Below are 208,599 nucleotides of genomic sequence, written 5' to 3'. Positions count from 1 at the left end.
ACGCCATGACTCTCAAGCATCTCCATCAGTCGGGCGAAATCGAGAAGCGAGCGGGACAATCGATCGAGCTTATACACAGCAACGCAATCAACCTTCCCACCCTCCACGTCGGCCAAGAGCTGCCGTAGCGCCGGGCGGTCCATCGTGCCACCGCTGAACCCGCCGTCATCGTACCGGTCCGGGAGGAATGTCCAGCCTTCCGCCTTCTGGCTGGCGATGTAAGCCTCTGCCGCTTCCCGTTGGGCGTCGAGGGAGTTGAAGTCGGAGTCGAGACCCTCGTCCGTGGACTTGCGGGTATAGATAGCGCAGCGTACGACCTCCACCTTCTTGAGCGTCTTGGTCCGATTGCGAGCGGTCATCTCCCGTTCCCCCTCTTGGCGATTCCAAAGAAGAGGAATCAATTCCACTGGGTGCCAGTGATTTTCCTCGCCATCGCGGATAGAGATCGATAAACCTCGCCCTCGTATTCAAATCCCTCGTCCAGGACCATCACGGAGATCGTTTGGCCCCGGTACTCCCGGGTGATGACCGTCCCGGGCATGGGAAGCCGTCGATCATGGGACGGCCGGAACCGGTGGACCTCAGTTCGGCCTCGAGGAGCGATAAGTCGAAGATCCGATTCGTTGGCAAGTTCCTTGGCCCGGCGCAAGGCTCTCTCGGATAGACCGCCTTCCTCATTTGCCTGAAGCCGCCAGGCGATGCGCTTCCGGAGGAAATCCTTGTGACGGGATCGGGTTTCCTCACCGAAGACCTCGCCATACTTCTCCCGGAGTTCGGCGACGGTCATGTCGCTCAGTCTCTCGATCTCCCTGGCAACGCGTGGTGTCATTCCGGGACCTCCTCTTGAACCGGGTCTCTGCCTGTTAACCCGTTGTCCAAACAACTGCTTGGGTGGCCGGAAACATCCAGTGGTTTCTCGGTGGACGCAGCAGATTGATCGGGTGTGGAGGCAAGCTCCGGATTTCGGTTTCTGAGGCGGATGAAACCAGCAGCCAGGATCGCCGCAAGCTCCCGCAGGCGCTGCTCGGGCATCATCTCTTCGGGATTTTCAAGGAAATCCATGCTCCCTCCGGGGCGAGCCGGAGCGGGAGGCTACTTCATGAGGGGAGTTGGAAGTTGGCAGCCCGGGCAAACAAAAAAGACGATATGGGATGGCTGCCTTCGCCAACACCCACAACGCCTTCCGCTTTGCGGCCGGGCCGCTGTCTGGTGGTATATAACGCCGCCCCCTATCGGGGCAACGATCCTACTTTCACTACACCATGCTTACACATTCTTCTGGATCAGTCAACGTTGACTTCCTCCCATCGCTATCTGAATCATTTTTCGAAGGGCCCAGAGAGCAGGACGGGTAGAATTGTATGGAGCATCTGCAAGTCAACTGCAACCGACTCGAAAAACACAAATCCACTAATGCCGACAGAATAAAAATGAGAGTCAGTGACTCCTTCCATGCTTTGTTTGGCGGCGGGTTGCGCTCTTTTCATGACGCAGACACTTGGCTCTGAGGTCCGCGCGGGAATTGCGCGGGGATAAACTCGATCATTAGCTCACGCCGGATTTCGATGCCGTCAGGAAGGTCCTTGATCAGATTCAACCCCCTCAGGACATTGAGGTCTCTCTGCACAGTCTTCGTGGTCTTACGTGAATATAGATTCGCGATCTTGGATGTGACCGTGCGAATCGCCGACGATGGGACTGGCCGATCTTGACCGACGAGAGCAAGGGCAAGGGTTCTTCGCCTCGCAGTAGCGGTGCCAGTCTTATCGCGGAAGAGTCCGTGAATGTAGTTCACGAGGTGGACCGACAGTTGCTGTTTTTTAACCTGTTCGATCTGCTCCCGGAGATTGTCAACGTATCCTTGCAGAGCGTAGTGGACAAAGTCGCGAACGCCGGCTTCGGAGTCCGTGCGACTGGAGGCTGCAAGGAGGCGATAGTATTCACCTCGGGTCTGGTTGTAGTGGTTGCTGAGCAGATGCGCGGACGTCGACGGAATCCCGGCCGAGAAAAGAATGAACAGCTCCAAGAGGCGAGCGGTTCTGCCGTTGCCATCGCCAAATGGATGAATCCACGCAAGGTAGAGGTGCCCGAGAATGGCCTTCAAGATGGCGGCAGCAACACGTTCATCACGCTCGAGGTCCTCAAAACCGGTGTTGAGCCAGTGGCACAGACGATCAAGCAAATACGCGCAGTCGGCTGGCGGTGCACCGGGATAGCGGGCAACTACGACTTGCAGGGATTCGCGGATCCTGCCAGGAACTACACCATCAGCGAATGAGAGTCCCTTGAGTATCAAGGAGTTCCAGTGGCACAGGTCGTCCACTTCGATGCGGGGATCAACACCCGGACGAAGGCGGCCCGGAATTGAATTGCAGGCTTCTAGAACGTTTTCGATCTCCTGCTTAAGGTACTCTTTGGATGGCGGGACCTGGAGTTCACCCTTGAGCTGCCGAAGTACGTCTTCCTCAGTGAGCGTGTTTCCCTCGATCGCTGTGGTCGCGTGGATCCCCTTAGCGAGAAAGAGCTGGTGAAGCTCGTCCCGGACCTTTGGCAGAAGCGGTAGCCCTGCCACATGATTCGCCTTCGACTGGACTTCTCCCAAGAGAAGCCAGCTTCGGTAGCTGAACTTCCCCAGATCTAGTCCGAATGTGATCCATGGATGGGTTCGTTCGTATGTCCTGTTTGTTGGCCCCATTTGCGTCCCTCATTCTGTCCACTATAATTAACTACGCAACAAGTCATTATGACCATTTAAGCCAGCGTTATGTCCTGCTCTATAATTAATAAACGACAGATTGTGTCCCGATGTCAAGGCAATTCTTCGGCCGTTTCCGCCCAGTCGCGTACCCCTCGAAAACCTCCATATCTCCTTGGTGGTGGACAACACCCCTCTCCATCCAAAAATCCTGTTCCCGTTGAGGCAATTGGAGTTGCGCCGCGAGATCGTAAAGAGTAGCACCCAGGGTCCGAGCGCAATGCGTGCGCTATCCAGCATCGGCAAGGAGTATTGCCGTCGCCTAAGAATGTTGACCAATCGGTGTGTGAGGGGGGATGTGCTTATGGGGTGATTGTTAGTCTCTATACCGCATGCCAGTTTAGGTTGGATTCTATCGAGAGACTGGACGCACCCCAGCAGCGCTCCGTACCAGGGAATCCGTCAGGCGGCTCGGCACCATCGTATCGCCACTCATCAGGCGGAGGGCCAGCTGCGCCAATAGCAAAGCACCATCCCGTAATAGTTCTTCGCCAAGCGTACCACGACTGACCGTTGGGCGAGACGAGAAGTTCAATTCCGGGCGGGTCACTGAGTCCATGGATGTCGAAGCTACCCTGGAGAATGTCTAGGATGTCAGTCCGGTACCGGTTTTCTCTGTTGTACCAGCCACCCATGCAGGTACTGACCCAGAGAAGCGCATCTATGGTCGCCTTAAACTCGCGACGGTCGAGCCGCTGGCCTTCCGCATCGACCCCATTAACGCCAGCGAAATCTATCAGCCTTTGTTTCTCCTCCGCCCTCTGGCGTTCAATGCGCCTGAGATCATCCCGGTACCGCCGGATAATGTACAACGCTTCCCGGAAGGAGGGCGCCTCGGCAACCTGGCGAAGCCAGTAGAATGAAACCTTCGAGATCTCTCGCAAGCGAAACCCCAGACCCATGAGAACGACAAGACGGTTCCGGGCACCCCTCAGATGACCGATATTAGTCCGGAACTCCATGCGGACAAACGCCACTTCGTAGGCCGCGTACACAGCCAGGAAATAGATGAAGGGCAACGCCCCGACGGTGAGCCCGATGGGTAGCGCGAACTCGAAGAGGATACCGATCTTATTGAGCGATTCCCAGCCACGGATCGTTTGGACGGTTACGTACGCCAGAAAAGTAAGTCCAGCGAACGCAAGCAGCGTTTCGGCACAGCCCTTCGCCCGGTGTAGTTTTTTGTCCTGCGACGCGATGACAGACACAACGGTCAAGACTGCGAGAATCGGCTGCAAGAGGATCTCCATCAGGAGCGGGAATTGGTATAGGTTCAGGTAGAACTCGATCAGTGCCGGCCATGCTAGGGTCTCGATGGCTTTGCAGCGAAAGAAATGGGGGTTTTTTGATGCTTCTGCGAACCCGCCGAAGAGCAGAATACCGGCAGTGATAAACCAGACCACTGCACCCTTCGTCAAGGCAACACTCCAACCTACAATCTTGGTCGCAAGCCAGATTTCCAGACCGACCCACCCGACAAACACCAGGAACGGGATGAGAATCTTCACGCTGAAAGCAGCTCGGACAACCTGTGCGGCAGAGGAGCGAGTGCTCGACCTCGAAAAAAACCACAGAAATAGAACCGCTCCCCAGAGGAGGAGTGCCAATTCACGATTGGTCAGCACCGCACATCACCTTGAAGATGGCGGGTCCTGTCGGAGCCTTGATAGTACAGATTCAATCTCCAGTTCGAAAACCGTCTCACGCGGAACCCCGGTTCGGACGCGAGCGTTCAAAACTCGTCGGGCGACAGCAGAGACTCAGAGAACTTCGGCCATCCCACGCCAATTTCGAAGATTTTGACCGGCATCCGAGCGACACCCTCTACGAACAGAGAATCCTACCCCGAATGCCGCAACCGCAAAACCCTATAGAACTTACACATATAGCCACACCCGGCAACTCTCATCACCGGCGTCTGCGTCAACCAACAAAGCCGCCCCATTTCGAGGCGGCTCATCCCGGCTCCCCGCGTGCAACTCGAACCAATACCCTTCCGGTTAACAGCCACTGGTCCGGATCCGGGAACCGCGCGGTGGGCGGGGCGCAATGCTGGCCCCTGGCTTTCAGGGAGTCCCCCGACATGAACAATTTCTTTGTAATGAAATAACACGCAGCAGCAATCAATCGGACGCCTTCGCGATCCCTTTCACATAAACCCACGCCCCTGCATGCGATTGACTCTTGGTTCGAAGGAAGGGAAGCCACTCATGCGACATGTGGTAGCCGAGGACTTCTAGCAACTGGTATTGGGTGCGAAGAGGGTGCGCATCCCAAGCATGACGATCCCGGGCGTGACTGCCGATAAGCACATATTCAGGATCATGACTCCCCCCCTCGTATTTACTAAGATTGATAATCTTGCTTCGAAGAAATGGCACGGGGGGGGTGTTCCTCGGTTCCGGCGGTCCAAAGAGCCCCACAATAATCTCCTCATCGGTCCCCACCGATCTTATCCATGCCTTCGTCGGCTCCACCCAGGCATCGTCGGCAATCGAGTGATGGGCAAAGAGGCAGCCGGAATAGAATCCAGGGCCGAGGATGAGCATCACCAGAATCGCCCGCCGGCCCCATCCGGCAAAAAACGGTGAGCCTAAAAGCTGCTTCACTGCGAGACCCCCGAAGAGACAAAGCACGGGTCCTAAAAAGAGCAGAATGCGCGGAACGCCGACGGTAAAGGCCAGAAGGAGCAAAGATATCAGCCAGGCCCGGGAGAGATGTTTCAAGGGACGGGTGTTAAAGAGCGCGGACTTCAAGGCAAACATTATACCGACAAGGCTTATGGGAAAGGCGTATGATTTAAAGACCATCTCGGCGAGACATTTCAGCCCCTCGCTTAGCTGCAGAACCAAGTACCCATAACCCTCGCGCGATCCATGATAAAGGATCGTCGCAAGGTACATCATTGGATTGATAAAAACGTAGGGGTTGGTGATTCCGTAAGTGATCAATGCAATTGTTATCAATAAAACAAAGCGTCCCACTTTAGAACGAAGCCGCTCTCCGCGGATAAGTGCAACGCCAAAGGCAGCGGCGCTCAGTCCCGCGAAAATATTGCTCCCCGCCCCAAGGCCCATGGCTATCCCGCTTAGAAAGAGATATCGGTTCTCTTTTCCCTTTTCAGCGAGAAGCAAGAAATAAACTCCCAATAATAACCAGAATGAGGTCCAAACATGCGGCTTTGAGAGGATAGCCTGGTTGAGCGCCAAGGTGGAGAATCCCCAGGCGAGCATTGTGAAACTCCCGGCAATGATTCCTCCCAGTCTATTGCCGAGCAGCGCCAACACCAACATCACGCCCAGAAACGCGAGGGCGCTAAGACTTCTTCCCGCCAGGTACATATTGCGGACGTCGTTGGGATGATCGACAAAATAACCAATGCCCTCGTCGGGATGGAAGAGTCCGACGAACTTCATGCAGGCGAGAAGCGCTCCGAGTGGATAGAGGTAGGCTCCCCCGTACATGAATCCTCTGGGATCGAAATCGAACTCCGCTGGATTCATCCTTCCCAATGCGATGTAGGGTTCTCGTTCGTCATCCGCGCTGCTGCTAATGATATACCGGCGGAACGCCTGAAAAGTCTCCTCCTGCGTCAGTATCGGTCCCAGCGGATGGGCTCTATATGCCGTGGGGGGGCTTTGCTGTTCAATTCTTTTTAGCGCACCCCGCTCCGCATCGGCCCTATCTCCAAAATACTCTTCTGTCGATTCATTCAAATCGGCTCGCAGCTGATCGGTAATCTGGATTCCTGAAAGAAGGATGTCAAGGCGGTCTTGTGATGGAAGACCCCAATCGAGGCAAAGAAACAGCACCACCGCGCTGATTGAGATGATCCCTATCTGCAGAAGATTCAGGTTTCGATTCATCCGGAGTCACCCTTATTGGCCTTTCCGTGAAGGGTAGCACGCCCCACATACTGGATCCAGGCATGCTCTGGAGCTCATCCGAAGAGCTCATCCGCAGGGCCCATCTGAAGGGTGTCCCTCTCCTTGGCGTTTCGTTGTAGAATACGCAGATGGAAGGGACATCTTGCGCCTATGCGGCCAAACCCGTACCTTTGCCAACATATCGATCGCCGGTTCAGTAGAATCGGGCCTATAGGACTCGTAGCGGAGAGATGAATTGAGCGAAAACCGTCTCACAGGAGGCTCGGGAGACTTTCATATCCTCTCCCGCCGAAACCTTCGGATCGGATTCTGTCTCATCCTCCTTCTTTTTTTCAGTGTGACCGGCCCGGCCATGGGCCAAATGACGACGGGGCTCGATCAGAGGACACTGGGAGAAACCCCGTCAACCTATCTCAATCAGATGCCGCCGCAGGGACTCGAACGCCCGGTCGATCCGTCGATCTATCAGGTCGTACCCGGCGACATCTATGCTCTCTGTCTTTGGGGACTGGTCGATACGGTCCTGACCGTCGCCGTGAGTCCAGAAGGAAAGATGATCATCCCTTCCGTGGGAATGATCGATCTCAGGGGATTGACCCTGGAGGAAGCGAGCGAAAAGGTGGCCGAAAGCGTTCATCAGGTGCTCCCTTCCACGGAGACGAGCCTGAACCTGCTGCAGTTGGGGACGTTCCGGGTTGAAATCACCGGCCTGGTCAGCCGGCCCGGCGGTTACCCAGCCACCGGTGTCCAGCGCGTTCAAGATATCATCAACCAGGCGGGCAAGATCTTTCCAGGAGGATCGTATCGCCGGGTCCAGATCTCACAGAACGGATGGGTGAATGAACTGGACCTGGTGCAATGGGTCCTCTATGGGGATATCAACAATAATCCGACGCTGACCCCGGGGACCCGCATCCACATTCCCGCCCGCGGACCCTCGTTCCGGCTGAGGGGCCCCTTCTCCGGCGGGCTTGAACCGCTGCTCTCCGGCCGGGAGTCGACAAACCCGGTCGACCGCCTCGGCTCACCTCCCCAGATATCCCTGGAGTGGAAAGAGGGGGACACGGTCAATGAAGCGATCCATCGCGCCGGAGGTCTGACACCGGAAGCGCTCCATGAATCGGTTTACCTTTGGAGAGGAACAGAGAGTGAGGAAGGCACCCGTATCCTCGAGCCGGTCGCCCTCATTAATGTGGAATCAAGCCGGATGCTGCTTCATCCCGGCGATTTGATCGACATCCCCTATCGTGAGGAATGGATCGCTGTGACCGGCGCCGTTTACAGACCCGGCCGCTATTCCTTCATCGCCGGCTGGACCGCGGAAGACTATGTCAATCTCGCCGGCGGGCCGTCCTCCGTCGGCAAACGCACAGGCTGGTCCTTGATGCGGGAAGGCAAAGAGAAACGATTCGACGCCCAGGAAGATCTATTGGCTCCTGGTGATATTCTGCGTGTGCCGGAAACGCGGACCCACAAACTCACCGTCCTCCTATCAACAGCTTCGACGGCGGTGGCTCTCCTGATTTCGGTTGTGGCCCTATCGAAGTAGCCGTCTTGAGCGCCCCCAGCAGGCCCGCCCAAATATAAATCTCTTCATTGAAAGCAATATCGCCGCTTGCCATCGCGTTGACCAGGGCATAAACAACCAACATGAGGATCAGGTGAACTTCCGGCGAGAATTCCGGCCGGTGCCGCAGCAGCTGATTCGCCATCCGCCAGATGAGGTAGAGGAAAAAACCAAACAATAAAAAACCAAGCCAGCCGTTTTCTATGAAGATTTCAAGAAATACATTATGCGGATAAAGACGGAGATCCTTGCTGACGATGGCGGCGGCAAACCCGCCTGTTCCCAGACCGAAGGGCCCGGCCTGTGGAACCAGATGAAAGGCTTGTTGATAGAGAAAGACGCGCATCGACCAAGAAAGATTATAACTTATGAAACTGCTGCCGGCGTACAGAAAACGGGTTTTAAGAGCATTGGGCAGAAGGATCAATCCCGTAATAACGACGAGGATGGAGGTAAAGAGCAGGGCCTCGTTCTGATGGGACCGCCCTTTCCTCCGATTATCTATCCAATGTAATACCAGGGTCGAGAAGGCGGCGGCGCCAACGGCGACGGCCGGGCCTCGTGATCCCGTACCCAGCATGACGGCGCCGAAGAGAAGCAAGAAAATCCCCGACACCGACCAGGGCCAGTGAAGCCGGTGGGCGGCGTACGGCGTCATGAGGAGGCCGAGGCCGGCGAAGCGGGCCAGCCAGATCGGATTGAGCGCGAGGGCCCTCAAGCGGCCTCCGGAATCATCGAAATTGAAGGCTAGATTTAAGGCGGCGGTGAGGGCGATAACACATAAAAAGAGCCAAACGGCGGAGAGAAAGCGGCGCAGGCCCTGTGCCGCCTCCCCATCCCTTCCCCAAATCCATCCCTGAGTGATGAGAAGGATCATAAAGAGAAAACTTTTCGATCCGAAAGCCATGACCTTGAACATTCCATAATCCGGCGCGGAGCTATAAAAAGTCCCTATAAAAAACATCGACAGGATTCCCGCCGTCGCCCAAAAGATGGGTTGCCGCCGGAAGCCATTCCAGAATTCCGAGAGGGTTCCTTTATCATTAAAGAGGATGGCGATGCCCAGGAGGCCCATCGCAAAGAGCCGCAGTCCGTGATAAATGGGACCCGCCATATGTGTCGCCCGGGCCAGCGGTGAAATGATGGGGTAGCCGATGAGGAGAAAAGCAAGCGCCCATTCGGTTCGGCGCGCGAGACAAAGAAAAACCAAACCGCCCAGAAGAAGGAGAAGCCCTTTAACCTGCAGGACCGCCGCGGCCCCTAGAATCACGAGGTCGGCCAGGATTAAAAAGCACAGAAGGAGAAGCGGCTCCGCCTTAATGCGTGTAGGGGGAGCGAAGCTTGCGGATGATGAAGCCACCGCCGACTCCTTCAATAAGAAGGCTGAGCGTTCCGCCCGCGAGCGCCGCATCACGAAGCCGCTCCAGCAATTCAAAGAATGTGAGACTGCCGCCGAAAGCGATCAGCGTCGACACGGCACAGATAATCCAGCGCACGGGCTTGGACCGCTTTTCCGCCGGTTTTGCCACTTCGAGAATCTGTGTCATCGGTGTGTCCCGCACCTCCTGTATGCGGTAAAACTCATGTTGTGTAATGAGGTATTCGTGCAGGGTTTCCTGAATCTTCACTTCGCGCAGAAGCCGGTGATAATCGAGCATCTGATCAGAGAGCGCGGTGAGAGAGCCTGAAGCCGCCGGCCCACTCGGCTCCGGGGAGGCCTTCATCCCCATCTTCTCAATCGCGGCATCCAGAATCTCGATTTCTGATGTAAGGCGGGTGACCTGTGGAAATGTCGGACCGGCGATCTCCCGCAGGGCCTCCAGCTGCACCTCGAGCGCGAGACGCCGTCCCATCATCCCGGCGACAACCTCAACCAGGGCCGTGGCCTGTTCTTCCGGCGCCACGATCCCGGTCTGCTTCTGAAAGAGGCTGAGGCTGTCCTCGGCCGCGGCCAGCCAGGCCCGTGTTTCGGCCAGCCGCCGCTCGGTGAAAACGCGGGCCGTATAAGCGGCGCTGTGGCGGCGCTCCCTTTGGATCTCATCCATCATCGCCATCGCATCGTTGGCCATATCAGCCGCCAGCTGCGGGTCGGTCTCTTCCACCGCCACCGTCACAAATCCTTCCCGGCTCACGAAAACCGAAACGCGGCCGCCAAACACCCTCAAGGCTTCATCCATGGTGCGCACCTTGTAGTGTTCCATCAGGTCATATTTTTCAATGATCTTCTCTTTCAACGGGCGGCTGGAGAGGATCCGGACCATGATGTCGGAGGGCGAAGAGAAAAGGGGCATATCGAAGGCGCTGCCGCCGAGCAGAGAGGCCATGAGGCTCATCGAGAGGGGATCGCCGCCCGAATCGTTGGCCAGGAGCGATGTTGCGGCGCCTTCCCTCTTGGGCGGAAAGGCGCAGGTCGTCGAAATATACCATTCCGGCAGCAATAGACTGACGACGACGGCGCCGGCGGCCACAATCAGCGTGTTGATGAGGATCCAGCGCTTCCATCTCAGGAGACGGAGGATTCGTGGTGGAAGGGTGGTTGAAGGTTGAGCCGTCATGACACTCCCATCGATCGAGTGAAATGGGTGTCCCCGAGCGGCTCGCCCCGGGGTCCGCTCTAGAAACCGCCCGTTTTGATCCGCATACGATTTAGGGCGCGGAGCAATGCCAGCCGGGCACGCTCTTCATCCCAGCGACCGGACGTATCTTTGAGGCGTTCAATCGCCCGGTCCCGCGCTTCCTTCGCACGCTCCAAATCGACTTCTTCCGGAGATTCGAGTGTATCCGCGAGGATCGTGGCATGATTCCGTGAGACTTCCATGAACCCACCGCTGATGGCAAAGACCCGCTCGGACCCGGAGGTATCGCGTAGTGACAGCTTGCCCGGGACGAGGTCTGTAATCAAGGGGGCATGATGGGCCAGGACGCCTAAATATCCCGCGCCGCCGGGAGCCACGAGGGAGACCACGGCATCGTCAAAGACGGTCCGCTCGGGGGTCTGCACGCTCAAGTGAAAAGTCTCGGCCATCTAGGATTCCCCACCCGCGGCTTTCATGCGCTCCGCTTCGGCGATGACATCTTCAATGCCGCCAACCATATAGAAAGCCTGTTCCGGAAGATCATCGTGACGTCCTTCCACAATCTCCTCGAAACCCCGCACCGTATCCTCGAGTTTCACATACTTCCCCGGACGGTTTGTGAAAGCTTCCGCGACGAACATCGGCTGCGAGAGAAACTTTTGGATTTTGCGGGCCCGGGCCACGATGATTTTGTCTTCCTCGGAAAGTTCATCCATACCAAGGATGGCGATAATATCTTGTAGATCCTTGTACCGTTGGAGAATCACCTGAACGGCGCGCGCCACCTTGTAGTGCTGTTCACCGACAACATTGGGATCCAAAATCCGGCTGGTCGAATCGAGGGGATCCACGGCCGGATAAAGACCGAGCTCGGAGATCTGCCGGCTCAACACCGTTGTCGCATCGAGATGCGAGAAGGTTGTGGCCGGCGCGGGGTCGGTCAGATCATCGGCGGGGACATAGATCGCCTGCACCGATGTGATCGATCCCTTCTTTGTCGAGGTGATCCGCTCCTGCAAATCCCCCATCTCCGTGCTGAGCGTCGGCTGATAACCGACGGCGGATGGCATTCTTCCCAAAAGGGCCGACACCTCGGATCCGGCTTGAACAAAACGGAAAATATTATCGACGAAGAAGAGCACATCCTGTCCTTCTTCATCCCTGAAATATTCCGCCTCGGTCACACCCGTCAAACCGATCCGAAGACGGGCGCCGGGCGGTTCGTTCATCTGTCCAAAGACGAGGCAGGTCTTATCAATCACCCCTGATTCATTCATTTCGAGCCAGAGATCATTCCCTTCACGGGTTCGCTCGCCGACACCGGCGAAAACGGAGAAACCGCCATGCTCGGTCGCGATATTGCGGATAAGCTCCTGGATAATGACGGTCTTGCCGACACCGGCGCCGCCGAAGAGCCCGATTTTGCCGCCGCGCGGATAAGGCTCCAGCAAATCAATGACCTTGATTCCGGTCTCCAAGACAGAGATCTCTGTTTCCTGCTCTTCCAAAGCCGGCGCGGGGCGGTGGATCGGGTAGCGCTTATCCGGCTCCGGCAATGGGCCTTTCGGATCAATAGGCTCGCCCAACAGATTCAGGCATCGTCCCAAGCATTGCCGGCCGACCGGAACCGTGATCGGTCCACCGGTATCGTAGGCTTTCATTCCGCGCACCAACCCGTCGGTGGAGGCCATGGCGATACAGCGCACCATGTTGTCGCCGAGGTGCAAGGCCGCCTCGACGATGATATGAATACCGCGTTCATCGTCATCGATACGGATGGCGTTCATAATGTTAGGCAGGCGGTCGGCGGGAAATCCCACATCAACCGTCGGTCCGATAACCTGTACGATCTTGCCGACATTCTTTTGTGTTTGGGAACTGTTGGACATAATACCCTCTCGTTTTCCCGAACGGATCTGATTCTATCTCAGGGCCTCAGCCCCACCGACGATTTCCCCAAGCTCTTTTGTAATAGCCGCCTGACGCAGCCGGTTCCGCAGCAAGGTCAGGGATCGGATCATGTCGTTCGCATTGCGGGTCGCGTTTCCCATCGAAAGCATCCGCGCGCTGTGCTCGGAAGCCAGGGCATCCGCGATGGCCGTTCGGACACGGCCTTCCACATACCGCGGCAGAAGACTTTTCAGAATCTCCTCAGCGGACGGTTCAAAGATATATTCGAGTTCTTCCGTCTCTGTTTCTGAACCGGGTTGCGCCGCGGACTCCGCCGCGGGTTGCACCGCTGGTTCCGCCGGCGGCCGGATCGGCAACAATGGTTCTTCGACGATGACCCTGCGGGCGGCGGTGACAAAGTGCGTGAAGATGAGATCGACCTGGTCAACCTCCCCGCTTTTATACATTTCAACCGACAAACGCGCCAGTTCGGTGGCCAAGGCCGGATTCAGCTGATCGCCCAGATGGCGGAACGGATCCGACATCTCCCAATGGCGCCGGTGAAAATACTCCCAGGCCCGGCGGCCCACCGGGATCAATTGAATGGTCTTTGGATCCCGGTCCTTCAGATCCGTCTCAACCTGCCGGAAAAGATTGGCGTTATACGATCCGCAAAGCCCCTTGTCCGACGCTATTATAATGTAGGCCCGGCGGCGCACCTCCCGCACGACGAAGAGAGTATCAATCCGCACATCGGGAGACTGAGCCAGGCTTTGAAGAACCTCCTGCATCTTCTGAGAGAAGGGACGGATCGATTCGGCCCTCTGCTGCGCGCGGCGGAGCTTGGCCGCGGCCACCATCTCCATGGCCTTCGTAATCTGTTGCGTGTTCTCCACCGAGCGAATGCGCCGGCGGAGTTGTTTCAGCGTGGCCAAGAGTTATACCTCCGCCATGAAGCCCGCTTTAAACTCCTTCACCGCCTGATGCAGATTCTTTTCCGTATCCGCGCTGATATCCTTTTTGTGATCGATGTCGTCACCGATGTCCGGATGCTTGTCATCCATGAAGGTGTAGAGTTTCTTCTCAAATTCTTTGAGTCGATCCGTCGGTACGTCGTCGAGATACCCATTCACACCCGCGAAGATAAGCATGACCTGCTTTTCAAGATCCTGCGGAACATACTGATCCTGTTTCAGGATCTCGACCATCTTCTCACCTCGGGTCAATTGAGCCCGTGTCGCCTTATCGAGATCGGATCCGAATTGCGCAAAGGCGGCCAACTCCCGATACTGAGCCAATTCCAGACGCAGCTTTCCGCCGACCTTCTTCATCGCCTTCGTCTGTGCGTTGCCGCCGACACGGCTCACCGAGAGACCGACATTGATAGCGGGCCGGACACCGCTGTTAAAGAGATCGGTTTCCAAATAGATCTGGCCGTCGGTGATGGAGATCACATTTGTCGGGATATAGGCCGACACATCCCCCGCCTGTGTCTCAATAATGGGAAGCGCTGTGAGGGATCCGCCCGTCCCGGGTTTGATCCTGATATCATGCGAGCCCGATTTTCCGAGCCCCTTCAGGGCCTCTTGCGCCTCTTTGAAACCCTTCTCGCCGCGGTAATCCTTGCCATCAACGCCTGCAGCGGTTTCGGCGGGCGCATCTTGCTTCACAAGGATGTAATGCTCCTCAAGCTTGGCGGCGCGTTCCAGCAGGCGGCTGTGGAGATAGAAAACATCGCCCGGGAAAGCCTCGCGTCCCGGCGGCCGGCGCAGAAGAAGAGACAATTGCCGGTAGGCCACGGCGTGCTTCGAGAGGTCGTCATAGATGCATAGAACGTGTTCGCCTCGATCACGGAAGTATTCACCCATGGAGCATCCGGCATAGGGGGCGATGTATTGAAGGGGTGCGGCGCCCGATGCGGAAGCGTCGACAACAATGGTATACTCCATGGCGCCCTGGTCTTCCAGAATCTTGACGGTCTGCGCCACCGTTGATTCCTTCTGGCCGATCGCTACATAGATGCACCAAAGATTCTTGCCCTTCTGGTTGATGATCGTATCAATCGCGAGCGCCGTCTTACCTGTTTGGCGGTCGCCGATAATCAACTCACGCTGGCCTCGTCCGATGGGGATCATCGAATCGACCGCCTTGAGCCCGGTTTGCACCGGCTGCTTCACCGGCTGGCGTGAAATGACATCGGGAACAAGGGTCTCAAGACGAATAAACTCTTTCGTCGCGATGGGCCCTTTGCCGTCGACCGGCTCGCCCAACGGCGTGACGACCCGCCCGAGCAGGGCCGCTCCAACCGGGACCTCGATAACCTTGCCGGTCCGGCGAACCGTGTCGCCTTCGCGGATCCCCTGATCGGAACCGAACAGCACGACGCCCACATTATCTTGTTCGAGATTGAGGATCATCCCCTTGATGCCGCCCGGGAACTCCAACAGCTCACCGGCCATCGCATCTTCCAGCCCCCAGACACGGGCAATACCGTCACCGACCTGCAGGACGGATCCGGCTGAGACAACCTCGAGCTTGCCTTCATACCGCTCCAGTTCTTTTTGTAGAACAGAGCTGACCTCTTCGGGTTTAAACGCCATGACTCTCCCCGATGTTATTCGGCGGCCATCCGGCCGTTACCAAAAACCAGATTTGTCGCAAGGTGTGATCCGATTTAAAATCTACAGAGTGGCTTTCAAGAGCTGCTGTTTCAGCTCTCTGAGTTCGTTTTGAACACTGCCGTCAATGACACGGTTGCCGATGACGACCTTCACCCCTCCGATAACATCGGAATCCACCGACTTCTCCAGCCTCACTTTGAGACCGACCTTGGCTTCCAAGCGCTGCCGGAGCGCCGATTCCATATCCCCCGGCAGGGGAACGGCGGTGAAGACCTGCGCCGAAACAATTCCCCGATGCTCTTCCACCCGGTCTTTGAACACATCCAGAATATCCAGCAGAAGCGCCACCCTCTGTTTGCTCAGAAGCAAAAGTATAAAATCGCAGAGCAGTGGCTGGACTTGCTCACGAAGAGTCTTTTGTACAACCTTTTCCTTTTCATCTGCTAGAATCTGCGGCGATTCGAGAAAACGCAGCAGGCGAGGATCGGACTCCAGGAGCTTGACCAGAGCGCCGGCATCCTCACTGACGGGATCCAGGATCCCGCGATCCAGAGCGGCCATGAACAGGGCCTCGGCGTATCGCCGGGCCAGCGCCCACTCTTTCACGACGCCGTCTCCACCTTATCAATAAACTCCCGGATCAATTTCCGGTGCCGCTCATCGTCCAAATGCTCCCGTATCGTTTTTTCCGCGGCGGCCACAGCGAGATTCACCGTCTGACGGCGCACCTCTTCAGTCGCCGACTCTTGAATCCGGGCGACTTCATCCTCCGCCCGGCTGAGCCGCTGCCGCCGCTCTTCCTGCGCCTGCTCACGAATCCGGGCCGCAATATCATTGGCCTCCCGCACCGCTTCCTGGATGCGTTCCCGGGCCCGAGCCTCGATATTCCTCAGCTCCTGCTCGTAATGAGCCTTTTGACCCGCGACCTCCTCCCGCTGCTCTTTAATCTCCTGTTGCGCGTTTTCAATGCCGCGCCGGCGGCTATCGAGCAGGCCGAGTATCGGTTTCCAGGCGAATTTGTGCAGTATCCAGACCGCCAGAATGAATCCGATGATCTGGGTTACGACTTCACTCCATACAAGATCCATAGTTTGACCTTATTGATTGGCCTTATAGGTTGACCTAGTGAAGTTTGCCCATAAGGACGAAGACGGTGACGAGGGCATAAATCGTCAAAGCTTCAATGAATGCGGCGCCAATCACCATGGCCACCTGAATCTTCCCGGCCGCTTCCGGTTGGCGTCCGATCGCCTCCATCGCCGCCGAAACCGCCCGGCCGAGGCCGAGTGCCGATCCGAACGCCGCGATGGCAAGACCCAAAGGCAGGGCCAGACCTAACCAGTTCATCTATCGCTCCTCCTGTTCCGTGATCCACCGCTTATCGAGACATGGCTGGCAAACACCTGCCTCCTTCTATCAAGGCGCCTCATGCTCATGTTCATGTTCATCCTCATGATCATGAGGTAAAACCTGGGAAATATAGATCGTGCTCAAAAGTGTGAAGACCAATGCCTGCACCGCGCTGGTGAGGATGGCCAGGAAAATAAAGGGAAGATGAAACGGCACCCCCACCGGAATCGGCAGAAACTTCAGCGTCATGACACCGAGACCGAGGAAAACGGCGAGCAGGATATCCTCGCCCATGATATTGCCGAAAAGTCGAAGCCCTAAACTCATTGGTTTGGCGAACTCACCGATAATGTGCAAGGGCAGCATGAGCGGCACCATCGACCATCCTATCACATCCTCGGGCTCACCGGCGAGATGATGCAGAAACTTTACAATCCCCAAACGGCGGATACCGGTGTATTGAACATAGACAAAGACGGATATGGCGAGGGCGATCGTCGTATTGAAGACCGATGTCGACGATTTCATCAGGGGAATAAGCCCCAACAGATTCATGAAAAGGATATAGAAGAAGAGGGTGCCGAGAAACGGAACGAAATGCCGTCCCTCTTTGCCCAAAATCCCTTCAATAAAATCGGCGAATTTCTCGACCATCATCTCAACCAGGTTCTGAAGGGGGCCGGGAATCAATGCCCTCTTCCGAATTGCGAGATGGGACATCACGACCATAAAAACCACGACGACCAGCGCGAAGAGAACATTTTCCCATTTATGAAGAAAACCGATCCAGCCGGTCGATCCAAAAATCTTTTCGAGAATCGTTATAATCGTGGGGAGATGGGTGGAAATTTCGCCTTCCTCGGAAGAAGCCCACGCGCTCCCCGGAAAAATCGCTGTCAGAAGAAGGGCAAGGGAACCCAAAGATGGCGGGAGTTTCGATCCAATCCGCATCGGTACCTTCTTCAGCACACGCACAGCCCTCATTTCCATTCCATGGATGGGCACCGATCCCCGGTGTCAGCCGGATCGATCGACCGGTCGGTCGATGGAGCGGCCTTTGTTTTCATCCGACGTGATCCATCGTCCGGCCACCTTGAGCACCAGTACAACAAAAAGAAGGGTGAAGCCGATCAAGAACCATATCGCCGACACCTTGCCCCATATCAACAGGGCCGCCCCCGCTCCGTAGACAAGCCCGACCTTGAGGAAAACCGCGACCACGATGGCCTTATTGGACCCACGCACCGGCGCCAGAACCATATGGATCAGATTCCAGAGAAACCAAAGATTCGCGGCCCCTAAAACAGCCCCCGCGAGACAACCGCCTCCGGCAGCCGGACCCTTGTAAGCCCAGGCCGCGAGAGCGACGATGATCCCCGTCAACATAGTGGCAAGGACGGTCCGGCGGATAAATGCCGGATCCAATTCTTGGTCACGGATCATCGCAGGCGATTCCCTATTACATACGGTCCATATCGCGGCTGGCCCGCCGGACGAGTCGCACCATCTCCCGGATTCCCGCAATAAACCCAAGAGCTACAAAGACAAAACTAAGAATCGGCTTTGTGCCGAAAACCGAATCCAGCCACTTGCCGAGAAAATACCCGACAATAGGCCCAGTGGCCATAAGAAACGGCACCATCGACAGAGATCCCACCAGTCGAAGATATCGTCCTCTTTGTTCCCGGTCATCTTTCATAAGGTTCCGGGGAACCCACCTCATCTTTCTCGAGGCATAAGGAAACCGCGTTCCGTAACCTCGCAAATCTAGGTAAGTCCCGGCTTGCTGTCAACGATTCTTCTTTCCGGAATTAGGAAGATTGTTGATTCAAGCGATCCAACCGCCCCGATTTCCTTCGATCTGAGGATAGGCCGGAAGGACTTCATCGATCTCATTCTGATTCGAAGTGCCGGACCTATTGCTGTATATTGATCAAGGCATCACTCCGGAGGATAGACGCCGTGAAAAATCGAATCGATTCATTTGATCTCAGGCTCAACCGGGTCCTGGCAAGGAAATACCGCGTTCTCGCCATGGTCGGCGCCGGCTGGGAGGGTGAGGTCTACCGGGTCGTTGAGGTCGGTACGGGCATCGAGAGAGCCGCAAAACTCTTTTTCCCGCACCGGAATATCGGTCATCGCACATCGCGTTCCTACGCGAAAAAACTATACAAACTCAGACACTGCTCCATGTTGATTCACTATCAAACCGAGGAAGTTTTCACGTTTCGGGGCATCGATGTTGTGGCGCTGATATCCGAGTATGTCGAAGGGGAGATGCTCTCCGACTTTGTCAAGCAGCTGCCGAGGCGCCGGCTCCATCCCTTTGAAGCCCTGCACTTCCTTTACGCTTTAAGCCTGGGGATGGAGGAAGTCCATCGCGCGAATGAATATCACGGCGACCTTCACTCGGACAATATCATCGTGAGCCGCTACGGCCTGCGATTCGATTTAAAACTGCTCGACCTGTTCCACTTGGGAGGATCCAAAGTCAACAACCGGCGCGTCGATGTCTGTGATGTCATCCGGATGTTCTACGATGTCCTTGGCGGCGCCCCCGCCTACGCCAAGCACCCGGAAGCGGTTAAGTATATTTGCAGCGGTCTCAAAACAAGCCTGATCCTGGACAAATTCCCCACGATGTCCAGACTCCGCAGGCACCTGGAGGAGATGGCATGGCAGTAACAACCGCTGACGTGCTGAAAATCGCCCTGGACATGGCCGGATTTTCCGAAACGCCGGCCGACTCAGCGATCTATTTCCCGGGAGAGAATATCCGTCGCATCATCATCGGGATTGATATGGAGGCGCCTGAACTTCTCCTGGCCAAACAGGAGGGGTTCGATCTGGTGATCAGCCATCACCCCAAGGGAGGCGGGGCGCTGCTCCGGTTTGCCGATGTCCTGAGCCGGCACGTTGAATTCATGACCGCCCATGGTGTCCCCGAGCCGGTCGCCCGCGATGCCGTTGGGGAATTGATCTATGATGCCCGGTGCCAAGCGCAGGCCGCCAATTATGACCGGGCTCCATCGATGGCGCGCCGCCTGCAGATTCCCTATATGAATATCCACCTCCCCTTGGATGAAATCGGCCGAAAGCGGATGGTTGCTGTTGTTGATTCTCTCGATCCGGCGGCGACCGTGAAGGAACTGCTCGGCGCTTTTGAGCATCGACTCCCGGAATGCCGCGCCGCTGCAACGGAAATAGAACTGCGTGTGGGGCTGGCATCCCATCCGATCGGACACGCGGCGGTGATCCACGCGGCGGGAACCAATGGTGGCATCCCGGTCGCCCGGGCGCTCTACAACCACGGGGTCGATACCGTCATCTATATCCATTGTTCCGGTCCCGATTCCCGTCGTTTGAACCAAGACTTTCACGACCAGGGTCGAAACCTCATTGTGATCGGCCATATGACGGGAGACTCACTGGGAATCAATCCTTTTGCAGAAGAGCTGATATCCCGTGGTTTGGATGTTACCTGTATGAGTGGTATCATCCGAAACGAAAATCTCCAAATTCCCTGACGGAAACGAGCAGCGATCCAGGCAAAGATAGGATGCAGGCATGGAATTCATTAACACGATCCTCGATTACCCGCTCTTAGGCTACACGGTGAAGCAACTCGGGCTTTCCTTCCTGATCGTCGTCTTCGTCTTCTCTTTGAAAAGGTTCTTGGGGACGGTCTTGTTCAGCGCCGTCCGGCGTCTCGCCGCCCGCACCAAGACAGAGCTCGACGACATTCTGCTGGAGGCGATTCACCGTCCCGTCGAATACCTCATTGTCATCATCGGGCTCGGCGTCGCGCTTATGCTCCTCGAACTGCCCATAGAACCTTACAATCTGCGAGCCACGGCGACGATCTTGATGAAGGTTTTGATAACCCTCGATATCTTGTGGTTGATTTTTCGGATCCTCGACGCCCTCTCAACCTACCTCCTCAAGGCGGCGGAAAAGACCGAGAGCCGGCTGGATGACAACCTGATTCCCCTGTTTCGCAAATCGTTCAAAGTCTTCATCGGCATTCTCGCCTTCGTCATGCTTATACAAAATATGGGATATTCGGTGTCCGGTCTTTTGGCCGGATTAGGGATCGGCGGATTGGCGGTCGGTTTGGCGGCGAAAGATACTCTGGCCAATGTGTTCGGATCGGTCGCCATCCTCTTCGATCACCCCTTCTCGGTTGGGGATTGGATCGCGGGAGATGGGTTTGAAGGGGTCGTTGAGGAAATCGGCTTCCGCAGCACACGTATCCGCACCTTTGCTAAAACGCAGGTTTCGATACCCAATCAAGCGCTGGCCAATATGACCATCAACAACTTCAGCCGCATGCCGCGCCGGCGGATCAAATTCACTCTGGGCGTCACCTATAAAACCTCCGCCGACGAGATGAATCGGGCCGTTGAAGGCATCCGGGGCATTATCAAGGAGATGCCTGAGATTCATGATGATTTCTTCCTTGTCAACTTCACAGACTTCGGCGCGTCGAGTTTGGATATTCTGGTTTACTGTTTCACAAAAACAACGGCGTGGGCCGATCATCTTGAAGCGCGGCAGAAGCTCCTAACGCGGATTATGCAATATCTGGAATCGATGGGATTGGAGGTCGCTTTCCCCACACGCTCCATCTATCTGGAATCGGTTGACACCGACGCCGAACATGTTCTCAACGGGCCCGGGGCGGATGCCGGTGGAGGTTCCGCGTGAGCCAGGATCTAGAGCAGGCTTTAAAATTGGCCGAGCGCGCCGCCAGAACCGGCGGGCAGCTGGCCCTGTATCATTTCCGCAAGGGAATCGATGCCAGGCGGAAGCCCGACGGATCGCCGGTCACCGATGCCGATATCAGCGCCGAGAAGGCGATCCGCAACGTTCTTGAGGAAGGCATGCCGGGTGTTCCCGTGCTGGGTGAAGAGATGGGCGGCGGCTCGCCCGATCAGGCCGCGACGGGATCCCGCTGGATCGTCGACCCGATTGACGGCACACGCAATTTTATAAAGGGGATTCCGATTTTCGCCACACTGGTCGCTCTCGAACGGGATGGGGAGTGTGTCGTGGGCGCCTCATATGCTCCGGCGATGGGTGATATGACATCGGCCGCGCGCGGCCTGGGATGCCGCTGCAATGATCGACCGGTCAGAGTTTCTGATGTCGATTCCCTGCAACAGGCTTTTTTCCTGTTCGGTGGGATCAACGGGCTTTTGCAGCCGGAGTCTGAGAAACGTTTTTTGGCTCTGATGAATAAGACCGACCGGCAGCGGAGTTTCGGCGATTATTACGGCCATCAACTCGTGGCCTTGGGGCGGGCCGAGATGATGCTGGAAACCGGAATCCATCCCTGGGATATCGCGCCCTTCAAGATTATTATTGAAGAAGCGGGAGGGCGGTTCACCGATCTGTCCGGCCAACCTTCAATATATAACGGTTCTGCTTTGGCCACGAATGGAAGGCTTCATGACGAAGTTCTATCCATCTGGAACGGATCCCCCGCTCCATCAGGGGGTTGACATCAATATCACTTGGAGGATAAACGTGCCTGAATTCAGGCAAAACCTCGCGACCCGTGAATGGGTCATCATTGCCCGGGAATCATCTCTGAAGCCTGAGGATTTCACGCCCCCCCTGCGCGGACCGCAGGACCCGATCCCTCACCGCCGCTCCGATTGCCCCTTCTGCCCGGGCAATGAAGCGGCGACACCCACATCGGTCTTCACGCTGTCAACCAACGACCACTGGAGCCTCCGGGTCGTCCCCAACAAATTCGCCGCGCTCAGCGAAGCGCAGGATCATACGGCGATAAATGAAGGGTGTTTTCTCAAGGCGGGCGGCTATGGCATCGCCGAAGTTGTCATTGAAACCCCGCGGCATGATCTCACGATCGCATCAATGGAAGATTCCGAGGTCGCAAGAATTGTACAAGCCTATAAAACCCGGGCGCTGAGCATGGAGGCCAAGCCGGACATCCGTCTCGTCACCATCTTCAGGAATTACGGCCCGCTGGCGGGAACATCCATTGAGCATCCCCACTCACAGTTGATCGCGACACCAATCGTACCGCCCCATGTCGATGACCCGATACAAAAGGCGCGGGAATACTTTCGCGACAACAAGCATTGCGTATTCTGCGCCATTCTCGAAGAGGAACTGAGCCAATCCGTCCGCATTCTCGATCAAAATGAGCATTTTGTCGCCTTCTGCCCCTTCGCTTCACATACCCCTTTCGAAACCCGTATCTATCCGAAGCGGCATGCTCCATCTTTCACATTGATAAGCGAAGATGAAGTCACGGCCTTTGCGCGGATTCTTCAGCGAACGATGGCGCGCATTCACCTCTGCCTCGGTGTGCCGAACTACAATTATCTGATCCGCTCGGCTCCGGCGGGGAACGGCGACGCCGATGAGTATCACTGGTATTTTGTCGTCCTCCCCAGGATCACAACCCCCGCCGGCTTCGAGATCGGCACCGGAATCTTCGTCAACAGCGTCCCACCGGAGATGGCCGCCGCCTACCTCAGGGACTGCGATCCAGAGGCGGCCCGGTTCCAAAGAAAGGGGAATCCATATTAAAACCGCCGGATAAGATTGAGTCCCGCAAGTCCTATTAATGGAACCAGATCGAGGAAACAAACAGTTCGGACTTGAACTATCTCCTTATTTGGCATACAATTAAAGTATAATGGGATGTGTGAATTCAAAATGCCGGATCGGCCATCCGCCGTGCGGGACGCTCGTCCGGCTCGTGATGCTTCTGATGGCCCTCCTCCTCGTTGGGTTGTCCCTGCCCGCCGGCGCGACATTCGAGATCGCCGTGAATTGCGGCGGCGACAGCCTTGCCGGCGGCAGCGGCCGAACCTTCCTGGCCGATCAACCCTGGGACGGCGTTTCCTGGGGTTACGTGGGAGGATATTCCGCCGGGTCATGGAATCCGATCGGCGGCGCGCCTGATTCGATTCTCTATCGCACCGTCCGAAGCAGCAACTTCGCCTTTGATTATTACTTTAACGTTCCCAACGGCCTATACGAGGTCACCCTCCATTTTTCCGATGTCATCAATCATTGGTATGGAATGAGCGCGATGCGCCTTGAATGCGAAGGTGTCGCGCTTCTTACCGGCTTTGACATTTTTGAGTTTGTTGAACGCTGCTATGCCCTCGACACCCGGTTCCTGGTAGAGGTCACCGACGAATTAATGAACATAAACTTCACCCCGGAGCAAGGATTTGCGCAGGTTTGCGCCCTCGAGATTGTTACGGCCGGCGCGGCTCCCGGCCCTCCGGGCCCGCCGGCAAACCTGCGCGTGATCCCCGGCTATGATTGCATGATCGTTGATTGGGATCCCGTTGATATCTCAAATCTCAAAGGGTACCGGGTTGAACGCCGGAGACAATCATCAGCGCTCTGGCATACCGTCCAAGAGCCGGAATTTCTCATGACCCGTTATATCGACGAGAATGTTCAAGGAGGCGATGAGTTTTCCTACCGTATCAGCGCCGTCGATCTAGCCGGATCGTCCTCCAATCCCTGCCCGCCGCTTTCCGGCACGGTCCGCCACCGTTATGAATCACAGCTCCGCGACTATGAAATCTTTGCATTGGAACCTCATCTGATTTTGTTGAATCAAAACATCCTCTCTGATGATTATATTCCGATCGATTTTCAGTGGGGCACCCATTACTGGGAAGAGGCGGGGGTCCGCTACCGTGGAAAATCGAATATCTACGGCCCCAAAAAGAATTGGAAGGTGGCTCTCTTCGAAGGCTCGCTTGAGGGTCAAGACCGCGTGAATCTGAACAGCGGCTATGCCGATCCCTCCTTGATCCGCGAAGCGTTTGGGTTCCGGATGGCGGAACTTGCCGGGAGCCCGACCTGCCGGACACGGCGAATCAATCTTTACCTGAACGGCCGGCACCGCGGCCTTCACACACAGATCGAGCAGATCGATGAGGATTGGCTGCAAACACGGGACATTCCTGAATCCTCACCGGTCTTCAAATGTTATGCCGGCCTGCATATCCTCCCTGAGTACGAATATCAAAACTGGTATATCCGCGGCACGGGAGACAGTACGGATCTACAACCGATCATCGATCTGATTGATACGATTCATAACACGCCGGATGATGAATTTCCCGAGGTTATCTCCGGTGCCGTTGATCTGGTATATCTTGCGAATTGGTATGCCTTTCAGGTTCTCAATGGGAACCGTGATTTCGCAACGCACAATTTCTACGCCGTTTTGGACGAAAGCCGGGATCGCTGGTTCTTCATCCCCTGGGACCTGGATGTCACCTACGGAAGCTCGGGAACCTATCTCCACACCTTCGATCCCTACACACCGATCGACATCGGAACAGAAGCGCATCCCGATGTCCGTGGATTCAACGGATTGATAAACCGCCTTCTTCAGTTTCCCCAATTCCGGTGGATGATTGCAAAACGTATAACCGATCTGCTGAATGGCCCCTACGCGCTTCAAGATTGGCGCGATGAATTACAGGCCCAGCTTGATGAGATCGCCGCGGATGTCGACGCCGACTTTCACAAATGGGGATGGGAAACCAGCGGCCTGCAGGCGGAGCATGCCGGACGTATTGAGAACTATATTGAACAACGGCACGCTTTCCTTCTCACGGCGGCCGCATCCTACAGCCCCGATCTCGATCCCGGTCTTCGATTGAATGAGTTCATGGCCAAGAATGAAACCACGATCCGTGATGAATTCGGGGAATATGAGGATTGGATTGAGGTGATGAATATATCGGATCACCCTATTGATCTTGGCGGAATGCGGCTTTCCGATGATCTCCGCAATCCGCGGAAATGGGCTTTCCCGGATACGATCATCCCGTCGGCCGGTTATCTCCTGGTCTGGGCGGACAACGATCCCGAACAGGGACCACTCCACGCCACTTTCAAACTCGATGCCGACGGTGAAACGGTCGCCTTGTGGGAGTCCGATGAAGACGGAAATGTCCTGCTGGATCACCTCGACTTCGGCCAGCAGACAGAAGATGTCTCATTGGCGAGAATGCCGGATGGTTTTGGAGATTGGGTCTATTCGACCACTCCGACACCCGGTGACAATAATGACCCGGCTTCATCCAGTGAGCCCCGGCAGGCCACGGCGGCCGTCCCATCCATAAGAATCGCACCCAATCCGGTCACCGACCGGGTAACTTTAACATTACTGTTTAAAGAGGCTTCCATGGTCACCGCCCGGGCGCCGCTTGGAATTTATGACGCCGCCGGGCGCCGCGTGGCCGTTATCGAACTCGAGGGTACGCCCCCTTCAACCACCATCCGGCTTAAGGATCTCCGGCCCCGGCCGTCGCCGGGGATCTATTGGATCCGGCCCCTCAGATCCGTACGGCCGGGATTCCGCGCCGCAAAAATCATCTATCTCGGCGATTAGCGGCCGGGCACACCCATCTCCCGGCGGACGAGCCCGACGGGGATCGTGCCGTGGCTCAGTAGATCATCATGGAACGTGCGCAGGTCGAAAGCCGGTCCCTTCCACCGCTTGTAATCTTCCAACAGGTCGAGGATCAAAATCTTGCCCATAATATAACTCATCGGCTGCGCCGGCGTTGCACAATAACGGCGCACCTCAGCGTCGGCGTTCGGCCTGACAAGATGGGCTTTTTTAATAAGAAAATCGACCGCCTCGTCAAAACTCATGTTACGGGTGTGCAGGCTGACATCAATGATAACCCGGCAGGACCTCCATAAAAGATCTTTCAATTGTAAAAGCCGCGATTCCTTGGATTTGTAAAAGCCCTGTTCGTACATCATCTCTTCACAGTAAAGGGCCCATCCCTCGGCGAAGACGCTTGTTTCGAATAGGTGCCGGAGGGGATGGGAGAGACGGTTGGCGACCGAAAGCTGAAGATGATGCCCGGGGTAGGCCTCATGGAGCGCGGTCACCGCGATACCGGGGCGCATATGACCCTGCAACATCACCTTTTGATGCTCTTTCGGCAAAGAGGCGTCAGGCGGTGTCACCCAGAAGGTGCCCTTCTGTTCCTTTTCAAAGGGCGCCGGGCTCAAATAGGCGGCATAGGGCAGGATCGGCCGGGCAAAAGCCGGTGTCGGCACGACCTGGATCGATTCCCCCTCTGGAAACGAGACCAATCTTTTCTTCCGCACAAACCGCCGCGCTTGATCCATCGCCTTGAAATAGGCGGGGACAAGCCCTCGGGCGGTCGGGTGATCATCCCTCAAACCGGCGATGATCTGGTGCCAATTTTTCTGCTTGTCAATCTCCGCCGCGACCGATTTCATCTCCCGGATGGTCCGGCGATAGACTTTCCAACCGATTTTGAGGAGGTCGTCGGGATCATAAGAAATGCCGTGGCGGTCCCGGAGAAGCTTCTTGAACAATACCTTTCCCACAGCGTACCGGCCTGTCGAACGGGAAAGAATCGGTCCCTGCAATTCCTTCAGATAAGCTTCCGTCGCCGCGCGGGTTCGCACCATCTCCGCCTTCAATTTCTTCTTCAAGGCGGGATCCCGCAGATCATTGATAAAACCCGCCAAGGCCGTGTCGAGAAAATCCAACGCCCCCCGCGCCGAGAGGATCGCCGTCTCGGTAAAGACACGGGGCGGTCGCTTGATGTTCCGCCCGGCTTGTCGGAAGAAGTGCGGGATCGCTTTCATCCGGCCGAGGATATCTTCGGCCCGCCTTCCCACCGGAGCGTAATTGCGGATCATGGGGACATAGATTCCAAAGATGACCTCATCGACATAATGCTGCGGCATCAGCTGCCAGTAGGGAAATTTATCGATCATCGCCTTCTGCGCTGATAAGCCGCCCCGGGTCAATTTCAGATCGACAGACCGTTCCATGGACAGTTCAGAACCCTTGAATCGATCGAGTGCTTTAATGAACGCCTCTATCTGAGCCCGTTCCCGCTTGCACGCCGCGGCGGAGCGGTCCGGCAGCTTGCGGTCATTTGCGCCGTGCACCCCGAGCCAGCTCGCTTCTGTCGGATTCAACGTCATCGCCGCTTTAAAAATCCGGCCGGCCAGACGATCAAACTCCTTGTTGGCATTCTTCGTCACGGGCTTTCCCCCTCGTCAAACCTTGAACAGAACCTGGCAAACATCCCCATCCGCAATGCGGTAATCCTTTCCCTCGGCCCGGATGAGCCCCTTGCGGTGCAACTCCACCCGGGACCTCGTATCGACCAGGTCTTTATAGGCCATAACCTCCATCCGGATGAATCCTTTCGCCATATCGGTATGAATTCTCCCGGCGGCGTCAACCGCCCGGGTCCCTTCAGGGATATTCCAGGCCTGAAGTTTATCATTAGCGATTGTATAAAAGGTGATCAGCTTGAGCAGCCTGGCGCCGGTCCGAACAAGCCGGTCCAATCCCCGTTCCCCTGCGCCGAGTTCCTTTAGAAATTCGGCCGCTTCATCCTCCGGCAGTTCGGAGATTTCGGCTTCAAGCTTAATCGGGATCGGGATCACCTCTTCAGCAACCCCCAGCCGTTCCCGCAGGCGGCTGATCCATGGCTCGCCATCGAGATGATCTTCTTGTACATTCGCCACGATGACCACCGGTTTTGCCGTGAGCAGATGCAGATCCTGAAATGCTTCCTCGCGGCGCAGGGATTCCAGCAGCTCCCGCGGCCAGCGGCGGCCGGGTTCACCGCCCCTTAACCGGCCGGCCGCCATATCAAGGATCTCCATCAGCGGCAGGGCGGCGGTGGGCTTGGCCTTGAAAACCTTCTTTATCTTTTCGGCCGTCCTCTCGACGCGATCAAGGTCGGCCAGCAGAAGTTCCGTTTCGACTATCTCCAGGTCGGCGATCGGATCGACGACGCCGTGGACATGAACAACATTCTCGTCGTTAAAGCAGCGAACGACATGCGCCAGCGCATCAACCTCTCTGATATGGGCGAGAAATTTGTTGCCCAGACCCTCGCCCCGGCTGGCCCCCTCAATCAATCCGGCGATATCGACAAACGTGACGGAGGCCGGAATGACTTCATCGGGCTCCAACGTCGCGGCCAGGATTTCCAGCCGCGGATCGGGCGCGGAAACCATCCCCACATTGCGTTCGATCGTCGTGAAGGGATAGTTCGAGGCCTCGACACCGGCGGAGGTGAGGGCATTCAAAAGACTCGACTTCCCGACATTGGGGAGTCCCAGGATACCGATGCGTAATCCCATGGCTGAACCCGCCGTTGATTAGTGGCCTCCCAGGAAGGCTCCACCCAGTATCGCGGCTCCAATGAAGGCGCCCATGATGATCGCCAACAGACCGAAGACAACGGTCGGGATCAAGAGGACGATGACCGCCTTGGCCGTATCCAACTTGTGATGCTCTTGGAGCGCGATGAAAACGATGGGAAGCATCCAGAGCTGAACCAATCCGCCCACAAAGGGGATAACACCCGCCCAGCCGACGATCCTGCCGAACCCGCAGACTTTAACAAAACCCATGAAATCGCCTTGGCCGCCGAAGAGCATGGCGAGGAGATGCATGATTCCGACACCGATGAAGAGTCCGGCGAGGGCGGCGATGGGGAGCCAAACAAAACCGGCGCTGCCGATCATTCCGGGCCCAAGCCCGCTGGAAACACCGGCGATCGCCGTGATAACAAGAGCCCAAGTGAACGTCTCGGGGTTTTCCGCCGTCCGCCGGTAAGCCTCGCGGTTAAGCTTTACGATTTCCAAGGATTCCTTGATCGATTCGGTGAATGTCATTATGCCTCCTCAACTTTTCATTCTTTAAGTAGCAGATCTCCAATCGGGGAATACTCAAGGGGAAGGATAGAGCTTCCCATCCCATGTGGAAACAAAGAAGCGGGGTCGATTAAAATTTCTGTGCCGGGTATAAGACCGGCGGATGCCCAAAAGCGGGATTCTTCGGCCGCCGATTCTTGATCGCCCCAAACCGTCCTGAATAGAAATCCCCGGGCGAGATTCATGATGGAACGGTGGCTGGGGCGGACGATCGGGACAATCTTCGCCCTCGCGGAAAGACCGGCCCTCTCACGCGCCGCTCCTATCGCATCCTCCAGCCCGCCGATCTCGTCGATCAGACCCCGCTCCAACGCCTGCCGGCCGGTCCAAACCCGCCCCTTGGCGATACTGTTCACAGAATCCGGCGTCATCGCGCGATCTTCGGCGACATCGGCAATAAAATCTTCGTACTCGGCCCGAACCCACCCCCCGGCCATCTCCCGCTCTTCATCCGTCAGCGGTCGGACCTGGGTCCACAAACCCATCCGGTCGCCCCTCTCAATCGTCTCGGGGTGGATATGCAGACGATTGAGGAGCCCGGCATAATCGGGGCGAACCAGGATGACGCCGATCGAGCCGGTGTAGGTGCCTGGGGAAGCGAAGAGATAATCGGCCGCCGCCGAGAAATGATAGGCGGCGGAAGCGGCCACACGCCCCATCGAGACGATAACCGGCTTGCCGGAGGCCTTGAGATCCAGGACCGCCTCGCGGATCAAAGTTCCGCCGAGCCCCAAACCTCCACCCGATTCGACGCGCAGGACGACCGCCTTGACCGCCTTGTTCGCCGCCAGCGCCTTCAAATCCCGCCGAACCGTATCAGCACCCAGAATCTTGTCCCCAAAGATCGGGCGGCGCGAGGAACCGACGGAAACAAAACCATTCATGTAATAGACGGCAACGATGGGCTGCGGCCCCCAAGCGGTCCGCCGAAGGCGCCGATGGATGGTGCTCGTCAGCGGCGCTTCCCCATCATCCATGCCGGCCATAGTAGAGAGCCACCGCCGGGCCAGATCGACCGTTCCCACCGAATCGACCAGGCCGGCGATCATGGCCTCCTCGGCTCTCAGAACGCGGCCATCCGCCAGCTCGCGCACCCTTGCGGGATCAAGATTCCGGCCGGCGGCGACCGCCTCAACCCACCGGGACCAGTGATCATCGAAGAGCGCTTCCATCTCCTCACGAAAACCGGGGCTCGCTGAACCCAGCTCGTATCGCTCATAAGCTGTTTTGAATTCCCCACTCGCAATCCTGCTCATCCCGATGCCGAGACTGTCCATCATCTCGCCGAGATAGAGGATGTCGGAGCGCACACCCAGCAGATAAAGAGCGGACCCGGGGGCCAGTACAATACCGTCGCACGCCGTCGCGAGACCGTATCCGTTATGCGATCCCCCCTCTTCGATATAGGCTATGACCGGTTTGCCCAACGCCTGAATCTGTTGGATCTGATGACGGATCTCGTCCAGATGGCTGCCGCCGGAGACGGATCCAATCTTTAACAAAACACCGCGGATGTCGGAATCCTCGCGGGCATTTTTCAGCGCGGTCATGATCGAACCGACACCGGTGCGGCGCCCTCCCCCAACAAAGGGGATCGGCAGGGGGATCCCGCTTCGGGTTTCATCCGACAAGGATCCCCTCAACGCCAGAGAGGTAAAAACAGGGTTTTTGGAGAGTGTCCGTGGACGGTCGCCCAGCAGATGCAAGGCGCCGCCGGCGGAGCGCGTCGTGTCATCATCGGCATGCCACCCATAAACGCCTTCGATCCGGGAGGTCGAAAACTGAACCGCCAGACCGACATGGAATTGGGGATCGTCGCCGAACTCATTCAAGGGATTGGAGAGGGCGGCTGAGAGATGGATGCCGGATAACGGCTCTATGCGGAAGCCGGTGGCGAGGATGGCGTCATCGATCCATTTTTCTTGCTCATCCCCCTCGATCTCCGCAAACAAGGTCCATCTCTCCCTCAATCGGCCCGGCAGGGGACGAAGGCCGAGGCCCGCGCGATACGAACGATGCAGGACATCGGGGTCGATACGGGATTGAAATAGGTCTGAGATAGTACAACCAATCGAAACGGCGTCATGCGGGCGGGCCAGCAGTCCCACCTTGAAGCGCCAGGCCGAGATGTCACCGACATGAAGCCTTGATAGACTGTATCCGGTCGAAAGCCAACGCCGCATCGATTGTGAAAACCCCAGCGTCCACTGGTCGACACGGGAACGGCCGCCGCTATCAAGGCGTTCAAAGGCTATTCCCACTCTTCTATATTGCCCTCCAGCCCCAAGCAGACGCCGCCGTTGATCATCGACCGACGGAGATCCCACCGTGCCGGCCGGTGAGGGCACTTGCCGGTGCAACTCACTCAGGATCAGGTAGAGATCCTGCCCGGTCGACCATCCCAGACCCGCCGGATTGATTAGATTGGCGCCGGCATCATCCTCCAGAGCGACCGCGGCGATGCGCGCGAGAAGCCCCTCCCCCACCAGATGGTCCGCGGGAACCGGGGTGTGGAAAAGCGGGAGGAGAAGGACCGTCATGACCATGAGCCTGAGGCAAAGGCGGACGGCCGGTCGGCCGCAAAATCTTGAAATCCGGATTTGTTTCATATCGCTCCCCTCCGCGATCAGTTCATAACTCTCCAGCCCCAGTGTAGTTAGAGAAGCCCCCCCCGCTCAATTTATTGCTGATCCCTCCCCCTCGATCGAATGAGAGGATATCAGGACCAGATCTCAATAAGTCATATTACTAGATCCAGTTAGCAGCTATTCAGTGGGTTATCGGTTATTGAAATTTAAAATATTAATTGTATTTCTTCCTCTTGCCGTATAATTGCCCACTGAAGGCGTGTTGGTTATATCCTATTAAAATACTAGTCATTTCTAATGAACCACGATCTTCTGACGATATCTATCTTGTGCGTCGACACCAGCTCTTTGCATATCATGAAATGAACTTATTGTCCGTTGGTCGCCAGAGTGAGGTACCTATGCGAATCGGAAAGCGCATCGGCGCAACGATCATCGTGGTGGGTTTCGTCTGTGCGGTGATGGGTGGCCCGGGGAGCGTGGCCGCGCAGCCCTCCTCCTCCCCCGGCCTCATTGCTGAACAGATCGATGAGTGCTTGGGGTGTCACGAAGGATTGGATCAATCACTCGTTGGAACCGCGCACCAAATCAGCGGAGTCCGGAAGGATGGCGCGGATCCCGAGGGTGCGACCTGCATGTCCTGTCATGTGGGCTGGCGCAACCATCTGGAAGATCCGTCTCGGGACAACATAACCACCCCCAGGGAAATGACCCCTGCCGGGCAGGTGACCCTCTGCGGCCGGTGCCATATGACGCCTCACCAAGTCCAAATGGCCGGACCCGACCCGCACGCCCTCGCCAATATCACCTGTTCCGATTGCCACGGGATCCATGGGCGGCTGGAGATCGACGCCCCGTCACAAGAGCGTTCACAAGAGCGTTCACAAAAGTTTTCACAAATGAAGGGTGGGCCCTGCGCCAGGTGCCACAATAGTATCATCGTTGAATTCCATCGCCGATCATCCCATCCCCTTGAAGCCGGATATCTCGAATGCACCGATTGCCATGAATTAGGGATGGCCGGGAACACGTTAACCGCGATCGGTTTTGATTGGCGTTGTCAAGAATGCCATGCCGAGCATTCGGGACCATTCCCCTTTGAACACGATGTCGTCAACAAACATCTGGTCAACGGCGGCGGATGCATTGAATGTCACGAACCTCACGGATCGGGCAATGATCGCCTGTTAAAGCAGCCAGGGAACGGTCTCTGCAATCAGTGCCATGGAATCCCTCCCGGGCACCAACTGGCGCATAGCGGCCTCGGCGTCCGGCTGCAGTGCATCGATTGCCACAGCGAGATTCACGGTTCCTACGAAGACTCGAGATTTCTTGATCCGCAATTGGGCGTCAAACTATTCCCCGACTGCTTTCAATCCGGCTGCCATTCCTTTGGAAATTAGGGAGAGAGGCGATGATGAGATCCGCAATTCTATTCCTTTTGGTGCTTTGTCTCTCCGGTCTCCCGGCAGCGGGGGAAGCGTCAGGAAGCGGTTCACTAAGAGCCGGTTATCTCATTCTCGACACAGAGGGAAACCGCTCCGTCGATTATGGCACCTTTAATTATTATGAAGGTTTCAATCTCTCGATGGAAAGGTTCAATTATACATTCAAGAACGGAAATCGAATTAAGGCCGATCTGCGAAATATCGGACTTGAAAACAGAAGCGCCCAATTGGGTTTCACCCGATCCCGCCTGTTCGGGTTCGATATCAACGAGCGTCATTATCGCCGCATCTATGACGCGGAGGGATTCGATTCCACAGAGAGGGAACAGGTCGGCGGAACATTCTGGTTTGCTCCGGCTGCTTTCATTCGGTTTTACGGCGGCGCCGCAAATACCGAACGGGAAGGGACCGCGGTGGCCCTATCCGACCTCAGCCTCTTGGCCAACGCCGATGAAGATCCCACGATACGTCACGATTACAATCAGGCCGATCTTCACGGAGGCGTGCGTTTGAACCACAAGGGCCGCATGCTCCAAGTCGATCTCCGCACGATCGATTATGCCGACGACATTGACCCAACCCGGGACCAATCGCGCCGCCGGCTGCGAGCGAATCTGTACACGCCCATTCCAAGATATGAGTTCCTCGCAGTCTTCGGCGGCTTATCGAGATATGAAAGCCGATTCGATCATTCCAAGGCGGAGATCTTCTCAAATACTGGATGGGGAGGCGCGAATATCGCTTTTCCAAAGGGATTCTCATTGAGGGCCGACGTCCGCTTCAACCGCGCCGGCGATGACAACGATACTATCAATACCGACAATATTTCGAACGCCTTTTATGCCGGATATGCCGGCTCTAAAACCGCCGGGGGAACGATAGGGTATCAGCACGACCTCAATGATGACTTTGAGGATGAGGTTGAAGCCAACTCCTTCTATTTCTCCGGCTGGGTCCTGCCTTTCGAGCGGGTCCGGCTGCAGGGGGAATTTGGAAACCGAAGCGAAGAGGTCAATGAGGGCCAGCGCCTTCTTGGCGACGAGGATCTCAATCGCTGGCGGATCACCGGCCGTTTGAGGTGCTGCGATTCGGGCATGCTGTCGCTCAAATATGAAAGCCGGCGCCGCGAAAACGAAAGACTGGACCACATCATCGACTTCAAGCGGTTTTCAGCCAATCTCAGCGCAACATGCCCGAAGCTCGGGGTAATGTCGGCCGGATATACATATTCCATCGGCGACTATGACAATATCGATGATGCCTTGGCCTTTGAGTTCACGGAACAGACGCTCCAAGGGAATCTGGAAACCAAAGAGTACAGAAATCTCGTTCTCGGTTTCGGGGCGATTTATTACCGGAGCCGGCGGGATTTGGATGCAGAGAGTTTCAATCTCAATTTTTCCGGCGACGTCCGCATCGCCGGAGTTTATCACTTCATCACAAAATATAATGTTCACAACTTCGATGATTTTCTGGCAAGTGACCGGTACGACACCGCGAACTTATGGGAAATCAGTCTCTCGAGGGATCTGAGTTTCTAAAGGAGAGGGTTATGAAGCAATCATGTGTTTTGGGAATCTTTACACTGGCCGCCGTCCTCATTCTCTTTGCGGGATGCGATCGGGAAGTGGTCACCGAAGTCAAGACCGGTGCCGAGCTCTCCACTTGCTTCACTTGCCACGACGACAACGAACTCGATCTCGTGGCCGCACAAAGACAGTGGGAAGAGTCGACCCATGGATCCGGCGCCAACGTCAACCGGAACCGGCTTTATTCGAGCCGTTACGAATCGTGCGAGCCCTGCCACACGGCTGAAGGATTTGTGGCGTCCGTGACCGGGGTGCCGGCGTCAGGGGACCACTTCACATCGATCGGGTGTTTCACCTGCCATATGCCGCATACCAACGGAAATCTCGATGTGCGCGTCACCGGCACGGTCACCCTGGCCAATGGGGACATCTATGATCGAGGTGCTTCAAACCTCTGCGCCCGTTGCCACCAGAGCCGGTCGGATGCCTCCACAACCGTCGTTGATACCCTGACCCTGGATTCACGCTTCGGGCCCCATCACAGCAACCAGGCGGATATGCTGGAGGGCCGGAATGCTTATGAGTATGCCGGTTATAGCTACGGCAGCTCGGCCCATACCAGCACCGCCCTCAATGGATGCATCGATTGCCATATGTCGGCCGCGATTAATGAAGCGGTGGGCGGTCATAGTTTCAATATGCGGGACGAAGGCCACGAGATTGAAAACCTCGCCGGCTGCAACGTCGCCGGTTGCCATACCGGCAGCAACACCATCACGACATTCGATCGGGACGGCCTCCAGGAAGAGATGGAAGCGCTGTTGTCGGAGCTAAAGGAGATTCTGACCGGCGCCGGCCTGCTCGATGAAGAGGGCGCACCGATGGCCGACCGTGTCGTCACCGACGCCGATTCCTCCGGCGCCGTCTATAATCTCGTATTTGTCGAAGAAGACCGGTCGCTTGGAATCCACAATACCGAATATGCCAAGGGCCTGCTGCAGTCCTCGATTAACTTTATGACGACCGGTGATCCAAACGGCGGCAAATAAACGGCAAACAACTATCGCCAAAAGAGGGTGGGATCGAAATCCCACCCTCCTTTTCAGATTCGGCTGGAACCTGCCGGCACTTACATCCTTTCAACAATCGCCCTCCCGAACCCCGAACAGGAGACTTCGTTGACATCCTTGCGGCCCTCCTGCTGCATGAGACGCGCCAGATCATAGGTGACGACACCATTTTTGATGGCGGCGGCCATACCCTTGTCGATAAGACGGGCGGCCTCATCCCAGGCCATATGCTCGAGCATCATTACGGCGGAAAGGATGAGGGATCCCGGATTGACTTTATCCATTCCAGTGTACTTCGGGGCCGTGCCGTGCGTCGCTTCGAAGAGCGCGATATCATCAGACATATTCGCCCCCGGTCCAAGACCCAGGCCTCCGACCAGCGCAATACTGGCATCCGAAAGATAGTCGCCGTTTAGATTGGGCAGGGCCATGACGCTGTACTCGTCGGGCCGTGTCTGGATCTGCTGGAAGATCGAATCGGCGATCCGGTCCTTGATCAGGATCTTGCCTGCCGGCATCTTGCCGTCGAGTTCATCCCAGAGAGTCTTCTCGGATAGGGTACAATCGCCGAATTCCTTCGCGGCCAGCTCATATCCCCATTTGCAGAACGACCCCTCGGTAAACTTCATGATGTTTCCCTTATGTACTATGGTGACAGAGGAAAGCTTCCGATCGACGGCCCATTGGATCGCTTTTCGTACAAGCCGCGTCGTGCCGAAAAGGGAGATCGGCTTGATCCCGATACCTGAATCCGGCCGGATCTCACGTCCTGTCTTCTCCTTGATGAGATCGATAATCGCCATGGCGATATCACTGCCCTTCTCAAAATCATAGCCGGCATAGACATCTTCAGTATTCTCGCGGAAAATGATAAAGTTTACTTTATCGGCATATTTGTTCGGACAAGGAACGCCTTCAATATAGCGAATCGGCCGCACACAAGCATAGAGATCAAGATGCTGGCGGAAACGCACATTGATCGAACGGAATCTCTCACAAACCCCGTCATCCTTTTTGCATTTATCGCAGGTCCCCGCATGATATTGCTGATGGGCGCAATGGAGACAGACATGGGTCTCTTCCCCAATGGGCGTTGTGAAGGGCCCCTTGATCGCGATTTTCAAATGACGGATCGCATCCACCGTCTCCTCGGGGAATTCGCTGCCGTATCTCTGCAAACCTTCCAATCCGGCATACAGCGGACACCAGGCAATCGATCGTTTCCCGCCGTAGGCCTTTTCAATCGCCGCATCGACGACCATTTGCATGGCGGGTGTTATATCGAGGCCGATCCCATCCCCCCTTAAATAGCCGATGATCGGCCGATCTCCGATACTCAACTTCCCATTCTTGATTTCAATGAGATCGCCTTCCGGTATCTTAACTTCTTTAAATCGGGTCACTTTGAACCTCCTGGCTGTGTCCTTGTTCCGCCATCGTCCGGCTATTGTACGTCGATAGATCGTTTAAGTCATCAGCTTGAATGCGGAAATGAGGGAGAGCAGAAAATAAATTGACCGGCCGCAGAAAGGGGGCGGGATGATATCCCGCCCCCTAACCAGATTCCGGCACTCACGCCGAGCGAAGCTGATTACTTATAGGTCGTCTTAATCTGACCCCAAGTGGTCTGCCGCGTCGGTGTGGGCTGAGGACAATCCAAACCGGAATAGATGTCACCCAAGTTCCTCGGGAGGAACTGGTAGCCATCAAAGTACGGACCGGTGCTATCATACTGACCGAGGATACCGACAGCGGTGAACGGCTCTACAGGAGCGGCCGAGCCATCGATATCGGTGTCTTTGTCAATCCGCAAGGTTGTCGGACCGGAGCCGTCATCAACCACCAGGTTGGCGTCGACGCCGTCCACAGGCCACGCGCCCTCTGTGATGGCCAGACCGCAGATCCAGATCAGACAGGATTCATACGTCTCACCGTACATGGCCACTTCACCCGTCGTGATCTCATACGGATCCGGCAGCACATCATTCCCCTGCTCGATAAGGGTCAGAGATGCGAGTTCGATCTTACCGTTATAGAAATCAACGGTACCCGTCACATCAAAGACCGTTCCGGCAGGATAGGGTGCGGTGTAGTTGTAATCAAAGAGCAGCGAACAGCATTCGAGGTCGGTTACCCCGACTTCCAAGCGGCCAGCTGAATAGATGAGGTTCTCGTTGAGTGTTCTTACAGGTGACGTGATGTGAACGAATTCACCGAAGTGTACCGGGAATCCATCAACATCGATCTCCATGATTTCGCACAAACTATACTCGGTCGGCACCGGAGGTGCACAATCGGCATCGTTCATGACGCCGGGAGTCGGAGTGTCATCCGCATAACAATCAAACGCGTTGTCGTTCGTGTCCGATCCATCTGGACAACGAGAGGTGCTGGATCCGGCCGATACGTCGGGACCGGGGTCGCCTTCGCAAACCAGATCCACGGTGCCACCGTAGCAGATGGAGTCGATAATCTCAGTGACCTGGCCTGTGAAGACCAGCTGGACTTGATCAGCGCCATTCTGCCAATCGGCAAGAGGAGCGATCATATCGGCTTCAGGGACCGTGGCATCCATACATACGACGAAATACCCATCAGCAGGAACTGAGTAGCCAGCCAGATCGATCGTCGCATAGATGGCGCCACCATTTCCATTGACGCCTACCAGCGAGAATCCATCCAGAGACATGTCGGGTGTGCCTTTGAGCTCTGTAAAGCAACCCTCGTCTCTAATGCTGTCATAGTATATCTCGTTGATGACTATTTCTTGGGCAACAGCGGATCCAACCATCAGGAGCGCCGTTAATCCAAGAACCAAGAGTTGAACCTTTTTCATAGGGTTGTTGCCTCCCCATTCCCAAAGATGTGTAATTAAGGACAACATGTTGTCTTGAAACGCAGAGAAATCCGCCGGATGTCGAAATCTCGACGACCGGGGATATCCTCTGAGTCTCAACCATTATACGACAAAAGAACCGTTCATTCAAGGATCTCCAACTAACTGTCGGATGGACAACGCTCGGAATTCTCCGCCAGGTCGTAAAGATCTCGCTTTCCCACAGAATTCCTGCTCTCAAAAGGGTTGACAGGGGTCCGAACCTAACCAATTATTATTTAGGGCTTTGCAGTATATCTATCCTAGCGCTGGAGGATGGATTCGGGAGATCTGGAAGATCAGGAGCGGAATTCTCAACATTGATATTGGATGCCCTCAAATCGAAGACAAATCTCGATTTGTATGGGTATTTTTAGAGTTTGATTAGCGTGTAAACGGCCATATCACACCATCCTGGGATGAGCTGTTCTGGGATATCTTGGGAAGAGGCCTTTCGTTATATGATCGGTAAGCGGGTCGGGCGATATCAAATTACTGCTGAAATCGGCCGGGGGGGGATGGGGGTCGTCTATAAGGCGACGCAGGTCACCCTTAATCGAACCGTTGCCGTTAAGATGCTGCCGCCGCATCTCGCTCTCTCGAAGGAATATCTCGCCCGCTTCCAGCGGGAAGCTGAGACCCTCGCCCGTCTTGCTCATGAGAATATCGTCCATATTTACGATATTGAGGAACAGGATGACGCCCACTTCATTATTATGGAGCTGGTCTCCGGCGGTTCCCTCTCCTCCCTGTTGCAAGTCCAAAGGCGGATCAATCCCGCGCACGCCCGCGATATCGCCACCCGGCTGGCGGATGCCCTCGCTGCAGCGCATCACCAGGGGATCATTCACCGGGACATTAAGCCCGACAATATCCTCTTCTCGACGGCGGGGCAGCCGAAACTGACCGATTTCGGAATCGCCCATATGCGGGACACCAAATTCAAAACGCAGACCGGGCTCTTCCTGGGGACGCCACTCTATATTTCTCCTGAACAGGCCCGCGGCCAAACCGTCTCCGCCGCCAGCGATCTCTATTCACTCGGCATCGTTCTTTATGAGATGCTCTGCGGCCATGTCCCCTTCAGCGCTGATGACCCCCTTGCCGTTGCCCTGAAGCATATTCAGGAGGCGCCCACTCCTCTGAATTCCGTCGCAGCCGATCTGCCGGCAAGCCTCTGCGCCATCGTTCACCGGATGATCGAGAAGGCTCCCGGCGACCGGTATTCATCCGCCAGAGAAGTACAAGAAGCCCTTCTCATGCTGGATCTTGGGATGACTCCCGGGATGGCTCTTCGGCGGCAGGCGGCCTCCCCATCCGCCAAAGCCGGGGAACAGATCTGCCCCGAGTGCCACACGCCTCTGAAGAGTGAATTTCTTACCTGCCCCAAATGCGGACGGGCGATCCGCAGATCATGTGTGAAGTGCGGACAACAATATGATCCCCTGTCACCGGAGTGCCCCTTCTGTAGAACGCCGGCGTCGATTTCCGATCCGTCCATGGCTATCCCTGCGCCACCCCCGCGGAGAGCACCGGGTGAACCGCTGCCGAAGGATCCGCAAAGGGCCGTGGATAAGGGGCGGCAGGTCGCCAAGCAGGTGGCAAAAGAGGGGCTCCAGGCGGCGCGCGAGGGGTTCGATGCGGCGGCGGAGGGCGGCGCCAAAATCGTCAAGGGGGGGGCGAAAGCCGCCGCCGACGGATTAGGCCACGGTATCAAAGCGGCGCGTGAAGGACTCGACGCCGCGGCTGAGGGTGGAGCTCGTATCGCCAAAGACGGCGCAAGGGTCGCGGCCGAGGGTGTCGCGCGGGCGGCGGAGCATGTTCCCGGTGTCACCCCGACGCTCATGGGGCGGCTTTTCGCTCCATTCCGTAGCGGGGGTTCACCCGCCGCACGTTATCTTTGGATCGGCGTTGGGATTATTCTCCTCGCCTTGCTCATTCTTCTCTTGAAGCCACTCTGCTCCCGGACTCCCATCGATCCCTTTCTCTCATCCAATGAAATGTCATCCGGCCTGACGTCGGGAACAGAGTCGCAGCCGGTTTCCGACCGGCAGATCCCGAATACACAACAGCCCAAACCCCGCGTTCTGACCGAAAAGGAAAAGGACGCCATCGCAAAGCTGGCGGGAGAAAAAGACGGCGCCACGGAGGAAGGCGATTCCGAGGCTGAAGACACCGAAGATGAAGACGCCACAGACTGGGCGGATAGCTATTCCGAATCGGACGGCTATGTTGAGGAGGAGAAGGATCCGGCGGATGAAGAGAAGTCGGAAGAGGAGAAGCCCAAAGAGGACAAGGTGATTGTAAAACCACCGGTCGAGGAAACACCGGTTGCGCCGGAGAACACCAAACCGCCTCAAGACCTGTTCGATGAGGCCGGCGCCCGTCAGCTCATCCGCTCGATTATCGACCGGCAGAAGAAGGCCTTACAAGAGGGCAATGTCAGCAAAGCCCTGGCAGACGCCTCAAGTCGAATCCGGAAGGAATACGAACCCATACTCAAACAGACCTTTGAATATTTCAAAATCTCGGATATCCGTCTGCTGAATCTCGACGTCGATTTCGATGACAACCGGCATGCAAATGTCTGGATGAGTTCCCGGTTTACCTTAACCAGCAAGCTTGATGGCTCAAAGGTTACGGAAGAGGGCGAAGAAGCCTGGAAGCTGGCCTTTGACGGCAAACGCTGGTGGATCACTGAGATTCAAAGCCTTGGAGACACCCACTAAAATGTCTGCATCGAGCAAGAATCCCTGGACCCTTTCCGTTGGGTTTAAAACAGACACAGGACGGCAGAGGGATCGCAATGAGGATGCCTATTACCTGAATCTGCCCTATCCAGGGGAAACTCAAAGATCATTCGCTGACGGCATTTTTGTCGTGGCGGATGGGATGGGCGGGCACGATGCGGGGGATATCGCCAGCCAGTACGCGGTCAAAGCGGTCGAAGAAGCCCTTACCGATTCCAACGCCTCCCATCCAGAGGAGTCCGATCGTATCCTTTCCTATCTCTCGGCCCTCCTGACCGAGGTCAACCACGGCATGATGCGCCTGGCCAAAGAGCGGGGACTCGACCGGGGAATGGGATGCGCTTTAACATTAGGTATTATCCGGGGCAGCGATCTTTTGCTCGCCCATGTCGGCGATACCCGTTGCTATCGATTGAGGAACGGCGTATTTGAACAGCTCACGGAAGATCATTCCTGGGTCGCCCAACAGCGAAAAGCCGGTTTGCTGACCGCGGAAGAGGAAGCTCAACATCCGCGACGGAATCTGTTAACCCAGGCCTTGGGGATGGAAACCCGCCTCGATGTTTTTACACGGCATGAGATTGTGCAATCAGGCGACCGGTATCTTTTCTGCAGCGACGGTCTCCATGGACAGGTCGATGATAAAACCCTGGCCCGGGTGCTTATGGAAGAACCGCCCCAGACCGCGGCGGGCAGGCTTGTCAGGATGGCCAACGAAGCGGGCGGTCCCGACAATATCACGGTGATTGCGATTCATCTCGACTCCAGCACGGCCGGAGTGATAACGGCTCCACAAATGAAGCCCCGCGGAGGTTCCCCTGAGGACCCCTATGCTGAAGTCTATGCCGGGCCGAAATACGACGCCGCCATCGCCGACACCGATCCGGGATCCTCACTCTCTATGCCATCGCCATTTGAAAGAGCCGCCGCCAGACAACTGGGGCCGCTGGAACGCCGCTTCCGTTGGCGGGAATGGCCCCGCACCCTGATCTGGATCGGCCTGGCTATTGTCATATTGGCGGCCGGCACTGTGGCCTGGTTCACCTTTATTCACAAAACAGACAAAGAGAAGGCGTCCGCGGAACTTCAGATGATTTTTGACGCCCTCGCGGATGGCCAGGTATTGACGCTGCTGAGTGAAGGGCAGGAAAAAGAGGCACAAAGAGTTTTGTTCAATCGGCTGCCCCGAACGCCGGTCGATCCCGGGGCGCAAGAACTCATCCGGCGCTTGGGCGCCACACTCGATGGAAGTACAGAATCCCGACCCATCGATTCGCCGCCGGAGGTGAAAGAGGCGGGTACACCCCCCGGAACCGGATCGGAGCGGGTAACATCCGACCCCTTGACAGATGATCCATCAACCGCAGGCATGGGGGGCGACCCATCCAGCTCGGCGGCGGATAGTGTCATCGTGAGCGAACCGGACTCTATTCCGGAATAAAGGAGGACAAGGTGATGTCTGACGATATGGGAAAAACGAAGAAGATGTGCCCCAACGGGCATCTGATGGATCCAGCCTGGGAGGTCTGCCCTTATTGTCCCAGCGACAGAACGGGCTCCCCGGATCTGGCAAAGACCGTCAGAGTGGAAGATGTGAAGAAGACGCCACCGCCTCCACCCCCGCGGCCGGAAGTCAGAAAGACCGAGATTCTCCGTACGAAACCCGCCATCAATGGAGTCGGCTGGTTTGTTTCGATCAAAGGCGCGTCACAAGGAACGATCCACACCGTCCAGAGCGAGAAGGCCACGCTGGGAGCGGCCGCCGGTTGCGATATCCGTCTCACCGACTCTCATGCCTCCGATCAGCATGCCAGCCTCCGTTTCGCTGACGGCTGTTTCACTTTGACGGACCTCGACAGCACGAATGGAACAATGATCAACGGAAAAAAAATCGCCCGTCAGAAATTGGCCGACGGAGATCAGGTCTCATTCGGCTCCTCCGAATGGATATTCAAATTCGTTCAGTGGGAAAGTTAATCACATGCGTGATTCAGGCTGTGCCGGGAAGGAGACAGGAATGTTTAGAAAATTGGGAACGATCATATCTTTCGTCGTTTTGATCCTATTCATGTCACAGGCTGTGCAGGCGGATCTCGATGCCGATGCCCGACAAAGGCTTTATTATAAAGTAAAGCCGGCCGTTGTCCTGGTTTGGTTCTCAGTGCAGGCCCAGATCAATATCCAAACCGAAACGGGTCCGCTGCAATTGGAATCGCAAATGTCCGGATCCGGCTCGGGGTGGCTGATCTCCGCGGATGGATATCTCGTGACGAATGGGCACGTGGCGGAGCTTTACCACGACGACAACGAGGAACAGCTAAAAAGGCAATTGTTATACCAAGCGCTCGCCGAAAGCATTTTCCCATCCCTTGAGGCAAAAGAAGGCCGGCAATTCACTGATGAAGAGAAGTTCGCGCTATTCCAGGCATTCCTGCCCCAATCGGAGATCACCCTAAAGAAAGACCTCAGCGTCTATCTTCAGAACTGGAAGAAGTACGCCGCCGAGGTCAAGGAATATAGCCCGCCGATGAGTGGACAGGCCGGCAAGCTGGCTCTTCCTTGGGACAGCAGCGAAACCGGCAAAGATGTCGCCATCTTAAAAATTGAAGGACGGGATCTCCCTACCGTTCGAATCGGCGATTCCGGAACGGTTCAATTGGGCGCCACTGTTCACGTCGCCGGTTATCCCGGCGTCGTCATGCAACACATCTACCTCAATCCTGAATCGGTCTTGGAAGCGAGCTTTACACGAGGACAGATCTCCAGCCTCAAGCTGGATGTCAAGGGCAGTAATGTTCTCCAAATGGACGCATCGACAACTTGGGGCAACAGCGGTGGTCCCGTTTTCAATGATGAAGGCCAAGTCATCGGGATGGCGACCTTCGGCTCTATTCACCAGGGCACCCAGGCCATTCAGGGATTTAATTTCGCCGTCCCTTCCAATGTCGTGCGGGAATTTGTTCGCGCCGCCGGTGTTGATACAAGCCCGAGCCTTTTTGATAGAACATGGAGTGATGCGCTTCAACTTTACTATTCCGGTAAAAAGAACAAAGCCATCGCAAAATTCGATGAAGCTCTCCGGCTGATGCCGGATCTGCCGGATGCCGTCAAATTGCAGAGAGAGGCGATGTCGGCCCCTGCCGGCGGCGGTGGCGGCGGTCTCTCAACAACAACTATGATCATCGGCCTGGTCATTATTCTTGGAATCATTCTTGTTGTTGTCGGTTTGATGCGGAGCAAAGGATCGGGAGGAAAGGCCGCCGTGAAAAAACCCAAGGCAGGCAAAGAGATGGGGCAGATCATCGTCCGGGAAGGGCCGCTGGCGGGGAACCGCTTTCCAATGACGGCGGAAGGGATCCGCATCGGGCGCGATCCACAAAAATGCAAAATCGTCTTGAGCGAAGAGACGATCTCGCGGGAGCAAGCCTTCATCTATCTGTCGGATAGCGGCGAGGTCATGATCAAGAATCTCAGTGGAACGAACCCCACTCACTTGAATGACCGGCCCATCCAGGAATCGGTCATCAAGCCGGGAGATGCGATCAAGATCGGCACCTCGGTCCTGGTTTATCAAAGCTCATAGATGAAGAACTCCAGGGCCTATGCACCTCAATGAACCAAGGAAGGAGGCCGACATGTTCCGGAAGCTGGGAATCACGCTCACTTTAATCATCCTTGGACTTTTCGCATTCCAAACGGCTGATGCGGATCTCGACGCCCAGCAGCGTCAACATCTCTATTACTCCGTCAAGCCGGCGGTTGTCTTGGTTTGGCTGTCCGTTCAAGCCCAAATCACGATTCAGACCGAGCAGGGTCCGATTGAAATGCAGACCCAAATGAGCAGCTCGGGATCGGGATGGATTATCTCGGCCGACGGATATCTCGTGACCAACGGGCATGTCGTCGATACCTACCACGACAATAACGATGAGCAATTGAAGTCTCAGATGTTGTGGCGGGCCCTGGAGGAAAATGTCTTTCCGGGAGCGGAACAGAAGCAAGGCCGCCCATTGACCAGCGAGGAGAAGGTCGCCCTCTTCCAGCAGTTTCTTTCTGCGGCTGAGATTTCCGTCAAAAAGGATTTGGACGTCTATCTTCAGAATTGGAAGAAATATTCCGCGGAGGTGAAGGAGTTTAGTCCTCCCATGAGCGGACGTCCGGGGAAGACTTCGATTCCCTGGGAATCCTGGGAAACCGGCAAGGATGTTGCAGTCCTAAAAATCGAAGGGCGTGATCTTCCCACGGTCCGCATCGGTGATTCGGGAACCATGCAGATCGGCGCCGCCGTACACGTCGCCGGTTATCCAGGCGTCGTCATGGAACACACCTACCTGAATCCTGAATCGGTTCTGGAAGCGAGCTTCACAACGGGGCAGATCTCGAGCCTCAAACTCGATGTCAAGGGAAGCAATGTTCTGCAATTCGACGCTCCGGTGACCTGGGGTAACAGCGGCGGTCCTGTCTTCAACGACAACGGCGACGTGATCGGGATGGCGACCTTTATCAGCATTCATCAGGGACAGCAGGCGATTCAGGGATTTAACTTCGCCGTCCCTTCCAATGTCGTGAAGGAATTCATCCGCGCGGCCGGCGTTGATACGAGCCCGAGTCTCTTTGATCGAGCCTGGGCCGACGCACTAAACTTGTACTATCAGGGAAAATCGCAGGAAGCCATTGCGAAGTTCACCGAAGTCCTTCGGTTGATGCCCGATCTTCAAGATGCGACCAAGCTCCAGCGTGAGGCGATGTCGGGCGGCGGCGGCGGCGAAAGCGGCGGCTTTTCCACAACGACGCTCATTATCGGTCTGGTCGTCCTTATCGGAATCATCCTCATCGTTACAGGTATCATGCGGACCCGCCGTGGTGGAGGCGCGGCGGCGGTGGCCAAAAAACCGAAGGCCGGCGCCGATCTCGGCCAGCTTGTTGTGCAAACAGGTCCACTGAAGGGCAATACTTTCCCCATCACCGTCGATGGCATCCGTATCGGGCGCGATGCCGCCAAATGCCAAATCGTCATCAACGAAGAGACCGTTTCGAGGGAGCACGCCATTGTCTTTGCCGACAACGCCGGCGCCATCATGGTAAAGAACCTCAGCGGCACCAATCCGACGCATGTCAACGAGCGTTCGATTCAGGAAACGACAATGCAACCGGGTGACACCATCAAGGTCGGCAGCTCCGTCATGGTCTACAGGAAGGGATAGGAGGAAGATCCGATGTCTTTGTGCCATTTGCAAAGGCTGCACTGCATCATTTCTCTTGGGATCATGCTGGGACTGGTCTTGATACCGCAAACAGCGGCCGCTCAGATCGGCGCCATCGGGGGATCCTTCGGCGGAGGTGCGGGTGACGACATGTACCATCGCGGGCCTGTACTGACGGAGTCGGGTTATGTTTTAGATAAAGGACAACTTACCCTTGGCACCTATTTTATTTATGGGGAGCTTAAGGACACATCGGTAGATTATATTCCTATATTTGATGACTATGGATTCCCGTACGCCTATATCCGCGGTGATGACGAAGTCACGCTAACCAGCACACAGATGACGGTGTCCGCTTTCTATGGTTTAACCGAAAAGCTCACCGTTGGAGGTTATCTCTATCCGATGCTGAATTATGATATCGATCACGATATCACCTTTTCATACCAGGGCGCCTCCATCGACACTTCCACCTCCGAATCGATCTCCGGTTTCGGCGACCTGAAGCTCTACTCAAAATACCAACTCTGGAAACAGGAACTCGGACGAACCCGGGTGGCTCTGTTCGGATTAATCACTCTTCCCACCGGCGATGACGAGGTGGGCATTGAGGGCACGATCTGGACCGCCGGCATCGCGGGCAGCCATCGTAGAGGTCGCTGGAATCTTCACGGGGATGCCAGTGTTTCCATCCCCTCGGATGAGAACTATGATACCAGCCTGTCCTTCGACGCCTCAGCCGTCTATGCCGTCGGCGCCAAGGTCGGTCTCAGTGGCGAAGTTCTGGCCTCGGTGAGTGACGGCGAGACATATTTGGATATATCTCCCGGCTTGAGGTTTAAGGCGGCGCCCAATATTTTCGTTAGCGGCGCTTTGGTTGTCAATTTGCAAAGCCCGGAATTATCCGCCTTTGACTACCAGGCGTTTTTGGGATTAGACCTCCTCTTCTAGGATCGCACCGAGAGGGCGTTGATTATCGGGCGGGTTCTCCAAAGGATCCGCCCGGCCTTTACAAGGGGTGAGGGCGGATGCGCGATAAACCATCCCTGGAACAAGACCCGGAAGGGAAGCCATCGCACGGTGTTAAACCGCTCGGCGGGGCTTACACATTCCTCTGGGAAAGTTCCTGGAACACCATCATTCTGCAACTGGCGCTCGTCACCCTCCTGATCTTCCTGGCCCTCCCGCCGCCGAAAGGATTGTCGCAGGAAGGCTTCCGGGCCATCGCGATTTTCGTCACCTGTTTCGGCCTCTGGATCACTGCCGCCATCCCCTTCGCTGTAACCGGTCTCCTTGCCATCTCGCTTCTTTCTTTATTCCACGTCTTTACGGCGACGGAGGCCTTTGCCCTTTTCGGAAATACGGCGATCTTTTTTATCCTCGGCTCCTTCATTCTCGCCGCCGCCATCATGAAGTCGGGGCTCTCCCAGCGTCTCGCGCTCTTCATCCTGATGCGTTTCGGCCGCTCTCCGCGGCTCCTGCTGGCCGGTGTCTTTCTCATCGCCTGGAGCCTCTCCCTGATTATTTCTGAACATGCGGTCGCCGCCGTTCTCATCCCTGTTGTTTTAGAAATCAGCCGGGCCGTCGGTGAGAAATCGGGCGGGAGCCGTTACGGCAAGGGGCTTCTCATTGCGTTGGGATGGGGCGCCGTTGTCGGCGGGACGGGGACCCTTCTCGGCGGTGCGAGAGCCCCCCTGGCGCTCGGGATTCTGCGGCGCCTCTCCGGTGAAGAGATCTCCTTTATTGAATGGACCCGCGTTGTCTTTCCGGTCACCGTCGCCATGATTCCTGTTTCCATTGCGATCCTTTTCATCTTTTTCAGCGGGGATCGCCCCGATGTCTCCCAAGCTTGCCGGAAACTCTCGGAGCGGCTGGCGGGGCTGGGGCCGATCAGCCGGCGGGAAAAGGGGATTGCGATGATCTTTCTCCTCACCGTCCTTTGCTGGATTTTTCTCAGCGGCATGGTGGATCTCTCAACAACAGCCATCCTCGCTTCCGTGGCTCTCTTTGTCTTCCGGCTGGTCAATTGGGCCGATACCGAGGAATACGTCAACTGGGGAATCATTCTCATGTACGGCGGGGCCATCGCGCTGGGAACCGCCCTGTCGGAAACAGGCGCCGCAGAATGGATCGCCTCATCCATACTGCCCTGGGGGGCGCCGACCCTCGTTCTGGTCGCCGTACTGGTCGTTCTTGCCGCCATCCTCACCGAGGGGATGTCGAGCGCCGCCGTTGTCGCCTTTTTACTACCTCTCGCTATCGGTTTTGCCACGCCCTTAGGACTTCCCGCCCGCCATCTGGCCTACCTCATCGCCGTCGCCGCGGGACTCGTCTACATCTTCCCGATGGGCGCTCCGCCTATCGCCATCATCTTCTCTTCCAAGCAATTGAAAGTAAGCGACCTGCTGCTTCCCGGGGTCATCTTGCACCTGGTTTCCTGGACGGTCATACTGCTTTGGGTGCGTTACTTTTGGCCCCTGGTCGGTCTGAATTAATGGGGCTGAATTAGACGAGTCTGAACGGAAGCCGGACCGGATCTGAATCTTCCCGAAAGCAGGACATGTAACGGATGAGAAATACCTGGAGCGATCTTGCCCAAGAGCTAAGAAGCAACATCCTCATCGGAATCTCCATCGGCATCATCGGCGGCGGCGCCGTCGGCTCTCTCATGATCGCGACAACGCTTGTCCTTCACCCGGGTTTCCTTGGATCCTTTCAAGATCTGGTCCTTCTCTCGACAACCCTGTTGGGTGTCTACAGCATCCTGGCGCTGGGGATCGGGCTCTCCGGCGCCCTACTAAAAACGATCTATTTTCTCTTTCAAAAGAAACGACTCAGCGATACAAAAACGGCGGCCTTCGCCATGGGTTTGTTCTTTTTCCTTCTGGTCGCCGTCTACGGGATCTTCTGGTGCCGTTGGAACGGCGTCGGCGGCGCCTCACGAGAGGTCCTGATCAGCGTCCGCGCCTTGCCGATCTACGCCCTGGTTCTGGGTGCCAGTCTCATCCTCAGCCGGATTTTCACCTATGCCATGTATATTCTCATCGTTTATTGGAAAAAACCCCACAAGGCCCGCAAAGGAGACTGGAAGAAGGCCTTTTTCATTCTTGGATATTTTGCCTTCGCCGTCATTCTCTTCATGCTCGTTCTCCGGGCGACAACATCACCCGGAACAACAGACAATGTTAAACTCGATATGACGCAGGTCGATCCCAGCGGCCGCCCCCTGGTGATTGTGGGGATTGACGGGATGACCCGGGCCCGCCTGCAGGAATTACGCGCCCGGAAGGATATCCCCGGATTTAACAATGTGCTTGAGACCGGCGCCTGGGTCCGTCTCGATCCGGGAACCGGCCTTATCCCGCCGATTCAATGGACAAGTTTGGCGACTGGAGAAAGTTATCAGCGCCACGGAATCGCCGATTATAAAATAGAGACGCTCCGCGGTTTGCGGACGCCCTTGATTGTCAGGCCCGGCCAGGTCGGGCTCTATGAGGCTTTTAATCATGTCCTTCCCTTCTTTCGATTGACGCAGAGTCTGGCCATCAGAAGCCATATGCGCCAATCCAAGGCATTGTGGGATCTGGAGGATGAGGTGGGGCGATCGAATGTTGTGGCGGGATGGTGGGCCACCTGGCCGGCCGATCAGATCCGCGGCGCAATGATTACCGATCATGCCTTTCTCAAGCTTCAACAGCTCATACAGGAGCGCGGGGACTCTTCGCCGGATGCCGATTCTCCGGCGGCTCCGGCATGGGATCCATCCGGCGCCCATCAACTGGCGGGTGAAACCTACCCGGCAAGTCTGCTCTTTGAATTGGCGCCCTTAATGAAAGCAGCGCCGGAATCTGTTTCTCCGGAATTATCCTCTACGCTCTATACATCCGACCATCTCTACGCCGCCGCCTCCGCCTATCTTCAAAGAAAACTCGATCCGGATCTACTCATGCTCTATCTGCCGGGACCGGATGTCATGAAGCGGGTCCTGTCCAAGGGCAAAATCGAGGAGTGGGAGTCACCGTTCAACCGGGAATTGAATGCGTATATCGATTTCATTTCAGAGCCCCTGACGGATCTCCTGACATACCGGGGACAAGCAGCCGGGGATCAGGGAGCCATCAAGATCATCCTCATCCTTCCCGGCTGGAAAGAGGAAAACGAGGATGGCTGGCTGATTGTCAGCGGCGCCAATGTACAGTCTGGAGCTATTTCAGAGAATCGGTATAGTCTGGCCGATGCCGCCGCGACCTGCATGTATCTCATGGGCCTCCCGCTGGCGAATGATCTGGGCGGGCGTCCTGTCCTTGAAATAATTGAACCCGGCCATGCGGAGCGGCATCCGCCGGTGGCAATCCCCAGCTACGGCCTGCGGCCGGTTCCGGATGATCCAGAGCGGCCCTCCGGCGTGGACGGCGAAATGCTGGAAAGGCTCCGCTCACTAGGCTATATCGGTTCGTAAAGACTCGTTCAGCACATCCGGACAATGCCCCCTCCAATTCACCAAGAATTTGTGATAGAATTACAAGGGCTTGTGCATCCAGAGGGGGGATGAAAATCTGAACCGGTTCTTATACATAATCACCGCTCTTCTTGCGCCCCTCCTCGTTGCCATGACAGCGCATGCGGCGGATCTTCGACAGGATCTATTTTCATTGGATATCAGCATCGATAAATCTTCCTATTCCTGGTTCGGTAATATCCTTATCAACGCCGATGTCACACTCGACGGATTGCCCGTCACCGACTGTGATTCAGTGGTCGTGATGGGAATCGTCAATCCAGCTGTCCGTGATCATTTATTCGATGACGGTGTTCCACCGGATCTGACTTCGGGAGACGGCACATATACCGGATTCTTTCATGTGGGGGGTATCACCGGTGAGGCGCGCCCCACCGGTAATTATCAGCTGAACGTCACGGCCTATCGCGATGCTTCCGGTGGCAGCGGCCTCTCTCCCTTCTTCTCTCTTTATACCGTGCGACGGTGGACCGGCATCACGACCGGCGCCGGGCAGGATGCCTACGATTCCTATACAGGGTTTGCCGTGGAATCGAATGGTTTGGGTGCGGGGTGGCATCATACAATAAGCGATTTCGGCCTCATTCGTTCCTCAGCCGTCAATGACGCTCTGATCCGGATCCCGATTCTGCCGAAAGCGAACAGCATCGAGAATGTGATCGTCCAGGGCGAGGGTGTTTCAAGTATCTCGGTTCAAGATAATATCATCGAATTCATTTGTGATATGACATTAGCGTCGGTCGCCCGCGTGACCATCGAATTTGACGCCCCGAGCGGCCTGGCCGGAACCCTCATTGATCGCTATCACACAGGAGATATGGGCTTAAGGGACTTCCGCAACGGCTATCTCATTTGGAATCAATATATCCACACGGGAATCCTCGGGTCGGACTATTCCTCGCCGCATGGGCCGGGCTGTGTTGTCGATCTGCACGTCACTGATCTTGAAACCGGCGAGCCCCATACGGTTGATTGCATGGAGCGGGTTGCCGTGCATCTCGACCACAGCGCTTATAACGACGGAACAGGAACTTATCCCAGCAATATCAAATGGACCGGAGATGCCCTCTCTTGGCTGCTCTCCGGCGATTTGGAATCGTTGACATTTAAAATGTCCTCAGGAGGGCTCTACGGACTCCGTAATAAGGTTGCGGTAACGAAGACCGTGCAATTTTACAACGACAGCCGGATGTTCCGCCATCGCTATGTCATTCGAAACATCGACGCCGTGGCCCACGATTTTGATTTTGTCTGGGGACGGGAACAGTGGCTTTATGGAAGCGCCGCGGGATCGGATCGGGAGGAGGATGATCGGGGCCTGCTTCCTAATGATACCGGCGCATACAGTGGTGAGGCTGGAATGACCGCGGCGGAAATCGACGGCAATTGGTTTGCCGCCTACGATCGCACCTCATTCTATTCGATCGGCGTTATTCTTCCCGACCGCACCACCGAGTTTATGCCGACCTATAGCTACTTCCTCTGCAATCCCCCCTTGGGGAACTTCACCGGTGAATACCCGATCTATCCTTCGGGCTCCTGCGCCGACATGGAAAACCTCTTTTTTGAAAAACGCTTCGGAAACCTCGCTCCCGGTGACTCCTCTTCCTACGAATTTTATCAGTGGGCGGGGTATGGAGTCGACCGGACGCTGCTTGTCGATCTTCTCTGGAGGGATGCGGTAAAATGTTCCGACGAGCCGTTGGTGATCGATTTCTCTCCCATTGGGGATGAGGTCCCGCTTCACGCGACAATTGATATTTACTTCAACAAATCGATGGACTCGTCATCGACCGAAGCGGCCATTGTCATCTCACCGGAGCCGGGTCCCGGCGGCACATGGGAGTGGAGTGATTCGAATCAGCATCTGAAATACCGTCCCGGTGAATTTTTGCAGGCCGAGACAATCTATACAGTTGAGGTTGAGCGCGGAGCGCTTGATATCGAAGACCGCCCCTTGGCGACGGCGGCGCTCTGGTATTTCGAGACCGCAACGGGCGCCAGCGATGCGCCGGTGGATGGAGCCGCCGCGTCGAGACTCTTCATTGCCGGAGCCGCTCCAAACCCCTTTAACAGCATGACCTCCATCGTCTTCAACATCCCAAAGGCGGGCCGGGCCCGGATAGCTCTCTATGATGTCCGGGGCCGCCTCGTGAATACCCTTCTCGATGAGATGCTTCCGCCGGGCGGCCACGTTGTACAGTGGAGCGGACGGGACATCGCCGGCCATGAGATGGCATCGGGAATATACTTCTGCCGCTGCCAATCGGGGGATCAACAAGCCGTTCAAAAGATCGTATTGGAGAGATAGAACGCCGTCTGTCCAAGGGATCGTTAGCACAAGGCGCGGGGAACATGACCTTTAGCCCAGAATGAAGATCTATCCTAGGTTTACAACCTTCCCGGGTCCCATCAGTATCTCGGTGATCGCATACATGTTGGATATCTCCCCCACGACGATTTTTTCTTTGAGGCCAAAATGTCCAAGACAGGTGCCGCACGCCAATATCTTGACTCCTCTGCCGGCGAGTTTTTGAAGATCATCGAGAATCGGGGATCCCTCGATGACCAGCTTGACGCCTGTGTTGTAGAAGATAACAGCGCCGGGATCCTGTTCCGCTTCGCCCACCGTATGGAAGAAACTGCGGATCAGAATCGCGCCCAATGCCTCGTCGCCCCGGCCCATTGTATCACTCGATATGGCGAGGACGGCCGCATCGGCTCCGGTTACACCGTTTGATTTCGCTTGTCCGGTCATAAACTGCCTTTCTCCTTTTCAAGATGCGTCATGGACATTCTTCCTCTTCATTAAAAACTTCACGGAATAGCCGCCAGATCCCTTTGCGCTGCGCCGTGCCCCTTGGCGCCCGGTCGAAATAGATATCAAAAATTCGATCTGATGCGGTCCGCACCCGGAAATAATCCCGCCCGACACCCCACGACCCGCGGCTCTCGGCCGCCGCGGCGTGACTAGGGCGCATATTGTGGGCCATTCGATCCCTGCGCCTGTAGTCATGCCATTCCTTTAACAATGCCGCAATTTCATACGGACGGCTGCGCCAGATAAATCGTTTGGGACATCCGGGCTTCTTCTCAAACTCAGGTTTCTTGTCAAAGCCGACTTCGATCGTTTCCCCAATGTATCGGCTCGGCGCCTCACTCATTCTTTTGCTTCCAGAAAAGCATCAGAGATCTGCTTGAAGAGCCGCCCGCTTACCGGCGCCTTTGACATATTCGAGAGGATGGCCACCACCATGCCCTCCTCGGGATAAACGGCGAGATAAGAAGAAATCCCGGGGCCGCCGCCCGATTTTATGAGGATCTTTTTCCCCTTCTCAGCGGTTCCTATCTCCCATCCAATGGCATAGCGGGTCAGTCCCCCCTCATTGGTCAATTGGCGGTTGAAGATATCTTGCACCGTTTCAGGCCGGAGATAGTCTGAGTTCAGAAGCGCCGATCCGAAGCGGGCCATATCATCAGCGGTGGATAGATAGCCGGCGCCGGCCCATTTATAGCTCGGATCATGGAAGTCGGCCTTGGATATTTCCTTTTTCCGATTGCCCACATAGAACTCTGTGCAGTTTGGTATCTCCTTCAGCCTGTCATTCGGCACCGTATGGGTCAGCTTCAAGGGCTGCAGCAGGAATTCATCCATGCAGCTCAGGAAGTTCTTCTTCAGGACACTCTCAATAACGGCGGCGATAACGGTATAAGAGGTCGTTGCGTAGAGAACCCGCTCTCCCGGGATATCTTCCAGCGGTTGTTGAAGATAAAGATCCAGCACCTCTTGCGTCGTCTCGAAGTGCCGAGTGGTATACATATATTCCTTATCAAAACCAGTGGGCAGGCCGCTCAGATGAGATGCGATCTGCCGGATCGAGATCCCGTGACCCCCATGCTCAAAACCGGGCAGATATTTTTCGATTGGAGCATCCCAATCCAGTTTCCCCTCATCGACCAGCCGGGCGCAAAGAGCCGTCGTCAGCACCTTTGAGATGCTGCCGATACCAAACTTGGTCTCTTTTGTCACCGGAATTTTTTGTTCGATATCCGAAAATCCAAACGGTTCGGACCAAATTTCACGATCATCGATGAAAACCGCCACACTCACACCAGGGACACCGGAAGATTCCATCATCTTCCGGATCGCTTCCCGGCTCTGACTTATCGCCCGAGCATACGAATCCTTGGAGTCGGTCGATAGGTCAGCCTGGGCCGGACAGGACATCGCGGCCGCTGATAACAACAAGACAATACAAACGGGTCTTAGGAGACCTGAAACAATGCGTTTCATAAATCCTCCGGAGAGCGTTCCCGGTTTCCGTGTGATTATATCCTCGATATTCGGGCTCCACCCAGCGTCCAGTATTCCCTATGGAGGTCACAGGTCAGACATGAGTGGACCGGTAGTACAAGAACAACATCGCCGATTGACAGATCATTGAAAATTTCCTCTGTTACTTCCACCAATCCATGTTCTTGTGAAAGGGAGACCAACGGCGCCCGCCAATCGGGAGATCCAAGCGATTCAGCAGGGATCAAAGAGAGGCAACCGAAGATATCTTGTTCATTATCTACCAAAAGGTGCTCTTTGGAAAGATGCACCGCACCGCCATAGATGAGAATCTGGCGGCGATGTCGATACTTTCCGACAACGGGACAGGCAACGGCGACCGCGATCTCATCATCACCGCAAGAACCGATGGCCCGCTGCATAAGATCATAGAAGACAAAATTGCCGGGCCGGATTTCATCGATTCCTGAAAAATCATCCGCAAGCACACTGGTCGGCGTGTCGCCGATCGAAATTTTGCACCCGGTATGGCCCCGCTCCAACAGCGCTGTCTTAACCGATTTCATTCGATTCGCCGATTCTGTATGAATGGCCAGAACTCCATCACGGGACCTCTGATGATAACTGTGGCCGCTGTGAGTCAGGATACCCTCGAAATGCGTTTTCGGAGATCGCCGCAGAATGCCTGCGATGACGGCGATCTTTTCAGTGTCATCCCAGGGGACACCCGCCCGGCCATAACCCGCATCAATTTTGATCCAGACATTGAGCCCAGAAGAGGGGATCTCGGATAGCGCGATCGCCGATGCCTCGGCATCGACGAGAAGTCCGAGATCAATCTCTGAAGCCAAGGTCCGGATGGAATCGAGCTGCGGAAGATTGACCGGGAAGGCAATGGTGATATCGGTCCAGCCGGCCTCAGCGAAAGCCTCGGCCATCTCAACCGAAGAGACAGTGATCGATTCAACGCCCATGGCTTTGAACCACGCACCGATTTCCACCGATTGATGCGTCTTGAAATGCGGTCTCAAATGCACGCCGGCGCGGCGGGCCTTCTCCACCATCCGGGCGATATTCCGCTTCGCCCGCGCTTCATCGAGGAGAAGGGTCGGCCGTTGGATGGGAAAACCGATAAAACGATGCGCTGAACCGCTCATTCACAGACCCCCTGGATTTTGTTGACCTCCAAGATCTTGGGACGCCCCCCTTCCTAACACGGTCAGAGGGAATTGTTCCCGGAATCGAGGGGACTGACAAGGCCCGGCGTATCTTTTTGCGTACCTTGAGATTAAAAGGCGCCCCACGGTCGGCCCATTTGAAAAAAAGTCACGGCCCCCGCTTGACAGATATGGAGGCTGGGGCGATTATATAGATAGTCGATATATAGAGACTATATATAAGTACTCATGGGGAGGATTTCCCAGTGTCCGCGCTCGAGATCCAAAACCTGACGAAGAGCTGCAATGAAATTCTACTCCTGGCCATTTTGTCATCCGGCCCCCGGCACGGTTATCAACTGGCCCTGGAAATCGAGGAAAAGAGCCGGGGCCATTTCCGATTCAATCACGGAACCCTCTACCCCATCCTGCACAAACTGGAAAAAGACGGACTGATCAAAGGATCTTGGACACCGGGCGACGGGAAGAGACAGCGCAAGAGTTACTCATTGACCTCCAAAGGGCAGAAAGAAGCCCGGCTTCTGCGGGAAGCCTGGCGGGGCTTTTTCGAAATTTTCTTTAACATTGTGGAGGAGAAATGACGGAATATCGATACGCCGAACATCTCCGGCGGATACATGAACGCCTGGATTTGCCGCAACCGGTGAAGTCGAGAATCATTCTTGAGATCGCCGCCGACATGGAAGAGTTGCACCGTCATTACAGGGAGAGCGGCTTATCCGAGCGGGAGGCCGAAGAGCGGGTCGCCGGGATACTCAATATTTCCGATGAAGCCCTCGCCGACCTGATCGAGGTTCATCAATCACCGATCAAGAGATTCCTGGATCGCTTATCGTCTCAAGCCCAATCCCGCTGGGAACAAACCACACTGATTATTCTGCTTCTGTTTATGGGTGTGACCACCGGACATATTTTACTGACCGCCCGGCCCTTCGCCGATGCCGGTCCCATGGTCTGGCCGGTTCTGGGAACCTCTACCGCAACGATCTATCTGATGCTTAAGAAAATTTACACTCTTTTCATCAAGAAGGACTACAGGGTCCGCAACCTGCATTCAGGCCTGACGCCTTTACTGGTTATGGCCGGACTCAACGCCTTTGTGGGGGTCATCGCCTTTCTTGTGACGCTGACCGCCTCATACCTATTCATGACTCTATATATAAAACCGTCGGGCACCGGAATGGCTGAAGCCGTGCGGCAGAGCGCAGCCGCCGGGATTGTCTGCCTGTTCGCGGCCGTCATAACGGGGCTTATTTGGTTTCTTCTATCAAGCAGTGTCACCCGTATCGTACGCGCCGAAGCCGATGGCTTATTGGGGTGGCAAACTCCAAATGGAATTTAACAAAGCGTATTCTAACGCGGTCACTATTGGAGGTCTTTTATGTCGAAGTTTTTTATGGAATGCGGCGTTTATGCATGGCCTCTCCTGGCCCTCACGATCACCCTGATCTTCCTGTCACTCTGGCGGATCTACTGTACCTTCTTAAAGAAGGGGGCTCCCGGTACCGGGCATCATGCCATCCTCTTCTGGGGCGCGATCAGCGCCATTCTGGGGATTCTCGGCCAGTGCCAGGGACTCTACAATGCGATGGGCGCCATTATGAGAGCTAGGGAGGTTTCGCCGAATATCATGGCTCAGGGATATAGGGAGAGTCTCGGCACAACGCTTTGGGGACTCCATCTTCTCTTCTTTTCGGCCATTATCTGGTTTGTGCTGCAGAATCATGAAGAGCGAAGGCGAAGGAAACTCGAGATTTAGGTTGTGCTTCGGAAATTGCATCTAAAGTGGTCAAGAGCCCGGCGGCCCATTCGGCCGCCAGGCTCTTTGCATACTTTCCTCTGGAGTTAGCGCCATCAGGACTCATGGTAATTCTGTCATCGAAGCCCAATCCCCCGATCCTGATTTCAATCGAATGATTCTCATTTCTCGGGATTGAATCGTTCCGCAATCAATCCGATAGGCGCCGCGGGGGTCGGGGCCCTGGAGATTCTTGATCTCTCCCTCTACCTGGAGGTGATCAGGGTTTCCCGGCAGGCAGACCCACACGCAGAGACCCTCCACAACATCTGAAGCCCCATTCTCAATAAAGAGAGCAAACTCATCATTCCCGCGCCGTATCGATGTTTTTACGCCATGCCTTTGGATCCACCATTTCGCCAAGCCATCGGGCCCGCTGATCCAAAGTTCCTCGAGCGGAATCGACGCAAGGAATTGTTCAAGATCCTCTATATTTTCGGTCTTCCCCATGACTTGTGTATGAAGGCTGACATAATCAATCCCATTGAAACAACGGGTCTTCTCAAAATCAAACCGGAGCTTTTTAAGGACACCGATCTCAGTACCATCTTCCTTTTCAAGCAATTGGTAATCATCCCGCTGGGCGCGTGGAATAGTGATAACGAAGGCATTGGGATTCTCCGCTGTCGGTGCGGGAAGAATCTCTGGCATCGCACTGGCGATGTTTCCGCTCCCCAGGAGATATTGGAATCCTGTTTGAGCCATGGCCTTGATGGTCGCCTGATCGAATCCCTCTTGCGGCGGACGAAAGCCGAGAATGGGCCGGCCAATTATACGCGAGAGATCCTTCGAGCTGCGGTGAAGGCGTTCTATCTGTTGTTTGAAAGGCTGCCCGTCAAATCGCTGATGATCATCACTGTGACTGCCGATATCATGCCTCTCAGCAAGGGATTCGACTATGTCGGGATACTTCTTGGCTAGATCACTCAGGCACATGAAGCCGCCGCGGATCCCATAGAATGTGAGAACAGTATCGATATGCCGGGCATTGGCGAATTCATGCTCGGTGTCGGTGACCACCAGCAAAGCCATCTTCTTTCCGCCCGGCCAGAGATCCGGTTCAGAGACAGGAGTTCCGGAGCACCAAAGAATCATCTCCCGCAAAAATGTTAAAGACGTTTTGATATTATCGGCCTGCGCTGTCGGGAGATCGGGATCAAAACCGACCCACGCAATTCTGCCCGCTCCCTTCACTCCAACAGCGGCGGCTGAAAAAGGCTTGCTTGAGTATGGATTTGGTTCGCGCATCCAATTAGACCAGACTGCGGCGGAGGGCAGTCCCGTAATCCCCCATTGCGAGGGACGCTTGTCCAATGCGATTCTATATCCGGACAAAGACCGTGTACCGATTGGGCCGTCAGGCGATATATAAATAAATGACGTTTCTTGCAACTCGAATTCCCGGATCTCTGTGCATCCGAGAAGTGATTTCATCCGATCCCACCCACGCCAGCTTCCATTGGGATTCCTGACACCGGCGGCGCCGGCGAAGATGACGCCTTCCCCATCTTCGATCCCCTGCTCAATCTGCAGGCACTCTTGATCGGAAAGGCAGAAAGCGTGCGGAAGCAGAAGCACTTCCCCCTGCCAATCATCCAGTGAGGGGATCAATCGGTTTCTGATACCAAGCTTTCTGAAAAGATCCTGCCATGGCTGGAGGATGATCGTCTCATCGCCTCCAAACGATTTGAAATAGGAATGATTCGCCTCAGTGGACAAAATCACAATTTCAAGGTTTTCAATTTCTGAAGCCGCCGGGCTCTCCGCCGGCTTCAGTGACGGTTGCATGGGCCCGGGAGGATAAATGCGAAGGAGCCCTATCGTGGCGATAACGGCCAGAAAGGCCATCAGAAGCCCCGCCAGAAGCACCTGGCTTCTTGTAATCCGCGGTCTCGTTACCCGACGGGTTCCCAAAGGAGATGGCATATCATTCACTCCTTTTTTAAAGGTCCTCAAATATCCGGCGTCTCCATCGGCTCATCATCGGTCCCAGTGGCTTGAATCTGCGTCGGCACGTACCGGTGGAAAAAGACGGCTTCGCGCCTCTCCGCTTCATTAAATTCCCTATTCGGATTTCTCCGCTCCCTCGCCTTGTAGGCAAGGTAAGACGCTATCGCGAGGATGATCGAGGCGATAGTCGCCACCAGGATCACCGTTGAAAAGAAAGGAATGAGACTCATTGTACATCCTCCATGAATCTAAAGGACTTGACGCCCTGTTAGATTCGTCCCCGGCGTTCGACCTTCCCCCAGCTCATCTCAACCGCGAAGAGTTCCTCCACCGAGGCGGCGAGTTTGCAGATATCCAAGGCTAAAGCAAAGAAAAGCCGGTATACGATGGCGTAGGGAATCAGCGACAACCGCTCCTCCTCTACAACAATGCAGTAGAGCGCCGCCACCAGATCCAATACCGTGAGTTGCGCCCACCATAGAACGAGGAGCGCCCCGCCTCCGTATAATCCCGTCACATAGATGAGGAAGAGATGCGCCGCGACATTGACCGCAGGCCAGATCAATCCTTCGAATGAGAGGTACAGAACCGCAAAGGAAAGTCCTCTATTTCTAAAGCTCAAGGCCGCTGCCCAGCGCTTTTTGAGAGCCTGCAGCACCCCTCTTGTCCAGCGGTAACGCTGCTTGATGAGGTCCTGCATGTTCTCCGGCGCTTCAGTGAAAGCAATGGCATGCGGCTCATAGCGGATCTTCCAGCCGCGCTCAAGAATCTTCAGGGTAATATCGCAATCCTCGGCGAATGTGTCGGTCGTATAGCCGCCCGCCTCGAGTATCACCCGCCGCCGAAAGATCCCGAAAGGCCCTGGAATGATATTCACCGACCGGAAGAAGGCCTGCGCCCTCCGGACCATATTCAAACCTTCGATATATTCCAAAGCCTGCAGACGAGTAATCATATTGCGCCGGTTGACCACTTTAACATTTCCAGCCACCGCCCCTACATCCGGATCAGCGAAATGGATCATCGCCGATCTAAGACTGCCGGGCGCCAACTTGGAATCGCCATCAACACAGAGAATCAATTCTTCATCTGCCGCCGCGATACCGAGATTCAATGCGCTCGCCTTGCCCCCGTTTCGCTTGTGTAAAACGCGGATGCGCACCCCGGAATACCGCCCCTCCATCGATTGGGCTCTCTGATACGTATCATCCGTTGAGCCGTCATCCACCACGATAATCTCATAGGTCGGGTAATCGAGTTCCAGCAGCGAGCGGATAGCCGCCTCGATTCCGGCCCCCTCGTTGAAGGCTGGTACAATAATACTGACGCCGGGTGTCGATTCCGGCGTTTTCTCCAAGGAGCCCTCCACCTGGTCCAGATAGGCAAACCACATCAAGAAAAGATAACGCAGCAGCAGCAGGCACATGAAACCGAAGAAGAATCCTCCGGCGCCGCGAATGAGGATCGGCATAACCGGAAGGGGCTCTTTAAAAACGAGTGCAAAAATGAGGTAACCGGCCAAAGATAAAAAGGCGGCCAGAAAGATAAACAGGGCGAAATAGCTTGTCGTCCTCTTGAGCATATTATGGGCTCCATCGCAGGGCAAAAGTAAAGACCCGCCACAGATACGTCGTTTCACGGCGCGAAGAATGATATTCAGCCGACCCGAAGATCTCCAGCCTTGTTGCGGGTCTAAGCGATAACTCCGCACTCGCGCCGGTCATGCGGCCCCGGCCATATTCATTTCCGATACCGCCGCCCCATAGCGCCAATTTCAAGGAAGAGGACTGAGACAATGATAACTGCTTTATCAGTTTTGCCGCGAGATTCCATTCCTTCTCGGGGGACCAGTAATTCTCCGAGATGTTTTGATAGTCGATTCCATATGCCGACCCGACCAACAAGAACGTTTTGTGGATTGGAACTTCAAGAGAGAGATCCATCGATCGCACAATATTTCGATCATCATACCGGCCCGCGCGAATCTGTGCGAAAATGCCTCGGTCTCCGGGAAAGCTCATATAAGATGAGAGAAGCCCCTCCCACCCGCGCACTGATTGCCGGTGGGCTCTATAGCTTTTGAGTTCGTACGCTCGATCGCGATAGTTCAACTGCACATTGGTTGTGAGCCTTGACACAGGGCGTGAAAGAAAACGCAGGTCGATTCTCGGCTCTGATCCATCGTCATTATAAAACACACCGCCTGTCCGGCTTCTTAGTGTATGGCCCCCGGAAAATACATGCGTCACGCCGGCGACAAGCTCGGTGCCCGTGAATTCGTTGTCGCCGTCGGAGATCCACTCCAATGCGGCATCCATCGATATATTCCGCATGACCGATCCGATCACTTGATGGACCCATTGCGTACGCACCGCCGTCATCCCGCCGGAATCATGAAAGTACTCTGTTTCGCCGGTTCTCTCCGGATCCAAAAGCCTTCGGATCCGGCGGATTTGCGGACTCGATTCCGGATCCTCACCCATCACAGACAGCAGAGAGCACAATTCCAGCATCGCTTCTTCATTCCGCCCGGCCCAATGGAGCGCATTGGCCCGCGCCCTGATGTAGGACGTATCCTGGGGGCTTCCCTTGAGGAGTTCATCATATAATGGGACAGCCTGATTGGGGTTCCCCGACCAGGCCAGCGCGTTCGCCAGATCAAAACGGGCGGAATGATCCTGGGGCCGGATCGTTAAGTAGGCCTTGAAGTCTGAAACCGCTCCCTTTTCATCGCCGCTCCAAAGGGCTTCCCGGGCCGCCGCCAGAAGGCTGTCGCCTGCCGCCATATTGGCCGGCAATGGATACCCCGAGGCGCCGGAAAAAACGGAGATCCAGAAGAACAGGATCAAGGATGCGCGCATCAGAGGCTTCATCAATCCCCTCATCCATCGGTTCCGGTCGACGTTGAAGAATCCCCGGATTCCCCATCAGAGGATCGTTGGAACATTGGATCGCCATAAAGATTAGCCTGTTGATTCTCCACAAAAGCCAGCGCCCTTTTGGGTGTGAGCGCTTTCTTCCCGGTAGATTGTACAATACCGAAGGAGACCTTGATTTGGCTTAGGAACCCGGCCGCGTTCTCTGGACCGAGATTTTGCACCCAAAACCGGCGAAGTTTCCGTATATAGGCTATTGTCCCGCTGCGGCCCTCGGCATTGAGGACGACAAGGGCTTCATTATGATCATTAAAGGTCATGAGATCCTCGGGCCGGCTCCAGTTTTCAAGATCCGAATGGATTCTTTGTACGGCATCTTCACCCAGCTGTTCCGCATCCCAATTTAATTGAACAATGCCGATCGGGACATCGAATTTCTCGATACCTTCACAAGCTCTGGCTAATCTCATTCTGAATTCGGCGCCTGACAACCGGGTTCCGTGGGCCGTATCCAACAAGGTTTCCAATGGAATATTCTGCTGCCGCGGGCCGGCGCTGGTCACCCGGATACGGCTTGCATTGCGGATCTTTTCTTGGACCACCAGCAAATCAAACGGTTTTGTGATAAAATCGTTGGCTCCCAGAGATAACCCTTTGACCCGTTCTTCCTGGCTTCCGGCGGCGGAGATGAAGATGATCGCGCGATCAAATCCTCTCGCTCGCAAAGTGCGGCAGACTTCAAATCCTGAAAATCGCGGCATTTCCACATCAAGCACAACGACATCCGGTTTTTCACTCAACGCGAATGTCACGGCTTCGGCGCCGTCCTCCGCCAATATAATGTTAAACTCCTTCCGCAGCGCCTTCTTGAGAATGGATCGGACAAATGGATCATCGTCAGCGAAGAGCACGGTCGGCATAGCCGGTTCTTCCTCTTCCTTTCCCTGAACAGCCACCGGAATCTCAATCACATCAGGCCTGCTGATGGATCGTTCAACAATTCCCCTGTCCGCCACAATCTGAAAGGGGATTTTCCGCATCCGATCTGATGACTGCCTGATATTGTGAATGAAGAGGTATTTGTTCGATTCAAGATTCTCAATCTCGTCTTGCAGCTCAAAGACACCGTAGCAGACTTCCGTAAAAACCCGATAAAATGACGGATGGCCCTGCGTCGCTCCTCGATCATTCAGGAATAGCGGTGTCCAATTCCATTCCTGTAATGTCTCCACTAAATAGCGGAGATCGTAGCGTAGTCGCCCTTCTTCGGTCGTTCCGGCGAAAAGAGGATGGATAGGATCAAAAACAATCCGCCGGATCTCCCCTTCCTGACGAAGGGGTTCCAGTTGTTCAAGGAAGGGCTTCCAGCCGAATCGCATGATCCGGCTTGTCACATCCCTGTCATACTCAAGAAAGATAAGTCGCCCACTCTTAACAGCAGGATCGAGACCAAGACCGAGGCTCATGCCCTGTGCGATGAGATCAGCGGGTCTTTCCATGACCATATAAACCGCCGCCTCGCCGTTTTTGACGGCGCCGAGCGCGTACTGGAGTCCCATGATGGATTTCCCTGATCCCCCCTCACCAAAGGCAAGGTAGGCTTTCCCGCTGAGGAAGCCGCCAATATGGTCATCCAGGAATGAAAGATGCGTTTGAAAGACCTCGTTCATAATTCCCCCAAGTGTCAGATACAGACGGATATATCAGGTATCGGCAATCCGGGGCCCTTCTGGAGCAAAAGCAAGAAAAACACCGGCGGCGACAGACACTTTAACTGGCTGATAGAAATAGAGTTATGACAGCAGGCCAAAATCAGCCGATCATCGAAAGGTAAAGATAGCTGTTTGGTGGGATTAACTCTGCCCTGATAGGATCCGTCCTATTTGGAGGGCCTCCATTCCATCACGTCCCAATTCTCATCCACCCAGAGACCGATGACCTGGATGGAATTGAATCGTTGTTTGATGAATCGGATAGACTGTGCAATCTGCTCGAGTTGTTCCTCTTTCGGCGCGGGATTGCCGGCACAATCATGATGCCCGACCACCGCCACCGCCCTGGATTTGTGGCTCTCGACCGATATCGTCAATCTTGCGAAGATCGACTCTATCAGGAGGGTTTTTGTCTGCTCAGCGAGGATCCGTACGGGACCCGGTTCCGTTATCGAATCGATATAATCGGCACCAAATCTCTCTTTGAGATAATGAATAACCGGCAGCTGAACTCTGCCGTCCATGCAGTTTATCGTTGTACAAAAGCTCGCCATGATCACCTCTCTGCAATGATGGGAATGAGAGAGCGATGCGCATGACACTCTCCCATACCAATTGTATTATCGGGGCGGCGGCGCCAGGAGCCCTACAAAGCCGCCTCCCTCAAATAGGTATCAAGTTCTTCCCTGGCCCTCGAGGAAACTTTGTTTGTTGATCGATCCCAGTAGATGACTTCCCTCATAATCTCCTCCTCAAGCTTATCGCCCTCCTCTCTCACGCGAAGAAGAAGTTCTCTTATCTGAATTGGAAGCTTCGGTTCTTCTTTGATCAATAAATTTATATCGGCGGCGACCGCTTTGGGTGTCTTCTGTGAGGAATTCATCCAAATTCCGATTGTCGTCCGCACCCTGTTGATGGAGCGCTCCACACTGCTTTGCCGGCCTTCCCTCGTCATTTTTATGGCCGGGAGCCTGCTCTGCACCAGCCCGATGAGACCGAAGAAAGAGATCATAACAAGACAGAGCAGCCCCAGTCGCATCGATTGATCGGATCTTGTCATCTGGAACAGAGATCCCAGGAGAAGCATCGACAATCCGACAAAGACGATGCTATTGACCGCCACAAGAAATCCGAATCTATGCCCGGAAATCTGCATGCTTGCCTCCTTGTATCACCGGATGAAGAGCACGGGTCTTGTGCGACGGCGTGGATGGAAGGATCCATATCGGCGTAGGGTATGCCTGAAGGCGGCGAAGGGGAGTCCTTCTACCTTGACCCCGTCCGGAGCAGGAAGGGGAGATCGCCTCTTGAAGCGCGCAGAATGTCAATCGGTCGTGCAGTGCCATGTGAGAAGGCTTACCCGACCAGCCAAGGTAACCGAATTATGGTCGGGCGCGTGGGGGGTGTCAAGAATTTGAAGATTTGAAGTCCCGGTCTACCTCCCCACCAAGCCACCTTGTTCACGGAAGGATTGTAAATTCCGGCACTGATGCTCCCACACCCCGGGATGAGCCAGCAGAAGGCGATGAATCTCATTTCGATTCAGGCCGTTCCGCCGTCCCTCTGCAATAATCCTGGAGGGCGCCATGGATATATAATGCGCCGGATTGTCTTCCACCAGACGCCCCGATTGAACAAGATCCTCCAGGGTCGAGCGCAGCAGCCATCCGTCATCATCAAGACAAAACTCGGAGCTCCAAAGAAGAAATCCGGTGGCCTTCTGCCGGATTTCAAGATCCCATCCCGCACCGAGGGGTTCAGGGCCGTTGGAGAAGAAAGCGGCGAGCGGGCATTCAACCGAGGAGGCTCCGGCCGCCAAATCCTTCCTCCAGACGAGTTGATCGTCGGAAGAGTGGGGATTGTGATAGAGCGCCATCTCCAGGGCCTCCCCCACCTCCGGCCCCCGGGACAGATCCACCGTGAAGGACGCCGCCCCTTTTAAATTGACGGAGACGGGACAATCGGGTGAGAGATCCGTAAGGGATTCCCCGGTCCGAAGTGAGACAAGGCCGAGGAGGGGCCGTTCCCGCCGGCCCGGCAAGAGATCTGTTTCGATCCATCCCTCCAAACTGGGGATCATCCCCCGGTGGGCATGATCGGGAGACTCGGCCATGGCGACGACCTGGGGGGAGAGGCGGCGTATGAAATCCCGAAGGATCCCCGCTTCGCTTTCCAAATCCTTCAGAGAACGATAGAAGACAGGCAGTGTTCCACCCAAGGCGCCCAGGGCGATATGGCTTCCCTTTGTGAAAGCCAGATAGCCATAGCCCCGCAAGGAACCGCTCGTCCCAAAATAGTCGAGATCGAGATCGAACACCGTCTCGATTCCATCAAAACGCCCCTCCTTCTCAAGGGCGATCAGCTGTTCAAAGCTCAGACAATGCAGGGTATACGGGCCCGCCGCCCAGTCCTCCGCCGCCATCCCCGCCGCAACGGCGACATCCAGGTTGCGCGGAACACTCTCTCCGCGATAGGAACGGATGCTCCAAGCGGCCGTATCGAGGGGCTGCGCCCCCGGTTTGGGGACAATCCGTATCCAGCCGTCCCTTTCCTCCAAATCAAAGGGGACGGTCTCCATCCCGCCCTGGTAGGCTGAGATAGGCGGTTGGACCCAATAAACCTCACGAACAACTCCATAGTAGAGGGTCGGAAGAATGAAATTCGAAATCGAAAGCCGGATGGTGTACCGCTCCGCAGACGGGAGAGATCCCGCCCGAAGGCTTTCCGGCTCAGCGCAGCTGGGAGCGGGATGCATATCGCTGTGGGCATCAAAATGAATCAGAACGGGCGGGGTGGTTCCTTGAATCTCATCCCTCGGATGATGGGTATTTGTCGCTCCATGGATCCAGGAATAAAAAGACCACTGATTCCTGCGAAAAGTATAGAAAGAGCCCTCTTTCTGGATCGTCACATTCCCATCCGCCAGAGTGAGGGTTTCAATCTCTGTCTGAGGAGCACAAGTAGAGCATCCGGCCATGAGAATGACCAACAGACCCAGGCGGCGCCGGCAGGACCCCATCGGGAGGGGGACCCTATATCGCCATCGATTCATGATGAAATTCTAACCCAGAAGCAAAGGCCGCTACAGGAGCCAAATCGGTCACGTTGACACTTAGGTCCAACTCGCCTACAGTGTGACCAGGACAGAAACTGTCCCACACGGCGCCAATCAAAGGATTGGATAAACACGAAACTCGATGTGCCGCCGAGACTTATAAGGATTTCCGGCCCGATAGCGGCCAGGGTCCCCGGGCCTGGGTAGCAGGTTACGGAGAGGACCGCCGCGGAAACCGCGTGGCAAGGTATTCTGGTAGAGAGGATTAGGGTGTTTAGCTGTATCGCAACCGCGCCGAACGCCACCCTCCCAGCCCTAAAGGCTCCAGCCCAACCAAACCTCACGCCGGTGAGCCCACCGATGCCAAGTTCCGGTAGTTTGTCGGTTCACCATATCTTCGGGCCCCGATCAACGGATAGAGCGCCGACAGGTCGGCGAACCGTTTCACGGCGACACGCTCGTTGTAAGGAGCATGTCAATGATCACTATATTTTTGGTACTCCTGGCCATTTCGGGCCTGGTTGACGCAGCACTTGGTATCTGGGCGATAGCTGGTTGGAGTAGCTTCACCTCGTTCTTTCTCAACGGAAGCACCCTCGGCGGCACCGCCCAGATGATGGGATTTCTTCTTGGTCTCGTCCTGCTTTTCTTCTCCTATCTTCAAGTACAAGCCATCCTATGGATCCGGCAAGAAAATGAAGATGGATACCGGATCGGATTGAGCTTTGCCATCTGGCTGGTGGCCTCATCGGTCGTCATGTGGCTTCGTTTCCAAATGCCGATCTTTCTCATGATCGACGGGGCCCGCGGCCTGATTCTGGGTGTCATCGGATGGGTCGCCATCTACAGCCCCAACACCATAAGCAAGCTGACGCTACCCACCGGTTCATCACACACCAAGCCCGGACAAGAGGAAAGACCCTCGACACGGGGGCGGCGGAGCAGCTCATCATCGCGAGAACGCTATGGCTCATCCCGTGGCCGCGGATCCTCTTCACGCGACCGCGGTAGTTCATCCCGTGATCACGGATCATCCAGGGGCCGGTCCGACACCCGGCGCTCGCCGGGCCGGGATCGAAGGCCCTCCCCCCCGCCGGCGATGGACAGCCCTTCCGAGGCCCAGTCCTCCCCCCGTCGATCGAGTAGCCGGCGACGGACAAGCACCAGGAGAAGAAGCCGTCCGTCGGATGGTGACCAAGCGGCCGCGGGTCCACAAACCGGGGCTCCGGAAGCTTTAGACCGGAGCTGGAACGAGACACCATCGGTTGATCAGCCGAAACCCTACAGGTCATCGCGGCGAGGAGAGCCACAACAAGAATCCTCGCGCTCATTTAATAATGATAGAAACTCCCACTCCTCAGATCATCGGAGACAGACGCCACGCTCCTCCGAAACAAGGAATCGGGATTTCCGTCTCGACCGGGAGGCTCCGCCTGAACATCTTGAGGAGCGCCCGATCGTCGAGAGCCGCCCTCCTTTAACTGAGAGCCGCGACTCAACCCGGGACTCATCGCGAGCGATACCCTCACCTGTTTCACCGCCACCCCGGCAACGGAACGGATATGAAGACCGCATTGAACCCGTCGCCGCGGGGCCGCTCGAAGAGAATGACGCCCCGAGAGTCTATCGTGAGGAAACGGGTCCTCCGCAAAATGTACTTTCGCCGAATCCAAAGGATGTGATCAGCGCCTTGGGTTGGTTCAAGCCGGATGGGCAGGAACGCACACAGAACCCTTCGGAAGGCGGTATTCATCACCGCCGCAAGACATCCGTGCGAACCGGCGCGCGTTTCCGGCCTCGAGAAAAGCGGAATCACCGGTCAACGCATGATGAGCTGGAGAATCATGACAACGCCGGCGGAACGGGAGGCGGGACCCAATCCAAAGTCGGCCCCGTCGATGCTCCCGTGACGCCGCCCGATGAAAATCGGGATTGATCAGACCGGCAGACGGGCCGATAGACCTCATCCGAGATGCAGACAGCGAGAGGCTGACAGGCCCGGAGGGAGGGAAACGCCATGACGGATCCACATTCCGATCCCCGGCCCTTGGTTCTTCTCGGTGTGACGGGAAGCATCGCCGCTTTCAAGGCTTGTGATATTGCCAGAGGTTTGATGGAGCACGACCTTCGTGTTCAGGTCATCCTGACCGAGTCGGGCGCCCGGTTTATCACGCCTCTGACATTTCACGCCCTCACGGGAATTCCGCCCCTGGTGGATATGTTCGATCCGCCGGAGCCGCGGCAGGTTCCCCACATCGAATTGGCCCAGTCGGCCGCCCTATACCTTATCGCCCCCTGCACCGCCAATGTCATTGGGAAGATAACCCACGGCCTGGCGGATGACCTTGTCTCGGTCATCGCCATGGCGACACGCGCCCCGATCCTGATCGCCCCCGCCATGAATCCCGCGATGTACGAAAGCCGGATCGTCCAGGAAAACGAAGCGGCTTTAACAAAAAGGGGGATTCATTTTATCGGGCCCGTTGAAGGGAAGCTGGCCGCGCATTGGGAAGGCGGCGGCCGGGGCCGGATGTCCGACCCGGGCGAGATCGTGAAGATGGCGCTGGAATTGTTGGGAGCAGGTTAAACGAGGACCAGCGGGCGGAAAGACCCGCTACATCCGCTCCGGCGCCTCCACCGTCAAGAGGGCCAGCCCCCGCCTCAAGAGACCGGCCGTCGCCAGACATAACTGCAGTCGCGTCAGCACCAGCTCTTTTGTGTCGGCCTTCAGCACAGGGCAATTGTGATAGAAGCGGGCGAACATTTTTGTAAGCTCCAGCAGATAATTCGCTACCGGCGAGGGAGAGAGGGTCCGCGCCGCCAGATCGATGGCGGCCGGATAAGCCATGAGTTGCATGAGCAGGGCTCGTTCATGGGGATCGGTAAGCAAGGCCGGATTCACCGCATCACCGCGGACCCGTATGGAGGCGAAGCCGTTCGTGCTCTCGCGATCAAGATCCTCTTCAGAAACCAGACCCTGCGCGATCCCCTTGCGCAAAATGCCGTGGATCCTTGCATGGCTGTATTGAATGGCGGGTCCGGTATCCCCGGCGAATTGCAGCGTCGCATCGGGATCGTAAACAATATTCTTGTCGGCGCTCACTTGCAGGAGATATAACTTCAGCGCCGCCTGTCCAACCCTTTCCGCCGCTTCGAGCAAATCGCCGACCTCGCTGCGATCCATTTTCCCTTCTTCTATTGCGCTTTCAATTTTCTCCACCGCCATGTCACGCAATTGATCGAGAAGGGTATCGGCGTCGACCCGGCGGCCTTCACGCGATTTTAGTTTTCCCATGCCCCGGGGAAGATTGATAAGACCATAGCGCACATGGTGGCAGCCGCCGGCCCAGGGATATCCCAAGATCTTTAAGATAGCGAAAAGAGTTTTGAAATGATGGACTTGTTCACTCCCTACGACATAGAGGGAACGATCCATCTGCTCGTCTTCATAACGCTTCACCGCCGTGCCCAGATCCTGGGTGATATAGATGCTGGTCCCGTCGGATCGCAGCAGCAACTTATCGTCCAATCCCTCGGATTCCAGCCGAGCCCAAACCGATCCGTCGGATTTGCGGTAGAAAACGCCCTGTTCGAGGCCCTTATCGACGACCTCCTTCCCCAGCTTATACGTTTCACTCTCACGATACCAGTTTTCGAAAGTGCAACCCATCCGTTTGTACGTCTCGCGGAAGCCCTCGTAGACCCAATCGTTCATTCTCTTCCACAGACGGCGCGTTTCGGGGTCCTCCGCTTCCCAAGCCCGGAGACATTCCCGCGCCTCATGCATTAAAGATGATTGCGCCAAAAATTCATCCTCCGCCGCTTCGGCGTCACTGCGCCACTCATCGGCCGCTTCATCCGCCGCCGATGCAGAGGACTGATGGTTTTTCTCCCACTCGGCCCGTTCCCCTTTTAGTTTTTGATCGAAGAGGACATAAAGATTGCCGACAAAGTGATCCGGCTTTATCTTCTCATCCTGCGGTGTCAGACCCTTTCCCCAGCGCCGGTAGGAGATCATTGATTTGCAGATGTGAATGCCCCGGTCATTGACAATGTTCACCCGAACGACATTCTCGCCCGTCGCTGCGAGGATATTGCTGAGACTCATCCCCAGAACATTGTTCCTGACATGCCCGAGGTGAAGCGGTTTGTTTGTGTTGGGTCCCGAATACTCCAAGACAATTTTGCGCCCGGTGGGGGGCAGTGGAGCGCCATAGGGCGCCTCCCCTTCCAAGATCATCGGTAACAGCCAGGAAACCAACCCACCCGTGTCGAGCTTGAAATTGACATAGGGGCCCGCCGCCGCGATCCCGGTTAGACCGGGAGCTGAAGGGCGCCCCATAAGCGAAGCCATCCGGTCAGCGGGGATCCCGGTGGGATGGGCCGCCGCAATCGTCGCCGCGATCTCGGCCGGAGCTCTCTTCAGCGATTTGGCCAGGGGGAAACAGGGCAGGGCGAGATCACCCATCTCCGGTTTCGGCGGAGTGACCGGCTCTAAAGGAGGATCCAGGCTTTCCAGCCAGCCGGATGGGAGCGCCAGCGGCGCCAGAAGCGCTGCGATAATGGCCTGGTAAAAGCGTTCCACCGGGTGCCGCGGCTCGGATAATTTCTGGATTTTAGACATGCGGGCAGAATACGCGAGATGGATCGGGAAAGAAAGCCATCCCATTTGACCCTACCCCGGGATGCTGACACTCTGGGAGATCGGCCGTGTCCACAGCTGAAGGAGGTTGGGATGAAGGTCAGAGAAAGAATCCTGAAAAGTTGCCTGCCGGCCCTTCTCGTCATTGGGCTTGTGGGTCCCCTTTCATCAACAGCCGCTGATTCCTCATTTGAGGAACTGGCCGGGCAAGTTCAGCGATTCGAACTGGAGAACGGCCTTCGTTTTCTGGTCCTCGAACGGCACGACGCCCCGGTCTTCACATTTTTCACACTGGTTAATGTCGGAGGCGTTGATGAAAGCGGCGGGAATACCGGCTTGGCCCATATGTTCGAGCATATGGCGTTCAAGGGCACAACGAGCCTGGGGGCCACCGACTTCAAGGCCGAGATGCAAGCCATGCAGAAAACGGATGAGGCTTTTGACGCCTGGCTCTCGGAACATCGCAAGGGAATTCTTGCCGATCCCGAACGCCTCGAGGATCTGGATGCCGCCTTTAAAGAGGCCAGGGAAGAGGCGGGCCGTTATGTCACGACGAACCGCTTTCCCGAACTGATTGAGGAATATGGCGGCCGCGGTCTCAATGCCTTTACCGGAACCGATATGACCGGCTATTTCTACAGCCTGCCGTCGAATAAACTGGAATTTTGGGCCCTATTGGAAAGCGACCGGTTCGCGAACCCAGTTCTGCGGGAATTTTATAAGGAACGGGATGTCGTGATTGAAGAGCGGCGCCGGGGATCCGAATCGACCCCCCTCGGCCGGTTATACAATGAGACCTTATCGGTCGCCTTCCTTGCCCATCCGTACCGCGACGGCATTATCGGTCATCGTTCCGACCTTGAGAGTTTCACACGCGACGATGCAAGGGAATTTTATAAAACATACTATATCGCCAACAACATGGTGATTGCCTTGGTAGGCGATGTTGACTTTGAGACTGTCGAAAAACTGGCCAAGAAATATTTCTCCAAAATCCCTTCGGGCCCCCATCCTCCCTATGTCGACACCATCGAACCAGAACAGGCGGCTGAACGGCGCGTCATCATGGAGGAAGAGGCTCAGCCGGTGGTCATGATCGAGTATCACATCCCCTCCAAACGGCACCCTGATTGGTACACATACGAATTGCTGGCCGATATTCTCGGCTCCGGCAGAACGAGCCGGCTGAACGAAGCGATCTCCAAACGAGACAAGATGGTCGGCCGTATCGGGGCGAGTGTCGGCACACCCGGGGACAAATATCCCAATCTGTTTTCCATCTTCGCCATCGTCGCCGAGGGCCACAAACCGCTCGAGGTGGAAGAAGCCATTTATCAAGAGATTGACCGCTTGGTGAAGGACGGCGTGACACAGGAAGAATTGGACAAGGTCCGCAGCCGCATCAAATCCGGATTTGTCCGCCGCCTCAGGTCAAACTGGGGCATGGCCTACCAACTCGCGATATTCGAAACGGAATTCGGCGACGGAAGGCGGTTATTCAATGTTTTGGATCATTATAGCGGGATAACACCGGGAGATATCCAGAGGGTCGCATCAGAAGTCTTTAAAAAGCGCAATAGAACGGTTGGCATACTAAAGCGGCCCGAGCCGGGTGAATCATCATAGCCGATGATTAAATGTCCAATGATTAAATGTCTTATGGCGGCGCCGCCCATAAGGAGGTTCCTCATGCTATCAAGGTTCGAGCCATGGAGACCGGCGGTCGCCGCGCTATCCCTGCTGGCGCTCGTTGCCACGGCCGTTTTCGCCGGGGGAACGGAAGAGCGCATAAAAAAAATGAAGTTTCCCCCCTTGGGCGATATCAAGGTGCCGGCGCCCGAGCGCATCGAGCTTTCCAACGGCATTATTGTCTATTTTCTTGAGAATCATGATTTTCCGCTTGTCGATATTCAGGCGCAACTGTGCACCGGTTCAATTTACGAATCGAAAGATAAAGCCGGTCTGGCCTGGTTGATGGGCGAGGTGATGCGATCCGGCGGCAGTGAAAAGTATCCCGGCGATGAGCTTGATCTGATCTTGGAGTCGACCGGCTCCCGCTTGGAGATTCGAATCGCTGATACATACGGAACGCTGTCCCTCTCCACACTCACCGATAACTTGGACCAGGGTCTTGATATCCTTGCCGATGTCCTCAGGCGCCCCATATTCCCTGAGGACAAAATCGATCTCGGCAAAGTGCAAATGAGAACCGATGTCTCTTCACGCAATGATGAACCGGCTGCCATCCTTCGCCGGGAATTCCGCAAGATCATCTATGGCGAAAATTCCCCCTACGGGTGGCATACGGAATACACAACCATTGCCTCCATCTCTAGAAACGACCTCATGGAGTTTTACAAATCCTATCTGGGCCCCGACGGCATGATCATGACCGTTTATGGTGACTTTTCCCTGGAAATGATAAAGAGCAAAATGGAAAATCTTCTGGGCGACTGGTCTCCTCGTTACGGGACGCGGCCGGCCGATCCACCGATGCCCGGTTCCCCCTCCCCGCTTGTCACCTATGCCCACAAAGAGGGCACGACCAGCAGCTCCATTTCGATGGGCCATTTGAGTTTTCGGGCCGATGATCCCGATTACGCCGCCATGCAGGTTCTGAATAGAATCCTCGGGGAGGGATTTTCGTCGAGGCTATTCACCGGAATTCGCAGCCGCATGGGGCTGGCCTATTCGGTGCATTCGGATGATGGGGTCTCCTTTCATCATCCGGGGATTTTCCGAGCGGGTGTCGAAACCCGCATCGACTCGACGGTCAAGACGACGGAAGCTGTTCTCGAAGAAATACGGAAGATCAGAGAAGAGGGCGTGACGGAAGAAGAACTCCGTGCGGCCAAAGAGGGGATCCTCAATGGGCTCGTCTTCGATTTCTCATCGGAGAGCTCCGTTCTGAACCGCATGGCGTTTTGTGAGTTTAACAATTATCCGCCGGATTTTCTGCTGAAATATCAAGACGCGGTGCGGGGCGTTACCGTGAAAGACCTGCGGGATATCGCCAAGAGACGCATCCGGCCGGATGAATTCCAGATCCTGGTTGTCGGGGATCAAGAGCGATTCGACGAACCCCTGTCGAATCTGGGTTTCCCTGTAAAGGAAATCGATTTGACCATCCCGGATCCTCCCTCCACCATCGACATTCCGGTTCCCACCGCTGAAACCCTCGCGGAGGGACAGCGATTACTGGCAGGCGCGGCGGAGGCTCTCGGCGGAAGCGCGGCCCTTAAAAGTATCTCGTCTTTACGGATGTCATATCAGGGATCCATCACGCAGGGCGGGAACAGCCTTACAATCGATGCTGTGATCTGGACCATCTTTCCCAATAGAATGCGGCTGGAACAGACCCTGCCCTTCGGCGCGATGATCCAGGTTCTCGATGGCGATGAAGGCTGGGTGGAGACCCCGATGGGCAACCGGCCGCTTCCTCTTTCACAAATCGAGGATATGAAAGCCGATCTTGTTCGTGATCCGGTCTATTTCCTATCGCATCACTCCCAGCTCACGGCCCAATCTCTGGGCCGGAAAACAGTCGATGGATCGGACTATGATCTTGTTCACATCCCCAGCCGGCAGGTGGCCGATTGGGTCATCTACCTCAATCCTGAAAATCATCAAATAGAGAGAATGGATTACAAAGCCCAGAGCCGCACCGGCCCTGTCTCCGCGACCTCCATCTTCACTGATTGGGAGCCGACCGGCGGTATTCGCTTCCCCAGAAGCATGGAAGTGCGGCATAACGGAGAAGATCTCATGAGGTTGTTGATGAAAGAGGTGGAAATAAACCCTGGGATCGATCCGTCTCATTTCGAGAAACCAGAGGATCTGAAATCTCAGGAGACCGGGGATTGATTCACTTTTAATTCAAGAATCCCATAAAAAACATCGTCTCCCACGAAGACCATGATCTTGCGCTGTGGGTTCCATCCACTCCGCGCCTCTGGAATTTAACTTTCTATCTCCTCAATATCGCCGTCTCGTCGATAACCTCATATATGTGGAGATCGGCCCGCGAGTAAGAACCAGCTTCGCTTCATCATCATGTGGAGGCCTGCAATGAACAGCATCATGAACCTTGCAATTTTCATCATGATTGTCTTCAGCAGCCGGTCTATCGCGGAAACAAGGATCGATTCCGCACGAATTCCGGCGGCGGCAAGGGAACAAGCGCTCTGCACAGGCGTGATCAAACCGGGAATCAAAGTTCCGGCCCTCCGCGGCGAGACACTCGGCAACCATGACGGAACCTTTGAAAACGCCTATGCCTGGGCCTACGCCGGTGTCGCCGCTCCCGATTTCGGCGCCTTTGCGGAATCATATGAGGCTCCGGCGGCGCCTTTCGCGACCGGCATCACTCTCTATCTTTCACAAATCGGAAACTATGCGTGTGGCCCGCAGATGGAGCTTTATTGCTGGGAGGATGACGGCGGCCGGCCGGGGAACGCCATCGTTTGTCTATCCGGGATGGATCCCGGTTCTCCGGCGGAATGGCCGGGAATCAGCGAGCATAATATCCCCTTCCCCGGTCCTATTCCGGTTCCCATGCTCTTTTGGATCGGCTACTGGGGCAGCTGGATCGACGACATCCCCCGATTCTTTATCGCCGCGGATCTGGATGGGCCGGGGAGCATCAAGGGTCCTCGCACAAAAATAGCTGAGAATCTCGAATACCCATCCGGCTGGCAGAATCCTTCACTCGTCTGGGATCCGACTCAGTCCTTGGGAATATGTGTACAGACGCTGTCGACGGCATCGGTCAGCGGTCCGGCGGAAAAGATCAAGCTGGCCACTTGGGGCGGCTTCAAGTCATTGTATAAATAGCCGGTCTATTCACCGCTCCAAGGCTATACACCCTTCGGCCTGCGCACCCGTTCCATAATCCAGGCCGTCAGTTTCCGGGGCGCAAACCGCGGGAACTGCGTCACCAGCCAATTGAGGCGGCCGGAGACATACAGATTCCGGCCGGCAAGGGCGGCATCCAATGCATGCCGGGCCACATCTGAGGGATCTTCGTATTTTATATCGGGTCCCTTCTTGGAGATCCCCGCCCGTTGGTGAAACTCGGTGCGTGTCGCGCCGGGGCAAAGGGCCATGATCCGGACCCCGGTCCCGCGAACCTCGGCCGCCACCGACTCGCTGAAGCTCAAGAGAAAGGCCTTCGATGCGCCGTAGGCGGCCATATAGGGAGAGGGAAGAAAGGCCAGCACCGAAGCCACATTGATGATACCCCCGGTTCCCCGTTTCACCATCGGTGGAAGATAAAGAGCGGTCAAGGCCATGGGAACTTCAACATTTAGACGGATCATCGCCTTTTCGCGATCCGCCCGGATTTTCCCAAAAACGCCGTATGTCCCGATGCCGGCATTGTTGACGACGAGATCAATCGGCAGGCGTCCCCGGGATGTCGCCGTATAGAGACGCTGCGGTGCGGCCTCTTCCAAGAGATCCAAAACAATGACCTCAACATCCACACCGTGATCCTCCCGGATCTCCGCCGCGATCCGTTCCAGCGTTATTTCACTGCGGGCCGTCAACACCAGATTCGCACCCCGGCGGGCCAAATCGGCGGCGATGGCCCGCCCAATGCCGGAGGAAGCTCCGGTCACCAAGGCCCGAATCCCGCGGTATGAGTCCATATCCCCCACCTTTCTCCTGACTTCCTCCCTCCGAGCATGAATCCTTTTCACTCTCCGGTCCAGCTTCGCCGCCTCGCCTCCTTGACAAGCTCTCAAAGGATGAGGAACCTGAGCAGGACACAGAGCCAAGAAAAGGTTTGATATCAGAAAGCGATCTGCTGATATGAACTCAGCACCGGCCCGAACATCTGAGACATCACGGCCTCCCGGCAACCCGGCTCTCTCTATTGTTATACCGGTATATAATGAAGAGGATAATATACACCTCCAATGGGAAGCCCTGCGCAAGGCCTTGGCCGGGATCAAGGAGTCATACGAAATCATTTTTGTGAATGACGGCAGCACCGATGGCACGGCGTCGCGGTTGCAGGAAACCGCCGCCGCAGATCCCCATGTCAGGGTTTTGCAGCTGTCGGCCCATACCGGACAATCGGCGGCCTTTGAGGCCGGCTTTCAAGCCTCACGGGGTGAGTGGGTTGTCACCATGGACGGCGATCTTCAAAACGACCCGCTGGACATCATCACCCTGCTGGCCTGCCGGGAACAGGCGGATGCTGTCTGCGGCGTTCGGGAGCGGCGGAATGACAATTGGATCCGGCGGCTCTCATCGAGGATCGGCAACGCCGCCCGCAATGTCATCACTCAGGAAGAGATCACGGATACCGGTTGCTCCCTCAAAGTCCTTCGTGGCGATATCGTGAGAAGGATCCGGTTCTCGCGGGGATTGCACCGCTTTATTCCAACATTGATGAAGATGGAAGGAGCTCACCGGATCCTGGAGGTTCCCGTCCGCCATCAGCCGCGGCGAGCGGGCGCCTCGAAGTATGGGATCCGCAATCGTCTTTGGGCGGGGCTGAGGGATTGTTTTGGCGTCCGCTGGATGAAATCGCGCCACCATGAATATACGGCCATGGAGATGACACCTTCATGGGGCGACCCGCAAAGGGCGCAGGAGGATCGGCACTCATGATGAAATGGGATTTCTGGATTGTCCTCGGTTTGGCCGGGCAGATCCTATTCAGCGGCCGTTTTCTGTTGCAGTGGATTACTTCCGAGCGGCGCGGGGAAAGTGTGATTCCGGTGGGATTCTGGTATTTGAGTCTTGGGGGAAGCCTCATCCTCCTCTGCTATGCCATCCACCGAACCGATCCGGTCTTCATCCTTGGACAGGCCTTTGGGAGTTTCATCTATATTCGGAACCTCATTCTCATCACGAAAAAAAACCGGGAAGATCTACATGGGATCTGACACCCGCCCCCGCCTGGCCCTCTTGTTCCTGCTCTTTATTCTAACCTTCCTCTGGACTGTCAATACGGGGAAGGTCGGCCTGTGGGAACCGACCGAGGCCCGCTACGCCGACATCGCCTGGGGGATGGTCGCGACCGGGGATTGGTGGACTCCTCAGCAGAACTATCTTGTACATTTTGACAAACCGGCGCCGGCCTATTGGCCGCCGGCGGCCGCCCTCCGGATTCTGGGGAAAAGGGCCTGGGTTCCGAGAATCTCAAGCCTCCTTCTGGCGCTGCTCTGTGTCAGTCTGACCTACTTTTGGGGACGCCGGCTATGGGGCGCGACGGGCGGACTCTGGGCGGCTCTGATCCTCGGCACGACCCTGTTCTACTCGGCCTCGGCGCGGGTCGTCTCGACTGATCTTCCACTCTGTGCCGCTGTCATTTTGGGACAATGGGCCGCTTGGGAGATCCTTGCCAGCGGCGCCGGATCTCACGTTGAACTCAAGAAATGGCCCCGCCTCTTCTGGCTTTCCCTCGGCGTCGGATTCGCTGTAAAGGGTCCGGTGGCCCTGTTGCTCATCCTCCTGCCGGCCCTGGTCTTCAAGGCCGCCGCCCGCATGGAGGCCGGCGGACGACTCCGGGATTTCCGCTGGAAAGAAGGGATCCTCATCTTCTGCTGCACCGGATTGCCCTGGTATCTCAGTGTTTGCTGGCGGCACCCCGGTCTGCTCATGGATCTTGTCCATAACCACACCCTTCGCCGGTTTTTTACAACCGCACATCACCGAGAAGGACCTTTCTACTATTACATTAATATCCTTGCCGGTGGTTTTTTCCCGTGGATTGTTGTGCTTGGGACGGCGATCGCCGGTGATATCCGCAGCGCTTTTAAAAGAGACGCCGGATCGCACTGGGCCCTCTGGTGTTTTTCCACCTGGGTTCCCGCCTTTTTGATCTTCTCTATCTCCGGATCAAAACTCCCCGCCTATATTCTTCCCCTCTTCCCGATTTGGAGCCTCCAGGCGGCCGGGTTTCTCATTCCCGGTGGAAGCGGACCGGACAACCGGCGGGAGATCTCAGGGCTTGTTTTCGGTACGGGATTGTTGCTGGCGCTTGCCGGCGGCTTCGGAATGATTTTTCTTAAAGCGCCGTCGATGTCGTCTTATTTGGAGGAATCGGTTCGCCGGCAGGCCTCGATCGGCGCCGGTCTCCTGATCATGGGAGGTCTGATCCTCTTCTGGCTGATCCGGCCGCCGCTTCGAACCACGCTGCGATGGCTGCTGGTCACGGCGGCCGCCTGGTCAGCCGCATCCACCGTCTTCGCCCTTCAGCTTCCAGCGGCCTCAGCCGGCTTCGGCGCCATCCGCAAAATCGGTGAAACCGCGGCGGCCTATACAAAAGACCGGCCCGGTTCGAAATGCGCGGCCTATCGCTGTTTCCCCGGGAGCCTCCCTTTTTACACCGACTCTCCGTTGATCACGGTGGGTGTCGACCGAACCGAAACATACCAGAACGCCGATCTGTACCGATCCCTTGTCCTGCCCCGAACCGCGAATCTGGATTCACTGATCTCAGCCGGCGCCGGATTATGGATTGTTAAAGCCCACAACGCCGCTGAATGGAAGGCGCGCCTTCATTCAATTCCTCTAGAGATTGGGTCGGAGGGTGCTTGGAAGCTTTACTCTATCAGCGACACGCCGAGCAGATCCGAGGATTGTTCCAATTGATCCTGAAGAGCAATGAGGTTTTTCTCCACATCCGTCATTGTAAAAGAAAGCGATCGCAAAATCTTACGATCCATGTGGGACGCCAAGACCTCCATTCCCACCGGGCCGCCCGCGTAATGACAGAGGGCGCTGGATAGACTGATGACCGCGACGATCTTCGCATGCTCTCCGGCTCCTTCCGGATGGTGATGCCACCGGATCACCGACGTCAAAGATTCCGGGAAATCCCATCTTTCCGCGAGAAGGCCGCCCAATTCGGCATGATCGATTCCGATGATGGAATGCTCGGCCTCGCTGAAGGTGACATCCTCTTCGAGAACCGCCTTGCGGATTTCGCGGTAATTTTCCGTCATAAATTCGGAAAGAACGAGTTTGCCCATATCATGGAGCAAGCCGGATGTAAACGCCGTCGCCGGATCCAGAAGCTCCATCCGCGGCGCCAGAATCTGCGCGGCGAGGCCTGTGCCGAGACCATGCTTCCACAAAAAGCCGGGACGCATATTGTACCCATCCTGCCGGCCGCCGAGAAATCTGCTGGATGATGCGGCCAAGGCGATCCGGAAAATATTGGCATTTCCCAACCGGGTCACAGCATCACTGACATTGCTTATGGGTGACCGGCCGCCGTAGAACGGAGAATTGCTGACCTTCAGAATATTCGCCGTGATCCCGTCATCCATTGCAATAATCTTCACCAAGCGGGACGACTCGATCAATGGGTCCTTCATGAGATCCATAAGTTTGGTGAGGATAAAGGGGACCGGGGGAAGTTTGGAAACGGAATTCAGAATCCTGTCGGTGCGACTCATGCGGAACTCTCCTATCCGTCCATCTCTAAAAATCTCATTGCAGGAGTATCCTCGGATTTGTGAACAAGTTGGGCCAAGTGTTCAACAATCTTTGGATCGAACCATACACCCGCTTCCTCCCTGAGACTTCCCAGGGCCGCTTCGGATCTGTCAAACTCACCTCGGCAGCGCCAGATATAAGCTTCCGCCACGGCGAGGATCCGTGATCCCAAGGGAATCGATCCACGGGCCAATCCAAGAGGTCTTCCGCCGCCATTCCAGGCCTCGGATTGGTGTCGAAGGATCGATGTCAGGGAGTTCTCATGCGGCTCATCAATATTTCCGAAACCGACGGTCGGTTCAACATCCTCCATATCGAGGGGCGCGATTCCCTGACAACTCTCTGTATAAATCCCCGTTGGATCCGGCGGTTTGGCAAACCGGTGGAGCGCTCCGGCAAGCCGTATCCGTTCAATCTCCGGATCCTCCAGACCCAACCGCTCCGCCAGGTGGGCGCAGAGGCGTGACACAGCGCGCGAATGCCCCCGGGTCGATGGATCGGCCTCTTCCAACGCCTCCACCCAGCGCGCCGCACGCCATCCAAAATGATGCAGTTCCTGACCTTCCACACGGCCCCGATGCCAGAGGCTGTGAAAGATCAAAATCGCCCCCTGGGCCAGTGTTAAATCATCACCGCTGGGCAGTCGGCCGTTCGCCGTTTCCCCGATGGCAAGAACGCCAACGGTCTCACCAAAAAGATGCCCCGGCACAAGGATTCTCAAACCTGAAGCGGCGAATGGATATTTGATCGCGGCCAGAGGGGAGCCGATCGAGACATTGTCCAAGAGCACCGATTGCGACAATCCATCCCCTTCAAGACCGGAGAGAGAGGCAGGAATGACTAAGTCCAAGAGATTCCGTGGTGGGATGCCGCGGCTCAGAATCGGGCGGAAAAATCCATCCGAGGCTCTCTGCAAGTAAACAAAGGGACCATCACCCCACCTTTGTGAAATCATTTGGCTCAGCGCTTCATTCAATCCGTCCATTCCCCCCGCATGAAAGGCGTGCGCCAGGTGGACCATTTCATCGACAATGTGCCGGCGGAGGCGCTGCACCGATTTTCGCGCCTCATATCCATTGGTGTGCGCTTCGGCGAGTTCCTGTTCGAGCTTCTGGACCCGGATCTCCAGTTCCTTCTGCCGCGAGACCCTTTGTAATATTTTTTGAATCCTCAAAATGAGTTCACGCGGGAAAAACGGTTTGGAAATGTAATCGTCCGCCCCCATCCGCAAGCCTTGAACCCGATTGTCCATCTCCCCCTTTTCCGACACGAGGATGATGGGTAGATCCCATGTTCTGGGATGGGCGCGGATGGTCTGGCAAACCAAGAGGCCGGATCGCTGTCTTAATCGAACGGAGAGAACAATCAGATCCGGCAGATCATTATCCGAGGTGTGGAGCCACTCTAACGCGGATGGGCCGTCCGGAAAGATGCGGACGGCGAAACCACGCCCCTGAAGGGTTTGCTGAAGGATATCGACGACCCGTTTGTCGTCATCAATAAGGACGATCCTCTGAGGCCGGGCGGTTTCCAGGCTTTGGCTCCTGGTTGTCGAATGCGGAGTCAATTTCGTCATGGGAAATTACTCCGCCCGGCCTTGCGTTTTGATAGTGCCGCCGCATCCACGCCAGGGCCCGGCCGACATCCTCTCGTGAGAAGGGCTTGGCCAGGACCGGCACCCTTGTTTGTGGTAACAGGCTTGAAGCGTCCACATGCTGAGAGAGGAAAACGACCGGAATCCGGTCCATCGTCGGGGATTCCATTGTGGCATGATCTCTATCCAAGAAGATGCCGAGCAGAACCCCATCATTCTCCGGGGAATACCCTCTTTCCTCTTCCTGCACTTCCATTCCCATCGCCTCGAGATGTGTTCTGAGAAATCTGCGGACGAGGCCGGATGGGGAAACGATTTGCACACGGCGGGGTGTAGGTCTCTCCGGTTGCCGAGCCGGCGCCACTTCTTTATTAGGGATTGGGGTAGGGGCCTTGGCAGGGATTCTGCCGGGGATTCCGGAAACCGCACCGGTTGAGCCGGCGGGCGACCCGCTGATAAGGGGAATAAGATCCTGTACCTGCGCCAGGCGGATGACCCCGGCCGTGGAAAAGTCATCGGGTCCCTCGGTAACGACCTTCTGGAATTCATCCACACTGATCTCGGCCTCGCCGGTTTCATCCTCGAGATGCAGGCGTCCCGAGCGTCCCTCTGACGGAGGGGAGACATCCCGAACCCATGGCCAGGGGATATCCAGTATCCGCCGGCCCTGTCGGACACGCAGCCAGAGCCCGGCTGTTTTCTCAGACAGCGATTCATCTGCGTGAAGCTTCCCCTCGGGGCCTATTCCATTCTCCACTGCCGCGGGAGTGGCTCGCCCACCATCGTCGAAGATGCTGCGGCTGATGGCGGAAGCCTCGAAGGCCCGGTCCAGATCTTCCTCACCGAAGACCTCGAGGAATTGCTCCTCGACCAGGGTCTCAATACTCGATTCCGGCTCGCCCGCGGGCGGTTCCGTTATAGTGTCACCCCTGCTCTCATCGGCTTCGATGGGATGCATCTTGGGAAGAATTTCTGGAACGAGATGCTGGAGCCTTCGAACGGACTGAGCCAAAGCCTCCAAGGATCCCGCCATCGTCTCCAATTCCTTCAGAATCGGGAGGGCGTCGAGGGGCTCTTGAGGGGATGACACCTCTCCCGTCCGGGTGGGATTCTCATTCTGTCTCATGATTTCTCCTGAGTCTCAGACCGCACCTGCACCTGCGGCAGAGCGCCATGGATTTCAAGCGCCAAAACATGGCAGGTCTCCACATCCTGACCGAGGCTCTCGCAATGACGGACCAGGCTTTCCAGCCGGCGGGAGACGGCTTCAAGCTGTCCTTGAGCCCCGTGTGGGTAGGGTTCGTCAGCATGTCTGCTTTCTCTTAGGCAATGCAGGATCCACTCCCTCCAGGCGGTGAGCCGTTCCACAGCCGCCGGATCCAAAGCGTCGGCGGCCTCCTTAGACCAAGAGATTAGTCCCTCCGACGCCTCTTTGAGGGAGGAGTTTTCACCCGCGTTTCTGTTCCGTGTCTGTTGGACCGCCGCCTGACTCATCTCGAGAAAAAGGGATTCCGTTTGGATGGTCGATTCGGACAACCCCTGCGCCAGCTCGGCGCTGCGGATCTTGCATCGTGTCACCCGTTCAGCGAGGACTTCTGAGCGCCGGGCGACATCAGACATATTCTCGACCAAAACGTGTCGAACCTTCCGCCAAAACCTTGCGGGAGAATCGTTGGGCCCGGGGCCGCCCACTAAAATCGGATCACCCCATCCCTTCAACAATTCCGTTGCCTGATCCCGCACGGCATCGACTTCTTCCAAGGCCTCCATTCCACGCCGGTTTTGAGTCATGAGGGACAGCACCCTGTGAGCCACTCTATCCAATTCCCAATCGACCGGTTTCCAGTCACTGGGCGAGGGGTGTCCAGGAGTGGAACTGGCGATTTGTTCCAGACGGGCCACGGCGGATGTCACCCACCCATAAAGGGAGAGCGCAAAACCCCATGACATCGCCAGGGCTAGCACCAGAAGCCCCACATTAAGAATTAGGTTACCCGGGCCGCCTGATAGGGACCCGGTCCCCCACCCGGTCTGCTCCAATAGCAAATGCGCCAATCCCAAAAAGAGCACCGGCAGAAAGTGACTGAAATGGACCCTGCGCCGGAATTGCGAGGGTCGCGGAACGTGGGATGACCGGCGCCACGTTTCCATCGCTTCTCCTCCTCCCGTCAGGGCGATATGCACCCAGGACGGGTTCATCGAGTGCGTAATGCAATGCTGTAACCGCCGGCCAACGTATGGCCGGAGGCTGTCTTCAGGGACTGTAGAAAAATATCATATCGCCGAGAAGATTCTTCCATCCCCAGATATCCCGGCCGGCGGCTGGGACACCCTCTCGATAACGTCCTTTGGGAGAAACAGATCCGCCGGATTGGGGTGGAGTCCCCAAAGATCACCAGGCCGGTCATTTGTCAATCCCCGGCCGAAAATCATCATCCTTGAAGCGGTGCACCGTACTGAGGGAGACCGTGGCACGTCCGTTGCATTGATCCCCAGTGAAGCCGAGAACTCAATGTTAGGGGTTGATAGCCAGGGGCGTCAATCCCCCATCATCCGGCGCAGTGGGCATCTGTGTTAGGAGGCGGTCAATGTCAAAACCGGATCGGTATTTGGATCTGGATTCGCCCCGGCGCGAATTGAAACCGACATATCACTTCGTCATGAAATGTCTCCTCTATTCGCGCATGGAGACAGGTCTGGTCTCGAATAAAGATTATTATGATGAGGATGTAAACGTCTATATTGCGCATTTACTGAACGCCTTCTTTTCGCCGGAATATGTACAACACGTCGCAAAATATCTATCACCCTACGACACCGAAGTCTTCGAAAAGATCGCTCACTCAACGGATGCCCGGCTTAAATACTCGCTATATAAAACAAATGCCGATTTCCTTCTGATCTCCCTCGGAATTTTCGACAACCCCCGCGCAAACCAAAACGGCAATAACAAACAAGAGGAAGATTGGGAAGAGCCTGGCCAAAAACCGGTAGAAACAGCCCATGTAGGGCGCGGCAAAGCTTACTACCATTTTGCTTATACATTTAGCCAGCAGATTCACAGCCCAGGCGCCGGCATTACAGAAGTTCTCGAAAAGCTCTCCATCGGATTTGACAAGTACACCCGGATACTCACGCACATGCGAGGCGAATACCTCGATCTGATGCAGCGGCTTTCCAAGGGTGAGGTTTATCATCTGGAACGGTCCGTCAACGAGTCTCAAATCAAAGAGCAGCTCCGCAGCAAACAAGACGAGTTATTGGATCTGTATCTCGAATGGAAACGGACCAAAGACGGCGGGATCAAGGAAAAACTCGACGGCGTGGTCAGCGAGATCCGCAAAATGGATCCCACTTTCAATTTCGAATTACAGGCCTGATTTATTGAATTTTGTAATTCGGCGCCTCTTTGGTGATGGTCACATCATGCGGATGGCTTTCCCGCAGTCCGGCATCCGTCAAGCGGATGAAATGAGGCTTTTTGCGCAATTCATCGATATTGCGAACTCCGGCATAACCCATTCCCGAACGAATACCTCCCACTAACTGATAAACAACGGCGGACACTTTGCCCTTATGGGGGACACGTCCCTCAACACCCTCCGCCACCATCTTTTCAGGCATGGCGTTGGAGTCTTGGAAATAACGGTCACCGCTGCCCTGACGCATGGCGCCGACGGAACCCATACCCCGATAGCTTTTATAACTGCGGCCCTGATAAAGTATCGTCTCACCGGGGCTTTCTTCGGTTCCGGCCAGGAGGGAGCCGATCATGGCAGCCGAGGCGCCGGCGACAATCGCCTTGGTGATATCGCCTGAATACTTGATCCCCCCGTCGGCGATGACGCGAACCCCGGATTTGTCGGCTTCTTCCGCGCAATCGAGTATAGCGGTTATCTGCGGAATCCCGGCGCCGGCCACCACACGGGTTGTACAAATCGCCCCCGGCCCCATTCCGACCTTGATAACAGTGGCGCCCGCGTTGATGAGATCGCGCGTGCCTTCCGCCGTCGCAACATTGCCGCCGGCGACATCCATCCCGGGGAAGGCTTTGCGCAATTTTTCCACCGTGCGGAGCACACGCTCGGAGTGACCATGAGCGCTATCCACGGCGATGAGATCCACCCCGCATCGGACCACCTCTTGCGCGCGCTCCAACACGTCATCACCGGTGCCCACGGCCGCCCCCACCACCAGGCGGCCCAGCCGGTCGACACAGGCGTCCGGGTACTGAATCTTTTTAAGGATATCCTTGACCGTGATCAGGCCGCATAGATTCCCGTTCTTGTCGATAACGGGCAGCTTTTCTATCCGGTGTCTTTGAAGAATCTCTTTGGCCTCTTCCAATGTCGTGCCCTCGGGAACAGTCACCAGATTTTCCTTGGTCATGATGTCCCGAATGATAATGGTTCGATCACGGACAAACCGGAGATCGCGATTGGTGAGGATCCCGACGAGCTTCCCCTCTTTCGTTATCGGCACCCCAGAGACCCTGTAGCGCTCCATCACATCGAGAGCATTCCCAACATGCTGATCAGGATCCATGGTGATCGGATCGGTGATCATTCCACTCTCAGAGCGTTTGACCTTATCGACTTCCGAGGTTTGATCCTCGATCGTCAGATTACGGTGAATGATCCCCATTCCACCTTCCCGCGCCAGGGCGATCGCCATGCGTGATTCAGTAACAGTGTCCATCGCAGCGCTCAGGAGCGGAATGTTGAGCTTAAGACGGGGCGTCAGCGGCACGCTCATGTCCATATCCCGGGGCACAACATCCGATCGAGCCGGGATAATAAGAACATCGTCGAAGGTGAGACCCGTTTTCCCAACTCGTGGATACATTGAGCTCTCCTTCCGGATAGACCCCCGCCAGGGCGGGAAATGGAAGTACTGCCGGGCGCGTCCTACGGGTTAATGCCTGGTTCCTGAGGGTCTGAAGTTCCCCAAATGATGCCTTTTTGGGGTGACCAATGATAGTGGAATCCCATGCGGAGAGAAACATAGTCGTCATCATCACCGAACGCGGCCGGGAAATCATCCCCATGCGTCGAAATGATATAGTGATTCTGGAAGGTCAAGGTAAGCGTGACATGGTCCGTGATCTGTTTCTCGCTCTCGAGACTTAAATAGAAACCGGGTTCAAAACCTTTGAGTTGGTTGTCGGTCCATGCGTCGCGGTTTGATCGGCCGTTCCTCTTGTTGTCCCAATAATAGATGCCGGCGCCGCCGCCATAGTAGATGGCCGTTCCCCATTGCTCACGCAGATGGCGCAGGAAACCGAATGTTGTCGGGAAGACAACCGTAACTTCGTCGATCGGCTTGGGATAGTCATTCCAGCCGAATCCCGATTCACCGACGAGAATCATTTTCCGGCTGAAACGATAGCGGAAGACGGCCTTCATCACCGGCCGGATCCGCGATTCATCCGCCACATCGACATCAAAAACCCACTTCATGACGCCGAATGTAGCGCCGAAACTGGCATATCCATCCAGATTCGAGCTCACAGCCTGTGATTGAGCCCCCGTGGACAGCAATGCCGTCATGAAAAGAACTAGGAGGGAAACCCGTCGCTTCAAGTAAATGCTCCTCCCCAAGGGGCATTCCGGACGCCGGATGGTTCCGACTATCGGGAATCGCCGACCCTTTCCGCCCCCAACTCCCCACCCCGGTCTTGAATATGGGAATATATCGGCTGGATTTCCGCCAATATAGGTTAGCTGGTGGGGTAAGTCAATGCGCCGAGATTGAGATCGCTTCAACTCTATCGACCTCTTGACACTTACGGCGACTCAGTACAAATTAGGAGGTCGTGGCGGCATAGCTCAATTGGTAGAGCGGGAGAATCATAATCTCTGTGTTCGGGGTTCAAGTCCCTGTGCCGCCACTGTTCATTCCCTCCTCTGAGTGGCTGCTGATTGAGACATCCGAGTTTTCCAATGACCCCACAAAATGGAGACATGAAAGAACCATTGCAGACATCGTCTCGGGCATACCGCGCAAGGGGGATCATGCTGGAAACCGACTTTATCAACAGGGAGAGATCCAGAAATCTGCTGCCCGAGGGGTCTCGCTATCTCGTGGCCGTATCCGGCGGACTCGACTCGACGGTCCTCCTTCATCTCCTCTCCCGGACCTCACAAGCCTTCTCCTGGGACCTCAGGGTGGGGCATGTCCATCATGGGCTCCGCGACCGGGCCGGCGCGGATGCCGCATCAGTTCAAAATAGGGCCTATCAGTGGGGGATCCCCTATCTCGAGCGGCGGATAAAAGCCGATGCGGGCCGAAAATCGGAAGCCTGGGCCCGAAAAAGGCGATTTGAAGCGCTTGAAGAGATGCGGATCGAAAGCCGCTCCGATTGGATCGTTCTGGCCCACACGGCCGACGATCAGGCGGAAACTCTATTATTGAACCTTATTCGCGGCACCGGACCGCGCGGTTTGGGGGCGCCGAGGGAGAGACGGGGGAGGATCCTCCGTCCTCTTCTCCATTACTCCCACAACGACCTCCTCACCCACGCCCGTTCCCACAATTTGAGCTGGTGCATTGACCGGTCGAATTGGAATGAGCCCTATACGCGCAATTGGATCCGCCATCGTCTCCTACCCCTTTTGGCTTCGGAGGGTAATCCGCAGATCCGGGAGAATCTTTCACGGCTCTCCCGTTTCATGGGGCAGTGGGTGGCATCGATCGATCTGAAGGTCGAAGAAGTTCTCAACCGGTCCGGCCGCTGGGAAGGAGAGGCTTTTCACCTCACAGGATTCCCCGACACCTTGGATGATTGGCTCCAATGCGAGGTCATCCGGGAAGCCCACCGCCGCGTGAATGCCGAAGCGGATGAATTGACGGAACCCCACCTGAAGGCCTGTCGTGACCTCTTAGAGGGAGAGATCCACCGGTCCACGCATCTCCCGGGTTCGGTCGTTGTGGAAGGCCGGCGGGGTGAATTGATCTTTTCAAGGCAAATCTCAGCCCAGGGCTCGGGCCGGATCTTGGAATCGAAGGGGCCGAGCGATCATCCGACGATCGATACGTTGATTGATCCACAGGAGGGCCGGCTCCGACTCTCCGAAGCCGAGGAGATCTTCATGGGCCGGAGGGTTGGTCTTCGCGAACTCCCGGTCGAGGTCGCCCGGGATCGGCTCAAAGCCCGGATGTCGCTGGGATTCGCGGCGGATGCACCCTTGAAGGGATCAAAAGCGGGGTGTTGGGAAATTTTCGACGGTGACGCGATTGAGGGCTCTCTGTGGGTCAGACCATGGAAAAATGGAGATAAAATTCATCCCTACGGCATGCAGGGCACCAAATTGATCAGCGATCTGCTCAATGAGGCCCGAATTTCGAACTGCGAAAAACGTACTATTCCTGTCATTGAGGATGATGCCGGAATCTTGTGGGTCATGGGTGTCCGGCGGGCCGATCGGGCCTCTCTCACCGACACCACCCGGAGGGTCCTGGAAGTGTACGGATCGGGTGTGTCATGATCATCTCTTCGGCGGCGAGATCAGATCCGAACCCTGCAGGGAGGTATGAATGAGGCCCATGATAGAGAGATATCCACCCGAGATCAGTCCCAAGGCGGGTGAGTCGGTCACGATGGCGGCGGGGCCGGCGGTGGTTCTCTTCGATACCCAAACCCTTGGGAATCGTCTGGGAGAATTGGCGGAACAGATCAGCGCTGATTTTCAGCAGAAGGACCCCATCCTGGTTTGTCTCCTCAGGGGAGGGTTCGTCTTTTTGACCGATCTCTCCCGCAGCTTATCGATCCCGCATGAAGTCGACTTTCTGCAGGTCTCCCGCTACGACCCGCGCGAGAAAGATCCGACCGGGGTTAAACTGATCACCGATCTCCGCTCCAATGTTAGGGACCGCCATGTCCTTGTGATAGAAGGCATCCGGACGCGGGGAACAAAGATCAACTATGTGGATCGATTTCTCGAGCTGCATGCCCCTGCATCCCGAACCTATGCGGCCCTGCTTGTGCAGGGTAAAGAAGCAGATGAGCCGATTCCACTTCACTATTGCGGATTTCGCCTGGATAATGAGTTTGTCGTAGGCATGGGACTCGATTATGGAGAGCGCTACCGGAATCTTCCCTATGTTGCTGCTATCGGATGGGAACCCCGTATCTGATCCGTGGTATGACGCTCTTAACTTATCAGTAAAAAAGGAGAAGATAGGTCCAATCGATGACAAGATCTAGAGAACCCCGAAAGGGACGCCGCCCAAGACCCAACCCGGAAGGGCCAAACAGGCCGCCAGTGTCTTTTTTCAGCCGCACCTTCCGAACCTTTTCCATTTGGATCATCCTCTTCCTTATCGTTGCGGTTGTGGTCAACAACCTCGCCGGCGGCGACCGGGACCGCCAGGAGATCTCCCTGTCTGAATTTTGGGCGCAGGTGGAATCGGGAAACATCGAAAGCATCATCGCCGTCGAGAAGGAACTCACCGGCGAGTTCCACAGCTCGATAACAATTTCTGCGAACGGCCGTTCAAGAAATGTACAACACTTCAAGGTTTACCTGCTCAGTGAAGACCCGGAACTTCCACAAAAGATTTGGGATAAAAACCCTGATGTGGAAATCCGGGCCAAACCAGCCGGCACACCCTGGTTCAATATCCTCCTCTCGTGGTGGCTGCCGATCCTGATCCTGGTGGGGCTCTGGTTCTTCCTGATCCGGCAGATGCAATCGGGAGGGTCCGCGGCGTTGCGATTCGGCAAGTCCAAGCCGAAGGTCCTCTCCGAGAGCGCGCCCAAAACCACATTCAAGGATGTGGCGGGCGCTGATGAGGCGAAACAGGAGCTGCAGGAAATCATCGAGTTTCTTAGGGACCCCAAGAAGTTCCAGCGCCTCGGCGGGCGGATTCCAAAAGGTGCTCTTCTCGTCGGCCCGCCGGGAACCGGCAAAACCCTGCTCGCGCGGGCTGTGGCCGGCGAAGCGGGTGTCCCCTTTCTCACCATCTCCGGATCCGAATTCGTAGAGATGTTCGTCGGCGTCGGCGCCAGCCGTGTTCGTGATCTCTTCGAACAGGGGAAAAAGAATGCGCCCTGCATCATCTTTATCGACGAGATGGACGCCGTCGGCCGCCAACGCGGCGCCGGCCTCGGCGGCGGGCACGATGAGCGGGAACAGACGCTAAACCAGCTTCTCGTGGAGATGGATGGTTTCGATTCAAATGAGGGGGTGATCCTCCTCTCCGCTACAAACCGCCCCGATGTTTTGGATCCGGCGCTCTTGCGCCCGGGCCGGTTTGACCGGCAAATCGTCGTTGACCGTCCCGATGTCCGGGGACGGGAAGGCATCCTCAAAGTCCATACCAAAAACAAACCGCTGGGAGATGACGTTAAGCTGAAAACCCTGGCCCAATCCACACCCGGTTTGGCCGGGGCCGATCTGGCCAACATGGTCAATGAGGCGGCACTGCTGGCCGCGCGGCGCGACCACACCGAAATCTCGATGCGCGATTTTGAAGATGCAAAAGATAAAGTGATGATGGGGGCCGAGCGAAAGAGCCTTCTCCTCAGCGAAGAGGATAAAAAGATCACGGCCTATCATGAGATCGGACATGCCCTGGTCGGATGGCTGCTCCCCAATACCGATCCGATTCATAAGGTCACGGTGATTCCACGCGGGCGGGCGTTGGGACAGACTCATTTTGTTCCCGAAGGAGACCGTCACACGCTCAACAAAGATTATCTTCTGGAAAGTATGGCCGCGATGATGGGCGGTCGTGCCGCCGAGACCCTCGTTTTTGATCGCCTGACCACCGGCGCCGCGCACGATATACAGAACGCCACCGGCTTGGCGCGGAAGATGGTTTGTGAATGGGGTATGAGCGAATCCCTCGGACCGATTCAATTCGGCAAGAAAGAAGAGTTGATCTTCTTGGGCCGCGAGATTTCGCAGCACAAGGATTTTAGCGAGAAAACAGCCGAAGCGATCGACGATGCGGTGCGCGGCCTCGTTGTGAATGCGTATGAACAGGCGATGGACCTGCTGAGGAAGAATGAAGATGCTCTCCATCGTCTGGCGGCGGCCCTGCTTGATCGGGAGGTTCTCGACGCCGAGGATATCGCCGTCGTCATGGATGGGAAAGAGCTCGGACCAAAAGAGGAAGAAGACGACGCGGGAGAAAATGCGGCGGCGAAGGCCGAGAAGCGAACGGCGCCGGCCTCAAAATCGACCAACTCCGAGAAGACACCACCGCCGGCCTGGGATGAAGAACCGGGCGAGAAGCCTTTCCCGCCGGAAAAGTCATCTCAAGATGGAGAACCGCCCGTTCCGAAAGACTCATGATCCGGGATGGGTGGGAGGAGACGGCGGAAACCGGCCGGTCTCGAAAAATCCCGCGGCCCCGCTCGCTGCGAACCTGGCGGGTCGGAACCCAGGTCCATGAGTTAGGACGTAGAAGCTGGATCATGGGAGTGCTCAATGTGACCCCCGATTCCTTTTCGGACGGGGGTCGTTTTCTTGATCCGGGAAGAGCCATCGCCCATCTCATCGGCATGGCTGAGGCCGGAGCCGATATTATCGACATCGGCGCAGAGAGCACACGCCCTGGATCCGATCCGGTACCGGCCGAAGAGCAGTGGCGGCGTATCGGACCCATCATCAAAGAGATTTCCCGGGAGTCGCTTCCCTGCCGGCTCTCCGTCGACACCTCAGAGCCTCTCGTGGCCGGCCGGGCCTTGGAGGCCGGCGTCGATATTATTAATGACATCAGCAGTCTTCGTTCACATCCTGAACTCGGCCGGATGGTTGCGGAGGCCGGGGCCGGTCTGGTGCTGATGCATATGCGGGGAACACCGAAAACAATGCAACAAGAGCCGAAATACGACGATCTTTTTGGTGAAGTGCGCTATTTTTTGAATGAAGCGATCAGGAGGGCGATGGATGCGGGCGTGGATAGAGAACGAATCGTCTGCGATCCCGGGATCGGATTCGGCAAAAGAGTTGAAGACAATCTCGACCTCATTTCCAATATCGAGGAATTGGACTCGCTGGAGCGTCCGATTTTGATCGGGGCCTCGCGTAAATCTTTTATTGGAAAGATTCTGGATCTACCGTCGGATGAGCGTCTGGAGGGATCTCTCGCCGCTCATGTGACAGCGGTTCTTTCGGGAGCACATATCATCCGCGCTCACGATGCCATCGCCACCATCCGAGCCGCCCGTTTGGCCGATGCCGTGTTGGAACGCATCAGGGAGAGATGAAGATGATCGATACCCGTTGGCTCCTCATTGCGGCGGATGTTATCATTGTTGCGTTTCTCATCTATCGCCTGATGCTCCTCGTTCGGGGGACTCGCGCCGCACAAATGCTCGTGGGTTTGGCCGTCCTGGTTCTCCTTTCCATCCTAGCGGAATGGCTGCACCTCGCGACACTGAACTGGCTTTTAAACAGCCTTCGCACCGTCTGGGTCATCGCCTTCCTCATCATCTTCCAACCGGAGTTGCGCCGGGCGCTCACGCAAATCGGCCAGAGCGGCATCTTCCGGCGGATTGTCCATGTCGCCGATTACGGCTGGCTGGGTGAAATCGAAAAGGTGCTTGAAGAATTGTCAAAGCGCGGCCAGGGCGCTCTGATTGTCTTGGAACGCAATGTTGGTTTGAGGACTTACCTGGAAACCGGCACGCAAATCGGCGGGAAGGTGACGATGGAGCTTCTTCTCACCATCTTCACACCTCCCTCGCCGTTGCACGACGGGGCGGTGATCATTCAGGGCGATGAAGTGGCGGCAGCGGGATGCATCTTGCCCCTGAGCCAGAGGCACGATCTTGAATCGACGCTCGGGACGCGGCACCGGGCCGCCTTGGGGCTGTCCGAAGAGACCGACGCGGTCGTCTTGGTCGTCTCAGAGGAAACCCACCACATCTCTATCGCCGAACGTGGCGTGATACAAAGAAATGTCAGTCCTAATGAACTGAAAGGCCGGCTGAGCGAGCTCCTTTCAACCCACACAAGGCCAAGAAAGACGCCTCCGGCTCAGGGTGTAGAGGCCTCTTCCTAAGCAGGGCGCTGCATGAATGGCGGGTATGAATCAGAACATCTTGACCCGGGTTACGATAATCCCCTTAAAAGTATCCACACGCTGCAGATAGGTTTTTAGGGGCACCCGGACGATCTTCCCGCCATCGTAGAGCCCTTCCAACCCGGTCGATGCAGGATGAATCAGCATGACCTCACCACCGTCCCTCACCACCACACCGATATGTCCGATGAGGGCGCCCGACTCCCGGATCTTCCGGCCTCGTTCTGTCGCCTCATTCAGTACAAAATGAATCCCGTCTCCGTTTTGGATCGCATCATAATTGATGCTGTTCGTCGGCAGATACTGGACCGTCCCGGCCGGGAACCGGGATGTTCCAGCCAGATCGGCCATCGCCATCCCAATTGAGGCGGTCACATCTTCGCCCCAGATCCCTGACCGGATCATATCCACCGTATAATCGAGATGAGCGGGATGGTTGTAGTCGAGAGCGCCTCCTTCTCCAACAACCTCTGCGATCGGCGCGCCATAGAAGCGGGTGCCGAATCCGAACTGCACCGCCTCCAGCGCCGTGCTGGAGCGCCCCAGTTCACTGGTCCGATAGAAAAAGAGGACGCAGTCCGTGTGCCGGTCATCGACGAGTAAACCCTGGCTGGCATAACCGAGCGAGTCGAGCCCGAATCTGTAATCCGCCTTACCCCATCTCCAGAAGAAATCGGCCCAAGCCCCGATCCTATCCCCGACCGGAAGCCCCAAGATTTCATTCATCACGGAATCGATGACAGCTCCCCGGAGGGCGTCGGGATGATTCAAATTGCGGGCGATCATCCTATTATACAATTTAATGAGCTGTGTCGTATCCGGCTGGTCGGTCCGCACCAATCCGCCCCTCGTTGGAAAATGAATCTGGGGCTCTTCAGCTTCAACCGCAGCGATAACCAGAAAGATCCCGAGGATGAACACCGAAATTCCAAGAATCCGGAACCATCGCGCGCCTGAAAATTGTGTCATGAGTTTTTTATCCTTCATCTCGCCTCGGATTTCATAGAGTTTTGGCTCCCACCCCTCAGGAACCTTGGGCGGGAATACCCCGCGTCTTCACTTCCAGCCGCCCCAGAAACCTCGGGCGGGGAATACCCTTCAGAATTTCAAGAGTAGATAGAAAGCGGGGAGACGTCAATTGCACCTGATCCTATCACTTTGGGAGATGCGATGTGCAGGGACCCTCTTGCGGGGGTAGCGGACTCTTGCCTATTGTCTGGAAATGATTCATCGACTTCGGAACCGCCCCGATCTTCTCCATATCCTGATGGCCTCTCTTTTTTTTGGCGCCGCCAGCGGTATCTTCATGGCGACCTTAAACAACTATCTCGCAGAGGTTCACGGATTTGGGGCAGAGGCCCGGGGCTGGTTGGAGCTCCCCCGGGAATTTCCCGGCTTCTTGCTTATTTTTGTGGCCGGACTCCTCTTGTTGCGGTTGCGAGAAAGTCAGATGGCTGGTGTGGCGATGATCCTCTCCGCCGTCGGCGCGCTGGGTTTGGGTTATCTCTCACCCGGACGGATCACCGTAATCCTATGGGTCATCATCTGGTCGATGGGTGACCATATCCTCTTTGCCGTCGATGGTCCAATGGGTCTCAAGCTGGCGCGGGACGGTGGTGAAGGCCGTCGGCTCGGCCAGTTGGGCGGGGCGCGGAACCTCGGCACCATTATCGGTGTGGGGATCATCTTTTTACTCGCGCGGTTCCGTGGCGATGATTTCACCCTTTTCTACCTCCTCAGCGCCGTGATGGCGCTCTCTTCCGGATACTTCTATTTAAAGCTCCGCATCGGGCGGGATGATCCACCCTCTCGAAAGATTGTATTCCGCAAGGAGTACCGTCTTTTTTACGCGATCAGCGCCCTTTTTGGTGTGCGCAAACAGATTTTCCTGGCCTTTGGAACATGGGTGCTTGTCTCCATTCACAATGTCCCCGTCTCAACGATAGCGCTCCTCTATTTCATCGCCTCGACACTGGGAGTGGTGATGCGGCCGCTGCTGGGCGATGTCATCGATTGGCTGGGAGAGCGAATCGTCCTGGCGGTCGACGAGATCATGCTCCTGGCGATCTGCTTGAGTTATGCCTTCATCTCGGACCTGTTACCGGCCCCTTATGATCTCTGGTGGCTCTATGGCGCCTATATATTGGATCTGGTTCTTTTCGGATTACGGGCGGCCCGGATCACTTATCTCAAAAAGATCATCCGTGATCCGGCGGATATCACATCTTCGGTCAGTTTGGGCATCACCATCGACCATGCCGTTGCGATGAGCCTTCCGATTCTCTCGGGTTATATCTGGGAAACCTGGGGATTCCGTTGGGTCTTTCTCTTGGCCGGCGCGATCGCCCTCGCCGGTTTCTTCGTCTGTCTCCGCATCCGCGTTCCGGTCCGGCCGCTGCTGCCGGATAAGGGGTAGGGGCGCCACCAAGTCCGGATGTCTTCCTAACTTTCTGGGGATTCTGAAGGATTCCTCACCCGGGCTTCCCAACCGTCCACCGCCTCCCCTCTGTCGACGGGGTGACGCCCCACCCATGAATAGTGCAGGGTCCATGCCACAGATCGTCTCGAGGCGAAATCCACATAACCTCTTGTCTCACAACGGAATTTCAAATCCAATCGGCAAGATCATTGTTATTCCCGCAAAAGGGGTGTCGAGAACTCGACACCCCTTCCTGTGCGGCCCTAGTATCACCCCCATCGTCGCCCGTGCGGGGAGACTCTCAACCCTATCTCCGGTTCTCGATCCAACTATACGTCGCCGGTATAACAAAGAGTGTTAAGAGGGTTGATGTTGTCAGTCCAAAAACGACGACCGCCGCCAGCGGCCGTTGAACATCAGCGCCTATCCCCTGTGCCAGCAGCAGCGGCATCAGACCGAGCACGGTTGTGAGGGCCGTCATAAGCACCGGCCGCAATCGAAGCAATCCACCATTCACTACAGAATCATGTAGTGACTGGCCCCTGCCGCGAAGATCATTGAATGTGGTCACCAACACCATGCAGTTCTGCACAGCGATTCCGAACAGCGCAATAAATCCGATCGAGGCGGGAACTGAAAGGTATTCGCGCATCACAAGCAATCCAATGATGCCTCCGATAAGCGACAATGGAACATTGACAATAATGATGAGTGCATAGCGGATAGATCTAAAAGATATCCACAGCATCATGAACACCAGCACGATGACCGTGGGAACAATGATGGATAGTCGCTTCATCGCCCTCTGTTGGTTTTCAAATTGCCCTCCAAATTCAATCGAATATCCAGGTGGCAAATCGACCTTTTCCGATATTCTCTCCCGGATATCGGCGACGACGCCGCCCAGGTCACGCCCACGGATATTCCCCTGCACAATCCACCGGCGTTGATTCATTTCACGGTTAATCTGAAGTGGCCCCACAACTGATTCCACCTGCGCCACTTGTGACAGTGGCAGCCTCCCACCTTTCTTTGTCGAGACGAGAATATTCCGGATGGCTTCAGTATCGGAGCGATAAGCTTCCTGGAATCGCATATGTATGCCAAAACGGCGGGTATTGAGATAGATGTGGTCGATCACCTCGCCGCCAACCGCCAGCTCGACCATTTCGAGAATCTCGCTAACGGTGACCCCATAACGGGCACAGGCCGCTCGATCCGCAATAATCTGTATCTGCGGTTGCCCGAAACTCTGCTCCGTAGAAAGATCCGTCAAGCCCGGGATATTATCTATCGCCACACGGATTTCTTCCGCCTTCCGGCGCAGCACACCCAAGTCTTCACCATAGAGTTTTATCGCCAGCTGAGCTTTAATTCCGGACAGCAATTCATCAAACGCATTTTGTATCGGTTGAGTGAAGTTTAACTGCACGCCTGGAAACAGCTTCAACTTGGAGCTTAACTTATCTATCAATTCCCTTTTGTTGCCGTGGTCCTTCCAATCTTTCAGCGGCTTCAATTCAACATGAATTTCTGCATAGTTCACAGGATGAGGATGGCTCCCGGCTTCCGGCCGGCCGACCCTGGATACCGTTTCTTCCACCTCCTCAAATTGCAGGATCACGCGTTCCATTTTCATGATCAGTGCCGTGCCTTCCTCCAGAGAGATCGATGGCGCCATGGTGACACCAATAAGAATCGATCCTTCTTCCAAAGTTGGGATAAACTCTGATCCGAGGAAGGGAATGGCGGCAAGGCTCAGTAAGAGTCCACCGCAAGCCGTCAGCATGACCCATCGTTTCTTTCGCAAGGCCTTCTCAAGGAGGGGGCGATACAGCGCCCGCAGGCCGCGCATTAATACTAATTCTTTTTGCTTGCCCTGCCTTAAAAGGAAAAACGATAGTACAGGCGCGGCCACCAATGCGACAAGGATTGATCCAATGAGGGCAAATGCGATCGTGAAGGCCATCGGAGAAAACATCTTCCCCTCCACACCTTCAAGGGTAAAAACCGGCAGAAAGACAATGATGATAATTGCAATTGAGAAGACAATGGGATGACTGACTTCCTTTGCCGCATTGAGTATGATTCCGATTCTGGCCTCGCCATGGCCGTTTTCTTCGCCGGCGTTTTTTTCACCAAGATGGCGGAATATATTCTCAACCATAACGATGGCGCCGTCCCCGAGCATGCCCACGGCTATGGCGATGCCTCCAAGAGACATCAAATTTGCAGAGATCCCTTTGATCCCCATGCACAAGATCGCCACAAGGGCGCATAACGGCAGCGATAACCCGACGATGAACGCGGTTCTCCAATTGCCAAGGAATAGCAGGAGTGTAAGAATAACCAGAAATCCGCCTTGCAGAAGGGCTTTCTTGACAGTGCCCGTCGCATTTTGTACAAGTTCAGCCTGTTCATAGTATGGGACCAATTCCACCCCGGAGGGCAGTGACTTCCTGACTTCGCCAATCTTGGCGTAGAGTCGTTCAATAACATCAGATGTATTCTCTCCATACAGTTTGAGAACCATCCCCGAGACAACTTCCCGCTCGCCATTGTGGCTGACAACACCTCTGCGGATTTCATTTCCATACTCGACCTCGGCGACATCCGCCAAATAGACGGGCCTGCCATCCTCCTCCTTTACAGCGATGGTTCTGATATCTTCGAGGCTCTCCACAAGACCAATCCCACGCACCAGGTACTCTTCCGATCCCAAAACAATAAACTGCCCGCCCACATTTCTATTGTTCTTGTTTACCGCTTCGACAAGATCTTCCAATGTCAACTTGTACTTCCACAATGCAGCGGGATTAATCCGGATTTGAAATTGAAGAACATGTCCGCCGATCGATAGTATCTCTGTTACACCCGGCACCGTCTGAAGCTGGAATTTCACAACCCAGTCGTTGAGCTCTCTCAAATAGGTATTAGGATCTTTGCCGCCTGTATCAAAAGAATCCTTAATCGTCAAGTAATAGAGGAAAATCTGCCCCAATCCCGTTGAAATCGGGCCCAAGGCCGGTTGCTCATCCATCTCAGGCAATTCCGCCATAACGCCGGATAAGCGTTCAGCCACGAGTTGCCGGGCAAAATAGATATCAAAATCATCCTCGAAATAAATGTAGATAACCGCCATTCCAAAAGCCGAGGTGGATTTTATCAATTTCACACCCGGCAATCCATTCATTGCTGATTCGATGGGATAAGAAATCAGACGTTCAATTTCCTCCGGAGCCATCCCATGCCCCTCAGCGAATACGGGCACCATGATCGGCGAGATATCCGGAAAGGCATCCACAGCCATTCGATTGACCTGAAACAATCCCAATCCAATGATGGCAATCAAGATAATCACCACCAGGCCGGGAAATTTTAAAGAAGATTCAATGAGCTTGTTGAGCATGGCGCTGTCCTTCCTCTAATGCCCATGCCCCGCATGAGTATCAAGGTTGCTGGTTACGACCGTTGCTTTGAGGCCGAAGGCTCCTTCGGCGACATATGCGTCGCCGGCTTGAAGACCCGCTACAATCTCTACATGTTCCCGATCAGATTGTCCCAATTGCACAGGAACCATCTCAAATGCGCCTTCATGTTCGATAAAGACAACATTCCTTCCTTCTATCACCTGTATGGCTTTCAGAGGCACAACAAGCGGCACCTCTTTTTCATCCAGCCGGACAAATCCGTTGACAAACGTTCCGGGACGCCAATGCCCATCGGCATTATCGACAATGATACGCGCCGTCGCCGATCTCGTCGCCTCATCGACGAAGGGGGTGATCATGTTCAGCATTCCTTGAATCTGGACTCCGCCATGATCAGACTTCAGATTCACACTCTGACCCTTATGAACAAATGCCAAATCTTTCATATAGACAGTGAGGTTAACCCATACACTGCTCAAGTCGGCGACGGTGAATATCTCAGCATCACTGTCTATGCTTTCCCCAATAGAAACGTGTTTTGCTGTTACGATCCCATCAAAGGGCGCTTTGATTTCATAGCGTGTGATCGTCGCCTCCTGCTCCACACATAGATCGGTGAGATCATCATCAGTACACCCGAGCGCCAGCAACTTCTGTTTTGCGGCCCGCAGTTCAATACTCGCATTGGCAAGAGCTTCCTGTGCATCGAGAAAATCCTGTTCAGATGACACCTTCTTATCGTAGAGTGTCTTTTCTCGGTTGAACTGGGAGACGGCCAGGGTCTCTCTTGCTATAGCGGCCAGGTATTCAGCCTTTGTATCAGCCAGTTCCCGGCTATCAATCACCGCCATGATCTCTCCGGCGGACACCGAATCACCGACACTTTTATTCACTTTCCTCACAATTCCGGAAACCCTGGGGACAATATGTACAACTTTGTCCTCATTGAAAACAACCTCGCCCGGCATGCTCAATTCACTGCTGAGACGGCCGGGTCCCGCTTCTTTGATGACGATTCCATAGTGACGGCGCTGCTCCGGTGTTAGACGCAGCCCCTCCTCAAACTCGCCCTCGTGTTCATGATCCTGCGCATAAACTGATTTAACATTCTGGCCATATCCGGCGTGCAGGGCGATCAATCCCAACAGGAAGAGGCCAATCCATCCCCTACAGAATAGGTTCATTTTTCGCATCATCATCTCCTCATCTCAATTATTCCACCATGCCGGCCACTGAGCCGAGTTCGACCCCGATGAGTCGCTCAAGTCCGGCGCGGGAATTGTGATAGGCTTCGAGTGCGTTAATATAGCTGCCCCTCGCCTCGAACAACGTGCGCTGGGCATCCAGAACGATCAGATATTGAAACTTTCCGTTTCGATACCCACCAAGAGCGGTATCGAAGGCGTCCTGCGCACTGGGAAGGATTTCGCTCTCCAAAATTCCTACAGTCGAATATGCCCAGAAGAGCCCTTGATAGGCGGTTGTCAGCTCCGCCCTGATTTTAGTTTCTACCATCCGGCGTCTAACTCCGGCTTGCGCCAAGTTATACTTTGCCTCACGCACCGCCCCCTGATTACGATCGAAAAGCGGCAATGGAATGGAGATACCAAAGAGGTATGCATGCTCGTCATTCGCCTGAAAATGTTTATATCCACCGAATATGGAAGGAGCAGGAATCCCGTTTCGAGACTCAAGATCCACCATCGCTCTGTAACGCCCTGTCTCCGTAGTCCACCGGGAAAACTCAAGGTTCTGTTCCAGGAGAGCCACCAGCTCATCAAAAGGCGGTGGTTCCGTCACCGTTTCGAATTCGCCGGCCACCTTTTCAAAACGGGGTGATAGACCTCCCCAGGACTCGGCAAGTATTTGTTGTGCAATTTCAAGGTCCCGCTCCGCCCCCATCCGATTTATCCGTGCCGTGGAGAGAGTGACATGGGCCTTGGCGCTCTCAACAGGTGGATCTTTTCCGGCATCGACCCGCTCTTGAACGGTTGCAAAGATTGCCTCATCCAAGCCAAGAATATCATCCGCCAGTGACAACCGTTTCTGTGCCGCGACGGTCTGCATGAAACGCTGTGTCACGCCGGTGATGAGATCAAGCCGCGCGGTTTCAAAATCCCAGAAGGCCAGGTCCCTCTCTAAAGAAGCCACATGTTCCCGTTTTGATCGGGCCCCTGAAATTTCCAACTTATGTTCAAGCCGGATGCCCAGTTCCGCCGCATCAACTCCGGCAAGATCGCCGCTACCGTCGAACCCCTCAACTTCCAGTCCAATTTCTGGGTTGGACCATAGCCCGACCTGTTCTTTGCGCGCTTCGGCGGCGCGAATCTCCCAAGCACGGGCCGTGAGTTCTGGGTTGTACAATAATGCAAACTCCAACGCCGTCTCCAGGGTAAGAATGCCTTCTGGCTCTACTCCCGCCGGCTGAGCGTCAGGGCCTTGTGGAGGATCTGCGGGCGCCGTATATGTCGAAAAACGTTGGCCCAAGGCTCGGGGAACCGGTTCCTTTGAGGAATCCGCCCAACCAGTTGCGCTGCCAAGGCACAGAGCCAATAGAACGGGGATGATATTAATCGGCTTTTCCATTATGAATACCGCCTCGATTTTCAGAATAAATGTCAAACTTGAAAATAGATCCGGCACTCGCTCCTTAGGCATGCAAGGCAGGGATATTTACGCTATGCATGATGGGATGGGCCTTACGGCCGAGGGCCGTCCGGGATCTAGATTGATCTCAGTTCGTCAAATGTGAGGCGGGGCCCGCAATTTTAGGGCAAGGGGAGAGTCTTTAGGGCTGAGATGCTTATCGGAATAGACGACCGGCGTCGAACGGACCTTCGGCAAGTCCCCTATAAACCCCTCGGTCCTGATGGCATCAAGGAAGGAACTGGGACCCGGCAAGGGTCCCAAAATCGAATTAAAATAGTGATGCAGCAGGGCACTACAACAATTGAGGGTACATTGGGTATCAAGATGTTCACATTGATCGGAATGGCGTCCGGCCACCTGTTCGCCGGGACAGCGGGCAGAGATCTTTTGATGATCTTCGCTGTGATGCAGGTAAAATGGAGCGAGGGCGCTGTTAGCAAGAAAAAGCACGGCAAGCAGCAGCCCTGGGATACCCGATCCGATCGAATCCAGCGCGATCTTCTTCCGCACCTGTAGGCTACGAGGGCTCAATACAAAATCTCCTGGGATAGCGAACTCCATATTCAACACCGGCCGATCGCCTGGGTTCCTGCTGCTGGGCGAACGATCGGAAGAATCCGGCGGTATCCCGGAGCTCAGCGGAGAAAGTGGGCCTTTCCTCCGTAGGGCTGTCCGCCGATGACGGTTCGAAAGATATAGACACCAGCGGCGACGGAGTGGCCTGCATCGGAGGTTCCATCCCAGTTCCAAGAGAAGAGCGCTCCGGCGGGGAAGGGACCCTCCCGGTGAACGGTCCGCACCAAGTCTCCATAAACAGAGTAGATTCTTAGTTCAAGATCCGGGATATCGACAGGAATGTTAAATGAAAGGTGCGTCTCCCCACGGAATGGATTCGGCGAGATCGTGATCGGCTCAATGGACGTCTCGGGGTTTGACGACTCCTTGAAGAAAATTCGCCCGACACCTTTATCTTGAAGTCCGACGACAAGACACTCACCCACGGCATCCCACGCCAGAGTGGAGACTTCCATCCAGGGAATATCGAGATTCTTCCAGCTTCGCCCGCTGTCGGCCGTAAGGTAGACCGTACCATCGGCCTGTATGAACCAGCGCGTCGGCTCAATCGGATCACAAACAACCTTTTGAACCGTGGAAGCTCCGGGGCCAACCCGCTCCAGTGTCATCTCGGAGTTATTGTGAAAGAGGAATAGACCCCGGTCGGTGGCCAGGAGGAGATCCAGGCATTCATCCAGAACCCAGGCCACATCCCATACGATGTCAAATTCATCGGCCGTATTGATGCGGGACCAAGATAATCCGCCGCCGGGCTTTTCACATATCGTTTCGTGCGGCGTTTCATTTGGTATTTCGTATTGTGCTTCGTATAAGGATCCGGTCCCCAGAATCAAGCGGTCCTCATCACAGGGATCGGAGCAGATCCAAGGATTGATCTTCACTTCCTCATGAAAGGCGACGGTTCGGGGACGGAAGATTCCTTCTTCCCAGGTGGCCATCCACAAGCTGTCCCCGGATGTCCCACAATACCAGAGACAATCTTTCCACCAGGCGGCGCCGGATATATTAAAATCGGGCGGCAGCTCGAGGGTCGATTGGATATGACCGTCCGCCGTCATGAAACCCAAATTCCGGGAGCCCAAAATCCACATTTCAGATGAGGGGGACGGCGAGGCCAAGAGGTTCTCAACAGGAAAACCTATTGCAGAATGTTCTATCGGCTCCCATCCGGCGGCGAGCGGGTTGAAGCTCATCAGCCCACAATCTGTCGCCGCCCAAATTCTGCCGGAGCCGTCAGAGGCCGGAGCCACGTCAAGAATGGCGATATCTTGAAGACCCTCATTAAACCGGGTCCAGGAACGGCCCACATCCCGGCTCTTCCAAACCCCATGATCGGTGCCGAGAAAGAGTCCCTCTTCACAGCCCAATGGATGAAGAACCAAAGTCCGGACGGTTTCCCCCTGCGGAAGAGGCCGGGTCTGCCAAGTGAAACCGCCATCTTCGGAAATCTTGAGTTTGTCGGCTCCGGGCGCCAGGGCGAGCAGGCGGGACGGCCAACCGGGATCGACCCGGAGTTGTAATATCCTGCCCAGTGCGCCCCGGCCGGAGAAGCCGATAAACTCCCACGATTCCCCGGCATCCACGGAACGATAGAGATCCCCCCTGCTGACGGTATAAGCGATCGTACCGATGGTGGGATCCAGCGTTGCGGCATCCACCGGCCCCGGCAGATTATCCCTGAACCAATGCAGGCGTTGTCCCCAATCAGCCGTTCGGAAGGTCCCCTGATCTCTCGTGACGACAAGGGCGGTTCCCGGTCGCAGTGGATCAATCAAGATAGAGACCACCTGAACGGACCAATCCACGCCCAGGTTTTGGGTCGACGCGTTGGCGGGACGCAACAGCTCCATCCAGTCCCGGCCTCCATTATCAGACCGGTACAGGTGGTTGCGCGTGAGGGCGAAGATTCGGGTTGGATCACCGGGATGCGGGGCAAGCAGACGGATCGTCTCCCCGACGCCGGGAATACAACCGGCGGGATCCCAGCTCATGCCGCTGTTCGTACTCCTAAAAATCCAGCCATCGAGTAGGGCCGCAAAAAGCATCTCTGGATGTATCGTACAACTCGCCATGGCGGTAATCGGTACGCGGCCGTTTGTTATGGGAAGACCCTCGGCAATGGAGCGCCAATCTCCACCCTCATCACGTATGAAGGGTCCGGCATCATCCGTCCAGAGTACCCAAGATCCCGCGGCGGTGGGGATCATCCCCTGGACATGGCCGCCGAACGGTCCCTCATTCATCATCGGGGAGCCATCCTGATAGGCCGGAAGGGCCGATGCCGGCAGCAGGAGGATTAGAGACAAGACGGGAATCAGCACGACAGAATGGACGGCAGGCCGGAAAAGCCTGTCGAGAATTCTAGGATGCATGTCACCGCCGCAGTTCTTCAATTCGCACCTTTCCACTCCATCTTCCGAAGCTGGCCCTGTCGATTCGTGAGAAGTGGCCGACCACCCGATCCCAAAGAGGAGTCTAGACATCAATCGGGTAACCAGACAAGGAGGTAAGCTCAGATGGAGCCGGTCAAAATCCTTTGAAGGATTTTGGATCGTAAATCGAGATTGGGAGTCTTCAGAAAAGCCCGCCTGTATTTATAATGTGGATCGGAAGATATATAATTACGCTTGTAAACTTTACGAATCTAAACCCCACTCGGATGCAGGGAATCCCCCCTCCGTCGCTATAACTATGTCAAATATGACACTTTACGGCGTAAATCATCGAGGAAATCTTGAAACACTACCTTTTCGCAGTTGATTTCATCACCCCATGACGATTAGATTTACTAGGTGTGTGACCAAAATGTATTTTCATTAATCTAATAGTGGGGCTCACGATGTGGTCACAGCACATGGGGCTTTGAATGGGAGGGGTTTCGGTGGGGAAACGAGCCGGTCGGTTGTCGTGTCTGATGGGGAAACCTGGTATCTCCTCAGAGCATCTGGCGTTGGAGTCATGTTTGTTGGAATGGCGGGAGAAGGTCCTTCCAAATATCCGCCTGGAATTCCCCGATCCGGAACTCAAGCCTGAACAGGTTATAGCGGCCCTCCTAGCGGACCGGCCCGTGGCGGAACTCGTCACACAAATACCGAATGTCAAAGTTATTCAGAAGGCCGCCGCCGAATTTCTCAAATCAATAACATCCATCAACACATTCAAAAATGGATTCAAACCTTGGTTCGATCATCTGCCGGACGGCGCCGCGGAGATTGCTGAAGATGAGAGAATCACCGATTGGTTTGCTTATTCATGGCAGGGTGATCGAGCGGGCCATGAAAAGCTCGCCCTTGCAACCGGTATGGATCCGGACCTCTTGGCGTGGGCGGGAAATCAACTGACCCGCCCCTTTTTCCACCGCCTGGGAGAACTCTTGGCGGCCCATCAGCCGGCGGAGGGCCCTCCAAAATTGACCGTCGGATGCCCCTGCTGCGGCGGACCACCACGGCTGGGACGTTATGCGCGCAATGAAGGCCAGCGCTATCTTTGGTGCGATCTCTGCAACATTCAATGGGCTTTTCGCCGAGTGACATGCGCCTTTTGCTTGAATACGGAGCATGAAAAACTCGGCTTCCTGACAGTGGATGGAATCGAACATTATCGAATCGATGTATGCAAGGCCTGTAGTGGATATCTTCGGTCGATCGATGAGCGGGATCTGCCCGAGGATCACCGTACAGATTACTTGTTGGAGGATGTCGGTACTCTTCATTTGAGCATGGCCGCCGAAAAGGATGGCTGGCAGCAAGGGGTGATTCTCTCCGGCGCCGTGCCCGGCCAAAAATGGGATGGGTGAACCGTATGGGGTTCATTTTATAAGTATCGATTTTTCCGCCCGAAGGGGCTTCCGGATGTAATCAGTGGAGGTCAAAGATCAAATCCTCAGATAAGGAGTGATCACACATGAAACTTTCAAGGAGAGGGTTCCTGGGTGTTTCGGGAACCGCGGTTGTCGGGGGACTTCTCGCGAAGTTCGGTCTCGATTTGGGACCGACAGCCGCATTTGCCCAATCATTCAAGACCCAGCACTCAACAGAATCCACCACGATCTGTCCGTACTGCGGAGTGGGCTGCGGCCTTATTGTCTCCGCAAAGAACGGCAAAGTGATCAATGTGGAAGGAGATCCCGATCATCCGATCAACCAGGGATCTCTTTGCTGTAAGGGGCAGGGGTTATATCAAGTGGCGACCAGCGACCGCCGCATGAAAAAGGTTCTCTATAGAGCCCCCGGCGCTACAGAGTGGGAGGAGAAGTCATGGGATTGGGCGATTGAAAAGATCGCAGATCGCATTAAAAGCACCCGTGACGCCTACTTCACCAAAAACGATGAACAGGGACGTGTGGTCAATCGCTGTGACGCTATCGGCGGCCTCGGCGGCGCGGCTCTGGATAATGAGGAATGCTACCTTTACGGCAAGCTGATGCGCGCCCTGGGAATGGTCTATATCGAACATCAGGCCCGTATATGACACTCGGCCACTGTCGCCGGTCTGGCGCAGAGTTTCGGTCGGGGGGCAATGACCAATCACTGGTGTGATCTTCAGAATTCCGACTGCATCATGATCATCGGCTCCAATGCCGCCGAGAATCATCCCCTATCATTCAAGTGGGTGATGAAGGCGGTGGAACGGGGCGCGACGCTGATCAATGTCGATCCAAGATTCACACGAACATCATCGAAAGCGCATATCTACGGCCCGATACGGTCAGGAACTGATATCGCCTTTATCGGTGGTCTCTTCCGTTATGTTCTCGAAAACAAGCTCTATAATGAGGAATACATCAAGAATTATACAGACGCGACTTTCCTCGTGGACGACAAGTTTGGTTTCGAGGATGGCCTTTTCACTGGCTATGACGCGGCGAAGAGAAGTTACGAAAAGAGTTCCTGGGCCTATGCTGAAGGTGATGGCGGCCCGGCACGTGATATGACGATGCAGGATCCGCACTGTGTGCTTCAGCTGATGAAGAAACATTACTCGGCATATACACCCGAGAAGGTCTACGAAATCACCGGTATGCCGGTCGAGACCTTTAACAAGATCGCCGAGCCCTTCTGCGCGACCGGCGCAACGGGGAAAGCGGCCACCATCATGTACGCCATGGGGACGACGCAACACACGGTCGGTACCCAGAACGTCCGCAGCTATGCGATGCTGCAGCTGCTTCTGGGGAATATCGGTGTGGCGGGCGGCGGGATCAACGCATTGCGCGGCGAGTCCAATGTGCAAGGCTCAACCGATTACGCCTTGCTCTACCATATCCTCCCCGGCTACCTGAAAACCCCGCGGGCGGCCAACACCAGTCTTCAGGCCTATCTTGATAAGTGGACGCCGAAGGGCGACTACGGTGAAAAGTCGGCCAACTGGTGGCAGCACACGCCCAAGTACATGGTGAGCTTCCTCAAGGCCTACTGGGGCGACCACGCGACAGCAGAAAATGAGTTCGATTACCACTATCTGCCGAAGTTGTGTGACAACCTCTCCACCTATCCGCATATCGGGATGTTCGAAGCGATGTACGACGGTGTCATCAAGGGTCTCCTCTGCTTCGGACAGAATCCCGCCGTCGGCGGACCGAACGCGAACAAAGAACGCAGAGCCCTCGAGAAACTCGAGTGGCTTGTCGCCGTCGATCTTTGGGAAACCGACACGATGGATTTCTGGAAGAGGCCGGGAGTCAATCCCAAGACGATTGATACGGAAGTCTTCGCGCTGCCCGCCGCGAGTTCCGTCGAGAAGGAAGGTTCGATCATCAATTCGGGCCGGTGGATGCAATGGCGATACAAGGCCGTCGAACCGCCGGGTGAGGCGAAATCCGACCTCTGGATTTACAACAAGCTCTTTAAGGCGCTCAAGGCGCGTTATGACATGGGCGGCACCTTCCCCGATCCGATTGTCAATCTGTTCTGGAATTACGGTGACGGAGAGGAACCGGATGTCCACAGGGTCGCCAAGGAGTGCAACGGCTTCGCTATGAGGGATTTCGTCCAAAACGAGTCACCTGTGAAGAGGGGCGACCAGATCGCCAGCTTCGCCTTGTTGAAGGACGACGGCTCGACGTGCAGTGGAAACTGGCTCTATTGCAACTCCTACACAGCGAAGGGCAATATGGCGGCCCGCCGGGATCCGACCGATGCACCGAACAAGATCGGCCTCTATCCCAATTGGGCCTGGTGCTGGCCGGTCAACCGGAGGATCATCTATAATCGCGCTTCCGTGGATCTTGAGGGCAAGCCATGGGACGCGGAACAGTGGGTCATCCGCTGGAATGCCGCGCTGAATGATGGAAAGGGCGGATGGGAAGGCGATGTGCCTGACGGCGGCTGGGCGCCTGGTACGAAGTATGCCTTCATCATGAAGCCTCATGGTCACGCTCAGCTCTTTGGGAACGGTTTGGTCGAGGGTCCCTTCCCGGCCCACTACGAACCGCTCGAATCACCGGTCAAGAATGCCATCTACTCACAACAGATAAATCCTGTTGTGAAAATCTGGGCATCTGAGATGGACGATATCGGCGATCCGAAGAAATTCCCGATCATCGCCACGACCTACCGTGTGGTTGAACATTGGCAGGCCGGTCAGATGACGCGCCACTTGCCTTGGCTTTGCGAGCTGATGCCAAATGTGTTCGTCGAGCTATCGAAAGAGCTGGCTGGTGAGAAGAAGATCAAAAACGGGGATAAGATCAAGATCATCACGGCGCGCGGCGAAATCTCCGCGTATGCCCTGGTCACCGCCCGTTTCAAGCCTTTCCAGATAAAGGGGAAGGCTTATCACGAAGTCGGCATTCCATGGCACTGGGGATACGCGGGTCTCGCGACGGGAGGCAGCGCCAATGTGCTGACACCGCACGTTGGAGATGCCAACACGATGATTCCCGAGTTTAAAGCGTTCCTCTGTGACGTAGCGAAGGAGGTGTAATCATGGCAGAGAATTCTTTCTATTATGATGGATCGCTCTGCATCGCCTGCCGGAGCTGCCAGGTAGCCTGCAAACAGTGGAACTACCTTCCCGGGGAGAAGACTTGTTTCTTCGCGGCGCCCGGCGGATATCAGAATCCGGCGGACTTGTCCTCCAAGACATGGACGATTCTCAAATTCTATGAGGTTGATGAGAAGAAACAGGTGCAATGGCTCTTCCGTCGCCACCACTGCTTCCACTGCACTGATGCGAGTTGCATTGACGTTTGCCCGGTGGAACCGCACAAGGCGATGACGCGGCATCCGGAATTTGGAACGGTCTATGTCAATCAGGAACTCTGTATCGGCTGCGGATCCTGTGTCGATGCCTGCCCCTTCGGAGTGCCGCATTTGGACGAGGAAGCGGAGAAGTCAAAGAAGTGCACATCATGCGTTGATCGTGTCGCTAATAACAAGCTTCCCGCCTGCGCCAAGACCTGTCCCACTCATGCGATTCGCTACGGCGAGAAAACTGAGATGTACGCTCTTGCCGTGGACCGAGTCGAGGAGTTGAAGGCGCAGGGCTTCCCTAATGCCAATGTCTACGGTATTAAGCAGCAGGGGGGTATGCACTCGATCTATGTGCTTCCAGAACGGCTGGAGATTTACGGACTTCCAGTCAATCCGAACAAAGGCGATCTCGATTCGATCAAGCGCCGGGGCAGAGAGAAATTCGCGGCCTGGCAGATCGATCAAGGATCCAACCTGGCATCGGTGGCGGCCGGTCCGGCGGGGGCGGCACTGCTCGCCGGTCTCGCGGCGGCCGGGCTGAAGAAGCTGGCGGATCGCAAGGAGCGCGTCGCGAGCGAGGAAACCGAAGACTAATCGTATCGAGCCAGCCGGCCTGAACCGGCTGGTTTGGCCAAGTAATACAAATAAGGAGATAAGGGCGGTGTCGAAAGACCCCGCCCTTTATTTCACTATAGCGTCCAATAGCTCCATCACAAGAGGCGTGACGAGGGGACTCCGCAACTCGAACCAATTCTCGGGATTGCCCCCTCCACCTGGCTGTTCTACAATTGGGACGCGAGGAAAGATCTGCGGATTCTCAGCCTTTTTGAATGTGAATATAATATCCTGTCTGATAATAAGGAGGCCGTGATGAGAGGATACCCTGATGTTCTGTTTCGCCTGATCCAAGGGATGGTTTGCTGCGTATGCATATTGGGATCTCCACAGATCGCACAATGCGATGACATTTCATTGCTCGGCCGCTGGGAACGAGGTCCCTGTTTCGATGTCAAGGTTGCGGGGAACCTCGCCTATTATGGCGCCGCCTCAAGTTTGCAGATCGTGGATATCAGCAAGCCGGGCGAACCTATACATGTGGGTGATATCTTGCTCCCATCCGTCATTCAAGGGATTGATATTGTCGGTTCTTTGGCCTACATCGCCGATTCCGCATTCGGTTTACAGATTGTCGACATCACTCAGCCCTCGGCGCCGACCATCATCGGCTCCGCGCCCGCCGGCACGCAGGCGAAGGCGGTTACCGTCAGCGGTGGATTGGCTTTCGTGGTCGAAAGCCTGGTCGATTTGAGGATTTTTGATGTTTCGGACCCGACCGATCCCCATGAGATCGGGCATTTCGACCAGAATGCCTTCGCTCAGGATGTAGCTATCCGCGATCACTACGCCTTTGTATCGACTTGGGACGGCGTTTTTATTTTGGATATTGCGGATCCCACCTCACCCACCCTGGTCGCTCTCATTCCTGAAGGACCCTATTACGGCTTTGAAGGGGTGACGCTGAGAGGGCGCTATGCCTATCTCGCCGCTGAAGGAACCGGCATGGAGATCTATGATATCTCGGATCCCACATCGCCTCAGTGGGTCAGTCTCTATAATGCCTATGGTCAGCCTCTCGAGGTCGATCTCATTGACAATATTGCCATTGTCGCCTGCCGTGGTTCGGGTCTCCGGGCGGTCGATATTTCCGACCCATCACACCCAATCGAGGTGTCCAGATTCGATGCACCCTACGGCACCTATGGCATCGAGTGCGTCAACGACTTAATCTATGTGGCCGCTTTCACTCGGGGGATGCGAATCGTCGATGGATCCAATCCAATGAAACTTAAAGAGATCTCCTTCTGCTTCTCCGGATCTTACGGTACCGATCTGGTTGTACAAAACGATTTGGCCTATATCGCCGAGTCTTATTCCGGGCTCAGGGTGATGGATGTTTCAGATCCGACCGATCCAACACCGATCGGTCTCTATCGAACCGATGATGATTATGTACAAAATATTGCTATTCAGGATCATTTTGTTTACCTCGGCAGCTCCCAGGGTATGAGAATCATCGATATCTCGAATCCCGCTGTGCCTGAAGAGGTAGCTCTTTATGGAATCCCTGGATCAGGCGACCTTGCCATCGCCGGGGATTATGCCTTCCTGACGGTTTATGATAAGGGATTTCTCACCCTCGACATCTCCACTCCTGAAAGTCCGACCATCCACAATCTTCTGCCTGAAAATGATCCCTATGCTGTCGCCGTCGCCGGCCCTTATGCCTATTACGCCGGCAATGGGGGATTTCAGGTCGTGGATTATACAATCGAGGGCATCCCTGAAATTCTCGGCAGCTATCCGATGTACAAGGCGACCGATATCGGCGTCGCCGGAGGTATTGTCTTCCTCACCGGTGTCGTGGCAGAGTATGGATATGTCCTGATGTCGTTTGATGTTTCAGATCCATATAATCCGCAACCGATCGACCTCCTTGAGCTTGATGGCGGGCCGGTTACCACGTTCGGGCTGACGGATGAGTATGTCTACACAGGTGATTATTATGGAGACTTGCGGGCCTATGATATCAGCGACCCGGCCCAGTTGAAATTCGCCGCTATTTATACCCGTCCGGGATATCACACCCGCTGTATTGCTGCTCAGGATGACATGATTTACACGGGGGGCATCTGGATTTTTAGAAACGAGATGATATCATCGTCGACTTCCGGACCCGCGGTGACATCCTTGATGGCCCTTAGAAGTTCACCGAATCCATTCGCCCGATCGACGGCAATCTCCTACCGGCTCGGATCGCCGGCATTCGTCCGTCTGGGGATCTACGATGCGTCGGGGCGGCTCGTGCGCTTGCTGAAAAACGGCGCTTGGGAAGGCGCCGAATCCCACACGGTGACCTGGAATGGATGCAATGCGCAGGGTTCCGATGCCGGAGCGGGAGTCTATTTTTATCAACTGGAGACGGGATCTCAAAAGGAAACAAGACGTATGATACTATTGAAATAAGTCGTCTTTAAATTCCAGTCTTATATAAATTCAAGCTCAATACGGCAAAAGAGCGGATCTTCGGATGCGCTCTTTTACATTCAATCGATTCTTGACGGATTCTTATCGGCTGTAATAGATGATTTCGATAGGTTCTCCCCCATCCTCTGCATCGCCCTCGTCGCCGCTGCCATCACCCGGCGCTTGACCAGACCCGGCGCCCTTGATCAAAATCGCATGCCGGTCATCCGTCCATATGAGTAGATCATTTTGAGCATCACCGGGAACAGCAATCGCCACCTGTTTCCAAAACAGCCCTTCTGCATCGAATATGTCATATGTCTGGAGTATCCCCGGCGGTTGATCATGTCCACTGAAGCTGTGGTAGACCCATAATTCACCGGTCCCGAAAACACGAAGATTCGTAATGCAGGGATCCCGATCTTCAACTTCTCTCTCGAATTCCACAACCTCCCCATTCACGACCATATTCATATCCGGCCCAATAAACGCTTTCTCCTCCGGGGTCCGTGTCCAGGATGTGAATTCGCGTTTAATGACTCTCTCTAGGGAGCCATCCGGCTTGTAAACATTTATAGAGTAGAAATCGCGTTCGGGCGCGGCATAGATCCGTCCATCCGGCCCCAGCGTCCACCGGCCGCCATAAACAAAGTATTCGTCTTTCTCTATATAACGAGGCTGCCCCAGCGGTGATGGAACATTGGTTTCAAGCAGACGGATGGTCTCGGTACCGTCCAGATCCCAAAGAGCGAGAAAGCGGGAGCGGTCAAAACCTTCATCACTCATCGTCATGCGTTCTCCGCAAACGGCGAAGATCCCATTTCGAAAATAGGCGTCCCTCATAATGATAAAACCGCCGGCGGAGGGATCGGCTGTCATGCTGCTCACCGTCCCCATCGGATCACCCTTTCGGTTGACTTTTACAATCTTGCCGGGGTACCCTTGGACTATTCCCAGTGCCCCATCGGGCATCCACAGCATATGAATGGGATGATTGACCTCTCCTGGCCCCTCGCCATTCCGGCTGATCGCTCTGAGGAATTCCCCTTCCGGCGAGAACACGTTGACCTGGGTCAGGCTGTTATCGAGCAGGTAAACATTCCCATCGTCATCATTAAGAGCAGCAACGATGACCCCAAGAAGAATCTCGTCGTCGTCCCCGCCAATCCGCCATTGTTCTTTCAGCTCGAGGATTTCCACACCCGAACTGGGAATCGTTCCATTCAGGATATGAGGGACGCCATCGACGATTTCCATATTCACCGGCTCCGTTTTCGGGCCGGCGGCATATGCCTGGACACTCATGCTGAGAGCACCCAAAGCCAGTATTGTGCAGATATGTCGCATAAATTGATTCTACGTGTTTCTGGGAGCTATTGCTCCATCCGGGGTAAATACCAGCTGGAAATGGAACCCTTGTTTGATGTTATAATGGGAACAGGCTTGGTCCTAGACAAATTGCTGGATGCAGAAATACGAATCATCGAGTAAAGAGAGGCGGAGCCGCAAGGTTTCGTCTTTCCAGTCAGTTAGGCCTTTTTCGGTTTCAGAATTCTCCCCTGGAACGAAAGGTCTCAAGGGGTTAGTATCGGGGGTCGTGGCATCCGGATTCTGGATGCCTGATTTTTGAGAAGACTGATCTGTCGAATCGGGAGCCCATCTCCCTTTCCAGGAGCGAAGGCATGCATAAGATTTTAAAAATGGAAGTTCTGGGTCCGGCTGTGTTTCGGATGGTGGTTGAAGCGGCTCAAATTGCCCGTAAACGGAAGGCGGGGCAATTCATTATTCTATCAATTGATGAATACGGCGAGCGGATACCGCTGACGATAGCCGACGCCGATTCTGAGGCCGGCACGATCACACTCATCTTCCAGGTTGTCGGAAAGACCACGACGCAATTATCACAAATGAAAGTGGGCGATGTCATAGAGAATATCGTCGGTCCCCTGGGCAAGCCGACGCATATCGAAAATTTCGGTACGGTCGTCTGTATCGGCGGCGGCATCGGAATCGCTCCCCTTTTCCCGATTACTCAAGCCCTGAAGAAGGCGGGAAATAAGATTATCACGATTCTCGGCGCCCGGTCGAAAGACCTCTTGATTCTTGAGAACGAGATGAAGGCGATCAGTGATGAGACAATCGTTACCACGGACGACGGCTCTTATGGGGAAAAGGCCCTTGTCACGGGACCTTTGCAAAGAATGATTGACGCCGGTGAAAGGATTGACTTCTGTGTCGCCATCGGTCCGGCCATCATGATGAAGTTTGTATCCAAAACAACCGAGCCGTATGGGATCCCCACCTTTGTCAGTATCAATACGATCATGATTGACGGAACAGGGATGTGCGGCGGATGCCGTGTTTCCGTGGGGGGCGAAACCAAGTTTGCCTGTGTCGACGGTCCAGAGTTTGACGGCCACAAAGTCGATTTTGACGAACTGACCAACCGCCTGCATTCCTATAATGACGAGGAAAGCAAGGCGTTGAAGCGCTGGAACGAAGCTCACGGCGAAGGATGCAGGATGATTCGGCAGGCCGAAAATTTGAGCGGGGAGAAATAGAAGTGGATTCAACGGAAAAGAAGGCACCAGAAACGAAACCGAAGAAGGTCAAGATTCCAAGACAACCGATGCCGGAGCAGGATCCGAAAAAGCGGAGCCGTGAGTTTACCGAAGTCGCTCTTGGGTATTCCGCCGATATGGCGGTTCTTGAAGCCTCTCGCTGCATCCAATGCAAAAAACCTCTGTGTGTCAGCGGATGCCCCGTGGGCATAGACATTCCCGGATTTATCCGGCTGATCAGTGAAAAGGATTTTCGCAGCGCCGTCCGCCTGCTGAAACAGATGAATATTCTCCCGGCCATCTGCGGACGCGTGTGTCCCCAGGAAACGCAATGTGAAGCAAAGTGTATTCTCGGGAAGAAGGGTGAGCCGGTGGCTATCGGCCGCCTGGAGCGTTTCCTCGCTGATTGGGAGCGTGAATCCGATCAGGTCGATGTTCCCAAAGTTGCTCCTCCGACCGGGAAGAAAGTGGCGATTGTCGGATCCGGGCCTGCCGGTCTCACCGCCGCCGTTGACTGCGCGCGTATGGGCCATGAGGTCGAGGTCTTCGAGGCCTTGCACAAACCGGGCGGCGTGCTGATTTACGGGATCCCCGAATTCCGGCTGCCCAACACTATTGTTGAAGCCGAAGTGAATATCTTGAAGAAGATGGGCGTCAAAATTCATTGCAATTATGTAGTCGGGCGGATTGAGACGATTGATGAGATGCTTGAACGCTTTGATGCCATCTTTGTCGGTACCGGCGCGGGTCTGCCTGTCTTTATGCACATCCCCGGCGAGAACCTCATCGGCGTCTACTCGGCGAACGAATACCTCACCCGTTCAAATCTCATGCACGCGTATGATTTCCCCTCTTACGACACACCCCTTGCCAGAGGCGGCGTCGTCGCCACCATCGGTGGGGGTAATGTCGCCATGGATTCAGCCCGCACGGCGCTGCGGCTCGGCGCGGAGCGATCCCTGCTGATCTACCGCCGGGGCCGCGAGGAGATGCCGGCCCGGCATGAGGAAATCGAGCACGCCGAAGCGGAGGGAGTTGAGCTTTTCCTCCTCACCAGCCCGACACGAGTGCTTGGTAATGATAAAGGCCGTGTGAAGGCGCTGGAGTGCGTCAAGATGGAACTTGGCGAGCCGGATGCGGGCGGCCGCCGGAGACCGGTCGTCATTGAGGGCAGCGAACATACTTATGATGTCAATACGATCGTGGTCGCTATCGGCAACGGCCCCAATCCCCTGATCCCGCAGACGACCCCGGATATTCAGATAAAACGCTGGGGAAATATCGAAGCCAACGAAGCGACCGGCAAAACAAATAAGAGAGGCGTTTTTGCGGGCGGGGATATTGTCCTCGGCGCGGCGACGGTGATTCTCGCCATGGGCGCCGGCCAGACGGCGGCCAAAGCGATCGATGAATATCTCAAAACGGGGATCTGGTAGAGGAGGCCGGAATATGAGAATCCGGATCACGACCCTCCTGCTGATCCTTCTCTGTATCGCATGCTCCCCAGGTCATAAGGCTGGGGAGCATTTTGTATCCCTTGAGAGTTTCTCCGAGTTAAGCGAATACCTGAGATGGCATCCTGATGGGACGCCCCTTATCGGCGCTCATCGCGGCGGGCCGGCGCCGGGATTTCCAGAGAACTGCATAGCGACCTTTGAGCGCTCCCTCGCCTTCGCGCCCTGCCTCATTGAGATCGATATTCAGAAATCAAAAGACGATGTCCTCCTGCTTCTCCATGATGATGATCTCAGTCGCACGACCACGGGCGAAGGTGGTGTGCCGGAGTATACATTGGCGGAGCTTAAAGAGCTCAATCTTGTCGATGGTGATGGAATGACCACGGAGTATCGCATTCCGACGCTGGCCGAGGCTCTTGAATGGGCCAGAGGCAAAGCGATCCTTGAGCTGGATTTCAAAAGACCCGTGATGCCCGCGGAGATCGTTCAAAGCATCCAAAAACATGAGGCTCACAGTTACACCATCGTCATTACGTACAACTGGCACACCGCCGAACTTTTTTACCAGCTCGATCCTGAGATTGTGATCTCCTGCTCCGCCCAGGGCATGGAAGGCGTTGACTATTTGCTCCAAAGCTTGGTTCCCCCTGAGAACCTCATTGCTTTTGTGGGTGTATCCGAGCCCTCCTCTGAGGTCTATCAAGCCCTTCACCGAGCGGGGATCCGCACCATTCTAGGAACAATGGGAAACCTTGATCGCAGCGCCGACGCCAATGGCGTTAAAGTCTATATTGATCTTCTGCGCAATGGCGCCGATGTCCTCGCTACAGACAACGTCGCATCAGCCTCTAAGGCCATTGACGCGTATCTGAAATCCAGGAAGTAAATCATCGGGATTGGAATCATAGCGGGTGCGCAATGGCGGATGGAATCTTCCCGATCTTTATAGGAACTCAAGGAATCCGGATCGATTCAGAAATGCTTCGGTGTCTATTGCGGGGCCGAGCGCTTACAGGATGGTCGGTCACCGTATTCCCCCTCAAGGAGTTCATGCTGGCTCTGTCTCGTGGGGAGATAATACACTAATCTGACGATCAGAGCGCCCAGGACTGATCTGCAATAGCGCCCTGCTTATTCAGACAGCGTAAACACCCACTCGCACCAGCCGCCCGGACTCATCTCATCGGGCGGACATTGAACGCACTCGACTTCAAAGCGCCTATCCACCGTCTTGGCGAAGGTTGAAAACTCGACAATACCGACGCTTTTACAAGGAAACGGCGGAAGGTCTTTACGCGCCCGCGCATCCTGCACACGGCATTCGTTCATGCGGATCTTCGCTTCATTATCGCCGCGCCGGTGCATTGTAAAACGGCAGATGTTGGCATAGAGCCGGTGGGGCAAGCACTTTAACAATGCGGAAATCCCGCCTCCAGGTTCGATTCCCAAACGCTTCATAATGCGCCGTGCTTCCAACTTCGCGAAAACACGCCACGCCTCCGTATCGGCCTCGATCGCCTCTTCCATGCCGTGGCGCTTCTCCCATTCGAGAAACCACAAGCCGTCGTGGGCGAGCCACAATTTGCTGGCGTCGGCCAGGGCCGCGCGAAGTTCGTCATTGGATAGGTTCGCATTTCCCGCTGTGGAATCGACAGCTTGCCATTCTGACATCGATGATCACTCCTTTGTGTCGCTTGATTCAGTGGTGGCGTCCGAATCAATATCCGTTCCTGATCTGATAATGCGTGTAAGACGTGGGTTGTAGCGGCCGTCCTTGCTCATCCGCTTGCTGAGCAACCGCGCACCGATCAGACCTATGATGACACCGGCGAGGGCGCCCAGAAGAGAGATCAAATTGGGGTCGCTCCCGAAAGATCCGGCGAAGCGGTTGCCGAGGATCGCTCCGGCGATGAGTGTCAGCGCCGGCAGGAGATAGAGCGCGAACGAAAGCTTGACGACATCGGTTTCGGAAAGGGCCAATTGAACTCGGTCTCCCGGCCGGGCCTGTATCGTGTTGGGCACGGTGAGAGACATTTCCTTAAACTGGCCGCCGAGAGTGACGCAAGCGCTTTTGGCGGAGCATTGATGGCAGGCCTCGGCTCTGCGAACCGCGATGACAACTTGATTCCCCGGAGCCAACCCCGTGACGACGGCCTCTTCATGGCATGTATGATTCATAACTCGCTGCCCCTGCGGCCGTTTTTCATATTCAAGATTTAATGTTCCGGATGGCAGGCGGAACACCGTGCCGGCGCGCCGAGCTCTTCATGACACCCGATACAGAGTTGGTGATAGATCTCCTTGGCGTCTTCCGCCTCATGACAATCGCTGCAGGTCGCGATATCAAGACCTTCATGATGACAGGTTTCACAATGTTCGATCAGCTCCTGATGATGCCGGTGATTCAGCGGAGTCGTCGGTTTGCGATCCTGGCCGAAGGAGATTTCCAATGCCGAGGGTCCCAGGTCGTTTAGAGCCACCATCGACATCGTTGTACCCGCGCTGTCATCCTTCGGCGGCTTTTCCCACCGATGGCATCCGCCGCAATCTCCCCCCGGCGCATGCGCACCGGGAATGGCCAGGGCGACCCGTTGGTGGCATCCAATGCAATCCAGATGATAAGCGCGGTCCAGGGAAAGGGGGCCGGCCAGACGCCGCGGGGCCTCAAGCGTATGGCATCCCTTGCAGGTGATCGGGGCCGGAGCCTCCGGGTGGCGATCATTCACCGCTTGGTGGCATCCTTTGCACTTCAAGTGAGCGGCGCGTTTCATCTTGGGGATAAACTTACCTTTTTCGGATACGAGCGAGACATCCGCCTGGTGGCATTCACTGCATGCCATGAGATCGCCGGTATGGTGGCAAGTCTCGCAGGCAATCTTATGCCCCTGATTCGAGGCATGGCTGAAGTGAGTGAAGGGTACGGGCAGCACTTTCGCCGGATCTTGGTTTTTGCCGATGAACAGCATATTGTCATCGGGACCGCCGTGCGCCGGATCTCCATCATGCGGTGGACGATGGCAATCGGCGCATCGCTCCCCGGGATCCTCCCCTTCGGCGACATTGTGATGACAAACACGGCAGGGGATCCGGTAGCCGTTCATGGCATTGGAGGCGTGTGTGAAATGCGAAAAACCGACCTCTCCCATATTCCCGGGCATCTCCGCGAGAACAGTAGAATCATCCGGCCCATATTCCGCCGGATCTTCCCCACCGGTCGGGATACGTTGATAGGGCAAGGACCACTCCGAGATCCCGCTCTCCGTGGAGACGGCTTTATCGCCCTGACCACAACCCAACGCCAGAATCAAACCGCAGAGAGCGGCTGCTGTGAACAATCTCTCTCTTATCATGGAAAACTCTTCCGATAGCCTTGATAACAGATAAGCCCGCATTGGAGGCAGCGCCGGCTTTCCTTCCTGGCCATCTCCTCAGTTAATCCGAGTTCAACTTCATTGAAATTCAGCCGGCGCTCATCAACACTGAGCTCCGGCATTTTCACACGCGCTCCCCTCTCAAAGGAAACCCCCCTATCGATACCCGGCAGATTCGGCGCCTTACGGTACCAATTGGATGGAAGCTCCATCTCTTCGCCCATAAGGCTCATATGAATCGATCGCGCGGCAAAACGTCCGTCTCGAATCGCCTCCACCGCCGTGGCGGCGCCACGCCAGTCATCACCCCCGGCGAAGACCTGTTTGAGAGCCGTTTGCATGGTGCCTTCCTTGGCGTCGATCGAGTTCCATCGTGTCCGCTCTATCATTTTGGCCAAGTCACCGGCATCGAGACAGTCCAGATTCGGGGATTGCCCGATCGCGCTGAAAACATTGTCGACCTCAATCTCCATTTCAGAACCTTCAACCGGCACAGGCCTGCGTCGGCCGGAGGCATCAGGCTCACCAAGCTCCATTTTTTGGAATTCCAAAGCCTTCAGCCGTCCACCCTCGCCGACCAATTTTGTCGGGGCGGCGAGGAAATGATATTTGATTTCCTCATGCTCCCCTTCAGCGACTTCAATGTCGTTAGCCGGCATCTCTTTTCGCGATCGCCGGTAAAGCAGGTAGACATTTTCAGCGCCCAGGCGCCAGGAAGTTCTCGCGGCGTCCATCGCCGTATTGCCGCCGCCGACAATCATGACATTTTTGCCGATCGGTGTGTCCTCCCTCAAACCGCGCTTAATTAAAAATTCCGTTCCGCTCGCCACCTCTTCAAAATCATGTTCTCCAGGCACACCCAACCGGCGTGAATCCCAGGCGCCGACCGCTATGTAGACCGAATCAAATCCCTGGTTAATTAGGTCATCCAGTGTGAAATCCTTGCCCATCTTTGTATTACATTCCAACTCGACACCCAGCTGAAGAATACCGTCAATCTCCCAGGCCAGCGTCTTCTTCGGCAGACGGTACTCGGGAATGCCGTAGAGGAGCATGCCGCCCGGTTCCGGCATCGCCTCAAAGACCTTTACTTTGTGACCCAAGCGCGCCAGATAGTAGGCGCAGGTCAATCCAGAAGGGCCACCGCCGATGATCGCGACCCGCTTCCCCGTATCCGAAAGGACTTGGGGAAGCACGTGCTGTCCGGAAGTCATTTCGAAGTCGGCGGCAAACCTTTTGAGATGGTTGATATTGATGGCTTCGTCAACCTCTCCCCGCCGGCAGGCGGCTTCGCAGGGATGGGGGCAAACCCGGCCGCAAACCAATGGGAATGGATTGGCCTCTTTGATGATTCGCACCGCCTCCAGAAACTCACCCCGGCCGATGGCCGCTATGTAATCCGGAATATCGATCTGGGCGGGACAGGTCGCCTGGCAGGGAGCGACACAATCATCCTCGGTTTGTACATGCGTGAACCGGCGGCTGGGCGTCTGAACCCGGATAATCCCTTTGGGGCAGACTCGCTCGCAGGTACCGCACGCCGTGCACTTCTCGGCGATCACATGCGGCAGGCCGTCTTCGCCCATGACCAGGGCGCCAAACGGACAGGCATTGACGCAAGTTCCCAAACCCAGGCATCCCATTGTACAAATCTTGCCGCCGCCGCCGACCAATGCGGCGGCCCGGCAATCGGGAACACCGGCATAATCAAAGCGAAGGTGGGCATCATCCATCCCATACTTGCATCCCAATTCAGCGATGCCGACTTCCCCGGCTTCCACGGATAGACCCAGGATTTCCGCAACCGCCTCAGCCACCTCGATTCCGCCGGCGACACAGAGATCCGGGCCCGCCTTACCTTTTGCGACGGCCAACGCCGCCGCCGAACACCCGGAAAAGCCGCATCCGCCGCAGTTCGCCCCCGGCAATGCCTCCTCGATCTCGAGAACTTTGGGATCAACGTGAACGGCGAAGAACCGCGCGGCGACACCCAGACCTAGTGCTGCAAGGAACCCGATTCCTCCGATGACACAAGCCGCAACGAACATCTTATTTTGACCTCTTGTTTTAGATCAAACCCTTAAACCCCTGAAATGCCAGGGCCATGAGACCTGCCGTGATGAGCCCCGACGCGGTTCCCTGCAGCGCTTTCGGCATACGGGTGAGGGCGAATCGTTCCCGCAGCCCCGCAAACAAGACGAGCGCGAGAGCAAATCCGACCGCAGAGGCAAATGAATATATCAATGTGTTTATAAAATCGAAGTCCTTCTGGATATTGATAATCGCCACACCAAGTACCGCGCAATTCGTTGTAATAAGGGGCAAGAAGATACCCAAGCTGTTGTATAAGGCCGGTGCGGTTTTCTGAAGAACAATCTCGACCAGCTGAACCAATGCGGCGATCACAAGAATAAAGGCGATGGTTCTGAGATACTCCAGCTCATAGGGCACCAGCAAATACCACTGCACGATCCAGGTGATAGCGCCGGCAAGGGTTAACACGAAAATGACCGCCATCCCCATTCCGGTCGCGGTCCCCATTTTCTGGGACACGCCTAAAAATGGGCAATTCCCAAGGAATTGCGCCAAGAGAATATTGTTAACCAAGATGGCGGAGACGACGAGGAGTAAATATTCAGACATGACGTGCTCCCTATGCGGCCTTGGCCGAACGCGCGCTGATAATGTTCATAAGCATCAGCATTCCCCCCAGGGTGACGAAAGCACCGGGAGGATCCACCATAAACTTAAAAAGGAATTCCTGGCCATCGGCCAAGGGAATAAGGGATACGCCCAGATTCGCCTGGGAAAACAATGTCAGACCGCCGGTTCCGCACAGCTCGCGAATACACCCAATGGCGGATAGGGCTAATGTGTAACCAAGCCCGATGCCCAATCCGTCGAGCAGGGATCGTCCGACACCGTTTTTGGATGCAAAGGCTTCCGCCCGGCCGAGGATGATGCAATTCACCACGATGAGCGGGATAAATACCCCCAGGGAATCTGATAACATCGGGGTATATGCTTTCATTACCAATTCAGTGATGACAACAAATGTCGCGATAATAACAATAAAAGTGGCGATCCTCACTTTGGGGGGAACGACCTTTCGAAGCGCGGAAACAAAAATATTGGAACAGACGAGCACGAAGGTCGTCGCCAAGCCCATCCCCCAGCCGCCTTCCAAGGATTTTGTGACAGCCAGCGTGGGACATATGCCGAGTACCAATCGAAACGGTGGAATCTGCTCCCAAAAACCCTTGGTGAACTCTTGAAGAGGGGTCCTCATCGTCGTGTACCTCTCTACTTTCCGATAATATCGGCCCGGCGCTCTTCGAGAAGCGCGGCGGCCCGATCGACCGCCTCAGCGTAGGCGGTCGAAGAAATCGATGCTCCGGAAATAGCGTCTACTTCTCCACCGTTAGCACGCAGCTTGATCCCGCTTGAGAACTTCATTCCCTTAAATTGCTGGATGAACGGTTCCTTGTCATTCGCAACGCGGGCCCCCAGGCCCTGTGTTTCTTTTTGATCCAGAGTTTTCACGCCGAGAATTTCTTCTTGTACAAGATCAAACGCCGTCAAGACTTGAATATCTCCGCCGTACCCTCCGCCGGCCGTCTGCAAGGCGGCGCCGATAACCTTGCCGCCCTTCTTCGCCGTGAATACGGAAAGACGCAGTTTCCTGCCCCGGGAGTCCTTCCCGAGATCCAGTACGATCCTATCCGCTATAACATCGTTATCCGGCTGCAGCGGACCGAAAAAGTCATCAAGGCTCGGTTTGATTTTTGTCTCTAAAATCCGCTTCTCAATCACCGGATCAGTGACCGACTTGACGGCGGAGAGAGCCATTCCGGCCAATGAACCCACAACCGCAAGCACCAAAACCATGAACCAGATTTGATCACGCATGGCGCACCACCTTTCCGAAGGGTGTGGGAGTGATCCTGTCGAAAAGCGGGGTTGCGAGCGACATGATCATGATGGCAAAAGGCACCCTGCCGTACGGCAAACCGGAAAGTCGAAGTATGATTGTCAGCAGCCCGGCCATGAAACCGAAAAGAAAGAGTCCCCAGGGAGTGACCGGGGTTGATGTCCACTCAGTGCATAGAAAGAAGGCGCCGAACATGGCGATACCCGTGAAGAGCTGGAACAGCACCGGGGGATAGAGTCCGGGATCCACGGCATGCGCAACGGCGCCTGAAAGGAGCATCCCAGCAATGAATCCGGCCGGTCCCCGCCATCTCGAAACCCGGCGCCAGATGAGAAACAGCCCGCCGAGGAGCAGCAGCATGGGGGAAACGGTGCCGATGGGACCGACCTGTCTTCCAAGGAAGAGATCACTGATTCTGTAATCCCCCGCGTCACTCGGATCGATCCGGACGGCTGTCTGCGGACTTTCCGCGGGCGCGACACCCTCGATCCGCGTCTCCGGGGCGTTTATCGGATAGACATTTTTCGCAAACTCATTCGGACAGGAAACGACCATGATGAGAAGCCCGACAAGGGCGGGTGACAACGGGGCGCCTCCAAGGGGGCCGTACGGCATCTTGCCGATAAGAATAGCCAAAACCGCGCCGTCAAAAACGACCCACCATGGCACACCGGCAGGCACGAGCATCGCCACCATGAGACCGACGAGAGCGGCATGACCGTCGCCGATTGATATCGGCCGGCGGGTGATCTTGTTTAACAAAAACTCCATACCGACGGCGCCGAAGACGCCGAGCGCCACATACAGCAGCGCGTTGAAGCCGAAAGTGAAAACACCCCAGATGACGGAGGGCGCCAATGCGATCATCGTCGTGAGAATCATCCCGCGTATCGTGCGTCCGTAGCGGATGTGAGGGGACAGTGAAACCACATATCGGCTATTCGACATCAGCGGGACCTCCACAAAGCGAGCACCTCGTTCTTCCCATGCACCATGAACTGAACCATGGAGCGTTCCGCCGGGCAGACATAAGAACAACAACCACATTCAATGCAGGAGAAAAGGTGCGCCTCTTCCGCCTCCTGCCATTTGCCGAATTCGCAATAACGGGACAACAAGCCGGGCAATAACCTCATCGGACATACCATCACGCAGAGCCCGCAGCTGATGCAGGGGTGGTTCACCTCCTCCACCACTTCTTCCGGCCTGAACAACCAGATGGCCGTCGAATCTTTGGCCATCGGAAAATCAAGGGTATGTAATGCGGATCCTTGAAGCGGTCCGCCGACCAGAACTTTTCCGTATTCCTCCGTTTCCCCGGCGGCCTCTGCGATGTCGGCCAGCGTCATACCGATATAAATCTTGACGACCTTTACTCCAAAGGAGCCGCCGACCGTAATTAGCCGGTCGAGAACGGGCCGCCGCTCAGCGACGGCGCGGGCGACCCGCAGCACCGTATCCACATCCAGCACCAGCTCACCGCTTTCATGAACACCGCGGAACGCAACATCCGGTTCACGACCGCCGATGGCGCAGGCCACGAGCGGATCGGCCGCAGAAGGGTAGGTCCCGGCATTGACTCTGAGGATTGAGTATTCATTGTCTTCAGCCAACTGAACCAATCCCGGAGCGTCTTGATTCCGATCCAGGACAAAGTGCAGATCCTTGGTTCCGGTGATCTTTTGTAAAACTTTAAGACCCAGATGCAAGCGATCCGTTTTCTCGCCGATTTCCCTTGTAATGGTCTTCAGGGTCGCCAAATGAGGATCAACATCCGTAAATCGCACGGCGATCTGCCGGACCGGCCGGGCGATAACAGAGCCGGTCGCCGAAACGAAGCCATGCGGGTCCATCGCCTCGCGGATGAGAGCCTCAAGCGAATGAGCCTCCCGGCGGCTGGTAACGATGCCGGCCTTCCTGATCTCCTCGAGCAATTCCGCACCGCTCTTCGAGAGTGGATCGGGATCAGGTTCGAAGGTCTCCATCTCAAATCCGCCGTTGCTTTCAACGACCAGCGCCTTTGTTACGGTCCCATTCGGGGCGATGACGTCTTCAAGCCCCTTCACGATACCGCAAATAGGGGAATGTAAATCCGGCGCTTGACCCTTGGCGCCCTCAGCGACGAGCTGCCCGATTTTCACGGTGTCACCAGCCTCAACAACAGGCACGCAAATGGGGCCGGCGCATTGTTGAAGAAGTAGAAACACCTTGTCGGGCGGTGGAATCTCAAGAATGTCACCAACCGGCTTTTGCTTGGGGATATGAATCCCTCGTCCAAAATACGGAATGTCCATAAAAAGCCTTAATCCCACCAATATTGTGCAGGCTAAATTATTGACGTTAAAAGGGGTCACAGACCCCTAGAGAGCACTGCATTATTCAACCCACCCCATGTCCGGAGTCTTCCTCTTTTGGGGTTCAATCTGAGAGATGACCCAGGGACCTAATTCTCCGTCAGGATGTGATTGTCGTACTCGGTCTCAAAATATAGTTTGTGCTTTGCCTCTTCATTGGCGAGTTCAAGCAAAAGGTTTCGAACCCCTTCATCATCCGCCAGCTTGGCCAGATCGCTGTAGAGCTTGAAGGCATTCTTTTCTCTTTGCATCGCCACAATAAGAGCTTGTTGATAATTGAATTCAGCGCCGGAAGACATATCGATCTCTTCAGTATACTCAGCGATCTTGAGATCCTGGATTTTCTTCGCCGAGATGAGGAGAAGCTTTCCCTGTTTGACCTTCTCGAGCTTCGCCTTATGCCGCCGCTCCTCATTGGCAAAATCCCTAAAGAGATCCTTCATCGCGTCCCGCTTCACCCGTCCTGACATTTCCTGATAGAACTTCGCGGCCTCAACTTCTCGAGCGATAGCAAAATCCAGGATTTCATCTATTGAACCAAAGCTCTGCACCACGCCCCCCTTCTTGCGGCCAACTGATATTGGATTTTCTTACTTCAGGATTGATTATAGATAAGGAGGTCTTTCCGTCAAGAGCGTCTGTCCCGAAGGAAACTTCCGGCCATATTGTTGACTTGAGCGTATGGAAATCGGCTCGATTCCTGCGGCCGCAGCGCGCCTCCGTATTGACACATGGATAGAGGCCTCATAAGATCCCGGCCTATCCTCCCTTCTGGGAAGCTGTTGAATGAAGGATTGGAGAGAGAGATGGGTCGGAGAACCTTCAGCTGGATTCTCATCTTTTATATTGTCATCCGCTGGATTCTGGCCGTTCAGCCCGGCTACATCATCGATACACTAACCTATAAGCGCTGGGCGCTGGGCGCCGGCCGGGAAGGCATCCCTTCGATTTACGACACCGTGGATTTCGACTATCCCCCTCTCTACATTTACATCCTGTACCCTTTGGGAAAAGCCTATCTCGCCCTGGCGGCGGAAACTCCCCTTGGAACCATTCCCGACTCCACCCTCCTGACACTCCTCATCAAACTTCCACCCTTCATTTTCGACATCCTCATCGCGGCCGTTCTTTATCTCCTGATCTCTCGACGGCGCCTTTGGGGTCCGCAACGAGCGGGACCGAAGTGGGGGCGATGGGCCGCCTTGATATATCTTTTCAACCCCGCCGTACTGTGGGATTCGGCCTATTGGGGCCAACCGGACGCCATTCACAGCGCCTTCGTTCTGGCGTCTCTCTTTTTCCTCGGTGGAGGGCGGGCGGCCGGTTCGGGTGTGGCGCTCGCCTTGGGGGGAATGATGAAACCGCTGGCGGCGCCGATCGCTCCCTTGGTCGCTGTCGCCGCCTTTGCCAGAGACCGATGGAAGGGGCTGTTGACGGCCGGTCTTTCCGGCGTTGCCGTCGTGCTGGTGCTCTTTCTCCCCTTTCTCATGACGGGGCGTGGATCCTCGGTTCTGAACCACGTGCTCTTTGATGTGGGACTGATGCCCTTCACATCTGTCAACGGCCACAATCTCTGGTGGCTCCTCGGCGCTTGGAGGGACGCCAATACGCCATTCTTCGGGCCTCTGACACCCAAGATTTTCGGATTGGGGCTTTTCGGCCTCCTTTCCCTCCTCATTCTCTACCGATCATGGCCGGTTTTCCGGCGCGCCAAGGATGACGCAACCTTCACGGCGGCGTTGATTCAAAGCGCCGCCATCATCACACTGCTCTTTTTCTTTTTCTCCACCCACATGCATGAAAATCACCTTTTCATGGCCGTTCCCTTGACATGTGCGCTAGCCGGAAGATCACGGAATTGGGCTTGGCTTGCGGGAATGATGACCTTCGCCGTCTTTCTCAATGTCATCTTGCATGATTACGATCCGAATCCAATGAGACGCATCACCTACTATCCCCCGTTCACGTGGGGAGGGATCTCTCCCTTCGAGAATCTGCATCAGCATCGTCTCTTCGCCTGGGGCGAGCTGATCGGCACCTATCTTGGATCCTTGATAACGGCGGGTCTTGTAATGGCAATGTTCCGGGAAGTATGGCGATTTTTGGGCCGGGCTAGATCGGATTAAAAAAGTCTCCTTCCCCCTGAAGCAAAGCAGCCAGGTACTGAGCATTCTGAACGGCGTGACCCGCGTGGCAATTGTTAAAAAAAACATATGTCTTTTCAGATTGATCCGCCAGTTCCCGGATCTTGTCGACCCATTCCTGAAGTTCATCTTTTGAGTAGAGATAATTGTAGCGCTCGGAACCTTGACCGGTCCACCAATCCTTCTTGTTTCTTCCATGGAGGCGAATATAGCCGATAGCGGCGGTCCGGCGAGCCATCGGGGGAAATAGACCCCGAAGATCCGGCTCATCGACTGAGCAAAAATCCAAGTCTGAATTCTTTAACAATTGAAAGGTCTCTTCACCCGCCCACGAATCATGCCTGAATTCAATGACCAGGGGGCGGGCCGGGAATCGACTTCCCAGCCATTCCAGATATTTCTGGTTCTCCCTTGTCCGGCGGAAAGACCAGGGGAATTGAGCCAGAGCGCCGATGTACTTCCCCGCCTGGCGCAGGGGTTGTATCGCCTCGAGGAAGGCCTCAATAGCGGAAGGATTATAACCCCGCTTGTGCGTCAAATCGCTTTGCAATTTAACAAAGAACTCAAAGCCCTTCGGCGTCTTATTTTCAATCCTTGAAAATGTGTTCGCATGGGGCAGGCGGTAATAGGTCACATTGAGCTCCACCGCCGGAAAACAGGAGGCATAGAAGGGAAGCATCTCGGCGGGCCGTGTGCCGGGGGGATAGAAGGGTCCAATCCAGTCCCGGAATGAATAACCCGATGTACCGATACGGATCTTCTGCACCGATACAGGATCACCCGGTCTCCAGAGCGAAAAACCCGGAGTCTGTGGATGGTGCGCGGCGCCCCTCCCCGCCCAAACCTGCTCCCCGCCAAAGAGCGGGCCCCACGGGTTCTTGTTCATTCTCTGTTCCCAACCATCGTTGCCGCCCGAAACATGCTCGCGGTTCCATATTCCTTCCGAAGATGATCGAGGGTCTTAAGCAGGCGCTGATACTTGCGATCCTCGGGAAGGAGATGCTCTCCCGGTGCGAATTCCGCCCCCTCCCGATGCTGAGGGATGAGCTGTCCCATTTTGACACCCAGGAGACGGACAGGCTCTCCGATAGCGTGCCGGCGAAAGAGATCCTGTACGACGGAGTATATGACGCGATTTTCATTTGTGGGCACTGGAAGTGTTCTCTGCCGGGTGATCGTATTAAACGAATGGGTCCGCATCTTTAACACAACGGTGCGTCCGAGATAGCCGCCCCGGCGCATATCATATCCGACCAGATCTGTCAGAGCCAGCAACAACGCCATCACGTCATCCTCTTGAACGAGGTCATGCGAGACGGTGTGCTCGTGTCCCAGGGATTTCGGGGGCGCCGCCTCCCCGTACGGAACGACAGCGGATCCCTCTTCTCCGCGGGCTCCCGCCACAATGGAGAACGCCATTACGCCCATTAAATGTGAAAGCGGCCGCGGATCGGCGCCCGCCAGATCGCCGATCGTTTGAAACCCCAAGCGCCGCAAAAAAAGACCCGTTTTCTCACCCACGCCCATCAGATCTTCAACCGGGCGCGGCCAGAAGTGCCTCCGGAAGGCGCGGGGGCCGAGCAGGGTCAATCCCCGCGGCTTATGAAGACCGGTCGCCATTTTTGCGACGAGTTTGTTTGGACCGCCACCGATCGAACAGGGAAGGCGGATCTCCTTGGCGATGCCGTCGCGGATACGCGAGGCCATCCTGAATAAGGGAGTCTCACGAACCGGCCGGCTGGAAAGGCCGCCGTTTCCAGACGGCATCGGCATCATGAAGCGGTCGGCACGGGGCTCAATGACATTCGATAGATCAAGAAACGCCTCATCGATACTCCACATTTCGACCCGCGGCGTGATTTCAAGAAGATACTTGAGAATCCGAATGGAGAAGCTTTGATACTTTACGGCATCTGTCGGCAGGAAGATCGCGTTCGGGCACAAATGCTCGGCTTTTGTTAAGGACATCCCCGCCCTGATTCCAAAGGCCCTCGCTTCATATGACGCGGTTGCGACGACGCCTCTATCACCGGGCCTGCCCCCGATAATAAGCGGCTTTCCCCGCAGCAAGGGGTTGCACAATATTTCCACCTCCGCGAAGTAGGCATCCATATCGATGTGGAGGATTGTCCGGTCGCCGGGCCGTTGCGGTGCTGAGCCGGTCATGATGGCACCAGACCCTCCACCGCCCGCTCCGGATACTGGCGTATGATCCCTACGACCTTGCCGAGAATACTGAAGCGGCTGTCCCGGGAGACCGGTATCGGTTCGTAATCAGGATGGGATGGACAGAGGCGGATTTGGTTTCCCCTCAACTCCAGTCTCTTTACGGTCGCTTCCCCATCCAGGAGGGCGACGATGAGTGACCCATGATCCGCCCGACATTGCGGTCTAACCAAAGCCAGATCCCCTTCGTAGATTCCGGCATCTCTCATGCTGTTCCCCTTGATAATGAGGGCATAGGCCGCCCCCCTCTTTCTCCATTGGGGATCCAGAACGATAGAACCCTCTCTGTTCTCTTCAGCGCTGATCGGCGTACCCGCGGCGACTCTGCCTAATATGGGGAGTTCCAGAATCTGATCTCCCTCCAGGGGAGGCGGGATTACGGACGGCGCCACCGGCACAAAGCCTCGCGCCATCCCAGGATGGCGTCTGACCAATCCTGCCCTCTCAAGCCGGCGAAGATGGTATCGAACGCTGTTCGTCGAGCGGAATCCGAGCGCCTGGGCAAGCTCTCTCAGGGTCGGTGGCGCGCCGCATTCGGAGATCCACTCATTCAGAGTTCGGAGAACCCGGTCCATGGTCTTCATGATGACCCAATTATATTGCACATTTGTGCAACAAGCAAGATAAAAATGTCGCTTCATCGAGAGGTGGCAAAAGAAAATCCTTGGATCTAGAGTAAGGGCGCTGTCCCCATCCGCAGCGATGGAACGACAGTGAAACCCTGTCACCCACCGCTCCGCCGGAAGCGGACAGAAAGGTCACCGCCAATGAAAATATTGATCGTCATTCATGATGCTCCCTACGGATCCGAGAAGCCCTACCAGGCCTTGCGACTCGCGGAAGCTCTTCTGCGGGTGGAAAAGGATTTGGAGTTGACGGTCTATCTAACGGCGGATGGTGTGCTCTGCGCCAAACAAGGCCAGATCACCCCCAATGGGTATTACAACATTGAGCGATTATTGAAACCGATCCTTCAAACTCAATGCATTATGATCTGCAAGACGTGCATGGAAACCCGGGGCCTCAAAGAAGAAGAGCTTGCGGAAGGCGTCTTACAGACACGTCTTGGAGATCTGGCCCAGTTGACGTTTGAAGCCGACAAGGTTCTCATCTATTGACAATGCGGATTTTGATTTCATTAGAGTTTTCTATCTTCCTGATTTGTTTTATTAATAGGATCTATTACATTCAAGGATTCGGTCCACCCGGGATTCCCTTGACCTCATTGCTATCCAGCACGATATTTAGTAACGTGGTATGTGTGTTGGTTGTTCGGAGAATGACCGGCCTTTTTTCATCTTGAAACGCGGAGGCCCTAATGACGGACGGCATCATCTATCTTGATAATGCGGCGACCTCATTCCCCAAACCTGAGGTCGTACATGACACCGTTCGCGATTTTTATCGCGATAATGGGGTCAACCCAGGCCGTACGGGATGTGATCTGGCGCTCAATGCCGAAAAGATGATCCACCAAACACGCAAAAGACTGTCGAATTTCTTCAACAAGAGCCTGGTCGACGCCGGTAAAAAGAAAGATCCAAACCGTCTGGTTTTTACACTCAACGCAACGATGAGCCTCAATCTGGTGATCAACGGGCTTGTACGGCCTGGAGATCATGTCGTCACAACGGTTCTGGAACACAATTCCGTCATCCGCCCTGTTAACCACAAGATCGCCGAGGGCGCTGAAGCCACTTTTGTTAAACCTGATGGCGAAGGGTATCTCGATCCTGAAGATATCCGCAAGGCGATCCGCAGCAATACGGTCCTGGTGATTGTCAACCATGCGTCTAATGTCACCGGTGTCGTGCAAAACCTTGAAGCGATCGGTGCTGTCTGCCATGGGAAAGGAGTTCCCTTTGCGGTAGACACCGCCCAGACGGCTGGTGTCCTTCCGATCGACATGGCGAAATGCCATATTAGTTTTCTGACCTTCACCGGACACAAAGGGCTCTTCGCCCCCACTGGAACCGGCGGCATCTGTGTCGCCGATGACGCTGAGATTACCGGCACAATCTACGGCGGTACCGGCGTCAGAAGCGCTGTCCCCCTTCACTTGGAGGAATACCCCTACCGGCTGGAAGCGGGAACATTGAATTTGGCGGGTATTGCCGGCCTCTCGGCGGGCCTCGACTGGGTGGAGGAGCGGGGCGTGAAAAATATCCATCGTCATGAGATGGAGCTGCTCGGCCTATTGCAGGATGGACTGCTCGAGATTCCTGGTGTGAAGATATGGGGCACGACAAGTTTAACAAATCGAGTGGCGACGGTATCGATCACCGCAGAGAATTATGACGCCTCCGACATCGGCACTATCCTCGATGTGGACTATAATATTCAAACACGCACCGGTCTTCATTGCGCTCCGCTGATTCACGAACATCATGGGACGGTTCCTCGGGGAACGGTCAGGCTCTCAGTGGGACCCTTCAATACCCGCGATCATATTGAAACGGCGGTCAAAGCTATGGCGCAGATTGCGGCGGACCGCTTTTCAACAACCAAGGTCTAGAGAAGATCCATCATCAGAGAACCAGCGCGGAATAAACCAACTCAACAACGGCTTGAATCTCCGTCCCCAATTTATATCGTTTTGACAATTCTATCAATTGATCCGCGCAATTGTGGCAGGGTGAGGCGATTATCTTGGCTTCTGTTTTCCTGATTTGATCTGCTTTTCGTCTCCCGGAAGCGACCCGGCGTTCTCCATATTCGCTCATGGAAAGCATTCCCCCACCGCCCCCACAGCAATAATTGTGATGACGATTGGGCGTCATCTCGACGAAATCCATGACGACGCGCCGCAAAACCCGGCGTTGGGGCTCGCTGATGCCGCCCCATCTCACGAGATTGCAGGGATCGTGGAGCGTCACGCGTTCCGGGTTCTTTTGGGGATCGACCGTTATCCGTCCTCCATCCAAGTATTCATCCAGCAACTCCAAAATACTCCGCGCGGGAATATGATACGCCTCCCCCAGCCAATTGGGGCCTTCCCATCGGAACGAACGGAACCCATGACCGCATTCTGAGAGAACGATCTCTTCAGAACCGAGCTCTTTGGCTTCTTTCATCACCCTTCGGGTCAATTCAGCTGCGGAATCGTCGTCACCCGAATAGAAGCCATAATTCGTTACATCGTAGAACTTGCTCGACATGGTCCAGCTTTCGCCGGCGGCATGAAAGACACCGGCCGCCGCCATGAGTGAGAGAGGGAAGAACTTCACCTCCCGGGGATTCACAAGATAGAGGACCCGTTTGCCCTTTTCATCTACATGAACTTTAACATTATCATCGTTCATTTCCAGTTTCAGATCCGATGACAGCCAATCAGCCGTGGCGAATAATTCTTCACGGGTTATCGCCATCTGATTCCCTGTATGAATCTGATTATCAACGGTCTTTTGAAGCCCTTCCGGCACGCGTCCGGTGGCGGCAAGGATATTGCGCCCGGCCCGGATGATGCCGGCGATATCCAATCCGATAGAACAGTGAATACCGCAGCGGCCGCAGGCGGTGCATCTTCCATAGACCGTTTCCACCAGATCATCCAGGGCTTCCGGGGTCAGGCTCCGGGCCCCGACGAAAGAAGGAAAGATCCGCCCTAAAAAGGTGTGATAACGCCTGTAATGACTGATGACCCGGGCGGCCTTCACCGCGGGGTGATTCGCCGGCTCGCTTTCGGCTTGATAGATATGGCAGGTCTCCGCACAAAGGCCGCATTTAACGCAAGCATTGAGATGAAAGGCCGCGCGACCGCGGACGGATGCGGTCAGGGCCGCAATCGCTTTTGAGGTATCATCCATCGTTCGGTTTTGACTCCATTGTCATAGGTGCCGGCGGATAAACGCCACGATACCCCAATCGGCGGCCATAATCCCAGCGGGCGGCGAAGAAAAAGATCGCATGCCGCAATTTGCCGAGCGGCAGATAAATCATGAGCAGCCCGGTATAGACAAGAAACGGAATCGGCCGATTCAAGAAGAGGCCGGAAGCCGCCGCTAATCCCGTCCAACCACACGAAAGAATGATTGAGAGGTAATCATCGGGGTAGCTCATGAATCGCAGATCCGGCGTGGCTAGACGGCGCACAAGCAGGAAAAGCCCCGCCGCCAGTGAAGCAAGGAAAAGGGGAGAAAGATATCGAAGAACCCGCATTCCGAGTTCGAATTGTATAAGACACAAAATCGCCGCCGCTAAGCTGAGAAAGACACCGAAATGCATCAGCAGACCGATGGCGAATTTACCCGGATGCCGCCGGACCGATTCTTTATGCGCCGGTGTCATTGCCGCCGTAAAATTGTAAATGACGCCCTGAATGGGGTCGCCGGCACGCCGGCTGTAATCCTTCCGTCCTCCTCCGTGGGCTTTGCGAATCTGCAATATCGAGAGCACGGCCGCCCAGATGATGCTGGCTTCGACAAAGATGGCAATCGGCGTCTGCATCATTGAACATATCCCCTAAATGAAAATCATGAACTATACGCAGCCATCGGGCTTCGGGAGACCAGCGACACGGCAGGCGCCCCTGGCGGGACCGGAGGTATACAGTTTATAAATCTCGCGGACGCTGATACCGATTTCTGTGCAAATGAGCCGGACCGGTGGGGCAAGATCGTTTTCCTGCCAGTAATTGCGAATATAGTTTGCGATGGCCCAGTGCTTATCGGTCATTTGCTCGATGCCCTCATCATTCGCAATCGCATTGCCGACCTCCTCATTCCACAGGGTGGGATCGACCATGAATCCATCCTTGTCAAATTCAATATTTTCAATCACGCTCATGCCCCTCGCCTCCTTCTGAGATGGCTTTTCTCTTTGCTGAATTTTTCCCTGAACCCAAGGATTCCCAGCATGCCTTAGAACGGCCTACGTTGCAATGTCCAAACAAGTTGACGGGTTGATATAAAGACAGGCTGGAATAAGACCTTGCGGGGGATGGGACTGCGAACCGGTCTGGTCGGAATTCATATTTGCCGGGTCTATCTAAAAGATAAGGATATCTCAAATGAAAGAATTTCATTGAACAGTTTCATCAATAGAAACGTCTTTTCCTTAGGGGGGATTTTTCTTCCAAACGTCCCGGTTGCCGAGAGGGGGAGGCCGGGGATGCTTGCCGGGGTGACGCTGGCTGTAGCCCAAAGTGCTATTCAAAGGGGGATTGTTATGCCTTTTCGATATTTGCTGATCACGATGGCGGTTTTGATTTTCATCGGCATCCCCTCGGCGCAAGCCGCGGAGATCCACGAAGCGATTGCCGCTGGAGATGCGGCCCGGGTTCAACAAATGCTTCGCGAAAATCCCGACCTCATCAATGAGCGGAGTGTAAATGCGACGCGTGATCTGCCGCTTCTTACCGCCGCCATTCACGGTAATGTAGAAATCGCCCGGATTCTTCTGGATGCGGGGGCCGACATCAACTGCGGCGACATTGATGAGAGTACGCCTCTCGGCGTCGCCGCTCTGAACCGGCACGGCGAAATGGTCGCTTTCCTTCTCGAGAGAGGCGCTGATGTCAATTGGAGGGATCATTTCGGCGGATACCCCCTCAGCTTCGCCGCGTCCGGCGGCGATTCAGCGATCGTCCGGCAAATCCTCGACGCCGGTTCGGACCTCAATTATTTGACACCCGGCGGAATCACACTTTTACATTTCGCCGCATCCCGTGGTCTCAGGGATTTGTTTGATCTTATGATCGAAAGAGGAATCGATGTCTCTGTGGCGGCCAATAACGGCGCGACACCCTTGCATTGGGCGGCGGCGGGGGGACGGGTCGAGTTTGCGGAGATGTTGATCGCCAGAGGCGCCGATCCGTCGGTTGCCGACACAAGCGGGAACACCCCGTTGATAGATGCTTGTTGGCGCGGCAGGGTGGAGATAGCCAAGTTCTTCTTGGATAAGGGCGCGGATGCCAATGTATCCGATGAGAACGGTTGGACCGCCCTGCATGCCGCGACAAATCGCAATGAAACAGAGATCGTAAAGGCCTTGATCGCCCATGGCGCCAATGTCAATGCAGGAAACCAAAATGGCGAAATCCCTTTGGTTCAGGCTGTCGATAGCGGCAACCTGGAAATGGTACAGGCCTATCTTGCGGCCGGAGCGCGGACCGACGCCGAAGATACAAACACCCATCAATCTGTACTGCAAATAGCGGCTCTGCGAGGTTACCAGGATGTCGTTGAAGCCCTCGTCGCCGGCGGCGCTCCTATCAATGACCCCGGCGCCGGCGGAGAAACTCCGCTGCAATTGGCCTCACATTACGGCCACCAGGATGTGGTCGATCTTCTGAAAGCCCGCGGCGCCGCCGGTTCGACCGCTGACGGAAAGGGTTGCCTGACGGCTCAAACTGAAATCAAAGACAATGAGGCCGTGGTGTGGTATCTGGGACACAGCGGCTGGGCGATCAAGACCAAAGAACACTTCCTTATCTTTGACAGTTTTGATCAAGGCCGGGAACCTTCCCAACCCGGGCTGTGCAACGGCCATATCAATCCCCAGGAAATCGCCGGCGAGAATGTCATGGTCCTGGTCTCTCATGAGCATGGGGATCATTACGATCCGTACATCTTCGGCTGGCGCGAACAGCTACCTGACATTTCTTATGTTCTCGGGTGCCGGCAGCAGGATCAGACCGGATATGAATATATCGGACCGCGCCAGGTTCAGACGATTGACGGGGTCAAAATCACGACAATCGAGTCCAACGACTCGGGCGTAGGATTTGTGTTAGAGGTCGATGGGATGGTGATCTATCACGCGGGGGATCATGCCAACCGTCACCAAGATTTCTCCGGTCCCTACAAGGCCGAGATCGATTATCTCAAGGAGCGTGGCGTCCGCCCCGATATCGCTTTCATGCCGATTTCGGGATGCGGCTTCGGCGATCAGGTTGCGGTGAAGATGGGGGTTCATTACGCCCTCGAAACGCTGAATCCCAAGGTTTTCTTCCCCATGCATTCCGGGGGGAACTCACAGCGATACTTCGACTTCATTGAGGAGTGCGAGGATCAATTCCCGCAAGTCAGAATGGACGCCCCGAAGAACCGGGGGGATCACTTCCGCTACAGCCACGGCAAGATCAGCTGAGAGGCCGGGAACCCGGGATCGAATTCCAAACGATCCCGGGTTCCTCCGGAGGTTTCGGCCAACAGGTCTTTTTCCACTACACCTTCCGCTGTATTGTCATCTTTTATGCTCTCCGTCACCCTTAAATATCGGAACCTCATCAGACGAAACGGGTTTGAACTAAATCATACTTTTCGGTATATTATCCTGAGGCAGGAGATCCAATCCGCCGGCAGCAGAACCGAGTCGCCATCAGGAGGGAGCCCATGGCCTGGGAGTACAGCGAGAAAACCAAACAATTATTCATGGACGCCGTTCAGGGCAAGCCGGGTACGCATCTGGGTGAGATCGAGAATCCCGATGGTTGTGGCGAGCATGGATCCATCGCCTGCGGCGACGCCCTGCGTTTTACATTCCGGGTAAAAAAGCATCCGACGGATCCCCTGAAGGATATTGTCACCGAGGCCAAATATCTGACTTTTGGATGCACCTCCGCCATCGCGGCTTCAGAAGGCCTATGTGCTTTGATCGAGCGTGGAAATTTCACGCCCATTGAAGCTCTGAAGATCACCAACAAGGATATTGTTGATTATCTAGAGGGCCTGCCGGAGCAGAAAATCCACTGTTCCGTTATGGGCGCCGAGGCCCTTGAAGCGGCCGTCTTCGATTGGGCTAGGAAGCGCGGCGTCAACCTGAATCATCTGGGTATCGATATGCACCCGGATGAGGATGATGAAGGCAAGATCGTCTGCACCTGTTTCTCAATGACCGAGCCCTATCTCCGGCGCAAGATCAAAGAACTGAACCTCAAATCCATCCCTGAAATAACTAATGCCATCAAGGCCGGGGGCGCTTGTATGTCCTGCCATCATGTACCCGGAGGATTACAGGACCTGATCGATGAAACTTGGGGAACCGAGTCGAGCAAACCGAGAAGTGAAATCAATGACGGCGAAACGGGAGGCGCGAGACCCGCCACGTCGCCGTATCAATTCAGCAAAATGGTCGAGAAGACGTTGGATGACTATATACGCCCTATGCTTCAGCGGGACGGCGGCGACCTGGAGCTGATCGATATTAAGGATAAGCTCATCTATGTTCGTCTTGCCGGTGCGTGCAGCGATTGCGCCGGTTCGGCCCAAACTCTGAAAATGCTCGTGGAAAAGACACTCAAAGAAAGAGTCGATGATCAGATCCGGATTATTCAAATATGAGCGGGAGAAGCGGTTTGAAGATAATTTATACAGACAATAATGCGACAACAATGGTGGCGCCTGAAGTCATTGAGGCGATGGCACCCTATCTTGCCGAGCTCTACTACAATCCCAGTTCCACCTATGATGCCGCGCATATCACAGGAGACGCCATAAAAGAGGCCAGGAAGGATATCGCCGAGGCGTTGGGAACAAATGACAGCAAAGAGATTCTCTTCACGTCCTGCGCAACAGAAAGCAATAACACAGCCATCTTCGGGGCAGCCAAAGCCAACAGGCAGCGAAAGCATATCATCACATCATCCGTTGAGCATCCCGCTGTGCTGGAAGTCTGCAAACAATTGGAGCGGGAGGGCTATCAGGTTACCTACATCCCGGTCGATACCGACGGCAATCTTGATATTCCGGCTTTCATCCGCGCTCTCGATTCCGATACCCTCATGGTTACCATCATGCACGCCAACAATGAGACCGGTATTGTATTCCCCATTGAGCAACTCAGCCGTCTGACGAAGGAAACCGATCCCGCAATCATCTTTCACACCGACGCAACACAGACCATCGGCAAGCTGCCGATCAACCTCAAGGACAACTTCAAGCATATCGATCTCATGTCCTTTTCCGGACACAAGTTTCATGCTCCCAAAGGGATTGGAGCGCTCTTTATCCGGCGCGGCACTCCCTGCCGCCCTTTACTGATCGGCGGGCATCAAGAGGAGGGCCGGCGGGGAGGCACAGAAAATGTCGCCTATATCGTCGGGCTGGCTAGAGCGTTAAAGTTGATCCTGGCCCATCGCGATGAGGACGAGGAGAGGATCGAGCAGCTCCGAGACCGCCTGGAGACTTCGCTTGAAAAGATGATTCCTTTTGTACAAATCAACGGCAAGCATGCGCCGCGGCTGCCCAACACTCTGAACATCTCCAGTCATTACATCGAGGGCGAAGGAATGTTGTATCAACTAAGCGGCGAAGGAATCTGCGCCTCCAGCGGATCCGCTTGCACTTCCGGGTCCCTCGAGCCATCGCATGTGTTAAGAAGTATGAACATCCCGTTTACCGCGGTCCATGGATCCATCCGATTCAGTCTCAGCCGTTACAACACCGATGAGGAAATCGATAGGATCATCGAGGTGTTCCCGAGAATCGTCTCGAATCTGCGAAACCTATCCCCTTATTGGGACAAGCAGAATAACCGCCCGCGTCCCAACGCGGATAAGATGTTCCAGGAAGTTCACTGAGAATCGACGATCAGCCCGATGACGCCGCGGTTCTTCGTGCGCCTTTCTCATCCGCCAATCACCTTATATACCAACCGATTATGGGATTCTCCCTTCTCAGCATAGCGCCCCGGAACCGAGAAAAAAGAAGCTCCGGATCATTCAACCCTATCGTTGAAGCGCCCTATCGTGTTATCGATACTGATCAGGCGGAGGAGGAAGAAAGATGATCAGGATCTATGTTACCGGCGGCACATTCGACAAAGAATACAACGACATCAATGGGACCCTCTATTTCAAGGATACACACGTGCGCAACATGCTTCAATTGGGCCGGTGCCACTTGGAATTGGAGATCCGGACTCTGATGATGATCGACAGCCTGGAGATGACCAAAGCCGATCGTGAGACAATACGCAAGAACTGCATGAACTGCGATACGGATCGAATTGTGATTACACACGGCACGGACACGATAGAGGAAACCGCCCGCTATCTTGGAAAAACCATAAAGGAAAAGACAATTGTGTTGGTTGGAGCGATGATCCCCTATACATTTGGCAGCTCCGACGGCCTATTCAATTTGGGCAGTGCTTTGGCTTTTGCCCAAAGCCTCCCCCCCGGCGTTTATGTAGCCATGAATGGCCGATACTTCGACTGGAACAACGTTCGAAAGAATAGATCCTCGGGAATCTTTGAGGAACGACACGACCATTAAGCCGGGCTGTCGCCGTGATTTATCAGGGGGGTTTCCTCATGCTTCGATCTGCTGCTGGTCTCCGCTGTATTTCGCTCTCCTGTATCTTGCTTGCCTGTGTTTTGCTTGTATGCTGGCCGGCCGGAGCAATCCCGGCTGCGACACTCAGCGGATTCGTCTATGACATTGAGAATGGTGAAGCGCTAAGTCATGCGGATGTTTACCTTCAGGAGACTCCGTATGGGGACATGACGAATGAGAAGGGTTATTACGTCATTCCAGATCTTCCCGCGGGAGGATACAAAGTCGCATTCAGCTATATGGGCTACAAACTCGAGGTTCGATTTATCATGCTGGCTGAGAATGAGGAAATCGAGCTCGACATGGAGCTGACGCCTCAGCCGATCCTATTGGAGACAGTCGAGGTGAAAGCGGGACACGACAATCTCGTACTGGAAACCGGCAGGCTTACCCTGCGCACACGGGAGCTGGTACAGATGCCCGCGGCGGTCGAGGTTGATCTCTTCCGTTCCATACAAATGCTGCCTGGTGTCACGACACTCTCGGATTACTCCAGCGGGCTCTATGTCCGCGGCGGCAGCCCGGATCAGAATCTTATCCTCCTGGACGATGTCGATGTTTATAACCCGAGTCATCTATTCGGCTTCTTCAGCACCTTCAATGTCGATGCGGTCAAATCGGTGGAATTGCAAAAGGGGGGTTTTCCGGCCCGCTATGGCGGACGGCTTTCATCATTGTTGGATGTTCATAATCGGGATGGCAACCGGAGGAAATTCGAGGGTGTTGGGAGGTACAGCACTATTAGCGCCAGTACGACTCTCGAGGGACCTTGGCGTCATGGTTCATGGATGGTTTCCGGGCGGCACACATTCATTGAACAGCTGGCGCGCCGGCTCGACATCGATCTACCCTACAAGTTTTACGATGTCCACGGAAGGTTCAATGCGGATATTGGGAAAAACGATCGCTCCAGTCTCAGCTATTACCGGGGACGCGACAAACTGGACTGGGATCAAGAAGGGTTGGATGTATTACTTGATTGGGGAAATGACACCTGGAGCGCTCAGTATACCCATCTCTTCAGCAGCCGGCTCTTTTCGCATACCCTCATCGGCGGCAGCCGGTACAGCTCAATTGCCGAAGTCACCTTTCAGGACTTTGACATGCGTATGAAAAACGAGATCCGTGATCTTTCCACAAAATCGAATCTCTCATTCACCCCGAACCGGGATCATCTCATCGACTTCGGCGTCGAAGCCAAGTTATTGGATTTCGGCTTCAATCGGCGGATGGGCGATGATTCAAACCTCGATTTCAAGTATAGCGGCATTTACAGCGCTCTTTACGGCCAGGATAGCTGGCGCCTCTCGCCTCAATGGCAGATCCAACCGGGGCTTCGTCTGGATTATTACTCCGAGGGAAGCTACTTCAATCTGAATCCTCGCCTAAAGCTCCTTCGCCGGATTAACGAGCGGGTCTCCCTGCATGCCACCTATGGACGCTATACCCAATATTTGAATCTTGTCGCAGCCGAAGATGCGAGTTTTACCTCGATGTGGTTTCCGGTCGACGAAACACTGGATCCGGGAACAGCTGACCACTTTATTCTCGGTCTCGAACTCGGGCCCTATGATCATTTCGATCTGTCTTTGGAGGGGTATTATAAGCCTTATCACAATCTCGTTGAATTTAACGAGGAATTCGGGGAGTCGCTCATCGAAGAAGATGCGCAAATGGGCGAGGTATTCAACTCCGGATCCGGAAATGCTTATGGCACCGATCTATATTTAAGAAACAATATCCACGGATTTGAGGGATGGCTCGGCTACACTTGGGGCGTAGCCCATCGGACGATCACCCATTTCAACTTCAGCAAGGAATTCCAACCATCCTATGACCGGCGGCATCAGATTGTCGCCGTACAAGATTACAATCTAGCCAAGCACTGGCGTTTGAATTTCATCTTCAAATACGGATCGGGCCAGCCAACGACCCTCGCCGTGGGCAGATATACAGCAATGGATATTATGGGCCGCGAATATGACACGGTACTCTACGGAGCAAAAAACACGAGCCGCCTGCCCGCCTACCACCGATTGGATGCCGGAATCACTTATCATACAAAATCGGCCGGTATGAGCGTTGAAGTCGTCCTTCAAATCATTAATGTGTATAATCATGAAAATGTTTATATTCGAAGCTATGACATGACCGAGAATCCAGTGAAATATAACGATATCACCATGCTTCCGCTGCTTCCAACCATCGGCATCAATGTCACATTTTAGGAGAACGTAATAATGCGTGACTGGAAAGCAAACCATCTCGACGATCCAAGATATCCACAAGGCACCGTTTTCCCGGCATTGAAGATCACATGGGGAATTGTGACGCTCTGCTTCCTGGCTCTCACCGGATGCTCCACTGACGTCAATAAACCCGACACCGAACATGCCATTATGGTTCACGCTTATCTCTATGTTAATGAAGCAATCCATGACTCCAATGCGGTTCTTATCACACGCACCATGCCGGTGGATGAATACTACAATGTCGATGAGGCCGTCGTTGTAAACGCGCTGGTGACGCTCCGCATAGAGGGAGCCGCACTTCCGGAAACATTGCACATGACCGCGCCCGGCTATTATGCGAATTCCAGCATTAGGATTCAGCCGCTCCAGACATATCATTTGGAAATAGCCATTGAGGGAGAATCTCTCATCAAGGCCACAACCACAACACCGGCCGCATACGCTGTTCAAGACTCACCGCTGGTTTATCCGGCTGAAATGAGACACTCCCAGATACCGGAGAACTACCCTTTCACATTGCAGGCCCCGGATTCTTCACAAATATTCTTGGTCGACGTCTATTGCACGGAGGAATGGGAAAATGCAAGATATATCAATCCTTTTGCAGACCATGACCGCCCGGACGACTATGATGAGTACGGCGGTGATGCCGGTGAGCCGCGGCATATCTTCGGCTATTTCCGGTTGAATGATATCGAACATGATGGAGATTTATATATCTTGGATTGGTATGGCGCCATGATGGCTTTTTACGGTGAATATGACATTGGATTTCTGGCAATTGATGAAAACTATTATAATTATCTATATCGTGAGCATGCGGAACGCAGCGGCGGAATCGTCGGCGGCCTCGGCGTTTTTGCCTCGGCGTTCAGAGAAAGCTATCATGTAAAAATTCTTGATTAGCATCTCCGCAGACACATGGGCTTCCTCTATCCCCGGCTGTCTCCCCGAACCTGATTTAAGATCCTATCCCACCTCTTCCTGCGGGAATTGTTCTGGAAACTCAACACCCCGAGCGCGCCAGGCCCGGGCGATACGGCCGCCATACCCGCTGCGGTACCAGGGACTGGCGATTTCACGATCAATCCCGCGCCATTTGAAACCCGCCGCGCCGAGGGGATCGGGCACGCCGGCCTGGATCCAATCGATGGACTCCCCCACCGTCATTCCAGCGGCAAACCATTGCCCTGCCTGGTAGGGTTCAAAGCCCGCTTCGGACCAATACTGAACGTCATCCGGGGGAATTCCCGCGTCCATAAAATTGAAATGGCCGGTATACATCCCAAAGAGCTGCCTAATGTCGACGCAACGCTGCCCGAAGACGACCGGCAGCATCAATGTTTGATCCTGAAGCTCTGCAATCGTACCCTCTTGCATTGTTGTGCCCATTTGACGCACGGCTTCAAACAAACCGGTCGACTGGCTGATTTCATTCCGGCACGATAGTATCTTTTGCCGCCAGCGATCGCACACTTCAGGCCGGTTCATAACCTCGCCGTATGTAATGAGCCCGTTTACATAATGTTCCCGTCCATAAGAGGCGTCGCAATGGGCGGCCACCCGAAGATGACAGGCGTCGAGGTCTTGCATCAATGATTCGACATCCATGTTTTTCAAAAGGGTTTCAATAAGCATGCTCTGGCGCTTCATCGCTGATGACAGCAGCTCCCAAGCCAATGCCGCATCACCGGACCGCCCCGGGCTCTCCGCAAAGTGAATAATCGGATCATAATTTCTGAATTGATCCCACCACTCATTAATCATATCCAGGATTTTTGCCGTTTTCGCGAGCCGTTCATCGCATTCAGGGGATTGGGTCAATTGCCCCAAGACATTGTTGAAAACATATTCCCCCTGATAATTCGCACATAAAGCGTTCAGAAATGCATGGGTAATATTCATATCATCAAGGAGCTCTGTCTTCATATCGTCGGGCATGGGTCCCCTCCCTCTTGATGTGGTACACGCATTCGTTAATGAATCATCGGAGGAAAACCAGACTCACCTGAGCGGATAATGAGAATATTATTAACAGATTTATGATCTTCCGCATCTCTCTAACTGAAATATTCACAATATGTTAGAACGATGCCCGTACGCCGCATGGAAGCCGGGCTTCAATCAATGAGGCCGGCGGAGATTTGATTGGAAAGTAGCTTTGCCGTCATCGCGCGCTATGGTAGCCGAGATTCGGTTCCAGCCAATGTTCACATTCTTCAACCGAAATCCCTTTGCGTTTAGCGTAGTCCCTGACTTGATCAATTCCGATCATACCGACAGAAAAATTATGGGAATCCGGATGAGAGAAATACCATCCCGATACAGAGGCCGCTGGATTCATGGAAAAGTTCTCTGTCAGCTCGACCCCGATATTTTCCTGTGCCTTTAACAATCTGAAAAGTGTCTCCTTTTCTGTGTGATCCGGACATGCCGGATACCCGGGAGCCGGCCGGATGCCTCTGTATTTCTCAGCGATCATCTCTTCCGATTGCAGGACCTCATCAGGCGCATAGCCCCAGATCTCGCGGCGAATGCGGGCATGAAGAAACTCGGCATAAGCTTCCGCCAGCCGATCCGCCAACGCCTTGATGATGATCTCCCGGTAGTCATCATGGCCGTCTGTAAGCGCCTGGATCGCCTTCGGCACTCCGAATCCGGCGGAGACAACAAAGGCTCCGACAAAATCAGGGATTCCCGTTTTTGCAGGCGCAATAAAATCCGATAAGCAGCGGTTTGAACCGGCCTGGGCGCCTTCGGTCTGCCGCCGGAGATGATGCATCACCATGCGGATTTCTGAGCGGTTTTCATCATTATAGATGACAATATCATCCCCTATGGCATTCGCCGGGAAGATCCCCGCCACGGCGCGGGCCTCGAGCCATCCATCCTTTGCAATTCGATGTAACAAACCCAATGAATCGTTAAACAGTCGTTTGGCTTCTTCACCATATTTTTCTGAATCGAAGATCTGAGGATACCGGCCCTGAAGCTTCCAGGCGCGGAAGAAGGGCGACCAATCAATGAAGTGGATCAAGCCTTCAAGTGGATCATCTTTAAAAACCTGTATTCCGGCGATTTTGGGGATGGGGGGCTTGTAGGCGCGCCACTTCACCGGGGTGCATCGCGACCGCGCCACTTCGATCGGCAAGAGGGTTCCCTTTGAATCATCCCGCTCCCGCTTTTCGCGCAGCTCGCGATAGGCTTTCTTCGTTTTCCGAATCGTCTCCATGGCTGTCGACGTATGGAGAAGATCGCCCGCCACGGTGACGGCGCGGGAGGCATCCGTCACATGAACAACGGCGCCGTCATAGACTGGATCAATTTTAACGGCGGTATGGACCCGCGAGGTCGTGGCTCCCCCGATCAGCAAAGGTGTCTTTAATCCCCGGCGTTGCATCTCCCCTGCGACATGAATCATTTCATTCAGCGATGGTGAGATGAGTCCGCTGATGCCGATCAAATCGACCTTTTCCCGCAGCGCTGTTTCAAGGATTTCCTCCACCGGCGTCATGACCCCGAGATCAATGATCTTATAATTGTTGCACCCCAGAACAACACCGACGATATTTTTTCCGATATCGTGCACATCGCCTTTGACGGTTGCCAGAAGGATTTTGCCCCTCACCGGCGAATCTCCAAGCTGTTTTTCCACCTCAAGATAAGGCGCTAACACATCAACGGCCAATTTCATGACACGGGCGCTCCGGATCACCTGGGGCAGAAACATTTTCCCGGAACCGAACAATTCACCGACCTCGTTCATCCCGTTCATCAGAGGGCCTTCAATAACCGCTAACGGCGATTCCAGTTCCTTCATCGCCTCAAGGGCGTCTTCAGCGATATATTCTGTGATCCCGTTCACCAGGGCGTGGCTGATCCTGCTGGTGGTTCCTTCCCGCCGCCAGGTAGGATCCGCCGGGTCTTCCTTGACCTTTGATTCGGTACGGATCGCCAGAGCGGTGAGCCTCTCTGTGGCGTCCGGGCGGCGATTGAGAATGACATCCTCGACGGCGGATCGCAGTTCCGGGTCGATCTCTGCATAAACCGCCAGCTGCCCGGCATTCACAATACCCATATCCATGCCCGCATTAACGGCATGATAAAGAAAGACCGAGTGCATCGCCTCCCGGACCGTGTCATTCCCACGGAATGAAAAGGAAAGATTGCTGACCCCGCCGCTGATGAGGCCGTGGGGAAACTCCTGTTTGATCTGCCGGCAGGCTTCAAGATAGGCTAAGGCGTAATTGTTGTGCTCCTTCATTCCTGTCGCCACGGCGAAGATATTCGGATCGAATATTATATCTTCGGGGGGGAATTGGATCTTTGAGGTCAATAATGTATAAGCCCTGCGGCATGTTTCCATCTTGCGCTGCAGCGTATCCGCCTGCCCCTTTTCATCGAAGGACATGACGATCACCGCCGCGCCATAAAGGCGGACAATCCCGGCCCGCCGCAAAAACTCCTCCTCCCCATCCTTGAGGCTGATGGAGTTGACGACGCCTTTCCCCTGCAGGCATTTCAAACCGGCTTCGATCACTTCCCACCGGCTCGAATCAATCATGATGGGAACGCGGGCGATCTCGGGATCAGAAGCGACAAGCTGAAGAAACTTCACCATTGCCGGTACGGCTTCAATCGCCGCGTCATCCATATTGACATCGATGAGCTGTGCGCCGTTTTGAACCTGCCGTCGTCCGACATCCAGCGCCTCCTCGAATTTACCGAAGCGAATCAATCGGGCGAACCGTGAGGAGCCGGCGACATTGGTGCGTTCGCCGATATTTACAAAAAGCGAATCTGGACGAATGTTCAATGGCTCCAGGCCACTGAGCCGGCATGATCGATCGACCAGCGGGATGTCACGCGGTCTGATTCCATTCACCGCCGCGGCTATGGCCTTTATATGATCCGGCGTCGATCCACAGCACCCTCCGACAATGTTTACCAACCCATCTTCAGCAAACTCCCGAAGCCGTTCGGCCATTTCCTCGGGGCTCTCATCATATCCCCCGAGTTCATTTGGTAATCCGGCATTGGGGTGAACGGTCACGAGGGTATCACAAATCCGTGACAGTTCCTGCAAGTGGGGGCGCAAGGCCTTTGCGCCGAAGGAGCAATTCAGACCGACGCAGAAGGGTTCGGCATGGCGAATCGAGTACCAGAAGGCCTCAACGGTCTGACCGATCAAGTTTCGTCCCGCGGTGTCGGCCAGTGTCCCTGAAATCCACACCGGCAGATCCGATCCCTGCTCTTTCAGAAGCTCGCGGATGGCCGCAATGGCGGCTTTTCCGTTCAGGGTATCGAAAATCGTTTCAACCAAAAGGATATCGACCCCGCCCGCCATCAATCCGGCCGCCTGTTCCCGATACGACAGCTTCAACTCATCAAATGTGATATTGCGAAATCCCGGATCATTGACATCGGGCGATATAGAGCCACTCCGATTCGTCGGCCCAAGACTTCCGGCGACAAAACGCGGTTTGCTCGGATCCTGCCGGGTCGCCGCATCCGCAGCGATGCGGGCCAGCCGCGCCGCTATCAGATTCATCTCATGGGCGCAGGATTCGGTTCCATAATCGGATTGACTGATTGATGTGGCATTGAAAGTGTTAGTGGATATGATATCCGCGCCGGCTTCCAGGTAGGTTTGATAAATCCGGCTGATGAGCTCCGGCTGAGTCAATGAAAGCAGATCGTTGTTGCCCAGAAGATCACAGACGTGCCCGGCGAATCGCGCCCCGCGATAATCAGCCTCCGTCAGTCCTTGGGCCTGGATCAGGGATCCCATCGCCCCATCCAGAACCAGGATCCGGCGGGATAATTGTTGTTCGAGTTCTTGTCTGCCGGGCATGCATCAGTCCCTAGATTGCCATCGATCCGCTGATCATCCGCCGACCCATCGAAGACCTACCCTCTATCCGTTTCTTCTTTATCCGTCAGCTGATCTGAAATATCAAGATTCTGCGTCCATCAATCTTCATCGGTTGACCGGGGTTTTGGAAGCACAAATCCAATGATTCCCAAAATGAGGAGGACCGGCAGGATAAAACGGGCGAAGTACCAAATCGTCTTTGTTTGTAATGGGTTTTCACCGAGCAATTTGTTGGCCCTAAGCAACAAGAGATTGGGATCTTCCTTGGGGCGTATGAGTTTGTCCTTCGACGGATGCACAATCCGCACCGTCTCGCTCATCGGGTTCCCATATATTTCAGCAACAGGATCGCCTGGGACATACAGGCTTTGATTCAATCCAACGATGGAAGGATCATGAGGTGTAATGATCAAGACATCCTTCCCGAGGCCTTTATCCAATGCCAGGGCGGCGATGAGGACCAATGCCGCGCCGCCGAATCCAAGAACCAGGACCAACGGTCTCAATCTAGATAAATATCTGCGGAATGTCATGACACTCTCCACTTCGATCCTGCGATTTATGGGCAAATCAAGAGACGGGGTGAGCCGGGCTATCTGCCGGCCTCAACCCCGCCTCCATCCCCTGGCGCCCGCGCCGGCTACTCACCAGCCACTGCGTATCCTGTAAAAGTCACCTTCCAGGTGTCATTCACCTTGGCCGCGGCCATATCAGGAATCTTCACGCCGAAGTCCGAAAGTTTGACATTAAAAGGCGCGGTCACCTTGATCCACTCGCCCGGCTCCAAACCGGCCTTGATCGCCGCATCAGCCGGGATCTGGCGAACCTCCGCCGTCGTCATGATTTCTTTGGAGACGCCATGCATCGTGAACATTCCCTTTACTTCCCAACTCATACCGGACATCAGCTTCACACTGCTTGAGACAAAGGTGATGCTGGGAAACTGTGCGGCATCCAGCCAACCGGGAGAGCGCATATGCTCGTCGCGCATATCAATACCGGTCTTTAGGGAAGCGACGGGAACGGAAATGTTCACCTTGGCTGTTTCCTTCTCAAAATCAGCGGTCACATCTCCGGAGGACTTGACACTCGTTCCGACGATCACCTCAAAGTCGGTATCGGACTGGAAAGATATATTCGTCCGCTGATCGCTCTTGCCGAAAACATAGCTCTTTTCAGCGGCAAGCGCGGCGCTGCTCAAACTCGATAGAATAATCAACGCCACCAGGGCAGCCAGGCTGCCGATCCATTTCGTCTTCATTTTTCGCTCCTTTGTTAACGTGTATTTTGTTAACGAGTATGTGGTCGGGAAACATCCCCATCTCTCACTCCACTCCGCGCCGGATAATCCGGCTTTTAACCTCCAGGACGAATGCAGGTTCCATTCCGGGTGCGCCCACGGCCCATTGAGTGAAAATAGGTTACTGGAACACATGGAATTAGCTGATATTGAGACCATTTCTCGTCCTACTGGCCGGTCATGCCTTCTTGTATCTTCCATCATTTCGTGACGGCCGCTACGATCATTCGTCATTGGGAGCAATTTGGAAGGAAAATCCATAGATGGGGCCAGATCGAGCGAGAGAGCGCCATGAGCCCTCCATCGAAGCGGATCCTTCTTGCAACGATCCTCGCTGGCGGACACTCGGCGGGACAGCATTGATCCCATAACCTACTGCGAGAGTAGAGATTGCAATGTCCATCCGGCGAGACTTTTCCAAAATCCCTTCATCCAAATCTTCTGCCCCGGAGTCAAAGTCACCTGATCCCCGCCCCATACATCTTCTGCCCCAGGGCAAAAACCACTCCAAGGCCCTGGATCCGATACCGAGCACTGGTCAAGAAGATAAGCGTCAACATTGATTTCAATTGAAGGCGGTTGGGAATGAAAGGGCGCTTTCTACTGGCGACAGGCATCCTTTGCAGTGTCCTTCCGGCCGGTTGCTCCAGGGATGAGCTGACAACACCAGACAACCAGGGAGCGGCGCTCGCCGAGGAAACGATCGGGAGTAAGGGCGGTACCGTTGCCGCGGATGAGATCATTCTGACCATTCCCGCCGGTGCGTTGGCCGCGGATCAGACATTGAGTATTTATGAAAGCACCGCTCAGCACCCCTTTTCACAAAGCAGTGAACCGGTCTTTCTCCTGAACGGCCTTCCTGAGAGCTTGGGCGCCGCCGTCATCCTCAAGGTCTATACCGGCGATGCGGGAAAAGCCGGATCCACCTCCATGGTGAATGCCAGCGATAGCGGCAGGGACGGTTCCACCACTCTCTTTCTGGGTGAAGAACGCGAATCACAGAGCCGCGGCCGGGAACTGACCCGGTATGAAGTGGCTTGTCAAGATAGCGTCGGATGGTGTATCGCCAGCCTCGACCGGGGTCCTTATGAGATGGATAACAAAGCTGTGCCGACCCTCCAGGTAACGCCGGTTAAGGGCCTCAGCCGCGTTATGTCATCCCGAAATCATTTTGAAATTACCTACCACCCGGAGCAGGCCACAGTATCACAAAAAGAATCAGTAGAATCCGCTACCCCCCGCCGAACAACCTCGGCAGGAAAAGACTCAGATCAGGCCAGTAGGTAATAACGAGCAGTGCAATCAGAAGCGTTATCAAAAACGGGAATGTCGAACGATAGACCTCGACCACGGGCCGCTGAAAACGATACGAGGAGATGAATAGATTCAATCCCACCGGCGGCGTCATATAGCCGATCTCGAGGTTCGCGAGAAAAATAATCCCCAAATGTATAAGATTGACGTCATACTCCTGCGCGATCGGGATGATCAAAGGCACGACAACAATCAGGGCCGAGAAGATATCCATCAGGCACCCGACCACCAGCAGGAAGGCGTTGAGCAGCATCAAAAAGGCGAGACGGCTCGTGACCAGTCCGCGGATTCCATCGAGGATTCTCAGCGGCACCTCGGCATCAACGAGGAAGTTGGTCAATCCCAAGGCCGCGGCAAGGATCACCAGGATCCCGCCCACCAGGGTCATGCTCTCGCGCACGATCCCGCTCAGTTTGTTGAGCGGGATATCCCGGTAAATGAAAACCTCGACGATCAAAGCATAAAGAGCCGTTACCGACGCCGCCTCGGTGACGGTCAGCTTGCCGCCGTAGATCCCGCCGAGAATGATAAAGGGCAGGGGCACTTCCCAAGCGCCCTCACGGAAAGCGCTCCACAATTCGCCCCAGCGAAAAGGCACGCGCCCGCCGAGCTGTATCACGCCCTGGCGCACCGACAGAACCGCCAGCGCGCCGATGAGGAAGATGCCGGGCAATATTCCCGCCAGAAAGAGACGATCCACCGACGGCGCGGCCGCGGAGCTTGTCAGCATGCCGCCGGCGCTCGTCGAAGCGACATAACTGTACAAAATGAGGGGAAGACTGGGAGGGAATAAAAGGCCAAGCGACCCTGATGTCGTGAGAAGACCCAGCGAAAAGCGAGGCGAGAAACCGTCTTTTAAAAGAGCCGGCATGAGCAAACCGCCCATCGCGACAATCGTCACGCCGCTGGCCCCCGTAAAGGCGGTGAAGAGGGCGCAAGCGACCATGGCGACGAGGGCCAATCCACCGGGGACCCATCCGAAGGCGGCTCTTGTTAAACGAACCAGCCGCTGCGGCGTCTTACTTTCACTAAAGAGATACCCGGCGAAGGTGAAAAGAGGGATCGCGATCAGCACGGGTGAGGTCGCGAGACGGACCATCTCGGCGGATACCGAAGCCGAGCCGATATCCTGCGTCCAGAAAGCGACGAGAGCGCCCAGAGCCAGCACGGCAAAGAGCGGCGTGCCGAGCAGAGCCAGTAGAAAAGCGACGACGACGATAATCCAGGTCATGTCGCCTCCGGGCCGGGTTGGGGTTCGGGCTCCGGTGACACCTTGGAATCGGTCATCACCGCAATATCGATCGGCGGAGCATCATCAAATGAGACATCCGTCATATCATGCGGATTCAGCGGCGGCCGTCCCGGTCCGCCGGAATGCGGCCACAGCACCCATCCCAGAAAACGCCACCCTATCCCCACAAAGCCGGCAACAAGAATACTGCTCGCCGCCCAGGAAGGGACACCGAGGAAGGGCTTCGTGCCGAACAGGACCTCACCCTCGAGATACATCCAGGAGGCGTTCGCCAACAAGACTGAAGCGACAAAGGCGACAGCGCTCGTCAGGATCCGGCCCGCCGCCTGATATGATGAAGGGAGCAGGCGGCCCAAGACATCAATTGTGATATGCCGCAATTTCCGGGTCGCCACAAAGGCGCCGAGCAAGCCGATCCAGAGAACGATGTAGCGCAACAATGGATCGATCCAGATCAAGCCGGTATGAAAGAAGTTGCGAAGAACGATTTGAAGCGCGGCCAGGAAAATGGTGGTAAAGAGAAATAATGAAAGAATGGCGCCCTCGGCCGAGCGCACACCCTTGTCCCATCGTTCGGCGCCGAATCTATGGTGGGAAAGGCGCCGAAAAATATACAGAAGAAAATAGAAACCCGCCAGGACCGTTAGAAACACGGGTCCCGGCGTCATGAGACGGAAGATCAGGGGGGATTCACCCATGAGCTAGACCCTGCGTTTAATGAGTCGCTTCCGTCGCCGCATTCTCTCTTACGGTTTTGAGAGCGGCAAGGACCCGGTTGAGAAGAGCTTGATCATAAAGGCGTCCTGTCAATTCCTCCCTGACCTTGCGGCCGATCTTCTGAAACGCCGCATCGGAACCCGCATCAGGGGTGACAAATGTAATGCCCCGCTCCTTTAAAACCTCCAGCGCTTGGTTGTTTTCCCGTTCCGTCTCGATGGCAAGCTGGGCGAAGATCTCCCTGCTATGACGCATCAGCGTCTCGCGATCCTGATCGCTCAATCCTTCCAAGGCGTCGGTCTTAACCACCACGGCGCCCAAAGCGTGAGTCAGCGGCATATCGGTCATATATTTGACACGAGTGAACCATTGCAACGCAATCGATGCCAGCGGCGAAATATAGACCGCCTCTACAAGACCGGTCTGCAATCCGGTCATCACATCGGTCACGGCGAGGGGCACAGGCGAGACATCCAGCGCCCCCAGAAAAGCCTCGGCCAAGGGATCCCCTTCCCAAAGCCAGACCTTCAGACGCTTAAGATCCTTATCATTCCGGACCGGTGTTTTGCTAAAAAGATAGATAAAGCCGACCTCTGACCAACCAAGTAATGTAAAACCTTTTTCCGCGAGGATTTTTTCGAACTCGGGATCCATTTTCTTGTGGACCCTTTTCACATCTTCCTGCGTGCTGAAGAGAAGCGGCAGCTCCATGACCCGCAGCTCCGGCGCCATCTCCCCCAGTCCGACACCGGTCAATCCCGCGCCCTGAAGCTGTTTTGTCCAGATCTTACGAAGAACAAGCGTTTCATCACCTTGTATCCCGCCCGGATAAAATCGAAGTTTCACACGTCCGTCTGTATCTTCTTTAACTTTCGTTGACAGATCGTTCATCAGATTCATCCAGGTCGATCCCTCAGGGGCGACTGTGGCGATCTTTATTGTTGTCGCGGCGTATATGTCTCCGGGAAATCCCGTTCCCAGGAGACAGAGCAGAACAGCACCCGCAAGAACAGCTCGCATGATCAGGTCTCTCCTTTCGGCATCCCACATCACCCGCATCATCGCTCCGGCCTCATCAAACCTGTCCCTGCAGCTACAACACCGCCCTTCCGGTTGAGTTCGAAAACCGGCCCGCAAATATCCCCTCATATCAGCCTGTAAACCCAAGCGCCGGCGGATCCTTTCAGCGAAGGCCGCTCCTTAAAAGATGTCATCCGCCCGCGCCAACCATATTTCCGCCTGCTGCTTGGCCAGAAGATTGAGTAACCGGACCTCCGGCAGAATATCAGGAGAAGCTGCGATAACTTCCCGCAAACTCTTTTCAAAAAGATCCCTGTCAAAAACCTGTTTACAATAGGTGCTGGCGAAATAGACCTGCGTCAACAAAAATTGCCGTTCATTCATCCGAAACGCTTCATCAAAGGCCTCACGCGCTTTTTCGGGATCACCGCCCAAAATCGGCGGACGCATGCTATAAATAGCGCCGCGCAGAATAAGCGGCATGGCATGAAATGTCCCGGGAGCCAGCTCCAATGTGCGATCCAGCATCGCTTCGACCAAAGTCAGGTCGGCGATGGCCTCTGGATCGTTTAAATTCAATCCGATCCAACCGGCCCAGCAGGCGCTCGTCCACAGCATAAGTTCGGCTTTGTCCCTGCCGACGCCGCTCAAGGCCTTCTTCAACTCGAGGTCGCCTCCCCGCAACGCCTCGGCGAAAGTCGCATCCCGGGAGAATGTGCGAAGCCCGATATCCCTCCCCTCCTTATAAAGAATCTCCGCATGGGCGGGATCGGTACCTTCTACAAAACCCATGGCATAAAAGAGGTGCAACTGAACGGCAAGCGCCGCCAGCCCGGCGTCCCCGGGCCGCCCCGCCGCCAGCCCCTTCAATGTGAGGATCTGGGCGGGCAGTCCCTCGCCGACGGTCTGAAGATCGCCGCTTTTCAGAATCTCATCCGAGGCACCGACAAGGATCGGCTTCATGGCGCCGACCGCCATTCCCCGGGAGATGGCGCAACCTGAAAGCAGGGAGGCCGCCGGGATGATGAGGATCGCGAGCAGGAGGATGAGCCGGCATGATGATGTGGAGTGAGTCTGGGTGGCCAATGCAGGATCCTCCAAAAGGGATGAGGGTTGAATGACATCTTAGATTCCAACCGGAGCCCGGTCAAAATCCTCCACTCGGGCCGAAGCCTATTCTTATCCTTCAAAACAACGATTTTTTGGAACCCGAACGCTCCACCGTGTGTTAGGAGAAGGCGGATGGGATGCGGTGCTACCGGGGTGGAAAATCTCGCCACTTGACGACGGATTCGCTCCCCTTTATAATCCGCGCTTATCTGGCAACCTATTCAAATCTAACAAATTAGACGATAGAAACCAAATGTCGGGAGGAAACCCGTAGATGATCGAGGTACGCGACCTGACGAAATGGTATGGTCCGACCCTGGCCGTGGATCACGTCAGCTTCGATGTTCCCAAGGGTGAGGTGCTCGGATTTCTTGGCCCCAACGGGGCGGGCAAGACGACGACAATGCGGATCCTCACCTGCTACATCCCAGCCAGCGGCGGTTCCGCACGCGTCGCCGGTTCTGACGTCTCCACCCAGACAGTGGATGTCCGCCGGCGGATCGGTTATCTCCCTGAAAGCGCTCCGCTCTATCTGGATCTCGGCGTCATCGATTTTCTGGAATTCATCGCTCATGTCCGTGGATTTCGCGGGCAGGATGCCCAAAGACGCATCACCAAGATGGTCGGCACATGCGGGCTGGGCAATGTTCTCCACAAATCGATCGGCGAGTTGTCCAAAGGTTATCGGCAGCGTGTCGGATTGGCGCAGGCTCTCATCCATGATCCGAGCGTGCTGCTGCTGGATGAGCCGACGACCGGTCTCGACCCGAATCAGATCATTGAGATCCGCTCACTGATAAAATCCCTCGGCCGTGAGAAGACGGTGGTCCTCAGCACACACATTCTTCCCGAGGTGGAGGCGACCTGCGACCGGGTTCAGATCATCAATCACGGCAAATTGGTCGCTTCCGGAACACCGGATGAATTGGCGACCAAGGCGCGGGGAGAAACTCAGATTTGGCTGACCGTAAAGGCCAGCCCGGCGGATGCTGAAGAAGGCTTGCGGATGCTGGATGGCGTCCTAGCGATTCAGCTTGAAGAAGAGAAACCGGATCGCACCCGTTATTCCCTGGCCACGGCCGGCAATGAAAACATCGAAGAGCAAATCTTCAAACTGGCCACACAGCGTCATTGGATTCTCACCGAACTTCGTCGTGAAACCGTCAGCCTCGAGGAAATCTTCCTGCGGTTGACGACTCAAGAATCCGATCGATCCACCGCGGACTCAGCGTCCGCCGCAAGTTGAGGAGGCTTGAGATGAGTAACGTTCTGGCGGTGTTCCGCAAGGAATTCAGGAGTTATTTCAACTCCGCCATCGCCTATGTCTTCATCACGATCTTTCTGGTCTTGAGCATATGGCTTTTCTTTAGGAGCTTCTTTTTAATCAATCAAGCCTCGATGCGTGATTTCTTCGGCTTGATCCCGCTGGTCTTTTTGCTTTTCGTCCCCGCCGTTACGATGCGGCTATGGGCGGAAGAGCGAAAAATGGGGACAATGGAGCTCTTGATGACCCTGCCGGTTACGGACTTTCAGGTTGTCTTCGGCAAGTATCTGGCAAGCCTCGCTTTCCTGAGCCTGACCGTCATCCTGACATTCCCCCTGGCCCTCATGGTTGAGGGTCTGGGCAATCCCGATTGGGGGCCCATCATCGGCAGTTATATCGGCGCGATGCTGCTGGGCGGAGCCTATTTGGCGATTGGACTCTTTATCTCGAGTCTCACCGAAAACCAGATTGTGGCCTTCATCATCAGCGTCGTCGCTTGCTTTCTCCTCTTTATCATTGGCGAGGATATCGTCCTCTATTCCATACCCGTTTGGTTGCGATCATTCTGCCAGGCTCTCGGGTTGGGAGCTCATTTCGATTCTGTCGGCCGGGGGGTCATCGATTCACGGGATGTGATTTTCTATCTCTCCCTGATCGGTTTTTTCCTCTACCTCAACGTCCGTTCAATTGAAAAGCGTTCCTGGGCTTAGCCGGAGGAGAGACGAACCCATGCAAGGTAATGTATCAAAGACACTGATTACGGCCCTTGAGGTGGCTCTGGTCTTGGCCATTCTCATTGTGGGAAATTTTGTGGCGGGTCAATACTTCGTCCGCCTGGATCTCACCGAGGACAAGGAATACACCATCAGCCCTTCAACACGCTCGATCCTGGGCAATCTCGATGATGTCGTTTCCGTCAAAGCCTATTTCTCCTCGGATTTGCCGCCCCGTCTCGAGCAGATGCGACGAAAGGTTGCGGATGTCTTGGACGAGTACCGCAACTACGGGGAAGGCCATATCAATGTGGAGTGGATCGATCCGGCAAAGGATCCCGAACTGGAGCAGCAGATGCGCTTTTTGGGGATCCCCCAGGTGCAGGCGCAGGTCCTCGATAAAGATCAACTCCAGGTCAAGAACGTCTATATGGGAATTGCGGTTCAATACGGCGAAAAACGCCAGGCCATCCCCATCATTCAGGACACTTATACATTGGAGTACGATCTCACATCCGCCATCCTTCGGATCACGCTCGATGAGGAGAAGGTGCTGGGATTCCTGACGGGTCAAGGGATAGACCTGGATAAGCAGTATCAGGGCATCCGCCGGCTTCTTGGGGAGCAGTATGAGGTGCGGGTGGTCAATCTCGATTCGGGACGCACATCTATTCCCGAAGAAATCCACACGCTCATCATTCCCAGCCCGGAAGGGGTGACGGATCGGGAGAAGTACGAAATCGATCAATTTATCATGCGCGGCGGCCGGGCGATCTTTCTCATCGACGCGATACGCCTAAACGAGCAGGCCGGTCTCCAGGCGCAGCCGGTGACATCCGGCCTTGAGGATCTTCTGGCCAACTTCGGCGTGCGGGTTCAAAAGGCGATTGTACAGGATACCCGGTTTAATACTCATGCCTCGTTCAGCAACGGGTATATGCAATACAGCGTTCCCTATCCGTTCTGGCCGAAAATTTCCGGTCCCTTCCTCGCCAGGGATCAGGTGGCAACCAGCCGGCTCGAGTCACTGGTTCTCCCCTGGCCCGCGCCGATGAAACTGGATGTGCCGATTGCCGGCGATGACCCTCTCCTCGAGGCTCTTAGCGGCGAAGACCGGGCGCGGGCGCCGGAGCTTGACGGCAGCGGCACCATTCGGTCGATTCCCCAGCCTGTGGGCGCTGACTCAACCGGCGCGGATGAAGCCAAAGAGGCGGGGGAAAGCGAGGCCGAAGGCGCGCCGGTCAGGGCTTATATTTTAGCGCGGACATCGCCCTATTCGGAAACACAGACGGGGCGTTACGACCTGACACCGTCAAACAATCCATTCCAGCCCAGGAATGCTAAAATCGGAAAATCTTATGTTGTCGCGGCGGCCTTGGAAGGGCGATTCAATTCTTACTATGCCGACCGGCCGGCGCCTTCCGCCGATGGATCGGAGGCCGGTCCGGACTCCTTGGCCGAGGCGACAAAAATCAAAGAGAGCGCCGAAACCCAGATCATTGTGCTGGGGAATTCATTCTTCCTTCAGGACAGCTTCCTGGGACAGTTCCCTGAAAACGCCGTTTTCTTCAACAACGCCGTTGATTGGCTGACACTGGGTCCGGAACTCATCGGTATCCGTTCCCGCGGCGCCACCGATCGGCCGTTGAAGGAGATTTCAGATGGCGTTAAGACAACACTCAAGGTGGTTCTGACCCTTGGCCCCGCCCTCTTGGTGATCGTTCTCGGCCTGATCCGGACGATCGCACGAAGGCGGAGACGCGCCGCAGTGGAGGCGGATTTACGAAGTGCGGCCGGACAAAGGGCGTAATCCGGCCTGACAACTTGTAACTATGGGTTAACTTGGGATTAAATTGGGCATTAACTTTTGGATAATGTATAAGTAGGAGAAACCCATGCAAGGTCGAAACAGGACCGTGCTGATTCTAGCCGGTGTTCTCGTCGTCCTCATTATCATCGCCACCGTGAGTGAGCAGTCGCGGAAGAAGCGCCGCAATCCCGGGGGTCCTCTCTATCCCGGTTTTCAGATCGAGACGGTGGCCGGAATCGCCTTGGAAAAGGGCGAGACGCGTGTGGAGCTCGCAAAGAATGACGAGGGCAAATGGTTGGTGGTCACGGAAGGAAACTATCCCGCGGACGCCGGCAAGGCCGAACGAATCATCGAACCGGTCTCAAAGCTTCATACGCGGGATTTGGTATCTCGCAAAAAAGACAAACAGGATGACTTCGAGGTCAGCGATTCCCTCGGCACCACGGTCAAGATGACAGCAGCCGACGGCGCCACACTGGCTCACTTTATCGTTGGCAAGCAGGGGCCCGATTTCATGAGCACCTACCTGCGCCCCTACGATGACGACCGCGTTCTCCTCGTTCCAAAGTATCTTCGGACAGCCTATGACCTGTCCCAGGGCACATTCCGCGATAAGACGATCTTCGAGTTCGGGCAAGATGAGGTGTCGCGGGTTGAGATCCTGCCGGAGGAGGGTGACTCTATTCTCATCGTGAAAGGCGCCAATGACATCTGGACGATTCTTGAGCCTGATTCGGCGGCGGTAAAAGATGCGGTCTGGAAGTCGCTGCTGAGGACCGCCTCCACGTTAAAGTGCGATGCCTTCCCCGAAACAGAATTGAATCCCTCCGATGCCGGCCTGGCGCCCCCGCGGGAGATGCTGCGGTTCGAGATGATGGACGGGCGAACGGAGACCCTCAAGATCGGGCGGGAAGAAGACAAAGGCCGGTTCTATGTCATAAAGGAGGGAAATCCCACGATCTTCCTTCTCAGCAAAGGACGGATTACCACCATGATGAAGACCTTTGAAGATCTCATCGAGACGGCGCCGTCGACACCCAAGGCGACACCCATGTCGCCTCCGCCGCAGGCGACACCGATCACGCCGCCCTCCGGCCATTGAGATTGAGACGCCCGATGGCCGGATCGTTCCATAGGATCGGCCCATGACCGGCGATAGACCCGGCCATCGGACGCGGGCTCTGGGGCTGTTTCTCGCCTGTGCTGTTTTGCTCTCCATTCAATGCACGGCCGCGCGGAAGCCGGGTGGAATCATCCTTATAACTTTAGATACAACGAGGGCGGATCATCTCGCCTGCTATGGCTCCACCACCGCTTCCACACCAATCCTTGATCAATTCGCATCCGAAGCGGTCCTCTTCGAGAACGCGGTTACGACCGTGCCCATGACCCTCCCCGCGCATTCCTCAGTCATGACCGGGCTCAATCCTCCGCGCCATGGGGTTCACAACAACGGCAGCTTTCGGCTGAAGCCCCAGTTCACAACATTGGCGGAAATCCTTGGGAAAAACGAATATACGACGGCCGCCTTCATCAGTGCTTTTGTCCTGCACAATCAATTCGGATTAAATCAGGGATTTGATCTTTATGATGACAGGATGGGGCTGGAACGGCCGGCCGTAGAAACAACGGCGCACGCTATCAGCTGGATAGAAGGAACCGCGCAGCAGCCGTTTTTCCTCTGGGTCCACTATTTTGATCCCCACACACCCCACCATCCGCCCGAGCCGTTCGCATCCAAAACCCTGGGCACGGCCTACGATGCGGAGATCTCATCAATGGACGCCAGCATTGGTGACCTCTTCGAGGCCCTGCGCCGCAGGAATCTTTATGAAGGCTCACATATCATCATCGTTGGGGATCACGGGGAAGGCCTCAAGGATCATGTTGAAACCGAGCATGGCTTCTTTCTCTATGAGGAATGTCTCCATATCCCGATGATGTGGAAGGTGCCGGGATCCGGAATGCACCGGCGTGAGAATCAATTGGTCGGAGTTGTCGATATCATGCCGACGCTCCTCGACTACCTGAACATCCCTGACCCGGAAACACTGGATGGCGCCTCGCTAAAAGGCCTCATCTCCAAAGGGGAGTCTTTTGAGCGCAAGGGACTCTATGCAGAGACACTTTTCCCCTTTTACAATTATAACTGGAGCCCTCTCTACGCCTGGCGCACGCCCGATTGGAAATATATCGAAGCGCCTGACCCCGAACTCTATGATCTGAATGCCGATCCGGGCGAAAAGTGTAATCTCGTCGCGGAACAACCGGAGATGGTTAAGCGGCTGGCCCGTCAGTTATACATCCACCGGATGGAAACCGGCGCTGATTTGTCCGTTCCAAACGAAGAGAGCATCGATCCTGAGGTTGAAGAACAATTGAAAAGCCTTGGCTATATCTGGGCGGGCGGAAGCAACCAGGCATCGTTCGGAGATTCCCTGCCGGACCCGAAGGAAATGATCACCTACCATGAGCATTTCGAAAAAGCCCGCAAGGACGAGGAGGAGAAACGCTATTCGGAGGCTATCGAGGAATTTGGAATTGTGCTGAAGGCCTTCCCCGACAGCCCCATCGCCACATTGGGAATGGGTCTCTCGCTTGTGCAGGCAAACCGCCCCAAAGAGGCCTTGGTCTGGCTAAGAAAGCATTTGGAGATCAGACCGGGCAATGCGACGGCCAATGAGGGTATTGCCGATGCACTCGTTCAGCTGGAACGGTACGAGGAGGCCCTCATAGCTTATGATGAAGCGGCAGCCGATCAATCGGTCGCCACAAAAGTCATCCGGAAAAAGGCCTTTGCACTGGTGAAGATGGGTCGTTTTGAAGCGGCGGCGGAACAATTCGAACGCCTGGCGCAAGAACCGTCTCCCCAGGAACTGGACCAGTGGTCCAGGTGGGCCGCACGAGCCCGCAATCTGGCCACATACGGAATTCGCCAGGGTGCCCCCCTCGAGCAGGAATTTATGTCGCAGATCCGGTCGGCGGCTCGTTTTGAGTTATACGACGACGCCCGCCGGTTACTCGCGAAGGCCCGTGGCCGCTACCCCGAATCTCTCCTGGCTCTGCTGAGGGGGGATGTGGAGCAAATGGCGGGCCGATGGGACTCCGCCAAAGAGGCCTATGAAGAAGCCGAAGGTCGCGGAGATCTCTCTCAGATTCTATTTATAAATCACGCCGCGGTCTGTCTTCGCATGGAAGATCCCGAGGCGGCGCGCGAGGTTCTGGAGCGGGGAACCCGACTGGCGCCGGATCCGAAGGGCCAGGTACATTTTCAGCTGGCTTGTGTCCTGACCCGTCTGGGACGGTACCCGGAAGCGATCCATGCGCTCAATGCCGCCATCGATAATGGGTACTCGAATTTTGATCGCTTGCAGCAGCATGCCGACTTGACGCCGCTGCGGGAACGGTCCGATTTTCAGGATATTTTATCAAGGAAAAATGCCGTGCGCGGCCGATAACGGAATTCATTCAAATTGATACAATGTATCCTTGATGCCCTTATGCGCCTGTCCGTTTCTATCCCCCCCGACATTCTTTATCTAGTCAAAAGGCCGGTCGTCCTCGAAATGGGGCAAATAGTGAGATTGGCTTGTAAGCTCTTGTATGAAAGCGTTCTCCAAACGCAATTCCAGCGCATAATCCGTGATAGCATCATATTCATCTTTTCTCAATGGCCGGTTGATCTCAGGATAGCGGTGCGCTCGGTATTGAGGTGAGTATTGCGACATGATGCTGACGGCGATTTCAGGCGACAAACCGGCTAAAGTACGAAGAGCCTTCCGGCTGTTTTCCAGATGCCCGGGCAATACGAGATGCCGGACCAGCACCCCCCTGAGAGCGACACCTTCAGAGTCGAGTTCCAGATGTCCGGCCGTATCCAGCATTTCACGGAGGACATCCCCAATATGATCGGCGTAATTATCGACGTTCGAATACTTGCGTCCGAGTTCATTATCGCAGTATTTGATGTCCGGAAGGAAGATATCCACCAGACCCCGGATCTGCCGGAGGGCCTGCAGGGAATCATAACCGTTGGAGTTATACACCACCGGTATAGTTAAACTCCGGCTCTTCGCCTCGGCTATCGCTTCAGCCATCTGATAAACCATATGTGACGGCGAAACGAAGTTTATATTGTGCGCTCCCATCTCCTGCAACCGGAGCATTTCGCCGGCCAGCGCTTCAATCGATAGGGTTCTAAGGGAGGTCTGATGAAAATCCTGGCTAATCTGGTGGTTTTGGCAGAAGACACAGCGCAGATTGCATCCGGCAAAGAATATCGTGCCGGAGCCCCGGCTTCCCGAGATGGGCGGCTCCTCTCCATGATGCAGTCCCGCAAAGGAGATCTTTACGTCGGCCCCGACACGGCAGAACCCCATTTCACCTTCAAGCCGATTCACTCCGCAAAGGCGCGGACATCCCTCGCAGCTTTTCAGCCGCCCTGTAAAAGATGGATTCGACATGGAAGCTCATTCACCTCAGAGGACCCGGCATTCGCAGAGTTGACCAGCCGCCTCAAGGAGCCTTATTTCATAAGAAAGGGAGGCACCTGGGCCCTGTTGATCTCGATCCGATCCCAAACATCACCGATCACATAGGGTTCATGATTGAGCCACTCTTCCTGCAGTTCGGCCCTGGAAGGAAAATCGCAAATAATCATGGAACCGACCATCTTACCGCCATCATCCAAAATTCCCGCCGCATAGAGCCATTTACCGCTCTTAAACATCTCTTTCGCCTGCTCTAAATGGATCTCCCGCGACGCCAGTCTTCTCTCCAGCGCCTGATCATCGGTGCCGTCATACGCAATAACAATGAATTGCATTGAGTCCCTCCTCCTACCAATCGCCGGCATACTCCAAGGAATGCGGATCGACCTGATCTTGAAGATAGTTAAAGTGGAGTCGCGTCAATTGGCGGATATGCAGGAAATCATGAGCCACCCAGGATGAAAAGATATCTCCCGCGGTTATCTTCCCGGCTATCGGATGTTTATCAAAGTTATCCCAGGCCGGTGACGGCAAGCTGCGCAACCAAGCCACCGAATGCGAGCGTTCCTCAAGAAACTCCAGTAAAGACACCTCTAAATCCCTCTTGGCATACTCCCGTTCGGTGACCCATCCCGTCGGATTGATGGGGGGCCAGGGGTCGCCGGGTCTGTTCAATAGAATATCAACCCGGACCCGGAAATCTTCCCGCTCTTCATCCAGAAGATGAACCATGACCTCGAGAAGCGACCATTTATCCGGCGCGGGCTTCCATGCGGCTTGCGCGGCTGGGACTCCGTGAACGAGATGTTTGATGACGTCCGCATTGGACTCCATCCGATCCATCATGAATTGGTGATTCACCTGAATATCCTCCCGAGCAGGAAGTCCACATCTCAAACGTGGTTAGGTGCGGCTGGTGATCTCAACGAGGTGATACCCGAACTGGGTCTTGATGGGGCCGTGAACAACACCGACCTCTTCATTAAAGACAACCTGGTCGAACTCGGGCACCATCTGCCCCGGCGAGAATTCACCAAGATCCCCACCTTCCCGGCCGGATGGGCAGGAGGAATGCGCCCTTGCCATATCAGCGAAATCGGATCCGTTTTCGATCTCTCTCTTAATATTCTCACACTCCTCAGGTGTACTCACTAGGATATGCCGCGCCGAAGCTTTAGCCATTGTTATAGCTCCTATTCTATATGTTTTTTACACTTGAAGTTTCGCCCTGACATACTTAAGGGGGAAAAGCATCGAGACATCCCTTTGATACTGCCGGTAATCCTCACCATACTCTAGGATTAATTTCCGCTCCTCGAGAATTGTCCCGACAAAAAGATACCCGGTCAAAATAATATTGGCGATCAATCGGGACAGGTCCAAGGTCAAGTAATCCACCCAAATAAAGATCATCGCGGCAAGATACCAGGGATGCCGGGTCGCGGCAAGAATGCCGGAAGATTTGAGTCTCCCCGATGCGGTCAGGGCGCTGTAAGAAGAATCTGAAGTCATCTGACGCAGACCCAAAAAATGCCTCATGTCGTAGTTTCGGGCCCCGGCGACGAAGAGAAAACTCACGATGATTAAGAGGAATATTTGAAGAACTACAAACCGCCCGCTCCAACGAAAGAGAACGGGGCCGCCGACGGAATTCTCATATAAAACAACATAGGCCAAAGTGAGCAAGGCGATCGAGTTGAAAACACAACGATAGTACCGGTATTGGGATCCAAGTCGCTCCCGCAGAAACCCCGTGACCGCCGGCGAAATCATCCCGCTATGCAGGGCACACCAGAGAACCCAAAGTACGGCAAGCATGAGGTACTTCACCTGACCGATTCCTTCTGATCCGATCCAGCCTCGCTAGGCGGACAGTTTTCCCAACGCCCCTCTTTGCGGAAAGAGCCCAAAGAGGCCGCCGGTGTGAATAAACAAAAGATGATCCTTTGAAGTAAAACAATTCTTGGAAAGCTGGTCCATCAATCCGTAAAAAGCCTTCCCCGTATAGACGGGATCCAAGAATATCCCTTCGGACAGGGCGATTCTGCGAATCACCCCTATTTCTTCATCATAAGGAATCGCATATCCGGGCCCGACATATCCCTCCAAAATTGTATAACTCCTATGATCTATTCTAATTTTTGTTTTATGCCGCTTGTTGAATTCATCAACAATGCCGTCAACCTGGGCTTGAAAATATGCAGGGTTATTACAAACATTGACGGCGAGAATCTCGATGTCGAGATTTAAAATCAGGCGGCCCAGCAACAATCCAGCCAGTGTCCCCCCTGATCCGGCTGCGCAGAAGAGATGGCTGTAGGGGATCTTTCCCCGTTCATCGACCAGCTCGGATAGCATTGAGATATAGCCCCAGGAGCCGAGGGCGTTGCTGCCACCCAGGGGAATGATATAGGGCCTCTCCCCTTCATCCTCAAGTTTCCTGGCTGCATCAACCATGATCCGTTTATGATGATTCCACTCTCTGAATCCGACATATTGAATCCGGGCGCCGGCCAGACAGCTTAGAAGAAGATTCCCGTCGATATCCTCAGGCGGGTCCCCCCTCAAAACGAGAGAAGCATTGATACCGAGCTTACGGGCCGCGATAGCCGTCGCCCTCGCATGATTCGATTGCACGCCGCCGCAGGTTATCACGACGGACGCGCTCCCGGCCTGCGCCTCGGCTAGAAGATATTCGAGCTTGCGAACTTTGTTTCCCGAAAGTTCACATCCGGTAAGATCATCCCGCTTCATACTTATCAAAGGCCCGCCCAGTTCGTCGCTGAGGCGGGTCAATGGTGTAACCGGTGTGGGTAGCTGGGCCAGCGGGATCCTGGGGGGGAGGCTCAAGTCCATACCAACACTCCAGGGCGAAAACCCGATCCGCGGCGGGTGCGCCGCCGCTGTTACTTCGTTAGGTCGTTAACGATAATCAGAACCATCAACGCCAGGATGATGACGACCCCGACTTGTTGAATGATCAACTTCACCTTTGTAGAAATGACTTTCCGGGTGATCCCCTCCCACAACACAACAATCAGATGTCCGCCGTCCAGCGCGGGGATCGGCAGGATGTTGAGGAATCCAATATTAATGCTGATGAAGGCGACGAAGGCCAGGAGGCTTAAGATGCCGCTCTTCGCCGCTTGCGCCGACATTTTAGCGATGCCGATCGGTCCCGAGAGATCCCGCACCGAGGCCTGGCCTGAGACGAGAAGGCGGATCGATAGAAAAACGAGACGGAACGCGCCGATCGTCGACTGATATCCCGCCGTGATCGCCTCGCCGAACGAGGCGGATCGATACATAAGATCGGGGCTGACACCGATAAGCCCCACATCCACCATGTCCTCACCGATCGGGATCGTTCCTCTTTTCGGCGTCAGCTCGACATCGAAGATCTCCTCGCCCCGGCGGATCTTTAATTGTACACTCCGCTCCGGCTTCGCATGGATGCTTTCAACCAGCTCATCCCATGTTGAAATGAGAGCGCCATCGATCTCAACAACCTCGTCCTTAACCTGGAGCCCGGCCGCTTCGGCCGGATAACCGGGTTGTATTTCGCCGATAATCGAGGGACCGGCTTCGCCGATACCGCGGACGCCGATGACAAATGTATAAATTAGAAAGGCGAAGAGAAAATTCATCAAAACGCCGCCCGTGATGGCCAGAGTCTTCGCCCAGGTCGGCTTGGATTGGAACTCCCAGGGTGCGCCGGTGATGGCGGTTTCACCGTCCATCGACTCATCAATCATCCCTGACATCTTGACGTAACCGCCCAGCGGGATCCAGGAGAGACAATATTCGGTATCACCAAATTTCTTTCCGACAATCTTCGGGGGGAAGCCGATCGAGAAACGCTCCACACGGATTCCGACTGCTTTCGCGGCAAGGAAATGCCCCAGCTCATGCACAAAAACAACAAGGCCGATGACAACAATGAGAGAGAGGACAAAAGTCATCCGGGTCACTCCTATGGGTTTTTACATCCGTCCGAATCCAACTTTATCATCGTACATCAAGGCTGGGAGGATTAACAGGATGCGGATGCCGGCTATTTCGTGATGTCGTTTACGAGAGCAAAGATTGAGAGGGCCAGGATCATGACAAGCCCGACCTGCTGGATGCCGATCCGAACCCTGGTGGAAAGGGGTCGCCGGGTCAGCCCTTCCCAGAGCGTCACCAGTATGTGGCCGCCGTCCAACGCGGGTAACGGCAACAAGTTGATGCATCCGATATTGATGCTGATAAAGGCGATGAAGGCCATGAGGGTGACCAGCCCGCTCTTGGCCGCCTCCGCTGACATCTTGGCGATCGCGACGGGGCCGGAGAGGTCTTTCACCGACGCCTTCCCCGTGACGAGGAGCTTAAGAGAGGTGCCGATGAGACCAAAGGAGCGCGCCGTCGCCCCCCATCCGCCGGTAATGATTTCCGGAACCGTCGGCGACCTGAGGTATATCACCGGGGCGATACCGATCAACGCCTCGCCCCCATCCACCGACTTCATGAAGAGGTCCAGCTCTATCCGCTCATTATTGCGACTGACAACCACGTGATTGGCCCGTCCCGGATCATTGCGAAGACGATCGCCCAACTCGGTCCAAGTGAAGATAGGCGATCCGTTGACCTCCAGAACCCTGTCGCCGGATTGGAGACCCGCCGCCGCCGCGGGATATCCTTCGAGGACCTCAGCAATCACCGGCTCTTCACTAGAAACACCGATCGGGCTGAAGGCGATGATGGCGGTAAACAGGAGATAGGCGAAGATGAAGTTGAGGATCACGCCGCCGGCGAGAGCCAGGATCTTCGCAGGCGCCGATTTGGACATGAATTCCCAGGGAGCGCCGGTCAGCGTCGAGTCACCGTTGGACCCCTCATCAATCATGCCGGCCATCTTGACATAGCCGCCGATGGGGATCCATGAGAGGCAGTATTCGGTCTCTCCGATCTGTTTGCCGATAATCTTCGGCGGGAATCCCAGCGAGAAACGTTCAACACGGATACCCACAATTTTCGCGGCCAGGAAATGCCCCAGTTCGTGGACCAGGACCACAAGACCGATGACAAGGAGGAGTGAAAATATGAAGGTCATCTTGGCCCCGTCATCTCCTGCGCCCGCCCAGGAGTCCCGAGCGAAGGAGAAAATAAAGGAGCTGGGCGATCGAGGCGGCGGCAGCGGCAACGTAAGTCAAAGCCGCGGCACTCAATACAGTCTTGGCCGCCCGATTCTCGTTCGAGGTTAGGATCCCTTCCCGCTCGATGATTCCCACCGCGCGACGGCTGGCATCGAATTCCACGGGGAGGGTCACGATTTGAAAAAGTACGACGGCTGAAAAGAAAATGATGCCGATTTTCACCAAGGCGAGCGATTGAAAAATCATCCCGATGATGAGCAGCGGCCATGAAAACTGAGAGCCGATCTTTGTGACCGGGACCATGGCGCTGCGGATTTTCAGCGGGAAATACCCTTCGGCATGCTGAATCGCGTGTCCCACCTCATGCGCGGCCACACCAATGGCGGCCAGAGAGGGACTATCGTACACATTGGGGGAAAGACGAAGGCTCTTGCGGATGGGATCATAGTGATCCGAGAGAAAGCCTTGGTTCCGTTCCACCGTGACATCTTGGATGCCGAAGGAGCGGAGAATCGCCTTCGCCGTATCGGCGCCGGTCAAGCCGCGCGTGGATGCGATCTTGGAGTATTTTTTAAAGGTCGATGAGACTTTGGCTTGGGCCCAGATAGAGAGCAGAATCGTGGGCCCGATGATCATCAAATAAAGCGGATCGAAGAAAAACACGGAATACCTCCCTGCCGTCTGCCATGACCGACTTAGTATAGGCCAATAACAAGTGATATGTCAGCAGGTTCCGCTTTATTCATTACCGGCGGTTCGCCGCCATAGGTTCTTCAGGCCCCTCCACATCCGGCTCAGGAGGCCATTCTGGAGCCGGATGGGTGAGCAACGCCGACTAAATGACCTTCACCGATTTGTGGGCTCCATGTGTCACCGCGTCGAGGTACTGGATCTCCGGCGGCCCGACAACACCCGCCTCCTTCATCGCCGCTTTGAGATTATCCGATCCTTGAAACTTTTTGGCGGAGGCGGAACTCTCCCATTCGAATAGCAGGGTGATGCTGTTGGGATCTTCATGGGAGCGGAATATCTGATAAGATTTCTCACCACTGGATCTCCGAAATTCCGCATGGGAATCAAACACTTTCTTCCAGCTTTCATATTTGGCGACCTTGTGGTGAATCAGTACGTGTGACATGGGACTCCTCCTATTGTGCGGCTCCTGTTTCGTTAAGCTTTTGTCTTTCAAAGTGGACGGTTCTATACACCCGTGATTTAACAGCGGTTCCAGGAGCTCCAAGGAGGATAACAAGTAAGCCGCGTTGCGAACGCCGAGATTTGTATCAAGAAGCCGCACCTTCGCCTATCGACTGGAGTTATACAGTCCAAGCGCAGAGCCCGCTATTATCAAGGCTTGATTAAGATCTTTAGGGCATCCGGCCGTGCGGCGTGATCCATCGCTTTGAGCCCCTCCGCCAATGTATAGCGCTCGGTAATGAGCGGCGTCGGATCGATCAACTCATCTTCCAGCCACTCCAGCGCATCATCAAAGGGTCCGCAGCGGGATCCCACGACGATAATTTCATCGATCACCAATGGCGCGGGGTTCCATATCCGGCTTTGGTGCGTCGTGGTCTTCACTACCAGCACGCCGCGTGGCTGCAGTTTTGTTAAAGCGAACTCCCAGCCCTTGGGATCACCCGACGCATCAACCGTGACAGCGAACGATCGCCTCAGCTTTCCCGCCTTGGAAACCGGCATCGTCTTTACGCCATACGGCTCGATGAGAGCCATCTTGTTTGGATGCCGGCCGACCAGCGTCACATGCCGCGACATCCGTGATAGGACCATCGCGTTGAGAATCCCGAGACGGCCGTCGCCGACAACCAGAACGCGCGTCGAGGGTTCAATCACCACCTGCTCAAGAATTCTCAGCGCCGCGGCCAAAGGCTCGGTGAAGACTGCCTTCTCATCCGGAACCGAAGGGGGGATCGGATAGAGGTTGGTGGCGGGCAAGGTGACATAGCGGGCGAAGACGCCGTCTTTCCCGGCAATTCCCAGGACTGTTCTTTTATAGCAGTGGTTCGGAAAACCCTTCCGGCACATCGGACAGCGGTGGCATGGCAGGTTGATCTCTCCCGCAACCCGCTGCCCTTTTCGGAAAACGTCATCCTCGCCGCCCAGCAATGGCTTTCCCGTTTTCACCACCCGGCCGACAAACTCATGCCCCAGGACACCGGTGAAATCCATATACCCCCGGGTGATTTCGAGATCGGTGGCGCAGACGCCGGCCAGGCTCACCTTCAGCAAAACCTCCCCCGGCGCCGGTGTGGGGATCGGCACCTTCTCGAGATGAAGCTGGGTCCCGTCGAAGTACAATGCCGTCATCCGCTGTTTTTGCGTGCTCATCCGCCGGTCCTTTCTCTTGGGTGATCGGCCGCCATAACGTACCTTACGGGATAGAAGGAGGCCCGTCTTGAAAAGAAGAACGCCACGGGACAAGCCGCGAACCCACCGCCCCGATCTCTTGTGGTTCCTTGGACTTACAGCGCTGGCCTGGCTGCACCGCCTGGCCTTCATGCTCTCCAACCGGGACCGGGCCTGGCCCTTCACCATCTTTTATGAAGGGGACGCGGAAACTTTTTACGATCATGCTCGAGCGATCCTCTCCGGCTCCCTTTATGACGCCGGCATCCCCTTTCACCCCCCGGCATTCCCTCATCTTCTTGCATTTATACATTCGATTGTGGGGGCGGGGGCTCCGGATTCGAGCGTGCCCTACATCGCTGTTAAATGTATCATGGCGGTTTTCGGAAGCCTACCTGTCGGATTGATCTACCTTATTGTTAAACCCTATCTCGGCCGGACAGTCGCGCTTGTGACGGCGGGCTTGTGCTTATACAATTTCGGCTTGTATATCATCGGCATCTCCGCCGTGAGCGAAGCCTTTTATTTGACCCTGATGCTGGCCTCGCTGCTCTGGTGGAGCCGGCGCTTCCCGCATCCCCTTGCCGCCGCTTATACAATCAAGAATTTCAAGACGGATGGGAGAAGACGCGGGCTCCTCGTCGAAGGCTTCTTCCTCGGCGCGCTGCTGGGTCTCATGACGCTGACCCGGGCTGAGGGTCTCCTTGTCGCTCTCATCCTTTGGGGGGTCGGCGTCGCGGGGGCGTATGGATGGAAACCGGATGGGAAGCCCCGGTCCCTGCGCCCAGCCCTGCTTCCCTGGGCGATGATCGCCCTGGGATTCCTGTTGGCGCTGACGCCATGGACCCTGCGCAACCGGTCGAACCTCGAAAACTTCAACCGCCGCAACAGCCGGGTCATGGCTGAGCCGTTGCCCACCTTTGTACCGCTGACCACCTATGGGCCAATCAATTTCGCCCTTGCCAATAACCCCAAGGCCGATGGCGGATTCTCGCGGGCCGCGCTTCCGTCGAATAATAATCTAACAACTCTCGATCTACGGGATCCGGAGCACCTTCGATTCTATCGGCATGGTTATTCCATCGGATTTGAGTTTATGAAAGATCATCCGGGGGATTTTCTAAAACTGCTCCTCCGGAAGTGGGGTCTCTATTTCGAGGCGTTGAAACTGGGTTGGACCCAGTGGGATTATCCCGGCGGCCTCACAGGACTCCGCCGGCCCGTTGATCTCTTCGTGCCGCACTCATACGCGGCGGTTTGGCTGCAAATCCCATGGGCGGTCCTCGGCCTGGCGCTTATGTTAAAGCTTGGAGTCCCCGCCCGCCGGTGGGCTTATTGTATCTTACTCCTGACACTGGCCGGGTTGGTCGTTACGGGGGCCTACTTCGGGTACGCCCGCCAGGGCGTGCTGATGCTGCCCCTTTGGTTCTCCTGCATCGCGCTGGCATTGGTCTGGCTGATCAGCCGGATTATCGCTTGGCGCGGCGCCTTCCACGGTATTCCGGATGCCCCCGCTCCACGGCTCCTGCGGATACTTGGAGTAGTCGCATTGCTACTGCTTCTGCTGGAAGGATGGGGCGCGACGACGGATCGCAATTATATCGCCACGGGGACGACGCTGCCCGGGCAAACATTGTTAAATCGCGATGCGGTACTGTATTTGACGCCGGAAGAGTAAAATCTGTTTGTCGGCGCATCCGAACCGGCACCCGTTCAAGCCGCAAGCGGAGATTAAGAATTGGGCGGACGTATCGGTGTGCGGTGAGCCGACAGTGCTCTGCAACACCCCAGGTTGGATGGTTATTCGCAAAGCACGAGAAGGAGAACATTCCCCTGCTGGTCGATCGCGGCGAGTCGTTTCCCATTATGCAAAGACTTGAGAGATGAGACAGGACTCTGAGTCCAATAAGTTCCAATCTCTCGCCAATCCTCCCACCCTCGAAATTGGATTTGATCAGAATCGCAAGCAATTGCTATGGCAAGTGGTTCTGCTGCAAGGATCGAACACGCATTTATCGCGGAAACTCCCGGCGCCGTTATTATTGAGCTGCTCTGCTCCGATAGTCGAATCGCTGCAAGCTGTCCGCGACCATCACCCGCCACGAGGATATCTTCAGCTTCATAATAATCGGAAAGATGGCGGACTTCAGAGAGCCGTGTTGACCACAACTTCCCTCGTACTCCTGACTGTACTCCAAATGTTACAGCTTTCCCGTCCTTGCAAATGACAGAAACCGCGGATTCATCCCTTGTGAACCAAATACCGACTGGTTCGACCAGGGGTATTTTTGTCTGCATAATCCACTCGGTCCCGGAATGCACTCGTTCATCGCCACGGTAAGAAATCACATGCGTTGTCGTACGGGAGGTGTCCACAGTGTCACTAAGCGCCAACTGGCCTTCAGATGTCACCATCGCGAGAAACCGCCCACTTTTTGAAAAGGAGGATTTTGCATCCGTCAGCTCGGTTGAGCAGGGCAGACGGCCAAGGCATGTACGCTGTCTCCGGGTTTCAGTCGACCACAAGGAGCACGTTCCATCTCCCTGAACAATCACAAAGTCCCCATTGCGTGGAGACACGCACAAGTGAATAATCCCCGGTCTGGCACCTCCAACATACTCTGGAACCGGATCCTCAATCGCGAATTCGCATTGCCGCTCTGAAAGTTCACATACAAAGAGCGCCTCGCGCAGGGTCCTATGTTTAAAAGATCGGGCCGCAACAAGATACCTTTTATTTCCGGAAATAGCGATCCCGGCGCCCGACAAACGGTATCTGTCTACTGCGAAAGTTCGCGTTGTAACCCCAGGATTGGTCTCCAATATGGTGACGGTACCGTCAGCCCAGCGAGTGATGAGTGTGCCGGCATCGTGGCCAATCTCCCAGTTTGCCGGTTTCGACGGCCTGACAGACCCCCGAAGAGATGAGCGACGATTAGAGAACTCATCAGGGAGATTCCACACAAAGGCTCGTCCCTCACTAGTGCCGCGCAGGACAACACCATTGCCTTTGTCTACATAGAATCTCGGTGTGAATATCTCTCCGGTATCAAACAATCCCCCATCATCGAATGTAGCCACTATTGTATCTTCATTCACATCCAAGAGAACAACCGGCTCTGAATCCTGGGCATAGGCGAGCACTCCAGCAGCAATATATTCGCACTGAGAATCACCGGTCCAAGGCGGAGAATTGGGTGACAATGGCATGTCTATTTCCCCTCCTACGGCAAACGCAAATGCATCTTTGGAGTTGCCGACAAACGCATGACCCGGGCTGCAACCCTGGCCTCGCAAGTTAATGAATTCCCAGATTCTCTTAACGTCGAATCGCATTATTGTTTTATTATAATCACAGCAAACGAGCTCAAGTCCAAGAGGGTCGATGGCCAAACTATCCAAAAGCATGTCCGCCGACTTGCATGTTAACAATTCGGAGCCATTGACGGCATCCCAGACGCGTATCGTGCGATCGGTCGAGGTGCTGAAAAGTTGACGGCTGTTCGGATGCCAAGCAAATCCCGTCACCCGGCGACGATGCCTTGCCAGGATTGACAGAATTTCCCTCTCCTCCCACCGAGAAATGATAATTTCGCGGTCTCTGGCTGAGGTGGCCAATAAACGAGAATCGGGACTGAATTCTATTTTCAATATCTCCCGGCGATGTGAATATAGTTGCGTTATGGGTCGAGACAACTCGGCGCCCGTAGAAAGCACATGGCCTTGGTCTGTACCAACCACAATTGAGTGAGTGATCGGCTCGAAGGCTGCACAGACAGGACTCCCGTGGGCCGTAGGAATCTGCCCAATTTCTATCCCGCCCTTTTCCCCCTGCTGAACGATTCGCCCATCCTTCAACACCGAAGTGATCTCATGTTGGGACGTCCCCGGAAAGCACGCGACTACCGGACTGCTCTCAGTTCTATAAATTTTTGAGGGTCCGGGCTTCGACAATCTCCACAATTCAATATTTCCATTCTCGCGTCCGATAGCCACCGTCTCACTGCCAACCGGGCAGCCGCATTGTGCATCCCCCAAAAAGAACTGTCGAAGAGTCACATCGCACAGACCTGTCATTGCGTTATAAATGTGTGGTTGTCGGCGAATCCAAAGTAGGCGCTCGTGGGAAATCCACATCACTTCTGACAAAAAATTGATTCCACTCTTTCGGCTGATTACTGTTGATGGTTTCAACTCGCCTTCTATTAATGATTCAGATAACTTAAAGCAAAAAATGTTATTCGGCGTATCTGCAGCAAGCCACTTGCCATCTGGCGACACCTGCAACATGCGAATATTCTCTTCAGAATTGTATTTTGCACACTCGTTCCCTCGATGCAGCAAAACAATAGACTGACCATGCGCAATGAGATAAATGGGAGATTCTTGATATTCACGGGAGGGTGCAAATGAAATGGCGGCAGTCTGGCCAGGCAGTCCGTCGCACTGCACATCACGAAGATCAAAACCCGTATCGACCACAGTTCCAAGTCGGCCGGATTTGTATGCAATTAATACAGACCCACCGGGATTGGCTGAAATGTTCACCGCAATGTCATCCGTCAACTCTCCTGACAATTGACCGGTTTCTACATTCAATGGGCAAACCAGAATTAGTCCGTTTTCGTTGAGAACAACAATGGCCTTTCCGCCACAAACCAGGAGCTTTCTGATGGGACCGCCTGTATCGACGACTGCCCTGCAATCGCCATCGGCGGTGCTCCAGAGACGCAACCTCCCAGCCGCGTCGCCTGAAGCAAGGAGTTGCCCCTCAGGCAGGCCGGCACAACTCGTAACTCGGGCTTCATGCCCCACCAGAGTCATCTGTGCTCCCGACCTTTGAAATTCGTTCCTAATCCAGCGATTTTGCCTGGTCCTCTGCTGCCGTTCGGCTCTGCATATTATATTGTCGATGACTGAATCCTGCTGCTGGAACCATTGAAGACGATCATTGAATTGCTGAAACACATACTCAGGACGATTAGAGAGAACGTGCAACTCTGACTGAAACAAGTCATGAAAAAAAGCCAAATGGTGAAGGCAGGCAGAAGCCGCCGATGATGAAAGCCGGGCAAACTTGTAGTCTTCCAAAAGGTCGTGTCCCATCCCAGAGGCACATTTCATCTCAATAAACTGTAGATTGCAAAGCACTCTCTCAACGCCGGCCCAATCCTCCGCCTTGGTTAACTGATAAGGGAGTTCTTGAAGGGCATGATGTGCCGAAGGAGAGGACCACCGTTTTTCGAAGTAGTCTGCTATAACCTTGTGAACTTTGCGACGCTCGGCTTTATCACCGAGAGCACGTTCCTCAGCCGCGCTCTTAAGTTGGCCATGGTAAAAGTCAAGCAGTTCGCCGCGGCGCATTAGGTATGGACGCAGAAGGTGCAGAAGAGTCGCGACGTTCCCCTGCGGATCACCCGCATCCAGCAGGTCAGCAAGCTCGGATGGGCTTAATCCGTGGAGGCTGGCGCCAAGTATTGCGGCGAAGCGGGATACCAGTTCGTGCCCCACCTGCCGTCCCGCAGCATCGCGAAAACCAACATCGTTTTCCAGCCGTTCAAAAATCCACGCGAAGAGCTCCTGCGTCGTCGGCGGTAGCTGTGCGATGCGGCCGGTGATTTCCTTGTGAGTGCCAAGCGTGCGAAGTTCCTCTAGCGCGGCCCGCAGGAAGAGTGGTGTGCCGGCGTCGGCCTTATTCAACAACGCATTGCGTTGATCCGGTTCCAACTCCTTTCGGTAGCGCTTGAGGAATTGTTCAATGATCGCCTCGCCATCGGCTGTCGTGAGCGGATTCAACTCGATCTCCCGTGGCTTTATGCGACGGCGAAGATCATCCAGCGCTGGACCACTAAACGCTGAGAGGATGATGCGGGCGTTGGACGGTAGATCCTCAGGCAACCAGGACAGCTGGGCGAAATTCAGCGCCTGATCGAACTGGTTGACGGCATCAAGCAAGATCACGACACGCTTGTTAGCGCACGCCTGCCGCAAAAATTCCTGAAGGGCGATCCGGAGTTTTTGGGGATCGTCGGGGATGTCGGCAGTAATCTCGGGGCTGCCCATCTTCAGTTCGTGGCAGAACCGGCGCATCGTACGGCGCACATCACTGGAGCCGGGACTCGAACCAACGAAGTGCTGGATGAAAATGGCTGATTGTTGATGGCTTAGGGTTGGGTGCCGGCCCAGATTCGCGAGCAGGGCTGACTTGCCGCTACCGGGTGCGCCGGTGAGGCAGACATAGTTGTTGCCGCCGATCGAGCTGGCGTGGGCGAGCAACTCCTTGAATTCCAACTCGCGGCTACCAAGAACAAATTGCTCACTATGCTCCTCCACGAACGCTTCCATTGCTGCATTTTCCTCGGCGAACTCGTCGAGCTGAATCGCAGTGTCTGGTCTAAATCGATCTTGCAGGGCCGGGTCGGACTTCATGCCAGCCAGCAGGTCATCGTAAACTCGGTGGCCGAAATCCGCGAGGCCAACCAACCGCCGGCTAATGTTGTCCCAATGTGGGTGGTAGACAAATGGATCCAGACCCGCATCAACAATCTTTTGCTTGAGTTCAATGAGTTTCTTCTGGTTGATGCTGTCTTGTGGTTCACGGAACTCACCGGAGGACCTTTCCACCATTGCAGAAGTGGCGGCTTCATCGCGGAAGTAGAAGTAGGCGAAGCCACGGTCCTTCAATGTACGATCAAGAACGCCGAAATGTACCTCATCGGCAGTGATGGATCGATCCTTCTCCGGTGGTGTCCACCCGTAACGGCCGCCAAGTATACAAAGAAATCTCGGATGGCATTCGTCGATGATTTCGCGGCATACCTCCAGGGCATCTTGACCACTTATGACCCCCCAGCGCAGGTCCACATCCACAAGGTGAATGCGGTGCGGTAGTAAGTTCTCGCGCAAACGCGGAAAAACAAAGCGGACGAGATGGTCACGCTCCGCTTGCATGTCAAGGAATGTGCTGCTTATAAAAATACGGACGGTTTTCCATGCGGTGTTCATCCTTGACCTGCTCTCCCCATTTGGCATGAAGCCAGTCCATACAGCCGCAGGTGGATGATAGCAGTGATTTAAATGTAATTAAAGGACTGGAGTGAGGCTGTATCGTTTTGGGCTGCAATGAATTGGAGCCGGGCGGAGCTGGACAGGACAGGGCCCCATCGTTCACACGAACCGACACCCGTGCAAGTCGGCGCTGGGGATCAAGAATCAGCCGGTGGTGGAGGATCGAGGCGGGGCGGGCAGCGCGGAATTGTGATGAAGGTGATCGTTTATCGCTTACGGCGTAATCTTCTCAATGAACCCTCCGTGTGACTTCAAGCTCGCGAATAGGACGCGTAGAATGAAAGAGATTCATGCGCGGGGTTGCCGTGGCCGACCCCTATAACTGCAAGCCCAGCGAGGGGGGATGTCCTGGGAGTTGTTGGGACAATATTCGCAGGGGGAGAGATTGAAGAGATGAACCGGGAGTCCTCACAGAATGGCGTTGAATGGGCCGACGTGGAGACGTCATCGGAAGAGTATGCCCGGCGCTTTTCCGGAGAGGTGGGGAAATATTTTCTGGACCTTCAGACCCAAATCACCCTCGAGTTATTGACCCCCTGGCCCGGCGCCAGGATCCTGGATATCGGCGGTGGACATGGACAATTGGCCCTGCCTCTGGTGCAGGCCGGTTATCAAGTCGCTGTGGCCGGCAGCCGTCCGGCCTGTCAGATGCGTCTCAGCCGTCTGCTGCCTGACGGCTCCTATGATTTCAAGGTTGGAGATCTCCTCTCCCTCCCCATGGAAAATAAAAGTTTCGATGTGGTTCTTTCATTCCGCTTATTGCCCCACCTGGAATCCTGGCCGGGCCTCATTGCCGAATGCTGCCGCCTGGCCGCCGAGGCGGTGATTGTGGATTACCCCGATATCCGGAGTATCAATCTTTTTTCCAGGATGTTGTTCCGGGCTAAGAAGGCCGTTGAAAAAAATACCAGGCCCTTTACCTGTTTCAGCCGCGCGGAGCTCCTCACGGAATTTTCAACCCATCATTTCGGCCATCCCCTTTTCCGGCCGGAATTTTTTATACCCATGGCCCTGCATCGAGCCTTGAATAGCGGACCCGGGTCGCGGCGGATGGAATCGGTCTGCCGGCAACTTGGATTGACCGGGCTCCTGGGGTCCCCCGTCATTCTCAGGGTCACTCCGGAATCATCATGATGAAGATTTTATTGTTGGCCCCTTGCCCCTTCTTCCAAGGACGGGGAACGCCCATCGCCATCAAACTGGTCGCCGAAGTCCTGGCCGGCGAAGGGCACCACCTCCACATCCTGACCTATCCGGAAGGGGAGGCGGTACCGATTCCGAATGGATCTATCTCAAGGATCCCGGCATTGCCGGGTATTCGAGACGTCAAACCCGGTCCCTCATGGAAGAAATTGGTTTATGATCCGATATTATTGTTTAAGGCCATCGATTTGATCAGGAAAAAACACTTTGATGTCATTCATGCCGTGGAAGAGTCGGTCTTTATAGCCCTGATTTTGAAAAAGATTTTTCGAATTCCCTTTGTCTATGACCTGGACTCCTCCATGTCCCAGCAAATTGTAGAAAAATACCCCTTATTAAAACCTCTGAAACCGTGCATGCACTATTGTGAAAGAACCGCGATTAAGGAGAGCGCCGGGGCCCTGGCGGTCTGCAAGGCCTTGGAAGAGGAAGTCTTAGCCTGCGACCCATCGCACCTGGTCTGCCGCTTGGAGGATATTTCCCTCCTTCCAGATCAGGAGTGGCAGGAGGATCCTCCCGCCCCAAGACTGTTTCAGGAACCGGTAATGATGTACGTCGGTAATCTCGAAAAATACCAGGGAATCGATTTGTTGATTGAAGGTTTTCAAAAAGCCCTGCCCAAAATGGGAAAGGCCAAGCTCGTCATCATCGGTGGCCATGCATCCGAAATGGCTGCATACCAAAAACGGGTGAAGGATATGGGGATGGGAGAAGAGGTGGCCTTCCTCGGGCCGAAGCCCCTATCGGAATTGGCGTCTTGGTTCAATCAGGCCCGGATTCTGGTCTCTCCCCGCCTTCAAGGCAACAATACCCCCATGAAAATATATTCCTATCTGGATTCCGGGAAACCGGTCTTGGCCACCCGTCTTCCGACCCACACCCAGGTCCTGGATGATGAAATCGCCTATTTGGTTTCCCCGACACCGGAATCCATGGCCCAAGGAATGGCCGCCTTGATGGAAGATGGCGCCTTGCGGGCAAGGCTTTCCCAAGCAGCTAAAAAGAGGGTTCAGGACGAGTATTGTCTTGAAGCCTACCGCAAAAAACTCTCGGCGTTTTATGATCGTTTGGAAGCCAAGATTCGCGGTTAATGATAAAGCGGGTAGGGACAAATGATGCATCGCACGCGATACGGAAGTGTGGTGGAGAAGGGAGAACAGCCATGCGGATCCTAGTGACCGGAGGAACAGGCTTCACAGGTAAAGCCCTGGTCAAACGGCTTCTGGAAGAGGGACACCAGGTGGTCGCCTTGGATTATAAAGAGGGGCTTAGAACCGATGAACTCAAGAAATGGGGCGCGGAAGTTATGATCGGCAGCGTGACCGATCCGGCGGCTGTCGAGAAAAGCATCCAGGGTGTGGATGTGGTCCACCATCTGGCGGCGGCCTTTCGCGAATTAAACGTCCCCAACAGCTATTATCATGAAGTGAATGTAGGGGGCACTTCAATTGTTCTAGAGGCCGCCTTTAGACAGGGGGTCAAAAAATTTATTTATTGCAGCACTTGCGGTGTCCACGGAAACATCGATAATCCTCCGGGCGGGGAAGATGCCCCCATCCACCCTGCGGATTACTATCAGGCCACAAAATTCGAGGCCGAGCCCTTGGTCAATGACTATTTTAAAAAGGGCCTGAAGACCGTCATCCTCAGGCCGGCGGCGATTTACGGACCGGGGGATCCGGAACGGTTTTACATGATCTTTAAAAGGGTGGCCGGGGGACGATTCCCCATGTTTGGCGATGGCAGGACCTATTACCATCCTCTCTATATTGATAATTTAATTGATGCCTTTATGCTGGCTATGAAAGAAGGAAGGGGAGATGGACAGGCCTACCTCATCGCCGATGAAAAGTACCTCGAAATAAAGGACCTTGTCCGGAAAGCCGGGGATTCAATGGGGATTGAAGTAAAAGTTAAATATTATCCCATTATTCCTCTCATCATTGCCGGCCATATCTTTGAGATACTCTACAAGCCCTTCCGCATAAGCCCGCCCATCTTCCCCCGCCGTGTGGATTGGTACCGTCAGAACCGGGCCTTCAACATTGATAAGGCCAAACGGGAGCTGGGTTATCATCCCAAGGTCGGAATCGAGGAAGGATTAAGGCTGACAGCCGAGTGGTACAAAAGAGAGGGATATTTGTAGGATGACAATAGAACTCTAAACGACTCTGCCTTCCGTACACAAAGGCGACCCGTTTCCGGGCCGCCTTTGCATGCGTTCAAGGATCTCAAAGAGTCGTTTGGATTCTCAGTGCTTCTTCTTGTAATCGGCCAGCACTGAGAGCACGACCTCGATATCGTATTCTGTATGGTTACCATTCACCTGAAAACGGATCGTCTGGTCTCCTTGCGGAACGACGGGGAAATTGAGGCCTGTCCCGAGAACGCCGTTTTCCTTGAGGAACATCACGATGTCGGTCGTCTTCTGCGTGTCACGGACCATCAGCGGAACGATCGGGTGCGCGCTCTCGATGATCTCGTAGTCCATGCTCTTGAGACCGTCCTCGAATTTCTTCGTAAGCTTACTCAGGTGCTTCAGCCGCTCGCGACCCGCGTTGCTGTCGAGGATCTTGAGGACCTCGAGCGTCGCGGCCGCTTCGCCGACGGTGATCGGATTCGAGTAGATGTAGGTGATCGCCTTCTCGCGGAGGTAGCGGGTCACCGTCTCGCTCGATACGACGTAGCCGCCGTTGACCCCAAAGGCCTTACCGAGTGTTCCTATTAGAACGTCCACCTTACCAGCCTTCGTGTACTCTTCCGTGCCGCGGCCTGTCTCGCCGTAAGCGCCGACACCGTGCGAATCGTCAACCATCACGACGACGCCCTCGGGGAATTCTTTGTCATACTTTTTCGCGAAGGCGTTGATCGTGTCGAGCGGCGCGTAGTCGCCCCGCATGCTGAAGATACCGTCGGTTACGATGAGGATCCGCTTCGCGCCTGAGCCTATCGATTCTTTGATGGACTGCTCGAGCTGCTCCATGTTGTTGTGCTTATAGAGCTTCTTTTCGAAGGGCCTGGAGAGACGGATCGCATTGATGATGCAGTTGTGATTCAGCTCATCGCTGATGATTGTCGTTTCCTTCGAGGTCATCGCGGCGAAGACGCCTATCATGGTGGCGTAGGCGGCGCTGTAGATCATCGCGTCCTCGCGCCCGTGGAACTCCGCCAGCTTCTTCTCGAGATCGCGGTGGGCCTTGAAGGTGCCGTTGATAAAGCGCACGGCGCCCGGACCGACTCCGAATTCCCGGGAAGCATGCTCTTCGGCGGTGATCACTTTATCCTCCAGCGACATGCCGAGATAGGAATTCGAGTTCATGCGCAGGAATTCCTTTGTGCCTTGTCCCTTGAGCAGGTACCGGGGACCTTTCTTGCCTGTTGGCTTTATGACGCCCGTGAATATCGCCTCTTTACCTTTCGCCGTCCCCTTGCTAAAGAGTTCATCAAGCTCCCCGCCCAGGGCTTTCTCAACGCGTTGCAGTCCCATAATCCCTCCTTAACTCTTTTTTTTAAGCTTCACCGAAAGCTTCTCTATCATGTCCGCCGCCATCTCGGGAAGCTCGTACTCGGGCTTCCAACCCCACTCCTCGCGCGCGGCGGAGTCGTTCATGTTGTTGGGCCATGTCTCCGCGATCGCCTGGCGTACGGGATCCACTTTGTAGTCCCACTTAAATTCCGGTATGTGCTTTTTGATCTCTTTTGCAATGATCTCCGGATCGAAGCTCATAGCCGTCACGTTGAAGGCGTTGCGGTGCTTCAGCCTGCCGGCGTCCGCCTCCATGAGGTCGATCGCCGCCTTGATCGCGTCCGGCATGTACATCATGTCAAGGAAGGTGCCCGCCTTGATATAGCAGGTATACTTCTTATTCTTGATCGCCTCGTAAAAGATCTCGACGGCGTAATCAGTTGTTCCGCCGCCCGGGAGTGTGACATTCGATATGATACCGGGGTAGCGCACACCCCTGGTATCGACACCGAATCGCTTGTAGTAATAATCGCAAAGCAGCTCACCGGCGACCTTTGTGACGCCGTACATCGTATTGGGTCGCTGGATCGTATCCTGCGGCGTGTTGTCCAGCGGCGTCGTCGGCCCGAAGGCGCCGATCGAACTCGGCGTGAAGACCGCGCATTTGTGTTCGCGCGCGACCTCGAGAACGTTGTAGAGCCCGTTGATGTTGACGCTCCACGCGAGGTTGGGCTTCGCCTCGGCGACCGCCGATAGGATTGCGGCAAGGTGGATGATCGTATCAACTTTGTACTTCCGTACGACCTCATCAACCTGCTTGAATTCGGCGCAGTTCACCGTCTCAAAGGGTCCCGATTCCTTCAAATCGCCCTCGGGCTGCGTTCTGTTGACCCCCGCGATGACGTTGTCGGTCCCGTAAATCTCGCGCAACGTCATGGTCAGCTCGGATCCGATCTGCCCGACGGAGCCCGTCACTAGTATTCGTTTCATCCAGCATGCCCTCCCCAAACCGTGGAAGAAATTGAATTATAATAACTTAGAGAAATAAATCAAACGGATTATGACAACCGAGGAACTCATCCACTGCGGCTCGTCACCACCCCTTATCCACCTAATTCTTTACCAAGAAAAGATCACTTTGGGTACTAAAATGTTTTTAAGGTGTCCCATCGAGGATCCGGGACGCTGGAACTGTGAGCGGCCGCGACGAGGAATTCCGCCGCGGCCGTTTAACGTTAACAGCGATGAAAGACGCGCCCGGCGTGGCGGCCGGGCGCTCGTCGCGCTATTTCAGCAGAATCATCTTCCGGGTTTGGCTTCCCCATACCGTCTCAAGCGCATAGAAATAGACGCCGCCGACGACGGAGTCCCCGGCATCATCCCGGCCGTTCCAGGTCGCAAGGTGCTCACCGGCGTTGAGAAGTTCCCCATTGTACATGGCCCGAACGCGGCGGCCCGCCAGATCATAGATGACCAGGTTGACCGGAGAATCCGCCTCAATTTGAAAGCGGATCGTCGTCCTCGGGTTGAAGGGATTGGGGAAGTTCTGTCCCAGTGCCAGACGCGTGCTGGGGATCTCCACCACACCACTGGTAATGCCTAACGAGCCATCCATGTTCACTGTCTGCCCGTAGACATCGATGGAGCCCGCGCGACTGTCCTCCCAGATCAGGTAGGATTTGCCGGCGGGACCGAGAGCCACGGGCAGGCGCCCCTTGCCGCTCGGCGTTGACGCCACATCGATGACGCTTCCGGCCCAGACCATGTTGCCGTCCATGTCCGAGCGGAATCCCCGAATGATGTCGCTGCCGTACCCCCCGGGGACCTCGATCCAGTAGACCGCGGCGCCGTCAGGCATCGACAGGGCCCGGTGGAAGTTCTTCTCGAGTCCGTCCATGGGCAGGAAAACGTGACCGCTGTTGCCCCAAAGACGGGTGCCGTCCGGCGCGAAGCGCTGTCCGTAGACGCCCCACATCGACTGCGTCGTGGGTTCCTCGCTCCAAAAGACGAGAAAATCGCCGCCGCACTGGGCGAGGGTCGGATCGATATGATACATGCCGGCCATGGTCGAAACCGTCAGGCCGTTGTGGGGGAAGACCTCGCTTCCCGCCGCGTCCAGGTGCTGAAGGTGCGAATTGTAATAGCCGTTGAAATAGCTGTGCCACAACAGCGCGGCGCCGCCGGCCCCGTCGCTTTGAATGATCGGGACATAGCCGAGCGGCAGGGCCGTCTCGTTGTAGACATCCACCGGCGCACCCCAGAGCGAGGCCCCCGAAGCGTCGAACTTCTCGGCGCGGTAGTAGCGATTGCTGTAGTAGGTGCTCATGTCTTGGATCCATCCAACGATGACCGAGCCGGCGTCGCCGGGACAGATCACGCAGAAACCCGGCGTCTTGCCCGTCTCTCCCGCCACGGGGATGCCCCCGGCGGTGAGGCGCAGCGTTCCGTCCGGAGCCAGCCGCTGCATGTAGATTTGCCCGTCGCCCGCATCGGGATCACGCTGCCAGACGATCACAAAATCGCCGTCGCTGGCCTCGGTCACCTTGGGTGAGGCCTCGAAGTCGGCGTTGTCGGAGATAGCGATGCCATCAGCGCCCCAGAGCATCGTTCCGTCGGGAGCGACCTTGTAGGCGTAGATGTCCCAGTCGCCGCCGGCGCGGATGTCGTTGAAGACGATCACCGCATTCCCCGAGGAATCGGCGATCAGATCCCAGTCGGTGATCCAGGTGTTCTGCGGATGGGCGCTGACCAGGATGCCGTTATGCGACCAAACTTCATTGCCGGACGCGTCGAGTTTCTGCAATCGGACGTTGTAGCCGGCGGGGGCGTCGTACCAGCTTACATAGCAGCCGCCGTCGCTCGTAACGGCGACCTTCGGAACGACCTGATCGCCCGCTCCGTCGGCGATCGCGAGGTTGACGGCCGGATCAGAGGACCAGCCCGCGAGGGCGGGAAGGGCTCCTAGGATAAGGATGGCGACGGTAAACAGAATAGTTTGTTTGCGGATCATTTCCGACCTCGCTTTCAATTGCTTTGTTCAATTAATAAAAAATAGACGGCCCTCAGGGAATTGTCCTTTGCTAAGCCGGCTATATAATAGCAGATCTTACCGTTCAAGTGAAGCGATAAGGAGATAGTCTTCAGTCGTCGGCCGCCTGGCCACTGGATCACCCCAACGACCTCAGCCAAGTGTCATTCAAGCGGATCCCATCCAATCCCTTCTAGTAATAGCATCTGAGTCGAAAATACCGGTGATGGAGTCCGCCGGCCATCGGCTCTGATTTCACACTCCCCTTTTCGGGAGCCTCCACCGGCCTCAGAACAGGACAATCCTTCTCCAATCCGGGATGCGTTCGAGAGACGTGGTAATAGTAAAATTACTGCTTAAGCACTCGCCGTAGATGCCTTTCGTTCGTGTCCACCCCTCATTTTACAGGTCTCTACCAATCGAGCTCGAAGAGGGCTCGCCTGGGGTCCGGGTGTAACGCGTGCGTTATTATTTCAATTGTTGATCAAAACAATTTTGCGCGTTGCCCTTTGCCGACCGGCTTCCATTCGAAGATAGTAGACACCAGAGTTGAGTTCGCGGTCATTATTCGAGCGCGGATCCCAGGAAAATTCGTGGGATCCCGCAGAGAGCCAATGTTGGATGAGCGTATCCACGATTCGGCCATTCACATCATAAACATTTATTCGTACTGGACCTGAATCCCTTAGATTAACTGAGTACTTCACACAGCCCATTGTGGGATTGGGAGTGGACTTGCTCAACCTGATCCATGACTGCATTCCCTCGGCATCCCCTTCCGGAACATCAGCCGGGTCATCGCAGCCCTGTCCCAACTTGCCGATGAGTCCGCATGGTGCGCCATCAGGATGATTTCCCGGCAAACATGGAGAAGCAGCGCCTAACGTATAGTCAGCTAGATGCGGCCCACAGAAGAGAGGATCAACAGATATATTGCCGTCTACGCCGGTGGGGTTGATGATACCGAACCAATTACCCCCAAGATTATTCCAGACATCGTTGCATGAAAGAAGGTCTATATCGGCTCCGGCTGTGACAGTGACGCCTGATCCGTTGCCAACGATAATATTGCAACTGATCTCTGTAATTCTTTCAGAAGAGCTGCTCCATCGGACTCCATCACCACTACAATCCACCACGGTGTTCCCGCGCAACTCAACAAACCATCCATCGAGAATAATCCCATCGATGCAGGACCACACGAGATTGTTTGTGACTATGGATTCATCACTACAGGTGATTCCTGTATCACAATGCGAAACATCATTATTATTCACAACGGGGAAATAGGTCGCATCGGTCGTATTAATACCGACTATACATTCCTTAACCACGTTGTCGCTCACAAACAGATCCGCCCAACCCACCGCCTCGATACCGCCACCATCGACTACATTCCCGGCAATTACGCCCCCGAGGGAGTCGATATGAATGTATATTCCCACACTTCCGACGACAACGTTACCCTCTATACTCACTACCTCACCGGCGACAACGATCCCTCCATTATGAAATGTACAAGAGCTTACGTCAAATCCCAATTCACTACCGCCATGCAGACTCGCGTTTTCAAATGTGCAACTGTCTACAGTAGCCGCTTCATAATAATTATACTGGTCAATAGTTACATCACCGAGGAAATGACAGGATTCGACGTGTATAGAATTTTCATCCCCGCCGGCATAAGGTCCAGCTGCCGATATCAAGACGGAGTTCTGGACCTGGCTGGCCCTGAGACGGAATTCCTGCTTTAACTGCTCCGCTGCCAGTGATGCCGCGATGTTGAATCCAGTCAATGATCCGCCGCAATAAGGATCCTCCGCCGGATTTCCCCAGATGATGCGGGTCACTGTAGTGGACTGCATTCCATCCACACCCACGATATCGAGTTGTTTTCCATAGATGCTGACAGCTTCATCGTAGGTTCCGCCAGAGACCTCAATTACATCCCCCGTCGCCGAAGCTGCAACCACCGCGGCTTGAATCGTCGAATATTCATCCGGAACGTGAAGTGTTGTCGCTGCTGCGGGACGTAAATGGATGATAATCACAAAAGCAAATAACAGGATAATGTTTTGGGAATTCATGGCGGCTCCCTTTTCCCTTCTCTGACTCTCGTCCAATCTCAGATCAGTAGCTCGGTTCCGGCTTGGCCTATGCCTAAACCGGCTTTATGATAGCAAAATGTGCAGTACAGGTGAAAGAAGAAACGACATCAGGCCATCTTGGCCAAGCCAGGGCAGACGAATTCCCGTGTACTTGGTGATTGCCTGCAGCCTGCCCCAAACCTAAGCAGCCTGTCGAAAATACCGGTGATGGATTCCGCCGACCATCGGCTCTGATTTCACTCTCCCGTTTTCGGGAGCCTCCACCAGCCTCAGAACAGGACAATCCTTCTCCAATCCCGGAAGGTCACCGTTGGAACGGAGAATATGGTGCGTAGAAGGAAAGAGAGCATTGATTGTAGCTATGTAGGGAATCCATCATCGCCAGCCCTACAATACGAACGAAATTAATAGAAGGCACACGCGGTCAACTTTCCTGTTCGCTTTTGATTCTTTCCTCGTCTGTACCCTTAAAGGCCCCCCGGGGAATTCCCGGGCCATCCAAAGGGCCGGGCGCGGGCATCCAACCGGCGCCGCACCAGGAGATGAAAACCGGGTCGTTCGAACGACCCCGAGCAGGGTTCCAAGGCGCTGCACGTATAGGCCGCCGGCGCAGCGGGGACTGTCGATGAGGGAGGGGGATTATGAGACTGAGTATCATTTTGATGTCATTGTCGTGCTCTTGGCTTCCGTTGTGGGAGCTCAAGTGCCGGCGACTTTCAGCTATCAAGGCGTTTAACCGACAATTCCGGCAATCCGGTGCCGGATGACGATTATCTGATCCGTTTCAAACTTTACGATGTGGCCACGGGCGGATCCTATCTCTGGCAGGAGACCCAGACGGTAACGACCGCGGATGGTCTCTTCGACGTCATTCTGGGAGAGGTCAACTCAATCGGCCTGCCCTTCGACGAAACTTATTGGCTGGAGCTGCAGGTCGGCGGGGATCTGGTCATGGAGCCGCGGGTTCAGTTGACGGCTGTCCCCTATGCCATCCGCGCTCTCAATGCCGACACCGCCGAAGATGAAGATTGGGTCATCGACGGCGACGACATCTACCCTATCGACGGCCAGGTGGCCGTCGGCACAACACCTCCGGCAAAATCGGAGGGTGAAGAAGAGAAAGGGGACCGCTCCGAATCGGAGGCGAAGTTGAATGTGCAGGGGAACGAGACGGCCCTCTATGCACAACTCGAAGCCTCGGACAACACCGCCATGGATCGGGCCGGCGTCTACGGCGTCCGCCATCGCATCACCTCCAATCCCGGGATCGGGTTCGCGCACGGGGAGAACAATAACGCCGTCCTCGGATTAAACACTTACGGCGATACCTACACCTTCGGCGTCGCCGGCTATGCAACGCTTGACAGCCCATGGACCGCGGGTGTGCTTGGTTCTACCGCGGACGGCAGCACCTGGGGCGCACTCGGTTATCGCGGCGGCAATACCCAGCCGTGGGGCGTCTATACACCAGGCGCCGCCTATGTCGGCGCGACACTGGTGACCAACTTTATGCAGATCCCGACCGACGCCCAGGACGGCTATGTGCTCACGTCGGACCTCAACGGCTTCGCCCATTGGGAGCCGGCGCCGACCGGCACCGAGTTCGAATTGCCCTACTCGGGATCGACCTCCTATAACGGTTCGGCCTTCGAAATCTCGAACACATTGGTCGGAGCCACGACCGCCATCAAGGGCCTCAGCACAGGGGCTTACGGCGGAAGCTTCGAAGGCGGCTACACAGGCGTCTACGGGTATGTCGAAGCCAATGCGGCCAACACCCTTAGTTACTTCGCCGTCGACGGTGAGGCGGCCGGATTGTACGGCTATGTCTACGGTGTCCGTGGGCGGGTCACCAGCGGTGACGGCTTGAACTATGGTGTTTACGGCGACGCCGCCGGCATGGGGGGCAATTACGGCGTCTACGGCACGGCCAGCAACGGCGCGACAAATTACGCCGGCTATTTCGACGGAAATGTACATGTCAATGGCACCTTGAGCAAGAGCGCCGGATCGTTCCACAACGTCTTCAACATTCGCTTACTTTTAGCAGATGGGGTGTCGCGGAGTACGGGGAGAGAAGAAAGGTCTTTCCGACCCGGCGACGCCCCCAGAGAATGGCAAGCTGCGGTACAAGGCCTTTGTACTACAAATACCTTGTAGTATGTGAAAAATGGGCGCCGCGAGTTTATCCCTTGTATCTATCTATAATATTAGGGGTTACGTCCCGCGCGAGATAAACGGAGCGCTGTCGTCTCCTCTCCCACCACGCAGCTATTCCAAAATAATCATCCGCTGCGAAACCGTCTCCCCCCCTGTGCGCATACGGCCGAAGTAGACACCCGAGCCCGCGGGCCTTCCGCTATGAGTGCGGCCGTCCCATTCCACCGAACCGGCGCCCTGGGCAGCCTCAATATTGAGCAAGCTCCGGATGAAACGCCCCGCGGCGTCATATATATCGATTTGCACCCGGCCCGGCCGCTCAAGGCGATAGTTTAACAATGTTGAGCCGGTGAAGGGATTGGGAATCGCCGGCATGAGACGCGTGCCGGATTCCAAAACAACGTCGCCGATCCCCGCCGGATTGCAGTAGTTGGGAACACAGGTCGGCCATTCCGGATGGGCTTCGCCGCCTCTAAAGACACAATCCATGGGTAGCAACCGGATACAATTCAGGTTCTCGCAGCAGGCCGCCATATCCGGCGGAGGGGCCGCGCCGGCATAGATATTGTCGACATAGAAGACCCCGGTCGTATCGGGATCATGACCGATTCCGAAATACATACCTCCAATGCCGTAGCCGGTGATATTATGCGGTTCGTCCTCAACAATCAACTCGTCGTCAAAGAAAACGTCATAGGTACCCGCATCCATATCATAGGCCAGCAACAGCGGATAGACCCTGCCCGGCTCATAGGGCCCGAAATTAGCGGCAACCCCGCCGACGTCATAGCATTGAATCATCCCGTCATCGCCAAACGAGATATTCGTGAAAGTCTGTGACGCCCCCCCATTCTCGCGAATATATATAAAATAATTATCGAGGCTTTCAAACCAGAAATGCGCGGCAAGGAATAGGAGACCTGTGTCAATCTCGGCATCATCGAAAAACTCGAACTGGATACTGCGGGCGGCGGATGGGTCCTTGTCCTCGAGTTCCAAGCTCGGCGTCGGCATCGGGCTATAACGTACAATACCCGAATCAAAGAATGGGGTGATACCAACCGGCTCGCCGAACTCGGGGCCGCCGAAACCTATGTATGTGTTGTTGGCTTTGTTGTTGAAGTTCGCTCTCAGATAGATCTCCGGCGGCAGCCAATCACCGACATAGAGGTCGTCCAGATAAAAAATGCCGTCATAATCGGCATCGTTGCTGCAGCCGATCAGGACGGCGCCGACGCCGGATCCCGTGACGCCGTGATCCTCAGCGCCAATAGCCAGGATGCCGTCAAGCCAAATAGAATAAATGCCGGCGTCCATATTGTAGAAAATGACGACGGGGAAATGCCGGCCCGTATCATAGGTCCCTATGATACCATTGTTGCTGTTCGCATCGCTGCACCGGACATTCCCATCCTCGCCGAAAGCGAGATTCGTGAATATGTGCGCCGATGTCCCATTCTCACGGACATTCATATAAAACTGTTCGTAGGCCGGAAACCAAAAATCGGCTGTCATGACAACGATCCCTGAGCCGATTTCGACATCCCCGAGAAATTCGAAGCGAGCCCAGCCCGCATAATAATCATCAATGTCCTGGATCCTGAGACTCGGCGTCGGCATCGGACTCACTTGAACGGTCGCCGTGATACTCGTACTCACCGAGACCGGCTCGCCCACCTCGGGGCCGCCGGTGCCTATCGGGGCACCCAAATATTTATCGTCGAAACCGGTGATGAGGTAATCGACAGCGCGCACAGGTGCCGCCGAAATGACGCAAAGGATAGCAAAAACAATAATGGCAAATGAGACTTTCACACTCATGATGCATCCCTCCCCAGTTGATGACACAATGCTTATTTAGTCGAATCCTCTTGCTCCCCCTCCAATTCGACCTTTTCAAAGAGAATCGCCGGTTCCGCCAGCTCGCGGCCGGTTTCCAGCCGCTGCAATGCCCCCTCCCAGGAGAGCGGTCCGGTATTCCCGAGATAGCCCCAGAGCCGCTCCGACGCCTTCGGCGTAAAAGGCGCGCAGTAGACGGCCAGGGCCTGCAACAACTTCAGACAGACATGCAGCGCCGAGCCGCAGGCGTCTTTATCGGTCTTAACCAAAGCCCATGGGGCTTTTTTGTCAAAGTACTGGTTGCCTGACTGCGCCAAATTCATCAGCGCCCGCAGGGCGCGGCGGAAGTTGCACGTTTCCAGCTCGGCGGATATTTCCCGGCCGGTCGCTTCGATACGGCCGAGCATTTCAAGATCGTCGCCATCCAAATCACCCAGCGGTGGAATAGTACCGAAACGTTTGCGCGTGAAGGTGAGCGAACGGTGGCAGAGATTGCCGAAAATCCCCACCAACTCATTGTTCACGCGCTCAATGAACTCCTTCCACTCCCACGAGGAATCGCGGGTCTCCGGCATATTATTCGTGAGATAGTAGCGAATCGAATCAGACTGGAATTTATCCGCCACATCCGAGACCCAAACACCCAACCCGGATGATTTAGAGAACTTTGCGCCGCCCAGCTGAAGGTACTCATTCGCCGGAACATCATAGGGCAGATTCAGGCCGCCGTGGGCCATCAGCATGCTTGGCCAAATTATCGTGTGGAAAGGGATATTGTCCTTCCCCAAAAAATAGAAGGAGCGGGCCTCGGGATTCTGCCACCACCGTTTCCAAGCGTCCGGATCGCCGGAACGCTGCGCCCATTCTTTCGATGCAGAAAGATACCCAATCACCGCCTCGAACCAGACATAAATCCTCTTTCCCTCAAATCCATCAAGAGGAATGGGAATGCCGTACTCAAGATCGCGGGTGATCGCCCGGTCGTTGAGTCCCTCCTTAAGCCAATTCCGCGTGAAGTTGATGACATTGGGACGCCAATGCGACTTGGGTTCGATCCACTCCAGGAGCTCTTTTTCAAAGGCGCTCAAGCGAAGGAAGAGATGCTCCGTCTCACGGAACTCGGGAGTATCGCCGGATTGCTTGCAGCGCGGATTAATGAGTTCCTGCGGATCGAGCGTCTTGCCGCAATGGTCGCATTGATCCCCCCGGGCCCCACTGTCACCGCAGTGGGGGCATTCCCCTTCCACAAAACGATCCGCGAGGAACCGGGAGCAAGAAACGCAATAGGGATTTTTCTGCGTTTTCGGTATCACATATCCCTTGTTGTACAAATTGAGAAAAAGTTCTTGTACAACTTGACGGTGATTTTCGGTCGCCGTGCTGGTAAAAAGATCAAATTTAATATCCAGATCCAGCAAAGCTTTCGTATTGATGCCGTGGTTTCTCTCGGCAATGACGGCCGGCGCCACGCCCTCAGCCTCAGCGGCAAGCGCGATCGGCGTCCCATGCATGTCGCTGCCCGACACCATGATCATGTCGCTCCCGACCAGCCTGTGGTAGCGGGCGAAGATATCGGCCGGCAAGTAACATCCGGCCATATGACCGAGGTGCAGGGCCGCATTGGCATAGGGCCAGGCCACACAAACAAGGATGTGGCGGCCTTTTTCGAGATCCGTCATGCCTTCTTTCCTCTTGAGTTTGTCAAAAGCCATTGTCGTAAAAGATTAGCACCTCGGCGATAAACGTTCCAGTGGCGAGAGTGCGCATCCCCGGCCGGTATTCCAAAGGGGACACTCCTCTTCTTCGATTGATTCACCGGCGATTTTCAAGGAAACGAGGGGCTTCCCTCCATCAGCTTCACCACCTGCTCGAGTGTCCCCCTGGCGGTCACATCTTGTGGATTACTAGCGACATACGAGTTTAAGAGGTCATACGCCTCGGTGAGGAGTCCCACTTGGGCGGCGGGCGTCAGCGTCGCATCGAGTTGTGATTGAACCAGAAGTGTCGAGCCAAGCCCGAGTTTCACCCGATCGGTCATCTCCGGAATGGTCATCAGCCGTCTTAAGATAGAGATCGACGGCTCCCACTTGTGAGCCAACCCTAGAACAACGGCGAGTTCCAGTTCGGTCTTTGGATCATTTTGCAGCTCCAGGCCCCGCCGCAGGGCCCGTTCCGCCGTTTCCAGATCACCCGCCTTGCGGGCGGAGACGCCATAACTCAGCCAGAGACTCGGATCCCTTCCCTCTATGTCGGTCAGGCGTTTCATGACCGGCAGGACGTCGGCGTACCGCTTCTGGAACTGAAAGATATTGACCATCATCCGCAGGGCGACGGCATAGTCCGGACGCTGTTCAAGGGCGATCTCGCACTCCCGGGCTGCCTCCTCATACAACCCCTCCGCCGTCAGCGCTCCGGCCAGCAGCACCCGGAAACGGGGATTTCCGGGATACGTTTCGACACAGGTGCGATATTCCCGAATCGACTCCTGCATGTCTTCTTTATTGCGGAAGTATTTGGCGATCTCTTCATGGGCATACGCTTTGGGAAAAGAAGGAAAATCAGCAAGGACGGATCTGAAATGCTCGATTGACCGGTCCGCCTCGGCATGAACCCAGTACCAGGGCGCCGCGACAAAGATCGCCGTTACGATCAGGAGGGACGCTTTTCTGTTGAGCGTCGCGCCTCGCTCCCGCAGCCATGATCCCCAGGCAAGAAAGGCGAGCAGCGTGAAGAGGGAGGCCTGCGCCGCAAAGAGATCCCAATCCCGGGCGCCGCCCAATTTGCTGTCAATCAGAAAGATAAGCAGCAGGATGGTGACCCCTCCGACCGCGAGAAACCGCCGCTCAGGCCCCATCCAAAGGAGCCGCGGCTTTCTGAAAAGGATCGAAAGTATTAAGAGGCAAGGGACCGGCGTGAGGAGCAGCGCAAGGTTCATCAAATCCTTGAGATGATACATCGAGAAAAGGCCGTAGGGACCGCTCAATGGAACGAGCAGCGATTTGGTGTTATCGCTGTTGAGAACATCAAATTCAAAGTGAAACCGCTCATATCCCGAGAGGAGTAGAATAGCGATTCCGGCAAGGACCACGGCTGCGGGCGGCCCCAGAACCTTTAACAAACGCGCCCCCCTCCTTTCGCCTTTGTCCGGCGTCAGGGCGAGCAGGAGCAGCGTCGGCAGGAGAAAAATGGTCGTTGTATGAAAGGTCACCGCGAGGCCGAAGAGCAACCCGGCTCTCCATGCCGGCAACGCACCGCGCAAGCTCAAAATGGCGGCGCCGAGATAGAGCAGGATGAAGACCGTCTGAAAGGAGTAGGACTCCACATATCCGAAGAACATTTCCAGCGGCCCGGCAAAAACCAGCAGGGCAAAGAGAAGAATCCGCCCGGTGCCGCCGCGGACCAGTTTCACACTGACCCAGCGCGCCGCCAAAAGATAACAGATCCCCGCCACAACACTCGTCATGGCATAGATTGTAAAAGCGCTGACCGGCTTGCTCATTCCAATCAGACGCCACAGGGCGCCGTGAAGATAGTAATCCAGAAAATCGTAGGTCCGGAAGGGAACGCCGCGATCCACCAATTCGCCGATAAGATATCCGTCACCCAAGAAATAGGTTCTGACCCGGAAGAACCAGAAAATCAGCGTGCCCGCGATGATGAGAAGACCGGGAGCGAGCCCATGCTCCGCGAGAAAAACCCCGGCGCGTTCTTCGATAGAGGGGATTGAGCGGGATCGTGAAAAGAACCAGAGCAATAGAAGGGCCGCGGCGGTCCAGAGGGATTGAAACCAGAGCGGAGCAAAGGAAAGATGGTGGACACCCCAGACAAGGTTATGAGGAAGGAATCGGGCAATCCAGGGGAGCAGGATTAAAATTGTACAACCGTAAAGGACAAACCTCTCGGACGAAGAGTTCTCACTCCCGCCCGGTTCGCCGGATGAACCCGATGACGAGGCCCTGGGTTTGCCGGGCTTCGGCGCGCCGGCCGGTTGTCTTTTGCGGGACGGGCTCAACTCTTCACCTCTTTTTGCACTTCGCCCGCATGGAAGATGGCCCAGCGGGTCATAAGAGGTCCGATACTCTCATATATAATGACCGTCGCGAGAATAATCTGTTGAACGACCATTCCGAATTCAGGATAGGCCTGGACCGTCGCCCGCGCCAATCCTATCGCGACACCGGCCTGTGGAACCAACGCCAATCCGACGCATGATCGTACTTGCTGGGGCGCTCCCAGCGGCTTTGCGGCGAGATAGATCCCAAGGTATTTACCGACAACTCTGAAAATCAGGTAGGCGACACCCAGCAGGCCGAGTTGGGGCAAATACTCAATGTGCAAGGCTGCGCCCGATAAGACAAAGAAGGCGATATAGAAAGGTTGTTCGGCCTGGCGGAGCTCAATATAGACCAGCCGGTGCATTTGGGAAAAATTCGCGGTCACCGCGCCGGCAATCATCGCCGGTAGAAGGGGCGAGATCCCGATGGTGATGGCCGCTCCGGTCGAGACGAGCACACCGCCGATGATCGCCATCAGCATTTCAGGGAGATCGTCGATATGGTTTTCCCAGTAGGAGAGCCCGGCGCCCACCAATCCGCCGATAACGACGGCGCCGACGATCTCCTTGACCGGATTCAGCAGAGCGGGCAGCAGCGGCATTCCCTGGGAAATATGAACACCGGCGAAGGCCAGGCTGAAAAGAATAATGCAGATCAGATTGTTCAAGGCGACGATCGCGAGAAGGTAATCGGTGACCGGGCCCCGGCTGTTATATTCCCGAATGACGAGCAGGGTTGCGGCGGGGGCCGTCGCCACCGCGATGACGCCCAGCAATATGGCGAGGGGCAGGGATCCGCCGAGAATCAGGGTCGCGATGGAGACCAGCAGGAAGGCGCCGGCGCTCTCGGCCAAGGTGAGAAAGAGCAGCTTCCGGCCGATCAGCCTGAACTTGCTGAGATGAACGACACCGCCGATGGCAAAGAGAATGAGGCCGAGGGCGATATCATTGACCAAACGGACGCCGGCGAGACCATCCCGCGTAAGGATATTGAGGCCGGATGGTCCGATCACAAGTCCCATGAGGAGATATCCCGTAACCTGGGGCACATGGATCTTGCGGGCAAGCTTCCCGCCGATCGTTCCCATCAGGATCACGAGACCGATATAGAGCAGCTGGTTGAATCCGATACTGGACCCCGGGATGTGTCCCATCCCTATGTCTCCCCCATTCAAATGGTCGTGGCGTGTGAATCGACCCGTTCAGAAGTTTCTCATGAAATGGAAGGAAGGAAATATCAATTCTTCAATCAATCCAAGGCGGGAGCACCTTGACGCACGGCATCCTGCGGGACTAGGTTTCAGTCTGACCGGCTCAATCTAACCCAAAGTGACGAAAAATAATGGATTTTCATCAAACCGATAAACTAAAACTCACCCTCCCGACAGGAATCGTGGGATTCCTTCGGCGACCGGTCCTCTCCCCCAACACCCTGATTCTGATCCTGAGTCTCGTCATCGGGATCGCAACCGGCTTGGGGGCCGTTCTCTTCCGATTGATGATCACAGAGGTCGAGGCGATTCTCACCCCGATCTCACAGGCCCTCTCCGGATCGATTGGATGGCTGCCCCCCACCATCGGCCTCGTTCTGGCGGCGCTCGTCGTCGGGCCGATCATTCATTTCTTCTCGAGCGAGGCCAAGGGCCACGGGGTGCCCGAGGTCATGGCGGCGGTCGCCCTGGAGGGCGGCAGAATCCGCCGGCGTGTGGCTGTCGCCAAGATTATCGCCTCGGCGCTCTGCATCGGAAGCGGCGGTTCGGCGGGACGGGAAGGGCCGATTGTACAAATCGGATCGGCCATCGGCAGCGCCGTCGGACAATTTTCAAAGATGAGCAACCGGCGGATGCGGGTTCTGGTCGCCTGCGGAGCCGCGGGCGGCATTTCGGCGGTCTTCAACGCCCCCATCGCCGGGGTGATGTTCAGCGTCGAGATCATTTTGGGCGACTTCGCCATCGAGAGCCTGACACCGGTGGTTCTCTCTTCCGTCCTTGCATCGGTCACCACCGGATTCTTCATGGCCGGTAAGTCGGCCTTCCAAGTTCCACCGTATGAACTCGTCAGCGCCTATGAGATCCCGCTTTATATTCTGCTCGGTGTCGTGGGCGGAGCGATGTCGGTCTTTTACACCCGCGTGCTTTACCTGGTTGAAGACTTCTTCGACGGATTGAAGAAAATCCCGTTCTATTTCCGTCCGGCCCTCGGCGCTCTCGGATTAGGTCTTCTCGCGATCGCCTTTCCGCAGATTTTGGCGGATGGATACCACGGCATCTCCGACGCCCTGATGGGCCGGCTTCCCTGGACACTGCTTCTGCTCCTTCCCTTTATGAAAATCCTGGCAACCTCTTTAACATTAGGATCAGGAAACTCGGGCGGGGTTTTCGCACCGTCGCTCTTCATCGGAGCGATGGTCGGCGGCGCCTTCGGCGTCGGCGCCCACACCCTCTGGCCGGCGGTGACGGCGCATCCGGGCGCCTATGCCCTCGTTGGGATGGCGACCTTGGTGGCGGGCGCGACACACGCCCCCATCACCGCGATCCTCATCATCTTTGAGATGACAAACGACTACCGCATCATCCTGCCCCTCATGATCGCCGCGGCGATCAGCACTTTCATTTCGAGCCGGATCTTTAAGGAGTCGATTTATACACTTAAACTTTCGCGCCGCGGTATCAACATCCGTCAGGGGCGGGAGGTGAATGTCCTAACCTCTGTTAAAGTTCATGAAGTCATGGAACCGCCGCGTGCGTTGATCCCCTCGACCATGCCGCTGACCGAGGTTCTGGACAGGGTGACGCAGGCGCGCGGCTCCGTCTATCCCGTGGTCGACAAGAGCGAACGGCTCACCGGAGTCATCTCTCTTACCGATCTGCGGGAGGTTCTCCGCGAAAGCTGGGGTGAGCACACACGACTGCTCATCATCGCGCAGGATGTCGCGACGGTGGATCCGGTGACGATCACACCCGGTGAAAATCTCAACGATGCCATGAAGAAATTCGGCAAGTGGGATATGGCGGAGATTCCGGTCGTTGATCCGGATCACGACGGCCGTCTGGTGGGTATGGTCCGGCGGTCGGAAGTGATCAGCGCCTACAATCGGGCCCTGCTCAGCGAAGAACGGGGCAGTTAGCCCTTCCGGCGGTCATCGAGCGGCCCGGCCGAGCCGCCGCAAAAGAGCCAAGTTCCTCCGGTCCATCTCATCATCTTTCGGTGTCTCCAGCACCATCGGTATGTCGCGAAACCGGGGGTCTCTGAGAATTCTTGCAAAGGCTTTGCTGCCGACGAATCCCTTGCCGATATGCTCATGGCGATCGAGATGGCTGTTGAACTCTTGCTTTGAATCGTTGAGATGAAAGAGCCGCAGGCGCTCGATGCCGATCAGGCGGTCGAATTCCCCCATGACCTTCGCGTACCCTTCTTCATCACGATAATCGTAGCCGGCGGACAGCACATGGCAGGTGTCGAAACAGACGCCGAGGCGGTGGTTCTCTTTTACATTTTCTATAATCCGGGCGAGGTGCTCAAAGCGCCATCCGATACTCGACCCCATCCCCGCCGTTGTCTCTAAAAGAATCGTTGTCCGGCCGCCGGGCGCCCTCGCGAGCACTTCATCGAGGCTCTGCACGATGTTGCGAATCCCATGTTCCTCCCCCATCCCCCTGTGCGCGCCGGGGTGAAAGACAAGACGGGGAATATCCAGCGTTTCGCAACGCTCCACTTCGACCAGGAAGGCTGCGCGGGACCGCTTGAGCAGGGGCGGTTCCGGAGAGGCGAGATTGATGAGGTACGAATCATGCGCGGCCAGTTCGAGGCGCCCCAATTTCCTGCGGAGCTTGGCCGAGGCCTCCAGGAACCGTTCCACCTCCTCGGGGGTCAAGGGTTTCGCGGCCCATTGATTGCTGCTCTTGGTGAAGATCTGAATCGCATCACACCGGTATCGCGCGCCATCCGCTATGGCATTTGACAATCCGCCGGCGATCGACATGTGGGCGCCGAGCGGCGGCAAAGATTTGGCGGCCGGTAGGGCTTTAGACATGAAACTCCACGATATCCTTGTCGGCCAGAATGTGATCCCGCATGACGGCCTGCCCGTCATGTTTGGCTGAACCCCACACGCGGGCTTCTTTTAGTTGCTCGGCGAAGTCTTTGTGAATCTCCTTCGCCGCATCCATGATGGTGGATCCGGCGGGAAGAATATAGGGCGCGGATTTTATGAATTTATAACCCGGTTTTTTCGTATGAATCCGGATCATCCTCAGCGCTTTGTAAAACTTGCCGGGAATTGTTTCGACGACGTCATCATCGAGACAGGAAAACTTAATCACCTCAATCGGCTGCATCGATTCAGCCAGCGCCTTGGCTTTTTCATCCGTACCCGGCTCATCCGCCTTGCACCCGAAGATCATCGCCCGGCGGTGCACCCGTGCGTCGCGGCTCGGATCCAGCGTTTCTTGGCGGTGATCGACCAGTGTGATCAGCCGCTCATCCAAAAGATTGATAATCTCCCGCGCCTGCGCCACGGGATCGTCATCCGTCAGATCAACAGCGATGACGATGAGATCGGCGGTGCGGTAGAGATTAAAGATCCCCGGAGGAAGCGATTCCCTCGCCAGCGGCGGTGCATCAACCAGTTGGATTTGGATATCCTCAAAAGGAACCATTCCCGGCTGGGGCAGGACCGTGGTGAAGGGAAAATCGGCGATCGCCGGCTTGGCGCTCGTTAGAATATCGAGGATAGAGGATTTCCCGCTGTTGGGAGGGCCGGCCAGCACGACCTGCCCCACCCCTTCGGTGGGCACATGAAAGGGATCAACCCGTCCTCCGGCCTTCCCTCTCTGGTCCGCGGCTTCCTGAAATTTCGAGATGCGGCGCTTGAGATCCGCCTGCATCTTGTCTGTTCCCTTGTGTTTAGGGATGACGCGCAGCATCTCTCGGAGAATCGGCAGCTTTTCCTCGGGCGTCTTCGCCTCTTTCAGTAAACCGTCCAAGCGGATATATTCTGGCGTAAGATTGGCTGGCATAGACAATAAGAGTGAAACTGTGTCGGAAGAGTGTCAAGGGGGAGGTTTGGCAGGGAGGTATAGGATGGATAAACGCCGAATTCCACTGGTGCGTCTGCTGCGTTTGGATCGGGCCGTCCGATCCCACACCTACCCGAGCGCCCCCTCGCTGGCCAGGGATTTGAATGTTTCGATCCGGACGATTCAAAGGGATATCGAGTATCTGCGCGAGCAGGGTGGTCCGATCCGCTGGAACGCCTCCCGCCATGGCTATGAATATACCGATATGAAATATATCCCACCGCTGGAGGTCAAGATTACCGAGGGAGATCTGCTCGCTGTCTTGGCGGGAGATTGGACCCTCGACACGTATCGGGAGACACCCTATGAAGGCTTGCTGCAGCAGATTTTTTTGAAGCTGGGGCATGTTCTGCCCGATCCTATCGCGCTTAAGATGAAGGATCTTGTCGCCTCGCTCTCGCAGCCCGCCGTCACACCAATGACGACGCGCAAAGGCGGCGATAAGGTTCGCCGCAGGGGCGTTCCCCGAGCGCCCCTCCCTGACGCATCGGCTGAGAACCGGACAGAGAGACGGGGCGAGACACAGGCCGAAACAACGGGCGAGGCAACAAGCGAGGCGCCGGCCGTGGCGCCGGATGGGCCGACAACATTAAGATTGCGCTTCCTTCCCGACCTTTCACAAAAGATCAATTCGATGGACTGGCCACAGGGAGTTGAGCTGCAAAACAGAATGGACGGCGGATTGGACCTCGTCATCACAACATCGGAACCGGATGAAGTTCTCCTGTGGACGCTGCAATGGGGGCGCCGTGTCGAAATTATCTCCCCAGCCTGGGCAAGACGGCATCTGCTCCAAATGTTAAAGTGGATCCGGTCGCATCATCAAGGGGATGCCGACGAGGTGTGAGGAGCAGGAGGATTCTCCTGAAAAGAGAAAGTGGTTTAACAATATTAACGATACCCGATAGAAAAGCCCACCCCGGCGCCCTTGCCGGAAAAGGGGTTTAACGTTCCAGTCGAGTAATAGGCGCCTTCCAATTCAATGCCCCAGAGATTCAGACCCGAACCAAAGGCCAGGACCGGCCCGTCAATGCCGCCGAACGCAAGACCCATCCGCCCCTGAAAACGCCACCAGAGAGAACGGGCGAGGCCGAGCGAAAGGCGCGGTGTGGTGGTGGTCATCGGACCCTTCTGCAGACCCTGCTCGATATTCATCTCCAGATAGGCCCAGGCGGTGGGCCGCGCAATCCCCAATGTCAGCGATGGCGCCAGCGACCGGCTGAAATCCGGAGCCGGGCCATCCTCCGATGTATCGACGACGGCGTCGGAATCATCCTCGAAATCATTGAGGGTGACGCTGTCGGCATCGACCGTCTGGCGATACCACTTTGTCTCTTTAGTCCACTTGATCGATCCAAAGAGGTTGCGCAGCGCGAGACCGGCTTGCCAGCCGTCGTCACGTTTGGCGGCCACACCGAAATCAAAAGCGAAGCCGGAGCCGCCGAGGGATGTGAGTTCCTCGACAATGCCATGACCCTTCAGGGCATCGATTGTTGTGACCAGCTCACCGGAGGCTTCCGTCACCTCGGCATAGGCCCAGCCCTGCAAATACTTGAACGATCCCCCCGCGACGAGATCCCAGGTTTTATAACTTCCGATGGGACGCGCGTGGCTGATCCGGTATTCCGAATAGGCCAACCCTTCGCCCCCGGCGCCATCCAAATCAAAGGCCTCTTCCGGGGTGTTGCCGAAAAAGACCAATCTCGCGAATTCTTTCGGAACGCCCGCCTTGCCGCCGCCATGCGTCTCGGCGGTGACGGCCCAGGAACCCCAGGCGAGGCCGGGAATCATGACTTTTGTATCAGCTTGAATTTCGAAATTCGGTCCGGGGATCGAGGCGAGGATTTTCGCTTTGTCTTGGTCATCCCAGGTCTTGCCGTTCCAGCGTTTGTAGTCGCTGTAACTGAAGCTGTTATTCGTCGCCAGAAGGCGGATAGAGGCGATTTGAATGTGCAACTGACTCGACCAGGCCAGTGTCGCCGGATTCCAGGAGGGCGCTTCGGCGCCGCGGGCGGCCAGGCTATAAGCGCCGGCCATCCCCACCGCCTTCCCTTGCGCAAAAACGGAAGCAGGCATGACCATTAAAAGGCAACAAAGGAAAAGGCGCCGGCTCATGATTCCACCCTCATCCGCATGCTGAGGATCCCCTTCACTTCAACATAATCAGTGGCGGTGAACTCCACCGGTGTCAGACCGTCTCCTTTCAAGACAACCTCGATAAGACCCCAAACCTCATCCTTGGCGAAGAAAGCGATATCATTTTGATCCAGTTCAATCCGGAATGAAGAGATAACCGCTTCAATAACCCGCCCCGTACTGCTGTCAAATTGCCCCGAGTCAACTTCGATCGATTCGAGTTCGAGCCCGGGTTGAATTTCCAAAGCCTCTTCCTGATCGGCAAAAATAAAACGGGCCGTGATGCCCACCGGAAGATGGTTTTCCACGGTGCCTTCAATGACGGCTGCCGGGAGATCCTGTAGAATCCGATCCTGCTCCTCATCCGATAATGTAATACTGTAAGGGTCTGCCGTGTGCCGGACTTGTCCCACGATGACCCGCAGGGGAGCGACAAGGGTATATGACCCTTCCACCCAATCTTCGCGTGAAATCGTCGCGGATTCGCCCGGTTGCCCGACCAACAACGAGCCGCCGACCCGAAGGCGATCGGGACGGCTGCGGATGATTTCAAGCACATCGGAGTTGGTCTCATTGAGAACGAGTGTGCTCCGGCCCGGATTCGAAAGGTTTCCTGGAAGCACCGTCATCTCCAGGGGAAGGATCGCGAGTGTCGCGCCTGATAGATCCAATGCTTCGAGAACAAGATGGGTGGCGGCGGTCAAACCGACGCTACTCAAGATATCAATCATGAGATCGGCCTTCAGAAAATCGAGTTCCGCAATCCCCTCAGGCGGGTCGATCTCTGTCTCCGATGACTCTATCTCGATCTCGCGGTTGTCGGCGGAACCCCGTATCCACCGAAATGACACTGTGGTTTGATCAATCTCGGCAACGACCGCCTGCCGGCGGCCGAGCGAGGCGGACACTCCGTAACTCCCCATTGTCTCGATATCCAATTGATAATGGAGCGTATCACCGACCGCACCGGAGGCGCTGCCCCATATCGCACCCGCCAGATCAATCGTCACTTCGGCCGGGCCATCCGGCCCCGATTGCGACGAGGGCAATGCGATCCGTTGCGTGATATTGTCTCCCCGCTCATTCCAAAGCTCAGGGAATGTTAAATCGGCATAGGCCTGAAGGGGCAGTTCATTCTGAACCTGCAGATGAATCAAACCTTCTTGAATTTCACCTTCATCGATCCGGATATCGCCCGGCAGGGCGACTCCACCCGTAACGGCGGCATATTGAGGACCGACAGCGGCAATAACCGAGTCGGGCTCCAGGTCGTGAAACAAGAGGCTGATCCCGAGCGATTGCGCCGCTTCAACCCAGACCGGATCTCCCCCGCTGCCGGAGCTGCCGCCGCCGAATTCAATATCCAAACGATCCCGAAGATCAATGCCGGATAGATCAACCGACCAGGTGGCTGTTTGCGCCGGGGCCAAGCCGCCCACAAGGGAAACTTCGAAGGCCTTCTCTTCAACATCGCGATTCCAGAGAGAGAGGCTCAACGAGACCGGATCGCCGGAACCCCCGCCGACCGGAACGGCTAAATCATTCGTGATCTGTATATCGATCCTTCCCTGCGCAAGCCGTATCCACTCAAAAGTCTCTTGATCGGAAAGCTCGGTACGGACGGGCGAAAAGGTAAAGGGCTCAACGATGAGATGCGTCCCGCCGGGAGGCAGCGAAAGACCGGAGAGGTCCCCAAGCGTGTAATCGATCCGGATTTCTTCTGGCGGTTCAATGCCGATATCGCTGATGGTCGATGAGAAATGAGCCGGACTGAGCGTCAGGTCGAGCAGCGCCGCCGCTTCAAAACGATCCAGGCCGCCTTTCATTGAAAATTGCAGCGGCTCGACACCGGTGGAATCCCCACTGATATTCTCTTCTTCAAGAAGATCCAGCCCCGTCGCTCTCTCTGTGCCCAGAGGGATATAGATATTCGTTTCGAATGACGGTGCTTGAGGCTCCTCAAACGAACACCCGGCGGCAAGCAGACCCGGCAGCAGGGCGCAGGAGATCTTCAGGATTCGATTCAAAGGTCATCTCCTGTTGCAAGCGGTTCCGGGCGGCGCTACGTGTTCAAGTCGAATATCAGGATGGGTACAAATTAATTATCGTCCCCAGTCCGGGTTTCCTCGATTCCGGATCGACGATTAATAGATAAAGATCAAGGTATAATGAAACCCCGGAAGCCGCACGCATTCCGGGGGATATGACCCATGGCGATTGAAACCGGCCGGTGACTTCCCGGCCCCCGGCTACTCCT

Annotated in this window: 166 protein-coding genes and 1 tRNA gene (1 of these 167 cut by a window edge); 67 read left to right on the top strand and 100 right to left on the bottom strand. The window is 55.4% G+C overall.

Annotation, left to right across the window (positions count from 1 at the left end; translation table 11 throughout):
• The 6 genes from KJ970_09260 to KJ970_09235 all read right to left on the bottom strand — a co-directional run.
• A partial coding sequence (locus tag KJ970_09260) for a recombinase family protein (protein MBU2691106.1) occupies positions 1–359 on the bottom strand: 359 nt, incomplete at its 3' end.
• A 38-nt stretch (positions 360–397) separates the two neighbouring features.
• A complete protein-coding gene (locus KJ970_09255) occupies positions 398–829 on the bottom strand; it encodes a DUF2924 domain-containing protein (GenBank protein ID MBU2691105.1) in 432 nt (143 codons plus the stop codon).
• The gene (locus tag KJ970_09250; GenBank protein ID MBU2691104.1) at positions 826–1,062 is read right to left on the bottom strand and encodes a hypothetical protein; all 237 of its coding nucleotides are present in this window, start codon (positions 1,060–1,062) and stop codon (positions 826–828) included. Before KJ970_09250 ends, KJ970_09255 begins: the two co-directional genes overlap by 4 nt.
• Positions 1,063–1,483: 421 nt before the next feature.
• A complete protein-coding gene (locus KJ970_09245) occupies positions 1,484–2,695 on the bottom strand; it encodes a Fic family protein (protein MBU2691103.1) in 1,212 nt (403 codons plus the stop codon).
• 383 nt (positions 2,696–3,078) lie between these two features.
• On the bottom strand, positions 3,079–4,263 hold the full coding sequence (locus tag KJ970_09240) for a hypothetical protein (protein MBU2691102.1): 1,185 nt from the start codon (positions 4,261–4,263) through the stop codon (positions 3,079–3,081).
• A gap of 615 nt (positions 4,264–4,878) precedes the next feature.
• Positions 4,879–6,621, bottom strand: coding sequence for a hypothetical protein (locus KJ970_09235; GenBank protein MBU2691101.1), 1,743 nt, complete (start codon positions 6,619–6,621; stop codon positions 4,879–4,881).
• Positions 6,622–6,877: 256 nt separating this feature from the next.
• Between KJ970_09235 and KJ970_09230 the strand changes: the two genes are divergently transcribed.
• A complete protein-coding gene (locus KJ970_09230) occupies positions 6,878–8,191 on the top strand; it encodes an SLBB domain-containing protein (protein ID MBU2691100.1) in 1,314 nt (437 codons plus the stop codon).
• Here KJ970_09230 and KJ970_09225 read toward each other — a convergent pair.
• The 12 genes from KJ970_09225 to KJ970_09170 form a co-directional block, all read right to left on the bottom strand.
• Positions 8,121–9,569 (bottom strand): O-antigen ligase family protein, encoded by a 1,449-nt coding sequence (locus tag KJ970_09225; protein ID MBU2691099.1) that lies wholly within the window; start codon positions 9,567–9,569, stop codon positions 8,121–8,123. The genes KJ970_09230 and KJ970_09225 overlap by 71 nt on opposite strands.
• Positions 9,526–10,764: a hypothetical protein gene (locus KJ970_09220; GenBank protein MBU2691098.1), complete on the bottom strand. Its 1,239-nt coding sequence runs from the start codon at positions 10,762–10,764 to the stop codon at positions 9,526–9,528. Before KJ970_09220 ends, KJ970_09225 begins: the two co-directional genes overlap by 44 nt.
• 59 nt (positions 10,765–10,823) lie before the next feature.
• The gene (gene atpC, locus KJ970_09215; GenBank protein ID MBU2691097.1) at positions 10,824–11,234 is read right to left on the bottom strand and encodes an ATP synthase F1 subunit epsilon; all 411 of its coding nucleotides are present in this window, start codon (positions 11,232–11,234) and stop codon (positions 10,824–10,826) included.
• Positions 11,235–12,674, bottom strand: a complete 1,440-nt coding sequence (gene atpD, locus KJ970_09210) for a F0F1 ATP synthase subunit beta (GenBank protein MBU2691096.1) — start codon at positions 12,672–12,674, stop codon at positions 11,235–11,237.
• Positions 12,675–12,707: 33 nt separating this feature from the next.
• A complete protein-coding gene (atpG, locus tag KJ970_09205; GenBank protein ID MBU2691095.1) occupies positions 12,708–13,610 on the bottom strand; it encodes an ATP synthase F1 subunit gamma in 903 nt (300 codons plus the stop codon).
• Between the two features lie 3 nt (positions 13,611–13,613).
• Complete coding sequence (gene atpA, locus KJ970_09200; GenBank protein ID MBU2691094.1) at positions 13,614–15,275, bottom strand: F0F1 ATP synthase subunit alpha; 1,662 nt, start codon at positions 15,273–15,275, stop codon at positions 13,614–13,616.
• Between the two features lie 81 nt (positions 15,276–15,356).
• A complete protein-coding gene (locus KJ970_09195) occupies positions 15,357–15,902 on the bottom strand; it encodes a F0F1 ATP synthase subunit delta (GenBank protein MBU2691093.1) in 546 nt (181 codons plus the stop codon).
• Positions 15,899–16,384: a F0F1 ATP synthase subunit B gene (atpF, locus tag KJ970_09190; GenBank protein MBU2691092.1), complete on the bottom strand. Its 486-nt coding sequence runs from the start codon at positions 16,382–16,384 to the stop codon at positions 15,899–15,901. The genes KJ970_09195 and atpF overlap by 4 nt, the downstream gene beginning before the upstream one ends.
• Positions 16,385–16,418: 34 nt before the next feature.
• The gene (atpE, locus tag KJ970_09185) at positions 16,419–16,643 is read right to left on the bottom strand and encodes an ATP synthase F0 subunit C (GenBank protein ID MBU2691091.1); all 225 of its coding nucleotides are present in this window, start codon (positions 16,641–16,643) and stop codon (positions 16,419–16,421) included.
• Positions 16,644–16,712: 69 nt separating this feature from the next.
• Complete coding sequence (gene atpB, locus KJ970_09180) at positions 16,713–17,615, bottom strand: F0F1 ATP synthase subunit A (protein ID MBU2691090.1); 903 nt, start codon at positions 17,613–17,615, stop codon at positions 16,713–16,715.
• Between the two features lie 48 nt (positions 17,616–17,663).
• Complete coding sequence (locus tag KJ970_09175; GenBank protein MBU2691089.1) at positions 17,664–18,089, bottom strand: hypothetical protein; 426 nt, start codon at positions 18,087–18,089, stop codon at positions 17,664–17,666.
• A gap of 16 nt (positions 18,090–18,105) precedes the next feature.
• The gene (locus tag KJ970_09170) at positions 18,106–18,345 is read right to left on the bottom strand and encodes an AtpZ/AtpI family protein (GenBank protein MBU2691088.1); all 240 of its coding nucleotides are present in this window, start codon (positions 18,343–18,345) and stop codon (positions 18,106–18,108) included.
• A 335-nt stretch (positions 18,346–18,680) separates the two neighbouring features.
• Between KJ970_09170 and KJ970_09165 the strand changes: the two genes are divergently transcribed.
• From KJ970_09165 to KJ970_09140, 6 genes are all read left to right on the top strand, one after another.
• Positions 18,681–19,331 carry a protein kinase gene (locus KJ970_09165; protein ID MBU2691087.1) on the top strand — a complete coding sequence of 217 codons (651 nt, stop codon included), beginning with the start codon at positions 18,681–18,683 and terminating at the stop codon, positions 19,329–19,331.
• Positions 19,322–20,173, top strand: a complete 852-nt coding sequence (locus tag KJ970_09160) for a hypothetical protein (protein MBU2691086.1) — start codon at positions 19,322–19,324, stop codon at positions 20,171–20,173. Before KJ970_09165 ends, KJ970_09160 begins: the two co-directional genes overlap by 10 nt.
• 40 nt (positions 20,174–20,213) lie before the next feature.
• On the top strand, positions 20,214–21,353 hold the full coding sequence (locus KJ970_09155) for a mechanosensitive ion channel family protein (protein MBU2691085.1): 1,140 nt from the start codon (positions 20,214–20,216) through the stop codon (positions 21,351–21,353).
• A complete protein-coding gene (locus KJ970_09150; GenBank protein ID MBU2691084.1) occupies positions 21,350–22,150 on the top strand; it encodes a histidinol phosphate phosphatase in 801 nt (266 codons plus the stop codon). The genes KJ970_09155 and KJ970_09150 overlap by 4 nt, the downstream gene beginning before the upstream one ends.
• 25 nt (positions 22,151–22,175) lie before the next feature.
• On the top strand, positions 22,176–23,210 hold the full coding sequence (locus KJ970_09145) for a DUF4931 domain-containing protein (protein ID MBU2691083.1): 1,035 nt from the start codon (positions 22,176–22,178) through the stop codon (positions 23,208–23,210).
• A 118-nt stretch (positions 23,211–23,328) separates the two neighbouring features.
• Positions 23,329–26,055: a CotH kinase family protein gene (locus tag KJ970_09140; GenBank protein MBU2691082.1), complete on the top strand. Its 2,727-nt coding sequence runs from the start codon at positions 23,329–23,331 to the stop codon at positions 26,053–26,055.
• On the opposite strand, the gene KJ970_09135 is transcribed toward KJ970_09140, so the two are convergent.
• Genes KJ970_09135 through sppA form a run of 4 tightly spaced genes read right to left on the bottom strand, consistent with a single transcriptional unit; the run spans position 26,052 to position 32,005 of the window.
• Positions 26,052–27,704 carry a DUF885 domain-containing protein gene (locus KJ970_09135; protein ID MBU2691081.1) on the bottom strand — a complete coding sequence of 551 codons (1,653 nt, stop codon included), beginning with the start codon at positions 27,702–27,704 and terminating at the stop codon, positions 26,052–26,054. The two genes, KJ970_09140 and KJ970_09135, sit on opposite strands and share 4 nt — an antisense overlap.
• A gap of 15 nt (positions 27,705–27,719) precedes the next feature.
• Positions 27,720–28,820 carry a redox-regulated ATPase YchF gene (ychF, locus tag KJ970_09130; protein MBU2691080.1) on the bottom strand — a complete coding sequence of 367 codons (1,101 nt, stop codon included), beginning with the start codon at positions 28,818–28,820 and terminating at the stop codon, positions 27,720–27,722.
• Between the two features lie 18 nt (positions 28,821–28,838).
• On the bottom strand, positions 28,839–29,357 hold the full coding sequence (locus KJ970_09125; protein MBU2691079.1) for a YIP1 family protein: 519 nt from the start codon (positions 29,355–29,357) through the stop codon (positions 28,839–28,841).
• A 17-nt stretch (positions 29,358–29,374) separates the two neighbouring features.
• Entirely contained in the window at positions 29,375–32,005 is a 2,631-nt protein-coding gene (sppA, locus tag KJ970_09120) for a signal peptide peptidase SppA (protein ID MBU2691078.1), read from the bottom strand.
• Between the two features lie 380 nt (positions 32,006–32,385).
• Between sppA and KJ970_09115 the strand changes: the two genes are divergently transcribed.
• The 3 genes from KJ970_09115 to KJ970_09105 are packed head-to-tail and all read left to right on the top strand — an operon-like array spanning position 32,386 to position 36,010.
• On the top strand, positions 32,386–33,387 hold the full coding sequence (locus KJ970_09115) for a hypothetical protein (GenBank protein MBU2691077.1): 1,002 nt from the start codon (positions 32,386–32,388) through the stop codon (positions 33,385–33,387).
• An 11-nt stretch (positions 33,388–33,398) separates the two neighbouring features.
• Positions 33,399–34,973, top strand: a complete 1,575-nt coding sequence (locus KJ970_09110; GenBank protein MBU2691076.1) for a hypothetical protein — start codon at positions 33,399–33,401, stop codon at positions 34,971–34,973.
• A gap of 11 nt (positions 34,974–34,984) precedes the next feature.
• Positions 34,985–36,010, top strand: a complete 1,026-nt coding sequence (locus KJ970_09105; protein MBU2691075.1) for a hypothetical protein — start codon at positions 34,985–34,987, stop codon at positions 36,008–36,010.
• 80 nt (positions 36,011–36,090) lie between these two features.
• On the opposite strand, the gene KJ970_09100 is transcribed toward KJ970_09105, so the two are convergent.
• Entirely contained in the window at positions 36,091–37,434 is a 1,344-nt protein-coding gene (locus tag KJ970_09100) for an NADP-dependent isocitrate dehydrogenase (GenBank protein MBU2691074.1), read from the bottom strand.
• Positions 37,435–37,622: 188 nt separating this feature from the next.
• Positions 37,623–38,867 (bottom strand): hypothetical protein, encoded by a 1,245-nt coding sequence (locus KJ970_09095; GenBank protein ID MBU2691073.1) that lies wholly within the window; start codon positions 38,865–38,867, stop codon positions 37,623–37,625.
• Positions 38,868–39,367: 500 nt separating this feature from the next.
• On the opposite strand from KJ970_09095, the gene KJ970_09090 reads away from it, so the two are divergent.
• The 9 genes from KJ970_09090 (at position 39,368) to KJ970_09050 (ending at position 53,690) form a co-directional block, all read left to right on the top strand.
• Positions 39,368–41,635, top strand: coding sequence for a protein kinase (locus KJ970_09090; protein ID MBU2691072.1), 2,268 nt, complete (start codon positions 39,368–39,370; stop codon positions 41,633–41,635).
• Between the two features lies 1 nt (position 41,636).
• Positions 41,637–43,097 carry a protein phosphatase 2C domain-containing protein gene (locus tag KJ970_09085; GenBank protein ID MBU2691071.1) on the top strand — a complete coding sequence of 487 codons (1,461 nt, stop codon included), beginning with the start codon at positions 41,637–41,639 and terminating at the stop codon, positions 43,095–43,097.
• A gap of 14 nt (positions 43,098–43,111) precedes the next feature.
• Positions 43,112–43,633 carry an FHA domain-containing protein gene (locus tag KJ970_09080; GenBank protein ID MBU2691070.1) on the top strand — a complete coding sequence of 174 codons (522 nt, stop codon included), beginning with the start codon at positions 43,112–43,114 and terminating at the stop codon, positions 43,631–43,633.
• Between the two features lie 40 nt (positions 43,634–43,673).
• A complete protein-coding gene (locus KJ970_09075; GenBank protein ID MBU2691069.1) occupies positions 43,674–45,239 on the top strand; it encodes a trypsin-like peptidase domain-containing protein in 1,566 nt (521 codons plus the stop codon).
• A gap of 52 nt (positions 45,240–45,291) precedes the next feature.
• The gene (locus KJ970_09070) at positions 45,292–46,860 is read left to right on the top strand and encodes a trypsin-like peptidase domain-containing protein (protein MBU2691068.1); all 1,569 of its coding nucleotides are present in this window, start codon (positions 45,292–45,294) and stop codon (positions 46,858–46,860) included.
• A 12-nt stretch (positions 46,861–46,872) separates the two neighbouring features.
• Complete coding sequence (locus tag KJ970_09065; GenBank protein ID MBU2691067.1) at positions 46,873–47,811, top strand: transporter; 939 nt, start codon at positions 46,873–46,875, stop codon at positions 47,809–47,811.
• Between the two features lie 77 nt (positions 47,812–47,888).
• Positions 47,889–49,355, top strand: a complete 1,467-nt coding sequence (locus KJ970_09060) for a DASS family sodium-coupled anion symporter (protein MBU2691066.1) — start codon at positions 47,889–47,891, stop codon at positions 49,353–49,355.
• Positions 49,356–49,429: 74 nt separating this feature from the next.
• Positions 49,430–51,319, top strand: a complete 1,890-nt coding sequence (locus tag KJ970_09055; protein MBU2691065.1) for an alkaline phosphatase family protein — start codon at positions 49,430–49,432, stop codon at positions 51,317–51,319.
• A gap of 151 nt (positions 51,320–51,470) precedes the next feature.
• Positions 51,471–53,690 (top strand): Ig-like domain-containing protein, encoded by a 2,220-nt coding sequence (locus KJ970_09050; protein ID MBU2691064.1) that lies wholly within the window; start codon positions 51,471–51,473, stop codon positions 53,688–53,690.
• A 69-nt stretch (positions 53,691–53,759) separates the two neighbouring features.
• Here the strand turns inward: KJ970_09050 and yedF are convergent, their stop codons facing one another.
• The 4 genes from yedF to KJ970_09030 are packed head-to-tail and all read right to left on the bottom strand — an operon-like array spanning position 53,760 to position 56,830.
• Entirely contained in the window at positions 53,760–54,137 is a 378-nt protein-coding gene (yedF, locus tag KJ970_09045; GenBank protein MBU2691063.1) for a sulfurtransferase-like selenium metabolism protein YedF, read from the bottom strand.
• A 28-nt stretch (positions 54,138–54,165) separates the two neighbouring features.
• Positions 54,166–54,543: a hypothetical protein gene (locus KJ970_09040; protein ID MBU2691062.1), complete on the bottom strand. Its 378-nt coding sequence runs from the start codon at positions 54,541–54,543 to the stop codon at positions 54,166–54,168.
• Positions 54,540–55,673 carry a beta-lactamase family protein gene (locus KJ970_09035; protein ID MBU2691061.1) on the bottom strand — a complete coding sequence of 378 codons (1,134 nt, stop codon included), beginning with the start codon at positions 55,671–55,673 and terminating at the stop codon, positions 54,540–54,542. The genes KJ970_09040 and KJ970_09035 overlap by 4 nt, the downstream gene beginning before the upstream one ends.
• A 35-nt stretch (positions 55,674–55,708) precedes the next feature.
• Positions 55,709–56,830 (bottom strand): alanine racemase, encoded by a 1,122-nt coding sequence (locus KJ970_09030; protein MBU2691060.1) that lies wholly within the window; start codon positions 56,828–56,830, stop codon positions 55,709–55,711.
• Between the two features lie 266 nt (positions 56,831–57,096).
• Between KJ970_09030 and KJ970_09025 the strand changes: the two genes are divergently transcribed.
• The 3 genes from KJ970_09025 to KJ970_09015 are packed head-to-tail and all read left to right on the top strand — an operon-like array spanning position 57,097 to position 58,610.
• Positions 57,097–57,432, top strand: coding sequence for a PadR family transcriptional regulator (locus KJ970_09025; GenBank protein ID MBU2691059.1), 336 nt, complete (start codon positions 57,097–57,099; stop codon positions 57,430–57,432).
• Positions 57,429–58,193, top strand: coding sequence for a hypothetical protein (locus KJ970_09020; GenBank protein MBU2691058.1), 765 nt, complete (start codon positions 57,429–57,431; stop codon positions 58,191–58,193). Before KJ970_09025 ends, KJ970_09020 begins: the two co-directional genes overlap by 4 nt.
• A gap of 39 nt (positions 58,194–58,232) precedes the next feature.
• On the top strand, positions 58,233–58,610 hold the full coding sequence (locus tag KJ970_09015) for a MotA/TolQ/ExbB proton channel family protein (GenBank protein MBU2691057.1): 378 nt from the start codon (positions 58,233–58,235) through the stop codon (positions 58,608–58,610).
• A 102-nt stretch (positions 58,611–58,712) separates the two neighbouring features.
• Here the strand turns inward: KJ970_09015 and KJ970_09010 are convergent, their stop codons facing one another.
• The 8 genes from KJ970_09010 to KJ970_08975 all read right to left on the bottom strand — a co-directional run bounded on the left by KJ970_09010 (position 58,713) and on the right by KJ970_08975 (position 68,239).
• A complete protein-coding gene (locus KJ970_09010; protein MBU2691056.1) occupies positions 58,713–60,575 on the bottom strand; it encodes a polysaccharide deacetylase family protein in 1,863 nt (620 codons plus the stop codon).
• A gap of 26 nt (positions 60,576–60,601) precedes the next feature.
• Positions 60,602–60,829, bottom strand: coding sequence for a hypothetical protein (locus tag KJ970_09005; protein ID MBU2691055.1), 228 nt, complete (start codon positions 60,827–60,829; stop codon positions 60,602–60,604).
• 38 nt (positions 60,830–60,867) lie between these two features.
• Positions 60,868–62,181, bottom strand: a complete 1,314-nt coding sequence (locus KJ970_09000; protein MBU2691054.1) for a glycosyltransferase family 2 protein — start codon at positions 62,179–62,181, stop codon at positions 60,868–60,870.
• Position 62,182: 1 nt separating this feature from the next.
• The gene (locus KJ970_08995; protein ID MBU2691053.1) at positions 62,183–63,472 is read right to left on the bottom strand and encodes a hypothetical protein; all 1,290 of its coding nucleotides are present in this window, start codon (positions 63,470–63,472) and stop codon (positions 62,183–62,185) included.
• Between the two features lie 8 nt (positions 63,473–63,480).
• Positions 63,481–65,145, bottom strand: coding sequence for a response regulator (locus KJ970_08990; GenBank protein MBU2691052.1), 1,665 nt, complete (start codon positions 65,143–65,145; stop codon positions 63,481–63,483).
• Between the two features lie 209 nt (positions 65,146–65,354).
• Positions 65,355–65,741 carry a hypothetical protein gene (locus KJ970_08985; protein ID MBU2691051.1) on the bottom strand — a complete coding sequence of 129 codons (387 nt, stop codon included), beginning with the start codon at positions 65,739–65,741 and terminating at the stop codon, positions 65,355–65,357.
• A 92-nt stretch (positions 65,742–65,833) separates the two neighbouring features.
• Positions 65,834–66,343, bottom strand: coding sequence for a hypothetical protein (locus KJ970_08980; protein MBU2691050.1), 510 nt, complete (start codon positions 66,341–66,343; stop codon positions 65,834–65,836).
• Positions 66,344–66,622: 279 nt separating this feature from the next.
• A complete protein-coding gene (locus KJ970_08975) occupies positions 66,623–68,239 on the bottom strand; it encodes a UPF0489 family protein (GenBank protein ID MBU2691049.1) in 1,617 nt (538 codons plus the stop codon).
• A gap of 481 nt (positions 68,240–68,720) precedes the next feature.
• Between KJ970_08975 and KJ970_08970 the strand changes: the two genes are divergently transcribed.
• Both KJ970_08970 and KJ970_08965 read left to right on the top strand, forming a co-directional pair.
• Positions 68,721–70,178, top strand: a complete 1,458-nt coding sequence (locus tag KJ970_08970; protein MBU2691048.1) for a hypothetical protein — start codon at positions 68,721–68,723, stop codon at positions 70,176–70,178.
• Positions 70,179–70,259: 81 nt separating this feature from the next.
• Complete coding sequence (locus tag KJ970_08965) at positions 70,260–70,829, top strand: hypothetical protein (GenBank protein MBU2691047.1); 570 nt, start codon at positions 70,260–70,262, stop codon at positions 70,827–70,829.
• 27 nt (positions 70,830–70,856) lie between these two features.
• On the opposite strand, the gene argS is transcribed toward KJ970_08965, so the two are convergent.
• Positions 70,857–72,866 (bottom strand): arginine--tRNA ligase, encoded by a 2,010-nt coding sequence (gene argS / locus KJ970_08960; GenBank protein MBU2691046.1) that lies wholly within the window; start codon positions 72,864–72,866, stop codon positions 70,857–70,859.
• A 111-nt stretch (positions 72,867–72,977) separates the two neighbouring features.
• Between argS and KJ970_08955 the strand changes: the two genes are divergently transcribed.
• From KJ970_08955 to KJ970_08945, 3 genes are all read left to right on the top strand, one after another.
• Positions 72,978–74,510: an insulinase family protein gene (locus tag KJ970_08955; protein ID MBU2691045.1), complete on the top strand. Its 1,533-nt coding sequence runs from the start codon at positions 72,978–72,980 to the stop codon at positions 74,508–74,510.
• 63 nt (positions 74,511–74,573) lie between these two features.
• Positions 74,574–76,748 (top strand): insulinase family protein, encoded by a 2,175-nt coding sequence (locus tag KJ970_08950; GenBank protein ID MBU2691044.1) that lies wholly within the window; start codon positions 74,574–74,576, stop codon positions 76,746–76,748.
• A 216-nt stretch (positions 76,749–76,964) separates the two neighbouring features.
• Positions 76,965–77,717, top strand: a complete 753-nt coding sequence (locus KJ970_08945) for a hypothetical protein (GenBank protein ID MBU2691043.1) — start codon at positions 76,965–76,967, stop codon at positions 77,715–77,717.
• A gap of 23 nt (positions 77,718–77,740) precedes the next feature.
• Here KJ970_08945 and KJ970_08940 read toward each other — a convergent pair whose 3' ends face one another.
• Positions 77,741–78,532: an SDR family oxidoreductase gene (locus KJ970_08940; GenBank protein MBU2691042.1), complete on the bottom strand. Its 792-nt coding sequence runs from the start codon at positions 78,530–78,532 to the stop codon at positions 77,741–77,743.
• A gap of 163 nt (positions 78,533–78,695) precedes the next feature.
• On the opposite strand from KJ970_08940, the gene KJ970_08935 reads away from it, so the two are divergent.
• From KJ970_08935 to KJ970_08925, 3 genes are read left to right on the top strand one after another with little or no spacing between them, the layout of a single operon-like run.
• Complete coding sequence (locus tag KJ970_08935) at positions 78,696–79,502, top strand: glycosyltransferase family 2 protein (protein MBU2691041.1); 807 nt, start codon at positions 78,696–78,698, stop codon at positions 79,500–79,502.
• Positions 79,502–79,780, top strand: a complete 279-nt coding sequence (locus KJ970_08930; protein MBU2691040.1) for a lipid-A-disaccharide synthase N-terminal domain-containing protein — start codon at positions 79,502–79,504, stop codon at positions 79,778–79,780. The genes KJ970_08935 and KJ970_08930 overlap by 1 nt, the downstream gene beginning before the upstream one ends.
• On the top strand, positions 79,770–81,491 hold the full coding sequence (locus tag KJ970_08925; protein ID MBU2691039.1) for a glycosyltransferase family 39 protein: 1,722 nt from the start codon (positions 79,770–79,772) through the stop codon (positions 81,489–81,491). Before KJ970_08930 ends, KJ970_08925 begins: the two co-directional genes overlap by 11 nt.
• Here the strand turns inward: KJ970_08925 and KJ970_08920 are convergent.
• The 4 genes from KJ970_08920 to KJ970_08905 are packed head-to-tail and all read right to left on the bottom strand — an operon-like array spanning position 81,443 to position 86,085.
• Entirely contained in the window at positions 81,443–82,300 is an 858-nt protein-coding gene (locus KJ970_08920) for an HDOD domain-containing protein (protein MBU2691038.1), read from the bottom strand. The two genes, KJ970_08925 and KJ970_08920, sit on opposite strands and share 49 nt — an antisense overlap.
• A gap of 11 nt (positions 82,301–82,311) precedes the next feature.
• Positions 82,312–83,916 (bottom strand): response regulator, encoded by a 1,605-nt coding sequence (locus tag KJ970_08915; GenBank protein ID MBU2691037.1) that lies wholly within the window; start codon positions 83,914–83,916, stop codon positions 82,312–82,314.
• Positions 83,837–85,060, bottom strand: a complete 1,224-nt coding sequence (locus KJ970_08910) for a hypothetical protein (protein MBU2691036.1) — start codon at positions 85,058–85,060, stop codon at positions 83,837–83,839. Before KJ970_08910 ends, KJ970_08915 begins: the two co-directional genes overlap by 80 nt.
• Positions 85,057–86,085 carry a hypothetical protein gene (locus tag KJ970_08905; protein MBU2691035.1) on the bottom strand — a complete coding sequence of 343 codons (1,029 nt, stop codon included), beginning with the start codon at positions 86,083–86,085 and terminating at the stop codon, positions 85,057–85,059. Before KJ970_08905 ends, KJ970_08910 begins: the two co-directional genes overlap by 4 nt.
• Before the next feature lie 437 nt (positions 86,086–86,522).
• Between KJ970_08905 and KJ970_08900 the strand changes: the two genes are divergently transcribed.
• Complete coding sequence (locus KJ970_08900; GenBank protein ID MBU2691034.1) at positions 86,523–87,314, top strand: hypothetical protein; 792 nt, start codon at positions 86,523–86,525, stop codon at positions 87,312–87,314.
• Between the two features lies 1 nt (position 87,315).
• Here KJ970_08900 and guaB read toward each other — a convergent pair whose 3' ends face one another.
• Positions 87,316–88,779, bottom strand: coding sequence for an IMP dehydrogenase (guaB, locus tag KJ970_08895; protein MBU2691033.1), 1,464 nt, complete (start codon positions 88,777–88,779; stop codon positions 87,316–87,318).
• A gap of 62 nt (positions 88,780–88,841) precedes the next feature.
• Positions 88,842–89,483, bottom strand: a complete 642-nt coding sequence (locus KJ970_08890) for a hypothetical protein (protein MBU2691032.1) — start codon at positions 89,481–89,483, stop codon at positions 88,842–88,844.
• A 268-nt stretch (positions 89,484–89,751) separates the two neighbouring features.
• Here KJ970_08890 and KJ970_08885 point away from each other — a divergent pair.
• The 6 genes from KJ970_08885 (at position 89,752) to cdaA (ending at position 95,949) form a co-directional block, all read left to right on the top strand.
• Positions 89,752–89,824 (top strand) — tRNA-Met (locus KJ970_08885).
• 124 nt (positions 89,825–89,948) lie between these two features.
• A complete protein-coding gene (gene tilS / locus KJ970_08880) occupies positions 89,949–91,421 on the top strand; it encodes a tRNA lysidine(34) synthetase TilS (GenBank protein ID MBU2691031.1) in 1,473 nt (490 codons plus the stop codon).
• Between the two features lie 49 nt (positions 91,422–91,470).
• Complete coding sequence (locus tag KJ970_08875; protein ID MBU2691030.1) at positions 91,471–92,070, top strand: hypoxanthine phosphoribosyltransferase; 600 nt, start codon at positions 91,471–91,473, stop codon at positions 92,068–92,070.
• Between the two features lie 56 nt (positions 92,071–92,126).
• Positions 92,127–94,235: an ATP-dependent zinc metalloprotease FtsH gene (ftsH, locus tag KJ970_08870; GenBank protein ID MBU2691029.1), complete on the top strand. Its 2,109-nt coding sequence runs from the start codon at positions 92,127–92,129 to the stop codon at positions 94,233–94,235.
• Positions 94,232–95,152 (top strand): dihydropteroate synthase, encoded by a 921-nt coding sequence (gene folP / locus KJ970_08865; GenBank protein MBU2691028.1) that lies wholly within the window; start codon positions 94,232–94,234, stop codon positions 95,150–95,152. The genes ftsH and folP overlap by 4 nt, the downstream gene beginning before the upstream one ends.
• 2 nt (positions 95,153–95,154) lie before the next feature.
• The gene (gene cdaA, locus KJ970_08860) at positions 95,155–95,949 is read left to right on the top strand and encodes a diadenylate cyclase CdaA (GenBank protein ID MBU2691027.1); all 795 of its coding nucleotides are present in this window, start codon (positions 95,155–95,157) and stop codon (positions 95,947–95,949) included.
• Positions 95,950–95,979: 30 nt separating this feature from the next.
• On the opposite strand, the gene KJ970_08855 is transcribed toward cdaA, so the two are convergent.
• Positions 95,980–96,957 carry a hypothetical protein gene (locus KJ970_08855; protein ID MBU2691026.1) on the bottom strand — a complete coding sequence of 326 codons (978 nt, stop codon included), beginning with the start codon at positions 96,955–96,957 and terminating at the stop codon, positions 95,980–95,982.
• 235 nt (positions 96,958–97,192) lie between these two features.
• Here KJ970_08855 and KJ970_08850 point away from each other — a divergent pair, with 235 nt between their 5' ends.
• Positions 97,193–98,386 carry an MFS transporter gene (locus tag KJ970_08850; GenBank protein MBU2691025.1) on the top strand — a complete coding sequence of 398 codons (1,194 nt, stop codon included), beginning with the start codon at positions 97,193–97,195 and terminating at the stop codon, positions 98,384–98,386.
• A 310-nt stretch (positions 98,387–98,696) separates the two neighbouring features.
• Here KJ970_08850 and KJ970_08845 read toward each other — a convergent pair whose 3' ends face one another.
• From KJ970_08845 to KJ970_08825, 5 genes are all read right to left on the bottom strand, one after another.
• Positions 98,697–101,798: a CusA/CzcA family heavy metal efflux RND transporter gene (locus KJ970_08845; protein MBU2691024.1), complete on the bottom strand. Its 3,102-nt coding sequence runs from the start codon at positions 101,796–101,798 to the stop codon at positions 98,697–98,699.
• Positions 101,799–101,813: 15 nt separating this feature from the next.
• Positions 101,814–103,004 (bottom strand): efflux RND transporter periplasmic adaptor subunit, encoded by a 1,191-nt coding sequence (locus KJ970_08840; GenBank protein MBU2691023.1) that lies wholly within the window; start codon positions 103,002–103,004, stop codon positions 101,814–101,816.
• A gap of 28 nt (positions 103,005–103,032) precedes the next feature.
• The gene (locus KJ970_08835) at positions 103,033–104,406 is read right to left on the bottom strand and encodes a TolC family protein (GenBank protein ID MBU2691022.1); all 1,374 of its coding nucleotides are present in this window, start codon (positions 104,404–104,406) and stop codon (positions 103,033–103,035) included.
• A gap of 156 nt (positions 104,407–104,562) precedes the next feature.
• Entirely contained in the window at positions 104,563–105,000 is a 438-nt protein-coding gene (locus tag KJ970_08830; protein MBU2691021.1) for a hypothetical protein, read from the bottom strand.
• Between the two features lie 104 nt (positions 105,001–105,104).
• A complete protein-coding gene (locus KJ970_08825; GenBank protein MBU2691020.1) occupies positions 105,105–107,351 on the bottom strand; it encodes a hypothetical protein in 2,247 nt (748 codons plus the stop codon).
• 575 nt (positions 107,352–107,926) lie between these two features.
• On the opposite strand from KJ970_08825, the gene KJ970_08820 reads away from it, so the two are divergent.
• The 4 genes from KJ970_08820 to KJ970_08805 all read left to right on the top strand — a co-directional run bounded on the left by KJ970_08820 (position 107,927) and on the right by KJ970_08805 (position 115,262).
• Positions 107,927–108,841 carry a formate dehydrogenase accessory protein FdhE gene (locus KJ970_08820; GenBank protein MBU2691019.1) on the top strand — a complete coding sequence of 305 codons (915 nt, stop codon included), beginning with the start codon at positions 107,927–107,929 and terminating at the stop codon, positions 108,839–108,841.
• 107 nt (positions 108,842–108,948) lie between these two features.
• Positions 108,949–111,969, top strand: coding sequence for a formate dehydrogenase-N subunit alpha (gene fdnG, locus KJ970_08815; GenBank protein ID MBU2691018.1), 3,021 nt, complete (start codon positions 108,949–108,951; stop codon positions 111,967–111,969).
• A gap of 2 nt (positions 111,970–111,971) precedes the next feature.
• Complete coding sequence (locus KJ970_08810) at positions 111,972–112,832, top strand: 4Fe-4S dicluster domain-containing protein (protein MBU2691017.1); 861 nt, start codon at positions 111,972–111,974, stop codon at positions 112,830–112,832.
• A gap of 276 nt (positions 112,833–113,108) precedes the next feature.
• Positions 113,109–115,262 carry a T9SS type A sorting domain-containing protein gene (locus KJ970_08805; protein ID MBU2691016.1) on the top strand — a complete coding sequence of 718 codons (2,154 nt, stop codon included), beginning with the start codon at positions 113,109–113,111 and terminating at the stop codon, positions 115,260–115,262.
• A 102-nt stretch (positions 115,263–115,364) separates the two neighbouring features.
• On the opposite strand, the gene KJ970_08800 is transcribed toward KJ970_08805, so the two are convergent.
• Positions 115,365–116,567 (bottom strand): hypothetical protein, encoded by a 1,203-nt coding sequence (locus tag KJ970_08800; GenBank protein ID MBU2691015.1) that lies wholly within the window; start codon positions 116,565–116,567, stop codon positions 115,365–115,367.
• 377 nt (positions 116,568–116,944) lie between these two features.
• Here KJ970_08800 and KJ970_08795 point away from each other — a divergent pair, with 377 nt between their 5' ends.
• From KJ970_08795 to KJ970_08785, 3 genes are read left to right on the top strand one after another with little or no spacing between them, the layout of a single operon-like run.
• On the top strand, positions 116,945–117,823 hold the full coding sequence (locus KJ970_08795; GenBank protein MBU2691014.1) for a sulfide/dihydroorotate dehydrogenase-like FAD/NAD-binding protein: 879 nt from the start codon (positions 116,945–116,947) through the stop codon (positions 117,821–117,823).
• The gene (gene gltA, locus KJ970_08790; GenBank protein MBU2691013.1) at positions 117,778–119,259 is read left to right on the top strand and encodes an NADPH-dependent glutamate synthase; all 1,482 of its coding nucleotides are present in this window, start codon (positions 117,778–117,780) and stop codon (positions 119,257–119,259) included. The genes KJ970_08795 and gltA overlap by 46 nt, the downstream gene beginning before the upstream one ends.
• 13 nt (positions 119,260–119,272) lie before the next feature.
• Positions 119,273–120,166 carry a glycerophosphodiester phosphodiesterase family protein gene (locus tag KJ970_08785; GenBank protein MBU2691012.1) on the top strand — a complete coding sequence of 298 codons (894 nt, stop codon included), beginning with the start codon at positions 119,273–119,275 and terminating at the stop codon, positions 120,164–120,166.
• Between the two features lie 245 nt (positions 120,167–120,411).
• Here the strand turns inward: KJ970_08785 and KJ970_08780 are convergent, their stop codons facing one another.
• The 10 genes from KJ970_08780 to KJ970_08735 form a co-directional block, all read right to left on the bottom strand.
• Positions 120,412–120,951, bottom strand: a complete 540-nt coding sequence (locus KJ970_08780) for a hypothetical protein (protein ID MBU2691011.1) — start codon at positions 120,949–120,951, stop codon at positions 120,412–120,414.
• A gap of 6 nt (positions 120,952–120,957) precedes the next feature.
• Positions 120,958–121,458, bottom strand: a complete 501-nt coding sequence (locus tag KJ970_08775) for a SoxR reducing system RseC family protein (GenBank protein MBU2691010.1) — start codon at positions 121,456–121,458, stop codon at positions 120,958–120,960.
• A gap of 38 nt (positions 121,459–121,496) precedes the next feature.
• On the bottom strand, positions 121,497–122,630 hold the full coding sequence (locus KJ970_08770) for a cytochrome c family protein (protein ID MBU2691009.1): 1,134 nt from the start codon (positions 122,628–122,630) through the stop codon (positions 121,497–121,499).
• Positions 122,627–124,699, bottom strand: coding sequence for an FAD-dependent oxidoreductase (locus KJ970_08765; protein ID MBU2691008.1), 2,073 nt, complete (start codon positions 124,697–124,699; stop codon positions 122,627–122,629). Before KJ970_08765 ends, KJ970_08770 begins: the two co-directional genes overlap by 4 nt.
• A 19-nt stretch (positions 124,700–124,718) precedes the next feature.
• Complete coding sequence (rsxA, locus tag KJ970_08760; protein MBU2691007.1) at positions 124,719–125,294, bottom strand: electron transport complex subunit RsxA; 576 nt, start codon at positions 125,292–125,294, stop codon at positions 124,719–124,721.
• 10 nt (positions 125,295–125,304) lie between these two features.
• Positions 125,305–125,940: an electron transport complex subunit E gene (locus KJ970_08755; protein MBU2691006.1), complete on the bottom strand. Its 636-nt coding sequence runs from the start codon at positions 125,938–125,940 to the stop codon at positions 125,305–125,307.
• 14 nt (positions 125,941–125,954) lie between these two features.
• Positions 125,955–126,560 (bottom strand): RnfABCDGE type electron transport complex subunit G, encoded by a 606-nt coding sequence (locus tag KJ970_08750; GenBank protein MBU2691005.1) that lies wholly within the window; start codon positions 126,558–126,560, stop codon positions 125,955–125,957.
• Positions 126,553–127,530 (bottom strand): RnfABCDGE type electron transport complex subunit D, encoded by a 978-nt coding sequence (locus KJ970_08745; GenBank protein MBU2691004.1) that lies wholly within the window; start codon positions 127,528–127,530, stop codon positions 126,553–126,555. The genes KJ970_08750 and KJ970_08745 overlap by 8 nt, the downstream gene beginning before the upstream one ends.
• Entirely contained in the window at positions 127,530–128,876 is a 1,347-nt protein-coding gene (locus KJ970_08740; protein MBU2691003.1) for a hypothetical protein, read from the bottom strand. Before KJ970_08740 ends, KJ970_08745 begins: the two co-directional genes overlap by 1 nt.
• 149 nt (positions 128,877–129,025) lie before the next feature.
• Positions 129,026–129,487, bottom strand: a complete 462-nt coding sequence (locus KJ970_08735) for a ferritin family protein (GenBank protein MBU2691002.1) — start codon at positions 129,485–129,487, stop codon at positions 129,026–129,028.
• A 255-nt stretch (positions 129,488–129,742) separates the two neighbouring features.
• Here KJ970_08735 and KJ970_08730 point away from each other — a divergent pair, with 255 nt between their 5' ends.
• Complete coding sequence (locus KJ970_08730; GenBank protein MBU2691001.1) at positions 129,743–131,062, top strand: DUF2029 domain-containing protein; 1,320 nt, start codon at positions 129,743–129,745, stop codon at positions 131,060–131,062.
• Here the strand turns inward: KJ970_08730 and KJ970_08725 are convergent.
• Genes KJ970_08725 through lexA form a run of 3 tightly spaced genes read right to left on the bottom strand, consistent with a single transcriptional unit; the run spans position 131,049 to position 133,947 of the window.
• Positions 131,049–131,966, bottom strand: a complete 918-nt coding sequence (locus KJ970_08725) for a DUF72 domain-containing protein (GenBank protein ID MBU2691000.1) — start codon at positions 131,964–131,966, stop codon at positions 131,049–131,051. The two genes, KJ970_08730 and KJ970_08725, sit on opposite strands and share 14 nt — an antisense overlap.
• Complete coding sequence (locus KJ970_08720) at positions 131,963–133,246, bottom strand: DNA polymerase IV (GenBank protein ID MBU2690999.1); 1,284 nt, start codon at positions 133,244–133,246, stop codon at positions 131,963–131,965. Before KJ970_08720 ends, KJ970_08725 begins: the two co-directional genes overlap by 4 nt.
• The gene (lexA, locus tag KJ970_08715; GenBank protein ID MBU2690998.1) at positions 133,243–133,947 is read right to left on the bottom strand and encodes a transcriptional repressor LexA; all 705 of its coding nucleotides are present in this window, start codon (positions 133,945–133,947) and stop codon (positions 133,243–133,245) included. The genes KJ970_08720 and lexA overlap by 4 nt, the downstream gene beginning before the upstream one ends.
• 126 nt (positions 133,948–134,073) lie before the next feature.
• Here lexA and KJ970_08710 point away from each other — a divergent pair, with 126 nt between their 5' ends.
• On the top strand, positions 134,074–134,424 hold the full coding sequence (locus tag KJ970_08710) for a DsrE family protein (protein ID MBU2690997.1): 351 nt from the start codon (positions 134,074–134,076) through the stop codon (positions 134,422–134,424).
• Positions 134,425–134,624: 200 nt separating this feature from the next.
• Positions 134,625–135,821 (top strand): aminotransferase class V-fold PLP-dependent enzyme, encoded by a 1,197-nt coding sequence (locus KJ970_08705; GenBank protein ID MBU2690996.1) that lies wholly within the window; start codon positions 134,625–134,627, stop codon positions 135,819–135,821.
• Between the two features lie 13 nt (positions 135,822–135,834).
• Here KJ970_08705 and KJ970_08700 read toward each other — a convergent pair whose 3' ends face one another.
• From KJ970_08700 to KJ970_08690, 3 genes are read right to left on the bottom strand one after another with little or no spacing between them, the layout of a single operon-like run.
• Complete coding sequence (locus tag KJ970_08700; protein ID MBU2690995.1) at positions 135,835–137,112, bottom strand: (Fe-S)-binding protein; 1,278 nt, start codon at positions 137,110–137,112, stop codon at positions 135,835–135,837.
• Positions 137,105–137,755 carry a hypothetical protein gene (locus KJ970_08695; protein ID MBU2690994.1) on the bottom strand — a complete coding sequence of 217 codons (651 nt, stop codon included), beginning with the start codon at positions 137,753–137,755 and terminating at the stop codon, positions 137,105–137,107. Before KJ970_08695 ends, KJ970_08700 begins: the two co-directional genes overlap by 8 nt.
• A 30-nt stretch (positions 137,756–137,785) precedes the next feature.
• Positions 137,786–138,091, bottom strand: coding sequence for a TusE/DsrC/DsvC family sulfur relay protein (locus KJ970_08690; GenBank protein ID MBU2690993.1), 306 nt, complete (start codon positions 138,089–138,091; stop codon positions 137,786–137,788).
• Between the two features lie 381 nt (positions 138,092–138,472).
• On the opposite strand from KJ970_08690, the gene KJ970_08685 reads away from it, so the two are divergent.
• The 6 genes from KJ970_08685 to KJ970_08660 all read left to right on the top strand — a co-directional run bounded on the left by KJ970_08685 (position 138,473) and on the right by KJ970_08660 (position 146,741).
• Positions 138,473–140,395: an ankyrin repeat domain-containing protein gene (locus KJ970_08685; GenBank protein ID MBU2690992.1), complete on the top strand. Its 1,923-nt coding sequence runs from the start codon at positions 138,473–138,475 to the stop codon at positions 140,393–140,395.
• Between the two features lie 245 nt (positions 140,396–140,640).
• Positions 140,641–141,588 (top strand): iron-sulfur cluster assembly scaffold protein, encoded by a 948-nt coding sequence (locus KJ970_08680; GenBank protein MBU2690991.1) that lies wholly within the window; start codon positions 140,641–140,643, stop codon positions 141,586–141,588.
• A 14-nt stretch (positions 141,589–141,602) separates the two neighbouring features.
• Positions 141,603–142,826: a cysteine desulfurase NifS gene (gene nifS / locus KJ970_08675; protein ID MBU2690990.1), complete on the top strand. Its 1,224-nt coding sequence runs from the start codon at positions 141,603–141,605 to the stop codon at positions 142,824–142,826.
• A 205-nt stretch (positions 142,827–143,031) separates the two neighbouring features.
• The gene (locus KJ970_08670; protein MBU2690989.1) at positions 143,032–143,523 is read left to right on the top strand and encodes an asparaginase; all 492 of its coding nucleotides are present in this window, start codon (positions 143,032–143,034) and stop codon (positions 143,521–143,523) included.
• 38 nt (positions 143,524–143,561) lie between these two features.
• Positions 143,562–145,811 carry a TonB-dependent receptor gene (locus KJ970_08665; protein MBU2690988.1) on the top strand — a complete coding sequence of 750 codons (2,250 nt, stop codon included), beginning with the start codon at positions 143,562–143,564 and terminating at the stop codon, positions 145,809–145,811.
• A gap of 12 nt (positions 145,812–145,823) precedes the next feature.
• On the top strand, positions 145,824–146,741 hold the full coding sequence (locus KJ970_08660; protein ID MBU2690987.1) for a DUF4249 family protein: 918 nt from the start codon (positions 145,824–145,826) through the stop codon (positions 146,739–146,741).
• A 63-nt stretch (positions 146,742–146,804) separates the two neighbouring features.
• Here KJ970_08660 and KJ970_08655 read toward each other — a convergent pair whose 3' ends face one another.
• The 4 genes from KJ970_08655 to KJ970_08640 form a co-directional block, all read right to left on the bottom strand.
• Entirely contained in the window at positions 146,805–147,776 is a 972-nt protein-coding gene (locus KJ970_08655) for a hypothetical protein (GenBank protein MBU2690986.1), read from the bottom strand.
• Positions 147,777–148,002: 226 nt separating this feature from the next.
• Positions 148,003–151,689, bottom strand: coding sequence for a methionine synthase (metH, locus tag KJ970_08650; protein ID MBU2690985.1), 3,687 nt, complete (start codon positions 151,687–151,689; stop codon positions 148,003–148,005).
• 119 nt (positions 151,690–151,808) lie between these two features.
• On the bottom strand, positions 151,809–152,243 hold the full coding sequence (locus KJ970_08645) for a hypothetical protein (GenBank protein MBU2690984.1): 435 nt from the start codon (positions 152,241–152,243) through the stop codon (positions 151,809–151,811).
• 107 nt (positions 152,244–152,350) lie between these two features.
• Positions 152,351–152,971, bottom strand: a complete 621-nt coding sequence (locus KJ970_08640) for a YceI family protein (protein MBU2690983.1) — start codon at positions 152,969–152,971, stop codon at positions 152,351–152,353.
• Between the two features lie 624 nt (positions 152,972–153,595).
• Between KJ970_08640 and KJ970_08635 the strand changes: the two genes are divergently transcribed.
• Positions 153,596–154,297: a hypothetical protein gene (locus KJ970_08635; protein ID MBU2690982.1), complete on the top strand. Its 702-nt coding sequence runs from the start codon at positions 153,596–153,598 to the stop codon at positions 154,295–154,297.
• On the opposite strand, the gene KJ970_08630 is transcribed toward KJ970_08635, so the two are convergent.
• From KJ970_08630 to KJ970_08615, 4 genes are all read right to left on the bottom strand, one after another.
• Positions 154,242–155,555, bottom strand: a complete 1,314-nt coding sequence (locus tag KJ970_08630; protein MBU2690981.1) for a TRAP transporter large permease subunit — start codon at positions 155,553–155,555, stop codon at positions 154,242–154,244. The two genes, KJ970_08635 and KJ970_08630, sit on opposite strands and share 56 nt — an antisense overlap.
• Complete coding sequence (locus KJ970_08625) at positions 155,552–156,274, bottom strand: TRAP transporter small permease (protein MBU2690980.1); 723 nt, start codon at positions 156,272–156,274, stop codon at positions 155,552–155,554. Before KJ970_08625 ends, KJ970_08630 begins: the two co-directional genes overlap by 4 nt.
• A 16-nt stretch (positions 156,275–156,290) precedes the next feature.
• Positions 156,291–157,313 (bottom strand): TRAP transporter substrate-binding protein DctP, encoded by a 1,023-nt coding sequence (gene dctP, locus KJ970_08620; protein MBU2690979.1) that lies wholly within the window; start codon positions 157,311–157,313, stop codon positions 156,291–156,293.
• Between the two features lie 180 nt (positions 157,314–157,493).
• Positions 157,494–158,399, bottom strand: coding sequence for a TRAP transporter TatT component family protein (locus KJ970_08615; GenBank protein MBU2690978.1), 906 nt, complete (start codon positions 158,397–158,399; stop codon positions 157,494–157,496).
• Between the two features lie 298 nt (positions 158,400–158,697).
• On the opposite strand from KJ970_08615, the gene KJ970_08610 reads away from it, so the two are divergent.
• The 5 genes from KJ970_08610 to KJ970_08590 all read left to right on the top strand — a co-directional run bounded on the left by KJ970_08610 (position 158,698) and on the right by KJ970_08590 (position 165,668).
• The gene (locus KJ970_08610; GenBank protein ID MBU2690977.1) at positions 158,698–159,669 is read left to right on the top strand and encodes an ATP-binding cassette domain-containing protein; all 972 of its coding nucleotides are present in this window, start codon (positions 158,698–158,700) and stop codon (positions 159,667–159,669) included.
• A gap of 11 nt (positions 159,670–159,680) precedes the next feature.
• Entirely contained in the window at positions 159,681–160,397 is a 717-nt protein-coding gene (locus KJ970_08605) for an ABC transporter permease subunit (protein ID MBU2690976.1), read from the top strand.
• A 19-nt stretch (positions 160,398–160,416) separates the two neighbouring features.
• Complete coding sequence (locus KJ970_08600) at positions 160,417–162,210, top strand: GldG family protein (protein ID MBU2690975.1); 1,794 nt, start codon at positions 160,417–160,419, stop codon at positions 162,208–162,210.
• An 85-nt stretch (positions 162,211–162,295) separates the two neighbouring features.
• On the top strand, positions 162,296–163,312 hold the full coding sequence (locus KJ970_08595) for a DUF4340 domain-containing protein (protein ID MBU2690974.1): 1,017 nt from the start codon (positions 162,296–162,298) through the stop codon (positions 163,310–163,312).
• 43 nt (positions 163,313–163,355) lie between these two features.
• Positions 163,356–165,668, top strand: coding sequence for a sulfatase-like hydrolase/transferase (locus KJ970_08590; protein MBU2690973.1), 2,313 nt, complete (start codon positions 163,356–163,358; stop codon positions 165,666–165,668).
• 81 nt (positions 165,669–165,749) lie between these two features.
• Here the strand turns inward: KJ970_08590 and KJ970_08585 are convergent, their stop codons facing one another.
• The 11 genes from KJ970_08585 to KJ970_08535 all read right to left on the bottom strand — a co-directional run bounded on the left by KJ970_08585 (position 165,750) and on the right by KJ970_08535 (position 174,184).
• Positions 165,750–166,610 carry a radical SAM protein gene (locus KJ970_08585; protein ID MBU2690972.1) on the bottom strand — a complete coding sequence of 287 codons (861 nt, stop codon included), beginning with the start codon at positions 166,608–166,610 and terminating at the stop codon, positions 165,750–165,752.
• A 125-nt stretch (positions 166,611–166,735) separates the two neighbouring features.
• On the bottom strand, positions 166,736–167,035 hold the full coding sequence (locus KJ970_08580) for a hypothetical protein (protein ID MBU2690971.1): 300 nt from the start codon (positions 167,033–167,035) through the stop codon (positions 166,736–166,738).
• Positions 167,036–167,048: 13 nt separating this feature from the next.
• A complete protein-coding gene (locus KJ970_08575) occupies positions 167,049–167,546 on the bottom strand; it encodes a DinB family protein (GenBank protein MBU2690970.1) in 498 nt (165 codons plus the stop codon).
• 57 nt (positions 167,547–167,603) lie between these two features.
• Positions 167,604–167,882 carry a peptidylprolyl isomerase gene (locus KJ970_08570; GenBank protein ID MBU2690969.1) on the bottom strand — a complete coding sequence of 93 codons (279 nt, stop codon included), beginning with the start codon at positions 167,880–167,882 and terminating at the stop codon, positions 167,604–167,606.
• Positions 167,883–167,909: 27 nt separating this feature from the next.
• Complete coding sequence (locus KJ970_08565; protein MBU2690968.1) at positions 167,910–168,530, bottom strand: DUF1295 domain-containing protein; 621 nt, start codon at positions 168,528–168,530, stop codon at positions 167,910–167,912.
• Between the two features lie 33 nt (positions 168,531–168,563).
• On the bottom strand, positions 168,564–169,556 hold the full coding sequence (locus tag KJ970_08560) for a D-cysteine desulfhydrase family protein (protein ID MBU2690967.1): 993 nt from the start codon (positions 169,554–169,556) through the stop codon (positions 168,564–168,566).
• A gap of 50 nt (positions 169,557–169,606) precedes the next feature.
• Positions 169,607–170,662, bottom strand: a complete 1,056-nt coding sequence (gene rseP / locus KJ970_08555) for an RIP metalloprotease RseP (GenBank protein MBU2690966.1) — start codon at positions 170,660–170,662, stop codon at positions 169,607–169,609.
• Between the two features lie 92 nt (positions 170,663–170,754).
• Complete coding sequence (gene rseP, locus KJ970_08550) at positions 170,755–171,792, bottom strand: RIP metalloprotease RseP (GenBank protein MBU2690965.1); 1,038 nt, start codon at positions 171,790–171,792, stop codon at positions 170,755–170,757.
• A gap of 10 nt (positions 171,793–171,802) precedes the next feature.
• Positions 171,803–172,471 carry a zinc metallopeptidase gene (locus KJ970_08545; protein MBU2690964.1) on the bottom strand — a complete coding sequence of 223 codons (669 nt, stop codon included), beginning with the start codon at positions 172,469–172,471 and terminating at the stop codon, positions 171,803–171,805.
• A gap of 199 nt (positions 172,472–172,670) precedes the next feature.
• Positions 172,671–172,973 carry an antibiotic biosynthesis monooxygenase gene (locus KJ970_08540; GenBank protein MBU2690963.1) on the bottom strand — a complete coding sequence of 101 codons (303 nt, stop codon included), beginning with the start codon at positions 172,971–172,973 and terminating at the stop codon, positions 172,671–172,673.
• Positions 172,974–173,182: 209 nt separating this feature from the next.
• A complete protein-coding gene (locus KJ970_08535; protein ID MBU2690962.1) occupies positions 173,183–174,184 on the bottom strand; it encodes an alcohol dehydrogenase catalytic domain-containing protein in 1,002 nt (333 codons plus the stop codon).
• Positions 174,185–174,251: 67 nt separating this feature from the next.
• Here KJ970_08535 and KJ970_08530 point away from each other — a divergent pair, with 67 nt between their 5' ends.
• Positions 174,252–175,880, top strand: coding sequence for a glycosyltransferase family 39 protein (locus tag KJ970_08530; protein ID MBU2690961.1), 1,629 nt, complete (start codon positions 174,252–174,254; stop codon positions 175,878–175,880).
• Between the two features lie 122 nt (positions 175,881–176,002).
• Here KJ970_08530 and KJ970_08525 read toward each other — a convergent pair whose 3' ends face one another.
• On the bottom strand, positions 176,003–181,207 hold the full coding sequence (locus KJ970_08525) for a DUF4062 domain-containing protein (GenBank protein MBU2690960.1): 5,205 nt from the start codon (positions 181,205–181,207) through the stop codon (positions 176,003–176,005).
• Positions 181,208–181,663: 456 nt separating this feature from the next.
• Here KJ970_08525 and KJ970_08520 point away from each other — a divergent pair, with 456 nt between their 5' ends.
• The 3 genes from KJ970_08520 to KJ970_08510 all read left to right on the top strand — a co-directional run bounded on the left by KJ970_08520 (position 181,664) and on the right by KJ970_08510 (position 184,619).
• Positions 181,664–182,404, top strand: coding sequence for a class I SAM-dependent methyltransferase (locus tag KJ970_08520; protein MBU2690959.1), 741 nt, complete (start codon positions 181,664–181,666; stop codon positions 182,402–182,404).
• The gene (locus KJ970_08515) at positions 182,401–183,564 is read left to right on the top strand and encodes a glycosyltransferase family 4 protein (protein MBU2690958.1); all 1,164 of its coding nucleotides are present in this window, start codon (positions 182,401–182,403) and stop codon (positions 183,562–183,564) included. The genes KJ970_08520 and KJ970_08515 overlap by 4 nt, the downstream gene beginning before the upstream one ends.
• A 71-nt stretch (positions 183,565–183,635) precedes the next feature.
• On the top strand, positions 183,636–184,619 hold the full coding sequence (locus KJ970_08510; protein MBU2690957.1) for an NAD-dependent epimerase/dehydratase family protein: 984 nt from the start codon (positions 183,636–183,638) through the stop codon (positions 184,617–184,619).
• Between the two features lie 105 nt (positions 184,620–184,724).
• Here KJ970_08510 and KJ970_08505 read toward each other — a convergent pair whose 3' ends face one another.
• The 4 genes from KJ970_08505 to KJ970_08490 form a co-directional block, all read right to left on the bottom strand.
• Positions 184,725–185,960 (bottom strand): pyridoxal phosphate-dependent aminotransferase family protein, encoded by a 1,236-nt coding sequence (locus KJ970_08505; protein MBU2690956.1) that lies wholly within the window; start codon positions 185,958–185,960, stop codon positions 184,725–184,727.
• A gap of 9 nt (positions 185,961–185,969) precedes the next feature.
• On the bottom strand, positions 185,970–186,929 hold the full coding sequence (locus tag KJ970_08500; protein ID MBU2690955.1) for an L-threonine 3-dehydrogenase: 960 nt from the start codon (positions 186,927–186,929) through the stop codon (positions 185,970–185,972).
• 295 nt (positions 186,930–187,224) lie between these two features.
• A complete protein-coding gene (locus KJ970_08495; GenBank protein MBU2690954.1) occupies positions 187,225–188,949 on the bottom strand; it encodes a T9SS type A sorting domain-containing protein in 1,725 nt (574 codons plus the stop codon).
• A 491-nt stretch (positions 188,950–189,440) separates the two neighbouring features.
• Positions 189,441–191,018, bottom strand: a complete 1,578-nt coding sequence (locus KJ970_08490; protein MBU2690953.1) for a T9SS type A sorting domain-containing protein — start codon at positions 191,016–191,018, stop codon at positions 189,441–189,443.
• Between the two features lie 813 nt (positions 191,019–191,831).
• Between KJ970_08490 and KJ970_08485 the strand changes: the two genes are divergently transcribed.
• Entirely contained in the window at positions 191,832–193,235 is a 1,404-nt protein-coding gene (locus KJ970_08485) for a hypothetical protein (protein MBU2690952.1), read from the top strand.
• Between the two features lie 111 nt (positions 193,236–193,346).
• Here KJ970_08485 and KJ970_08480 read toward each other — a convergent pair whose 3' ends face one another.
• The 4 genes from KJ970_08480 to KJ970_08465 form a co-directional block, all read right to left on the bottom strand.
• A complete protein-coding gene (locus KJ970_08480; GenBank protein ID MBU2690951.1) occupies positions 193,347–195,056 on the bottom strand; it encodes a T9SS type A sorting domain-containing protein in 1,710 nt (569 codons plus the stop codon).
• A gap of 32 nt (positions 195,057–195,088) precedes the next feature.
• Positions 195,089–196,753, bottom strand: a complete 1,665-nt coding sequence (gene metG, locus KJ970_08475; GenBank protein MBU2690950.1) for a methionine--tRNA ligase — start codon at positions 196,751–196,753, stop codon at positions 195,089–195,091.
• A gap of 146 nt (positions 196,754–196,899) precedes the next feature.
• Positions 196,900–199,086 carry a tetratricopeptide repeat protein gene (locus KJ970_08470; GenBank protein MBU2690949.1) on the bottom strand — a complete coding sequence of 729 codons (2,187 nt, stop codon included), beginning with the start codon at positions 199,084–199,086 and terminating at the stop codon, positions 196,900–196,902.
• Positions 199,083–200,282, bottom strand: a complete 1,200-nt coding sequence (locus tag KJ970_08465) for a cation:proton antiporter (GenBank protein MBU2690948.1) — start codon at positions 200,280–200,282, stop codon at positions 199,083–199,085. The genes KJ970_08470 and KJ970_08465 overlap by 4 nt, the downstream gene beginning before the upstream one ends.
• Before the next feature lie 188 nt (positions 200,283–200,470).
• On the opposite strand from KJ970_08465, the gene KJ970_08460 reads away from it, so the two are divergent.
• Complete coding sequence (locus tag KJ970_08460) at positions 200,471–202,255, top strand: chloride channel protein (protein MBU2690947.1); 1,785 nt, start codon at positions 200,471–200,473, stop codon at positions 202,253–202,255.
• Positions 202,256–202,267: 12 nt separating this feature from the next.
• On the opposite strand, the gene KJ970_08455 is transcribed toward KJ970_08460, so the two are convergent.
• Complete coding sequence (locus tag KJ970_08455) at positions 202,268–203,131, bottom strand: deoxyribonuclease IV (protein MBU2690946.1); 864 nt, start codon at positions 203,129–203,131, stop codon at positions 202,268–202,270.
• A 22-nt stretch (positions 203,132–203,153) separates the two neighbouring features.
• The gene (locus KJ970_08450; protein ID MBU2690945.1) at positions 203,154–204,146 is read right to left on the bottom strand and encodes a 50S ribosome-binding GTPase; all 993 of its coding nucleotides are present in this window, start codon (positions 204,144–204,146) and stop codon (positions 203,154–203,156) included.
• Positions 204,147–204,210: 64 nt separating this feature from the next.
• On the opposite strand from KJ970_08450, the gene KJ970_08445 reads away from it, so the two are divergent.
• Entirely contained in the window at positions 204,211–205,053 is an 843-nt protein-coding gene (locus KJ970_08445) for a WYL domain-containing protein (protein ID MBU2690944.1), read from the top strand.
• A 44-nt stretch (positions 205,054–205,097) separates the two neighbouring features.
• On the opposite strand, the gene KJ970_08440 is transcribed toward KJ970_08445, so the two are convergent.
• The 3 genes from KJ970_08440 to KJ970_08430 all read right to left on the bottom strand — a co-directional run.
• A complete protein-coding gene (locus KJ970_08440) occupies positions 205,098–206,321 on the bottom strand; it encodes a hypothetical protein (GenBank protein MBU2690943.1) in 1,224 nt (407 codons plus the stop codon).
• Positions 206,318–208,369 (bottom strand): hypothetical protein, encoded by a 2,052-nt coding sequence (locus KJ970_08435; protein ID MBU2690942.1) that lies wholly within the window; start codon positions 208,367–208,369, stop codon positions 206,318–206,320. Before KJ970_08435 ends, KJ970_08440 begins: the two co-directional genes overlap by 4 nt.
• A 222-nt stretch (positions 208,370–208,591) precedes the next feature.
• Positions 208,592–208,599, bottom strand: partial view of a hypothetical protein gene (locus KJ970_08430; GenBank protein MBU2690941.1) — the 3' portion only. 421 nt of this gene lie beyond the right edge of the window; 8 of the gene's 429 nt are visible here — the last part of the coding sequence; the start codon falls outside the window, past its right edge; the stop codon is at positions 208,592–208,594.

The organism is Candidatus Eisenbacteria bacterium, from assembly GCA_018831195.1.
GTDB lineage: Bacteria > Eisenbacteria > RBG-16-71-46 > CAIMUX01 > JAHJDP01 > JAHJDP01.
Note: the sequence above shows the minus strand (reverse complement) of the source record. Positions and strands in the feature narration are given on the sequence as shown.

Bases quoted from the DNA above. Each gene is read 5' to 3' on its own strand.
- KJ970_09255 (MBU2691105.1), bottom strand. From the start codon at position 829: ATGACACCACGCGTTGCCAGGGAGATCGAGAGACTGAGCGACATGACC.
- KJ970_09250 (MBU2691104.1), bottom strand. From the start codon at position 1,062: ATGGATTTCCTTGAAAATCCCGAAGAGATGATGCCCGAGCAGCGCCTG.
- KJ970_09245 (MBU2691103.1), bottom strand. From the start codon at position 2,695: ATGGGGCCAACAAACAGGACATACGAACGAACCCATCCATGGATCACA.
- KJ970_09235 (MBU2691101.1), bottom strand. From the start codon at position 6,621: ATGAATCGAAACCTGAATCTTCTGCAGATAGGGATCATCTCAATCAGC.
- KJ970_09220 (MBU2691098.1), bottom strand. From the start codon at position 10,764: ATGACGGCTCAACCTTCAACCACCCTTCCACCACGAATCCTCCGTCTC.
- atpC (MBU2691097.1), bottom strand. From the start codon at position 11,234: ATGGCCGAGACTTTTCACTTGAGCGTGCAGACCCCCGAGCGGACCGTC.
- atpD (MBU2691096.1), bottom strand. From the start codon at position 12,674: ATGTCCAACAGTTCCCAAACACAAAAGAATGTCGGCAAGATCGTACAG.
- atpA (MBU2691094.1), bottom strand. From the start codon at position 15,275: ATGGCGTTTAAACCCGAAGAGGTCAGCTCTGTTCTACAAAAAGAACTG.
- atpF (MBU2691092.1), bottom strand. From the start codon at position 16,384: ATGGATCTTGTATGGAGTGAAGTCGTAACCCAGATCATCGGATTCATT.
- atpE (MBU2691091.1), bottom strand. From the start codon at position 16,643: ATGAACTGGTTAGGTCTGGCCCTGCCTTTGGGTCTTGCCATCGCGGCG.
- KJ970_09175 (MBU2691089.1), bottom strand. From the start codon at position 18,089: ATGATCCGTGACCAAGAATTGGATCCGGCATTTATCCGCCGGACCGTC.
- KJ970_09170 (MBU2691088.1), bottom strand. From the start codon at position 18,345: ATGAAAGATGACCGGGAACAAAGAGGACGATATCTTCGACTGGTGGGA.
- KJ970_09165 (MBU2691087.1), top strand. From the start codon at position 18,681: ATGGTCGGCGCCGGCTGGGAGGGTGAGGTCTACCGGGTCGTTGAGGTC.
- KJ970_09160 (MBU2691086.1), top strand. From the start codon at position 19,322: ATGGCAGTAACAACCGCTGACGTGCTGAAAATCGCCCTGGACATGGCC.
- KJ970_09155 (MBU2691085.1), top strand. From the start codon at position 20,214: ATGGAATTCATTAACACGATCCTCGATTACCCGCTCTTAGGCTACACG.
- ychF (MBU2691080.1), bottom strand. From the start codon at position 28,820: ATGGGATTACGCATCGGTATCCTGGGACTCCCCAATGTCGGGAAGTCG.
- KJ970_09125 (MBU2691079.1), bottom strand. From the start codon at position 29,357: ATGACATTCACCGAATCGATCAAGGAATCCTTGGAAATCGTAAAGCTT.
- sppA (MBU2691078.1), bottom strand. From the start codon at position 32,005: ATGAAACAAATCCGGATTTCAAGATTTTGCGGCCGACCGGCCGTCCGC.
- KJ970_09115 (MBU2691077.1), top strand. From the start codon at position 32,386: ATGCGAATCGGAAAGCGCATCGGCGCAACGATCATCGTGGTGGGTTTC.
- KJ970_09110 (MBU2691076.1), top strand. From the start codon at position 33,399: ATGATGAGATCCGCAATTCTATTCCTTTTGGTGCTTTGTCTCTCCGGT.
- KJ970_09105 (MBU2691075.1), top strand. From the start codon at position 34,985: ATGAAGCAATCATGTGTTTTGGGAATCTTTACACTGGCCGCCGTCCTC.
- KJ970_09095 (MBU2691073.1), bottom strand. From the start codon at position 38,867: ATGAAAAAGGTTCAACTCTTGGTTCTTGGATTAACGGCGCTCCTGATG.
- KJ970_09090 (MBU2691072.1), top strand. From the start codon at position 39,368: ATGATCGGTAAGCGGGTCGGGCGATATCAAATTACTGCTGAAATCGGC.
- KJ970_09085 (MBU2691071.1), top strand. From the start codon at position 41,637: ATGTCTGCATCGAGCAAGAATCCCTGGACCCTTTCCGTTGGGTTTAAA.
- KJ970_09080 (MBU2691070.1), top strand. From the start codon at position 43,112: ATGTCTGACGATATGGGAAAAACGAAGAAGATGTGCCCCAACGGGCAT.
- KJ970_09075 (MBU2691069.1), top strand. From the start codon at position 43,674: ATGTTTAGAAAATTGGGAACGATCATATCTTTCGTCGTTTTGATCCTA.
- KJ970_09070 (MBU2691068.1), top strand. From the start codon at position 45,292: ATGTTCCGGAAGCTGGGAATCACGCTCACTTTAATCATCCTTGGACTT.
- KJ970_09065 (MBU2691067.1), top strand. From the start codon at position 46,873: ATGTCTTTGTGCCATTTGCAAAGGCTGCACTGCATCATTTCTCTTGGG.
- KJ970_09060 (MBU2691066.1), top strand. From the start codon at position 47,889: ATGCGCGATAAACCATCCCTGGAACAAGACCCGGAAGGGAAGCCATCG.
- KJ970_09055 (MBU2691065.1), top strand. From the start codon at position 49,430: ATGAGAAATACCTGGAGCGATCTTGCCCAAGAGCTAAGAAGCAACATC.
- KJ970_09050 (MBU2691064.1), top strand. From the start codon at position 51,471: ATGACAGCGCATGCGGCGGATCTTCGACAGGATCTATTTTCATTGGAT.
- yedF (MBU2691063.1), bottom strand. From the start codon at position 54,137: ATGACCGGACAAGCGAAATCAAACGGTGTAACCGGAGCCGATGCGGCC.
- KJ970_09040 (MBU2691062.1), bottom strand. From the start codon at position 54,543: ATGAGTGAGGCGCCGAGCCGATACATTGGGGAAACGATCGAAGTCGGC.
- KJ970_09035 (MBU2691061.1), bottom strand. From the start codon at position 55,673: ATGAAACGCATTGTTTCAGGTCTCCTAAGACCCGTTTGTATTGTCTTG.
- KJ970_09030 (MBU2691060.1), bottom strand. From the start codon at position 56,830: ATGAGCGGTTCAGCGCATCGTTTTATCGGTTTTCCCATCCAACGGCCG.
- KJ970_09020 (MBU2691058.1), top strand. From the start codon at position 57,429: ATGACGGAATATCGATACGCCGAACATCTCCGGCGGATACATGAACGC.
- KJ970_09015 (MBU2691057.1), top strand. From the start codon at position 58,233: ATGTCGAAGTTTTTTATGGAATGCGGCGTTTATGCATGGCCTCTCCTG.
- KJ970_09010 (MBU2691056.1), bottom strand. From the start codon at position 60,575: ATGCCATCTCCTTTGGGAACCCGTCGGGTAACGAGACCGCGGATTACA.
- KJ970_09005 (MBU2691055.1), bottom strand. From the start codon at position 60,829: ATGAGTCTCATTCCTTTCTTTTCAACGGTGATCCTGGTGGCGACTATC.
- KJ970_09000 (MBU2691054.1), bottom strand. From the start codon at position 62,181: ATGCTCAAGAGGACGACAAGCTATTTCGCCCTGTTTATCTTTCTGGCC.
- KJ970_08995 (MBU2691053.1), bottom strand. From the start codon at position 63,472: ATGAAGCCTCTGATGCGCGCATCCTTGATCCTGTTCTTCTGGATCTCC.
- KJ970_08990 (MBU2691052.1), bottom strand. From the start codon at position 65,145: ATGAACGAGGTCTTTCAAACGCATCTTTCATTCCTGGATGACCATATT.
- KJ970_08985 (MBU2691051.1), bottom strand. From the start codon at position 65,741: ATGGCGAGCTTTTGTACAACGATAAACTGCATGGACGGCAGAGTTCAG.
- KJ970_08980 (MBU2691050.1), bottom strand. From the start codon at position 66,343: ATGCAGATTTCCGGGCATAGATTCGGATTTCTTGTGGCGGTCAATAGC.
- KJ970_08975 (MBU2691049.1), bottom strand. From the start codon at position 68,239: ATGAATCGATGGCGATATAGGGTCCCCCTCCCGATGGGGTCCTGCCGG.
- KJ970_08970 (MBU2691048.1), top strand. From the start codon at position 68,721: ATGATCACTATATTTTTGGTACTCCTGGCCATTTCGGGCCTGGTTGAC.
- KJ970_08965 (MBU2691047.1), top strand. From the start codon at position 70,260: ATGACGGATCCACATTCCGATCCCCGGCCCTTGGTTCTTCTCGGTGTG.
- argS (MBU2691046.1), bottom strand. From the start codon at position 72,866: ATGTCTAAAATCCAGAAATTATCCGAGCCGCGGCACCCGGTGGAACGC.
- KJ970_08955 (MBU2691045.1), top strand. From the start codon at position 72,978: ATGAAGGTCAGAGAAAGAATCCTGAAAAGTTGCCTGCCGGCCCTTCTC.
- KJ970_08950 (MBU2691044.1), top strand. From the start codon at position 74,574: ATGCTATCAAGGTTCGAGCCATGGAGACCGGCGGTCGCCGCGCTATCC.
- KJ970_08945 (MBU2691043.1), top strand. From the start codon at position 76,965: ATGAACCTTGCAATTTTCATCATGATTGTCTTCAGCAGCCGGTCTATC.
- KJ970_08940 (MBU2691042.1), bottom strand. From the start codon at position 78,532: ATGGACTCATACCGCGGGATTCGGGCCTTGGTGACCGGAGCTTCCTCC.
- KJ970_08935 (MBU2691041.1), top strand. From the start codon at position 78,696: ATGAACTCAGCACCGGCCCGAACATCTGAGACATCACGGCCTCCCGGC.
- KJ970_08930 (MBU2691040.1), top strand. From the start codon at position 79,502: ATGAAATGGGATTTCTGGATTGTCCTCGGTTTGGCCGGGCAGATCCTA.
- KJ970_08925 (MBU2691039.1), top strand. From the start codon at position 79,770: ATGGGATCTGACACCCGCCCCCGCCTGGCCCTCTTGTTCCTGCTCTTT.
- KJ970_08920 (MBU2691038.1), bottom strand. From the start codon at position 82,300: ATGAGTCGCACCGACAGGATTCTGAATTCCGTTTCCAAACTTCCCCCG.
- KJ970_08915 (MBU2691037.1), bottom strand. From the start codon at position 83,916: ATGACGAAATTGACTCCGCATTCGACAACCAGGAGCCAAAGCCTGGAA.
- KJ970_08910 (MBU2691036.1), bottom strand. From the start codon at position 85,060: ATGAGACAGAATGAGAATCCCACCCGGACGGGAGAGGTGTCATCCCCT.
- KJ970_08905 (MBU2691035.1), bottom strand. From the start codon at position 86,085: ATGGAAACGTGGCGCCGGTCATCCCACGTTCCGCGACCCTCGCAATTC.
- KJ970_08900 (MBU2691034.1), top strand. From the start codon at position 86,523: ATGTCAAAACCGGATCGGTATTTGGATCTGGATTCGCCCCGGCGCGAA.
- guaB (MBU2691033.1), bottom strand. From the start codon at position 88,779: ATGTATCCACGAGTTGGGAAAACGGGTCTCACCTTCGACGATGTTCTT.
- KJ970_08890 (MBU2691032.1), bottom strand. From the start codon at position 89,483: ATGACGGCATTGCTGTCCACGGGGGCTCAATCACAGGCTGTGAGCTCG.
- tilS (MBU2691031.1), top strand. From the start codon at position 89,949: ATGCTGGAAACCGACTTTATCAACAGGGAGAGATCCAGAAATCTGCTG.
- KJ970_08875 (MBU2691030.1), top strand. From the start codon at position 91,471: ATGAGGCCCATGATAGAGAGATATCCACCCGAGATCAGTCCCAAGGCG.
- ftsH (MBU2691029.1), top strand. From the start codon at position 92,127: ATGACAAGATCTAGAGAACCCCGAAAGGGACGCCGCCCAAGACCCAAC.
- folP (MBU2691028.1), top strand. From the start codon at position 94,232: ATGATCCGGGATGGGTGGGAGGAGACGGCGGAAACCGGCCGGTCTCGA.
- cdaA (MBU2691027.1), top strand. From the start codon at position 95,155: ATGATCGATACCCGTTGGCTCCTCATTGCGGCGGATGTTATCATTGTT.
- KJ970_08855 (MBU2691026.1), bottom strand. From the start codon at position 96,957: ATGAAGGATAAAAAACTCATGACACAATTTTCAGGCGCGCGATGGTTC.
- KJ970_08850 (MBU2691025.1), top strand. From the start codon at position 97,193: ATGATTCATCGACTTCGGAACCGCCCCGATCTTCTCCATATCCTGATG.
- KJ970_08845 (MBU2691024.1), bottom strand. From the start codon at position 101,798: ATGCTCAACAAGCTCATTGAATCTTCTTTAAAATTTCCCGGCCTGGTG.
- KJ970_08840 (MBU2691023.1), bottom strand. From the start codon at position 103,004: ATGAACCTATTCTGTAGGGGATGGATTGGCCTCTTCCTGTTGGGATTG.
- KJ970_08835 (MBU2691022.1), bottom strand. From the start codon at position 104,406: ATGGAAAAGCCGATTAATATCATCCCCGTTCTATTGGCTCTGTGCCTT.
- KJ970_08810 (MBU2691017.1), top strand. From the start codon at position 111,972: ATGGCAGAGAATTCTTTCTATTATGATGGATCGCTCTGCATCGCCTGC.
- KJ970_08805 (MBU2691016.1), top strand. From the start codon at position 113,109: ATGAGAGGATACCCTGATGTTCTGTTTCGCCTGATCCAAGGGATGGTT.
- KJ970_08800 (MBU2691015.1), bottom strand. From the start codon at position 116,567: ATGAGTGTCCAGGCATATGCCGCCGGCCCGAAAACGGAGCCGGTGAAT.
- KJ970_08795 (MBU2691014.1), top strand. From the start codon at position 116,945: ATGCATAAGATTTTAAAAATGGAAGTTCTGGGTCCGGCTGTGTTTCGG.
- gltA (MBU2691013.1), top strand. From the start codon at position 117,778: ATGCAGGATGATTCGGCAGGCCGAAAATTTGAGCGGGGAGAAATAGAA.
- KJ970_08785 (MBU2691012.1), top strand. From the start codon at position 119,273: ATGAGAATCCGGATCACGACCCTCCTGCTGATCCTTCTCTGTATCGCA.
- KJ970_08780 (MBU2691011.1), bottom strand. From the start codon at position 120,951: ATGTCAGAATGGCAAGCTGTCGATTCCACAGCGGGAAATGCGAACCTA.
- KJ970_08775 (MBU2691010.1), bottom strand. From the start codon at position 121,458: ATGAATCATACATGCCATGAAGAGGCCGTCGTCACGGGGTTGGCTCCG.
- KJ970_08770 (MBU2691009.1), bottom strand. From the start codon at position 122,630: ATGATAAGAGAGAGATTGTTCACAGCAGCCGCTCTCTGCGGTTTGATT.
- KJ970_08765 (MBU2691008.1), bottom strand. From the start codon at position 124,699: ATGTTCGTTGCGGCTTGTGTCATCGGAGGAATCGGGTTCCTTGCAGCA.
- rsxA (MBU2691007.1), bottom strand. From the start codon at position 125,294: ATGTCTGAATATTTACTCCTCGTCGTCTCCGCCATCTTGGTTAACAAT.
- KJ970_08755 (MBU2691006.1), bottom strand. From the start codon at position 125,940: ATGAGGACCCCTCTTCAAGAGTTCACCAAGGGTTTTTGGGAGCAGATT.
- KJ970_08750 (MBU2691005.1), bottom strand. From the start codon at position 126,560: ATGCGTGATCAAATCTGGTTCATGGTTTTGGTGCTTGCGGTTGTGGGT.
- KJ970_08745 (MBU2691004.1), bottom strand. From the start codon at position 127,530: ATGTCGAATAGCCGATATGTGGTTTCACTGTCCCCTCACATCCGCTAC.
- KJ970_08740 (MBU2691003.1), bottom strand. From the start codon at position 128,876: ATGGACATTCCGTATTTTGGACGAGGGATTCATATCCCCAAGCAAAAG.
- KJ970_08730 (MBU2691001.1), top strand. From the start codon at position 129,743: ATGGGTCGGAGAACCTTCAGCTGGATTCTCATCTTTTATATTGTCATC.
- KJ970_08725 (MBU2691000.1), bottom strand. From the start codon at position 131,966: ATGAACAAGAACCCGTGGGGCCCGCTCTTTGGCGGGGAGCAGGTTTGG.
- KJ970_08720 (MBU2690999.1), bottom strand. From the start codon at position 133,246: ATGACCGGCTCAGCACCGCAACGGCCCGGCGACCGGACAATCCTCCAC.
- lexA (MBU2690998.1), bottom strand. From the start codon at position 133,947: ATGAAGCGACATTTTTATCTTGCTTGTTGCACAAATGTGCAATATAAT.
- KJ970_08710 (MBU2690997.1), top strand. From the start codon at position 134,074: ATGAAAATATTGATCGTCATTCATGATGCTCCCTACGGATCCGAGAAG.
- KJ970_08705 (MBU2690996.1), top strand. From the start codon at position 134,625: ATGACGGACGGCATCATCTATCTTGATAATGCGGCGACCTCATTCCCC.
- KJ970_08700 (MBU2690995.1), bottom strand. From the start codon at position 137,112: ATGGATGATACCTCAAAAGCGATTGCGGCCCTGACCGCATCCGTCCGC.
- KJ970_08695 (MBU2690994.1), bottom strand. From the start codon at position 137,755: ATGATGCAGACGCCGATTGCCATCTTTGTCGAAGCCAGCATCATCTGG.
- KJ970_08690 (MBU2690993.1), bottom strand. From the start codon at position 138,091: ATGAGCGTGATTGAAAATATTGAATTTGACAAGGATGGATTCATGGTC.
- KJ970_08685 (MBU2690992.1), top strand. From the start codon at position 138,473: ATGCCTTTTCGATATTTGCTGATCACGATGGCGGTTTTGATTTTCATC.
- KJ970_08680 (MBU2690991.1), top strand. From the start codon at position 140,641: ATGGCCTGGGAGTACAGCGAGAAAACCAAACAATTATTCATGGACGCC.
- KJ970_08670 (MBU2690989.1), top strand. From the start codon at position 143,032: ATGATCAGGATCTATGTTACCGGCGGCACATTCGACAAAGAATACAAC.
- KJ970_08665 (MBU2690988.1), top strand. From the start codon at position 143,562: ATGCTTCGATCTGCTGCTGGTCTCCGCTGTATTTCGCTCTCCTGTATC.
- KJ970_08660 (MBU2690987.1), top strand. From the start codon at position 145,824: ATGCGTGACTGGAAAGCAAACCATCTCGACGATCCAAGATATCCACAA.
- KJ970_08655 (MBU2690986.1), bottom strand. From the start codon at position 147,776: ATGCCCGACGATATGAAGACAGAGCTCCTTGATGATATGAATATTACC.
- metH (MBU2690985.1), bottom strand. From the start codon at position 151,689: ATGCCCGGCAGACAAGAACTCGAACAACAATTATCCCGCCGGATCCTG.
- KJ970_08645 (MBU2690984.1), bottom strand. From the start codon at position 152,243: ATGACATTCCGCAGATATTTATCTAGATTGAGACCGTTGGTCCTGGTT.
- KJ970_08640 (MBU2690983.1), bottom strand. From the start codon at position 152,971: ATGAAGACGAAATGGATCGGCAGCCTGGCTGCCCTGGTGGCGTTGATT.
- KJ970_08635 (MBU2690982.1), top strand. From the start codon at position 153,596: ATGAAAGGGCGCTTTCTACTGGCGACAGGCATCCTTTGCAGTGTCCTT.
- KJ970_08630 (MBU2690981.1), bottom strand. From the start codon at position 155,555: ATGACCTGGATTATCGTCGTCGTCGCTTTTCTACTGGCTCTGCTCGGC.
- KJ970_08625 (MBU2690980.1), bottom strand. From the start codon at position 156,274: ATGGGTGAATCCCCCCTGATCTTCCGTCTCATGACGCCGGGACCCGTG.
- dctP (MBU2690979.1), bottom strand. From the start codon at position 157,313: ATGCGAGCTGTTCTTGCGGGTGCTGTTCTGCTCTGTCTCCTGGGAACG.
- KJ970_08610 (MBU2690977.1), top strand. From the start codon at position 158,698: ATGATCGAGGTACGCGACCTGACGAAATGGTATGGTCCGACCCTGGCC.
- KJ970_08605 (MBU2690976.1), top strand. From the start codon at position 159,681: ATGAGTAACGTTCTGGCGGTGTTCCGCAAGGAATTCAGGAGTTATTTC.
- KJ970_08600 (MBU2690975.1), top strand. From the start codon at position 160,417: ATGCAAGGTAATGTATCAAAGACACTGATTACGGCCCTTGAGGTGGCT.
- KJ970_08595 (MBU2690974.1), top strand. From the start codon at position 162,296: ATGCAAGGTCGAAACAGGACCGTGCTGATTCTAGCCGGTGTTCTCGTC.
- KJ970_08590 (MBU2690973.1), top strand. From the start codon at position 163,356: ATGACCGGCGATAGACCCGGCCATCGGACGCGGGCTCTGGGGCTGTTT.
- KJ970_08580 (MBU2690971.1), bottom strand. From the start codon at position 167,035: ATGCAATTCATTGTTATTGCGTATGACGGCACCGATGATCAGGCGCTG.
- KJ970_08575 (MBU2690970.1), bottom strand. From the start codon at position 167,546: ATGATGGATCGGATGGAGTCCAATGCGGACGTCATCAAACATCTCGTT.
- KJ970_08570 (MBU2690969.1), bottom strand. From the start codon at position 167,882: ATGGCTAAAGCTTCGGCGCGGCATATCCTAGTGAGTACACCTGAGGAG.
- KJ970_08560 (MBU2690967.1), bottom strand. From the start codon at position 169,556: ATGGACTTGAGCCTCCCCCCCAGGATCCCGCTGGCCCAGCTACCCACA.
- rseP (MBU2690966.1), bottom strand. From the start codon at position 170,662: ATGACTTTTGTCCTCTCTCTCATTGTTGTCATCGGCCTTGTTGTTTTT.
- rseP (MBU2690965.1), bottom strand. From the start codon at position 171,792: ATGACCTTCATATTTTCACTCCTCCTTGTCATCGGTCTTGTGGTCCTG.
- KJ970_08545 (MBU2690964.1), bottom strand. From the start codon at position 172,471: ATGATCATCGGGCCCACGATTCTGCTCTCTATCTGGGCCCAAGCCAAA.
- KJ970_08540 (MBU2690963.1), bottom strand. From the start codon at position 172,973: ATGTCACACGTACTGATTCACCACAAGGTCGCCAAATATGAAAGCTGG.
- KJ970_08535 (MBU2690962.1), bottom strand. From the start codon at position 174,184: ATGAGCACGCAAAAACAGCGGATGACGGCATTGTACTTCGACGGGACC.
- KJ970_08525 (MBU2690960.1), bottom strand. From the start codon at position 181,207: ATGAACACCGCATGGAAAACCGTCCGTATTTTTATAAGCAGCACATTC.
- KJ970_08520 (MBU2690959.1), top strand. From the start codon at position 181,664: ATGAACCGGGAGTCCTCACAGAATGGCGTTGAATGGGCCGACGTGGAG.
- KJ970_08515 (MBU2690958.1), top strand. From the start codon at position 182,401: ATGATGAAGATTTTATTGTTGGCCCCTTGCCCCTTCTTCCAAGGACGG.
- KJ970_08510 (MBU2690957.1), top strand. From the start codon at position 183,636: ATGCGGATCCTAGTGACCGGAGGAACAGGCTTCACAGGTAAAGCCCTG.
- KJ970_08505 (MBU2690956.1), bottom strand. From the start codon at position 185,960: ATGGGACTGCAACGCGTTGAGAAAGCCCTGGGCGGGGAGCTTGATGAA.
- KJ970_08500 (MBU2690955.1), bottom strand. From the start codon at position 186,929: ATGAAACGAATACTAGTGACGGGCTCCGTCGGGCAGATCGGATCCGAG.
- KJ970_08495 (MBU2690954.1), bottom strand. From the start codon at position 188,949: ATGATCCGCAAACAAACTATTCTGTTTACCGTCGCCATCCTTATCCTA.
- KJ970_08480 (MBU2690951.1), bottom strand. From the start codon at position 195,056: ATGAGTGTGAAAGTCTCATTTGCCATTATTGTTTTTGCTATCCTTTGC.
- metG (MBU2690950.1), bottom strand. From the start codon at position 196,753: ATGACGGATCTCGAAAAAGGCCGCCACATCCTTGTTTGTGTGGCCTGG.
- KJ970_08465 (MBU2690948.1), bottom strand. From the start codon at position 200,282: ATGGGACACATCCCGGGGTCCAGTATCGGATTCAACCAGCTGCTCTAT.
- KJ970_08460 (MBU2690947.1), top strand. From the start codon at position 200,471: ATGGATTTTCATCAAACCGATAAACTAAAACTCACCCTCCCGACAGGA.
- KJ970_08450 (MBU2690945.1), bottom strand. From the start codon at position 204,146: ATGCCAGCCAATCTTACGCCAGAATATATCCGCTTGGACGGTTTACTG.
- KJ970_08445 (MBU2690944.1), top strand. From the start codon at position 204,211: ATGGATAAACGCCGAATTCCACTGGTGCGTCTGCTGCGTTTGGATCGG.
- KJ970_08440 (MBU2690943.1), bottom strand. From the start codon at position 206,321: ATGAGCCGGCGCCTTTTCCTTTGTTGCCTTTTAATGGTCATGCCTGCT.